Genomic DNA, 211,005 nt, shown 5'->3' with positions numbered 1-211,005 from the left:
TTTCCTAGCGTTTTTTGAACGTGTGAGGATCCCTATAGATGATGGGGTTGATAGGCCAGGTATGGACGCGGGGAATTCCCGTGGAGTTGACTGGTACTAATAGTCCGAAGGCTTACATATTTTTTTTGAGGTTTGTTGGCTAGTTGTTTGTTTGTGTTTGCGTCCACTGTATGGTTTTGAGATAACAGCTCTTATAGGCTGCTTAAAAGCGAGAGGTTCTAGAGTGAAAACTCTAGAACCTCTCGCTTTTTTTGTATCCATTTAAGTGTTCTTGGACTAGAAACCGGGAAGGTAAGCTGAAATCATGGACCTCTTCTCACATCAACCTAAGGCAGAGACGGCGCCGCTACCTGCTACAGAACACCAGACCCATGCTGTGTTTGCCGAACTATCCTTACCTTTTGAAGAGATTTGGCAGGGCTTTACTGCTTACACTCACCTGTGGTGGCCTCGGCAGCTGCGTCAAGAATCTACTAGCCACATAGAAATAAGCTCAGAGTATCTGCTGGAACAGAATGAGGATGGCGAGAGTACCCTATTAGGGCAGACAGTGCACTATGTACCGGGTGATGTAGTATCCTTGCGATTCCACGAAGAGACTGCACCTGATCTCCATGCTGCTTTCCCTAATGGGCTCAGTTTCACCTTCGATATTGGTGACGCTACACTACCCTCCATCGTTGAGGTAAGTACTGGCATCCTTGCTCCCAGAGAGATATCAGCAGATGCTGAACTTGGTCTTGTGGGAGAACCTGCAAGAGGTCTTGCTGAGCATATACTTTCTGCTTTCGCCCGTTTTATGGGAAAAACGCAAGCAGTGAAGGTAGAGGAGCTTTGAGGTTAGAGAAGCGCCGGGTTTAAGGTGAGCTTTAGCATAAACTTGGTGGCATTGAAGCGATACTGGGGGAGCAGCTCGGGGCCACAGCTATTGGAACCGATACCGTTCTGCTGGTAGTCCAGGGATAGCACGGTCGCCCCAGCTGGGCACAGATCCACGTTACGCACTGCACGAGTTAGCTCTTCAGCGCTAAAAGGGGAGGCATTAAAAGAAAAACCCTCGCTCTGCCCTACCCTCTCACCGGTCACGGTCAGAGCAAGCCCACCACCGCTGATCTCCAAGAAACGGGTATCGGAGTGAGCCCCGTTTTCCTGTGGCATGATGTAGTCCTCGTGCAGACCCTCCACAGTGTTCTCGAACAGCCCGTGCCAGGTGCTCTGACGCTTATCAATGTAGTTTTCGTGCGGGCCTAGCCCAAAGTAACGCACTGCCTCCATGGCTTGGGGCAAAAAGAGCCTTAGGCCAAAGCGGGGGAGTGATGGGAACTCGGGGTCCTTGACTACTGCTAGCTCTACCTCAACTTGCCCACCTGTACTTACCTTCCAGATGGCGTTCACAGTCAGAATACGCTGGACGGTGCAGGCGACTAGACCCAGGTGAGCAGTAATGAGTACCCCACCTTCTTCTACCTGCTGCCAGCTTGACGAATAGGTGCGAGTATAGGCCTGATCCAGATGGGCCCGCTGCCACTCAGCACGAATGTACATATCATTGTCGGTGGGGGCGCGCCAGATCTGTAAGTCCATAGGCTTCTCTAACAGGCTTAGCCCTCCAAAGACCATGGAGCTAAAGGTACCGGTGAGACGGTTGAACACGTAGGTAAAGCTACTTCCGCTCAGGGTTAGAGCGGTTTCTGTCTCAGCTACCGTAATTTCCCCGCCACCGGTGGGATTGGTCGCTGGCAGGGTGAACATCCCGGTGCCCCAGTTGCCCTCATCAAAACCCAGTAGATACCCGGCGGGTAAAAGCACCTCACTGGCTGGGGCGTAGTCAGCGGTGAGCTCGGTGCTTACGCGTACATAGACAGCCCCGGACTCTACTTGTACCGCCGGCGTGAAGGGCAGGATTGCACTCTGCCCAGGTGCTAGGGGCGGCAAGGGTAGGGTGCCTGTTTCTGTTTCGCTGCCGTTGACCTCCACGGTGTAGCGCAGAGTAAACCGATCGGAGGCATCGCTAAAGTTCAGATTATTGAGTACGGTGATTTCGCCGCGTTCGGGGCTATGGGTAATCCGCAGGGGACGGAATACCTGCTTAGCTTCCAGCAAGCCTGTATGTGGTGTGCGGTCAGGGTAGACCAGACCATCCATACAGAAATTCCCGTCGTGGATACCCTCACCATGGTCCCCGCCGTAGAAGAAAATTTTGCGCCCAGCGGCGTCTGCACCCTTATAGATAGCGTGGTCAGTCCACTCCCAGATGAAACCGCCCATCATGCGCGGGTTTTCGTCAATGATCTGCTGGTAGTCCGCAAGATCTCCTGGGCCGTTGCCCATAGCGTGGCAGTACTCCATGAGCAGGTAGGGCTTGCCCAAAAGCCCTGCGCCTTCCTGCCCGCCGGTGGCTGTAGTTGCCGCTAACTCTCCTGCAAGATAGCCGCGGATATGCTCCAGGGAGGGGTACATGCGCCCGTAGATGTCGAGGGGGGAGAAGTCATAGGTGCGGCGGCTACCGGCATTAAAGACACCTTCGTAGTGGGTCAGACGAGTTGGGTCAAAGCTCTTGACCCAGTGCAGAGCCGTCTCAAAAGTAACCCCGTAGCTCCCCTCATTACCTGCTGACCAGAAAAGGATGGAGGGGCGGTTCTTCTCGCGCTGAACGCATAGCTGCATACGGTCCAAAGTAGCGGTAACAAAAGCGGGGTTGTCCGAGACTAACTCATTCCAGTGCTCAACCTTGTGAGTGTAGGACTCATCGCGTAAATATTTAAGTTCGTGCCCGTGGCTTTCGTTATCAGCCTCAGCCATGACCATCAGGCCCATCTCGTCTGCCAGCTGGTAGAGGTAAGGGGAACCGGGGTAGTGGCTGGTGCGCACAGCATTGACGTTGTGCGCCAGCATCATCTCAAAATCACGTTTGACCTGCTGAATGTTAACAGTAGGGCCTGTATAGGGGTCTGAATCGTGGCGATTTACCCCACGGATTTTAAAGGGAAGATCATTGAGTTTAACCACCGAATCTTCCAGGCTCACCTGGCGCAGACCAACCCGATCGGCAATTCTTTCGTGCTCGGTGTCTAGCGTTAGCTCATAGAGATAGGGGGTTTCTGGTGTCCACAGGTGGGGTTCAGAAATCTCGAGTTCCACCGAGTGGGTGTAGCCCTCCCTCGCTGACCCAGCGGTTAGCTGACCACTGGTAAGAACCTGCCCTGCGGCGTCCTGTAGTCTCACGCTGGTGGACACTTCGCCGCTCAGTACGGCATCAATGTGCACGGTAGCACCCTCAGCCTGCCCCGCCTGAAGGCCGGTTAGTTCCGAGGTAATAAAGAAGTCCTGCAGTGCTTTCTCGGGGCAATGCAGAAGGTAGACGTCGCGGAAAATCCCGGAGGTGCGGAACTTATCCTGATCCTCTAGGTAGCTCCCATCGCACCATTTAAGCACCAGCACAGCCAAACGGTTGCTACCCTCTACCAGATGCTCGGTGATATCAAACTCAGCGGTTGCGTGTGAAACCTGACTGTAGCCCACATAGGTGCCGTTTACCCAGACATAAAAACAGGAGTCCACACCCTCAAAATTGAGGTGGGCCCGGGGTGCTTCTGCCACAGGGGTGTAGATAAAATCTCGGATGTAGGCACCGGCCGGGTTAGCATGCGGCACGAAGGGCGGGTCAATGGGGAAGGGATAACGAATATTAGTGTACTGGTGGCTATCAAACCCGTGATTCTGCCAGACGCTGGGTACCGGTAAGTCGGTAAAACCCTCCAAGAGGTAGTCCCCCGCGAAAAATCCCTCGGGAACCTCGTAAGGGCTATCAAAAAGCTGGAAAGCCCAGGTGCCGTTCAGGCAGGTAAACCTGTCTGAACGCTCGCGGTTGTACACCAGGTCGCGGGCACTGAGTTGAGCGTTCGCGGATGCTGGTATGTAGTAAGCGTGGGGTGCTAGGGTGCCCTCGTGGAGGACCTCCAGATTTTCAAAATGACGAGGGATGAACACGAGTTTGCCTTTCGGAGCCGAGGCGGTGTCTAGCGGTCCTGAGCTGCTGAGGCTGCGGGGCTTGCCAGCAGGAATTCGGGGTGGTTAAAGCCTGCGCGTTCGTAGGCGGATGCTACAGCTTCTGCGACGGTGGGTACCAGCTCTTGAGATACCAGGGCGATAGCTGACCCACCAAAGCCACCGCCTGTCATACGTGCCCCCAGGGCTCCAGCAGCTCGGGCGGCGTTGACAGCCAGGTCTAGCTCATCGCAGGAAACCCGGTAGTCATCGCGCAAAGAATCGTGCGAAGCATTGAGCAGATCTCCTAGCTGTGCCCAGGTCTGCTCGGTGGTTTCTGCTGTGCTAAAGAGCGCCAGACACTCCTCAACCCGGGCAATTTCGGTCAAGGCATGCCGTAGGGCAGCTCGGGCGGTCGGCAGATCGGTCTGGGGTGGTAGGTCAACCATGCCCGCTGTAACCTGTTCTTCCCAGCGAGCTACCAGCTGATGCGCTTCAGCCAAGGTAGGGGTGCTTTCAAAGTAGTCACGCAGGGTGGTAAGCCCCAGTGTATCTGCGGTGAAATCGCAGGCTGCTCGTCGTTTAGCATACTGGCCGTCTGACAGATTGTGGTGGGCGCGGGTGTCCATAACCAACAGGGCAAAACCGGCGCGGTCAACGTCTACCGTGAGCGGGCGTGTTGAAAAATCGCGGCAGTCAATGGCAAGAACTGACCCCTGATGAGCGCGCAGAGAGATGGACTGATCCATCCCACCGGTGTTAGCTCCGGCTATTTCGTTTTCCGCCCGAATGCAGGCGATAGCAAGCTGTGTCCTGCCTGTATCACTCGCAGACAGAGGTTCCCTGCCAGTATTAGCTGCCGCAAAAGCGTCAAAGGCTAGGGCGGTAGAGCACTCCAGTGCAGCAGACGAGGATAGCCCAGCCCCCAGCGGTACTGAGGAATCAATGGCAATATCGGCTCCAGGCAGCTCATCGCGGCTTACCAGCCCCTCTTGAGCCATTGCCCAAGGAACTCCTGCGACGTAGGCAAGCCAACCTTCAACTGCACCCGGAGCTATCGCACCCAGTTCTATTTCACGGGGGGAAGAGGATGCTGAAGCCCCAGCGTCGCCCTGTGCTGTTACAGCACGCAAGAGCCTATCCTGGCGGGGAGTAACAGCTAGATAGGTTCTCTGGGGTAAGGCAAAGGGCAACACAGTACCACCGGAATAGTCGATATGCTCGCCCAGTAGGTTCACACGTCCTGGCGCGGAATAGACCGCCGTCGGCTCGTAGCCAAATGCCAGCCTGAAAGCCTGGGTTACCCTGTCGATTAGCTCGGTGGGCTTAGGGGTTTTCTTCCAGACGGGGGTCATGCTCCCAGCTCCTTAAAACGTGCAGCAATACGTTCGGGGGTGGTGTCATTAATCCATGCACCCATAGCGGACTCGGCTCCGGCGAGGTACTTTAACTTTCCTGGCGCGCGGAGCAACGAGAAGACGTGGAGGAACATCCGCGAGATATTCTGACCATCAATCAGGGGCTTCTGCACCCAGGCAGCAATGTAGGGAGTCTTCTCGACTCCTTCAAAGAAACGGTCGAGGCGAGTAAGCATGTCGAGATACACTTCGGTCAAATCATTTTTCTCGGCGGAGGTAAGGGCCGCGAAATCGGCGGCTGCCCGGCGCGGCATCACCATAAACTCCACCGGCCACTTAGCCGCAAAGGGTACATAAACTACCCAGTGATCGGTCTCGCGCACAATGCGCACGCCTGCCTCTAGCTCAGATGCCAGTACTGACTCCAGCAGGTCAGTGCCCTGCTCTATTGCCCAATCATCCGCTCGTCGTACCAGGGCAGCGGTGTAAGGCGGCAGGTAGGAGAAAGCGTAAATCTGACCGTGGGGGTGGTGCAGGGTTACCCCAATTTCTTCACCCCTATTTTCAAAGGGTACTACCTGCTTTACACCGTCCAACTCTGAAAGCTCAGCGGTGCGGTGCGCCCATGCCTCCACTACAGTGCGGGCCCGTTTAAAGCCCAGAGTGCCGAAGGAACCCTCATGATCCTGAGTGAAGCTAACAACCTCACAGCGACCGGCAGGAGTGGTCTCAAAATTGAGAGGGTCACCGTTGACCAGGGCAAGAGGGCCCTGCAGGGAGGGGAAGCGGTTTTCAAAGACCACCACATCGTACTCGGTCTCGGGAATTTCACCGGGTACGCTGCCTACACCAGCTGGAGCAAGAGGATCTTCATCTGCCGGGGGCAGGAAGGTACGGTTCATGCGGTGAGCAGCCAGCGTCACAAAGTCCCCGGTTAGAGGATCGATGCGGATTGATGCTGACTCCTGAGGGGGCAGAGTGCGCTCATCCAGTGGACGCAGGTCTTTGGCGTCGCGCTGTTTAGCACCAGAGAGGTAGGGTTCAGAGTCGTCAAAAAAGATGATTTCACGACCGTCCGCTAGGGTGCTGCGAGAAATTTTTACTTGTACCTCGCCCATAACTAAGCGACCACCAGCCTTTCAACGGATTCGGTGAGAAGTGTGTGTGTCTCCGGTGAGATACCGGAGGAAGTAATGGCGATATCGATGTCGGACCAGTTGGCAAAGCGTGCTAGGCCGGGGGTGCCCCACTTACTGTGGTCAAAAACCGCGACCACGGTATCTGCGCTCTTCATGAAGGTCTCGTTGGTACGTGCCTCGTTAAGGTTGGGGGAGGTCAATCCCTTAGTGCTTCCGCCATGAGCGCCCATAAAGAGCAAGTCAAGACTGAGCTTTTCAAGGGTGGCATCGGCAACCGCGCCTACCAGTGCATCCGAGGGGGTATGCTCGCCTCCAGTAAGAACCACCCGGTGCCCGTGCGCTCCGGTATCTGCCGTGCGGTAGAACTCATGAGCTACAGACAGAGAATTGGTCACGATGGTGAGGTTTCGGAACGTGCCACTGGCGGCTATTTCTTGGGCTATGCGGGTACAGGTGGTCCCGGCAGTGAAGCCCAGGGATTGACCATCCTGCACAAACTGCAGGGCACTGAGTGCTATAGCAGTTTTTGCATCCGCATGTAGGGTCATTTTTTCTGCAAAGGTTGGCTCTAGGGAGGACGGAGTGGGTATAGCACCGCCGTGTGTTCGGGAGAGTAAACCCTGGTCTTCTAGTTCTGCTAGGTCACGGCGCACGGTCATGGATGAAACGCCGAGGGCTTCTGCCAGTTCCTGTACTTGGGCGCTACCTTGCTGCTGAACTTCGCGCAGTATGTGCTTCTTGCGTTGCTGGGGGAGCACCTGTCACCTCCGGTTTCTTATATCTTCTACCTCACCACCCATTATGCACAGAATATAACATTTATGAACAGTGGTTGAGATTTTTTGTTTGCTTTCCAGCTGGGTAGAGACGGTGTAGACATTTACGGCACCCATAATTCATTTGTATTCTTACTTGTCAAAACAATATAAAATAAAAAATAAGGAAGAGATAGTGACGTAGAACAAAAATCTCGGTAGACTTTCACAAAATAAACACAAATGAACATTAAACGGTTTTGCCGAAGTGTTTCAGTCCCAACTAGCAGGAGCATCCCATGACACCCACCCCCCTCCAGCTCGACCCCGCACACCTGAGTCAGCTCCACCTGCGAGCTGCTGGGGTATCCCTGCTACTCGATATCACCGAAGGCGAGCTACCTGCCGTTATCCACTGGGGTGCAGATTTGGGTCCCACCTCCGCAGATGAAGCCACTACTCTAGCGCTTGGCCACATCCAGCACATCGCAATTAACGACCAGGAGCGACCCACCCGAATGAACCTGCTCGCCACGCATGAGGCAGGCTGGCACGGCCGTCCCGCCATCGACGGTGGGCGAGTGAACGGAGCCGGATGGACCACCAAACTCAAAATTACCGGCATTACCGCCACCCTAGAGGGTGCCGAGCAGACCGAAAACCTACTCAGCGGCGGTGCTGGAACCCTAGAATTTACCACCGTGGACACCGATGCCGGGGTGAGCGTAACCATCATCTTGGAACTGTTCCCCAGCGGCCTCATCCGCTCCCGTGCCACTCTCACTAACATTGGCCAGGGCGCCTACGAGGTGCGCGAACTGGGCATTGTTTACCCTCTTCCCTCGAACGCTCGTGAACTCTTTGATCTTGCCGGTCACTGGGGCAAGGAACGCGTTCCCCAGCGCATGCCCTTGACCGTGGGCGCTCACCTGCGTGAATCTCGCAAGGGGCGCACCGGTGCGGATGCCGCTACCCTGCTTACTGCTGGCGTTCCTGGTTTTGGTTTTGAGAGCGGAGAAGTTTGGGGCGTTCACACCGCTTTCTCTGGCAATCACCGTTCCTGGGCAGAACGCGCCTACACCGGAGTTGCTGTGATCGGTGGATCTGAGGTTCTTCTCCCCGGCGAAGCGGTGCTAGAGGAAGGTGAAAGTTATACCGGTGTCTGGGTTTATGCCGCCTACGGTGACGGGCAGGATGCCCAAGCCGCGCGTATCCACCGCTGGTTGCGCTCGCGTGAGATCCACCCCCAGCGTCAGCGCCCCGTGACCCTCAATGTCTGGGAAGCTGTCTACTTTGATCACAATCTTGACCGCCTCAAAGACCTTGCTGATAAGGCTGCGGAGCTAGGCATTGAACGTTACGTGCTGGATGATGGCTGGTTTGGTTCCCGCCGCGACGACACATCCGGACTAGGCGACTGGACTGTTTCACCCGATATGTGGCCCAACGGTCTGACCCCCATCATTGAGCACGTGGAAAATCTCGGTATGGAGTTTGGGCTTTGGTTTGAACCCGAAATGGTGAACCCTGATTCTGACGTTGCCCGCGACCACCCTGAATGGATTATGGCACCTGCCGGTCGCCAGCCTGTGACCATCCGTAGCCAGCAGGTCATGAACCTGACCATCCCCGACGCCTACGCCCATGTGCGGGACCAGATGGTTGCCGTTCTCACCGAAAACCCTGGCATCAAATACATCAAGTGGGACCACAACCGTCACCTGGTAGAGGCAGGTAACCCCGCAACCGGCGCCCCCGGTGTTCACGCCCAGACTCTTGCCGCCTATCATCTGATGGAAGAGATCAAAGAAAACTTCCCCGGTCTAGAAATTGAAGCCTGCGCATCGGGTGGTGCCCGTGTGGACCTTGAAGTTCTGCAGCGTACCGATCGGGTATGGACCAGTGATTGTATCGACCCACTAGAGCGTCAGCAGATGCACCGATATACACAGCAGCTCATCGTACCCGAGCTTATGGGCTCTCACATCGCCTCGGGTAGCTCTCACACAACTGGTCGCACGCACACTCTTCACTTCCGTGCTGCTACAGCATTCTGGGGGCACTTGGGTGTGGAATGGGACCTCACCGAAGCTTCTTCTGAAGAATTTGCCGAACTTGCTGAATGGATTGCCTTCCATAAGAAGCACCGCGCCCTGTTGCACAGCGGTGACATCGTGCGTATGGACCTCTTTGATAAGGCAGTTGGTGTTCACGGCGTGGTTTCTGCAGATCGTCGTGAGGCCCTCTTTGGGATTAACCAGCTGGACTTCGCAGAGACCAACCCCGTGGGCAAGTTCCGTCTGGGTGGCCTTGATTCCGAGACCATCTATGAAATCAGGGACGTAACCCCCGGGCATGCGGACGCCCACACCGGCTTCCGTCCCTCACCTGTCTGGCCCACCGGACAGCCCATCCGTGTTAGCGGTAGGGCACTTGCCTCAGCAGGTCTCTTCCTGCCCGGTCTTTGGCCCGAAACGTCCCGGATCCTGCACCTCGCAGCTCTCTAAAACTCCTCAATCAACACATACACCCTTAGAGGTATACCATGAGTACATCGGCCACCGGCCACCGATCCGCGAGCCCTGCAAAGCGGCGTCGCGTCAAAGCACAGCAGCCCTGGCTGCCCTGGCTCTTCCTTGCTCCTGCCGCATTCGGATATGTGGTCTTCTACCTGTGGCCCACGTTGCGCGGTATCTGGCTGAGCTTTACCGAATACAACCTGCTGACTCCCGCCAAGTTTGTGGGGCTCTCCAACTACGAGCGCATGTTCCAGGATCCTATCTTCTGGGGATCCATGAAGGTCACCGTGCTCTACGTGGTGCTCAACATCGGTATTCAGACCATCATGGCGCTCTTGATCGCTGTGCTCATGTACCGCCTCACTAAATCAACTTTCGTGCGGTCGGTAGTGCTCTCTCCTTACCTGGTCTCCAACGTAGTCGCCGCAATCGTTTGGCTCTGGGTGTTGGATGCCCAGTTCGGTGTCTTCAACCAGTTCCTTGAATGGATTGGCATTGGAAAAATTGGCTTCCTCACGGACGAATTCTGGGCTATTCCCACCATCGCCATGATTAACGTCTGGCGCCACATGGGCTACACCGCCCTATTAATCTTCGCTGGTCTGCAGACCCTGCCCGAATCCGTCTACGAAGCAGCTCGCATGGACGGTGCGAGTGAAACCCGCATCTTCTTCTCCATCACCATGCCCCTGCTCCGCCCCATCCTGGCGTTGGTGCTGATTATGACCATCATCGGCTCCTTCCAGGTCTTTGACACCGTGGCAGTTACCACCGGCGGTGGTCCCGCAAACGCCACCAACGTACTGCAGATGTATATCTACGACCTCGCCTTCGGCCGCTTCCAGTTCGGTTATGCCTCGGCAATGTCGGTAGCCCTATTAATCGTCCTCGGTATTATCACCATGATTCAGTTCAAGCTCACCCGCGCCAACGACACAGATTTGGACTAAGACCATGAGCACTCAAACTACTAACCGCCCACCCGTTCAGCCCGAACCGGCACCTGCGCCTGAACCTGAGTTCCGCAAGAAGTCCCCCTGGGGCAAAATCTTTGCCTGGACTGCCATGGTCATCATCATGCTGGTTACCCTGTTGCCCTTCTACTGGATGTTGCGCACCGCGCTCTCAACCAACTCCTCCCTCTACCTAGACCCGGCAAACCCACTGCCCCCGGAGTTCTCCACTGGCGGTTTTGAACGAGTCTTTGGTATGCAGACCGCAGAAGAAGCAATCGCTGAAGGCGGCGCCGTCACCACCATGAATTTCTGGCGTTACATCATCAACTCCACCATGCTGGCTACCCTGGTCACCGCCGGGCAGCTCTTCTTCTCAGCAATGGCAGCCTACGCCTTTGCCCGCCTCAAATTCCGCGGCAGCAATATCGTCTACGTAGCCTTCCTCGCGGGTCTCATGGTGCCCTCCATCTTTACCCTGCTACCCAACTTTGTGCTCATCAAAGAGCTGGGCCTCATCGACTCCATCTTCGGTATCGCCCTGCCCACCATGTTCATGACCCCCTTCGCGGTCTTCTTCCTACGCCAGTTCTTCATGAACATCCCCCGCGAAATTGAAGAGGCTGCCCTGCTTGACGGTATCTCCCGCCTCGGAATCTTCTTCAAGGTCATCCTGCCCATGGCTCAGGCGCCCATGGCAACCCTGGGCATCCTCACCTACATTGCTGCCTGGAACGACTACTTCTGGCCGCTCATGGTGTCCTACACCGACAACTCCCGAGTGCTCACCGTCGCCCTCGGTGTCTTCCGCGCCCAGTCACCCCAGCTCGGCACCGACTGGGCAGGTCTCATGGCGGCCACCCTCATCGCCGCCCTGCCCATGATGATCCTCTTTGCCTTCTTTGCAAAGCGCATCGTCAACTCCATCGGCTTCAACGGCCTCAAGTAAGGATCGAACAATGGCTTTCAAACGATTCCCTAAATTCCGTGGAGCGCTCGCCCTCTCAGCAACCGCCATGTTGGCGCTGACCGGTTGCGCGCCGTCCGACGGTGGTGAAGGTACCACTGCTGGTGCCATCGACTACTGGCTCTGGGACACCGGGCAGATTCCCGGCTACCAGCAGTGCGCTGATATGTTCGAGGATCAGACCGGCAAGAAGGTGGTTATCACCCAGTACGGCTGGGATGACTACTGGCAGAAGCTCACCGCCGGTTTCATCGCCGATCAGGGACCGGACGTATTCACCAACCACGCCTCTAAGTACGCTCAGTACGTCAACCTTGAGGTTATTAAACCCCTCAACAAAATTGAGGCAACCGCCGCCGTCAATACCGATGATTTCCAAGAAGGTCTTGCCGAAATCTGGACCGGACCTGACGGTAACCTCTACGGGATGCCCAAGGACTGGGACACCATCGCCGCTTTCTACAACATGGAAATGATTGAGGAGGCCGGTTACACCGCCGAAGACCTGGAAAACTGGGGGTTCAATACTGCAGACGGTGGCTCCTTTGAGCAGATTATTGCTCACCTGACCATCGATGAGAACGGTGTTCGTGGCGACGAGCCCGGTTTCGATAAGAACAAGGTAGCTGTCTACGGCTTTGGTCTTTCCGAATCTGGTGGCTCCACCTTCGGCCAGGGCCAATGGTCCGGCTTTGCCGCTGCTACCGGCTGGGAAGCAACCAATAAGCCCGTCTGGGGTGACCACTACAACCTTGATGACCCTACCTTCCAGAGCACCATTGACTGGTATTTCGGGCTGGTAGACAAGGGCTACATGCCGGCTTTCGGCGTCTTCCCCCAGTCAGAAGGTGCAGCACCTCAGTTGACCTCCAGCAAGGCGGCTATCACATTCAACGGCTCCTGGATGATTACCACCTACGCCAAGGCAGGCTTTGAGGTTGGGTTAGCTGAGTTCCCTACCAACACCGACACCGGTGTTTCCAAGACCATGATGAACGGCCTAGCGGACTCTATCAACGTCAATACCAATGACCCCGAAGGTTCCGCCGAGTGGGTGGCCTTCATGGCAACTGACCAGTGCCAGAGCGTCATCGGTGAGCAAGGCGTGGTCTTTCCCTCGCGGAAGGACGCCACCCCCATCGCTACCGAGGCTTACTCCAAGCTGGGGTTGGACACCGCCGCCTTCAGCGACCCGGTAACCCGCAACGACGTGGTCTACTTCCCCATTACCGACTACGGCGCCGACATCGGAGCGCTCACCACCCCGGCATTTGAGGATATCTACGCCAACCGCAAGCCGGCATCCACCCTCTCCGCGGTGAATGACTCTATCAACATACTCTTCGAGACCTCCGCTGACTAAGGTCAGCCCCCAAAATTTAGAAAGGACGCACCATGTCAGGCGTCACCCTTGAAAATGTAACTTGCCACTACCCCGGTGCCGAGCGCGCCTCAGTATCCAACGTTAGCCTCGATATTAAAGAGGGCGAGTTCCTGGTGCTCGTCGGCCCCTCAGGCTGCGGCAAATCCACTACCCTGCGCATGATTGCCGGTCTTGAGGATGTCACCGACGGATCCATCACCATCGGCGGGAGGGACGTCACCCACATCGCCCCCAAGGACCGCGACATCGCCATGGTCTTCCAGAACTACGCGCTTTACCCACACATGACCGTGCGTGAGAACATCGCCTTCTCCCTCAAGGTCGCCAAGTACCCCAAAGATAAAATCAACCGCCGCGTAGAAGAGGCAGCTAAGCTACTTGACCTTACCCAGTACCTGGATCGCAAGCCCAAAGCGCTTTCCGGCGGTCAGCGCCAGCGCGTAGCAATGGGCCGCGCTATTGTGCGTGAGCCCCGCGCCTTCCTCATGGATGAACCGCTCTCAAACCTGGATGCAAAACTGCGCGTGCAGACCCGCACCCAGATTTCGGAACTCACCCGCCAGCTAGGTGTCACCACCGTCTACGTCACCCACGACCAGACCGAGGCGATGACCATGGGGGATCGTGTGGCCGTGCTCAAGGACGGTCTGCTACAGCAGGTGGACACCCCATCCAACCTCTACGACAAGCCCACCAACGAGTTCGTTGCCGGTTTCATTGGCTCACCCTCCATGAACCTTTTCCGTTGCAAGGTCGATGCCGCCGGTGTTCATCTGGGTAACACCGTGATTCCCCTATCTGAGGCGCAGCGTTCCCGCCTGACCGGTGACACCGTGAGTATCGGTGTGCGCCCCGAAGATTTGTCTATCGGAGCCGAAGGTGAGGGCATCGTGGTGCATGTAGACCTGGTGGAAGAGCTGGGCGCAGATGCCTATGTCTACGCTTCCCTTGGTCTCTCCTCAGAGGTCAAGCTCAATACCACCAACGACGAACGCCCTGCCCAGGTAATCCTGCGCGTGGGTGGTCGCAGCTCCATCAAGCAGTATGACCAGCTCTGGATTTCCCCCTCGGGCCGTCTGCACTTCTTTGATGCGGCAACCGGCGTAAACCTGGACGAAACGTCAACCACCGACCAGCAAGATACCCCCTGGGGTTAATTGGTTAGCTGCCTTTAGACGCTGCACCACTGCTCTACCTGCCCCTACCGGCTACCGAAACCGCACCACCCACAACGCTGGGTACGTGGTAGGGGCAGTGGGCACCGGGAGAAGCCTTTGTAGTGCTTACCGAGGGTCTAAAACTGACCAACTACCCCCTGGCTGAAGTGGAGCAGTCTCGGCAGGAAACCCGCGATTTTGGCAGCTTTACGCTGGGTGCAAATAAGGATTTAGTTTTGCTAGAAAACAGCGATACCTGCGATATTGAACGTGAAGTGGACCTGCCAGCAACAGGCTCCGAGCGGGTATGCCTGGAACTTATGAAGACCGGTGCTGGGAACCGAGTGCTAATAAGCTATGACAGCCTTGACTCCTGACTTTAGCCCCGTCCACGGCACCCTAGTAACCCTGACCGGAGGTGGCTACACCGCCCAGATTTCTGAGGTTGGGGCAAATCTTAACCGTTTGCTCGCCCCCTGTGGCCGTGATCTCGTCCTACCGGTAGGGCCAGGGCTTAGGGAAGGGTACCGAGGATCAGTTTTAGCTCCTTGGCCTAACCGTATAGCTAACGGTGTATATAACTTTGAGGGTGAACAGCGCTTGTCCGTGACCGAACCTGAGCTGGGAAATGCTAGCCACGGGCTAGTGGCCTGGGTGCCATGGCACCTGGGTGAACCGGTAACGGTTGATGATGGGCAGCAACTTACCTGCAGTTTGCACCTATACCCGCAACCCGGCTATCCCTTTAGCCTTTCCCTGCAACTGGTCTACACCCTTACCCGGGAGGGGCTACATGTTGTGCTTACCGCGCAGAACAGGGGTAAAACTCTCGCTCCCTATGCCGCGGGTTTTCACCCCTATCTGCTTGCTGATGGTCAGGCTGAGACAGAGGGTGTGATTGATAGGTGGAGCCTTGAACTGCCCGCTACCCGCTACCTAGAAACTGACCACCAAATGATTCCTGTAGCGGAGCACCCGGTTGCTGGCAGCACCCTTGATTTCTGTGTGGAGCGCCCGCTTGCCGGTGTGAATCTTGACCATGGGTTTGGTGGTCTTATCGGCACAGCCGTAACCTTGCGTGGTGCCAGCGGTGGAACCCTGTTGATGATGGGGGAGGGTACTAGATGGGTGCAGGTTTATACCGATGGAACAGCCCGCCGTGGGGTTGCTGTTGAACCAATGAGTGCTCCTGCAAATGCCTTTGTGACCGGTAAAGATCTGGAGCTGCTAAATCCGGGGCAGTGGCATACGATGAGCTGGTCTCTGGCGGCACTGTAAAACTATCGGGACTTCCAGGTGTCACCAGTATGCTTACATGAGGCCAATAAACTGTTATTTATGTCTTCACGAGGTGATACGCATTGGGCTCACCCGTGGCTCGGACCAGCTTGGATTCTAAATACAGCGATGAATTCTTATATGACCATCATTAAAGAGGTACGGCAGCCGGTCATCCTAGGGAATATCTACCTAACTGCTGAACATGATTTTGTAGGCCAGGAAGAACATGAGTGCGGCAATACCGGCGTCCAGAACACGCCAGGCGCGGGGATTGGCGAAGATGGGGCGCAAGAAGCGGCTGCAGCTAGCCAGCAAGCTGAACCAGAGCGTGGAACCAACTACGGTGCCAGCATAGAAAAGCCAGCGGTTCTCCCCCTGCTGATTGGCAATGCCACCCAGCAGGACGATGGTGTCCAAATAAGCATGGGGGTTAAGGTAGGTCATGGCTGCAGCAATCAGCAGTGCTTTGCCCACAGTTTTAGGCCCATCTTGGCCGGTGACTACAGTCATTGCGCTGGGCTTTAAAGCGCGTTTGGCGGCAAGTAGACCGTAGCAGATGAGAAAGAGCCCTCCACCCCAGCGCATTAGCTCTAGAACCCAAGCAGCAGAATCCACGAGTTTACCGATGCCAAAGACGCCTAACCCAATGAGCAGAGCGTCCGAAAGGATGCAGAAAATAGCAATAGGCCACACAAATTTCCCAATGATCGCCTGGCGCAGAATGTAGGCATTCTGGGCGCCAATAGCAACAATGAGGGAAAGCCCTGTGGTGGCGCCCAATAGTATGGTGGGAAGCATTTCAGTAGTCACGAGGTACCACCGTACTCGTCTAGGGCTAATAAAGCCATCTAATGAAACTTCAATAACATAAGATGTTCTTATGATGCGTTTTACTACCGACCAGTTACACACCTTTGTCACCGTGATTGAATATGGCACCTTCGATGCCGCTGCCGATCTCTTGGGAATCAGCGCGTCGGCGGTGTCCCAGCGTATTAAGGCAATGGAGCAACTAGCTGGCAGGGTGCTCCTCAAGCGCACTAACCCTGTTGCCCCCACAGAATCGGGCCAGAGTGTGCTACGCATTGCCCGGCAAAGCGAGTTCTTGCACGGCGAGATGGAGCGGGAGCTGGGTGGCGGCGGCGCTGTCCAGAGTGTAGCTGTGGCGGTCAATGCTGACTCTCTAGCGACCTGGTTCCTCACTGCAGTAGGTGAGCTCGCCGCGCAGGATAAAATTTTTTGCGACGTCCGCCGCGAGGGAGAATTCCATTCATCAGCTCTACTGCGTTCGGGTGAGGTTATGGCAGCGTTGACTTCTCGCCCCGAATCAATCCCGGGGTGCTCGGTAGAGAAGCTGGGGGAGATGCGCTACCACGTGGTTGCGTCGGGCCAGTATGTGCGCACTTACTTTCCCCACTACCCCAAAGTAACTGCTGATGAACTGGCACTAGCTCCTGTGGTTGAGTTCGACCGTAAAGACTTTGGGTTATCCTCTGCCCGTGATTTGTTAGCGCAACGCTTTGATGTTGAGTTAAGCGCCCTAGGTGTACCACCAAGAATTTACATTCCTAGCTCCCCCGATTATGCTCGCGCAGTTTTGGCTGGAATCGCCTGGGGAATTGTGCCGGAAGCTCAGTGTTTAGATGCTCTAGAGTCTGATGATTTGGTTGAACTAACGGAAGAACCCATTGATGTTCCCCTCTATTGGCAGCACTGGAATATTAGCTCCCCGGTCCTGCAGCGACTCAGTGAGAAGGTCTATAACGCGGCCCAGTGCGGGGGAGGGCTAAGGTAAGGAAAATTTTTTTAACTGGGGCTTGCGGGGAGGAAACTTTACAAGTAAAGTATTCTTTGTTGAAGCAACCACCTTACGAAAGGTAAAGAACATGGCAGAGCTAACCGCAGGCACCTGGAATTTCGATCCCGCACACTCGGAGATCGGTTTCACCGTACGCCACGCAGGAATCACCAAGGTACACGGCATCTTTGAAGAGGCAACCGCGAACCTAACCATCGCAGAGAACATCTCAGAATCAACCGTCACAGCAACCGTGCAGACCACCTCTATCAACACCGGCAACGCAGACCGCGATGGCCACCTCAAGAGCGGTGACTTCTTCGGCGCCGAAGAAAATTCAGAGATGACCTTCACGTCCACTTCCTTTGACCTGGATGGTGAAGACCTCACCCTGACAGGTGACCTCACCATCAAGGACGTAACCCGCCCCATCACCTTCTCTGGCGAATTCGCTGGCGCTGTTGTTGACGCTTTCGGCGTTACTCGCGCAGGTGCGTCAGTTACCGCAACCATCTCTCGTAAAGACTTCGGCATGACCTGGAATGCCGCCATCGAAGCCGGTGGTGTCCTGGTCTCAGATAAGGTCGCCATCAACCTCGATGTAGCCTTTACCGCCCCCCAGAACTAACCTCCCAGCGTTCCCATAACGCTGAAGGCAGCAAGCACAACCGCTGCGCAACCTTAGCCCCTTCCCGCTTTCCTCAAGCGGTGAGGGGCTAAGCTGTATGCTGGGCTAGAAATATCACGAAAAGGGGCTCTGCATGGCAGATTTTCTAGAAAATCACCAGGTAGCGCTCTACCTACTTGCCTTGGTTGCCGGTGGTGCGGCGTCCTTTATGCAGAGCGCAGCGGTGCTGGCTGAACCTCTGGTCAGCCCCGCCCTTGCTGCACTGCTCCTGGCTACCTTTCTCTGTATCCCGTTGAGGCAGGCTGCTACGGAGAAACCTCCGCGCGGCTTTGTATCCGGTCTGCTGGTGCTCAACTTTCTACTGGTTCCTGCGGTTCTTGCCCTTCTTTTGGCCGTAACCCCGGCACCCGATGCCCTACTCTTTACGGCTGCCCTGGTGCTGTTGGCACCCTGTATTGATTATGTGGTGGTCTTTTGCGGTCTTGCGGGTGGGTCTTCCCGCCGCCTACTAGCAGCAACCCCGTTACTACTTGGTGCCCAGCTACTAGCTGTGCCGCTGTGGCTCTTTCTGCTGGGACACGTAGGGCTCTGGTCAGCTACCCCGGTGACCCCCGCTGCCCTGCGAGCCGGCGCGACCCCCGCCATGCTGGCCCTAGCAGTGGTGCTGGTGCCCCTGCTGCTCGCCTGGGTACTACAGGGCTTCCAGACGACGTCGCATCGGGCACAAGAGTATGCTGAGGCAGGTATGGTGCCACTCATGCTGGCGGTCCTGTTTCTGACCGCCGCCGCCCATACCCACAGCCTTGCCGGTGAGTGGGCCTCCCTTGCACCGCTGGTCCCCGTTTACGCGGTCTTTGCCCTGCTCACCGGCGTCCTTGCCTGGTGGGGCTCACGACACCTGCTGCGTCCTGCCGCGCACCCAGACCGTCTCGCTCTTACCTTCTCCGCAGTCACCCGCAATGCCCTGATAGTACTTCCCCTTGTGCTGGGGCTCAGTGCCCTAGCCCAGAGTGCCGGCACACCGGGCGCTACCCTCATGCCCATCGCCGTAGTTACCCAGACCCTGGTCGAACTACTGGTCATGACCGGCATGGTTGCACTCTTTCGAGCAAGAAAAAACCGGGAACCCGCCCCCAAATAAGGGAGGTGCCCGGCTTGCCGCTTCTAGCTGGCAAAAGACTGCCACACAAAGTAGATAGCAATTGCCGCGATGACTCCGAGCAGAGCCCAGCGTCGCAGCCTGGTCTCAAACTTGGCTGCCTTGATATCCTTACGGTCAGCAAACTTCTCGGTAGGGTCCACAGGCGCCAAATTAGCTGGATTAGTAGTCTCTGGTTTATCTTCAGACACGGTCAGACCCTAGCGCCAACGGGTGGTCATCATCAGCCCCACCATAATTAGTCCAACACCGATACCAATGTTCCAGTTACCCGCAGCGGCTACCGGCAGAGTGCTCTGAGTAATGTAAAAAGTAACAATCCACAGCACCCCAAGAATCATAAGAGTAAACATGATCACGCGGTACCAAAGAGGCGTGGGGGAAGGGAACTCATCGTCACTGTACATCGACTCAGCAACTCGGCGGAGCTCAGCCTCACTTAAGTCCTCATCGCGAATCGACTTTGAATCAGCCACTATTCCTCCAGCTGGGGCATATTACCCCGAATATTTATGTAGACGTACAGACTCGATTTTAACGTCTAGAACTGAGAAAGTTCTACCATTGGACAGTAACCCGCCTAACGTCACTGAAAGTTCCCTCTATGGCCGCCAACCGCCCTACCGCCTCCAGGGTATCTCTGACCCCCCTGCAGTGGGCTGTGCAAATTTTCGGTGAACTGCTCATTACCCTGGGTTGCATCCTCATCCTCTTCGTTGCCTGGCAACTCTGGTGGACCAACATCGCCGCTAACAGTGCTCAAAAAGATGCAGTGCAGTCTCTAGCGCAAGAGTTTGATGCAACGCCAGAAGCTGATGCGGTACAAGAAACTCATCAAGCACAAGGGGCAGAAAATGCCCCTTCATCTGAAACTTACGACCCCCTCACACCCCCCATCACCCAGGCACCGGCTTACGGGAAAGTCTACGGAGTGGTCTATATACCCCGCCTAGGCGAAGGCTACGCTCGCCCTCTCGCTGAAGGAGTGGGCACCGATGTGCTCGACACGCTCGGCCTCGGCAGATACCCGGGCACCCAGCTCCCCGGCGAATACGGCAACCTAGCGCTCGCCGGCCACCGCCAAACGAACGGGGCTGTACTAGACCATATCGATGAGTTGCAGACCGGTGACGCTATCTATGTAAGGACGGCCCAGGGATACTACACCTACAGGGTTTATGAATCTACCATCGTGCTACCGCACCAGGTGGAGGTCATTGCCCCCAACCCCGATGCTCCTCACGCCCCGGCCTCCGAAGCTAATCGGCGACTTCTGACCCTCACCAGTTGCCACCCCCGCTATGGAGATACTGAGAGGTACATCGTGCACGCTGAATTTGTGGGTTGGCAGCCCAATCAGGCAGGTGCTCCCGAAGAGATTGCCAATATCTCCCTCTAAAAAATCGCTCGGTAAAGAACGTGCCACAACAGCCACTCACCCTTGGAGTTTTCTTATGTACGGATGGATCTTCCGCCACCTACCCGGCCCTCTGTGGCTCCGCATCATCACAGCCATCGCGCTTCTCCTGGTTGTCATTTACGCCCTGATGGAATACGCCTTCCCGCATTTTGAGCAGTACAGCCCCTTCAATACGGACGTCACCATCGACCAGGTGCACTAGATTCAGCATCTGAGGCCCTTCCTGAGCACAGGTGCAGTACAGCATGCGATAAAATCGGGTCAGAACGAAAGGGCCACACCCATGACCAAAATTCTTGTCATCGATAACTACGACAGCTTCGTTTTCACCCTGGTGGGCTACCTACAGCAACTAGGTGCTGAAACCACGGTCATCCGTAATGATGAACTCGATCTCAAGGAGACCATCGCACTCGCAAAGACCCATGACGGTGTACTTGTTTCCCCAGGGCCGGGCAACCCCGCTGAAGCCGGGGTCATCATCGATGTCATTCGCTGGGCTGAAAGCTCTCAGAAGCCCCTTTTGGGCGTCTGCCTGGGCCACCAGGCGATCGCAGAAGCTTTTGGTGGTGTAGTAGCCCACGCTCCCGAGCTGATGCACGGCAAAACCTCGCAGGTAACGCACGAGGGGGAATCTGTCTTCAAAGATTTGCACAGCCCCTTTACCGCCACCCGCTACCACTCCCTCGCGGTGGAACCAGCCACCCTCCCTGCAGAACTTTCAGTGACCGCTCAGACAGAGAACGGGATTATTATGGGTCTACGCCATAAAACCGCCCCCCTGCACGGGGTGCAATTTCACCCCGAATCTGTGCTCACCGAAGGCGGCTACCTCATGCTGGGCAACTGGCTAGAAGGGGTGGGGCTAGAAGGAGCGGCAGGCCGTGGAGCTCAGCTCTCGCCGCTCATTACCTCCTAACTATTACCTCAGCCTCTTCGACTAAGCGCACGCTTTACCAAAAAATAAGGCCCGCCCTCATGCACGAGGGCGGGCCTTTATATGATGTTGGCCAGTTGTCGGGGTCCTTATTGGTCACCGGCATCGGAGGACTCAGCAGAGGGCTGATCAGCCTCCTCTTGAGGCTTTTCAGACTGGCTACTGGGCGTCGGGGTAGCCGGTGTTGTAGGCTGCGTGCTAGCGGAGGGCGTTGACGTCACCGCGGAGGGTGCAACCGTGGGAGCCGGAGCGACTGCCACACGGATGGTTACCGTAGATCCCTGTTCAATGAGAGTTCCTGCAGCCGCACTTTGAGAGATGACGGTTCCAGCAGGTTGAGAAGCGGTAGTGACATTCTCAATATTGGTGCTCAGCAGGGTGTCAGGGCCGGTGAGGGTGGCAATTGCCTGATCACGAGTGAGACCGACAAGGCCGGGAACTACCACCTTGCCGTTCGACAGAATGATATCAACGGTTGACTCGGCAGGAGCCATCTCATCAGACGCCGGATTAACCCCCACCACCATGCCATTGGGCACCGTGGCGCTATTGACCGTGGTGGTACGTCCAGCCACAAAACCAGCCTCAGCCAGAGCCTCACGGACATACTGCTCGCTCTGCCCCTCAAGGTTGCTGGGCACGGTAAGCATGGACGGACCGGATGAAACGGTCACCGTGATTTCGGTACCCTCTTCAGCCTCTAGACCGGTCACAGGCGAAGTCTTGATGACCCTGCCCTTTTCAATCTCGTCCGAATGTTCCTCTTCAAACTTCAAAGTGTAATTCAGGTTGCGCAGGGTGGTTTCTGCCTCCGCCTGAGTCATCCCCTGTACCGCAGGAATCATGTGCTTCTCAACCTCGTTGAGCTTGGCATTGTAATAAAGCACTGAGCCGATACCGAAAGCTGCAAGCAGAAGAATTAGCAGGGTGGTCAGAGCCTTACCCCAGGCACTGCGGCGGCGCTTCTTGCGGGCGGTTTCGGGGTCTTGCCCATAACCGTACCCGTAGAGCTCCTCGTCGGTGTACTCTGCCTGTGCCGAGTCGAAGAAACTACCAAGACCGGCTTCTTCAGTTTCGCGATTGCGACCGGTAGCGGTAGCACCAGCAGCCACAGCGCCCAGGCCAGTAGCTGCGAATACTGTGGTTGCTTCGGTGGGGTCATCATCTACCCCACCTGCAGATATTCCTGAAGCGGCATTCTTGAGGTCGGCGCTGAACTGTGCGGCACTTTGATACCGGTCGGAAGTATTTTTGCTAAGACCCTTTAAAACCACGTGATCTAGAGCGGGTGTTAGATTATCAGCAAAGGCGCTCGGGGGCTGAGGAATTTCACTCAGGTGCTTACCCGCCAGTTCTACATTGGTGGGCGCATCAAATGGCGAACGGCCAGCTAGCATCTCATAGATAACGCAAGCAGCAGAATACACATCACTGCGGGCATCTACCGTCTCACCGCGTGCCTGCTCAGGGGAGATGTAGCGTGCGGTCCCCATCACAGTATTGGCCTTGGTGAGCGTCTCGCCTGCCTCCTCGGCAGCTCGCGCGATACCAAAGTCCATGACTTTCACCTGACCCGGATCACCGAGGGAAACATCCTCAGGCGTCTGGGGGAGCACCATGACATTAGCCGGCTTAATATCGCGGTGGATGATGCCTGCCCCGTGACTATATTCCAAAGCCTCTAGAATCTGGACGCCGTAGTTAATGGCATCAGACTGAGTGACAGCTCCCTGTGCCAAAAGCTCCCGTAGGGTTGTTCCCTGCACCAGTTCCATCACCATGAAGGGTACGGAGACAGTAGAGCTACCGGCCGTAGCCTCAAACGCCCCGGTATCGTACACACCCACAATGGAGTGATGGTTCAGAGCAGCCACAGCCTCAGCTTCTCGCTGGAAACGAGCGCGAAAAATCGCGTCCTGAGCGTGCTCAGCGCGCAAAACCTTCAGCGCAACCTTACGACCCAGCCGAGTATCAATTGCCTCATAGACAGTTGCCATCGCGCCCGAGCCAATGACAGAGCCAACTTCATAGCGCTCATCGATTGTTGTGGGAACCTGCTGGTCCATGTATTCACCCATCTTCGGTGGACTTAGTTACCGGTCTCTGCGCTGCTCGGTGTAGAGCTAGGCGTTGATTCGCTATCTGCTGTAGAGACGTCTTCTGTTGCTGGCTGCGATGACGCACTGGGCTCAGGGGTCGGTGCCCGAGCGACATAAATATTGACGCTACTGCCCACCTCAACTCGAGACCCGGACGTGGGGGAGGTGCGCAAGACGGTACCCGCAGTAGCACTCGTGGTTTCCTCAAAATGAAGCTGGACATTCACACCAAGGGCAGTGATCGCCGTGGCAGCCTCATCAGAAGTCATACCCTCCAGGTTACTCGGTAGTGTCACAGACTGTGGCCCCGCAGAGTACTGAATAGTGATAGTTTCCCCCACTTGCACGCTGCCGGTCGGTGAAACTGAGAGAACGGTATCAACAGGTTTATCGGAGGTAACGCCGGTGGTACGGGTAGAGAATCCCATAGTGGTGAGTTCGCTGACTACGGCATCAAGCGGCCTTCCCTCAAAGTAGGCGTTGTCGATATCAACCCGCTGCTTCTCGGTCTCCGTGCTTTCAGCTGTAGGTGTCGGCGAGGCATTGACCGTTGAAATTGTGCCAGATGCGGTGGGCGGAGTTTCTGTGGTGCCGGTGGAATTTGAAGCATTGAAAAGGACGAACCAAACAATTGCAGCCACCAGCAGTAGGGCGAGCACCAAAGATACCCAACCCCAGGGACTTTTTTTCTTTGGAGGTTCACTCCTATAGCTCTGAACGGGCTGGGACGCAGGAACACGCGCAGTTGTGGGCTCAGGCTCAAACTGCGCACCCGTGCCAAACCGTGCCGCAGTAGGGGAGACAGCCGTAGGGGCAGTAATGACCGCCGTGGCGTCCCCATCTGCACCCTGGGGGAGGAACTTGCTCAAAGAAGGGACAGCCTTAAGCGCTGCAGGCATATCGCGGCGGCGAATCGCATCGATAGCTGAAGCGAGAGCGGTTGCCGTTTCCGGGCGCTCGGCGGGATCCTTGGACAGCAGACACATAATGAGAGCAGCTGCTGGCGCGGGGACGTCCCTAGGCAGGGCAGGGGGCGGATCATTGACCTGCGCTAGCGCAATAGCAATCTGTGACTCACCGGTGAAGGGTCGTTTACCTGCCAAGCACTCGTAGCCGATAATACCCAAAGAGTACATGTCAGAAGACGCCGTTGCCTGCTGCCCTGTTGCCTGCTCCGGTGCAAGATACTGGGCAGTACCCATGACCTGACCGGTAGCGGTGAGAGGTACCTGGTCCGCCAAACGCGCGATACCGAAGTCGGTGACCTTAACGCGTTCGTCCGGAGTGACAATCAGGTTGCCGGGTTTGACGTCGCGGTGCACCAGCCCCTGAGCGTGGGCTGCAGCAAGCGCGCGGGCGCTCTGAGCCATGATGTTGAGGATGCGGTCGGCGGGAAGCTTCTTATCCCGCTCAATGATGGTAGAAAGAGGGTCTCCGGGTACCAGCTCCATCACCAGATAGGCTGAACCGTCTTCTTCGCCATAGTCAAAGACATTAGCCACTCCGGGGTGGTTAAGAAGAGCTGTATGGCGCGCCTCAGCGCGGAAACGTTCAAGGAAGCCGGGATCTCCCGTATATTCCTCTTTCAGAATTTTTACGGCGACGATGCGGCCTAGCACCTTATCGCGAGCCTTCCACACCTCACCCATACCGCCAATCGCGATACGTTCGGTCAGAGTGTAGCGACCGCCCAAAGTCATATCTACCGAAGGCCTCACTAGTTCAACACCGCCTCAAAAATTTGCTGGGCCGCACTCGTCGAAAGCTGCGATCCAGTTGTAGTATCTACATCTTCATACACTACCGCGATTGCCACCTGGGGGTCATCCGCGGGAGCAAAACCTGTAAACCAGGAGTTAACCGTGTCGGTACCTGTCTCAGCTGTTCCGGTTTTACCGCCGACAGAGACCCCGTCGACACTGGCCCCCGCAGCAATTCCGTGATCCACCGAATTAACCATCCAATCTCTCACCTGATGAGCTACCGCAGGGGAAGTGGAGCGGCGCAACTGCTCAGCTGAGAAATCGTAGAGCGAACTCAGGTTATGCGACTTGACCGAACGAATCAGGTTGGGTTTCATTTGCACCCCTTCATTGGCAATAGCTGCACTGGTCATCGCCACCTGCAGGGGGGTTGTTTTTACATCGTACTGACCGATAGAAGCGAGTGCTAACTGGCTATCTTCCATGTTAGTGGGGAAAACAGATTGAGAGACGGTAAGAGGAATTGAAAGATCTTGCCCGTACCCAAAATTCTGGGCGGTCTGCGCAATTTGCTCTTGCCCCACCTTCATCGCAATTTGCGCGAAGGGCGTGTTGCAGGATTGCGCGAAAGCCCATTCAATCGTTGCCTCACTACGAGCTGTGCAATTACCGCCCAGGTAGTTAGGCAAAGTGACATCGGTGTTGGGCAGGCTAAGGTTCTGGGGGTTGGGGATGACCGAATCAGCCGTGTACTCACCGGACTCAAGGGCGGCTACCGCGTCAATGATTTTGAAGGTGGACGCCGGTGCGTAGGTGTCGCCCGCAATGGCACGGTTGTAGAGGGGCCGGTCGGGGTCTTCATTCAGTGCTGCGTACTCTGCAATAACCGGCTCTGCATTGTGTGAGGCCAGCACATTAGGGTCGTAGGAAGGACTCGATACCATAGCCAAAACCTCACCGGTCTTGGGGTTCAGAGCAACGATAGAGCCCTTATGCCCCTGTAAGAGGTTATAAGACAGCTGCTGAAGCTCCCCATCAATCGTGAGCTCAACACTCGCGCCGGCAGCGGTATTACCAGTGAACATTTGAGCTATACGGTCATAGAATTGAGCATCAGAGTTACCCGAGAGCTGCTCGTCCATGGCAGACTCCAGACCGGTAGCCCCGTAGATCGATGAGAAATACCCCGTTAAGCCCGCGTAAATATCAGCCTGTGGATAGGTGCGCTGGAAAGCATACCCATCATTTGACTCCACAGAGACGGCAACTTCAACACCGTCCACCACAATTGAGCCGCGCTGAGAACCGTAGCTCTCATAAAGAGTGCGGGAGTTCCATGCATTAGCTTGCAGATCCTTTGAGTCAAAGAACTGAACATAGGTAAGCGTTCCTAGCAGTAAAACAAAGATGCAAGCCGACGCGATCCAAGCTCTACGGATTGCTGTATTCATCCTCTACCTCCCTGTGGTGTGGTGGAGTCGGTGATACGAGAGATAACTGAGGTTGCTCCGTCTGCTTCGCTGCCGCTGTAGTCAACGCTGTCAGCGCTATCGAAGGCTTCTACCACGTGGGGTGCACGCGCTGCGTGGGAGATAGCGAGCAGGATGGCTACGATAATCCAGTTAGAGAGCAAGGACGAGCCACCCGCTGACATGAAGGGGGTGGTGAGACCGGTGAGGGGAATCAGGCGGGTTACACCTCCAATGACCACAAAAAGCTGGATGACCATCAACGCCGAGAAACCCGCAGCAAGGAGCTTACCGAAGGCATCGCGGGTGCCAAGAGCTGCGCGGAACCCTCGCGATATCAGGAGCAGAAAAAGCATGAGAATTGCACCCAGGCCCATGAGACCTAGTTCTTCACCCAGGGCAGTAATAATCATGTCTGAGTTGGAATATGAGACCAGGTCCGGGCGTCCGTTGCCCCAGCCGCGCCCAAAGAGACCTCCCGAAGCTAGCCCGAAGAGGCCCTGCACAATCTGCCCCGAACCACCCAGGGGCTGGTTATAGATTTCCGGCTCAAAGGCATGCGTCCAAGCGTTGATGCGGTAGTGCACATGGGAGATGTAGTTGTAGGCCAGGAGGCCTCCCGCCACCACGAAGAGTAAGCCCAGAGCGACCCAGGTCAGACGGCCGGTCGCCAGGTAGAGCATCACTAGGAAGATACCAAAGAAGAGAATGGCGGAGCCCAAATCGCGCTGGAAAACCAGTACCGCTAGGCTGATGAGCCAGGCGACCACCATGGGTGCCATATCCCTGAAGCGGGGTAAGCGTACCGGGCCAATTTTTTTACCCGCCAGAAGAATAAGATCTCGATGCGTTGATAGATAGCCAGCAAAGAATATAGCCAAAGTTATTTTGGCTAGTTCGCCGGGCTGGAAAGTTCTGCCACCCACAGAAATCCAAATTCTTGCACCATTAATCTCAAGACCCAGGAAGGGCATGAGAGGCAAGATTAGCAAGAGTACTGACGCTAGAAGGGAGATGTAGGTGACCTTCAAAAGGATTTTATGATCCCGCAAAAAGAAGAGCACAACGGCTGAGACCACCATCGCCAGGCCCGTCCACATCAGCTGCATGGCACCCGCATTGGCCGGGGTAGTGAGGTCAATACGGTAAATCATTGCCAGCCCCAGACCGTTAAGAGCCACAGCAAGAGGCAGAATAAAAGGATCGGCGTAACGAGCACGCAGGTACATCACCGCATGCAAGATAAGCGCACCCACCCCCTGCACCAGCAGAGCCTGCAACCACATGCGGTTCTCAACTGCACGATCAGGGTCAATGAGGTACATAGAAATGGGGCACAGAGCTATTGCGCACAGCGTTAGAAGCAGCTCGGTAAGCCGGCGAGAGCGCGGTGTATCCACGCGTGAAACTGTCGATGCTTTATTCACCGCTACCTCCTTCAGTGGCGCTGGGCTGAGGCGTTGGGGTTGCGGTTGTCACGGTGCCGGGGGTAACCCGAGCAGGTAATTGTTCCCGCAAATTCTCCACCACTTGTTGCGCCTCTTCTTGGCTACTGACCGTGATGGTGCCGTTAAGGAGGGACTGAGAAAACTCCGGTAGGTCGCTGACCTTCACGTCAGTTTCTTCAACCACACTGTGCAAAGTAAAGGGCCCTAAGTTCTGATTAATCCCGTTAAAGATAGCTACCTGCTCACCTTGAACACCCACGTAGTACTGGTCCTTGGTCCAAGAGAAGAAGATAGAGGCCGAAGCGGCTACAACAGCCAGGGTTAATGCCGCCACAAAAAGGCGCATAGGCCAGCGGTGGGGCGCCGGGTGCTCCTCCTTGAGAGCGGCCCTAAACTCTTCTGGCAGTTCGGCCGGCTCAAGCCCGGCATCCCCCTGATGAGAGAGGGTAGCGAGATTTTCTGCGGTGCGCGCTGTTACCGCCGGGATCATGCCCGTCCGAGTAGCATTAGCAGCAGCACCCACCAACTCATGGGGGCGCTCGGCAAGCTCCCTGCGCAAGACGGACGCCGGGGTAGGCTCGGACTCCTGGCTATCGGGGTGTTCCATGATCGCGTCCTCGGGCTTATCAACGCCAGCCCGAACGGTCATGGCATTAAAAACGCCATCCGAGAAGGACTCACCACGCCACTTGCCGTGCCGTAGAGCGTTGCGTGCCTTTGCGTGCTGGGGGAGGCGGCGGCGCCAGGGGGTGTGGTGAAGGTCATCTGAACCCTCATCCTCAGAAGATGCTTCCCAACCGGCGTTCACGGTTTCATCAGTGCTCTCGGTAGGGCTGCTTTCTGCCTCTTGCTCGACCGTGGGGTGCACACCCACTAGCTGGCCGTCCATGCCGTACTTACGCACGGGAATAATGGGCTGAGGCGCGGTCACCGCTGTAGAAAGAGATGCCTCTTCAATAACCGAAAGAGCGATGACCGTGACGTTATCGGGTGCCCCCCGCTCCAGCGTCATATTGACCAGGAGGTCGGTCATCTGCCCCAGGTCATCGGTGGAGCGCATCATTGTCTCAATTTCTTCTACCGAGACCACTGCGTCCAGACCATCGGAGCTAAGAATCCACTTTTCGCCCACTTGGGCATCTAAGGTGCGCAACTCAAGCTCGGGGGAGGCATCTACGTCGCCCAGAACCCGCATAATGACGTTCTTATGCGGGTGCTGAGCTGCATCTTCGGGCGAGATACGCCCCTCCTGAAGGAGGCGCTGTACAAAAGTGTGATCGGTGGTGACCTGCTCAAAGATCCCGCCCCGCAAACGGTAGGCACGAGAGTCACCAATGTGCGCCATCTCGATATGGTCCCCATCAATGAGAAGGGCGGTGCAGGTGGTCCCCATGCCTGCTAGGCGCGGGTTGAGATCAACCAGCTCATTCATGATGATGTTGGCGTTCACAATTTCATCGGCCAGGTAAACTCCAGCGTTACCGTTGAAACCTGCGTGGTCAAGGGGAGCTAGGTCAAGCACGGTGGTGGCCGAGGCGACGTCGCCGCCTACGTGCCCGCCCATGCCATCGGCAACTACCGCAAGGTAGTGGCCTGCGTAGCCTGAATCGTCATTTTTAGAGCGCACCCTACCCACATCGGAGCGGGCGGCAAAGCGGAAAGCGATCCCCATACTTAGGCTTTCAACTGCATGGTAGTGCGGCCTACACGGAAATTCTGCCCTACTTCAATGGGGGTGGCACGCGTCAGGCGCTGTTCACCCACGAAAGTGCCATTGGTAGACCCCAGATCCTCAAGGAACCAGCGGGAGCCCTGCGGGAAAAGGCGGGCATGGTGGCCTGAGGCGTAGTCATCTTCCAAAGACACCTCAATATCTGAAGAGCGACCCATGGTGACGGGCTGATCATCAAGGCGCATGATAACCCCTGCCTGGGACCCATCAATGATAGCGAGCTGAGTAGCGCGAGGCCGGGGCGCTGGGGTGACGCTCGGGGGCGTTGGGGAGTCAGGTGTCGCGGTGTCTGCTGAAGCTTTGGCGGTGCGCACGTTGCGGCCTACGCCTAAATCACGACGCGAAGCAGCTAGAACCATGAACACAAAGAGCCACAGCAAAATCAAGAATGCAAAACGCAGAACTGTCACGGTAATTTCTGACGCCATGAGCTACCCCCTGCGAATCATGAGACGAAAAACGATGCGGGCCCGGCCCATCTCAATCACCGATCCGTTGGTGATTTCGGCGCGACCCATTAGGCGCTGTCCGTTGATGTAGGAGCCGTTGGTGGAGCCCAAATCGACAGCCAGGTAGGCGCCGTCCTGCTCCACAATTTCTAGGTGCCGGCGCGATACCCCGGTGTCTTCAACGGTGATATCCGCACTGGAACCTCTGCCTAGAGTAACCGGCAGGGCGCGAACCGCTATGCGTTCACCATTAACCTCCAGGACTACCTGCGGCTTGGGAGCTACAGACCCCGGGCGCTGCCGGGGAAGGTCAGCCGCGGGCACCGGCTGAGTGCGAGCCTGCTGGGCAGGACGCGTAATACGGTTCGGTAAAGAAGGAGGGGTAGAGGCCGGGTATGAACCTAAGCCAGCGCTGTGATGCTTGGTGGTTTTACTGGGTGGGGCTGCGTCGGGAGCGGGTGTAGCTACCTGCTGCTGCACTCCAGTAACAATGAAGTCATCGGACTCCAGCTCATCACCCACGGCAAAAGTAACGCGTACCGCGCCGCGCAGGGAATAACCCTGAGTGCGGGCGTGCCGAATCGCTACGTCGCAGAGCTCCTCAGCGAGAGGGACCCCCCACTGCTGGGCGCGGGAAAAATCCTGGCTGGAGAACTCAACGGTAAAAACGTTAGGTGCGATGGTCCGGCCGGACGCGATCGCATAGGCCTTCTTGTCCATTTCGGTGCGCAGGCGGTTAGCGATATCAACGGGTTCGAAAGCTCCACCTTTGCTGAAGGTGCCGCGGACAGCCTTTTCTAGGCCCTGTTCGATTCTGTCAATGAATCCCATGCTTGCCTCCTTCAACAAACGTATGTGGTGAGCTCCGCCGGGCGGGCGGTTGCGGACTGTGAACCATAGTGGGGCACAGTCTAAAACACCAGTCTAGTAGATAACCGTAAAAACACCCTTGGAAACCCTGGGCGCTACCCGTCAGTAAGGCTCACTCAGCTAGATTCTGGCACTGCAGGGCAGTGATTGGTGTGACCTATTGCATGTAGACTGGATAGTTTTTGGTTGGACACCCTCACCGGGCCTTGTGTATAGTTATCTTCGTTGCTCATTCGGCAACTCAAAAATGAATAATGCGCAAGTGGCGGAATTGGCAGACGCGCTGGCTTCAGGTGCCAGTGATCGCAAGATCGTGGGGGTTCAAGTCCCCCCTTGCGCACAGAGAAGAAAAACCCGTTTCCTTTTGAAGGAAGCGGGTTTTTCATACCTATGTGCTGATTTATGTACCAATATCCTAATTTCCCGTCCGAGCGTTCTCTATATCCTCCAGACGCAACCGCGGCAGTTCTAAACCTTCCTCAGTACGCCATGGCCGCGCATCCGGTGCAGTTGTATACTCGATGCGGCGAGCGCTGGTGTAGAGAGGCGTAGCTACAGTGGCTTACCCCCAAGGGACTGAGGTGCGGCAGGGTGCAAGCTCAAAGGCGCGGTTATGCCTGGATAGCCCCACAACTATGTGTGTAGTAATCAAAACCTGTAAAGCGCCGGTTTGGGACTTTTTACCCGACCGGGTAAGAAGTCGTAGGGTTGCATAATATAGGCATTACTTGCACCATGCTGCAGGGTGCTCACTGGACGCGTACCCTCTCAGGCTACTTCTGGATGCAAAGCCGACAGTTCGTAAGTTTTGGGTTTTTCCGCGATGCCACAAAAAAATGTCGGGTGTATCTCATGGGCTGAGGATCCTTAGATTTCTCATGCTCGAAAATATCGAATCTCAGAATAGGTGGGCTCCTGACTATAGAGGGCATCATCTATAGCGGCAGCGGGCGGGCTCCCTCCTAATTGTGGAGGTAGCCGGATCACCCTAGCTTTGTAAGCAAGTGCACCCCTAGCCAATTCCCCGCACGTGGAAAAACTGTCAAAACAACACACCCGCGCTCGTCACATCTCCCACCCCTAACAGTTCACAGCCCACCGCGAGCGCATAGGCAGAAAGAGAGAGCCGGTAGCTAAGGGGCAGGTGTTGCTGGGGTATTACTTGCTCGTGGTGAGCTTTTCTAGGCGCTGCACTAGCTCGCGTGATGCTTTGTTGCGTTGCAAAAATTCCGGGCTGCAGTAGTTGATGTAACGCTGGAGTAAGGCTATTTCTTCTTCTGTGTGTTTGAGCTTTCGTAGGATTATTGCAGCTTGCCGGGTGTAAGCCGGTGGCGGGTTTACAAAACCGCCGTTAGCCCCCAGGTAGGTTTTATCTTCTTCGGCCGCGTGCACTGCTGCCAGTGCCATATCTAAGGCAGCTTCTAAGTTTCCATCTCTTTTGAGCTGATTAATAGGTTCTACTAGCTCCAGATAATGCAGTCCGCTGTCGGTATACCCCGCGCCGGGCGTAGCGCGTTGCTCGGTCGTGCGCGGTGCTTGTGTTTCTGGGTGCAGCATGGCGCGGTTTTGGCGATCTAGGCGCTGTTGTTGCGCGCTCATGGGTGGGCGTTGCTGGGTGGTGTATTCCCATTCCCCGGCGCTCGCTGAGTTACGCACCCAGCATTCAACGCGTAGACCTTTAGCGGTGTGGGCGGTGAACATTTGCACTTCTACCGGTTGCGCGCCGGTATCGGGTAGAGGTAGCGAGTGGGCGAGGTATGCCGGGAGGTACCCGATGATTTCACCCATGACGGTTACTGCTACGGCGTGCGGGTCTACTGGGTTAGCGGTGTCTTTGATGATCTGGCCGGTGGTTTCAAGGTAGCCGTTATCTTTGAGATCGTAGAGGGTGGCGATATGGTGCGCGCCGTCTTTGGTGTAGGTGGTAGTACCGGTGACTTTGGTGGGTGGTATACGCGGGGTGGTGGTGGGAGTCGGTGCCTGTGGTGCGGGTGTTGCCGATGGCTGGGAGGTGCCAAAGACTTTAGATAGAAAGCCCATGGGGTTAATCATGCGCTACCCCTAGGCGGTGTGATCGGTTGCGGTGTGCTGATTGTGGAATATGAAGAATTGTAACGCCCGTCGTAAAGTCTAGTGACTGTCTCTTCTTTTTGATGCGCTAGCGAGCGCGGTTTTAGGGTGGCTCATGCGGGTCGTGGTTCTTGTAGTGTCAGTGGGTTGTGGTGGGTGCGCTACAGTGGCGTGATATTCATTTGCCCGCGGGGGCGTATTGCCGTCATGCGCTCAGTTGATGAAGAGAAAGGCGCTAACGGTTCTGTGGGACTACCAAAGAACGGTAAAACTAGGGTGGTTGATATTCTGTCCGGTGATATTCAAGCGCTCAAAGAATACAAGGCGGCGCGGGGTGCCGTATCGTTTGAGTTCATCAAGCCTAAAGCTCTTGTCTTTGGTGTGGGAGCTGATAATCATATGCGGTGGGGTGATACTGTGAGCCAGCGTTTTGAGCAGGTAACGCGGCGCGGTCAGGCGGCAGCGGGAGATAAGTACCCTCAACTCTCAGGGCTACCCGTCATTCCCTTTCACAATCTCAGGCACACCCATGCCACTCACTTACTGCAAGTAGGTCTACCGGCGAAAGTGGTGCAGGAGCGTTTAGGGCATAAGACAATCAGCATCACCTTTGATGTTTACTCTCATGTTCTGCCGTCAATGCAGCAAGACACGGTGAGCCGTTTGGGCGCTATGCATGCCTAACTTATGTACTATGTGTACTAATTTATGTACTGCCGATAAAGAACAAAGACGTATTTAGGTGTATTTTCTCAGGTGGTAGAACGTGAAAAACCCTGCAAATACGCAGTATAAAGTACGCGAATGTATCAGCGAGTACCTTGCATCGTTGGGGTTCAAGTCCCCCCTTGCGCACAGAGAAGAAAAACCCGTTTCCTTTTGAAGGAAGCGGGTTTTTTTGTTGCCTGCGGTTTCCTGTGCCCTCTGGAGTTACTTGGCCTGCCCTCGTGTGCTGGTGGTGCCGCGGCACCCTGTGCGGCTCAATAAATAGAATACACATACTAATAAATATAGAATATGTGTACTAGTATGTGGGTATGAAAGCAGTCCTTATATCTAAGATTCGCGCACTGCAGCCGCTGCATCTGCCTCTGCCGCCCACGCTGATACCCGCCGGCTTCCCCTCGCCGGCGCAGGACTACCAGGCCACCAGCATTGACCTCAATGAACTTCTCATTAGGGATAAAACTTCCACCTATATCTTCCGCGTTACTGGCTCGTCCATGGTGGATGCAGGCATAGCGGACGGTGATGAAATTGTGGTGGATCGCTCCATCACCCCTGTGCCCGGGGACGTCGTGGTCGCCAGCCTGGACGGTGAATTCACCGTTAAACGCTTCATCATCGACCGGCAGGGTCAGGGTTGGCTCACCCCCGAAAACCCTCAGTACCCCGCACTGCGCATAGAAGCCCTCTCAGACTTCACGATCTTCGGGGTGGTGACCAGGAGCATCCACCATGTGCGCTGATACCCCAAGAACCCTCATCTTTCACGTGGACATCAACTCCTGCTACACCTCCTGCGAAAAGCTGCTGGACCCCTCCATCGGTAACCGCCCGGTGCTCGTCCTTTCTAATAATGACGGGTGCATTATTTCGCTGGACGCCGCCGCGAAGGATCTGGGCTTCATCATGGGCCAACCCTGGTTCACCGTGCAAGAGAAAGCAAAAGAGCTGGGGGTAGTAGTACGGTCATCGAACTACGAGCTTTATGGGGACATCAGCCACCGAGTCATGCTGCTGCTGGAGAGCTACGCCCAGGAATTTGAGCAGTACAGCATCGACGAAGCCTTTCTCACCATCACCGCCAGCCTGCCCCAAGCACGGGCCCTGGCCCGTCGGATCAAGGAGGATTTGGCGCGCAGAGTTGGCGTGCCGGTTTGTGTGGGGGTGGCGGCGTCCAAGACGTTAGCTAAGCTGGCCAATAGAACAGCCAAGAAAATACCGGCTCTCAGGGGTGTCTGCGTGTGGGACGCCCTGCCGCCCCAGCGGGTGGATGCCTTGTTGAGCACCCTCCCTGCAGGAGAAATATGGGGTGTGGGGAGCAGGGGTGCTCAAAAACTAGCGGGTATGGGAATTCTCAGTGTCAAAGACCTGAAAGAGGCCTCGCTGGGGCTGATTCGCAAGAGGTTTTCGGTGGTGCTCATGCGCACGGTGCTTGAACTGCGCGGGGTAAGAGCGATTGAGCTTGAACCTGAGCGGGTTTTTAAAGATCAGATGATGTATTCCCGCTCTTTTTCTGACCCGGTAACCAGCGAAGACACTATGCGCCAGGTTCTGAGTATCTATGCCCAGCGTGCCTCTGGACGTCTGGCCAAGAGCGGGCAGGTTGCTGGGTTAGTCAGCGCTTTTTGTTCGACCTCCCGCTACGCCGCAGGAGGTTTTGTACGCGCTGACGTGCAGGTGAAACTGCCTGCGCCTACCGCTGACCCTATTATTCTCACTCAGGCCTGCGCCCAACTGCTGGAGCGCGCCACCTTTGGGGCGGTGAGGTACGCAAAGGCAGGGGTGGTGGTCAGTGACCTGACGCCGGCTGGCGCTACTGCTCTGCTAGACCCCTTTGCCCTCAGCCACGAAACCCGTGATATCGCTGGTTTGGTGCACAGCATCAAAGAAAAGTGTGGCCCGCGCTCTCTGGGAGTTGGGTACGGGGGGCTGGCCCAATCACCTGCCTGGGAAATGAAACGCGAGATGCTTTCCCGACGCGGCACGACCCACTGGGCAGAACTCCCGGTCGCTGTCATCAAGTAATTCTCGGCGCGGGCGCGCCACCTGCGTGTAGCTACAGCACATGCTGGTCTAATAGAACTTAGATTTTAGGTGAAAACAATAGACCGCCCATGGCGTGGACGGTGATGGGCAAGGAGGGCGGTTTATGCCGACATCCAGGGGGCAGGAGCTGCCTTTAATCGTGCAGAAGGGTGCCGGGGCGTCCTTACCCGCTCAAATCGTGGAGCAAATACGCCCGCTCATCGAGACGGGAGTGCTCAAAGCTGGTGACCTGCTGCCCTCAAGTCGAGATTTAGCCCGCCAACTGGGTGTCTCCCGCGGCACGGTGGTTTTCGCTTATGAGCAGCTCATCGGTGAGGGCTACCTGCAAGCCGGTCACGGGGGCACCAGGGTGGACGCTCACCTGCGGCACCGGCGCCTAAGCCCACACAACTCCGGCCAGAGAAATTCGGTTCTTGACCCTGAATCGGGTAAAAACGCATCTGTTGCGACCGCTGTAACCGCCGGTATGCCAGCTACCGCACCCGGTCAATCTGCCGTAACCCCCGAAGAGCACCCCGCGCCTCTTCGGCACGGCGTCATTAGCCTCTTGCCTGGCGCTCCTGACACCACCCTTCTTGCGACCACCGAGTGGCGTGCCGCCTGGCGTCGTGCGGCCGCCAACCCCGCTGATGGCTACCCAGCAGCAGGATCCACCCAACTGCGCACCCACATTACCGAGCATCTGCGCCTCACCCGCTCAGTTCTGCGCTCACCTGACGACGTGCTAGTCACTGCCGGTGCCCGCGAAGGCTTCCGCCTCTTACTCACCCTCTTACGCCGCCGTGTGCGCAACCGCCCCTTGCGCATCGCGGTGGAAAACCCTGGCTACCCCTCCCTGCACCGCATTCCACAGGCCTTCGGTCACACCGTTATCCCCATTCCCGTGGACGAGCAGGGGCTTGACCCGCAATATCTACCGACTGGCGTCCAGCTACCGGACATCGTTCTCGTGGCCCCCAGCCACCAGTACCCCCTCGGGGCCTCTATGCCCGCTGCGCGCCGCCTCGAACTGCTGGAATGGGCCCGCACTCACCAGGTGCTTATCGTGGAGGATGACTACGACTCCGAACTGCGCTACACCGGCGACCCCCTACCCGCCTTGGCCGCCATGGACCGACCCGCTCACCACACCCACCCCGCAGGTGGTGGGGACCGTGTTATCACGCTGGGCTCCTTCGCCAAAGTGCTCACCCCGGGCCTTAACCTAGGATTTTTAGTGATGCCCAGACATCTGCGCGATGACCTACTCCACCTCCGCGCTGACCTGGGTAACCCGGTACCAGCCCTGGTTCAGGACGCCGCTGCTGATCTGCTAGCAGTCGGTGGGGTGCGCCGCCATATCGCCCGCATGCGCAAGGTCTACCGCGCTCGCCGAGCCCTGGTGGTTGAACAGCTAGGCGACCTGCCCGGGGCAGACATTCTGCCCATGGACGGCGGTCTGCACGCGGTCTTACAACTACACTCCACTGCTGATGGGGAGGCTGATCTAGTGGAGCGGGCTGAAGGTGCAGGGGTGCTGGTTGCGCCCTTGGGCTCCTACTGGTCGGCCCCTGCCGGGGTGGAGGTCTCAGAGGTAAGCGAGTCGAAAGGTGATGAGCTTACCACCGCTCCGTTACCCCTGAAAGGGGTTGTCATAGGTTTTGGTGGAATGAATGACCGGAAACTGGCAGAAGGGCTACAGCGCTTGCGCCGCGTCCTCTGATGCCCCTGTAAAAGTTGATACCCTTAGCACCACTGGCGCGCCCTTAGAGTGCACTCACTATATGCCTCACACCGCCCGAACGTGAGAGGCCACCCGGGTTCGCTACACTGGAACGGTGACTCACGAAACTGATGCCCCCACCCCCGTACCAGACCGCCGCTTAGCTGCTGCTCTGGCAGCTCCCACCGCCACCCACGCTCTGGTTTTTCTCATCTTTGGGCTGGTAACGGTCTTCTGGCAGGAACCCACCCTCACCGTTATCACCGTGATGCTTACTGCCTACCTGCTGGCTTACGGCGCGGCGTCCTTCTTTACCTCCCGCGCCCTCTTGCGTGAGGGGGATGACCAGAATAGTCAGGTCTTCACCTCCATCGCAGGCATTCAGGCAGGTGCCGGTGTGCTGGTGCTTCTGCTGCCGCGTGGGGAGTTCTGGCTGACTCTGGTGGTGTGTGTGGCTCTGGGCCTCACCGGCGTGTTGAAAATGCTGGCGGGTATGCGCACCAAAGGACACAACCCGGCAGCCCGTGACTGGCAACTTGAAGGTGCCATCATCACCATATTTGCCGCCGCTCTGCCGGTAGTGTCAGAAATCGGGGACAAGGCCATTATGGGCACCGCCGGTGCTGGTGCACTTATTGCCGGTGTCTTTGTCATGATTGGTGCTCTTACCCTGCGCTCCGCAGGTAAAGGTGTCTAGGTTACCTCTGCAACTTGTCCCCGCGGTCAGGCAAAAAACAGTTTGACCCCGTAGACTGGTCTGAGCACATTTTCAGGAGGAATTAGACGTGACTCAAAAGCCTGGCTCAGAAGAGCGCGGTTTCAAAGCCCAGGTGCGCGGGCCCCTTATCATCGCCTTTGTTCTGGCGATAGTGGCTTTTTTGTGCACCTTCATTTTTGCGACCGGCGGCACCGATAACGCACCTCAGCTGGTGCTGGCTCTCACGGTTGCCGGCGCAGTTTTTGTGGTTACTCTGGTCATGTGCGCCACTCTCATTTTGGTGGAGAAGCCCAATGATCCCTCACTGGGTGAGGGCACCGGTGTGAACCGGTCCTCCGCTAAGCTCTACGCCGAGGCGCGCGCCCGCCGCGAAGCTGAAACCAAACGTCGTGAGGCCGAAGAAAAAGAGCGTCTGGCCCGCAAAATTGATGAAGCGAACGCCGCCAAGGACGCCCAACAGGGCGTGTCCAAACCCGGCCAGTAGGAACCTGCGTTTAGCTGTTGTTCCACCGGGACATGCGGCGCTTAGCTGTTGAAGTTTCTTTGCCGATAGGCTCAACTCCTAGAGCTTTACCGAGGCCAAAGTTAGGCATATTGAGGTAAATGCTTTCGCGAGCTGGCGCAGAAACCTGATAGGTTTCATGCCATAGGCCTACATGATGGTTGGCTTTCTGGGTGAAGTTTCGCCAGGCCTGGACGTGGGGTGCTTCTGTGAGTGAAGCGAAATCCTGCAAGGCTTCGGGGCTTTCCCAGTACTGTACCGCTAGGATGGTGCGTTTCACCCAGAGCTCCTGACCAAGGAAACCGGTTTCAGGGTGTTGCTCTAGGTATTTCACCATCTTCTGATAAGCCCTCATGACAGGGACGTAAGCATCCGGCCGCAGAGGTGAGTTAATGCGCACGCCTAGCATGAAGACAGTGACATCTTGCGATGCTGATGAGGTAAAACGTCCGAGATTAAGACCTTGCACGATATTCTCCTTGTGCTTCATCAGTGTTTAAATAACACTGTTATTAAATAGCCTAGTGATACTCTTATGGGGTGTCAAGACCAACTATGTATGGAGCTGAGTACCACCAAAAAATCGTCGTGGCAGCAGCGCAAATTATTGCCGATGAAGGCTTGAGCCACCTTTCTTTAAGGACGGTTGCTCGCAAGGTGGGAGTTTCTACGACAGTTATCTACTCACTGATTGGAAACCGAGAAGACTTGATTGAAGCAGTCTCTCGCGAGGCCCGAGGCTCATTTGTGCGCGAACAGCGAGCGGTAGGTTGTACCGAGAATGTTCTGGTAGACCTCAAGAATCTAGGGCGCGCTTACCGCCGGTGGTCTCTTGAAAACCCAGCTCTCTACAGTGTGATGTTTGGAGGCTACTTTGGCCCCCAGGAGATTGACCGGGAGCCGATAGCCCCCTTGGCGGATGCGGTTCACCGCATTCATGCTCAGGGTAGGTTAAAAATAGAGGACCCCTGGCAGGCCGTCTGGGCTTTCTGGTCGGCAGTCCACGGGGCAACGACTCTCGAAATTGCAGGTGGCTGTGTGATGGTTGGGGGGCAAAGTGAAGAGAGCTTTGAAGTCATCCTTGAGGGCATGGTGCGGGGGTTGGTGAGCGCCTAGCGCCTGCAGATGCGGATTGCTGATCCCCCAAACCTTGAGGTGGGCGAAGCGGTGCGCGTCATAAGTTGGGGTGTGCTTCAGGGAGGATTAGAGTGGAGATAAGGAAACCGCGCAAGGTTGCGCATCCACCGCAAAGGAGCACCCCGTGAGCAAGAAGGACAAGAAACCCCAGGCTAAGAAAGAGAACGCCCAGAAGACTCTGGTAAAGACCCCCAAGAGCGTTCGGCGTTCCTCTGGCAAGGTGCAAGAAATCTTTGCCCAGGCAACTAAAAAGCACCTCGCCCAGCACGGGGATGAAAAGAAAGCCAAGAAAGCGGGCAAGGAGGCCCTGAAAAAGAAGGGCTACCAGAAGACCGACGGCATATGGGGCAAGTCTGCTGCTGAAGAGAATGCCAAGAAGTCTGACAAGAGCCCCGAGAAGGGCGCTGCAAAGAAGTCTGATAAGAAAGCCGAAAAGCTTAAGGGCGAGAAGAAATCTGACCAGGATACTAAAAACGCTAAGGGTGCCGCGCAGCTAACGGACCAGAAGCCTGGCAAGAAAAGCGGCAGAAAAGGCGCTGAAAAAGCTGCCGAACAGCAGCTAGAGCCTAAACCCTCTAAAAAGGCTAAGAAAGCTAAGAAGAAGAAAAAGAAGATTCAGCGTGAGAACCAAGGGCCCCTGAAGGCCGCCACTAACTCTCTGGATATTGAGACCCTTCTGGGTGAGGATATCCCCGATGAGAACATGTACAGCTCCGCAGATGTAGAGGTTGAACCAGAGGTAGACCTAGATGAAATGGAAGACCTGGTGGATGCTGAAGATCCCGTCGAACCGCTGGATGAGCTAGCGCTTGCAGAGTTCGACCGGGAGTTTGCTGAGGAAGTCGCTGACCTGGAAGAAGTTGAGCACCCCGGCGCCCCCTCGGGCGCCGAGGCCCCCGCTCAGCGTCGCCCCATTGAGGTTTTTACCCGTCAAGAACTCTACGAAGAGGCTAAAGAGCTGGACATCCCGGGCAGGTCAAGAATGACCAAGCAGCAACTTTTTGATGCTATCGAAGAGGCAACCGCCTAGCACCATTGCCTAACGATGAAAGGAGCCGGGGCTCGCAGTGATCTGCGGGCCCCGGCTCTTTAGGGGAGGCTGGGGTGCTTAGATAAAGACCCTATCGAAGTAGTCCGCGATACCTTCACAATCGGTGAGGGGCAGTACAGCGCCGACATACTGGTCGGGGCGCACAATCACTACGGCACCTTCGCGGCTGATACCGCGCTGTTCAAAGATATCCTCGCCGGGCAGGGTGCAGTAGATGTTCTCCCAGTATTCCACCTGGCGGCTACCCACCAGCGGGCGGAAAGCTGCCGGGGCGTCGGTGGTTTCGAACTCGGTGTGCAGATGCTGGTAGGTGACCAGGGGCTCGATGCGGGTATCAAAACCGGAACCGTCTGGCCGGTGCTTGATGAAGGGAGAGCGGGCGTCCTGAGTCAGGAAGTCGCTCAGCGCCTTCACCTTTGACTCGTCGGACGCGGGGTGGGCGGCATCGGCAAAAACGTAGAGGCGGTAGCGGCCATCGGCGGCAGCGTCGTGGCCCAAGAAGCGGGGGTAGGCGTTCTCGCGGCGATTGACGCGGGCGGCACGGAAGCGTTTGCCCACGGTGTAGCCAGTTGCCAGGCTCTGGTGCTCGGTGCCTCCGGTAATCATCGAAGGCTTGTACTCGGTCATGAAGCCAGCAGGGAACTCGGCAGTTTTGACGTAGAACTCCTCCAGGTATTCGGGGCTGGGTAGTTCCTCTGCCGGGGTTGCCATGAGGGTTGACCACTCTTTATCGAAGTCAATGAGGTTCTTGGCGATTTCCTGGCGCTCTCCGGAGTAGGTGTCCAGCAGGGTTTCGGGGGCGCGTCCGCTGAGCACATGCCCTAGTTTCCAAGAGATATTGAAGCCGTCCTGCATGGAGACGTTCATACCCTGACCTGCCTTAGCGGAGTGGGTATGGCAGGCGTCCCCGGTAATAAAGACGCGGGGAGTGCGGGTGCCGCGCTCCTCGGTGTCTACATCGTCAAAGTGGTCGGTGAGGCGGTGGCCAACTTCGTAGACTGAGTGCCAGGCAACGTCTTTCACGTCAATACTGTAGGGATGGTAGATGGCGTTAGCGCGGTTGATGATTTCTTCGATGGGGGTGTTGCGCACCGCGTGGTTGTCGTTCAAGGGAACTTCCCCCAGGTCAACGTAGATACGGGCCAGGTGGCCGCCCTCGCGGGGGATGTGCAGAATAGAGCCGTTCTTGGAGCTAATTGCACACTTCATGCGCCAGTCGGGGAAGTCGGTGTTGGCAACAACGTCCATAACACCCCAAGCGTGGTTGGAGGCGTCCCCGGCAAGAGTGCGGCCAATGGCTTTGCGGACGCCGGAGCGGGCGCCGTCGCACCCAATGACGTACTTGGCGCGCACGGTGCGCTCTTCACCTTCGCGTTCACCGGCGGTGTGGCGCAGGGTGACCTTGACGGGGTACTCCTCACCCTGTTTAACGGTGAGAGTGATGAATTCGATGCCGTAGTCGGGGGTGATGCGGCCGGGGGAGCGCAGGGCGAAGTCGGCAAAGTAATCCAGTATGCGCGCCTGGTTGACAATGAGGTGGGGGAATTCGCTGATGTCGTGCGGGTCGTCGATGGGCCGGGCAGTGCGCACGATGTTCTCGGGATGGGTGGGGTCCGGCTTCCAGAAGCTCATTTCGGTGATGTGGTAGGCCTCGCGGATGATTTCTTCGGCGAAGCGGAAAGCCTGGAAAGTTTCAACGGAGCGAGCCTGGATGCCGTCTGCCTGGCCTAGTTCTAAGCGGCCGTTGCGGCGCTCGATGATGCGAGTGTTAATCTCGGGAAATTGCGAGAGTTGGGCTGCAGCGATCATGCCGGCGGGCCCTGAGCCGACGATGAGAACGTCCATGGTTTCGGGGAGTTCGGTGGAACGGTCAATGCCGTAACCGGCGGCGTCTTGGATGCGTGGATCGCGGGAGACGTAGCCGTTGTGATGAAAATGCATGGTGCTCCTAGAAGGGCGGGGTGCGACACTGCACCCGGCAGGTATGTGATGGGTAACACTTGATTTGAATCATATACGATGTCCAAAATCGTGACAAGAGTCGATCGCATTTGTTTTTGCATCCTACAGCGTGCACCAGTACGGCAGGGGGTACAGCCCCCATGCCGAGCAAGAGGTGACCGGATTTTTTCTCATCGAGCCGCATGTTTTCTGGCCAGATGAGAAATCTGGTCACCGTGGTACAACCTCTGGTCACTCTGGTGAGATGGGCGTTCCTTAGATGCCTCGCCCCGGGGTCAGAATACCCGCCGGGTCTAGGGCTGCTTTGATAGCGCGTCCGGCGGCAAGGGTTGCCGGGGTTAGTTGCTCTTCCAGGGCGTGCAGTTTTGCTGAACCTATGCCGTGCTCGCCAGTCACCGTGCCACCCAGTTCCAGGGCTACAGCAGAAATCTGTGCCAGAACCGCCTCGGCGGACTCGGTTTCCTCACCCTGGGCGCCCGCGTAGACACTGGGGTGTAGATTACCATCCCCGGCGTGGGCGGTAATGAGCACGGGTCTGCTGGTAGCTTCGGAAATCTCCTGAATGCGCCGTATGAAGTGCGGTAGTTGAGGCACCGGGACGCCAGCGTCCCCCAATACCGTGAAACCTTCGGGGTAGATGGAGCTAAAGACCAGCCTGCGGGCTTCCATGAGGGAGAGACCTTCTGCTGTCTCGGTGAAACTAGCTCCCTGTTCGGCGCATATGCTTGCTGCCTGTGCGGCGTCTGTCTGAGCACTGGTTCCGGTGCAGAGACCCATCAACAGTCCGGCACCCGGTGCGGTGAGCCCCGCCCCGTGGTGCTTATTAATGAGTTGCACGATGGTGTGGTCGATCAACTCCAGGCTCTCTAAATTCAGCCCACTCTTGGTGAGAGCCAGCACCGCTGTGCCGGCGTCCTCTAGGGAGTCGTAGGAGGCGGCAAAGGTGTAGGGGGTGCCCTCTGGGAGGGGTTTGAGGCGTACGGTTGCGCGGGTGATGACGCCCAGAGTGCCCTCAGACCCCACAAAAAGTGGGGTCAGGTTGAGCCCGGCAACGTTCTTGATGGTCCGCGCACCTGTCTGAATGACCTCCCCGCTGGCTAGTACCACCTCAAGGGCTGCTACCGAATCCGCGGTCACCCCGTGCGCCAGGCAGCGCAGCCCACCGGCGTTGGTGGCGATGTTGCCGCCCACGGTTGAGGTGGTGGCGCTGGCGGGGTCCGGGGCAAAGAAGAGCCCTTGTGCCTGGGCGGCGGCATCTAGGGTGGCGGTCAGGACGCCAGGCTGGACGTCGGCAAGCCGCCCGGCGGCGTCGATGCTCAGCTCGGTCATGGCTTCGGTGCTGATGACTAGCCCACCATCGTAGGCTGCTGCCCCGCCCGCTAGACCGGTGCCTGCCCCTCGCACCGAAACTGGTAGCTGGTGGGCGCTTGCAAGGTGCAGGATTGCAGATGTATCGGCGGTGGTGCGAGGGAGAAAAACCGCCAGCGGGCGCCCGGACGCCGCTTGGGAGGCGTCTGTCAGATAGGGGGCTATATCATCATCGCTGGTCAGTGCTGGGCACCTAAGGTGTTTGATGAGGGTGGTGATATCACTGGTCATGGGTGCCTTCTCAAGATTTTTCCGTGCGCTCTATTGCTGTGATGTGAGTTACTTTGCTAGTGTAAGAAAATGATATACGATTTGGAATCAGATTCAAGAGCTTAATGAGGAGCCTTCATGACTGAAGCACCCAAGGCAACCGGCAAAGACGCCGCTGTCGTCCCGGTTACCCCCGGCAAAATCATTGCGGTTCACGTTGCCTACGAATCACGTGCAGCCCAGCGCGGGCGCCGCCCCTCCCAACCTTCCTATTTCCTGAAGCCCACCAGCTCCCTGGCGGGTTCCGGTGCCACTGTTGAACGCCCGGCAGGCACCGAACTGCTGGCCTTCGAAGGTGAAATCGCCCTGGTTATTGGCAAGCCCGCCCGCCGCGTCAGCGCAGACACAGCCTGGGATCACGTCGCCGCCGTCACCGCCTCCAACGACCTGGGTATCTATGACTACCGCCCGGCAGATAAAGGCTCCAACGTACGCTCCAAGGGGCGCGACGGCTACACCCCCCTGGGCCCCGGCCTCATCGACGCCCGCACCATCACCGAAGACCAGCTACGCGTACGCACCTGGGTCAACGGGCAACTAGTGCAAGAAGACGTCACCGAACCGGCGAACATGATTTTCCCCCTCTCTCAGTTCGTCGCTGACCTCTCCCAGCACATGACCCTGGAAACCGGCGACGTCATCCTCACTGGAACCCCGGCAGGCTCATCCGTCATCGCCCCCGGTGACACCGTAGAAGTTGAAGTGGACGCCCCCGTAGCACCGGGTGCACCCACCTCCGGCCGCCTGATGACCCACGTCATCGAAGGCCCCGGCGACTTCGACCCCGCCCTGGGCACCCTGCCCGCCACCGACGAAAAGCAGACCGAAGAAGCTTGGGGATCCCGCGAAGCTGCTGGCCTGCCCCCGGTCGCAGAAGAAGAACCCGTGCTCACCGACCGCCTGCGCCGCCTGCTCACCGCAGTGCCCACCGCAGGGCTCTCAGCTCAGCTACGCGCTCGCGGTCTGAATAACGTGGTCATTGAGGGCGTCTACCCTCAGACCCCCGGCACTATTATGGTCGGCACCGCCAAAACCCTACGCTTCGTGCCCAACCGTGAAGACCTCTTCACACACCACGGCGGCGGCTACAACGCCCAGAAGCGCTGCTTTGACGCAGTGGGCGAAGGCGAAGTGATTGTGATTGAAGCCCGCGGTGAAAGCGGCTCGGGCACACTGGGTGACATCCTTGCCCTACGCGCCAAGGGCCGCGGCGCTGCCGGCGTGGTGACCGACGGCGGTGTACGCGACTACGCGGCGGTCAAGGAAATCGGCCTACCCGTCTTCACGCAGGGTGCCCACCCCGCCGTCCTGGGCCGCAAGCACGTGCCCTGGGAATATGATGTGGCAGTCGCCTGCGGCAACGCCACCGTGCTCCCCGGTGACATTATTGTGGGCGATGATGATGGCGTTATCGTGATCCCCCCGCACCTGGCACTTGAAGTTGCCGAGGCCGCCTACGCCAAGGAACACGAGGACGCCTGGGTCGCCGAGCGTGTGGCAGAAGGCAACCCTGTGGACGGGCTCTTCCCACCCACCGGCATCTGGAAGGAAAAATTCACTACCTGGCTGGCTGACAACCCACCCGCTGACCTCTAACCCACCCCACCCTTACCCTCCTCAACCACAAGGAAGCTCATGAGCACCGCAGTAGCCTCACCCTCCGCCCCCGGCGGAGAGAGTTTGTCTAAAGCCCAAATCGCCTACACCTGGGTGCGCGAACGCATCGTCTCAGGGGATTATGCCCCCGGCCACCGTCTAGTGCTCTCAACCCTGGCAGCAGAACTGGACATGTCGGTGGTGCCCGTGCGTGAGGCCATCCGGCAGCTAGAAGCTGAGGGGCTTGCCAATTTTGAACGCAACGTGGGCGCACGCGTCGCCATGATTGACGAGGCCCGCTACGTGGAGAGTATGGAGGCGCTCGGCATCCTAGAAGGTGCTGCTACCGCCATGGCGCTGAGCAGTATCAGCGAGGAAGACCTAGCCCAGGCACAGGATCTCAATGATCAGCTGCGCGTTACCCTAGAGGACTTTGACCCCAAAACCTTCACTGAACTCAACCACCGCTTTCACAACGTGCTGACCTGCCGCTGCCCCAACGAACGCCTGATCGAACTGGTCAACGCGGAATGGGAAAAGCTGGGGCACCTGCGAGAATCAACCTTCTCTTTTGTGCCCGGCAGAGCGGCGGAATCGGTAGCCGAACACCAGCGCATCCTGGACCTCATCGAGAACCGAGCAACCTCAGCCCAGGTGGAAGCCGCAGTGCGAGAACACCGGTCCGCCACCCTCGCTAGCTATCTTGCAGCACACCCCAACCACCCCTAAACCCCACAACTTACCCCCAGCCCACTTGAACAAAGGAGTTACCCGTGAGCGACTACACCAACGAAACCGGCCAGCCAACAGGTCTACCTGAGAAAATTCAGCACTACATCAACGGTACGTTCGTTGACTCCATTGACGGCGATACCTTTGAGGTGCTCAACCCCGTCACCAACCAGCCCTACATCACCGCAGCAAGCGGCAAGAAGGAAGACATCGAAGCAGCCGTTGCAGCAGCTAACGACGCCTTCAAGAACGGCCCCTGGCCCGGCATGCTACCCTGCGAACGTGCCCGCGTCCTGACCAAGATCGCAGACATTGTAGAATCCCGCGAGCAGCAGCTAGCAGAAATGGAATCCTACGACTCCGGCCTGCCCATCACCCAGGCAAAGGGCCAGGCACGCCGCGCCGCAGAAAACTTCCGCTTCTTCGCAGATCTGATCGTCGCCCAGTCTGATGACACCTTCAAGGTGCCCGGCCGCCAGGTCAACTACGTCAATCGCAAGCCCATCGGTGTAGCCGGTCTGATTACCCCCTGGAACACCCCCTTCATGCTGGAATCCTGGAAGCTGGCACCCGCCCTGGCCACCGGCAACACCGTGGTGCTCAAGCCCGCAGAATTTACCCCACTCTCAGCCTCCCTGTGGGCAGGAATCTTTGAAGAAGCAGGTCTGCCCGCAGGTGTCTTCAACCTGGTTAACGGCTTTGGCGAAACCGCAGGTGACGCCCTGGTCAAGCACCCCGACGTCCCCCTGATCTCCTTCACCGGTGAATCCAAAACCGGTCAAATCATCTTCGCTAACTCCGCCCCCTTCCTGAAGGGCCTTTCCATGGAACTGGGTGGCAAATCACCCGCCGTTGTCTTTGAGGACGCAGATCTAGAGACCGCCATCAACGCCACCATCTTCGGTGTCTTCTCCCTCAACGGTGAACGTTGCACCGCAGGCTCCCGCATCCTGGTTCAGCGCAGCATCTATGACGAGTTTGTGGAGCGCTACGCAGCCCAGGCCAAGCGCGTCAAGGTTGGCCTTCCCTCAGACCCCGCCACCGAAGTCGGCGCCCTGGTTCACCCCGAACACTTCGAAAAGGTCATGTCCTACGTCGAAATCGGCAAGACCGAAGGCCGCCTGGTCGCCGGCGGCGGCCGCCCCGAAGGCTTTGAAGAAGGCAACTTTGTGCAGCCCACCGTCTTTGCCGACGTCGCCCCCGACGCCCGCATCTTCCAGGAAGAAATCTTCGGCCCCGTCGTCGCCATCACCCCCTTCGACACCGATGAAGAAGCCCTGGAACTTGCCAATAACACCAAGTACGGCCTGGCCGCCTACATCTGGACCTCCAACCTGCAGCGCGCCCACAACTTCTCACACGCAGTCGAAGCGGGCATGGTCTGGCTCAACTCCAACAATGTGCGCGACCTGCGCACCCCCTTCGGCGGTGTCAAGGCATCCGGTCTGGGCCACGAAGGCGGCTACCGCTCCATCGACTTCTACACCGACCAGCAGGCAGTGCACATCAACCTGGGCGAAGTACACAACCCTGTCTTCGGCAAAGCCGACTAAAACACACCCCCCTCGCCCGGTTCGCCGCAACGTAGCGCCGCACCGGGCACCCACAGAAAGCGAAACCACATGTCACCCACCTTTGTTGACTACCCCGTCATCGAACCCGACGCCGACGCCCCGGACGTGCTGCGCTGCGCCTCCATGGAACTCGTGGTCACCGACCTCGAACGCTCCCGCAACTTCTACGTTGATGTGCTCGGTCTGGTCGTCACCGAAGAAGACGAGAACACCATCTACCTGCGCTCCATCGAAGAGTTCATCCACCACAACCTGATTCTGCGCAAGGGCGAGACTGCCGCCGTCGCAGCCTTCTCCTACCGCGTGCGCACCCCCGAAGACCTGGACAAGGCAGAGAAGTTCTACTCCGCCCGTGGCTGCCAGGTACGCCGCAACAAGGACGGCTTCGTCAAGGGCCTGGGCGACTCCGTACGCGTCCAAGACCCCCTCGGCTTCCCCTACGAATTCTTCTACGACGTCGAACACGTAGAACGCCTAGCCTGGCGCTACGACCTGCACACCCCCGGCGCCCTCGTTCGCCTGGACCACTTCAACCAGGTCACCCCCGACGTCCCCACCGCCGTCAAGTACATGGAAGACCTCGGCTTCCGCGTCACCGAAGACATCCAAGACGAAGCTGGCACCGCCTACGCCGCCTGGATGCGCCGCAAGCCTACCGTCCACGACACCGCCATGACCGGCGGCGACGGCCCCCGCATGCACCACGTTGCCTTCGCAACCCACGAAAAGCACAACATCCTCGCCATCTGCGACAAGCTCGGTGCCCTGCGCATGTCCGACGCCATCGAACGCGGCCCCGGCCGCCACGGCGTCTCCAACGCCTTCTACCTCTACCTACGCGACCCCGACGGCCACCGCGTCGAAATCTACACCCAGGACTACTACACCGGCGACCCCGATAACCCCCGCGTCACCTGGGACGTCCACGACAACCAGCGCCGCGACTGGTGGGGCACCCCCGTCGTACCCTCCTGGTACACCGACGCCTCCCGCGTGCTGGACCTCGACGGCAACCTGGTACCCCTGGTAGAACGCACCGACGACTCCGAAATGGCACAGACGATCGGCGCTGACGGCTTCTCCTACACCCGCGCCGAAGACGGCGACGAGTCTATGCCGGACTGGAAGAAGGGCGAATTCAAGCTGGGCAACCAGCTGTAGACATCGAAATAGACAAATCGGAGCTTCGCGATATGCTCTAGCCGACTGACCCTCTCACGGGTTCGCTAGCGCTCACGCGTGATTCACGCCAGCCCCGAGCCAGCCGGCTGCAAGCATATCCCCGCATCCCTCCCGCTGGTTGCCGGACCTGTAGGTGAATGGGCGCGCGCTGTACGTCAGCTGGCTGGGTCTGGCATGAATCACGGCGAGCCCCCCAGGGCGAGACGTGAGAGGGTCAGCTGACGGAAGCGCGTCCATTCACCGTTCAAGAACTGTGTACCCTCGCCCACCCGCCGTCCTAACAGAAGGAAACCTCATGCTCACTGAAGAAGAACTCACTAAAATCGCTGATAACCTGGCTGAGGCTGAGGCCAACCGCACCATGATTCCGCGGCTGACCGCCACCTACCCTGAGATGACCGTGGAGGACTCTTACGCGGTGCAAAACACCTGGCGTGCCCGCGGTGAAGCTGCGGGGCGCCGGTTGGCGGGGCGCAAGATTGGTCTGACCTCCAAGGTGATGCAGGAGGCTACCGGTATCACTGAGCCTGACTACGGTGCAATTTTTGCTGACCAGATATACGAGAACGGGTCGATCATTGAGCACAGCCAGTATTCCAATGTTCGTATTGAGGTGGAACTGGCCTTCGTTCTCAAAGAGGACTTAGTAGGCCCCAACGTCACCATTTTTGATGTGCTGCGAGCAACCGAATATGTGGTCCCGGCACTTGAAATTCTCTCCTCACGAATTGAGATGGAGGGGCGTACCATCGTGGATACCATCAGCGACAACGCTGCTCTGGGTGCCATGGTGGTGGGCGGTAACCCGGTTGACCCGGCATCCGTCGACCTGCGCTGGGTTTCTGCCCTGCTCTACCGCAACGAGACCATCGAGGACACCGGCGTGGCAGCTGCCGTGCTCAACCATCCCGCCAACGGCGTGGTCTGGTTGGTGAATAAGCTGGCGGCGCACGGTGACAGTCTAAAGGCTGGCGAGATTATTCTGGCGGGCTCCTTCACCAAGCCCATGTGGGTTCACCCCGGCGATACCGTGCACGCAGATTACGGTGATTTGGGAGCCATCACATGTCGCTTCGTCTAAACCCGCCCCTCGCCCACACCCTCGATACGCTAGGACGCCCGTTGGTGGGCATGTGGGTCTGTTCAGGCTCGCATGTGGCGGCTGAGATTTGTGCCGGTTCTGGCTTTGACTGGTTGCTGATTGATGGTGAGCACGGTGTTCTCAGTGTGGAAACCACCCAGCAGCTTTTGCAGGTCACGGCGGCCTACCCGGTGCACACTATGGTGCGCCTACCCCAGCTCGATACTGCCACCATCAAGCAGTTTTTGGATGCCGGTGCCCAGAACATTTTGATTCCCATGGTGGACGATGCCCGGATGGCGCAGGACGCCGTTGCGGCCACCCGCTACCCTCCGGCGGGGGTGCGCGGTGTGGGCTCTGCCCTCTCCCGCTCTGCCCGTTGGGGTGGCGTCGCCGGTTATCTGACCGATGCTGAGCAGTACATTTCGCTCTTTGTGCAGATTGAATCTGCCGCGGCAGTGGCCAATGCCCGCGAGATTTGTGCCGTCAAAGGGCTGGCGGGCGTCTTTGTGGGGCCTTCAGATTTGGCGGCTTCCATGGGCCTGCTGGGCCAGCAGAACCACCCGGACGTAGTGGCGGCGGTTAAGAGCGTCATCACGGTGGCGCACGAAGCTGGTATCAAGGTGGGTCTCAACGCCTTTGACCCGGCGCAGGCAGAAGACTACCTGGCTGCCGGTGCTGATTTTATTCTGGTGGCCGCTGACGTGCAGCTGCTGGCTCTGGAGTCTAAGAAGCTGGCAGCTCAGTTCATTGATTCAGCCGCAGGTGGCTCGGCGGACGTGGGCTACTAGCCCGGTTACCCCGCGGTACCTGCCCTCCCACCGTCCCTACGGTGTAAAAAACTTCACTGGCATGTTCTCACTCCATGCCAGTGAAGTTTTCGCTTACATCGAGTGAGAGCGCGGGCGAGCCGGGGTTAGATTCCCCTAAAGACCGGCTTGCGCTTCTCTGTGAAGGCTGCGAAACCTTCGGCGTAGTCTGCTGAGTTGCAGAGGTCGCCTTGGGCGCGGTTCTCTGCCTCAACGGACTCCCAGAGCCCCACGCGCTGATCACGCACCTGCGCCACCAGCTGCTTGGACGCCAGGAAGGCACCGGTTGCGCCGGCAGCCACGCGGGCTACCTTCTCACGGGTAAAGTCCAACAGTTCAGTGGCAGGCACCGCCCGGCTAAAGAGCCCCGCGGCAACAGCTTCAGCACCAGAGATTAGGTCGGCGGTATAAATCAGGTCTAGGGCACGGTGGGCACCCAGACGCTCCACAAAGAGGGCATGCCCGCCAGAGTCCAGGGTTGCCCCCAGGTTGGCAAAGGGTGAGCCAATCTTGGCGTTTTCAGCCACGTAGACTACGTCCGTGGCAATCGCCAGACCCAGCCCCACACCCAGGCAAGCGCCCTGCACCGCGGCGAAGGTAGGGGCAGGGAAGGCGCTCATCTTCTGCAGTAGGGGAGTCACCTTATGAGAGAGGTATCCGTAGGCGTCGTCTTCAGCAGGCACCAGCCCGGCGATGTCACGCCCGGCGCAGAAACCCCTGCCTTCACCGCGCAAGAGCAGGGCGCGGGCGCCTGCCTCAGCTGCCTCGTCATAGGCAGCTGAAAGGTCAGCGAGGGCAGTCTCATTGAGAGAGTTCATTTTTTCGGGGGCGTTCAGCACCACCTCGGCAACGTTGTCGGTGATGGTCAGTTCAATCATGCTCATGGCTGTTCCTAGGCGTCGAAGTCTACGGTGACCTTGTCGGTGCAGGGGCGAGCCTGGCAGGTCAGAACGTAGCCGGCGTCCACCTCGTCCTTTTCAAGGGCGTAGTTCTCTGCCATTTCAACCTCACCATCAACCACTTTGGCGCGGCAGGTGCCACACACACCGCCGGCGCAGGCGAAGGGCACGTCGGCACGGACGCGCAGGGCAGCGTTCAGGATGGTTTCGTTCGCTGAGACGGGGGATTCCACAGAACCGCTGGTACCGTCCAAGGTGAAGGCGATGGAGTAGTTATTGCCGCCGGGGTCAACCTCAACAGCCTTGCCGTGCTGACCGGCAGGAGTCTCGGGGCGGCCGGTCGTGAAGAGCTCAAAACGTACGTTTTCTTCGGGGACGCCGCGCTCCGCCAGGGTGTCGCGGCAGAGCTGAACTAGCTCGAAGGGGCCGCAGAGGAACCACTCGTCAGCCTTGTCCACCTGAATCACGTAATCGAGAATAGCGTTGAGTTTTTCGTCGTCAATGCGACCGCTCATCAGTGGGTTGACGCGCTGTTCGCGGGAGAGCATGTGGTGCACCGCAAAGCGGGTGGGGTACTTGTCCTTGAGGTCGCCCACTTCTTCAGCGAACATGACATCCAGGGCTGACTTATTGGCGTAGACCAGGTCAAAGGTGCTGTTTTCGCTGGCTTTCAGCACGGTGCGGGCAATGGCTATGATGGGGGTGATACCTGAGCCTGCTGCGAAAGCAACCATGTGCTCCCCGCCTGCCGCCTTGGCGTCATCAGCAATTTTCTGGGGTTCATTCAAGCTGGTGATGTTGCCCTTGGAAACGAAAGCGCCCTGGGGGTTCATGACATCAATCTGGTAGCCGGCGCTTAAGGTGTCGTTGGCCCAGTTAGAGAAAAGGCCGCCCAAGTCGCGCTTAATAGCCACTCGGATTTCACCGGGGACGGGCTCAGCACAGATGGAGTAGGAGCGGCGTACCTCCTGACCGTCAATGGTGGCACGCAGGGCGACGTACTGGCCGGGAGCGTAGTTGTAATCCTCTACCAGGTGCTCGGGCACCTCGAAAGTGACCTCTACCGAATCCTTGGTCAGGGGGCGTACCTGGCTGACGGTCAGAGTGTTGAAGGACGCCCGGCGGCGCGCTGTCTCAGTCATGGCTTTTCTCTTATCTGTGCGTTCTGTGAAGAGGTTCAGCTAGTGAACCTTGAAGTAGTCAAAGGGTTCCTGGCAGTCGCGGCAGCGGTAGAGCGCCTTGCAGGAGGTGGACCCGAAACGGGTGAGTTCTTCGGTAGCCAGGGAGTGGCAGCGGGGGCACTTGACGGCCATGCCCAGGTGGACGGGGCCTGCTGCAGCTTTGCCGGTGGGAGGGGCAATACCGTAGGCCTCAAGCCGTGCCTTACCTGCTTCACTCATCCAGTCGGTGCTCCACGCCGGTGAGAGAACCAGCTGCACTGCGGGTTCTGGTATCTGGTGCTGGGCAAAGACTCTGCGGATGTTGCTGGTGATAGCGTCCATGGCGGGGCAACCGGAGTAGGTGGGGGTGATGACCACCTGCGGCACCCCGTCCTCGCTGTAGTAGGCGGCCCGAAGAATCCCAAGGTCAGCAATTGAAAGCACAGGAATTTCGGGGTCTGCCACGTGCGCCGCAGTTTCCCAGAGGGCGGCGTCTGAGCCAACAGGTGCGGGGACGCTGCTCTCGGTTTCTAGGGCCGGGGCGCGGTAGCCAGAATCAGTATCAAAACCAAAACTGAAATCAACACCGGCGCTTGCCTCTTCGCTGCTGCGCACGCGGGTCACCTCCTTGTGACGGGACGGGGTGGGGCGGGTTTACCAGGTGGCGCCGGGGTGGGCGCGTGCTAGAACCTGCAGTTCGGTCAGAATGTGACCGCGGTGTTCACTCATGACACCGGATCGGTCGCCACCGCGTGCCTGGGGCACGTCGGGCACCTGCAACTGTGCTTCTGCGATGGTGGCATGCAGACGCTCCTCAAAGCGTGCGCGCAGGGTGGAGGGAACCACGGCAACACCGGGCAGTTCTGCTACGGGTTCAAAGTCGTAAAAGAGCTCATCGATGTAGGGCCACATGTAGTAGAGACCCTCCTGCAGGCGGCGGTTGGCTTCCTCGGTACCGATGCCCAGGCGCAGTGCCCAGGCGGTGGCATGATCCTGGTGGTACTCCACCTCTTTGAGGGCCTTGGCTGCGATGGCTGCCAGGGTGGGGTCCTCAGACTTCATCAGCTCGGTGTAAAGCTCGTACTGGTAGTAGCTGAAGATGAGCTGGCGGGCGATAGTCTGCCCGAAATCACCGTTCTCCTGCTCCGCCAGACGAACCGAACGGAACTCTTCTTCATCACGGAAGTAGGCTAAATCGTCCTCGGTCTTACCCCAGGCGGTGCCTGCGTAGGTGAGGAAGAAGCGGGCGTGGCCAATCAGATCCAGGGCAATGTTGCCCAGAGCGATGTCTTCCTCCAGCTCGGGTGCGCGCGAAATCCAGTGAGCTAGTCGCTGGCCCAGCATCAGGGCGTCATCACCCAGTGCCAGGGCGTATCGGGCTACTGCTTCACTCGCCTGCACACCTGAGGTCGCGATGTCTTCAGCGATGATGGATTCGCCCTCGCTGTGGCGGGTCGCTGATTCGAAGGAAGCGTAGCTCACAGGTGCTTCACCCCTTCGCTCTTGGTGTAGTACGTGGCGTGGCGGTAGCTCTTGCCCTGAGCTGACTCAAAGAAGCCGCCCTTGGAGTCGGGGTCCGATGCCAGGATCGCTTCTGCCGGGACAACCCAGACGCTGGTGCCCTCATTACGGCGGGTGTAGAGGTCACGGGCGTTACGCAGTGCCATGGTGGCATCGGGTGCGTGCAGTGAACCTGCGTGCACGTGGGACAGGCCGCGGGATGACCGTACGAAGACCTCCCAGAGGGGCCACTCGTTGGATTCGGGCAGGTGTGTGATGTTCTCTGACATGGTTATGCTCCCATGAGTTCTGCGTGCTGTTCTGCGTTTTTGCGGGCGTATTCGGCGGCTGCTTCGCGCACCCAGGCGCCTTCGTCGTGAGCTGCACGGCGGCGCTGCATGCGCTGGACGTTGCAGGGGCCTTTGCCCTGGATGACGGAGTGGAATTCGTCCCAGTCCAGCGGCCCATAGTCGTAGTGGCCGCGTTCTTCGTTCCACTTGATGTCCGGGTCAGGCAGGGTCAACCCGAGAGCTTCAGCCTGGGGAACCATCATGTCCACGAAACGCTGGCGCAGCTCGTCGTTAGAGAAGCGCTTGATGTTCCAGTTCATGGACTGCTGGGAGTTAGGGGAGTCGGCATCTGGGGGGCCGAACATCTGCAGGGCGGGGCCGTAGAAGCGGTTGACGGCGTCCTGTGCCATCTTCTTCTGCGCCTCGGTGCCGTGGGAGAGCTCGTAGAGGATCTCCCAGCCCTGACGCTGGTGGAAGGACTCTTCCTTACAGATACGAACCATAGCGCGGCCGTAGGGGCCGTAGGACGCACGGCAGAGGGGCACCTGGTTGCAGATAGCGGCGCCGTCCACCAGCCAGCCGATAGCACCCATGTCTGCCCAGGTGCGGGCGGGGTAGTTGAAGATGGATGAGTACTTGGCGCGACCCTCTAACAGCTGCTCGTTGAGGACGTGGCGGGGAGTGCCCAGGGTCTCTGCGGCGGAGTAGAGGTAAAGACCGTGACCGGCCTCGTCCTGCACCTTGGCCATGAGAATAGCCTTGCGCTTGAGCGAGGGAGCGCGAGTAATCCAGTTGGCCTCAGGCTGCATGCCGATGATTTCGGAGTGGGCGTGCTGGGAGACCTGACGGGTGAGGGTCTTGCGGTATTTCTCGGGCATCCAGTCCCGGGGTTCTACGCGAGAATCCTCAGTGATGAGAGCGTCGAAGTAGGCCTGCTCAGCTTCATGAGAGGCGCCGGCGGCAGGTGCGTCTGCGACCGGTGAAAGGGTGGGAGTCTTCTCTGTTGAAGTCATGAAAGTTCCTTGTGTGATGAGAAGGGGAAACCCCTGCACCAATAATTACTGACCGTTCGTTCAGAATATATATTTATGTAACTGGCGTCAAGTAAAGACCTAGAGACTGCATGACTTATTTCTACCTACCTCTACCGTCCGCCGGGTGCCTTGGGTAGCCTGGGGTTCATGCCCAATGTGAGTTGGTGCACATTTAGAGAAGAGGAGGCTTCGATGACGAAGCAGCTAACCCACTACGTCGGCGGCGCCCACCGTGAAGGTGCCTCCGGCCGTTACGCCGATGTTTACAACCCCAGTACCGGGCAGGTGCAAGCTCAGGTGCCTCTAGCCAGTGCCGATGAAGTGCGCGAGGTTATTGCCAATGCTGCTAAAGCGCAGGCTGGCTGGGCAGAAACTAACCCGCAGAAGCGTGCCCGCGTCCTGCACCGTTTTGTTGACCTGGTCAATGAGAATGCCGATGAGCTGGCTGAACTGCTCTCACTAGAGCACGGCAAGACGATTGCTGACGCTCACGGTGACATCCAGCGTGGCTTGGATGTTGTCGAGTTCGCTACTGCTGCACCCCATCTGCTTAAGGGCGAGTACTCGGATGCGGTAGGCACCGGCATTGATGTCTATTCCATGCGCCAGCCCCTGGGCGTGGTTGCTGGCATTACCCCCTTCAACTTTCCCGCCATGATTCCCCTGTGGAAGGCCGGCCCCGCCATCGCTGCCGGTAATGCCTTCGTGCTCAAGCCTTCAGAACGTGACCCTTCCGTGCCCCTGCGCCTGGCAGAACTGTGGACCGAGGCTGGTCTGCCGGATGGCATCTTCAACGTGGTCAACGGCGATAAAGAAGCAGTAGACACCCTGCTGGACGACCCCCGCATCAAGGCGGTCGGTTTCGTAGGATCCACCCCCATTGCCCAGAGCATTTACGAGCATGCCGCCCGCACCGGCAAGCGTGCCCAGTGCTTTGGTGGCGCAAAGAACCACCTGATTATCATGCCGGACGCTGACCTGGACCAGGCAGCGGACGCCCTGCTGGGTGCTGCCTTTGGTTCTGCCGGTGAGCGCTGCATGGCGATTTCTGTGGCGGTGCCGGTGGGCCAGCAGACCGCGGACACCCTGGTGTCAAAATTGCAGGAGCGCATCGGTGGCCTGAAGGTAGGTCACAGCCTGGATCCCCAGGCTGATTTTGGGCCTGTAGTAGCTAAGTCGGCCTTGGAGCGCATCGAAGGCTACATTGCCGCCGGTGAGAAGGAGGGTGCCTCCCTGCTGGTAGACGGGCGCGGCGTCAAGGTGGAGGGCTACGAGGGCGGCTACTTTGTGGGCGCAACCCTCTTTGACCATGTCACCCCCGAGATGTCTATCTACCGTGAGGAAATTTTTGGCCCCGTGCTGACCGTGGTGCGCGCTGAAACCTTTGAAGAAGCGCTCGCCCTGCCCAGCAACCATGAGTTCGGTAATGGCGTTGCTATTTACACCCGCGACGGTGACACCGCCCGCGAGTTTGCCCGCCGCGTTGAGGTGGGCATGGTGGGCGTCAATGTGCCCATTCCTGTGCCCATTGCCTACTACACCTTCGGTGGATGGAAGGCGTCTGGCTTTGGTGATCTGAACCAGCACGGCCCCGATGCTTTCCGCTTCTACACCAAGACCAAGACGGTGACCTCCCGCTGGCCCTCCGGCATTAAGGAAGGCGCCAGCTTTGTGATGCCGACCGGCAACTAGCCCCGATTCACGTGGAATAGAAGTGGCCCCCACCTTCGGGTGAGGGCCACTTTCTATATTTATAGACAGCAGTTTTCAGTACCGGCTAGAGCCTCCTAATCTCTTGATCTGGGTTCGGCTCTGCCCCTGGCTGTCCTAATCAGTAATCTCTATCCAGCATCGTCAGCGTTGTGTCACACATCTGCTTAATACCAGGAATCAAACGCTGTGCCAATTCACTCTTACCTAGAGCGGCTTGTTCCTCAAGGCATACTTTTTCTAAAGTTTGAGGAAGGTGGACGCACATATATTCAACAGTCTCGCGTAGTCGTTCTTCATTAACTCCAGTAGCCTGCGCGAACTTGTTCCAGTGTTTTCTCGTTATTTTTCCAAAACGGCGTTCCCCCCCAATCGCCATCGCAGCTTTCTCAAGACCATCATTCTTACCTGGAATGCCGTTACTCGAAAGGTGCTCATAGGGTATACCTGAAGCCACATCGTAAAAAGGTGCTAAACGGGTTACACCATCTGGCAGGTGTAGCAGTGAATAATTCTTTGCATGCGCGTCAGGAGCTCCTAGGAGATAGTTAGCGATGAGTCCTTGGATAAACGTTTCAGTATCTTCTTGAGGGCAAACTTGCTGCAATAGCCGAATGATTTGCACTGCCGAGGGTCCACCCGAAGATTCATATTTTTTCTCTGGTAAGGCAGAGAGCGCCTGGCATATATCTTCCTGATGTAGGCGGACGACAAATCCATTAGGGAGGCGTAGACGATCATATCTCTTAATAACGATGGCAGCTTGTTGACCAAACTCTTGGTAGCTGCTTTGAGCTACTGGGAGCCCGAGTTCTCCCAGCGCTCTAAGGCAGAGGTGTTCATTAAGTGCCTGATCTTTGAGGTCGTAAATTCCGGGTTTAAAAATGTGGGTAGTTGGCTGGGCGCCAGTAGCCTCATACCACTGTCCTTGATTGAAGTGGAGAGCAAACTTACTTTGAGCCCCCGCTAGTGACCAGCGTTCGCGGTCTGTCTGCCATGACTTTCCAGGTGTCGTGTTAAGGCGTTGGAGACGATTTTCTATGTCCTGACGTGATACGGGGATAAGCTCTCCCTGTAGATTAGGGTAATGTTCGATATCTTCAGGGGTAATGAACTGTACAGCTCCGGCGCACTCTAGCCCTATCTTTTCCAAGATGCCAAAGGGGTTTTTCCAGGAGGATAGATTGTATTCGCGAGCTAAGGATTGCCGGACTGATTCGCCTTCTGGGATGAGACCTTCGATGAAGGGCATGGTTTGCTTTTTGGGGTATGGGCTTTTTCTGTAGGGCAGGGCGACTGAGAGCTCCGCCGTTGGTTTTGCCTCTGTGATGTAGACCAGCTTTTTGGTGCCCGAGGAATCTTGTTGGAGTTCTGCAACAATCTGCCCATAGAGTGCGACATAAAGTTTTTTCATGGGAATCTTTACTCTGAAGAGTTGCCTGTTTTATTTTTCTGATTTTGCCGGTTGAGCGCTTGCGTAATCCCTGACGCTTGGCCAAAGTTCGGAACGCTGTTCTTGAGCATGTTGGTGATGTCATCGGATGGAGCCAGGGTAGTCATGAGATTTTGTAAGCTGTCTAGCCCGGGATTCTCCAACATGCTACTGATGGAATTTAGCTGGGTTTCGGTGCGACCTAAGGCTTCCTTTGTTGATTTTGCTATGGCTGCCTGTAACCCTTGTGTGCCATAGAATGTGGGAACCTTGTTCTCGCCAGTGTTGTGCTGGGGTGCGGATGGTTGTTCTGCTGATTGTCGCTCAAGTACCAGGTTGATATTCAAGGCCTCAAGAACATTTAATATTTTGTCGAACTCAGCCCGTTGCCGTTTTCCTTGCTCAACGCCGATGAGCCAGCTGCGGGATACTCCTGCTAGCGTGGCAAGAGATTCCTGAGTGAGGTTACGTTCTATCCGGGCGTCATGAATGAAAGCGCCGAGGGCGCGGGGGGACGAGATGATGCTTTTATCGCGTGCCATAGTGATGTTCCCCTAAATACTTTTCTTTAAAATGTACACGTTTGTAGACATTTAAAAAAGTCTACGAACATAAACATTTGAGATTTAGATTCCTAAGCCTCACTCACGATGAGGCTCTGACAGCACGCCAAGGAATCAGCGGGATACACAGCAGCATGCAAGCACCAATGATGCCGATAGCTGTGCGTGTGCCCAGCCATTCCACGAGTAAAGCCCCACTCAGCAGAAACACTGGCTGGACGAGTGCGGCAGATATTGGTCAGGCTGAACCCACCCTTGCCAATAGTGACCGGTCTACAATCTGCATCCTGTAGGTGGCGAGGACCGGGTTAAAGAGACCAGCTGCGAACATTAGACCGCATTCACAGATAAGAATAAATATTAAACCTGGGGCTCCGCCGGGGCTGAAAGCTAAAAGGGGTGCCCAGAGAGACCGTGCGGCACATGCCCACAGGGGGAGGTTGCGCCTGCCTGTCAGTACCTCACTTATTTTTTCTTTTCCGCTGGCACCGCTACTTGGTGCAGGGGGAGGTTCTTGTTGCGGAATGCGTCTTATAAGAACCCCTGAACATACATAGGCAGCACCGTTGATGGCCAGGACGGCACCTGGGTTTGTAGCAACAATTACTACGCCTCCGAGAGGGGTAGCCAGGGCTGACATTATCCATACAAGTGATTCGATTTTCCCGTTAGCCTGCGGCCAATCTTTTTGCCTGACGAGATCACGTAGGTGGACGCCATTGGCCGCTCCGGAAACGATTCCTGAAAGGGATATAAGAACTAGGCAAAGAGTAAGGAGCGGGAAGGTAAGAATTTCTGCCCGTGCCAGTGTAGCTATAAGTATGAGTAGCGTTCCCCTGAAAAAGGAGGCACCAATCAATATTGGCCTCTTCTTTCTGGTCTCCACCACGGGCTAGTAGGAACCGCCGCTAGGGCAGCGGCGATACTTGAAAAACCCAGCATGAGGGGCACAAAGGAGTCTGGGACTTTAGTTCTTGAATTGCCAGCACTGAGATAGCACCGGCGCTGAAGGCAACACCAAAAGTATTGAGAAAGGTGCCCCACCAAAGAAGCTTAAAACTAATGCTGTTGAGACTAACCCCGGGAGGTTCAGGATTCATAAGATGTTGTCTCCGGGGTGTAGTAATAGTGCAGATGGGTAACGGTCAATATGTAAAGCTATTGTGGCATTCTTTGGCACGGTAATTTCCACCGACAAAACGCTCAATGCAGAGGACGCCGGGGCGCTGGCACAGCTGGTATTACCAGTAGTGCCCGCCCCAGCGTCCTGCCGTGTTTAGCCGCTAGCCCTTGAGGTCGGGGAAGTCGGTGTCAGCGAACTCGTGGTCGTAGCCCTCGGTGGTGGTGCGAGCTGCTAGTGCCTGGGTCTTCAGCTCGCCGTGCTCACCGTGAAACTCCTTCTCGCGCGCGCGCAACTGCACGCGGCGAATCTTGCCCGAAATCGTCTTGGGCAGGTCAAAGAATTCCAGACGGCGAATACGTTTATAGGCCGCCAGGTTATCCCGGGAATACTTAAGAATTTCTTGGGCGGTCTCAGCGGTGGGCTCATAGCCCCCAGCCAGCACCACATAAGCCTTGGGAACCGCATAACGGATCTCGTCCGGGGAGGGGACCACTGCCGCCTCAGCAACCGCCGGGTGCTCAATAATGACTGACTCCAGCTCAAAGGGGGAGAGCTTGTAGTCGGACGCCTTAAAGACATCATCGGCGCGGCCCACATAGGTGAAGACCCCGTTTTCATCCCGCTCGGCAATATCGCCGGTGTGGTACCAGCCGCCATCGAATGCTTCTTCGGTTTTCTCGGGGTCACCCTTGTACTGGATCATCAGACCCACCGGGCGGGGGCTCAGGCGCACACAAATCTCACCCTCTGCGGCGGGCTTGCCGAGGGGATCCAGTAGAGCAATCTCGTAGCCGGGAAGGGGGCGCCCCATGGCACCCACCTTAAGCTCCTGACCAGGGGTGTTAGCAATCATGACAGTGCTTTCGGTCTGCCCAAAGCCGTCGCGAATATCAACGCCCCACGCGGAACGAACCTTCGAGATAACCTCGGGGTTCAATGGCTCGCCGGCAGCAACTACCTTGGTGGGTGGGGTCTTGAGCTGGCTCAGATCAGCCTGGATGAGCATACGCCATACGGTGGGCGGTGCACAGAAACTGGTCACGCCGTGCTTCTGCATATTCTGCATGAGAGCTGCAGCATCGAAGCGAGAATAGTTGTAAATGAAGACCGTCGCCTCAGCGATCCAGGGGGTAAAGACATTCGACCAGGCGTGCTTAGCCCAGCCAGGAGAGGCAACATTCAGGTGCACATCGCCCGGTGCCAGGCCAATCCAGTACATGGTGGATAAGTGGCCCACGGGGTAGGAGGTGTGGGTGTGCTCCACCATTTTGGGGCGGGAGGTGGTGCCAGAGGTGAAGTACCACAGCAGCGGGTCGGACGCCGGGGTGGGCCCATCAGGTGTAAATTCCTCGGGTGCGACGTCGGCATCTAGGTAGCTAACGTGCGGGTGGTTTGTGACAGCACCCTCGGTGAAGCCGCCGGTCTCAATGACAGTAAAATCGCCGGTTACGGTCTCGTATTTAGCTACGTTAGCGGAGTTGGTGATGACCCATCGGGCCTCGCCGCGTTCAATGCGGTCGTCCAAATCTGCCTGTTCCAGCATCTCGGTGGAGGGCATGAGCACGACACCCAGCTTGATGCCTGCCAGCATGGTCTCCCAAAGCTCCACCTGGTTGCCCAGCATAAGAATAATGCGGTCACCGCGCTGTACCCCCAGGGAGCGCAACCAGGTGGCAACTTGAGAGGAACGACGCGACAGCTCACCGAAGGTGCGGGTGATATGGCTGCCGTCCTGTTCAGCAATTACGAGCGCCAGGGTATCCTTGCGTTCCTCACTGGCGGCCACCTGGTCAAACCAATCGAGGGCAAAGTTGAAGTGCTCGAACTGGGGCCAGTTGAACTCTTCTCTAGCTACTTTGTACTCCTCACGCAGAGCAACTAGCTGGTCTCGGGCGGTGCGGAACTGTTCGGTAATGCTCATGCTTCTCCTTTTGGCCAGGGGGTAGCTCTGGGGCGTCAAAATAAAGGTGTTGTGAGTCACTGTAGGATTGTTTTTTGGGGGCTGTCAAGGAATTTTCGTACTGGCACCCTCAGTGGCGTCATGTGGTAACTATCTGCCTTAATCTGTCCGGAAAGGGTTTACATATTCTTGACAGAGGGGGTAACTTGGTCTTAATTTATGTCTCACATCACAGTGCTGTGGTGAGGGTGGTGATCCCACCGGCCCCTGCACAGATACCAGCCAGGAGAAAACTCGATGACCACCCACATCCGAGGTATGGTTCAAAATCCACCCGCTAAACCCCTGCCCTTCCCCGATATTGACCCCTTTGGGGTGCTCAACCTGCTCCCCGAGGATGAAAAAGAGTGGTTCCTGCGGATCCGAAAATATCTACAAGAAGAAGTACGCCCCCAGGTCACCGATTACTGGAACCGCGAAGAGTTCCCCTTCCACCTCCTAGAAGGTATGGCAGAAGTAGGGCTGGCACGGCTAGAAACAAGTGGCACCTCCTGGCTCTTTCGTGGCTTGGTCTACGCTGAGGTAACCCGAGTGGACGTCTCCCTCTCGGCCCTGGTGGGCATCCACAATGAGCTGGTGCTGGGCATGGTCAACGCTCTAGGTTCTGAAGAGCAGAAAAAAGACATGCTGCGCAAGCTAGAGAACTTCGAACTGACCGGCGCCTTTGCGCTGACCGAACCCGCCCACGGCTCTGACATCGCAGGTGGTCTGGAAACCAGTGCCACCTTTGATGGTGAGAACTGGATTATTAAGGGTGAAAAGCGCTGGATTGGTATGGGTACCATCGCAGACTTCGCCCTGGTCTGGGCAAGGGACACCGCTGACCAGCAGATTAAGGCATTCATCGTGCCCACCGACACCCCCGGTTATTCAGCTGAAAAGATTAGCAACAAAATTGGCCTGCGCATCATGCAGAACGCTCACATCACCCTCGATAATGTGAGCGTGCCGGCTAGTGCCCACCTGCCTGGTGCCGTTAACTTTGATGCCGCCAACGAGATGCTGCGCAACTCCCGCGCCTGGGTCGGCTGGCAGGGCTACGGCATCCAGATCGGCATCTTTGATATCGCCCGCGAGTACGCCACTACCCGCGAGCAGTTCGGTAAACCGCTGGCTAAGTTCCAGCTGGTGCAAAAAGGCATTTCAGAAATCATGAGTAATGCTCAGGCAGCACTAGGGCTCATGATGAACTGCGCCCGTATGCAGAAGAACGGCACTTTGGATATGGTGCATGCCGCCATGGCTAAGGCAACAGCCACCCGCTTTGCCCGTCAGAGCGCTGCACTCGGGCGTGAGGTACTGGGTGGTAACGGCATCACCACAGATTATGAGATGGCTAAATTCTTTGGGGACGCCGAGATTCTCTACACCTACGAAGGCACCTATGAAATTAACTCTCTGATTGTGGGCAGAGCTCTCACCGGCTACTCGGCCTTCGTATAAACCGCTAGAAAGGACGCTCCGTGCAACTTCATGACACCCTTGCCCTGGTCACCGGGGCGGCTTCTGGAATCGGCAATGCTACCGCCAGGGCGCTCCTTGCCCAGGGTGCCCAGGTCTACGGTTTAGATTTGCAACCCAGCATTGACCGTGCCCAACCCCTGGAAGGACTAACCCTATTGGCGGCTGATGTTACCGACTACGCCGCCGTTGAAGCCGCCCTGGCACAGGTTCACGAGGTGGGCCAGCCCCTGCGTACCGTGGTCAACTGCGCTGGCATTGCCCCCGGTGCCCGCGTCCTTTCTAAAAAGGGCAAGCATGACCCGGCCCTTTTTGCCAAAACCGTGAGCATCAATCTGGTGGGCACCTTCAATGTGCTTACCAACGCTGCAGCTGTCATGGCAGAACAGGATCCCGCTACCGAGGACGGTTGCCGCGGGGTCGTTATTAATACTGCCTCTATCGCCGCTTTTGAAGGGCAGATCGGGCAAATCGCCTACGCCGCCTCCAAAGGCGGAGTGGCTGCCATGACCCTGCCCGCTGCCCGCGACCTAGCTAGCAGTGGCATTCGCGTGAACACTATAGCTCCTGGCATCGTTGACACCCCGCTCATGGCAGGTATCACTGAAGAATTTAGGGAGGCACTGGCCGCCGGCGTCCCCTTTCCCCAACGCTTGGCAACCCCTGCGGAATTCGCAGACCTGGCGGTCTTCATCGCCCAACACGACTACATCAACGGCGAAACCATCAGAATGGACGGCGCCCTGCGCATGGGCCCGCGCTAAAACCCACTCTAGGAGGACATCATGACCACCCAACCCATCATCGCTTTCATCGGACTGGGGCACATGGGCGGCTACATGGCCGCCAACCTGGTAGCAGCCGGTTACACCGTGCACGGCTTTGACCTGATGCCCGCAGCTCTAGATACCGCTGCCAGCAAGGGCATCACCATTGCCGAGAGCGGTGAGGCGGCCGCAGCCCAGGCCGATATTGTTCTGACTATGCTACCCGCCGGCGTCCATGTGCTCTCTGCCTACCCAGCGCTCCTAGCCGCCGCTAAACCCGGCACCCTTTTTCTCGACTGTTCCACCATTGAAGTAGGCCACGCTCTGCAGGCAGCAGAAATGGCACAAGCGGCAGGCTTTGAGGCAGTAGACGCCCCCGTCTCAGGCGGCATGGTGGGCGCAGAAGCCGGCACACTCACCTTCATGGTTGGCGGCTCAGAAGCGGGTCTAGAACGCGTGCGCCCCCTGCTGGAGGTCATGGGTAAAAAGGTTGTTCACTGCGGCGCCAACAGCACCGGCCAGGCCGCCAAAATCTGCAACAACATGCTACTGGGCATCGCCATGGTCGGAGCTTCAGAAGCCTTCGCGCTGGGTCAGAAGCTGGGGCTAGAGAATCAGGTGCTCTACGACGTCATCTCCACCTCCTCGGGCTACTGCTGGGCCGTTAACGTCAACTGCCCTGTGCCCGGCCCCGTCCCCACTTCACCCGCCAACAAGGACTACGAACCGGGCTTCGCCACCGCCCTCATGGCTAAAGACATGGGACTGGCGCTGGCCGCCTTAGAAACTACGGGAGTTAACGGTGAGCTGGGGGCGCGAACTGCCGCTATCTATGCTGAACTGGTAGAAGAAGGACGCGGCGGCAAAGACTTCTCAGATGTCTACAACCGCATCGCGGGCACCATTTCAACAAAGGAGACGATATGAGCAGCTACGAGAACATTCTGACAGAAACCCGCGGCAGGGTTGGGGTTATTACCCTCAACCGCCCCAAGGCACTCAACGCCCTCAACGACGCCACTATGCGCGAGGTTGTTGCCGCCGCCACCGCTTTTGATGCGGACGCCGGAGTGGGGGCGATCGTCCTGACCGGTAGTGAAAAAGCGTTTGCTGCCGGTGCCGATATCAAGGAAATGTCGAGCCAGACCTACGACAGCATGTATGCCGCCGACTGGTTTGCCCACTGGGATAACCTCACCCGCCTGCGCACCCCAATCGTCGCTGCGGTCAACGGCTATGCCCTAGGCGGCGGCTGCGAGCTTGCCATGATGTGCGACATGCTGATTGCCGGGCCCTCCACCAAGTTTGGTCAGCCCGAAATCAACCTGGGCGTTATCCCCGGGATGGGCGGTTCCCAGCGTCTAACCCGCGCCGTAGGTAAAGCAAAGGCAATGGATCTCTGCTTGACCGGGCGTTTTATAGGAGCAGAAGAAGCAGAACGCTCCGGGTTGGTATCGCGCCTAGTAGAGGCGGATGAGGACGTTCTGCCCACCGCTCTAGAAATGGCAGAGACTATTGCGTCTAAGTCCAAGTTCGTGGCGCAGGTGGCGAAAGAGGCAGTGAATGCTGCCTTTGAAACCACTTTGGCCCAGGGCATCCAGTTTGAACGTCGCACCTTCCACGCGCTCTTCTCTACCCACGATCAGAAGGAAGGCATGGCAGCCTTCGTGGAGAAGCGTGAGGCTAAGTTCGAGCACCGTTAAAAACTCTTTGAGAGAGATACAAGGTGGCCACGGTGCAAAGCGCTGTGGCCACCCCCTATCTTTGTCTGCTGGGCCGCCGTCATGGTGTTGCGCATCTCATTGAAATGTGACAAGGTTAGGTTCAATCGCAATAACTGACCAATCGGTCACTAATGATTTGTGGAGGCAAAGTGGCCAAACCGCACCCCATGCTTGAGCGTGACTACGCCACAGAGTGGATGGACCTTAATGTTCTAGAGGTCTCAGAGGGCTATGCCCTGGCAGAAATGACGATCACCCGCGATATGCTCAACGGCTTCGGCATCGTCCACGGGGGCATGACCTTTGCTTTTGCCGACACCGTTTTTGCCCTCACCGTTAACTCTTTGAACCCCGAAGAATTCAGTAAGAAAATCACTGTGTCATCCGGGGCAGACATCAACTACGTAGCCTCAGCACGCGAGGGTCAAACCCTGCGCGCTGAAGGTAAGCTCGCAGCATCCTACGGGCGCAACAGCCTGGTTGATGTCACCGTGACCTGCGAAGGCCAACTCATTGCCGAGTTCCGCGGCCGCGGGCGCACCATCACACCCCCGACAGCCTCGGAAGGACAGTAAATATTGAGCACCTACAAAGCACCCCCCTGCAGTGTGGAGAACCCCTACACCCCACCGGCTAAGCCTGCTGACCCCGGTAGCCCCGACGCTGAGGAGCTGATGAGCCGGGACCAGATTGAGTCCCTTCAGTTTGAGCGCCTGCGCTGGAGCCTGCATTATGCCTACGAAAATGTGGCAGCTTACAAGGAGCTCTACGACGAACACGACGTGCACCCCGGTGACTTTAAAGAGCTAGATGACCTCAAGCTCTTCCCCTACACCGACAAAGAATTCCTGCGTAAGGCCTACCCCTTCAAGGCTTTCGCTGTGCCCATGAGCGACCTGCGCCGCATCCACGCGTCCTCAGGTACCACCGGCCAGCCCACCGTGGTGGGTTACACCGAAAATGACTTGACCACCTGGGCATCCCTGGTGGCCCGTTGCTTCCGCTTCGCCGGTATCAAGCCCGGCCAGAAGGTGCACAACGCCTACGGCTATGGCCTCTTTACCGGTGGTCTGGGTGCGCACGCAGGTGCAGAACGCTTAGGCACCGCCGTCATCCCCATGTCCGGCGGCCAGACCGAGAAGCAGATCCAGCTCATTCGCGACTTTGAACCGGACGCGATTCTCTCCACCCCCACCTACCTGCTAACCATTGCAGACGGTTTCCGCAAGCTGGGTATCGACCCCAAGGAAACCAGTCTCAAGACCGCGGTGCTGGGTGCTGAGCCCTGGACCGAGGAGATGCGCCACGAGATTGAAAAGACCTTCGGCACCCTCAAAGCCTGCGATATTTACGGTCTGTCTGAGGTCATGGGCCCCGGTGTTGCTGGCGAGTCTGGCGAAACACAGGACGGCTCCCACCTTTGGGAGGACCATTTCCGCCCCGAAATCATTGACCCCTTTGACGACACTGTGCTTGATGTGGGACGCCCCGGTGAGCTGGTCTTTACCTCCCTCACCAAGGAGGCGTTGCCCATCATCCGCTACCGCACCCACGACCTCACCCGCCTGCTGCCCGGCACCCAGCGTCCCGGCCACCGCCGCCTGGGTCGCATCACCGGCCGCAGCGATGACATGATCATCCTGCGCGGCGTCAACCTCTTCCCCTCCCAGGTAGAAGAGCTGGCCCTGCAGCAACCTGAACTCTCACCCCACTTCGCCTTGGAGCTCACCCGCCCGGGCCGCATGGACGAGATGACCGTGCGTATTGAGCGCCGCGAGGACGCCACCGTGGAGCAGGCAGAGGACGCCGGTAAGCGTCTGCTGCACGACATCAAAACCAAGATTGGTTCAAGCTGCCGCATTGAGGTGCTGGACCCGGACATCCTGCCCCGCTCGGTGGGCAAGATTCGCCGTATCTACGATTACCGCAACAAGCCCAAGGGCACCGGCGAGTAAACGTCCGTTGAGCTAGTAGAAAGTGGGATCTGGCTACTACCATTGGGGGTGTCACCTGTCTGCAGGTGGCACCCCCACTGTGATGAAAGGAAACAGGTGAGCAAGACATCTGTGAAGCGCGGCCGCCCCGGCTATGAGCGGGCTGAGGTCCTACGTCTTTGTGTGGCTGAGTTTAACGAGCGAGGCTACGAGGCGACCAGCATGGACATGCTGGCTAAGAGGCTGGGGCTCACCAAAAGCGCGATTTACCATCACGTGGCGTCTAAAGAAGAGATCCTTGAGATTGCCCTCAAGCAGGCACTCAATGCCCTGGATGAGGTTTTTGAAGCGGGTGAAGTGCTCGAGGCGGATGCTCTGGAGCGTCTTGAATTTGTGGTGCGTCAGACCGTCTTTGTGCTGGCCGAACATCTGCCTGAGGTGACCCTGTTGTTGCGCCTGCGCGGCAACACCCCGGTGGAGGACGCAGCCCTGGGTAAGCGCCGTGAGCTGACGGTGCGCCTCTCCAACCTGGTGGGGGCAGCGCAAGAAGCCGGCTTCGTGCGTCAGGACGCTGACCCCGCAACCCTGGCTCGTCTGATTTTCGGCATGATTAACTCCTTATCGGGTTGGTATGACCCCACCCGCGGCAGCGACGTGGACGCCCTGGCAGACACAGTCGTGGAGATGGCCTTCCACGGTATTGGTAGGCATGCGTTATGATGCGAATTCGGATGAAAAAATTCTTGGCGTAGACCAAAATCCCATGATGTGAAAATTTCAACTATATCGATAATAAGATTCTGTCAAACTACGGGTGACCTGTCCAACAACCTGTCTATTGAAAAATTAATTATTTCCCCTTGACAGCCCAAGGTTCAGGTGGGAATATTTTAATCAGATAGTAATTTAATAAATTTGATTATTGAAAAATAACTACTATCTGATTCATTGGATGCCTTTATTTGGGCAATTAATGTAAAAGATATTTGCCATGCGTAAATTTCTTACTTCAACATTGTTAGTTGTCGCTACTCTAGGAATATTTCCTGCTGCACATGCCGTAAATAATGCACAGGGAAATGCGACTATTGAAACTCTCCAAGTTCCTCTTACTCCTGGTGCCGGAAATGTAAATATTGAGTGGTCAGACGCGGGTCTTGGTCGCTATGCAAGCTATGTGACGCCTCAAGATGCCTGGGGCTCAAGTTATGCAATAAGCAGAGAGCTAGCTTGGGTGCGCTATGTGGGGACGGCTAGGGCTGCAGGTAACATTTATGGGGGCCAGCGAATTACGGGTGTATGTATTTGGTATACGCGTAATGGTGCCATGAAAAGTTATAAAGGATGCTCTTATGCCAGCAGCAATGGGTGTAGCTGGGCTGCTGGTCCAGTAACAATCGTAGAAACATGGGACACGATAGATCCTAATGCTCCTAAGACAATTTTTAATATTCAAACTACTAGAATTAATCCTAATATTTTTTAAAGAGAGCCTGCTGTGGTTAAGAAGATGGTCAGGGGTGCGGTGGTTACCACCTTCTTGCTCTCTGCCCTGACCATCTTCTCAGCCCTGAGTAGTCTCGCTGCCTACTTAGGCGGTGGGGCTCATCCCCTCCTAGGGTACGGCGGTGCTCTTAGTACCGTTACTATCGGTGAAGTTGGTGACTCTAACTCTCCTAGCCCTGAAGCCTCTGATTCTTCTGTCCCGCAAGAGACACATCAGGGGTTCACGCAGAACATTAACCGGTTCAGCCAGGGGCACCGAGTCTCCATTCTCTATGTTCCGGCCAGTCAACTTGATACAGCAACTGTCCTCGATGAAGCCCATAACTTTACTCTAGGGGAAAAACAAAACTACCAGGCTCTAGAAGAGCCAGCCAGCCAAACCGCACTAGTGCTTGGACAGGTTCCCTCGGCTAGTTACGAGGTGCTATTACCTCATTCGTCGGTTGATATCTCGGCACTAAATGAGCCCTACCGTATCGACCAAGAGCCGGGTATCACCGCATTGGCGACTCCCGCTGTCCAACCTTTTGGCACTGGCACCTACTACCTCACCACCGATAATCACATCGCCATAGCCGTGCTAGAAGAGCTTGCCCAGAATGAGGGTTACACCTTTTCCCTAGTTGATACACGTAGCCAACCGACACTAGCCCACTATGTATCCTCCCCCTATGGGCTAGTTAACCTACTGCCCGTCCTTACCCTAGCTCTCTGTGCAACGGCGCTTATTCTTATCTACCTGCTAGGCCGCACCTCCTCAATGGCAACAGCTCTCTCCCTGGGCGCTAGCCGCTACCAGGCTCAGCAGGTCGAGTTGCGCCGTTTGATACCGGGGCTGGTCTCAGCTAGCTTACTAGGTGCCTGCCTTGCCCTGGTCTACTCCTTCCTGGCCCCCCAATATTCTTCGCTCTTCATCCCGGTGCTTACCGTTGTTCTAAATATTCTCGGGTGGGTAGCTCTTATTTGGCTACTTCTTCACCGTGCAGGCAGGAGGCTCAAACGTGAAATCCCATGCTAAAAGAACTTTGCTGGAGATCTCAAAGTTCCTACCGCGCCTGCTCCCCATTAGCCTGCTGATCTTTTTGGCTTCGTGTATCGGTGTTTATTCCCTTGCTTTCTTTCTCAATGACGGCGCCGCTAACAATCCAGGGCGCCAGAGCTCCGACGGTCAGGTTGCCTTTCTTAGTCAAGTAGATGCCCATAAACAGCGCACCATTACCACCCCGCAACAGGCAAGCCCCACCCTTCTAGCTGGGCTTGCCCGAGAGCTGGAAAACTGCACCGGCTGCCAGCTAAGCATCGAGGTTCAAGGAATGCTGAACCGGGCACATTTTTCGTTGGTAGATGATGATGCAGATGCCCTGGTACTTGTCAGCAACCAAGTTGCTGAGCAGACGAATATTTCTACAGCTGAGATGGGTAGCGAGAACTATGGGCGCACAGTGCTTTCCCTACCTCCTGACCAGCTGACCAGCCTTCCCTTTTTACCGCTGGCAGACACAGTTTCCCTGCCCCAGAATATTTCCTGCTCCTGTTCAGCAGAGGAACTTGCTGTGTTGGCCGGAAACATAAATGAGGCCTATAAGGATGAGGGGCTTACCAGCCGCTTCTACGCTTACAGAGACGCTCCTCGGACCTATACACTGACACAGTGGGCGGTAACGCTCAACCAAAACCTGCCCTTCTTCCTGCCTTTACTGGTATTGCTTGTGCTGGCGGTTGCCGCTAACGCAGCCCTTTGGAAACTACTGCGTCCCAGCTACCGGCTTCAGTCCTTCTATGGCGCCCACTGGGTGGTGTTACTTCTTCGCTACCTCTTTTTTGTGGGTCTTGCTTTTACCCTGCCCCTTTATTTGGGATTTGACCTGGTAGACCGGCTGTTGCGTTCTAACGGGGGTTACTCCGCACCGCCCTGGCCCGCAGGCGGAGGTGCCCTCATGCCTCTGGCGCTATTGAGTTTCCTGCTGCTGGTTGCTGCCCCAGGCATCCTCTCTATCTATCGGCTTTCTCGAAAGGAGCGAATCGGTGACTAACCTACTGCTTGAGGCCTACGGGGTAGATAAGACCGTGCCAGACGGGACTGCTCGGCGCCAGGTTCTCAAAGACTGCAATCTAACCCTAGCTGCTGGGGAAATTATAGGGATTATGGGTCCATCTGGCTGTGGTAAAACCACCCTGCTCGATATCGTAGCTGGCCTGCAAGTACCTGACAGAGGGCAGGTCTACCTGCGCGGCACTCCACTGGACTATACAAAACCTGCCAGCCTGCCGCCCATACGCCGGGAGCACATAGGTTTCTTATCTCAGGGCTATGGGTTACTACCTGACGAAAGCGCTTACGAGAACTTGGTGCTGCCCCTGCGTTTTCAAAAGCCCACTCCGCCCCGAAAAGAATGGCGGGCTCTAGCGGAGGAAAAGCTGGAGCAGGTAGGGCTAGATGTCGCCTTGGAGAAGAAAATTAACCGCTTATCGGGTGGTGAAAAACAGCGACTGGCATTAGCCCGCGCCCTTATGCGCAACCCTCAAATCTTAATTGCGGACGAGCCCTCGTCTGCCCTGGACTGGGGGCGTACCCAGCACCTCATTGAGCTTTTTGCCCAGCTTGCAGGGCAGGGAACTGGAGTTCTGCTAGCCACCCACGACCCTTTACTGGCTGCCGCCTGCCACCGGGTGCAGAATCTAGAAACTCTCTAGGTTGGGTATGTCTACATAACTCTTGCTCTATAACGTTTTGCGTTATAGGTCGTGGCTATACCTCATACCACTGGCGGAAAGCCTGAAGGGGCTGAAATTGTTGACTACCACTAGCCTCGCCCCGGTTCACCCCGGCGAGATTTTACTCGAAGACTTTCTAGAGCCTCTGGGGCTGAGCCAGAATCAAGCTGCACGTGCCATGATGGTGCCGCCCCGCAGAATCAACGAAATTGTGCACGGCAAGCGGGGAATCACGGCAGACACCGCAGCCCGCCTTTCCCGCTATTTTGGCACCAGCGCTGAATTTTGGCTTGACCTCCAGGCGCGCTACGAGCTAGACCAGCTTGAAGAGACCCAGGCTGAGAGCTTAGCGGCCATAGTTCCGCTAGCATCTGCCGCCTCATCAACAATAAGGACGCCGCTCCCTTCTCCCAGAAGAAAGGGTGCGGTGTCCTTATTGTTGGCTGTTCCGGCGGTTGAGACTAGTTAGCCTCGTCCACCTCGGGCATAGGCCAGGTCTTAGCGACCAGGGTTAGCACGTCGTAGGTCGCAACGATTTCGTCATTCTGGTTATGCAGCACGGCGTCCCAGGCGACCTCACCGTAATCGTCGGTAACGCGCGGGGTAATCTTCTTAGCGGTCAGGGTTACCCGGATCGCGTCGTCATAGGTCACCGGGGTGATGAAGCGCAGGTTTTCCAGGCCGTAATTAGCCAGGACGGGGCCCGGTGCGGGGTCCACGAAGAGACCGGCGGCCCAGGAGACCAGCAGGTAGCCGTGGGCTACGCGGCGGGGGAAGAAGGGGTTAGCGGTCACTGCCTCTTCATCGGTGTGGGCGTAAAACATATCCCCGGTTTCATGCGCGAAAGCGGTGATGTCCTCCAGGGTCACGGTGCGCAGGTCAGAAGCGAACTGGTCGCCAATTTCCAACTCAGCTAGGGACTTGCGGAAGGGGTGTACGCCCGCGCCCGCATCAACCTGGGCCCGGGTTACGGTTTTGGCGTCCGCCCCGCTGTGCCACACCCCGGTCAGGGCGGTTAGCTTATTGGGTGAGCCCTGAACTGCGGTGCGCTGCATGTAGTGCTTGACGGCGCGTACACCGCCTAGCTCCTCTCCGCCACCTGCCCGGCCGGGGCCGCCGTGGACCAGGTGGGGCACGGGGGAGCCATGACCGGTAGAGGTCTTAGCGTCTTCACGGTCCAGCACCAGAACGCGGCCGTGGTGGGCTGCAATGCCTAGGGTGAGCTGGGCGGCAGTTGCGTCATCGTGGGTGCAGACGCTGGCGACCAGGGAGCCGCCGCCCATGGCAGCAAGCTCGACTGCTTCATTGAGACTCTTGTATTCCAGTACTGAGGTGACGGGGCCGAAGGCCTCCACGCTGTGCACCTCGGGCGTGCGGGCATCCGCGAATTTCAGCACGGTAACGGGGAAGAAGCTGGTGCCCTCGGGGGCTTCACCCTGGAAGGCAATCTCGCCGCCGGAAGCTACCAGGCGGTCAACTGCCTTGGCAACTTCTGCTTTCTGCTCGGGGGAGGCCAGTGAGCCCATGGTGACGCCCTCTTCGCGGGGGTCACCTACCCTAATGCGTTCGCTCACCTTAGCTGCCAGTGCATCAATCACTTCCTGGCTGCGTCCGGTGGGCACAATGACGCGGCGCACGGCGGTGCACTTCTGACCAGCCTTGGCGGTAATTTCGACCATGACCGACTTGATAAAGGCATCAAACTCGGGAGTGTTGGCCAGGGCGTCCGGGCCCAAAATAGCGGCGTTAAGAGAGTCAGTTTCGGCGGTGAAGCGCACTCCCTTGGTCTGCACATGGGGGTGGTTGCGCAACACCTGGGCGGTAGCAGCGGAGCCGGTAAAGGCGACGTGGTCGCGGTAATCCAGGTAGTCCAGCAGGTCACGAGCTGAACCGGAAATCAGCTGCAGAGAACCTTCGGGCAGTAGGCCGCTGTCCAGCATGAGGCGCACGGTTGCCTCGGTGACGTAGCCGGTGGGGGTCGCAGGTTTGACGATGGTGGGCATACCCGCGATAAAGGCGGGTGCAAACTTCTCCAGCATGCCCCAGATGGGGAAGTTGAAGGCATTAATTTCAACGGCTACACCGGGCAAGGTGGTGTAGATGTGCTCACCGATGAAGGAGCCGTCGCGGGAGAGGACCTCGATGTTGCCGTCGATGATGACCTTGGAGTTAGGGAGTTCGCGGCGCCCCTTGGACGAGAAGGTAAAGAGGGTGCCGATGCCACCGTCCACGTCAATGTAGTGGTCGCGCTGGGTGGCGCCGGTTGAGAAGGAGATGTCGTAGAGACTCTGCTTGTGCTGGGTCAGGTACTGGGCGATGTGCTTGATTCTCAGGGCGCGCTCGTGGATGGTCAGGTTCTGCAGGTTCTGCTGGCCTACGGTGCGGGCGTAGTCGATGGCACCTGCGGTATCTAGCCCCTCGGTGCTGACCTGGTAGATGACTTCGCCGGTGGCGGCGTCCACAACGTCAGTGGTTTTACCGGGGTTTTCGGGGGCCCACCAGGTACCTTTGATGAAGCTGGGAACCAGGGTTGGGGTGCTCGTCATTGAGATGTCCTTCGCTGTTGCAGTACGACCCGGTAATAAGTGACCGAGCGTTCAGTTATTGATATAAACTATAGTTCACATCACAAGTGAGTGAAAGTTATCGGGCGAGGGTTACGCCTGGAAAGGACGCTGGTGGGCGAGATGGCAGACCAAGAACAGCGTGAGCTGTGGAAGATTACGCTCGGTGAGCTAGATGAAAAGATGGGCGTGAAGGTGCTGGAAGAGTCGGCCCAGCGCGTGGTCGCTACCATGCCGGTGGAGGGCAACCGCCAGTCCCTTGGGCTACTGCACGGCGGTGCCATGTTGGCAATCGGAGAAGCGGTCGGTTCCTGGGCTGCGGTGATTCATGCGTCTTCGATGGGAAAGGTAGCAGTGGGCGTGGATGTGAATGCTACCCACCATAAATCTTCACGCGAAGGAATAGTGCGCGCTACGGCCTCCGCCATTCACCTGGGTCGGTCGCTGACCACCCACGAGGTTATCATTACCCACGAAGAGACCGGTGACCGCCTCTGCACCCTACGGATCACCAACTTTATTAAGGGTTAGGGCAGAGACCAAACCAGCGAATGTGCAGGAAATGTTCGAGCGTGCGCCTGTGAGACGCACGCTCGAACTTATAAGCTCACTCTCCTGCTGACAGCCTAGCTGTAGTCATAGAAGCCCTTGCCACTCTTGCGGCCCAGCTCGCCACGAGCCACCATATCGCGCATGAGCTGCGGGGGAGCGAAGCGCTCACCCAGCTGGGACTCCAGATACTCAGCAATGCCCAGGCGGACGTCCAGCCCCACCACATCGGTCAGGGCCAGCGGCCCCATGGGGAACTTGTAGCCCAGCACCATGGCGTTATCAATGTCATCAGGGGAAGCGACGCCCTCCTCCACCATGCGGATAGCCTCCAGTGCGATTGCCACACCCAGGCGGGAGGATGCAAAACCGGGAGCATCGTTGACAACCACCGGGGTCTTGCCCAGACCATCTACCCAGGTGCGAGCCGCTATCTTAAGCTCCTCAGAGGAATACTTAGACTGCACCACCTCAACCAGCTTGGACGCCGGTACCGGGTTAAAGAAGTGCAGGCCAATGAAATGACCGGGGCGTTCCAAAGCCTCAGCCAGCCCATCAATAGACAGGGACGAGGTGTTGGACGCCAGGTAGGTGCTCTCGCTGAGCTGCGCTTCGACGTCGCGCAGGGCAGAGACCTTCAAATCCCAGTTCTCAGGAACAGCCTCAACTACCAGGTCGCGATCAGCGAAAGCCGCGTAGTCAACCGATACATCAAAACGTTCGGTCAGTTCACCCAGGTTGCCGTCAAAAACACCGCGCTCAATGGACTGAGCTAGGCCGCGCACCACGCGCTCGCGGGCAGCCTCAGCACTGGGGGCATCGCGCTCAACCACAACTACCTGGGCGCCGGCCAGGACGAAAGCGTGGGCGATACCCGCGCCCATGCGTCCGCCGCCCAGCACGCCCACGCGGGCGGGAACTTTAAGGTCATGAATTTCAGCCACGGTTTACCTACTTCTTTTTGCGGTCTAGGAAGGCTTGCATACGGTCGAACTTGGCATCAGACTCAAAGAGAATTGCCTGCGCTAGCTCGTCAATATGGGGGTGGGCATCGCGCGGGGCGGCAAAGACTCGTTTGGTAATGCGCACCGCCAGGGGGTCCTGGGCACCGATGCGGTCAGCCAGGGCACGGGCGGCGTTCAGAAGCTCGGACGGCTCGTGCAGCTCAGTAACCAGGCGCAGATCCAGTGCCTCCTGGGCATTGAGGATGCGCCCGGCCATAAGAATCTCAAGCGCCACCGGCTCACCCACCAGCTCCTTGAGGCGCCAGAGTGCGCCGGCGGCAGCGATGATGCCCAGGTTGGTTTCGGGCTGCCCCATCTTGAGGTGGGGGGTGCCGATGCGGAAGTCTGCGGCGTAAGCCAGCTCTGCGCCACCGCCCAGGGCGTAGCCGTCAAGAGCGGCGATGACCGGCATGGGCAGGTGGTGGATGCGATCAAAGATCTGCGAGTTAATCCCGCGCAGGGCGTCCTCTCGGCGGCGCTCGCGCAACTGGGCAATATCAGCGCCAGAAGCAAAAATGCCGCGGCCGTTGACCTCACACCCGGTCAGAATCAGAATCTTGGGGGTGGTTTCCAGGTAGGCGCAGAGCTCGTGCAGTTCAGCCACCATGGTAGCGTCAATGGCGTTGCGCACTTCGGGGCGGTTCATGCGGGCGACTAGGTGCCCCTCGCCGTCCTCGATGGTCAGTGCGGTGAAGTGCTCAAACATTAGACCTTCTCCACCAAAACAGCTGCACCCTGGCCCACACCGATACACATGGTGGCAAGGCCGCGTTCGGCGTCCTCGCGTTCCATCCGGCCCAGCAGGGTGATGATAAGACGGGAACCGGAGGAACCGAGCGGGTGCCCCAAGGAGATAGCGCCGCCGTCACGGTTGACGATGTCCTCGCTTAAACCCAGGCGGCGCATGGATCCCAGGGACTGGCTGGCAAAGGCTTCGTTGAGTTCAACAGCGCCCAGATCTTCGACGCTCCAGCCTGCGCGTGCGAGCACCTTCTCGGTGGCGGGGACCGGGCCGAGACCCATGATTTCCGGGGCAAGACCTGCGGCGGTGCCGGTCATAAACCGCGCGCGCGGTGTCAGCCCGTACTTCTCGATAGCTGCTTCTGAGGCAACAATAATGGCAGAGGCGCCGTCATTGAGCGTTGATGAGTTACCTGCGGTGACTACTTCGCCACCGGCCACGACGGGGCGCAACTTGGCAAGCACCTCGGTGGTGGTGCCGGGGCGGGGGCCCTCGTCAGTGTCGACCAGGGTAACGTTGCCCTTCCGGTCACGTACGGGAACGGGCACGATCTCATCCTTGAAATGGCCGGCCTCAATGGCGGCAATAGCCCGCTCGTGGGAGCGTGCAGCAAAGGCGTCACAGTCTTCGCGGCTGATGCCATCGACTCGGGCAACTTCCTCAGCGGTTTCAGGCATAGAATAGGTGAATTTGTCACGCTTGGCGAACTCAGGATTAACGAAGCGCCAGCCAATAGAGGTGTCAAAGGTTGCGCCGGGCTTGGCGAAGCCGGTGGTGGGCTTTTCCATGACCCAGGGGGCGCGGCTCATAGACTCAACGCCGCCCGCGATCACGACGTCAGCATCGCCGGCACGAATCATTTGAGCCGCCATGGTCACGGCACTCATGCCAGAGGCGCACAGGCGGTTGACGGTGATGCCAGGGACGGTATCTGGGTAGTCGTTGAGCAGCCAAGCCATGCGGGCTACGTTGCGATTCTCTTCGCCGGCGCCGTTGGCGTTGCCCAAGATGACCTCATCGACAACGGCAGGGTCAATCCCTGCCTTCTCTACGGCATCCTTCAGCACCAGAGCCGCGAGGTCATCGGGGCGGACGCTGGATAGTGCCCCGCCATACCTGCCGACGGGGGTGCGGGAACCACCGACCAAATAAACCTGGGGTGCGGAAGACATTCAAACTCCTTTGTGAGAACGCGCGGGGCGCAGACGTCAATAACTGACCAATCGTTCACTAAATCTTTTCACTTTAAGTGACCTTGGTCAAGTGAACCAGCCGCCCCCGAGGGGGCGGCTGGCGTGAGGGGTGAGGCAAGGCTCTCGCTATAAGAGTGCGGGTTCTTTAGTTTCCTCGGGGTGTAGGTCAATTTCCTGGTTGCTCTTGGGTACCATGCTGACCGCGACAAGAGAAATTACTGACAGGACCGCGATATACAAACCAATCATCCACGATTGACCGGTCTCACGCAGAATCATTTCAGCAATCATGGGAGCAAAGGCGCCACCGAGAATCGCACCGATGGCGTAGCCGATGGAGATGCCGGAGAAGCGGACTGCTGCCGGGAACATCTCGGCGTACATAGCCGACTGGGGGCCGTAGGAGGGGCCCAGGCCGATGGTGAGGATGAAGATGGCCAGGGTAAAGAGTACGATGTTGCCACTGTCGATGAGGAACCACATGGGAATGGCCCAGAGGATGATGAAGCCGTAGCCGAGTTGGAAGGTGCGCACGCGCCCAATCTTGTCGGACATCCAGCCGCCCAGCATGGTGAAGATGAGCCAGCCAAAACCGCCTATGATAGCCGCGGTCATGGCTTCGCTGCGGCTCATGCCCAGTGCTTTCACGCTGTATGAGATAAAGAAGGCGATGACTAGGTAGCCAGCTGCGTTGTTGGCAATGAATATGAGCGCTGCAAGGATGACCTGGCGGGTGTTGGTCTTGAAGAGCTGCTTGAGGGGCGCAGATTCACGCTTCTTGAGGTTCTGCATCTCCTTGAAGACAGGGGATTCCTCAACGGAGTGGCGGATGTAGAAGCCCACCAGAATCAACACGATGGAGGACCAGAAGGGGATGCGCCAACCGAAGGAGAGGAACTGCTCTTCGGTGAGGATGGAGTTGAGGAAGAGGTTGATGAGGGTTGCCAGAATCATGCCCAGGGGGACGCCGATCTGGGGGAAAGCGCCGAAGAAGCCACGCTTGTGGCGGGGGGCGTGTTCCACGGACATGAGAGCTGCGCCGCCCCATTCACCGCCTGCGCTGAAACCCTGTAAGATGCGCAAGAAAACGATGATGATGGGGGCTGCGATGCCAATTGAGGCGTAGGTAGGTACGAAGCCGATGCCGACGGTGGCGATGCCCATCATGATAAGGGTGAGCACCAGGGTGATGCGGCGGCCGAAGCGGTCACCGATGTGGCCGGCAACGATAGCACCCAGGGGGCGGAAGACGAAGCTGATGCCAAGGGAGGCCCAGGCGACAATCTGTGCGATGGTGTTATCTTCACCTTCGGGGGTGAAGTATTGTGTTGCCAGAATGAGGCCGGCGGCCTGGGCGTAAATGAAGAAGTCGTACCACTCGATGGTGGTGCCGATGAGAGTTCCGGCGAGAACTTTTCGCTCTTCCCGGCTGACTTTGTGCGGTGCTACCGCTGCGTGTGAAGACATTGATGTACCTCTGCTGGTGGAGGGGCGCGTGTGCGCTTGATGCCCTGTGCAACCTCCTCTCATCTATGAGGTGGGGGTCACATCTTGGTGGTTAGTTATGAATCATATACGACTTTTAATCCCCGTGCGATAGTTTCCTAAAATTTTTTACCGTTCGGTCAGTAAATAACGACTGAAGCGCAAGGACGCCGGCACTTAGCCTGTGCGGACAAGCTAAATACCGGCGTCCTGCCTGAGGGGAACACAGACTGTGGAACGCCTAGCCCACGAGAGTTTCGACTACCTTTTCTGCAATCATGATGGTGGGAGCATTGGTGTTGCCTGTGGGTATCACTGGCATGACTGAGGCATCAATGACGTGCAGGTTCTCAACTCCGTGCACTGCCAAATTGTTGGAATCAACAACAGACTCAGGGCCCTTGCCCATGGCACAGGTGCCTACCTGGTGGTGATAGGTCACCACAGCATCTCGCGCGTAGGCCTTTAGCTCCTCATCACTGTGCACCGATGTACCTGGCCAAATTTCTTGGGCGCCCCACTCGCCAGCCAACGCCTGCTGATTGCCAATCTCCCGGCACTGTTTGATGGAAGCAACCAGAACATCGATATCTTCATCTTCGCTGAGTGCTGCAAGGTCGACGGTGACTGGATCAGCCAGGGATGCCCCGGTGACCTTGAGTTCACCGCGAGATACAGGGCGAACAATGCCCGCCATCAGGGTAAATGCCTCGGCGGGCCCCTCCATCTGCCCCTGCCCGTAGTCTTGCGAATACATAGGTACCGAGAAGAAAATGGGCTGGGTATCCGGAACAGCGTGAGCGGGGGAAGACTTCGCGAATAGGTGAACCTCGGCGGGTGCATCTTCTAGGGCTGGGATTGGCCTATCAGTAGTAAAAATGACCGGCGCCAAGAGGTGATCGTGCAGGTTCTTGCCCACGCCGGGAATATCTGCCACTACCTCGATACCCAGCTGTTCTAGCTCGGCACGCGGCCCCACGCCCGAACGCAAAAGAATTTCGGGGCTACCCAGTGCACCGGCTGAAAGAATGACGGTATCTGCCAGTACTTCTTGGGGCTCCCCTCCTGATGCAATAGGACGCCTCTTGCGCGGTTACCATCGAATAGCACCTTCTCAACCCGAGCGTCCGTTATCAGTGTTAGGTTCTTATGGTCAGCAACTGGGCGTAGATAAGCATGCCAGACATTGAAACGTTCGCCATCGCGCAGGTTGAGCTGCATGCGGGAGATACCCTCAACATCACCCGAATTATAATCAGGGTTCAGTGTGTGGCCTGCTTGCTGGGCCGCTTCGACCATAGATTCCTGCAAGGGGTTGCGCCTAAAATTTTCACGCACGTCTAAGGGACCATCCCCGCCACGGGTGGCTGAAGCGCCGCCGTCAAAATTCTCAATTTTCTTAAAGAAGGGCAGCACATCAGACCAACCCCAACCGGAGTTGCCCATCTCTTCCCAGGCATCGTAATCAGCGGAGTCACCGCGTACCCAGATGCAGGCGTTGAGCGCGTGGGAACCGCCCAAAACCTTGCCGCGGGGCAGGTGGAGGCGGCGGCCATGAGCGCCTTTTTGAGGCACGGTGTAATAATCCCAATCCTGTTTGACTGTAGATATAAGAGCGCCCCGATTCTCTGATAATTTTCAAGAAAACCGGGGTGGTGGGGTGAAATCTATTCGCAAATTACGTGAGGCACACCCATATGCTTGAGCCCTTCAACACCGAACTCCAGGCCGTAGCCGGACTGCTTGATGCCGCCGAAAGGGATGCGGGGATCAATGGCACCATGCTTATTGATCCAGACGGTGCCAGCCTGCATCTGCGCAGCAACCTCGCGGGCGCGCTCAAGGTTGGGGGACCAGACCGAGGCGCCCAGGCCAACATCCAGACGGTTAGCTTCTTCTAATGCTTCTTCCAGGCTGGAGTAGCGAATAATCGGCAGGGCAGGGCCAAACTGCTCCTCAACCACCAGCGGGTTGTCCTTATCAAGGTCGGCAATCAGGGTGGTGGGGTAGAAGAAGCCGGGGGCAGTTTCGTCCGGGGTGCCACCCAGTAGCACGCGACCACCGCCGTCCTTGGCCTTCTGCACCAGGTCCGCCACAATGTCGTACTGCGCCTTGTTCTGCAACGGGCCCAGGACGTTTTGCTCCTCAACACCCACGCCCATAGGCATGTTCTGAGCAACCGCGGTCAGCTCCTCACAGACCGCATTGTAGAGAGAATCGGGTACGTAGAGACGCTTGAGGGCGGCACAGGTCTGACCGGTATTGATGAAGGCGCCCCAGAAGAGGCCCTCAGCAATCGACTTGGGGTCTGCGTCATCCAGCACGATGCCAGCGTCGTTGCCGCCCAGCTCAAGGGTGAGGCGCTTGAGAGAATCAGCAGCTGATGCCGCGATCTTTTTGCCGGTGGCAGTGGAGCCGGTGAAGGTCAGCTTATCGAAGCCGGGATGAACCGACATCTTGGGGCCCAGAGCGCGGTCGGCACTGTCTGCCACCACATTTAATACGCCCTCGGGCAGCGCGGTGTTCATGACCTCAACCAGCGCCAGCACGCTCAGGGTGGTGTACTCAGAAGGCTTGACCACAATGGTGTTACCCATGCGCAGAGCGGGGGCAATCTGCCAGATCGCAATCATCATGGGCCAGTTCCAGGGGCCAATACCACCCACTACGCCGATGGGGCGGTAATTGAGCACCGCGCGGGTTTCGCCGTCGTCCACCAGGGTCTCTTCTTCTAGCCCAAAGGACGCTGTGGCGCGGGTCCACGCCACAGCACCGCCCACCTCAAAGCGGGCGTTAGGGCCGTTCAGCGGCTTGCCCTGCTCGCGTGAGAGTAGCTCTGCCAGGGGTTCAGTGGTTGCTTCGATGGCATCGGCTGCCTTCATGAGGTAGTCGCTGCGTTCGGCGTGAGAGAGTTTTGCCCAAGCAACCTGGGCTTCACGGGCAGCTTGTACCTTGCGATCCAGGTCTGCTTCAGTTGCGGTGGGGGCAAGACCGATGAGCTCTTCGGTAGCAGGATCAAAAATTTCGCGGCTGCCACCTTCGGTCACGCGGCTGAGCAGTTCTTGGTAGGTGGTGGGTAGTGACTGCACTGTCATCTCCTTAGCATCAAAGATAGTTACCCCTATGCTCTCCAGCAGTGAACGATGAGCGTTAGGTGCAGCGTGCACACCCTTTGGCTTTTTGTGCCCCCGGTCACTTATCCTGTAGATTTCAAATAGTAGTCCACAACGGGAGAGAGGGAGGAGATGGGTCAGAGCACCCCCAAAGCTGCCCGCGGCCTCGTGCTGCACGGCGAAATGAACATGACCCAGTGGCGTCTGGGTGCCACCGAAAGTTTCGGCGACCTCGCCATCACCTGCCCCAACCCCACCTCCTTCCGCGCTAGCGTCCGCACCGCGTCACTGGGGGAGGTTGAACTCTTTGACATGCGCACCCCGGCGCACACCGTCAGCCGTGACCCCAACCGCCACGACCTAGAACATGACGGCTACTGCAAGCTCAGCCTGCAGTTAGAAGGAGAATCTGTGCTCACCCAAGACGGGCGTAGTTGCACCCTAACCCCTGGTAGCCTGGCACTCTACGTCACCAAACGCCCCTACACCCTGGAATACACCGGCGATCAACGCAGCCTCATCGTGCTCTTCCCCCAAAATTTCGTGCAAATGAGCTCCGACTATATGGGCCTAATTACCGCCACCTCACTCTCAGATAGACAGGGCCTTGGTAAGGTAGCCGTCACCCTCTTTGAGCAGCTTGCCGCCAACCTTGAGGAGTTGCAGGGGGCGCACGCGCTCGCCCTCGTGCGCTCTGCCCTGGAAATGCTGATCACGGTCATGGCGGCGGAGTCCAGCAGCGCCGGGCGGGAACCCTCCAACCTGCTTTTTCACCAGGCGGTTGCCTACATTGAGGATCACCTGGGCGACCCGGAACTTAGCCCGGGGCGGGTAGCTGACGCCCTCTATATTTCCCTGCGGCAACTACACGGCAGATTCGCTACCAACGGGCTGACAGTAGCTACTTTTATCAGGACGCGCAGGTTAGAACGTATTCGGGACGACCTGGCCAACCCACTGCTACGCTCCGACTCGGTGCAGACTATTAGCTCCCGCTACGCCCTCTTTGACCCCTCCCATGTCAGCAAAACCTTTAAGGCCGAATACGGGGAAAGCCCCTCTGCCTATAGGGCGAGGATGCTGACTATCTAAAGCGCAACAGTCGCGTTGAATTCAGTACCACAAAGACCGAGCTGAAGGCCATAGCTGCAGCGGCAATCATGGGGTTGAGTAGGCCCGCTGCTGCCACCGGAATCGCCACCGTGTTGTAGGCGAAAGCCCAGAAAAGGTTGGACTTAATCAGGTTCAGGGTCGCGCGGCTCAGCCTGATTGCAGTGGGTAAGGATGCCAGGTCGCTGCGCATGATCGTCATATCGGCTGCTTCCATGGCAACGTCGGTGCCCGAACCCATCGCCACTCCCAGGTTGGCCTTCGCGAGGGCGGCGGCGTCATTCACTCCATCACCTACCATGGCAACACCACGGCCACCAGCCTGCAGCTGCGTCACCTTATCCAGCTTGTCTGCTGGGCTAACCCCGGCAAAAACGTGCTCCGGAGCAATGCCCACACGGGCGGCAACAGCGCGGGCCACCGGCGCGGCGTCTCCGGTCAAAAGAACCGGGGTGAGGCCCAACTTTTTGAGCTCGGCAAGGGCGGGTGCGGCGTCGTCCTTCGGTGAATCCTGCAAGCAGAGTAGGCCGGCAAGGTGACCCTCCACCGCCAGAAGTACGGTGGTTAGCCCCTCTTCTTGCAGGCTATGCACCTGCTGGCCGATAGCGTCAGAAACTTCAACGCCCTCGCTTACCAGGTGGGAGACTTGACCCACTATGGTGCGCACCGGCTGCCCCTGATAGGTAACGGTGGCACGCACGCCACCGCCTGCTACGGACTCAAAATCATCGACGGAGGCCAGTGAACCGTGTGCCCGGGCAGCCCCGGTAATTGCACGCGCTAGAGGGTGCTCGGACGGCGCCTCGGCAGCTCCTGCTAGTTGTAGTACCTGGTCTTCTGCCCAGTCACCCAGAGGCAACACGCGGTCAAGGGTAAGCTCACCGGTGGTCACGGTGCCGGTCTTATCGAGCACCACAGTGTCTACCGTCCGGGTGCTTTCTAGCACCTGCGCTGACCGAATCAAAATACCCAGTTGTGAGCCCCGCGAGGTACCTGCCAGCAGAGCGGTGGGGGTAGCAAGACCCAGGGCACAGGGGCAGGCAATCACCAGCACCGAAACCGCTGCGGTAAAAGCCGCGTTAACATCGCCGGTGACCAGCAACCAGCCCGCCAAAACCACCAGAGAAATACCCATCACGATGGGCACAAAAACCGCCGAAATACGGTCAGCTAGGCGGGCGATAGGCGCCTTGGTGGCCTGAGCCTCGGCGACCGCCCTACCCATCTGCGCCAGAACGGTATCGGCACCCACCCGGGTTGCCTGCACCGTCAGCGCACCGGAGGTGTTCACGGTCGCGCCCACCACCGCGTCTCCAGGGCCAACCTCAACGGGCACTGATTCGCCGGTCAGCAGGGAAGTATCCAGAGCTGAACGGCCAGAAATTACCTGCCCGTCCACCGCAACTTTCTCACCGGGGCGCACCAGGAATTCATCACCCGGTAGCAGATCTTTGACGGGAATCTGTACTGCCTGCCCCTGCCGCAGCACGGTGGCACTTTTAGCGCCCAAATCCAGGAGGTTACGCAGGGCCCGGGAAGACCTGCGCTGAGTGGAATGCTCAATCTGTCTGCCCACCAGCAGGAAGGTGGTAATCATGGTGGCGGCATCGAAGTAGAGCTGATGGTCCATGCCGTGCCCGCCACTGCTCCCACTGTGGGATGCACCCGCATGAGCCGTCATGGCAGGGTCAACAAGAAGCTGCCAGAGCGAAAAGACAAAACTGGCGATGACACCCAGGGAAATAAGGGTGTCCATGGTGAAGGAGCCATGCTTGAGATTGATCCAGGCGGGGCGGTGGAAGGGTAACGCCGCCCACGTGGCAACCGGCAAGGTCAGGGCGGCAACTACCCACCCCCAGTGCGGGAACTGGAAGCTAGAAAACATGGATATAAAGAAAACCGGCACCGCAAAAATCAGCGCCACCACAATACGGAGCGTCAGCGAGGTGCCCGCCTCCTGCTCATTTATCGGGGCATCTATCTCTTTGAGGCGTGCACTATAGCCAGCCTTTTCCACGGTTTCAATCAGCTGCTCATCGCTGATGTTCGCCGGGGCAATCACTCGGGCGGTTTCCAGAGGCAGGTTGACGGAGGGGTCCACCCCCAGCTTTTTCAGCTTGCGTTCTACCCGTCCCACGCAGGACGCGCAGGTCATACCCCCCACGTCCAGCGTGACGATGCGGGTTGGCTGGCTCAGGGTGTTAGAGACCTCCGGAGCGGAGGCCGAGGTGTCGGGTGTAGAGGTCATGGTGTGGTTTCCTCCATCGGAGGCATGGGTAAAGCGTCATGAGCAGGAGGTAATCCCTCTGCTGGTGATAGGTTGCCCATGCAGGTTGCGCTTACTTAACCAGGGTGAAGCCGGCTTCGGTAATAGCGGCTTCAATGCTGTCGTTGGTGAGGTTGCCGTCGTGGGTGATGGTGACGGTCGATTCTCCGTCCTTGACTACAGCGACCTCAACGTTGGTCACGTTCTCGATTTCTTCGAGCTCTTCGGTAACGCTCATCGCGCAGTGGTTGCAGGTCAGACCGGTTGCTTTGACGGTGGTTGCTGACATGGGTTTCCTCCTTGAGGTGGGTTAGCTTTTGACCAGTCGGCTAATGGCGGTCATAGCTTCGGATAATTTGGCGTCCAAGAGTTCTGGGTTGCCGCTTGTCTGCGCTTCGGTGGCTGCGCCGACCACACAGTGCCGCACATGGTCTTCTACCAGTTGTAGTGAGACGCTGTGCAGTGCCTTGTTGATGGCGGCTACCTGGGTGAGAACGTCGATGCAGTAGGTATCCTGCTCGACCATGCGGGCGACCCCGCGCACCTGCCCTTCAATGCGGCGTAGGCGCTTGAGGTAGGCGTCTTTCTCAGGGGTGTAACCATGGGGTGCAGTAGGGCTTGAATCTTCTTCGCACATACCTTTAATGTATACCCCATAGGGGTATATTTCAAGTGTCTTACCTCCGGCAGTTTTAAATCATCTCCGCAGTCTTAATAAGCCCCCTGTTAGACTGGGTGGCATGGCTTCATTCATCGAGGATTATGCTCTACTTTCAGATATGAACACCGGTGCTCTGGTCTCACGGGCTGGTTCTATCGACTGGTTCTGCGCTCCGCGCTTTGACTCCCGCGCGGTCTTTGCAGCTCTGCTGGGCGAGCGTGAGCACGGGCGCTGGCTCCTGGCTCCCCTCGAATCGGTGAACCCAGCTCCGGTAGAAGAGGTGCGTACTGAGCGCTCCTACCGCGAAAACACTTTCATTCTGCAGACCGTCTGGTTTGTGGGGGACGCCAGTGTGCGCGTCACCGAGTTTATGCCTCTTTCTGGCGGTACCACCATCGTCCGTAATGTTGAGGGCCTCACCGGTGAGGTCACCATATACCACGAGCTAGCCATGCGCTTTGACTACGGCAAGACCGTGCCCTGGGTGACCCGCTATGAAGGCACCAGCTCAGATGGTTCACCAGACCCGGATGCAGCCATGCTGGTGGGTATGGCTGGCCCCCACGCGTTGGTTTTCCACGGTGATAGTGTGCCTGAGGGTGACCCTGAATCCAAGGCGGAAACCTTCACCGTTTCAGCAGGTCAGAGCTACACTTTTGCGCTGTCTTACTTTGCCTCTAACCACAATCCGCCGGCACCGGTCGATTACGCCACGGCACTGACCTACACCCAGGATCAGTGGAGTGAGTGGTCTGATCTTTATACCGCTCCAGAAGAAGAAACTGAGCCTCAGGCCACTGGTGCTGATACGGCGGGCGCTGATACAGCCAACCCAGAAGAAATCTCTGCGGTGCGTTCGGTGCCCGAGTTTCAAGAGGATGCTACCGAGAGCCTCAAAACCTCCTCTATTCTGCTTGAAAGCGGGTCCAACACCAGTTCGCTAGAGGTCGATGAAGAAACCTACCGAGAACTAGCGCAGACCGCTGCCACGCCACTTGCCGTGCCTACAGAAGAGTCCCATCGCGAAGAGGCAGACGCCCGCTACCGCGAAGCTCGTCTACGCTCACTGCTGGTGTTGCGTGCTCTGATTTCACGGGAGACCGGTGCGCTGGTTGCCTCAGCGACCACCTCTCTGCCTGAGGTCATCGGCGGTAAACGCAACCACGACTTCCGCTTCACCTGGCTACGCGATGTCGCTATGGCTATGGACGTCACCCTAACCCACGGGCACGAGCGTGAAACTGCGCAGCTGCGCAACTGGATTCTGCGCGCCCTTGCCAATAACCCGCGTCAGATTCACGCGGTCTATGGGCTGGCGGGCGAGAAGGACGATATGGAGCGCCGCCTGGCGCTCCCAGGCTATGAGGGCTCACAGCCGGTTCGTTCGGGCAACGGTTCTGGTGACCAGTTCCAGGGGGATGCCCTGGGGCAGGTGCTGGTGACCTTTGCGAACCTGCGTGAGCAGGGTGTGGCTGAAGATCACCTGTCCTGGCCCATCCAGAAGGCACTGCTGAACGCGGCCACTGAGCGTATCGGCGAAACTGACCGGTCGATGTGGGAAATCTACGGTGAACCTTCCACCTACACCCACTCTCAGGCGATGCTTTGGGCTGCTTTTGATGCTGGTGTATCAGCGGTCCGTGATTACGGCATGGACGGCGACGCTGCCACCTGGGAAGCCTGCCGTGACACCGTGGCTGAGGACATTCTGACCCGCGGTTATAACGAAGCTTTGGGTTGCTTTGTCTCAACCTACGGTGGTTCTAGCGTGGACGCTTCCCTGCTGCAGCTACCCCAAATTGGGCTGGTTGCTTGGGATGACCCGCGGATGCTGGCGACCGTCAAGCGTATCGAGGAAACCATCCAACATGCTTCGGGCATGATTTACCGCTATGACAACTCCGATTCGCATGACGGTTTTGAGGGGCAGGATAACCCCCACTTTATCTCCACTCTGTGGCTGGCTGAGCAGTACATTCGTTCAGGACGTGAGGCAGACGGCCGCGCACTGCTAAACCTGGTGCTGGATTGCGCCAATGACCTGGGCTTGATGAGTTCGGAGTACGACTTTGCCCATGAGCGTTTGACCGGTAACTTCCCGCAGGCTCTTGCTCATATTTCTTTGATTCGTGTGGTTCAGGCGCTGGGTCTTTAGAGACTAAGGGCAGCTTCCCAAAGGATAGTTACACCAAAAATCACCAGCACGGTGCCTGCCACTCCGTCAATTACTAGGGTGGCGCGTGGGTGCAAGAGCCACTTCATAGACAGGGACGCTAGGGCGACGATGACCGCGAACCAGGCGACGTTGATACCACCGTGGATGAGCGCCAGGTAGGTGCCCATCAGCAGTGGGGGCACGGTAGCAACCATAAAAGGTGGCACCGTGGCAATGTAGAAAACCGCGATTTTTGGGTTGAGAATGTTGGCTATAAAGCCCGCTAAAAAGTCTCGGTAGACCCCTGCGCTAGGGGTGCTTGCTGAATTAAGGTTTCCCACGGGAGTCTCGGGGGTTGGCAAACTGGCTAAGGCGGCGTCCTGCGTTTTGAGAGCGGTCACTGATCCCCAGTGGCGCAGATTGAGCAGAAAACGTACGCCCAGATAGATGAGGTAGGCACCGCCTGCCAGGGTGATGGCATCAAAGACGCCCGGGGCCGTTGCCATGAGCACCGCCAGGCCGGTGGCTGCCGCTACGCCCCAAATGAGCAGGCCAGCGGTGATACCTAGAATGCAGGCAAAGGCAGCGGTTCTGCCCCGGGCTACGAGGGAGCGCAGCACCAGGGCGGTATCAGTGGCGGGAATAATGGTGATCAGAAAAGTGATACCCGCAAAACCAATCAGTGCCTGGCTAAGAGTCATGGGCACACGCTACCAAGGCAGTTTTACTACGTGCAAGAAAGTTTTGGGATGTAGGACGGGGGTGTTCTAGGTGTGCCGATAGTAGCCGGCTTGAGCTCTGACCGGCCTGGGGTCTAGGGTGCTTGACGTGCCCACTTGGCGGCGCGGGCGGCACAAATCATCAGCTGTACCTGGTGGAAAACCATCAGCGGTAAAATAATGGCGCCAACTGCGCCACCACCGAAGATGACCGCTGCCATGGGGACCCCGGTTGCCAGTGATTTTTTGGAACCACAGAACTGAACTGCCACCCGATCACCGTAGCTAAAGCCCAGCTTATTAGATACAAAGCCGCTGAACCAAAGCATGAACTCCACAATGAGCAGGGACAGAATCACCAGGACGACCAACTGCCAGATGCCGATGCGGGACCACACGCCGTCCACAATGCCCGCTGAAAAAGCGGAATAGACCACCATGCCAATAGAGAGTCGGTCAACGTTTTTGGTGAGTTTGTTTTTAGCAATCCCACCCACCCAGCGGCGTAGAAGCTGGCCGATGAGGAAGGGCAGGAGAAGCTGAATAGAAATATCCAGGAAGGCGCTACCAGAAATAACTAGGTCACCATTACGCATCAGCAGCATCACCAGCAGGGGGGTGAGCAGAATACCGGCGATATTAGAGGCACTGGCACTGACGATAGCGCCGGCGACGTTACCGCGTGCAAGCGAGGTGAAAGCTACCGATGACTGCACGGTGGAGGGCACCAGGCACATGAAAAGTAGACCCAGGTAGAGCTCCTGACCCAACACATAGGTCAGGGGGTAGAGCGCTAAACCCAAGAGGGGGAAGACCAGGTACGTGAAGCCCAGAATGGTGCTGTGCAGCTTCCAGTGTTTGAGGCCCTGCAACGCTTCGGTGGGCGAAAGGCGGGCACCGTAGAGGAAGAAGAGCAGGGCAATAGCTATTTTTGTGGCCAGACTGAAGCCCTCAGCAAAGTCGCCGCGGGCTGGTAGAAGAATCGCCAGGATAACCGCCACAATAATCAGCATAATCAGCGGATCCGGGCGGCGGGCCAGCAAGTTTTTCAGGGTCATTCTAGGTTTCACGAGCCCCGGTTTAAGCGGGGTTCTGAGGGCCAGTTGTGCCCTCTGAGTTGCCGGGTTCGTCCGGGGTTTCTGGGGCAGGACACTGGGGTGCGTCCGAGCTGGAAGCTTCAGGGTCTGCCTGCGATCCAGTGCCGGCTGGTGTTGCAGCCCCGCGCACCGGGTCACCCAAGCTGCCGGGCATATCGCCGCGGAATTGCGGGGGCACCCAACCGGCGTAGAGCATGTCGCCCACGGCGCGGTCGCGGTACTGGGCAGGCTCGCGGTAGACGGTCTGTACTGAACCCCAGTGCTGGTTTTCTTCACGCTCGGGGTAGGTGAGCATGAAGTCGCTGGCCTGCAACGGATCTGGCCAGGCGGCTGCCGGTTCGGCGGCGGGCACGGCAGAGAGGGGGTAAACCGGGTTGTTCTTGGGACGCCAGACCAGGCGGCCGGGCTCGGTACGGTCGCGCAGGGCGTGGGCACGCCAGGTGATGGGCGGGTGGGTGGTATTGAGGTTAGCCAGCCAGGTGAAGAAGCCCCTCTCGTAGACGGCGCGGTTGGCGAGCTCATGAAAGTTCACGTCGTTCATCAGGTACTTACCGGCGGCAAGCACGGAGGTGGTGGTTTCGGCGCCTTCGGGGCAAAAACGGTAGCCAAAGTTATCGGCGGTATATTCCTGGGTGCGGGAAAGCAGTGTGCCTAGGAAGGGAATCTGTGTAAAGAAGGAAGTGAAAATCAGGCGGAAATAGCTGACGTGGCCAGCGGCGATATGGCCCACTTCGTGCCCAATGATGAAGCGTAGAGCCTCGGGGTTGCGTGCCTCCCCACCGATTTCAAAGAGGTCTGAGTAGATAACGATGAAGCGGCGGTGCCCGTGCCCGGAGGCAAAAGCGTTGATGACGCCGTTACCTGCCACCACGTAGGCGTCCGGCACACGGCGCAGACCAGCGGCGTGGGCTGCTTCGACCACCATTTGGTAGCCCTCGGGGAACTGGGTGGGCGACATACGCACACCCTGGATGCGCATCTGCGCGTAGTTCATGGCGCGCACAAAGAAGACGATGATGGGCAGGTAGAGGGCAATCACGATGAGCTGTAGTACCAGGTTGCTGGGGGTCCAGAAGAAGTCTGGTTCCAGAATGAAGCGCATGAACTGCACAGTTAAAAAGATGGCGCCGCCGATGTAGACCATGAAGGTCAGGGCATAGGCCATAGCCACTAGCGGCACTTCAGCGGGGTGACGGATGGCGTTGAGGAATCTGAAGGGCAGCAGGGATTGGAAGCCAAAGAGCTTGGGCTGCGGTAGCGGTGAGATGGGGCGCTGGCGGGTATCTTCGGGCAGCCAGCCGCGCGAGAGGTCATCGGGTAATGGGGTTCCGGGTTGCTGAGCCGCCTGCTGCTGGGGCGGTTCGATGCCGTAGGGTGTTTCGCTCATGCGTCTCTCGCTGGTTAGACCTGTACTTCCTGTATAACACTAGCAAGAAAGCGGGGAGGGGGCGCGAGTTAGGTGGCGGGCAGAACAAGAAAGGACGGCGGGGCGCTCGCGATTTTCTATACTCCCCAACCGTACAGGAGGAGCTGCTCTGAAACATAAGCTCTCCGAAGGAGTCCTATCGCGTGAGTCAGTCATGCTTTTCTGCTGACGCTGGCGGTGGGAGAGCAGCACAGTGGAACCTCCGCGCCTCGGGCATAAGAAAACCGCTACACACCCCTAGGGTACGTAGCGGTCTTCAAGGACTGAAGCCGGGCTACTTGGTCAGCGCCTCGGTTGCCTCAGCGATAGCCTTTTCCTCGTTGGTGGGAACGACCAGTACGGGGATAGCTGAGTCCTCGGTGGAGATGATGCGGGGCTCATCGCCACGTACCTTGTTGGCTTCGGCGTCCAGCTTGATGCCCAGGGCACCCAGGCGGGAGATAGCCAGCTCGCGGAACTGTGAGGAATTTTCACCGATACCTGCGGTGAATACCAGCGCCTGCATACCGCCAACAGCTACATGGTAGCCACCGATGTACTTAGCCAGGCGGTAGGAGGTCATGTCCAATGCCAGTTTGGCGCGCTCGTCGCCACCCTCCATTGCCTCAACAACCTCGCGCATATCGTTGTTACCGGCGATAGCTAGCAGACCGGACTGCTTGTTAAGGATGGTGTCCATCTTCTCAGCGGTGATTTCGGGGTTCTGAATCATCACAGAGGTCAGTGCTGAGGGGTCAATGTCACCGGAGCGGGTGCCCATAATCAGACCAGCCAGGGGGGTGTAGCCCATGGAGGTGTCGATGCAGGCGCCTTTTTCGATAGCGGTGATTGAAGCACCGTTACCCAGGTGGGCGATGACGCCGTTGAACTCGCTGCGCTCTACGCCCAGGAAGTCAGCGGCAATGCCGGTCACGTAGTCGTGGCTGGTGCCGTGGAAACCGTAGCGGCGCACACCGTACTGCTCGTAGAAATCCTCGGGAACAGCGTATCGGTAAGCATGTGCGGGCATGGTGCCGTGGAAAGCGGTGTCAAAGACAGCGACCATGGGAACACCGGGGTAGGTTTCCTGCGCTGCACGGATACCCAGCACGTGGGCGGGGTTGTGCAGGGGAGCCAGCGGTGAGAGCTCATCAATCTTGGTGATGACGTCCTCGGTAATGATCACGGGCTCAGAGAAAATCTCGCCGCCGTGCACCACGCGGTGGCCGATAGCGTCGATGGTCTTGCCGTGCAGGGGCTCAACCAGTGCCTCAGCCATAATGTGCAGAGCTTCGGTGTGAGTGGGAATCTCAGCCCCACCAATGTTTTCGATTAGGCCCTTAGCAATGACCTGGGCATCTTCGCCGGTAGCTGCGGTGTCGCGCACCTGGTATTTGACTGAGGATGAACCGCAGTTGATAACGAGAACGAGCATGAAGTGTTTTCCTTCTAATAGTTGAAAAGTCTTTATGGGGGCAGCCGACCGGGCGTACTTTTGCTAGGTGGCAGGTATGCACGCGCCTGGAGCCAGATGGCTCGGGGCTGGCGTGAATCACGCGTGAGCGCTAGCGAACCCGTGAGAGGGTCAGCTGGCGAAGGCGCGTGCATGCCGCCGTACCTGGTCAGCCAGCCCGCATCCTTGCGGAGCCTGAATTACAGGGTCTGTGCCTGGATCGCGGTGATAGCTACGGTGTTGATGATGTCATCAACGGTGCAGCCGCGGGACAGGTCGTTCACGGGCTTGCGCAGGCCCTGCAGGACGGGGCCAACTGCAACTGCGCCGGAGGTCTGCTGGACAGCCTTGTAGGTGTTGTTGCCGGTGTTGAGGTCGGGGAAGATGAAGACGGTTGCTTTACCTGCGACCTCAGAGTCGGGCAGCTTGGATGAGGCGATGGACATGTTGGATGCCGCGTCGAACTGGATGGGGCCTTCGAAGGCGAAGTCGGGGTTGGACTCGCGGAGCTTCTCGGTCGCTTCGACTACTACCTCGACGTCTGCGCCGGCGCCGGAGGTGCCGGTGGAGTAGGAGAGCATGGCGACCTTGGGGTCTACACCGAACTGGCGGGCAGTTTCAGCGGAGGCGATAGCGATGTCAGCTAGCTGCTCAGCGTTGGGGTTGGGGTTGACTGCGCAGTCACCGAAGACCAGCACGCGGTCTTCCATGAGCATGAGGAAAACGGAGGAGACGACCTTGACGCCGGGGCGGGTCTTAACGAATTCCAGGGAGGGGCGGATGGTGTTGGCGGTGGTGTTTGCTGCGCCGGAGACCATGCCGTCCACGATGCCCTTGTGAACCATCATGGTGCCGAAGTAGGAGGGGTCCATCATGCGGTTGCGGGCGCCTTCAAGAGTCATTCCCTTGTGGGCGCGCAGTTCAGCGTAGGTGGCGGCAAAGTCATCGAAGTATTCGTTGTTATCGATGTCGATGATGGTGACGCCGCGCTTGTTCCCGTCCGCTACGGGCAGGTCAATGGATTCGCGCTGGCAGATTTCAGCGATTTGCTGGGGGTTACCGATGATGACGAGGTCGCAGAAGTCGCGGCGCACGATGATGGACGCGGCGCGTAGGATGCGGGGGTCGTAGCCTTCGGGCAGGACGATGGAGCGGCGGTCGCTGCGTGCCTTTTCGATGAGGTTATGCAGGAAGCGCAGGGGGGTCATGGTGGCGGGGCGTTCAAGTTCTAGACGCTCGAAGAGCTCCTTTTCGTCCACGTTGCGGAACCATTCGCCTAGGGCGGCTGCGATTTTACGGGGTTGTGCGAGGGCTAGCTGACCGCGTACCTGGGAGACCGCGCGCCCTGCCTTGAAGGTATCCAGCTGGGTGGAGAAGACGGGGAAGGGTGCTTTTTCGACCAGCTGGCCGATGGCGGTGTTGCTGCCTAGTTCGTTGGTCAGGCCGCCGGTCAGTAGCATGCCAGACGGTGCGGGGAAGCTGGGCGCCAGGGCAGATGCCAGGGTGGCCACCATGATGTCTGAGCGGTCCCCGGGCACGATGACGAAGTCGCCGTCGGTGAACTGGGAGAGGAAGTTAGAGACGGTCATAGCCGCAATTTTGATGTCGTGGATGTCGCGGTCCAGGAAGTCAGCGCTCATACCTTCGCCGTTCAGACCAAGGTTGTGCACAACCTCTGCCACGGTGGGCAGCGCCATTTCGGGCAGTTCGGGCAGAACGTAGACGGGTCGGTTGGAGGGGCCGCGCTTGACGTTCTTTGCGATTTCATCGCGTAGCTCAGGGCGGCAACGGTTAACCATCATGGCGAGCACATCGACTTTGGCGTTGTGCAGTTCGGTGCGGGCAACGTCGATGGCGTTCACGGCATCAGAGACGGATGCTTCCTGAGCGCCAACCACGGCGATAACGGGCAGACCGAGGTCTCGGGAGAACTGGGCATTGAGGTCAAACTCAACGGTGGCTGCGTTGTGAGAGAGCAGATCGGTGCCGTCTACGATAATCACGTCGCAGTGGGCTGCCATTTGGGAATATACCGATACGGCAATAGAAGACATTTCTTCGTGGTTGCCTTCTGCCAGCAGTTCGCGGCAGCGATCTAGTGAGACACCGCCGCGGGCCTGGTCCTCGGTCAGCTCGTATTTGGCGCGTAGCAGTCGAATCAGGGGGTCGTGTGATTCGATTTCACCGGCGAAAACGGGGCGGAAGAAGCCCACACGGTCGGTTTCTTTGACGAGAGAATCGAAGAGGCCAAGTGCGATGAGGGACTTGCCGGAGCCCTGTGTCATCGCTGAGATGTATATGCCGTTGGTCATCAGTGTCTATATTCCTTGTGGCGGGTTGGGCCCTCGCGTCAGGCTCGGTGCGGGCGCGAAGGGGGCGCTTTGCCTTACCTTCGAGTTTATTCCTTGAGGTGAGTTTTAAGGGCTATACGCCGTGTGTTTGTGTGACATCTCATGTGTGCTTGCTGCAGTGATGCACGCTGACAGTCTGTCATCTCCCGCCCATCCTCGGCGGGGGTAAGGTGGTGGTCAAGTATTACTCATTTCAAGGAGCCTGCCTGTGAAACTGTCCGCTCGTGCCCGTTCTCTTGCCCTGCCCGTTATCGCGCTGCTAACGCTCAACGCCTGCGGTGGAGCGGCTGACAACGCTAACTCACCAGTAACTCCTAGCACCACCGTTTCTAGCGCCCCTGCGTCCTCGAGCAATCAGGAATTTCTGAGCGAAACCGAAACCGGCGTGCGCACTCAGGACGGCTATCACCTCAACAAAGTTACCGAAGGTGCCCCCACCGTCACTCTTTTTACTGACCTAGAGTGCCCTTACTGCGCCAAGGCCGATCCCACTTACGCGCAGGTGGCGGGGGAGCTTGAAGGCACCATGAACGTGACCGTCAAGCACTTCCCGTTGCCCATGCACGATAACGCCGTTCCCGCTGCACAAGCAGTTCAGGCAGCAGAACTACAGGGGGCCCACCAGAAAATGGCGGACCATATTTACAAGCACCAGAGTAAGTGGAAAGAACTCACCACTTCTGAGAGTCTGGTTGAGGCATTCACCGGTTACGCAGAGGAACTGGGGCTTGATCAGGAACAATTTGGTGCTGACCTGAACCGCGATGACCAGTTCGACCTGATTCAAAGTGAGTATGAAGAAGGTAAGACAGCGGGAGTGACTGGCACGCCTCAATTCGTGGTCGATGGTCAGGTAGTGGCAGGGGTGGAGTCCTCCACCTCAGTGGAGGCTATGGTGGCCGCGTTTAGGACGGCAGCTAACCTCTAAAACCGTTCCCTGCCCCGCTGTACGAGGCATTGACCCTTTGAATACGCTTCTTTCTTGCCTAAAGTGGAACTATGAAGATTGCCCTCTGCCAGATTCAGTCCACCAAAGATATCTCCGCTAACCTGCGCTTACTCCGTGAGTACACCGAAGCTGCGGTGAGCAAAGGGGCACGCCTGGTGGTCTTTCCCGAGGCGAGCATGGTCAGTTTTGGCGGCTCCCTCTACGATGACGCAGCCCAGCATGAGCTCAGCTTCCGCCAGACCCTGGGCAACCTGGCGAGGGAGCACCGCGTGACCGTGGTCGCCGGCGGTTTTGCCCCCGTGCAACTGTCAGATGAATGGAACCTGCGGGTGCATAACAACCTCTATGCCTTTGACCAGAATGGCGTGGAGACGGTCTACACCAAGGTGCATCTCTACGACGCTTTCGGCGTGAAAGAATCAGACGGGGTCAAAGCGGGTAAGGAGCTAAAACTCATTACCGTGGACGGCGTGAAAATTGGGCTTGCCACCTGCTATGACGTGCGTTTCCCCAAGCTTTTTGCAGACTATTCACGTGCGGGTGCGCAGGCGACCATCGTGTCAGCTTCCTGGGCTGGTGGCGAAGGCAAGGTGGAGCAGTGGCAGATTTTGACGAGCGCCCGCGCCCTGGATTCCAACATGTTTATTCTTGCTGCTGACCAAGCCTCTCCGGCGGTGAGTGACCCGCGCGTTGATATGACCCAGCCGCTGGGTGTGGGGTATTCCAGGGTGGTTAGCCCCTTCGGCCGAACCCTGGTTCAAGCGGGGGAGGCGCCCGAGGTGCTGATTGCTGAGCTAGATTTAGGTGAGGTCGCCCAGGCCAAAAAGACGCTACCGGTTGTAGAGCACGCGAAGCTGGGCTACTAGGTCACGCAAGGACTTATTGAGCTAAAAGCCAAGTGCCCTAGAAAGCTCCTGCCACCCCGCGTAGCCTAGGATTAAACCCGCCACCGGGGCGGGTGAGCAAAGGAGCATCTCATGGCTAAAGTAACGATTATTGGCGGCCACGGTAAGGTCGCCCTGCTAGCAGAGCCCATGCTGGTGAGTAAGGGGCACACCGTTCAGGCGGTGATCCGTAGCGAAGACCAGTCGGCAGATATTGAGGCAACCGGGGCAACCCCCGTGGTCGCCGATATTCAGAGTCTTTCTATCGAGGAGCAGGCAGACCTCTACCGCCGACTAGGCACTGAAGTTCTGGTATGGAGCGCCGGTGCCGGCGGTGGCACCCCCGAGCGTACTTATGCCGTTGACCGCGACGCCGCGGTGCGTTCTATGGAGGCCGCCAAACAGGCAGGAATTAAGCGCTACATCATGGTCTCTTATAACGGTGCGGGCGCTGATCACGGCATTGAACCGGAACATTCCTTCTACCCCTACGCCCAGGCTAAAGCCGAGGCAGATGAGCACCTGCGTAACTCGGGGCTAGACTTCACCATTCTAGGGCCCAGTGCCCTCACCCTGGATCCCGAGGGCCCCATTAGCGTAGGCGTCGCTACCGGTGATCATCAAACCTCCCGCGCCTCCGTCGCTCGCGCTATCGCGGTCACGGTTGATGATGACAGCACCGTGGGGAAGGCAATTCCCTTCACCGATGGGGCCACTGATATTGCTGCGGCTCTGGCGTCCGCGCCGCAGAGTCTGGTCTTACAGTAGAAACTTAAGTTTTCTAGTGAATCGGGGCACCTGCTTAGAGCAGGTGCCCTTTTATATATGCGGGCAAATTACTAGAGTGGGCTTATGGGTTTCTTTGATTTTCTCTCTGATAGCAGGGCACCGAAGCAAACGGCTGAACCTGCTGAAGCGCAGTTGACCGCCACCGTCCACGGTCGGGTGCAGGGCGTGGGTTTCCGCTGGTGGGTTGCCAGTAAGGTAAAGCCTCTGGGGTTGGTTGGCTACGCCAAAAACCTTGATGACGGAACTGTTGAGATCATCGCCCAGGGCCGCCGAGCGGACTGTGAGAGTCTGCTTGCAGCCCTTAAGTCGGGCGATACCGCCGGCCACGTAGAGCAAGTGCAGGCTGAGATGGGTGAGCCAGAAGGGCGCTACAAGAGCTTCGGCATCTACTAGCGGGTTGTGGGCGCCGTTCGTTCCATTGGATATCTACTATTTATCGGCAAATGGAACTAGAAGTGCCCAAAACGGTAGGGTCATTCTATGACCAAGAATATCCAGCTCTCCTTTTCGGGGCTTTCTGCTTCCGTTGCTCGCGATGGTTTCAGCAAGACGGGGTACATCCTCGAAATAGGGGGCGCTGAACAGTCCCATGTGGATCTCGCCAACCCCGACCACATTTTCTATGAGTACCTGCGCCGCATTGGCCACCTAGCTGATTTGGTAGCACCGGCAGGCCAGCCTATGACTGCAGCGCACTTGGGCGCCGGTGCCTTAACTCTGGTGCGCTATGTGCAGGCGACCCGCCCTGGGAGCCGCCAAATTGCCGTGGATATTGAACGGGAACTACCCAGCTTTGTCATTTCCCAACTGCCCCTTCCTGTAGGCACCGACTGCCAGATCCTTATCGAAGACGCGGCGGCAGCTGCGCCTTACCTTAAGGGCTACCTAAATGCCCCAGAAGGCATAGACCTGTTGGTGCTCGATATTTTCTCGGGATGGTCCGCTCCCGAGCACCTCACTACACCCGGCTTTTACACTGACCTGCGTGATGCCTTAGCTCAAGAAGGCATGCTGGCAGTGAACGTGGGGGACGATGCCGGGCTAACCTTCTTCGCCGCCCAGGCACGCACCCTGCTAGAGATTTTTGAGCACGTGTGGTGCCTGACCGAAAGCTCCATGCTGACTGCTCACCATGCAGGCAACCTGATTCTGGTTGGTTCACAACGACCGCTGGATGCAGACACCCGCGCCCGGCTTCTGGAGGCCGGGCCGCACCCGGCGTCCGTGCTGGACACTCATGAGCTAGCGGGTTGGGTGAGCGAACTCTAACCCTTCTCGACCCTTTGTGGTTTCGAGCCCTGTGCGGTAGCGTCCTCAATCATGGGCAGGGACGCGGTCACCGGCGCTACCTCACCCAGCTGCACCTCTTTAGGGCCGGGATTTTTGCGGGCGGAAAGGGTCACGCCCACGCTGGCGGCAATGAGCAGGGCGATGGCTAGCCAGCGCACTGGCCCGGTGACCTGCCCTAGAAGTAGGAAACCGGCAATCGCGGCTACAGCTGGTTCTAGACTGAGCAAAATACTAAAGGTGTTGCGGGGCAGACGGCGCAGGGCCATGAGCTCCAGCGTGTAGGGAATGAGAGAGGCTAGCAGACCGGTGCCGATGGCGAGTAGAAGTAGATGGGGGTCAGTAACACCTTTTAGTGCCCCTGGCGCACCTAGCGGGAGCAGGAACACTGCGGCAAAAGACATGGCAACCGCCAGCCCGCCGGTACCTTCAACCGCCTGCCCCACTTTGGCGCCGGCGAGTACATAGAGCGCCCAACCTAGCCCAGCAATCAGGGCAAAGAGCACCCCTAAGGGGTCGTAGTCGGTAGCATTGTTGATGCTCTCGTACCCCAGCACTCCCATGCCCAGGAGAGCGATGCCCAGCCAGAGAAAGTCAATACCGCGGCGGGAGAGCGCAGCGGCAAGCACCAACGGCCCCAGAAACTCGATGGTGACGGCAAGTCCGATGGGGATTCGCTCAATAGCGGCATAAAAGGTGCCATTCATCAGCGCCATAGAGCCGCCAAAGAGTGCTACAGCCTTCCACTGCTCGGCACTCCACTGGCCTACCCTGGGGCGCACCATCAGGGTGAGAACCAGCGCCGCAACGCCCAGACGCAGGGTGGTGACGCCCCAGGAACCCAGCTGCGGGAAAAGTTGGTAGGCGAAGACCGCCCCGAACTGTAGCGATAGGGCGGAGCCAATGACCAGGGCAACACCGGTGTAGGTGCTATGGGCGCTGGGATGCTGTGTCATGGGGTCCTTCCATATGGGGGTACATGCTTTCAAGAATGCACCGAAAAAATAGGATAGTCTAGCGAATGAATTTGATGAAAACTCATCATTTTTTCTTATGAATGGTAGTGGAGTATGCTCAACCTCAATCGTTTGCGGATGCTTAGCGAACTGTCACGGCTAGGAACCCTGGCAAAGGTCGCAGAATCCCTGGCCTATTCCCCTTCAGCTATATCTCAGCAGTTGGGGGTGCTAGAAAAAGAAACCGGCGTTCAGCTCCTAGAAACGGTAGGACGCGGGGTTAAACTGACCCCCGCCGCCCTGGTGCTAGTGGCTCACACCGACGCTGTGCTGGCACGACTTGAAGAGGCAGAATCTGAGCTGGCAACATTCCGAGGTGGGCATACTCTACGCCTGGCAACTTTCCAATCCGCGGTGATTGGTATGGCACCCCGGGCACTGACCTTGCTTGCCGAAAACTATCCTCACATCAATGTGGAGCTCTCCCAGCGTATGGTCCACCAATCATACGAGGGGCTCTTAGCACACGAGTTTGACATCATCATTGGGGAGGAATTCCCGGGTTTACCTGCCCCTGCCTACCCCGGTACGGTACGCAATCCTTTGCTGAAAGATGCCTTGCGCTTGCTTTTACCGGTCACTGGCGCGCTGGCCGACCCACCTACTCAACTAGCTGACCTGGCGAAGGCTCCCTGGGCTTTCGACCCGCCTCATACGGTTGCGGGGCAGTGGAGCCGCAATGTTTGCCGGGAGGCAGGCTTCGAACCCATCGTAAAGTTTGAAACCAATGATCCCCTGCTCCAGGCCAACCTGGTGCGGGAGGGCCTGGCTTTGGCACTAGTACCTTCACTGATACCGGCAGAAGCCCTGCCCGGCACCCGATCTGTGGCACTTGCGGGCAACCCGCACCGTGCCCTCTATACGGTGGTGCGGGCTGGCAATGCCGCCCACCCCGCCGTCATCGCTTGCAAGGAAGCGCTAGAGACAGCGGCTCGAGAGAACGTCATCCTTGAGTCTGACTTTGAGTTGGAGAGTTAATATGCTGTGCCCTGGGCGTACATACACCAAGTAGACTGTTCATATTGGGAGCCGGGGCAGTAAGCTAGCGGTATGTTTGATATGTTCAATGCCTCCAGTGCCTTTGATGCTGATGGCAAGCCCAAGCCCGCTGTGACCAAAGCTGTTGACACCGTGCTGAAGGTGCAGCGCCCCCTCATTCTTTCCGGGCTCAAGAAGATGCGCGAGAAATACCCCCATGAGACCCCTGACCAGCTAGCGAAACGCCTTGAAAAAGCCTACCTGCGTGATGTCACCGTTGGTGGCGGCGCGGTAGGTGCCTCAGCTTTCGTGCCCGGTTTGGGAACGGCAGCCTCCGTGGGTCTGTCCGTCTTGGCTGTGGGTGGCTACCTTGAGCGAACCGCTATTTACGCTCAGTCTATGGCGGAGCTGCACGGCGTGCACGTAGAAGACCCCGATAAAGCCCGTCTCATGGTCATGGCGATCATGCTGGGTGAGGATGGTTCCGTGCTCATGAATTCCATGCTCGCGCACACCGGTAAGGCCGGTGGTGTCTCCCGTAAGTGGGGCATGATGATGGGCTCTAAGGATTCCGGAAAGATTTTCAGCGTGGAGCGCACCATCCGTAACATGTTCATCAAGCGCTTCCTTACCCGCCAGTCCGGTGCTCTGCTGGGCCGCGCTATGCCCTTTGGTATCGGTGCAGTGGTCGGCGGCGGTGCTAACCTGGCACTGGGTCGAGCTGTGGTGAAGTCAGTTGCCGAAACTTTCGGAGCCCTGCCCGCAGTTTTCCCTGCCGATCTTAATAGCAACCGTGCACCCAAGCTGGTGGACACCGCCGCTCAAGGCGTCAAGAACCCTGAGGCTGACACCGAGGGCGGCGCCGCGATCGAAGCCTAGAGGGCTACGCTCCAGCATCCTTTCATCTTCACCCACCCTGTCTGAGCCAGTACCTGGTCCGGGCAGGGTGGGTTTTTAGTGTCTTAGAATGAAGCCATGACTGACTCTGCTCCCGGTACGCCCCCGGCTGGCCAACAGCCTCAACCGCTGGCGGTTCGCCGCCTCAAGAAGCTACGCCTGAGGCACCCTGATGACACCCCGGAGCAACTGGTGAGCAGGGTTAGCGCCGTCTTTATCAGAGACTTTACCCTGGTGGGCGGGGTAAGTGCAGGTGCTGAGCATTTCACACCCGGTGCGGTAGGTAGGTTCACCCGCAACCCCAAGATTGCCCTGGCAACCCGTGCGGCGGCTCACCTGGGGAGTGCCGGTCAGAAAATTGCAGGTGTGGGGCAGAGCGCTCAACAAGGGGTCAATACTGCGGCTCATGTGGGCTCAGCCCAGGCTATTAAGACCTACGTGCACGCGCTGGCGCTCTTACACGGCAGGCAGGTAGCAGATGCTGAGGACGCCGCGGAGCAGCTTTTGGGCGGGGGAGTCAATGACCTCCTGGCAGCTTTGGATGCACCCCGGCAGAGCACCCCGCAGGATCAAAGTTTCAGCCTGCTAGGTGCTATCGGGGTCTTTGCAGCCCGTAACCCTCAAGCTTTTCTGCTCATCAAGGCAGGCGAGCAGTTAGCTAAGACCGGTAGCGCTGTGCTGACCAACAGCAAAGAACGCAAGCTTTTTGCTGCCAGCCTGGTGGAACAGCTGGCCGAGCAGTTGGGGGAGCCACCGGCAGACTTTCCCCAGTTTTTAAGCCGGGAGGCACTCAAGGACTCCCGAGCAAAAGCCTCCGATATCGCCGACGACGCAGATACCCTCGCTGAAGAGGGGCAGGGGCCAGGCGGCATCCTTGCAGAAGGTGCAGAACAGACGAAGGGAGCTCCACCGGTTCAAGACCCTATTGAGCTACCGGAGAATCACCCTGGAGCTATCGGCGCCCGGCTTGCCGCCCGCGCTTATATGAAGGCGCGCGGGCGGATGGGGCGCTAAACGCTAGCGGTTAGCGTGCTCCAAGAGCTGGGCTGCTAGACCGGTGTAGGTGTGAGGGGTTAGCTCGCTCAGGCGCTTTTCGGCGTCATCTGATAGACCCAGCTCTGCTACAAATTCCTTGAGACGGGTGGCGTCCACGCGCTGACCGCGGGTTAGGTCCTTGAGACGTTCGTAGGGGTTCTCCATGCCTTCAACACCGGCAATAGCTTCGGCGCGCATGACCATCTGAATGGCCTCAGCCAGAACTTCCCAGTTCTCATCCAGGTCAGCGGCAATGACGTCGGTGGCGATGTCCAGGCGTTCCAAGCCTTTGACCACGTTAGAAATCGCCAGCACCGAGTGGCCGAACGCCACACCGATATTGCGCTGGGAGGACGAGTCGGTGAGGTCGCGCTGCCAGCGTGACTGCACCAGCGTTGAAGCCAGAGTATTCAGCAGACCGTTGGAAATCTCAAGGTTAGCTTCTGCGTTCTCAAAACGAATGGGGTTAACCTTGTGCGGCATGGTTGAGGAGCCGGTAGCACCTGCCACGGGAATTTGACGGAAGAAACCGATAGAGATATAGCTCCACACGTCGGTGCAGAGGTTATGCAGCACCTGGTTGAAGTGGGCGATGGAGGAGTAGAGCTCAGCCTGCCAGTCGTGGTTTTCGATTTGGGTGGTCAGGGGGTTCCAGTCCAGACCCAAGCCGGTGACAAAGTCTTCTGAAATCCTCTGCCAGTCAGCACCGGGTACAGCCACAGTATGGGCTGAGTAGGTGCCGGTTGCGCCGTTGATTTTGCCCAGGAACTCGGCGTTTTCAACCTGCTTAATCTGGCGGTTCAGGCGGTAGGCAAAGACAGCCAGTTCCTTGCCCAGGGTTGAGGGAGTAGCGGGCTGACCGTGGGTACGCGAAAGCATGGGCACCTCGCGGGCCTCTTCTGCCAGCTTCATAATCTGCTCTACCAGGCCGCGGGCTGCAGGCAGCCATACATTGGTGACGGCGTCCTTGATGCCCAGGGCGTAGGAGAGGTTGTTGATGTCCTCACTGGTGCACCCAAAATGAACCAGGGGGGTCAGGTGGGCAAGTCCCAGAGCATCGAGGCGGCGACCAATGAAGTACTCCACCGCCTTCACATCGTGAACGGTAACCGCTTCAATCTCAGCTAGTTCAAGGGCAGATTCTTCGGTGAATTCGGTGACGATGGCGCGCAGACCATCGCGCTGGGCGTCCGTCAGGGGAGATAGGCCGGGCAGGACAGAGTGATCACAGAGGTAGATGAACCATTCCACCTCTACATGCACGCGGTCACGGTTGAGTGCGGCTTCTGAGAGGTAGTCAACCAGAGTTTCGGTGGCGGACTTGTATCGGCCATCTAGAGCGCCGAGGGCTAGACCGGCGCCGGTGAGTGAGTGGCGTCCGTTGGGCAGTGTGGTGCAGTTATCACGATGAGACATAGGTCTAGTTTCTCACGGGCACGAGGGGTTCTGCACCTTTGACGTCTCTCTGTATCGGCCTGTGTGCACCGGGTGGTCATACCCCGTCACAGGTTCACCACTTTTCTTCTCGCGGGTGCCGCCCTTGCCTGTTCTGGAGAGTGTGCCTTATCCACAGGGGTGCTGGCACGGTGCCAAGACGGTTTCCCTTTTTTATGCTGTGGGTCATGTGAAGCGTGAAAGGAGAGCCAAATGGCTAGCACAGTAGACATAATGGCGGCGGTGGGCCGCGGCGGGCTGGGTTCGGGCGCCGCGGCGTCCGCTAGCGCTTCAGCCAGTGGGCTAGCGGCGCGAGTGCGAGAATGGGCGCGGGCGCTCGGGGCACATATTGACACCGAAGTGCAAGAGCTAGAGAGCATTGCTGCCGAAAGTAGGGCCTACTCTCTGGAGAGTTGGCGCTCGCAGGCAGCGGTAGCTTTTAGGGACGCTTTGGTTCAGGAACAGGTAGCCAACGCAACTTTTCAAGGGGAGCTGGAAACAGCGGCAACGTACACCCGACATGCCGGTGAGAGTATAGCGGCCAGTCTTGATGCCCTGGCCGCCACCCTGGGCGGGGTGGGAGCCCTCATCGATAATGCTCTGCTGGGTATGAGTCAGGTTGAAGGTGTTCTGGATGATGTAATCGTCCATGCCGACCGCTCCGGTTTGATCCTCCTGCAGAATGAGTTGCAGAGCCACTTAGCTGACCCCCTCTTGAACCAGGTGGCTGGTGCACTGTCGCAGGTGGGGAGGTAACTATGCCCATCGCGGTAACACCGGATTTCTCCCTGGTACCTGCCGGTGCCACTCAAATCGTCAGTGTTGATACAGCAGAGCTAACTGCGGTCTCCCAGCAGTTATCAGCCCTGGCAGACCGGTATGAGAGCTTGGGCCGCCGGCTAGCTCCTGTTGCCCTTCAGGTCGGTGTTCTTGCTGCCCTAGATGCCAGCGGCCAGGGGGCTCTTGCCTTCACCAGTCTTACTGTGGGTGCCGCTACGTTGGTCACTCTCGCTGCTGCTGCTCAAAGGCTAGCGACTGCCGTGCGTCAATCAGCTGCCAACTATGAGGCAGCTGAGGCTTTTGCCTCCGATGTCTTACAGGGCTATGAAGCCGCGCTTGACCAAAGCCCCGCTGCAGCTCAGTCCCTGGGCTCCGCATTCGGTTATCGAGGTGGCAGTCTACGTCTTGTGGTTCAACGCGGCACCACGGTCGTCAAGGTGATTTCAGAAAACAAAGTGCCACTAGCGCTCAAGGGCTTTGATGTCTTTCGCCAGACTGGGGTGGGGCGAGCAAGTATCTCTGTGGCCACCGACCAGCTTCACGATACCGCAAAGAGTTTCGGGCTGGTTCGCAGACTCAGGGTATTCGAAGATATTAGTCATGAGATTGACCCCTGGGTTGACCCAGAAACGGGTGAGAATCTACGCCTTGATAGGCCCCCCAAAACGGCCGCTGACCTTGTGCAGATGAATTACTTGGTGAGCGGTGCACACCAGGCAGTAGATGACCATTACGGAGGTGAACACTACGTCAACGAGTGGGACCACATCGTCCTGCAGCGGCACTACGATGAGCAAACCGGGCAGGAGCGCGTCATCATCACTCTGCCCGGAACCGATGGCGAGCTGGCTGACCTGCTGGCAAACTATGAGGGTGGTACGGCTAGCTGGACTGAAAACATTGCCAATGCTGCCTTGCTCGATGATCCGGATGTTCCACTGGCCCAGTCCTCTGCTGCCATGCAGCTGGTAGACCAAATGCTACGCGAAGAGGGTATCGACGCGGGTACCCCCATCATGCTCAATGGCTATAGCCAGGGCGGAGTGGTAGCTATGTCCCTAGCCAAGAACAAAGAGTTCAGGAGCCGTTACAACGTGCAGGTGGTAGCTACCCAGGGCTCACCGGTCAGCGACATGGGCGCTGCACCACCCGGGGTGGCGCACATTCGTATGGATAACAAGATGGACTATGTGCCGAAAACCCAGGGGGCCAACCCTCACTACCAGCCCACAGAGGACTACTCCCTCAACTATTGGAATGAGGGTGACCCTCATGGCAGCCCGGGCTATCTGCACAACGCCCAGAACAGCGAAAGCTTTAATCGTGAGTCAGAAGCGCTAGCTAAGTTCTTCAATGGAGACTTCCGTGCCGGTGAAACAACCGTCTATGCCGGGTCAAGTCAAGATTCAGACCTGACTGAGGCTGAGCTTAATCAGCAACGTTTACTGGGCATAGCCCATGGGACGTCGGAACTGTCGGTGACTGTAAAAGATACTGTCGACCTAGCAGAAGACAGCGTCAATACAGTCTGGAAGAAAACGGACCTGCCAGACGCAAACCGTGGTCCTTCTGGCTCCATGGATGACATCACTCAACCGGTTAACCCCACCGAGGTCTACCAAAACCTGGACGAAGGCGTGGACTGGCTCAACGATGAGGTGATAGTTGTTGCTGATGAAAAATTGAACAGCGCTCTGCAGAACATCAAAATTGGCGATATCGAACTTCATCCCCCAGACCTCACCTGGAATCCCGGCGGGAAGGAACCGCCACCGGTGCCCACGTTAGATGACAACATCAAAACCTACTCACCTAACCCCATCGAGGTATCCCCCGCTGTTCTTCCAGATGGCAGAAACCCCGCCCTCCACGGGGTGGGAGCGGGGTCTAGCTTCTAGCTCAAGTGAACTTAGGCGGGGTAGAGAGGGTTGTGGCCGGGGGTGACGTGCTCGCCGTCCCTGACCGGCCCGGGTGCGGTGGCGCCGGCGTCCGTGTTGAAGGGGGAGCCGCCTAGAGCTTCACGGCCGTGGTCACTCAGCCAGTTCTCTAACTGGGGGCCAGCGGGCACAATGCCGGTGGGGTTAATATCCTCCTGCACGATGTAGTAATGCTCTTTGATCTGCTGGAAGTCCACCGTATCTCCGAAGCCTGGTGTCTGGAAGAGATCGCGTGCATAGCCCCAGAGGTTAGGCATGGTGGTCAGCGGCTGGCGGTTGCACTTAAAGTGACTGAAGTAGACGGGGTCAAAGCGCACCAGGGTGGTGAAGAGGCGCACGTCAGCTTCGGTGATGTGATCACCCATCAGATAGCGGCGGGTTGCCAAGCGCTCTTCGACCCAATCCAGGGCATCCCAGAGCCGCTGGTAGGCCTTATTGTAGGCCTCCTGAGAACCAGCGAAACCGCAACGGTAGACCCCATTGTTAATCTCGGTGTAGATGCGCTTCATCACCTGGCGCATCTCGTCTTCTTGCTCAGCAGGCCAGAGGTCAGGGGCGCCCTCGCGGTGGAAGGAACCCCATTCCTTGGCGAAGTCCTCGGTGATTTGAGGGAAGTTGTTGGTGACCACCGCGCCACTTTCCACATGGACGATAGCGGGCACGGTGATACCGCGGGGGTAGTCGGGGAAGCGCTTGAAGTAGGCATCCTGAATGCGTTCGATACCCAGTACAGGGTCCTTGCCACCCTCATCCAGGTCAAAGGTCCAGGAGCGGGCATCATGGGTAGGGCCGGGCAGACCCACCGAGATAGCGTCTTCAAGACCAAGTAGACGGCGCACAATCAGGGTGCGGTTTGCCCAGGGGCAAGCGCGCGCGGCAATCAGGCGGTAGGTGCCGGCTTCTGCTGCCCAGAGCTGGTGCTCACCGTCGGTGGAGGCCGCTGGATCCGCTACGATACGATCCTCGATGTAGGTGGTATCTCGGTTGAACTCCTCGCCCTCGTTCACGTAGGCGCCGCGGGTGGAGTGTTCGGTGGTGTGGTTTGTCATGAACTCATTATCTCAAATTTTATTTTCACAGTAAAGTAATTGTTTAAGATGGGGGATGCCCGCATCATCCTTAGAATTCGCTAAGCTGGCGGTTTCACCCCGCGAAACATGCGACCGGTGACAGCATCACCCCAGGCACCTTGGCAGTCAACAAACTGGCCATCCCGAGTGAAACCCCGATGCTCATAAAACTGCACTGCCCGCTCATTACCCTTGATATACCAGAGATAGGCAGGCTCATCCTCATAGAGCACCGCATCAAAGAGAGCTGCCCCCAAACCGGTGCCGTGCGTGGATGCACGCGTATAGAGGTGGGTCAGCTCCCGCGCTCCTTCGGGCATCAGGGGCAGCCCTGTACGGCGCTCCCACTCCAGAGGGCCGGGCCGCGAAAGTGCGAAACCCACCGGCTGCTCCCAGTCCACAGCCCCGCCTATCGCACACGATAGGGGTGCACCCGGCTGCCATGCCGGGTTCTCATAGGCGAAGAAAGCCCGCACCTTCGGCGCAGTAATGTTCTGATCAAATTCCTTAAGCCAGCTGTCACGTTCGGCACGCTGGCGCTCGCCAAAACCGGCGTCCACCAGCTCGTTATAGGTCTCTGCTAAGCAGTCCAGTTGCAGGTCCACGTACTTCTGCGCGTCCGCTGGCTCCACCGGTACCAGTATGTACCTGCCCTCTACTGCAAACCCCACACCTGCCGTCCTTTCACCAAGGTCATATTGTTCTCCCTCAGTCTATGCGTCAGTGCGCACTAGACTGGGGGAGTGGCTAAACGCAGAAGAACTCCTAAGAAAAAACAGCAGGTTGAAGGTGGCCCCGTTGAGGGCGTCTATGAGATTTCAACCGGCACCGCAGAGCTCATTGAGGATGACTACACCCCCAACGGTTGGGTGCTAGAAATCAACGGCATGGAAAGCTCCCACATTGTGCTGGGTGACCCCCGTGCGCTGGACTTTGAATACATGCGCTGGCTAGCTGCCGTCATTGAACCCCATGTGGATGCTCATCTGGACCCCGCTAAACTGCGCATCACCCACCTGGGCGGCGGAGCCTGCTCTATGGCATGCTACCTGGCTGACGTTTACCCCAGCTCCCGTAATACCGTGGTTGAGCTGGACGCCAAACTCGCCGATTACGTGCGTGAATGGTTCGAGCTACCCAAGGCACCCCTGGTAAAAATTAGGGTGGGAGAGGCGCGCGCTGTCACCGCGACCCTAGCGCCAGCTTCGAGGGATGTCATCATTCGTGATGTCTTCTCTGGCTATATCACCCCCGCCCCGCTAACCACTCTTGAATTCACTGAAATGGCGGCCAAAACCCTGGACGTTGGTGGGCTCTACATCATTAATTGTGGCGATAACCGCGATTTAGCTGGTGCCCGCGCTGAAGCCGCCGCGATTTCCCGGGTCTTCGAACACACCGCTGCGGTGGCCGACCCCGCCATGCTGAAGGGACGCCGCCGCGGCAACATCATTATTGCCGGTTCTCACTCGCCGTTGCCTCTTGAAGGTGAAGCCGTGACTGCCGCGATTTCTAAGCGTCTGCTGGGCGGCGGGGTGCCGGCTCAGTACAAGGATGACGCCTGGGTGCGAGACTTTGCCCGGCCAGCGTCCCCGCGCCACGACCCCGTCTAAAAGTCTGAGCTCAAGGTACCTTCACTAGGGGGCGTTAGACCATGTCCCCATCCAGGTAGAACCAGCTACCGGTCTCTTTAACAAAGCGGGAGTTCTCTTCTTGCACTCCCTTGACTCGTGCGTCCGGAGCAGTGCCCGGGATAGAGCGGTAGTAGGCGGCAAAATGTACGGTCCCGGTGGTCTCAAAGACCGAACCGCTGGTGCCCAGAATATCTAGTCGGTACCAGCGCAGGGTCTCGTCCAGGTCTAAGGACGCCGGCCGGGTACTCGGGTGCCAGGTGGCACGCAGGTAGGGGGCGTCGGCCACAGCAAAGGCGGTGAAGCGCGATCGCATCAAGGCCTCGGGTGTGGGCGCTGTTAGCTGGCCGGTAGCATCGTATTGGGCATGGTAGCGGTGGCAGCAGGCGCCGTAGGTTTCGCCGGTGCCGCAGGGGCAGCGGGTGTCAAGATCAGTCATGTTTTCTATTAAAACCTAGGCTGAGGGGCTTAGGCTTCCTTAATGCACACTAGTACAGCGCCTTCGTGCCCGGCGAGCACGACTGTGGAAACAATGAAGTCTGGCACTACCCAGCGGGGAGCCCATAGGGGAACAAGAGCTAGAACGAGCGTCATCAGCGCAGCCACTGGAACGGCAATCACGGGTAGATGAAAGAAGAGGGGGTGCAGGGGGAAGCTCATCCAGGCTAAAAATATCTTTCCTGAGATGAGTGTGTAGACCCATGGGGCAGAGGCGGTAGTAAAGCGTATCTGCCGTCTAAGGGTGGAAAGCCTACCCTCTGGGAAGTTTTAACCCTGCTTATAAAAGCGACCAGATTTCCCTCAGTTGACCAGCGAATATGTGGTCATGTGAGAGAAATCTGGTCGCTAGAACTAGCGAGGGGCAGGTTAGTGTATCCAGCCCTCGATGACGCCCATGCCAAAGAAGACTAAAAAGGCGGCTGAGACAACGTACATGATGGGGTGCACTTCGCGCCCGCGGCCCTGAATCATGCGGATGAAGGTGAAGGCAACGAAGCCGGCACCGATACCGTCTGCAATGGAGTAGGTGAAGGGCATCATGATGATGGTGAGGAAGGCAGGGATGCCCAGACCCCAGTCAGTCCAGTCAATGTGAATCGCCTGGCGAACCATGAGGAAGCCAACGATCACTAGGGCGGGGGCAACCGCTTCGAAGGGGACGATGGAGACCAAGGGGGAGATGAAGACCGCTAGCAGGAAGAGGGTGCCGGTGACGATGTTGGCGAAACCGGTGCGGGCACCTTCACCGATACCGGTGGCTGACTCTACGAAAATCTGGTGTGCCGAGCTAGAGGAGCCGCCACCGAGCACGGAACCGGCGGCGTCAATGATTAGCACGCGGTCGATGTTTTCGATTTTCCCGTCCTTGATGGTGCCAGCTTCGGTTGCCAGGCCTACGGAGGTTCCCATGACGTCGAAGAAGACGGCCAGAAGAATAGCGAACATCAGCATGGTGGCGCCCAGTGAACCGAGTGAGCTGCCGGCAAAGGCGCCGGTCATATCAACTGCACCAATGAGGGAAAGGTCGGGGTGACCGACCCACTGGCTCGGGATGCCGGGAACCATGAGGGACCAGCCGGTGGCTGAGTCCATGGATGAGCCTGAAGGCCAGACTGTTTCTAGAACCACTGCCAGAATGGTAGATGCGACCACGCCAATGAGGATGGCACCGCGTACGTTGCGGATAAAGAGGGCGATGGTGAGAAAGAGGCCGAAGAGGAAGACGGCGATGGGCCAACCTTGTAGATGGCCGCCGGCGCCGAAGGAGACGGGCACGGTGGTACCTGCGGCATCAGGCATACGACGCACGATGCCTGCGTTCACCAAGCCGATGAGGGAGATGAAGAGGCCGATACCCACCACAATGGCGGTTTTAAGGGATTCGGGCACGGCGTCAAAAACAGCGCGGCGGAAGCCGGTGAGCACGAGAATGCCCATGATGATACCTGCCCAAACGACCAGGCCCATGATTTGTGGCCAGGTGAGGTTGGGGTTGGTGGCGATGGTGGATGCCAAAAGTGCATTCACGCCCAGGCCTGCTGCCATGGCGAAGGGCTGCTTAGCCCAGAGGCCCATGACGATGGTGAGGATGCCGGCGATGAGCGCGGTGGCTGCGGCTACCCGTTCAACGCCGAGGGTGTTACCGGCGCCGTCTGGGCCCAGGCCCAGAATCAGGGGGTTAAGCACCACGATGTAGGCCATGGCGAAGAAGGTTGCCAGGCCGCCGCGGAATTCGGTGGCTAGGGTGGAGCCGCGTTCAGTGATTTTGAAGTAGCGGTCGAGCGCGCTTTTGGGGGCGGCGGGTGCGGTTTTGTGAGCCGCGGTGTTCTCAGAAGACATTCGTGAAAATCCGTAGATACTCGTGGGTGTGTGCCCAGAAATGATGAAGCGCCGGGCTCTTGCTCGTGGCAAGGTCGGCGCTGAAGTTACTGTCTTAGTCTACGCCAGAGGTCATTGGTGCGGCCCAGTGCTAACTGTGAGCTGAGTCTAATTTAGAGGAGGGCTGGGGTGGGGGTTTGCTGTGTGCGATTCATGGGTGAGGTTTGGTTGAGGCAATACCGACTTTTTCCACGCTTCGCGGTAGGGTGGTTAGGTAAACCTAAGTTTAGAGGAGGAACTGTGTCCGATTACCCTACCGTTGCCGAAATGAATCACACTGCCCGCTCACGGGTAGCTACAGACCGGCCCGCCCGGTATGCTAAGCAACTGGTCTCGCACATGGGCAATAAGTTGCCCGTTGAAGAGGTTGAGGGAGGGCATCGTCTGACCTTCAATCGTGACGGTGTTTTTAGTGGATACGGGGACGTGCTCGTGCAGGACGGCGTGCCCCAAGTGGTTATGGTGGTGCACGCTCCGAGTGCTGAGAGCTGTACACGAGTCTCTGACGTACTGGCGCGCCATTTAGAACGCTTCGGTGAGCGCGATGAGCTGAAAGTTGAGTTCTTAGCAGCTTAACGATGAAGGCTGTGGTTCTCTGGGCTAGCTCTCACCCTCGGTGTAGTGTTTCTGAGGTAAGTATCGGGCTAAAGAGTGAGGGCTCATGGGCGAGAGAAACCCGCAAGATTTAGTGCTTGCCCGGGAATTTGTGCGACAGGTAGCGCAGCGGCTAGACCTTGACCCGCAGGTTATCCAGCAGACCCTGCCGCATCTTTTAGAGTTCACCAAGCATGTGGCGCACGGGGTAGTGCGCCCGGCTGCGCCCCTAGCCGCCTTTCTGGTGGGCCTGGCCGCAGGGCAGAACTCATCACGCGCAGGCTCTGAAGTCGACACTGAGCAGCTGGCCGCCAGTATCCTTGCCTATATTGACGCGGTTGAAAAACTAGTGAAGGAGCACGAGAATGGGCAGGCTTAACCGCTCGGTCGCTGCCACCAAGTACGTGCGTAAGCCCGATGGTAGCTTCAGCAAAGACCGCCGGGCCGATGCTATCACCGCTGAAGAGCCCCTAGAAATCAGGGTCAATGGCGCCACCGTCACCACCACCATGCGCACCCCCGGCCATGACCTAGAACTGGCGCACGGGTTTCTGCACTCTGAGGGGCAGATTCGTTCGGCCGCCGATATCAGTACCGCCCGCTACTGCGCCGGTGCCGGCCCAGATGGGCAGAACACCTACAACGTGCTTGATATCAACAGCACCTACCAGCCCCCGGCGTCCAAGGACGACGGCAGCGCGGGTTCCACACTTTTTTCCACCACGGCTTCGCCCCTTCGCCTGACTATCACCAACTCTGCCTGCGGGGTGTGTGGATCTGGTTCTATCGAGAGCATCATGGAAAAGAGCTACCGGCAGATTAAACCGATCAAGCTCACCCCTGAACTGGTACTTTCCTTACCTGAGCAGCTGCGGGAGCACCAAACTCTTTTCCGCAAGACCGGTGGCATTCACGCGGCGGCTGTTTTTGAAGAAGATGGCACCTTTTTGGTGGCCAGGGAAGACATTGGCCGCCATAACGCGGCAGATAAGGTGATTGGCCACCTTCTGCTCGAAGATAGCCTACAAAGCAATGGGCGCATCCTGGTCATGAGTTCCCGGGCCTCCTTTGAGCTGGTACAGAAGGCGATTATGGCTGGTTTCTCTGCCCTGATTACGGTCTCGGCGGCGTCCTCTCTTGCCGTAGATCTGGCCCGCGAAGCTGGGCTTACCCTCATTGCCTTTGCCCGCGAGAACCGTTTTAATCTCTATGCCGGAGAAATGGATGACAGCACCCTCCAGTCTTAGTAATCTAGACCACTGGCGATAGACTGAGGGTTATGACGACGCTACCCAAAAACGACAAAATTCCCACCGTGAGCCGTGTGAGCAAAGAAGCCACCCGTTTTGACGGTCCCCGTATTAGTAAAAGATCCAAGGCGGCTGCCGGTGTTGGCGGCGTTGTTCACGCTATGCAGCATGTCCTACCAGCTCGTGGCCTGCTACCCCTTATCACTATGAATAAGCCCGGAGGTGTTGACTGCCCCGGCTGCGCGTGGCCAGAACCTAACCAGCAAGATCTGGGCATCGTGGAGTTCTGCGAGAACGGCGCTAAGGCTATCGCAGAGGAAACCACCCCGGACCGCGCAACCCCCGAATTCTGGGCGAAGCATACCGTGACCGAGCTACGCGATAAGACCGACCACTGGTTGGGTAAGCAGGGCCGCATTACCGAGCCCCTGCTCTACGATCGTTCCAACGGGGACGACCATTACCGCCCCATCACCTGGGAACGCGCTTTCTCGCTGATTGCTGAACAGCTCAAAAAGACCGACCCCACCAAGGCGGTTTTCTACACCTCGGGCCGCGCCTCCAACGAGGCTGCTTACAGCTTCCAGCTGCTGGCACGCCGTCTAGGGTCTAACAACCTGCCCGACTGCGGCAACCTCTGCCACGAGTCCACCGCGGTCGCCCTCAAAGAAGTCGCCGGCCTGGGCAAGGCATCGGTCACCATGAAAGATATGGAAACCACCGAACTGTTCATCTCGGTGGGCCAGAACCCCGGCACCAACCACCCACGTTCGCTGACCACCCTCAAGAAGATGAAGGAAAACGGCGGCAAAATGGTGGTGCTCAACCCCATGCCCGAAACCGGTCTGATGGCCTTCAAGGAACCGCAATCGCCGGTAGGCATGTTCAAGGCCGAGCAACTGGCGGACGAGTACCTGCAGGTACGCTTGGACGGTGACCGCGCTTTCTTCCAGCAGCTCAACAAGGAGCTCATCCGCCGGGACGCGATTGACCACGTCTTTATTGAACGCTTCACCTCTGGCTTCGATGAGGTTAAAGAGCACCTGCTCAACCTGGATGACGCTGAGCTTGAACGCGGCTCGGGTATCTCTGCCTCTCAGGTTGCGAAGGTCGCGGATATGGTAGAGACTGCCAAGACCGCCATCGTTGCCTGGACGCTGGGCGTCACCCAGCACCGCGAGTCGGTCAACACCATCCGCGAGATGATGAACTTCCTCTTCCTGACCGGCAACATCGGCAAGCCGGGTGCGGGCAGCTCGCCCTTCCGCGGTCACTCCAACGTGCAGGGCAACCGAACCGTGGGTATCTGGGAGAAGATGCCAGATCCCTACCTGCAAGTCATCGAAGATTACTTCGGTTTCCCCGTACCCCGCGAACACGGTCTTGACACGGTGGATGCCCTGCGCCAGATGCGCGATGGTGATAACCAGTTCTTCATGTCTCTTGGGGGTAACCTGGTGCGCGTTGCTTCAGATACCACCGCCTGTGAACAGGCAATGAGCCAGCAGGAAATGACGGTGCACCTCTCCACCAAGCCCAACGGATCCCACGCCTACCCCGGCGAGAAGTCCCTGATTCTACCCGTTCGCGCGCGCACCGATGTGGATGAACAAGCGTCCGGTCCGCAGAAGATTACGGTAGAGAACTCTGCCGGCGTCGTTTCAGCCTCCCAAGGCCACCGCACCGCTAACAAGGACCTGAACCTCAAGTCAGAAGTAGACATCATCTGCTCGGTGGGCCGGGAAACTTTCGGGGATGACTTCTGGCAGCGCATGATTGATGATTACGGCGTCATTCGTGATGCGATTGAGGGCACCATCCCCGGCTTTGATCGCTATAACGAGCGCATCGAAAAGCCCGGCGGTTTCTACCTGCCTAACGGCCCCCGCGAGCGTGTCTTCAATACGGCTACCGGCAAGGCCATGCTGACGGTCAATGAAACTAACGTCTTACAGGTGCCAGAAGGCCACCTGCTACTTTCGACCGTGCGTTCACACGACCAGTTCAACTCAACTATTTATGGGTTGGATGACCGCTACCGCGGTGTGCACGGTGGCCGTCGCGTGGTCTTTATGCACCGCGATGATATCGTAGCTCTGGGCCTGGTCAACGGCTCTATGGTCGATATCGTGTCGGTCTGGGAGGACGGCGAGCGCCGCGCCCCCAACTTCCGGGTGGTTGAGTATGACCACGCTCGCGGGTGCTGTGCGGTCTACCTTCCGGAGGGTAATGTGCTGGTGCCCTTGGATTCTGCTGCTAAGCGTTCTAATACCCCGGTCTTCAAGTCGGTGGTGGTGCGCTTGGAGCCGCTGGGCAGGGTTGCTGACTAACCGAGTCGCTTAAGAATTGCCCCTTACCTCTGTGAGGTACGGGGCTTTTGTCTGCTCTTTTTGCTGGGGGTGAGTTTGTGAAGACTGGTGATAGTGGCTGTCAACACTTTCCCATGTCAGGCGGCAGTTTTCATGGTGTCCCCTAAATGGATGAGTGTTTTTCTTCTTTTGTGTGCGAATGTGTGGGGTGTTTGATGGTCGTTAAGGTCAAACTGTCGCTACTTGTGCTCTGATTAGTAGATACGTTCCTAATGAGGGGTCTTTCTAGCCACGGTGCGAAGTAGTCTTGAGAATGCAGTGCAGGGATCTGCCTGTGACAAGTTCGCACTACCAGAGAGACTAGATTTTTGTCTACAGCGCTCCTTTCAGGTACCCAAAAATCAAAATATCGACATAAGAAAGCTCGCTTTCTCTACCAGTTTGTTCTCTACCTATCCCCGGTTATTCTTCTAACGTCCATCTTCCCCCTGGTGACCCCTCGTATGGCTGGCATCATGGTGGGTGGCGTGGAGCTACCTCAAATCATCCTGGCGGTTGCTATTACGGTGCCCTGGATGTCGCAGAGCGTCTGCCTGCCGGTCTACCGCGCTATGGGCGACCTCCTGGGGGAGCGCGAAATGAACGCCTGCATGCGCAGGTTCGCTGAGTATTGGATTACTACTAGCCTAGCGGTCCTTCCGGCTCTTCTGTTCTTCTCTTTATCCTTCTTCTTTGCTTTAAACTGGAGCCTTACCACCCTGTTGGCCTTCCTGGTTCTGGGCTTTTTGAACATGGTTTTTAGCCAGCTGCTGGTGATTGCTAATCTGCCAACCGATAGCCGTAACACCTGGGCTTTTGCCTGGCTCGCTTACGCCCTGGCACTCCTTGCCTTCCCTGCCGTCTGGTTCCTGCCCCCGGTCATGGGTATCTTTGTTATGCTCTTTGTGTTGCGCGGGCACCTGCGTCACTTAGTTGCCTTCAAGCGTCTTGACTATCACGTGGTTGCCCAAGAGATGCTACGCGGTTTCCTACTGGGGTCTGTGCTCTGGGCAGATAAGTACCTCCTGTTCATCACCTTGGACGGCACCATGAACGTCATTGCGGTTTACATGGGTCTTGCCCCCGCAGTTATTGCCTACAACTACTTTTTCGCAGCCGAAGCCACCAAGGTGGATCGCGCTGTTGGTCACCTGCGCACCATCATTGAGAGCAAGGGCTACCAGCAGGTTGAGAGCTACTCGACCAAGGTTGAAAACCGAGTGGTTGATTCAACCCGCCGCACCCTGATGATTGCTGGCATTAGCTCCGTTATCGTTGCTGTACTCATGTTCCTCCTATCTCCGGAATCCTTCTCCCTGGCACTCACCGTGATTGTTTCGTCCTGGCTCTTCTTGGCGGTAACGGTCTTCTGCTACCAAATCGATTACCTGGGATCGCACACCACCCCCCAGCTCATTGGCTTAGCCCATCTCTTCATCTGTGGGGTTGCCTTCCAGCTATTCCCGGGCACCCACGCCTATTTCGCCATTATGGTGGGTGAACTTCTACTCGTTACGGTCAGCTATATGGCCTTCCGCCGCACCTGGAAGACTCCGGCTTATGACCTTTTCTGGCGCCACGCCGTCGCCTGGTAAATCGCTAGCACCGCTTATTTTGATTGTTGAGGGGAACAATAATGACTGAGAATATATACAAAGATTTGATCCTGCCCGAGACCGGGCCCAAGTACACCGACCTTAACTACCCCGATGTTGACGTAGCAATCGTCATGGAATCCACTTACCCCTTTTTGAAGGGCGGAGTGTCGGCTGTGGTGCACGATATCATCACTACCAACCCCGATATCACCTTTGGAATTATCCACATCAGCTGGGATAGCAACTCACCGAGCGAAGACCTTTACGGTATGCCCCAGAACGTGCTGTGGGTTAAGACCATTTACATCAGCCTTGATGAGCATCGCGACGGTTTCAGTCTGCCGGTGCGCGAGTTGAAAATGAACTCTAAGCAGCGAACCGCTGCTTGCAACGAAATTATTGACGCTCTGCTGGCGCTGTCAGAGGACGCTGATCCTAACCCCCTCTGGTCGATCTACGACCGCATGTTCTCCGAAAAGAACCGGGAATACCCCGGGTGGGCTTTACTGGGCACCAAAGAGTTCATGCAGGTCTTCTTTACCCGCATGAAGCTCCCGGGTATGAGCTTCTCGGAAGCCTTCTGGCTGGTTCGCACCTTCTTCTCGCTGGCTTACGCCCTCTTGCACGAGCGTATGCCCTACGCCCGGGTTTACCACGCCCATACCACCGGCTACGCCTCGGTGATTGGTGCGGCTGCAGCCCGCGATAACGGCACCAGCTTCTTCTTGACCGAACACAACCTTTATGTGCGTGATACCGTCAACACCCTACTGGATCGCAATATGTCCCTCCCGGTGGCTGTGGGTGATGAGGACATTTTTGACCTCACCCCTGAGCAGCGCGCCTGGGTCATTTGGTGGATTCAGATGGGCCGTTTCTGCTATCCCAGCGCTAATTTGATTACCTACCTTTACCCCAAGGCAATTGACGAGGCGAAGGGGCTGCACGGTCTAGAGGAAAAGTCGGTGATTCTCCCTAACGGTATGCTGCTCTCGGATGTGAACGAAGCGTACGCGCTACGCCGCACTGCGCGCGAAAAGATTGAACTCCAGGGCAAGAACCATCACTGGAAGTTCGTTTTTATCGCCCGTGTAGTGCCCATTAAGGGCCTCATTGACCTTATCGATACGGTGGGCATCCTCAAGAACCAGGGCTACAACCTACACATTGACTGTTTGGGCCCCACCGAGCACGTGCCCTGGTACTACGACGAGTGCCGCGAGGCAATCGCCGCCAAGGGACTAGAAGACTACATCACCTTCCACGGCACCGTGAACGTGCGCGAGAAGCTGGGTGAATTCGATGCACTGGTCATGCCCAGCTACAACGAGGGCCAGCCGATTGTGGCTTTGGAAGCCATGAGCGCGTCTATACCCGTGATTGGCTCGGACGTGGGCGGCATGTCTCAGCTGATTGATGACACCCTGGTAGCTGATAACGGCGAGATGATTGAACGCTGCGGCATTCTCACCCAGGCAGGTGACCCAGAAGGGTTTGCGCAGGCACTGCAACGCATCATGGATAACTCTGCCTTCTACGAGCAGCTCTGCATCAACGCTCGTGAACGCGTCCAGCAGTTCTTCCAGTTACACACCGTAATGGAACGCTACAACATGATTTACCGTGACCTGGGCAAGATGGAACCCAAGCCGGAGCACGCCGGTATGTCCATTGACGGGGTGCGTAGCATCCCCTCTGATGAGCGCGAACAGCAGATTTCTCTTCTGGAACGCGGGCTGGGTAGCAGCCTGCTCACCGCTCCTTCTACCGCTAGCTAATGGCTCTGGGTAATTCAGCAAGTAGGGGCCTGTGGGTTCGCTACGGAGGAGAGCCAGTGACAGAGGAGCAAATTAAATTTGCTGCTGAGCACTACTCCGTAGCTCTTCTTCAGCCGCGGCAGACCTACGCCGCAGCGCGGCTGAAGGAGCTTAACCCTGCCATGACGGTGCTCTGCTATAAGTGCCTGTCCTCTACCCGAAGCTATGAGACTGAGGGCCCTTATACCTCAGGTGTTTCCTACGCTGAGGCAGAGCAAGTGGAACAATCGGGGGAACAGTGGTTTGCCCGCCGTTCCAACGGGGAGCTCATTGAGTGGACTGGCTACCCTGGGCACTACCAGATGCAGGTGTGGTCCCCAAGCTACCGTTGGCACTGGGTGCGCAATGTGACCACCGAGCTTGCTGGCTCACCCTTTGACGGGGTTATGGCGGATAACGATATCCACGGGGACTACTACGGCCTTAACCTGCCCATCCAGGGCGCTCGCAACTTGAAAAAATTTCACCGCGGCTTAGACCGCCTAGTGAAAGATGCCGGGCGGGCACTGAATGCCGGGGGGAAAATTCTGGTACCCAACATCGCAGAATCTCGTGAGACACCGGGTAAGTGGGAGCGTCACAGCGCTTACGGTGGGGGTTTTGAAGAGGTCTTTTTGGGCTGGTCAGCTACAGACTTCCTCGACCAACCCTCTGCTCTGGCACAGATGAAGCAGATGATGGGCAACCACCACCCCGTTAGTCTCGGTCAGGTTCATGAGATGGGGGTGCATAGCCCACGGCTGACCCTGTTGCGGGCGTCCACAGACGGACAGGATGATCACCCCAACTTTCTAGCAGCACTCGCCGCTTTCTGGGTCTTTGGCGCCGGCCATTGGTCTGCTCTGAGCGCCGGGGGTCACGACGCCCACAACGGCACACCCTGGCGAGAAGAACTAGCGTGGGATTTGGGTGCCCCGCACGGGGACGCTGTGATGAGCAAAGGAGCTTGGGTGCGCCGTTTCAGCCAGGGCTGGGCGGCTATCAACCTCGGTCCCAAAAAGTCCGGCACCCTCACCCTGCCTCCCGGCCTAGTTTCAGCTTCCGGCCCCGCACCGTCCAACCTGGTGCTCCCCGCCCACGGCGGGGTTATCTTCCGCTATACCTGGAACTAGCTCGGGCTAGTCGAAGATAGGGAAGTTATAGCGCCCTGCCTCCACCAGTATCTGCAGGCGGGTATTGATACCCAAGGTGCTGTAAATGGAGCTGAGCTGGTTCTTCATGCTAGGGAGCGAAGAGTCAAGCTGATCCGCGATTTCTTGATCCGTTTTACCCCAGCAAACCAGCTTCACAATGGTCTGCTCATCCTCGCTGAGCTGCGCCCAGGGGTCCCCTTGGGGGTAGTCCGCCGCGTTCATGGAGGCAACCAGCGAAGCAAGTGCGCGCCGGTCAATCAGGGTGCGGCCCTCAAGGGCCGCCCTGATGGCAGTATCAACCTGGCTGGGGCTTGAGTTCTTCAGCAGATAGCCGTGAACCCCAGCCCTCAGCGCCCCCGTCACGTAGTAGTGATCAACGAAGGTAGTCAGAGCAATAATGGTTAACTCTGGGTAGCTCTCTCGCAGGGCAACGGTCGCCTCAATGCCATCCAAAACGGGCATTTGCAGATCCATGAGCACCACATCTGGCTCAGTGCGAGCTACCAGTTCAAGCGCTTCAGCCCCGTTGATCGCTTCGCCCACCAGCTCAAGGCCGCTCAAGCTCTCAACATAGAGATTGAGAACCTCACGGATTTCGGGCACATCATCAACGATGGCCACCCTAATAGTCTGCACAGTTATATCCTTTACAGGGGGATGGGAAGGTGAATGGTCAGGTCCCAACGGTCAGCCACGGCGCCGTAGCTCATCGTGCCACCCAGCCGGCGGATGCGTTCTTCAATACCAACCAGCCCAAAGCCGGTTCCAGGTTCGCCCCGGTGAGCCTTTTTCTGCAGTGTACCGGTCTTCACCAGGTTACTGGTCCTAATGGTGATACCCGTGAGATTGGGGCTGACCTGAAGGTCAATTTCTGTGCCGGGCTGAGCATACTTGCTGGCGTTAAAAGCAAGCTCTTTGATGATTTTATAGACGGTGGGGCGCAGACCTTCGGGTACATCGCTGGAACTGTAGTCAATATCTGCCTTCACCATCAACCCCTTAGACCGCAGATTTTCTAGCTCGGAGTGTAGGGCATCACCCAGCGGCGGCACGTTTGCTGCCGGCAGCTGGGGAGCTCCGCTAAGGCTCTGGTCATCTCTAGCGGTCTGAATGAGAGCACGAACATCGGTCAGCGCCCGGTCTGAGCTGGTGGTGATAGCAGTCAGCGCGGCGTCCTTACCGGTCATCTCAGCCTGTTGCAGGGCGCTGTGGGCGTTGAGGTTAATGACGCTGATGTGCCGGGCAACGGTATCGTGCAGTTCCCGCGCTAGCTCCCGGTTGGCTTCGGCGACGCGCTCGCGGTAGGTAGCCAGGGCAGTTTCGGATTGTAGCCGTCCCTCCCAGTGCAGACGCACGGCCAAAGGGAGGATCAAGAAGATGCAGAACATGAGAGGAATGTAGGACAGCATATCTGGGCTGTTGAGGCGGTAGTCATCTACTGCTATCAGGGTGAGTACCAGAAGGTTGAATATATTCTGCGCCGCTGAGGAATGGATGATGCAGATGAAGAGCGCGTAGAGGGCAAAGGGGGTCTGACGCGATGAGTCGCTGATAAACCACAGGGTAAAGCAGAGGGCGAAGAAGGGCACCGCGTAGCTCTTACCACGGTAGATGAGCACACCCCAGGTGAGGTAGAGAGCGGGGGTGAGCGCCTGAACCCACCCACCCACACTGCCGTTGATAAACCAGCTCAGAATTTCAACGACAGCGAAGAAGAGACCGATGCCCAGGCTGATTCTTTTGACCAGCAGGGAGGGCGCACGAAATTTAAGGGCAAAAACTCGCTGCAGGGTTTGTCGCATCTGCTAGCGACAGATGAAGGGGAGGAACTGGCAGACTCCCTGCGGAGTGCTGTTCATGTGAGTGACGGTCTGGTAGGTACCTATACCTAGAGTGGTGCTGGCAGAGATAAGAAGAACCGCGAGGAGCTGCTTCATGGTCTGATGTCCTTTTCACGAGGAAAATCTTGTGGGCTTAGCTCAACTATAGGTGCCCTCAGTCGGTAGGCTCAAGGGGTCATGTCAGTCTCTGGTCTAGTCCAGTACCGGGAAGTTGTGGTGCCCTGCCATCACCAGCAGCTGGGTGCGGGTTTTGATATCTAGCTTCGCATAGACGCGCGATAGTGTGTTCTTCACGGTGGACAAAGAGTAGTGAAGTTCGCTGGCAATTTCTTGGTTTGTTTTTCCTCAGCAGACCAATTTCACGATATTTTGTTCTGTTGCGGCGAGGGTGCCCCACGGATTGCCCTGAGGGGGTTTGGGAAAGTTCATTGAAATGTTCTTATGCAGAGGGGCAGCTCTATATTGACGGTCTTCCTGTTGAAGGCTTTACTTCCGATTGGATTAATGCCTCTTCAAACGTGATGTGTTTTTCAGCGGCTATCCATCATAAGCTCGACTTGAATGGTGCCTCTCATGGAGTTAGCGGCAGCATCCAAGAGCTCAACCAGATCTGTCAGAATCAACTTAATATTGAAGAGCTAGGGGAGGAGTCGATGTATGCCCTTAGTCTTAGTCCTAGTGATGAAGGTATACGGCTGGAGCTGACTGTTTCTGGAAAAAACTCTAAGGTTGTGTTGTCTCAATTAGCACAATCTGTATGAGCAAAATAAAGTCCCTAAACCACCCTTGCTGAGAATTTCTTCATGAGGAAATGAGGTGTGAGACTGACAAGTGAGCGTCTGCCCCCGTTTTGGGATAGGCGCCCGTAGCACTGCGCTCTACTCGGTTATTACCTATATTAACTCGGTTATTAACCTATATTAACTCGGTTATTAACCTATATTAACCTACATGACTGTAGAGGAAATTATCAGCCGATAAGGTAAGCCTCATCAGCGCCCGGCGGTAAAGTGGTGCCCATCTGTGTACAAACGTCCTCAGCCGGTCACCACGCTTACCAGCGTCCGGCGCTGAAAGGAATCTCTCGTGTCTCAAGCACCCCGCGCCCTGCGCGTCGCCATCATCGGTGCTGGCCCTGCCGGTATCTACGCCGCCGACATCCTCACCAAAAGTGAAGAAGTCAAAAATGGTGATGTTCCCGTAGCCATCGACATCTTTGACCGCTACCCCGCACCCTTCGGCCTGATCCGCTACGGTGTAGCCCCCGACCACCCCCGTATCAAAGGCATCGTCAACGCTCTGCACAAGGTACTGGACCGCGGCGACATCCGATTCTTCGGCAACGTAGAGTACGGCACCGACATCACCCTGGCTGAGCTCAAAGAGCACTATGACGCCATCATTTTCGCCACCGGCGCCATCAAGGATGCCTCCTTGGACATTCCCGGCGTTGAACTAGATGGGTCCTACGGCGCCTCAGACTTCGTCTCCTGGTACGACGGCCACCCCGACTACCCCCGCGAATGGCCCCTGAACGCCAAAGAAATCGCCGTGCTGGGTAACGGCAACGTAGCGCTGGATGTCGCCCGCGTACTCTCCAAGCATGCCGACGACTTGCTGGTCACCGAAATCCCTGCCAACGTCTACGAGGGCCTCAAGGCTTCACCCGTGACCGATGTTCACGTCTTTGGCCGCCGCGGCCCCGCCCAGATTAAGTTCACCCCCCTAGAACTGCGCGAACTGGCTCACTCCCGCGACGTCGATATTGTGCTCTACGACGAGGACTTCCAGTTCGACGAAGCCTCCGAAGAAGCCATGACCACTAACAGCCAGGTCAAGGTCATGATGAAGACTCTTAACAAGTGGCGCGAAGAGCAGAAGGAAACCGAGCAGACCGCCTCTCGCCGTCTGCACCTGCACTTCCTGCAGTCACCCGCAGAAATCATGGGCGAAGACGGTAAGGTCACCGGCATCAAGATGGAACGCACCGCTCTCAACGGCAACGGCGGTGTAGAAGGCACTGGCGAGTTCATCGACTACCCCGTGCAGGCCGTCTACCGCGCCATCGGTTACTTCGGCACCGAGCTGCCCGAGGTTGGTTTCGACGTTGAACGCGGCGTTGTCACCAACGCTGAAGGTCGCGTCATCGATGACTCCAGTGTGCCCGTGCCCGGCCTCTACGCCACCGGCTGGATCAAGCGTGGCCCCGTTGGCCTCATCGGCTCCACCAAGTCAGACGCGCTGGAAACCATTACCCACCTGCTCGAGGATCGCCCGGATCTCTACACCGCAGCGCAGCCCGAGGTTGATTCCATCAACGCCCACATGGATGCTAAGGGTATTAAATACACGACCTGGGAAGGGTGGCAGAAGCTAGACGAGCACGAACAGGCACTGGGTGCCCAATCCAAGGACGCCGCCGGTGAGCCCCGTGCCCGCGTGAAGGTGGTAGACCGCGAGGAAATGATTAAGGTGTCCCGCGGCTAAAGCCCTTCTTAAACTTCACAAACCTATAGCCCGCTGCTGACCCTCTCGCCTGGTTCGCTTCGCTCACAAGAGCGATTCACGCCCAGCCTCGCGAGCTCGGCTGATTCCGCACACTTTTTCTTTCCTCGCGAGCTCGGAAAAGTGTGCTTCATCCAGCCAGCAGGCGGGCTATAAGTTTGTTCCGTCTAATGCCGTGGTAAGTGCCAGTCCGTTAGCTGAGAAGTACCTTCTCAAGGTAGGGATTGAGGAAGGTGCCTGCCGGGTCCAGCTCCTCGCGTAGGCTCGTGAAGTCCTCAAAGAGGGGGTAGAGCTCTGCCAGGGCGGCGGCGTCCTGGGTGTGGAACTGCCCCCAGTGCGGTCTGCCCGCGTGCGCCTTAAAGATATTTTCGAGTGCCGTGAAATATTCAGTGTGGGGGCGACGCCAGTACTGGCGTGCCGAAATGTAGAAGGTTTCGCGCCCGTAGGCCTGAGACAGGGGAATCTCATCAGCGGCAGCGGTGCGCACCACCAGCGGGTAGCTACTCTCACCCAGTGAACCGTTCAGGTGGGTGTAGAGATCTGCCATGACTTCATCAAACTGCTCAACATCGAAAGCGTATTCCATATTGTTTTGGGGGATGGTGCGAGCCACCGTGAAAACCCTGGCTGAGTAGTCTGCGTAACGGCGGTTGCCCTTGCCCCAATTAGAAATTTTATTGAGCGTAGGTTGAGCGGCGGGGAGTTTCTGCCCTGCGTAGCTAAGAGCCGAGAAAATACCGTTGTTGAGGAAGTGATCGCCGCCGTAGCGCCGTGCCTGGCTCAGTGCCGCGCCGGCGGGCATATAGCCGTCGGTGAGTAGGGGCAGGCGAGTGAGACGGCGGGTGCGCACCTCTTGGGACCCAGGGAACCAGCTGAATTCATAGTGGTCGGCCCCTCGGGCACGCTCAATAAAGGCAGGGACGATGGTGCTATAGCGGTGCCCGCGTTCGGCGGCGTGCAGTCGGAACTGGGGCACTACTTTAATGGTGATGTGGGTGATGATCCCCAGAGCGCCTAGTCCGCAGAGAGCTGCCCTGAAGATTTCGGGGTTTTGGCTTTCTGAGCAGGTGAGTGCTTGGCCGGTGGCATCAACCATGCTCAGCTCTTTGACCTGGCTAGCAAAAACACCGTAGCCCAGTCCGGTGCCGTGAAAGCCGGTGGAAATCGCCCCTGCCAGGGTTTGTTCATCGAGCCTGCCCAGGTTGGTAAAAGCCAGGTTGTAGTAGCCCAGCGCCTTATTGGCATCGCGGACGGTGGTTCCTGCTAGAAAGGTAGCGGTGAGGTTCTGCGGGTCGACGTTCACCAGGCCCGTGAGGTAGTCCAGGGTTAGATGCTGGCCATTGGGTTGCGCTACAGCTGAGGCACTTCGACCTCGCCCTACTACCTTGACGCGCTGACCTGACGCCGCTGCGTCCTGTACCTGAGCTGCTAGTTCAAGGGCAGAACGCGGTGCTAGTAAGTCAGTGGGGGTGGTGCTGTGCTGGTGTGACCAGGTGCTCCATGCCTTATCAGTCATTGTGCCCTCATTTCGTGGAATTGGTCATTACTCTTATTATCTCACTGAGGGATGGGTAACCGCTGGCACATTGCCGCGCAAAAAATGAGGGGCCACAGTTTGTTTTAGGTTCACAATATCTTGCGACTATCATGCGAAATAAGCCCCTAAACTGTGAGTGCAGGCACTAGACTTGAGATAAAGACCCCGGCGGTTGCGCCGGAGATTCGGCCACTGCATGCCACGGGGTTCTCACCTAGATAGTGCCACGGGGTTCTCACCTAGATAGTAAGGGGAAAACCATGACCGACCGCGAACTCCGCACCTTCGGCGAAGAAGCTGTAGCAAACCGGGGCGACCACTCGCAGCTCGCTGGCGCTCAGGGTGAAATTATCGTAGGTATTGATGGTTCAGAGCAGAGCTACGGTGCTCTGCGCTGGGCAGTGCACGAGGCTGAGGTGCGTAAGGTTCCTGTGCGCATGGTAACCGCTTACTCCCTCCCTGTCTTCACCGGCACAGGCTTTGACGCCGGCTACTCCATGATCGATGAGAAGGCACTCACTGACGGTGTGGCGCAGATTCTTGATGAGGCTCGCTCCCGTATCGGTGAAACCAGCGTTGAACTGCGCACCACCGTTGAAACCGGCGATGCTACTGCGGTTCTGCTAGAACTTTCCAAGAAAGCTGAGCTGATGGTCGTCGGCTCCCGCTCACACGGCGGCTTTATTGGGCGGTTGCTGGGCACCGTATCCACCTCTCTGCCTGCGCATTCTCACTGTGCCACGGTGGCTGTGCCTCAGTCCTACGCTGAAAAGATTGAAAAAGACGCCTCCCTGCTGGGCGGCGGAAATTCAGTAGTGGTTGGTTCTGACGGTTCAGAAGAAGCCCGTATCGCTATGATGCAGGCGGCTGATGAGGCTGACCGCCGCGGCGTTAAGCTCACCCTGGTCAACGCGTTGGCCCCTTACACCGGTGCACTAAACTGGGTGCCTGCCGCAGTTGACTTTGAGGCACTCTACCGCGAGATTGCCGACCTGCAGCGCAAGGCTGCCGAGTGGATTCGCGGCTACTTCCCCAACCTAGAAATCGAGTTCAAGCTTATTGACGGTTCTCCCGTTCAGGTGTTGCTTGAAGCTGGCAAGAACGCTGACATGATTGTGGTTGGTACCCGTGGACGCGGCGGAATTGCCGGCATGCTTCTAGGCTCAACCTCTCAGGGCATCCTGCACAACACCCAGGTTCCGGTCATGATTGTTCCCCAGCTTGAAGACCCACGTGTCGAAACCGCGCCCAGTGCGGAAGTCACCTGGGGCTAAGCACCTAGCCCTAAAACCTTCTTACTCTTTCTCTGGTCTCTAGACCCGGGGAAGGGTAGGCTGGTACTAAGCTGCAGACGGCAGGGCATCGCGCCGAAGCTCAAGATTCAATATGGTTTGGCTTCGACGATGATGTTCTGCCGTCTTTTTTTAAAAAATCTATAATTTTTTTCTTGCCTAAAATCTTCCTTAAAAAAACCCCCTGACTAGTGATTTCTTTGATGATGTTGGGGTGGGTAACCCCTTTTTGGTGGTCTGGGTTACGTATTTTGGAGCAGATTTTGAGTAATTCCCGGTTTTTTGATTTGCGCGCTGTTTTGAAGTCGCGTAGTGTATTACTTGTTCGAGCGACGGGCTGAGAAGTCCGGAGCTCATGCGAACTAGCCCCTATCGTCTAGCGGCCTAGGACGCCGCCCTTTCACGGCGGTAACACGGGTTCAAATCCCGTTGGGGGTACAGTGAAATCTTCGGATTTCACGGCCAAGTTGGAAAGAAATTTCTAGCTATGGCCCCGTAGCGCAGTTGGTTAGCGCGCCGGCCTGTCACGCCGGAGGTCGCGGGTTCAAGTCCCGTCGGGGTCGCTCCGACCGCGTAAGTTCTCGTAAGAGAAGACGCGGTTGTGGCATATCTAAGGGTATGCCTGGCTCTGTAGCTCAGTTGGTAGAGCGTGCGACTGAAAATCGTAAGGTCACCGGATCGACGCCGGTCGGAGCCACGAAATCCACTCTCTAGGCTTCTACATGAGGGTGGATTTTTATTTTAAAAGTAAGCCGCCCCGCACCAGTTCTTTGGTGCGGGGCGGCTTCTTCTTTAGCTATTAAAAGATTAGGCAATCTCGATGATGACGGGGGTGTGGTCAGAGGCTCCCGCACCTTCACGTTCTTCCCGGTCAATCTGTGCAGCAACGACGCGCTGGGCCAGAGCAGGGGAGAGCAGTTGGAAGTCGATGCGCATGCCCTCATTCTTTGAAAAACGGCCCTTGGTGTAGTCCCAGTAGGTATAGGGCTCGTCGGTGAGCGGACGCACCGCGTCCACCAGGTTGAGGGGTTCTTCCAGGAAGGCGTTGAAAGCCGCGCGTTCGGGTGCGGTTACGTGGGTCATCTGGTTTTCCCTAAAGAAGTCGATATCCCACACATCCTGGTCTAGCGGGGCGATGTTCCAGTCACCCACCAGGGCAAGCTGGGCTCCTGGGTCGGCTTTAAGCCAGCCGCTGGTGTCCTTGTGGAGGGCGGAAAGCCAGTCCAACTTGTAGCTCATATGGGGGTCTTCAATGCCACGGCCGTTGGGCACATAGAGGCTCCACACACGCACTCCGTTGCACGTGGCGCCAATGGCTCGGGCCTCTTGAACGGGTTCTTCGCCGGGCTTGCCGAAGGGGGGCTGGGAAGGGAAGGTACGCTCTACGTCCTCAAGACCTACGCGGGAGGCGATGGCCACGCCGTTCCACTGGGAGATGCCAAAGTGGGCGACTTCGTAGCCGGAGTATTCAAAGATTTCGTAGGGGAAGGTTTCGTCGGTCGCCTTTGTTTCTTGGAGGGCGAGGACGTCCACCTCGGTTTTGTCGAGCCAGTCTTCAATGCGGTCGGCACGGGCGCGAATGGAGTTGACGTTCCAGGTAGCAATTTTCATGACTTTAACCCTAACAGTGCGCCCTGGCAGGCTAGTGACCCCTACCCGTAAGCGGTAGGCTGTGATGTGCATAACCTTTTGAACATATGGAGGGCAAATGACCGACGAGAAACTGGTGCTGGGTAGCAGGCAAGGAAGCATGGGCGTCATTACGCTCAACCGCCCGCGTGCGGTAAACGCGCTGAATTTAGACATGATGCAGCTGGTAGACCAGTTGCTCACCGAGTTTGAAGCTGATGACAGTGTGACCACGGTACTGATGACCGGTGCAGGGGATCGCGGCCTTTGCGCCGGTGGAGATGTGAAGTCAATTTACTACGAACCGGAGCGCATGCCTGAGTTCATGGGCTTTGAGTACACCATGAACCTGCGCCTTTCCCGTTATCCCAAGCCACTGGTGAGCTTCATGGACGGTTTGGTGCTGGGAGGCGGCGTCGGAATTTCAGCACACGCCGCCTACCGGGTGGTTACCGAGCGCAGCCGGGTGGGGATGCCCGAAACTATCATCGGTTTCAGCCCCGATGTGGGCGCTTTGCACATCCTTTCCCGCAGCCCCCGCAAGCTAGGTTACGCTATGGCACTCACCGGCCTGCATGCCTCCGGCGCAGATGCCCTAGCGGTGGGACTAGCAGACTACTACGTACCCTCTGAGCGTCTCAATGATCTGGCAGAGGCACTGAGCAAGGTGGATGCGGCTGAGAACATTGAGCGCTGCATCCAGGGTTTCACTGTGGACGCCGGGCCCTCACGTCTAGAAGAAAACGCGGACTGGATTGAGAGGGCCTTCTCAGGAACCACCGTGGAGAAGATTGTGGCTGAGGTTGAACGCCAGGCAGTGGCAGGGGCGGACGAGGGCCCGCTGGTGCACGAGGTACTGGCAGCGCTGCGCCATAATAGCCCCACCGGCATGAAGGTGGCGCTAGAGGCTACCCGCCGGGCAGCGGACCAGACACTGAACCTGACGCTGAATCAGGACTACGCAGTGACCCTCAACTCGGCTGCCGGCCACGATATGCGTGAGGGCATTAGGGCGCAGGTCATTGATAAGGACAGACAGCCCGCTTGGCAGCCTGCCACCCTGGAAGAGGTGGATGAGGCCAGTGTCCTTGCCTTCTTTGAAGATCCGGAATCAGGCCCATTGGAGCTACGTTCGGCCTGAGCGATGGGGGCGCTGTGTGCCAGCTACCCCTCTTGGCGCGCGGGGCGCTCTCCCCAATTCACGTCAGCCCAGACTAGCTGGCACACAGCCACCCCCAGTACTCAGGTAAGTAGCTGTAGACAGGGCAAAAAGCCTGCCCCCGGTTTGTCACCGGGGGCAGGCTTTCTTTTGAGAGTTTTACTGGCTGATGGGGAAGCTCTGCAACTTGCCGCCGACCATAGTTTCCAGCACGCGGATGACCTGGCAGGAGTAGCCGAACTCGTTGTCGTACCAGACGTAGAGAATGGCGTTGGTATCACCCGAGGTGATGGTTGCTAGACCGTCAACGACGCCGGCAGCACGGGAGCCGACGAAGTCGGTGGAGACGACCTCATGAGAGTCGGTGTAGTCGATCTGACGGCGTAGGGATGAGTGCAGGGAGCGATCACGCAACAGGTCGTTGAGTTCGTCCTTGGAGCCTACGGGCTTTTCGAGCTGTAGGTTGAGGATCGCCATGGAGACATCCGGGGTGGGGACGCGGATAGCGTTGCCGGTTAGCTTGCCTTCTAACTGGGGCAGAGCCTTAGAGACAGCCTTGGCAGCGCCGGTCTCAGTGATGACCATGTTGAGAGCTGCGGAGCGGCCGCGGCGGTCGCCCTTGTGGAAGTTGTCAATGAGGTTCTGGTCATTGGTGAAGGAGTGAACGGTTTCAACATGGCCGCGGACCACGCCGTAGACCTCGTCCATCACAGCCAGAACGGGGGTGATGGCGTTGGTGGTGCAGCTGGCGGCTGAGAGCACGGTGTCGTGCTCGTCGATGAGCTGGTCGTTGACACCGCAGACGATGTTCTTGACGCCCTTACCCGGTGCGGTCAGCAGCACACGAGCTGCGCCGGTTGCCTTCAGGTGCTGTGAGAGGGCATCCTTATCGCGCCAGCGCCCCGTGTTATCGACGATGATGGCGTTATCGATGCCGTAGGCGGTGTAGTCGATATCGCTGGGGTCTGAGGCGTAGATGAAGCGGATGGGGGTGCCGTTAGCGATGATGGTGCTGTTCTCTTCGTCCACGCGGATGGTGCCCTTGAAAGCGCCGTGTACGGAGTCGCGGCGTAAGAGGGAGGCACGCTTGTAGAGGTCCTTATCGGAGTTCTTGCGCACGACGACGGCGCGTAGTTTGGGACCGGCACCGGCTGAGCGTTCGAGCAGGATGCGGGCCAGTAGGCGGCCGATACGGCCGAAGCCGTAGAGCACGACGTCCTGGGAAGTGCCCTTGATGTCGCCCTTTTGGTCGATGACGGGAGCTAACTCGCCGCGCAGCCAGGCTTCAAGGTCACTGTCACCGGATTTCTCAAACTTGCGCCAGAGAGCTGCAAGATCGAGTGAGCAAGCGCCCAGGTTAAAGCCCTGAACAATTTGCAGAACTGACAGGGAATCAGCAGGATCAAGCTCAACATCGTCAATCTGACGGGCAAAACGGTGAGCCTTCAGAATCTGAATGACAGACTTGTTAATCAGTGTATGCCCGTGAATGGAAACCACCACGTTGTTCTCGCGGTTGAGTTTGCCGATCATCGGAATCATGGTCTCAGCTTCAGCTTCAGAAGCGAGCCACTGATCGTGAGCGTTGTCTGCAGAAATAGTCATGGTGTGACCTCTCTCGATAAGCATCGTCGTTGAGCTTATCGGTTATGCGCTACAGTGCGCTGACTGGGGTGCTTGAACTCTTAGCGGTAGCTCGACCCCTTTGCAGGAGGAGGGCGCCAAGAGCACTACAAAGACAGTGTATAGTTTCTACGCCACCGTGTGCAGTTTGTGACGTGAACGTTATACGCGAGCGCAATCACACGGTAAAATTGTGCTCATGCTTACTGTCATTGGCGAAGCCCTCGTAGATGTTGTCCAGCGCCCCGGTGCCGAAACTGCCGCGCACCCCGGCGGATCCCCCATGAATGTAGCCGTAGGCTTAGCCCGCCTCGGCCACGATGCGCAGTTTATTGGCCGCTACGGCAAGGACGATCACGGCACGCTCATTGACGAGCATCTGCGTGCTTCGGGCGTGCACCTGCCGGTGGGTGCGGACGAGAAGAAGACCTCGGTCGCCCAGGCCACTATCGGTGCGGACGGCGCAGCTGACTACAAGTTCGACATCGACTGGTCACTGGACGGTGCCGCCGAGAAACTGGCGGACGTCGCCGCGGGAGCTACCGCAGTGCACGTTGGGTCTATCGGCGCCATGCTAGAACCCGGTGCCAGCGCTGTATTGGAAACCGTGCGCAAAGCATCTGCCAACGCACTCATTTCTTATGACCCCAACTGCCGACCCACCATCGTCCCTGACGCCTCGGTAGCGCGCACGTGGGCCGAAAGCATCGTGCGCTACTCGGACGTTGTCAAGGCATCAGATGAGGACCTACTCTGGCTCTACCCCCAGCGCTCTCTCGAAGAGTCAGCCAAGGCATGGCTGGAATTGGGTGCCTCCTTGGTGGTAGTTACTCGCGGTGAACTGGGCCCCTGGGCGATTACCCAAAAAACTAGCCCCGCTGGTGTAGCCATGCCTGCCTACCGGGTTGAGGTCGCTGATACCGTGGGTGCCGGCGACTCCCTCATGGCAGCCCTGCTAGCAGCTCTACTGGATCGCGGCATCGAAGGTAGGGGCGCTCGCGCTACTTTGCAGTTGATGAGCAAGGATGAACTCAAAGAGATTCTCACCTTCGCTGCTACCGCAGCTGGTATCACCGTTTCACGCCCCGGCGCTAACCCACCCACCCGCGAAGAGCTCGAAGCGACTCTCGCGCGCTCATAATCCCACAAGACGAGGAGGCTTCAATGTTGAACCGTGAACCCTACGCCGACCTGCCCGATCTACCCACCTTTACCCTCACGTCCACTGACATTCAGGAGGGGGCACCGCTACCCAAGGCCCAGGTCTCAGGGATTATGGGTTGCGGGGGTGAGGACGTCTCGCCGCAGCTTTCTTGGGAGGGCTTCCCCGAGGGCACTAAGACTTTTGTGGTTACCTGTTTTGACCCCGACGCTCCCACCCCCAGTGGTTTCTGGCACTGGGCTGCCTCTCATCTGCCTGCTGATGTTACAGAGCTAGCTACCGGTGCTGCAGAGAACCTGCCGGCAGGGGCTCTCGGGCACCTGAACGATGGTGGCACCCGCGGCTTTGTGGGCGCAGCCCCGCCCGCCGGTCACGGCCCTCACCGCTACATCTTCTGCGTCACCGCTGTGGATGTTGAGAAGTTGGACATCGACGAGAACGCCACCCCCGCCGTGGTGAACTTTAACCTCTTCTTCCACGGGATTGCCCGTGCCTTCCTCACCGCAACCCACGAAGAAAACTAGTTTCACCACCGTGATAAAACTGATTGCCAGTGACCTGGACGGCACCCTTATTGGGCACGACTTTCACTTTCGCAAGCGAACTCTTGAGGCCCTGAGCGCCGCCCGGGACGCCGGCGTGCAACTGGTGGTTGTCACCGGTCGCCCTTTTCGCTGGTTAGACGGGGTGCTGGGCCAGCTGCCAGGCTATGACTCCTACGCTATTTGCTCTAATGGGGCGGTGACTTACCATGTGGGCAAAGGCAGAGTGGTAGCAACCCGTACCCTTGCAATGCACACGGTTTTAGAGGCACACCAGATTTTAGAACGTGAGTTCCCCACCGCTACTTTTACCGCTGAAACGGTCGATACTGTCTTTTTGCAGGGTGATGTGAAGGTTGAAGAGGGCGGCCCGCTTGAAAATAGTGAGCTGGTCTGGGGCAACCTGGCAGAAATTTTGAGCCCAGATGCGCAAGTGGTGAAATACCTGGTACGAGTTGAGGGGTATGACCCTGAGGACTTGCTCCCGCGTGTGGCGAAACTGGTGGGGGAACGAGTGTCAGTCACGCACGCGGTGCCCGGTGACCCCCTCATTGAAATGGCAGCACCCGGTTTGAATAAAGGGGCGGTGCTGGCTGATTTTGCCGCTGAGCGCGGTATCGAAGCGCACGAGGTTGCAGCTTTTGGTGATATGCCCAATGACTTGGAGATGTTGCAGTGGGCGGGTCATGGCTACGCGCTGGAATCCGGTTCGCCCTCTTTGCGCCAGGCCGTAGCGCGCACCTGCCCCGCATTTGACCAGGACGGCGTGGCTCAAATAATAGAGAAACTGCTAACCAGAACGTCCTAAACGTAGCTCTCTTGAAATGAGTGCCCCTAAGTTACTAGCGGGTAGTACTCTTATAAGAATGTCTACTAGATCAGCAGCGCGCCGCTCTTCTCTCAACCAGCCCCTTGAGACCTTCGAAATTTTTGCCCACCGGGGCCTAGCCAAGGGTTGCACCGAGAATACTCTAGAAGCATTTGCACAGGCAGTAAACGCCGGCGCCCACTGGCTCGAAACCGACGCTCATACCACTGCAGACGGGGTAGTAGTAGCTTTCCACGATCACACCCTCAATCGGCTCTTTGGCACCTCCGGCACGATTAAGGATGCTACCTGGGAAGAACTTAAAGACCGCGAGCTAGTCAAGGGCGGTAAGCTAGCCACCTTTGAACAGGTACTTCGCACCTTCCCCAGCATGCCGGTCAACGTCGATATCAAGGATGCCGCGACCGCAGAACGCATCGCCAAAATTACCGTGCAGGAAAGGGCTCAAGACCGTGTGCGTTTTGCGTCCTTCAAAGAAGAGCGTAAGCGGCGTGCTGTTCAGTGTGCAGCCCAGCTGGGTGCGCATATTCCATCGAGTGGCAGTGAGCTCGCTACCGCCCTCTTTTATCTGTGCAGCCGGGTGAGCTGGCGTCTGTGGCCTCTGGTACGCGCCGTGACCGCTCCCTGGATTAGCCCTTTCCAGTCCCTCCAGGTGCCCGTCACTCAAACGTACGCAGGTCTCACCTTTAGGGTCGCAGACCGTACCACCGTTGCTATGGCGCACCGCTTTGGCATTAAGGTGCACGTCTGGACGATTGATGATGAAGCGGAGATGCGCCGCCTGCTCGACCTAGGGATAGACGGTATTGTCACTAACCGCACCGACCTGCTGGCAGCAATCCTGGCGGAGCGGGCAGCGTCCTAAGGTAGATTAAGCATGAAAAGGCGGGGCTAATTCAGTGTGAATTAGCCCCGCCTTGTGTGGGTCTTAGCGGTGTGGGTCTTAGTGGGCGTCGCCCTTAGCTTCGCTAGGGGTTAGCGGCTCGGGGTGGGAGCCGGTAGCGCGCGCAATGGCTGCCATAAGGTGGTAGACCACCAGGGTTGCGGCGGTGCCCAGGGCGATGCCTGCGAACTGGAGATCCCCGATATCCCAGGTGTAGTCGGCAATACCCACAATCAGGGCCACGGACGCGGCTGTGAGGTTGACCTGGTTGGAGAAGTCTACGCGGTTCTCTACCCAGATGCGCACGCCCAGCATACCGATCATGCCGTAGAGGACGGTGGCGGCTCCACCCAGCACGCCTGCGGGGACGGAGGCAACGGCTGCACCGAAGACCGGGAAGACCGAGAGTAGCACTGCCACGATGGCGGCGACCCAGTAGGCTGCGGTGGAGTAGACCTTGGTGGCTGCCATAACGCCGATATTCTCGGCGTAGGTGGTGGTACCGGAGCCGCCGCCAGCGCCTGCCAGGGTGGTTGCCAGGCCGTCAGCCATAAGGGCACGGCCGGAGTAATTGTCTAGGTTCTCACCGGTCATCAGCGCCACCGATTTCACGTGTCCAATGTTCTCAGCTACCAGCACCAGGATGACGGGGATGAAGAGACCGGCAAGGTTCCAGTGAAATTCGGGGGCCTGGAAGTGGGGCAGACCGATGAGACCTTCGGTGTCCCATGCCTGCTGGATTTTACTGAAGTCAACTTCACCGCGAACAACTGCGGTGATGTAGCCGATGATGACACCCAGCAAAATGGCCAGGCGGCCGATCATACCCTTGAAAATCACCGAGATCAGAATGATGGAGACCAGGGTCGCTAGTGCGGTGACGGGGGCTTCCATAAAGTTATTCTTGGCGCTGGGTGCCAGGTTAAAGCCGATCAGTGCCACGATAGCGCCGGTGACGACCGGGGGCATGAGCTTGGTGAGCCAGCCGGTGCCGGCGAACTGCACAATGGCGCCTACCAGGAAGAGGCAGACACCTGCCATAACGATGCCGCCCAGTGCGCCGCCGGGGCCGTACTGGTTAGTTGCCGCTGCCAATGGGGCAATAAAGGCGAAGGACGAGCCCAGGTAGGAGGGCACGCGTCCTGCGGTAATCAGCAGGAAAAGGATGGTGCCAATACCCGAGAAGAAAAGGGTGGTGGCGGGCGGGAAGCCGGTCAGCAGGGGCACCAGGAAGGTCGCGCCGAACATGGCAACCACGTGCTGGGCACCAATGCCGATAGTGCGGCCCCAGCTGAGGCGTTCGTGGGGGCGGACGACGCCGCCGGGGGTGATATTTTTACCGTCGCCGTGCAGCGTCCAAGCGAAAGGGGAGCGAGAGGTCACAGGGGTGTCCCAACCGTAGTGTAATGAGTGTAAATCGTCATCAGTTTACTCTGCCGCTGCGCTACAGGGGTGCAAGAGAGAAAGTGATCCTGAGTGGGCCGTAGAAAAGATTTGTTGAGGTTTCTACCTGACCTTCAAAAGATAATTACCGTTTACGTAACCCCTGACAGATATGTAGCAAGTATTGCACCGTGCAGAAATTTCTATTTATTTGACAAATGTGAAGTTTTTGAGATTTTTATCATCGACAGAGACACTAGGCGCACGTATTCTTTTAACAGAATGCCCCTGTAGACCCAAGGCCTGATACGTGACCATAGTTCTTGCCCTCTTCCTCCTCCTATCAATAATTGCGCCCTGGGTGGCACGCCGCATAGGGGCCAGCGTATTTTACCTGCTGGCCGCACTACCAGCACTCGTGCTGGCTTTTGTGCTGACTAAAACCCAGAGCATCCTGGGTGGTACGCCCTGGTCCGAAAGCTACCGGTGGGTCCCCGAGCTCAACCTCGAACTCACCTTCCGCATGGACACCCTCTCCTGGGTGATGAGCCTGCTCGTGCTCGGAATTGGCTCTCTAGTGCTCTTCTACTGCGCGAGCTATTTCAAGCACAGCAGCGGTGACATCGGTCAGTTCGCCGCCTACCTCTTCGGCTTCGCCGGCGCCATGTTCGGTCTGATTACCGCAGATAACTTCATCATCATGTTCATCTTCTGGGAAATCACGACCATCCTCTCTTACCTGCTCATTGGCTACTCCCGCCACCGCCTCTCGGCCCGCAGCTCGGCGTTGCAGGCCCTGACGGTCACCACTACTGGTGGTCTTGCCATGCTGGTAGGCATCATCATGCTGGGACACTCCCTGGGGACCTACAGCCTGGCTGAACTGGTTGAACGGGGCCCCGCCCTGGTGGCCGCTGCGCAGGCAGGCGACAATAACACCATGAGCTTAGGGCTGCTCTCCGCCGCGCTAGTGCTCATTCTTTGCGGCGCGCTCAGCAAGTCCGCCATCTTCCCCCTGCATTTCTGGTTGCCCGGTGCAATGGCTGCACCCACCCCCGTCAGTGCTTACCTGCACGCAGCTGCCATGGTCAAGGCAGGCATCTACCTTCTGCTGCGCCTGGCTCCAGGCTACGGCGAGGTAGCCATCTGGCAGAATATACTGGTCATCTTTGGTGCCTTCACCATGATCTTTGGTGGCTGGGCCGCTCTCAAACAGACCGACCTTAAACTGATTCTTGCGTACGGAACTGTGAGCCAGTTGGGTTTCCTCACCCTGATTATCTCGGGTGGCACGCCCAACGCCATATATGCCGCTATGGCTATGATGCTGGCGCACAGCCTCTTTAAAGCAACGCTCTTCCTAGCAGTTGGCATCATCGACCATCAGTCCGGTACCCGTGACATTCGCCGTCTCTCCGGCATCTACCGCCGTGCCCCTAAACTCTTCTGGGTCTCACTGATTTCGGCGGCGTCCATGGCCGGTGTACCTCCGCTGGCCGGTTTCGTCGCTAAAGAAGCAGTGCTAAAAACCTACGTGGGGCATACCACCGGCTGGCAGAGCGCCGTCACCTTGGCCGCTATCGTGCTGGGCTCCGTGCTTACCTTTGCCTACAGCGCCCGCTTTGTCTGGGGTGCTTTTGCGGCTAAGCCCTACAACTACATTAACCACGAGCACGTCAAGTACTGTCAGGAAAGCGCCGACGGCGGCCGCCCGGCTGCCCTGCGCAGCAAGAGCGGTAAAAAGCTGAGCCCCGACACTGCCTTCCACCAGGTCAGCTACAGCTTCGTCGCCGCTCCCGCGGTGCTGACACTGCTCACCGTGTTCTTTGGTTTCTACCCGGAGCCCGCCCACCTCTTCATCAAGCCCTTCCTTGACGCTTTCCCGGCGTCCGCACCAGAACTTGAACTGCACCTGGCTCTCTGGCACGGTTTCACTCCCGCGCTCTTCACTTCACTGGCCATTGTGCTGGTGGGTCTCATCCTCTTTGTCTTCAAGCGACAGATTGAAGAAATGCAGCGAGCCCTGCCACATACCCCCAGCGCGTCAGTGGTCTACCGTAATCTGATTGACCTGCTGGACCGATTCGCCGTATGGGTCACCGGTATGACTCAGCGAGGCTCCCTTGCCTACTACTTGGCCGTCATCCTGATGACCGCCGTGGTGGTCCCCACCGCAGCGCTCTTCATCAACGAAACCCCGCCGTTAGGTAACATTCGCATTAGCGAATCCCCAGCACAGTGGTCAATCGTTCTGGTCATGATTGTGGCCGCCCTGGTAGTGGTCTTCGTGCGCCGCCGCTTCCTGGCGATCCTCATGGTGTCAGTGACCGGCTACGGCATGGCAATTCTCTTTGCCATCCGCAGCGCCCCCGACCTTGCCACCACCCAGCTCCTGGTTGAAACCATCGTGCTGGTCGCCTTCGTGCTGGCGATGCGTGTGCTACCCCGTGACATCCCTCGCGTGAAAGCCAAGGACGGTAAGGACGGCGCCCGCAAAACCCTGCGCGTCATTATCGCCGTGGGCTTCGCAACCCTGATGATGGCACTTGCCATGTTCACCTTCTCATCTCGTTCCCTGCCGGCTATTTCTCTGGACATGCCGCGCCTGGCCTACGAAATCGGCTACGGCTACAACGTGGTCAACGTAATCCTGGTAGACCTGCGTGTCTGGGATACCTTCGGTGAAATTTCAGTGCTGGCACTGGCTGCCACCGGCGTGGCCTCGCTGCTCTTCATTGAAGGGCGCGCGGATGACCGCAACCAGCGTTTGGACACCACCACCATGAAGAAGATTGAGAAATCTTTCACTCAACGCCGCCACATTAGTGTGCAGCAGCGGGTTGCCGGTCAGTTCTCATCGGTGGAACGCGATCCCTTCATCGTGGCGGGCCGCACCCTGCCCCCGGAGTCCCGTTCCATTCTGCTGGAAGTGGTCACCCGTCTCATTTTCCACACCCTGATCATGGTTTCCGTCTACATGCTGGTAGCCGGTCACAACCTGCCCGGCGGCGGCTTCGCCGGCGGTCTGCTGGCAGGTCTGGCCTTCGCTGTACGCTACCTGGCCGGCGGCGGCGCGGAGTTACGCGCCGCGTCACCGCTTTCAGCGGGAGCCTTCCTAGGTGCCGGTTTGGGTCTCTCCACGCTCTACGCGATTGCACCAGCCTTCTGGGGCGATCCCATCTTCTCCAGCTACGTCTTTGACTTCTGGGTACCGGTCTTTGGTGATGTTCACTTTGTCACCGCGACGATCTTCGATACCGGTGTTTACCTGCTGGTTATCGGCCTGGTTCTCGATATCCTGCGCAGCCTGGGCGAACGAGTAGACGAAAAGCTCATCAAGGAACGCAAGAACAAAAATCGTAGAAAGGCACAATCATGATTATTGATCTCAGCCTCATCCTGGTCATGGGTGTGCTCTACGCCGCGGGCGTCTACCTTATCCTGGATCGCTCCATGACCCGCGTGGTGCTCGGCCTTATGCTGATTACCAATGCCACCAACATCCTCATTCTGCATGCCGGCGGCCCTGCCGGGTTCGCTCCCTTCTACGCAACAGATATTGCTGCAGAAGACTACTCTGACCCGCTACCGCAGGCCCTGGTGCTCACCGCAATCGTGATTTCCTGCGCGGTGACCGCCCTGATCCTGGGCATCATCTACCGCAGCTGGTTGCTCTCACGCGCCGATGAAATTCAGGACGATGATGAAGATATCCGCGTGGCAGAGCAGAGCTCTTTTGATATGGAAGCCGACGCCGACGTTGAAGCGGAAACCTCAGAATTTGATGCGGACGAAGAAACCCGTGAACGCCAAGCTAACAAAGAGAGAAGGAAGACCCATTCGATCCCTGTTCAGTCAGCGACCGGTAGCGACAGCACAGAAGGACTGGGGGCTTAACCTGTGGAACTAGCTCAGCTCGCCCCCCTCAGTGTCATTCTGCTAATCATGGCAGCAGCCCTGACCTTCATCTCTAAAAAAGATAAAACACAGCGTCTCATCGCCTTCTTCGCCGTGGCAGGGGTGCTCATTTTTGAGATTCTCATGCTTTTCTCGGTATGGAACCTAGAGCCCCAGGTTGTTTTCATTGCCGGTTGGGAGGCCCCTTTCGGTATCACCCTGGTGGTCGATCAGCTCTCGGCCCTTATGTTGGTGGTTTCCTCCACCATCTCCCTTGCCGTGTTGGTTTTCGCCACCGGCCAGAACCTGGCGGATGACGACGACGAGGTGCCCATCTCGGTCTTCTACCCCACCTACCTCATGCTGCTGGCAGGCGTCTCTAACGCCTTCTTAGCAGGGGACCTCTTCAACCTCTACGTGGGCTTTGAAATCCTGCTCATGGCGTCCTACGTGCTTATCACCATGAACGCCAACACCCCGCGTATTCGTGCGGGCGTGACCTACGTGGTGGTCTCAGTGGTCTCATCCCTGCTCTTCTTGACCGCTATCGGCTTTATCTACGCTTCAGTGGGCACCATTAATATGGCCGACCTTTCGCTGAAGCTGGGGACCCTCCCTGAAGGCACCCAGATGCAGCTACACCTCATGCTGCTCATCGCCTTCGGCATTAAGGCAGCGGTCTTCCCGCTCTCCCTCTGGCTGCCCGACTCCTATCCCACGGCACCAGCACCGGTGACCGCCGTCTTTGCGGGCCTGCTCACCAAAGTGGGCGTTTACGCTATCATCCGCACCGAAACCCTGCTCTTCCCTGGCGGGCAGCTATCCACCCTACTGGGCGTCGTCGCTGGCTTGACCCTGCTGGTAGGTATCCTCGGTGCCCTGGCACAGGGTGACATCAAGCGTCTGCTCTCCTTCATCTTGATCAGCCACATCGGTTACATGATCTGGGGTATCTCGCTCAACAACGAGCTGGGCTTGACCACGGTGGTCTTCTACATCGCCCACCACATCGTGATTCAGACCGGCCTCTTCATGGTGGTAGGTCTGATTGAACGCCGTGCCGGCTCAACCAATCTGCGCCGCCTGGGTGGGCTCATCAAAATTTCACCCTTCCTAGCTCTGCTCTACTTTGTGCACGCCATCAACCTGGGCGGCATCCCGCCCTTCTCCAGCTTTATCGGCAAGGTTGGCTTTATCGAAGCGTCCGTGCAAAACGGTGGCGCTCTGGCCTACATCAACGCAGGCATCGGCGTCCTCGTTTCGCTGCTGACCCTGCTGGCTTTGGCTCGCGTCTGGAACAAGGCTTTCTGGCGCCCCGCCAAGGACGCAGAACAGCCCACCCCCGCTCTGGTCCGAGCCGAGCATACCGGCGAGCAACCCGATGAAACCGACAGTAAGAATATCCCCGCCTCCATGATGGTCTCTACCGTCAGCCTGGTATCAGTAGGCGTGCTCATCACTGTATTCGCGGGCCCACTCTACAACCTCTCAGACCGAGCATCAGATAACTTGGTCAACCCCGACCGCTACATCTCAGCGGTTCTCGGTGAGGACGCTCCCACCCGCGAACAGTTCATCAACGAACAGGTCAACCTCAACGGCTCCCAGGAGGTCAACCAGTGAAAGCCCTAAAAACCTCCAGCTCCGACCTGCTGCACTCCATTCCGCCTACCCTCTGGTTGGTTTTCGTGTGGTGTGCCCTCTGGCAGAACTTTTCCCTGCCCTTCCTAGCCTTCGGGCTGGTGCTTGCGGTGGGAATCGTCTGGATTTTCCGTTTGCCCACCCTCTACCTCTCTAACCGCTTCAATCCCTGGTATGCCATCAAGTTTTTGGCGCTCTTCATTTGGAATATCGCGGTAGCCAGTGTGCACGTCATGTGGTTGGCCTTCACCTTCACTCCGCCGCTGCGTAACTCTGTGGTGGCAGTTCAGCTGCGCACCCACTCTGACCTGCTCCTCACCGCGGTATCACACACCATGTCCCTGATTCCCGGCTCGGTCGTCGTTGAAGTAGACCGCTCCCTTTCGGTGCTCTACTTCCACGTGCTCGATAGCTCCACTGAAGAAGAAATCCAAGACTTCATCCGCACCGTGGGCGACTTCGAATCTCTCATCATCAAGGCTGTAGGCGGCAAAGAAGAACACGAAGCGCTACTTGCAGATGAGAAACTCGATAAGGAGGCCGCAGCATGAACCTCACAACCGTAGCCTGGATCGCAGGCGTTATTCTCACCATCTCAACGTGGGGCACCGTCTACCGCATCTGGAAGGGCCCCTCCCTGCTGGATCGTGTGCTCGCTAGCGATGTTTTACTCTCCATCATCACCTCGGCGCTCTGCATCATCATGATCGTCACCGATACCCAGTACTCAATCATTCTTCTGGTCGCCATTGCCCTCATCGGCTTCGTCGGCTCTGTCACCGTGGCACGCTTCGCGGATAACTCTAAAGCAGATGAAGCTACCCCCATCACCACTGTTGAACGGCACCGCCGACGTAAGAACCGCGGCAACCGCTCAACCGGTCACGATCACCGTGATTACCATGCAGAGGATACCGACAAAGTGCACCACAGCGAGTCGCATCCATCCCGTGCATCAATGGATCAGGGAGAATAAACCGTGAATACCGATCTCATCCTCGATATTATTACTGCCATCTGCCTGATAGTTGGCTCCCTCATGTCGCTAGCAGCGGTGGTGGGCCTGGTACGCTTCCCGGATCTGCTGACCCGTCTACACGCTGGTACTAAGCCCCAAATCTTCGGTCTTATGTTGTTGCTCCTGGCGGTAGGGCTCCACAATAGAAGCTGGGAGGACGTCCCCGTGCTGATTCTCATTATGGTGCTTCAGATGATCACCATCCCCATCTCGGGTCATATGATGGCGCGCTCTGGCTACCGTAACAAGCACTTCCGCAAAACCGACCTCCGCCACGATGACCTGCGTCGCCTGGTCGATGAAGTAGAGGGTAGGTAGAGCCCTCGCGCGTGTAAAGACCCGCTTTCTGTAAAACCCATGTGGGGTCACAGAAAGCGGGTCTTTTGATGCCCGACTACTTGAGTAGCTTCTGTGCCAGCGTGTCCAGGGCAATGCCCAGAACACCAATGACCAGGATAACCACCAGCATCTCGTCGTAGGCTAGCCGGTCACGGGCATTCAAAATCTCGTAGCCGAGCCCCGAAGAAACCCCTAACATCTCGGCTGGCACAATAATGACCCAGCCAATACCCAGCGCCAGGCGGATCCCCGAGAGTACAAAGGGACGGATAGAGGGCAACACTACTGAGCGCAGCTGCTCCGGGCCGCTAGCACCCAGCGTCCTAGCTACCTGAAGGTATGCCGGGTTGAGTGCCCGCACCCCCGAAACCGTGCCCAGAGTAATGGGCCAAATAGCGGCGATAGCCACCAGGAAAATGACTGGCAGGCTACCCACCCCAAAAAGAGCCACCGCAATGGGCGCCCAAGAGAGTGGGGAGACCATACGCAAGAACTGCACCAGCGGGGCACTGGTCTGCTCAACCAGTCGGGAGAACCCGATGACTAGCCCGAGAGGGACGCCCAAGACAGCGGCAAGGCCCAGCCCACTCAACAACCTCAACAGGCTGATACCGATATCAGAGAGCAGTACCCCGCGGCCCAGTAGGCTCTTCAGGGCGTCGGGGACGTTCGCGGGGGCGAAGGCTGCCAGCATCAGGTTGCCGGTAGCTGCTCGGGTGAAAATCCACCAGAGAAAAACAGCGAAGACAATGCCTGCAGCGCCCAGCGCCCAGCTCTTAGTCAGTGACTGATTCTGCTTCTTGAGGGTGCTCATGCTGAAATCTCCTCGGTGCGCTCTAGGCTCTTGAGACCGAACGTGCCCAGACCACCCGCTGCTTGCATAGCCTGGGTGACCAACTCCGCATTAACTAACTCTCCGTGCACCGCCGAAGCGTCCAGGTCTTCTAGAAAATCGGTTGGGGCGTCCATGAGGGTGTTGCGCATTTGCTGGACCAGTTCTTGGGTGTAACTCGCATAGGGATAGGGCTGAAACTGCAGTAACTCCCCGCCCCAGCTGGGGTGTTTAATAATTTCCTTATGCTCCTCAAAATGGTCGGTCATGGCCCGCAAAATGGCAGCGGGCTTCTGTGGGAGGTACTTCTTTTCAGAGAGCAGGGCAGCTGCCTCCACACGGTTCTCGCGGGCATAAACCTGCGCCTTGACCAGGGCATCTACGAACTTCTGGGCGGCTCCGCCCTCCCGCTCAATCAGCGAGGAACGCATCATAGTGACGCAGCAGGCATGATCGCGCCAGACATCGCCCATAAAGCGCTGAATAGTGCCCGTTCCGCTGGTGTGGGCGGCAGCATTAAAGGGGTCAGCCACCGTAAAACCCGCTATGGTGCCGTTGGCCAGTGCCGGAATCATATCTGCCGGCGCCATAACAATGAGAGCTACCTCGTTCTGAGTTTTGTCTGCAGTTTTACGAATCACCGGCGTCAGTCCAGCCTCCTTCAAAATCTTCTGCACCAGAATGTTGTGAAGAGAAAACCAGGCTGGAATCGCCACCGTCTGCCCCGCCAGCTCAGACAGATTGCTGATGGAGGGTGAGAGAGTCAGCGCCGAGCCGTTCACGTGATTCCACGCCACCACTTGAGCGTCAGCGCCCAGATCGTACTTGAGGTATACCGCCATAGGCATGAGCAGGTGAATCACATCAACGCTGCCCGAAATAAAGGCTTCGGTGAGTGAGGCCCAAGAGCGGAAGAGCACCGGCTGTTCTACCTGCACTCCGGCGTCCTCGTACAGACCCCTGGCGTGCGCCAGGAGCAGAGGAGAAGCGTCAGTGATAGGGAGATAACCGATTCTGATAGCGTCATCGGTGCTCTGCGCCCTGCCGGCAGCTTCAGCACCGGACGCCGCCCCAAGAGTGTGGGCGCCCCAAGTAGCGCCGGCTGCCGCCAGGGTAAGGCCTCCTGCCCCCAGCACTCTTCGACGGTTGAGTTTAGATGACATAGGAACTCTGCTCCCGGTAGTAGCCCAGAATTTCGTCCTTGGACACCTGCTCATCACGAGGCCTCCAGAAGCGGGTGAAACCCTTGCCCGCCTCAAAGAATCCAATGCGGTCACCCACCACCGTGGCCTCAGCGATATCGTGGGAGACCATCAAAACGGTCAGTCCCAGATCTTCAATCAGGCTACGCAACCACCCCTGTAATTCTTCGCGGGTGGCTGGGTCAAGAGCCGAGAAGGGCTCATCGAGAAGCAAGAGAGAAGGCTGAATGGCCAGGGCTCGGCCAATGGAAACTCGCTGGGCCTGGCCGCCAGAAATCTCACTGACTTTACGGTTTTCAAGTCCGTTCAGACCTAACCGGGAGATCAGTGCATTAACTCCATCAGCGGTCACTCTGCCGCTGTTGCGTTTGTAGCGGGAACCTAGCTCGATATTCTGCCGAACCGTCAGCCAGGGGAAGAGTGAAGCTTCCTGAAAGACCACGGCTAGCCGGCCCCGGTCAGCCACCTGTATGGAGCCGGAATCTAGTTCTTCAAGCTGCGCCACCGCACGTAAGAGGGTCGACTTACCGGAGCCGGTAGCTCCCAGAACCACGAAGGCTTCACCCCGAGGCAGAGCGAGATCGATATTTTTGAAGATAGGTTGGGGTGCCCCGGGATAGGTTTTGGTGGCACCTGTAACGGTGAGAGCGTCCATGATTGTCTTAGTCAATCTGAGAGAGTTCATAGCGCAGGTGGCCCTCGGTGGGGGATTGGACGGGCAAGAACGTTGCCTCGCGGTAGCGACGGGCGGTGGCGCTGGTGGTCTTGTAGCCGCGTCCGCCAATCACTGCCATTTCCAGGTGGGTGGCGCTGATCGCCAGGTGAGAGACGTCCAGACGCAACTGGAGCAGACGGCGGCGGCTGGTAGCGGCAGGCTCTTGAGCAAGGTCGGTAAGTTCGGTGCGCAGACGCTGGTATTCAGCCTTAACCTGATCAAATTCCTGGGTGAAGATACCCCGGGAGACACTGGTGTGGGGAGCCGTTGCCGCAAGGGCTGCCGCTGCCAGGCCCAGGCAGAAAGAGGACTGAATCAACAGAAAAGGTGCAGTGATGGTCGCGAGGAAACCTGGGACGTCGCGGCTGAGAATATCCGCCTCGGGGACAAAGACCTCGGTTAGACGGATGAACCCGGATTCTGTTGCATCCAGCGCCAGGAGACCTTTTTGGTACTTCACATCTAGCCCCTCAACGCCCACACGCAGGGTGACGATGTAGCTAACCGGCTCACCGGGCGCAGCATCCTCCACTGCCACGGGAAGAACCATGACGCCTCCCGGGTAGAGGTTGGATGCCCAGCTGATGCTTCCATTGAGCAGTAACCCGCCGTCGGTGTGCTTTGCCTGAACCCCCAGTTCCCCTACTCCCGAGGCGTGCTTGAAGGCGGCAGCCATGGCAGTTGACCCGGTAGTTTCACCGGTTTCCATACCCTCGGGGAGCTGACGTCCCACGGCGTCAAAGAAGGCGATAGTAGCCCGGTGGGCCCAGAGCGAGAAGGCGGTTGCGGTATCTTCGGTCGCCAGGTCAAAGGCTACAGCCGCCTGGGGGAGCACTGACCCGGTTCGCCCCAGCGTCAGCAGACCCTCCTGCCCCAGCTCACGCAGGGTCTCGAAAGGGGAGCGTTCCCCCGCGTCCACTGCGGTAGCGTGTTCTCGCGCTAGCGCCAGCAGGTTGTCCCGTTGGGAGTAGGGGTAGAGAGGTTCAAGGGTAAAAGTGCTTGTCATGACTGTTTTCTAACTGCTCTAGAAGTGGGGTGCTGGGGTTTTAGAGTGTAAAAAAACCGCCGCCTGGTGGTGGGCGGCGGTCTCTGCTGTATCTAGACGTTGAGCTTGAAGAGGCGGTCAATGGGAGTTGATACCGCTTCGCGCGCTCGTACGACCGCTGCCTCATCAGGGGCATCGTAGAAACAGAGGCACTTGGCGGTATCTTCTCGCACATAGGTGCGCAGGAAGGACACCTCGGGCACCTGCGCGTACTTAGGAGAATTAGCCTTCTTGCGAGTGAGGTACTGATCCATGGTGATTTCTGCGGGGATATCCCATTCAACCAGGTACTCTGCGCTGGACTTGAGCTTCTTGATGTCCTCGAGTTCAGCACCTACTAGACGCACCTCATCGGGGCCTTCCAACCCAGCGCGGGCACTGAAGGCATCCTTGATCGCGGGAGCGAAGACGCCGGGGTTAGCTGCCTCGATGATGGCGAAGACCAGCGTGTAGTCACCGGTGACCTGGGTTTCAATCAGCTCAGCGCCGTCCACGCCGCCCAGTACCTGAGCGATGTCAGCAACCAGTGCTTTCGCTTCGTCCTGCGAAGCGTCGTGAGGGGTGAATTCTACGAGGTAGAGTGACATGTTCTCTCCGTTTCATGCGGGGTGCCAGCATTTTAAAGACACCTGTTCACACTAGACTACGCCCGCAGTTTTAGAGGTGTCTAAGTTTTAGAATATTCCGCTTTACATGGGGTAACGCTGGGCAACAATTCGTAACGGGTGCTTGTCAAAAAGGGCAGAAGTAGCTAGAAGGACGCCGCCCCGCCGCTCCCCTCATCCACCGAAAATCGGTGCCGGCAGGGAGCTGCGGAGCGGCGTCCTTCTGTCTAAGAAGATGCTTGCTGCTAACGCACGCCGGCCATCTTCTTAACGATCCACTTATTCATGGCCCAGAGGACGGCACCGATAATGATGGTGACGACACCCAGGGTGGTGAAGTAAGCGACTTCGGTTTCCATGGTGTAGAAACGGCCTAACCAACCTGCCAGAACGGTGCCCAGCGAGACAGAGGTGAAGTAGAGCGCAACCATAGCCACGCGGTGCTTCTCGGGCGCCAGTTTGGTGGCCAAGGAGGTACCCACCGGTGAAATTGCCAGCTCGCCCATGGTGCAAATAAAGAGAATCAGCACAATCCACAGGAAGTTCACGTTGGTGTTCCCTGCCTGGGTTAGGAAGATCAGGAAGGCTAGACCAATCAAAATCAGGGCAAGCGAGAACTTGACCGGGGTGGTGGGCTGACGGTCACCCAACTTGGTCCACATGGCAGTAAAGACAGCGCCGAAGATCATGATGAAAACCGGGTTAATGGAGTTCATAAATTCGGGGGTGAACTGTAGACCCATGATGTTCCAGTTGATACGGGATTCTGAGTAGATTGCTAGCACAGTGAACTGCTGCTGGAAGAGCGCCCAGAACGCTACGTTACCGATGAACATGGGAATGAAGGAGACTACCCGGGAATGCTCGTCCACTGTGGTGTGCTTTGAGGTCAGAAGGGTGTAGAAGAGTACCGCGGCACTGATTGCAACAATGGTCATGACCCAGGTTGCCAGGTTGGCGGGGTTGATGAGACCGGTCATCACCAGGACGAGCACTGCTGCAACGATGACTACAGCAAGACTGCCGTAGATCTTCTTCTCGCTGGCATTCATGGGCTCAGAGAGCTGGTGGACGCTGGCGGGGAGGTTCTTGCGGGTCAGTGAGTACTGGATTAGGCCGATTGCCATACCTGCAGCCGCTAGGCCGAAGGCGATGTGGAAGCCGTAGGATTCCCGCAGAATACCGGTGAGCATGGGGCCAAAGAAGGCACCGATGTTTACACCGATATAGAAGATGGTGAAGCCACCGTCACGGCGGGGGTCGGTGCGGTCGTAGAGAGACCCTACCAGCACTGATGCGTTGGTTTTAAGACCACCGGAGCCGATAGCAACAAGCACCAGACCGGCAATAACGCCAGCTGCGCCGGGTAGCACGGCGAGTGCCAGGTGACCTGCCATAATGGCGAAGGCTGAGTAGAAGAGGGTGCGTTCGGGCCCGAAGACACGGTCGCCTAAGAAGCCACCTACGACTGCCATGAGGTAGACCATGCCACCGTAAGCGCCCATGACGCTGGATGCTGATGCCTCGCTGAGAAGTCCAAGACCGCCACGGTCAGCTTCCCAGTAGAGGTAGTAGAGCATGATGACCTGCATGCCGTAGAAGGAGAAACGCTCCCAGAGTTCTACGGAGAAGAGGCTGGCCAGCATGCGGGGGTGGCCGAAGAAGGTTTTGCCGCTGGGGTTATGGGCGTCCTCCGGAGTAGGCCGCAGTGCGGGGGTTGTCATAGTAGTACCTTGTGTCTCGGTGTATTTGCGGGAAGACCGTGTATATAAATGCGGTCGGTAGCATACCTTACTCTCTTGGATTGGCTATTTGCACTTCTGAAGGAGTACGGATGATGCTCGCGGGCGCTTTTTGGTGTGCTGGCGCGCATGAAAAAGGGGCTGCCCGGCAGATCGCTGTGATAAATACAATCTCTCGAACAGTCCCTTCTCAGCGGAACGCTAGACGCTAGGCGATGACGCCGTCCACCAGCGCCTTAGCTTCCTTCTGAACCTGAGCCAGGTGCTCAGGGCCCTTGAAGGATTCGGCGTAAATCTTGTAGACATCTTCGGTACCTGAGGGGCGGGCCGCGAACCAGGCGCTCTCGGTGGTCACCTTCAAACCGCCAATGGAAGCACCGTTGCCGGGTGCCTCGGTCAGCTTGGCGGTGATAGCCTCGCCTGCTAGCTCTGAGGCGGTGACGTCCGCCGGTGAGAGCTTGCCCAGCTTGGCCTTCTGCTCGCGGGACGCCGCGGCGTCCACCCGGGCGTAGGCAGGCTCACCGAAAGACGCGGTCAGCTCAGCGTAACGCTGGGAGGGGGTCTTGCCGGTTACTGCAGTCATCTCGGAGGCCAGCAGGGCCAGGATGATGCCGTCCTTATCGGTGGTCCACACCTTGCCGTCGCGCATGAGGAAGGAGGCACCTGCGGATTCTTCGCCGCCAAAACCGATGGTGCCGGTGCTCAGGCCGTCTACAAAGTATTTGAAGCCCACGGGAACCTCAATGAGCTTGCGGCCCAAAGCATCAGCCACGCGGTCGATAATTGAGGAGGACACCAGGGTCTTGCCGATGCCAGCATCTGCTGCCCAACCGGTGCGGTTGCGGTAGAGGTAGTCAATGGCGGTTGCCAGGTAATGATTGGGGTTCATCAGCCCGTGATCGGGGGTAACGATTCCGTGGCGATCCGAGTCGGCGTCGTTGCCGGTGGCGATGTCGTACTTATCGCGGTTGGCAATCAGGGAGGCCATGGCATTGGGGGAGGAGCAATCCATGCGGATTTTCTCGTCCCAGTCCAGGGTCATGAAGGCCCACTGGGGATCAACGGCGGGGTTTACTACATCCATATTGAGCTTGTACTGCTCAGCAATGCGCTGCCAGTAGGCAACGGAGGCGCTGCCCATGGGGTCCGCGCCAATCTTCAGACCGGAGGTTGAGATAGCCTCCATATCGATGACATCACCCAGCTCGTCCACATAGGTGCCCAGGTAGTCGTAGGTGCCTGTGGTTTCTGCTGCCGCGGCCTTCTCAAGGGGTAGACGAGCTACATCCTTATTTCCGCCTTCAAGCAGCTCGTTGGCACGATCGGCAATCCAGCCGGTTGCATCAGAATCAGCGGGACCACCGTGGGGAGGGTTGTACTTGAAACCGCCGTCGGCAGGGGGATTGTGGCTGGGGGTAATCACAATGCCATCAGCCTGCGCGGTGTTGGCGGGGTTAGCGTTGTGAACGATGATAGCGCGTGAGAGCGCGGGGGTGGGCACAAAACCTTCGTTGGCATCCAGGAGAACGGTGACACCGTGAGCCGCCAGAACCTCCAGCGCGGTATCCTGCGCTGGGCCTGAGAGCGCGTGGGTGTCCTTACCCATAAACAGCGGGCCGGTGATGCCTTGACCCTTGCGATACTCCGCAATTGCCTGAGAAATAGCAGCAATGTGAGCGTCGTTAAAGGAACTCTTAAGGGAGCTGCCACGGTGCCCGGATGTACCAAAAGCCACGCGCTGTGCGGGATCGGTCATCTCGGGGGTGAGGTCATAGTAAGCGCTGATCAGCGCATCGATATCAACAAGGTCTTGAGGGGTGGCAACGGTGCCTGCGCGGTTTGACATGTACTAAGCCTAGCCCCGTGGTGTGCATGAACCGCGTAGAACCGCCCGTGTGTAATCTTCATTGTGGACGTTGATGAGGTGACGAGCATTAGAGAGCCTTTTGCTGCGCCTCGGCTTAAAACGTGTGACCCGGCTAGACCAATAGCCGGGTCACACAAAACCGCCGGAAAAGCGGCGCGAAGAGTTCTAGCTGAGCTGAGTAGCGCGGATCAGCTTCTCGTTGGTGAACTCAAGCAGACCCCACTGGGTGAGTTCACGGCCGTAACCCGACTTATTGATACCACCGAAGGGCAAATCTGCCTGGGTAACAACGTGCTCGTTGACCAATACCATACCGGCTTCGATCTGATCAGCGACTTCAAGCCCGTGGTCCATATCAGCGGTCCACACAGATGCCTGCAGACCGTACTCGCTGGCGTTGGCGAACTCAATTGCCGCTGCCTCGTCCTTGACCTTGTAGACCACAAGAGCCGGGCCAAAGAGTTCATTGCAGGAGAGGTCATCATCGAAATCAACGTCGGTGAGCAGGGCGGGGCTCATGAACCAGCCGGGGCGGTCTAGCTTCTTGCCGCCCGCATGCAGGGTCGCGCCGTCCTTGACTGCCTGCTCGATGCGCTCGACGGCGTCATCGCGTGCTGACTCTGAGGACAGCGGGCCCATCTGGGTCTCGGGATCATCGGCGTCGCCCACCACGAAGTTCTCAACGGCGGTTTTTGCTGCTTCAACGAACTCGTCGTAAATGTCTTCAACCACGATGATGCGCTTGGGTGAAGTGCATACCTGACCAGCGTTGGAAAAGCGCAGACCAGCAAGGGTTTCTGCCACCTTGCCCACGTTCTCAACGTCGGCCAGGACAATGGCAGGGTCATTGCCACCCAGTTCCATGACAGACTTTTTAAGGTTTTGCGCCGCCAGCTCAGCAACCGCAGCACCGGCACGTTCAGAGCCAGTGACCGATACGCCCTTCACGCGGAAATCCTTGAGGATGTGCGCGACGTCTTCGGTGTCGAGGTAGAGGTTCTGGTAGGCACCCTTGGGTAGGTTTGCTTCTAGCAATACTTCCTCAAAAGCAGCTGATGAAACGGGGCAGATAGACGCCTGCTTCATCAGGACCGTGTTACCCACCAGCAGGTTGGGGGCGGTGAAGCGTGCTAGCTGGTAGTAGGGGAAGTTCCAGGGCATGACACCCAAAAGGACACCCAGCGGGTCGTGACGCACGAAGTTTACGGGTGCACCCTCGGCATCCAGCGGTGAATCTTCAAGATGTGCAGGGCCTTCTGTGGCGTACCAGTCGAAGATGTCCACTACAAGCTGGATTTCAGCCAGAGCATCGGCATGGGGCTTACCCATTTCACGTCCGATGATTTCAGCGAGTTCATCTTTGCGAGCATCAAAGCCCTGGGCGGCCGCCGCGAGCACAGTGGCGCGCTCCGCTACGGAGTTATTTTTCCAGGAAAGGTAGGCTTCGTGGGCAGTGTCGATGAGCCCGGGGATCTCGCTGGATGCGAGGGTATCAAAAGTTTTTTCAACCTTACCGGTGTTGGCGTTGGTGAGTGCGTAGGTGCTCATAGCAATCTCCTTTGAGTAAGGGCACGGTATTTGTAAGCGTGCTTTCTTTTAACTCTAACTGTGTAGTGTGGCTTGTCAAAGGGGGTGGGGAGGAAAGCTATGCGCTCACAGCGTAGAAGTGCGGTTCGGAGACGATGATTTCGGTACTGGCTGAACCACTTGTAAGCAGCACCCTACCCCGCCTATCCTGAAGCCAAGAAACATCTCAAGCAAAGGACTCCACGATGAACGAAGATATCCCCCAGGTCACCGTCGACCAGATTCCCGAAGGCGCCAAAATTCTGGACGTCCGCGAGGATTACGAGTGGCAAGAAGGCCATATCGAAGGCGCCCAGCATATTCCCCTGGGTGAAGTTCCCGAGCGGTACGGTGATGTGCCAGCAGACGAAGATGTGTACGTCATCTGCCGTGCCGGTGGCCGCTCACTGCGGGCTGCCGCCTACCTCAACCAGTACGGCTTTGACGCTATCAACGTCATTGGCGGTATGGGTGCATGGCAGGACGCCGAAATGCCCATGGTCTCCGAGAACGGTGAGACACCGCAGGTACGCTAAGCTCCTCTGCTACTACGGCCGCCCCGGTATCGCCGGGGCGGCTTTTTGGTGCAGTGGGAGGGCAGCTCTCTTCGCTATGCCTTGCCCGGACATCTTGCCCGATATACTAAACCGGTGACTTCCCTGACCTGCCTGCCCCTACCTTTCCCGGTGGAACCCAAAGATGCCTTCCCCCTGGTGGCAGGCACCAACCCTTACGCTTTTTGGCTGGACTCAGCCCGCGATGAATCGCCCATGTCCCGCTACTCCTACCTGGGTGCCCCTCACGATGGGGGAGCGCTACGCTATGAGTCTGCCGGGCTAACCCAGCCGCAGGTCAGCGTTCTCGATGGTAAGGGGGCTATGGCGCGCACCCTACCCGGCACTATCTGGCAGGTTCTGCCTCGGATGCTGGCGGATGCCCCCGCTATTGCCGGCGCGGAGGGCCTCCCGCCGGATGCTCTGCCTGGCGGTTACGTAGGCTTTATGGGCTATGAGACGCACGCCGATTTTGAACTGACTAACTTTCACCACCAGCACCCGTATCGGCACGCGTCCACCCCCGACGCGCTCTGGATGCCTGCTACCCACTACCTGGCCTACGAGCACGCTAGTGGTAAGGCTTGGTTGATAGGCCCGGATGCCTGGGTTCAGCAGACGGCACGCCGGTTGGCAGAGGTGGGAGAAAGCACCGGTGCTCATACTATGCAAGCTAGAGCATATGCACCTGCCCTACCGGATTTTCCCTTACCTGACCGCGATGACTACCTCGCTAAAGTACAGGAATCTCAGCGGGAAATCTTCGAGGGCAACAGCTATGAAGTCTGTTTAACCGCTGAAACATCTACCCGGGTTCAGCCTGCTCTTGATGAAGCTGATCTTCTGGCTCTTTATCTAGCCCAGCGTGAGAAAAATTCTGCCCCCTACGCCAGCTTTTTGCGTTGCGATGAGTTTACGGTGCTCAGTTCGTCGCCCGAAAAGTTCCTGAGCGTGACCGCCGGTGGGCAAGCCGAGAGCAAGCCCATTAAGGGCACCGTGCCCCGCGGTGCTACCTCCGAAGAGGACGCCGCGGCGTCCGCCTGGCTGGCATCGGACCCAAAAACCCGGGCGGAGAACCTCATGATTGTGGATCTGCTCCGCAACGACCTCTCGTTGGTGTCCTACCCCGAGTCGGTACGCGTGCCGGTGCTCATGGGCGTTGAAAGTTACTCGACCGTTCACCAGCTGGTCTCCACCATTACCGCCCAGTTGCGCCCCGGCGTCACTGCGGTAGATGCAACTGCCGCCTGCTTCCCAGGTGGCTCTATGACCGGGGCGCCCAAAGCGTCCACCATGGCAATTATCGACCGGCTTGAGAGGCGCGCTCGCGGGGTCTACTCCGGCGCTCTGGGCTACTTTGGGGCAGATGGCTCCGCTGCCCTGTCCATTGTGATTAGGACGCTGGTCGCTTATAGGGATGGCACTCTCACCCTGGCTGCTGGGGGAGCGATTGTGGCTGATTCAGACCCCGTTGCCGAATATGACGAGATGGTCACCAAGTTGCGCGCGGCAGTGCCCCGCCCCGCTGATGGGGTGGCCGGGGCCTAATGGAATCTCAGCAACTCCCCGGAGCTACTTCTTAGCTACGTAAAGAGCTGCGGTAATCATAGGAATCTGCAAGGGGAGGCGGCGCAGGCGCTTGGTGTCGGTATCAAATACCCCCGGGATATCAATACCCTGAGTGTACTGGTAAACATTGGCGGGGAAAACCGCCGCAAAAAGGGCCGCAGAACCTAGACCGGATACACGTCGTGCGCCGGGTGCGGTCAGCAGGGTGAGGCCCAGTGTCAGTTCAGCAACACCGGAGGCATATACCGCACCTTCGGGGCTGCCCGGCACCCACGGCGGGACGATAGACGCGAACGATTGCACCGCGTCCTTCTTAAAATGCAGAGCGCCCATGAAGGTGAGGCCGGCGCCCAGGCCCAAGCGGGTGAGTTGCTGCCCGGTGGTTTCGGTGGGGTCTTTCCTAAAAAGGTTCATGCGTACCATGCTACGCCCGTTGGTCTAGCGGCCTGCCCTCACCTGGCGTTCTAAGTAGCGTTATCTCCACTCAAACCCAACGCAGAATTAGAGCCTCGGAGCTACAGGTGGCATGGGCACACCCATTAGACTAGGGAACATGACTAACCTCTCTGACACCCCCACCATCGAAGAAGCCCGTGAGCGTCTGCGCCAGCTCATCTCTGAACTTGCCGTTGTGCGTGGCAAGGTGACCTTGGCGTCCGGTAAAGAAGCCGACTACTACGTCGACCTGCGCCGCATCACCCTACACCACGAGGCGTCCCGCCTGGTCGGTCAGGTCATGCTTGACCTCATTGACTCAGCCGGCATCGAGTTTGATGCCGCTGGCGGTCTGACCATGGGCGCTGACCCCGTCGGGCACGCCATCATGCGCACCGCAGGCGACAATAACCGCGCCATCGACACCTTTGTAGTGCGTAAGGCTCAGAAGTCCTACGGCATGGGCCGTCAGGTTGAAGGCCCCAGCGTGGTTGGACGCCGCGTCGTTGCTGTTGAGGACACCTCCACCACCGGTGGCTCCGCCCTGACCGCTGTTGAGGCCCTGCGTAACGCAGGTGCCGAGGTCGTGGCTGTTGCCGTCATCGTTGACCGAGCAACCGGCGCCAAGGAGCACATCGAAGAGATTGCGGGCGTTCCCTGCCTCTACGCCTACTCCAAGAGCGACCTGGGCCTCGACTAACCACTGTTTTTGGTGCAGAAGACCCCTCAGCGCAGGGGTCTTTTGCCGTGTGAGAGAGAGTTTTATTTCATGAGTGATGACCAGAAAAGCGAACTGTTTGACCAAGTTGCACCCGAACAGCCCGCGGCCCCTGCTCCTGAGGATGCCCGTGTGATCGGCGTCGGCCCCTGGGAAGGCGAGTGGCCCGAGGGTGAGCACTGGGACGAGGAACTGTTGCGCGAGGGCGACCGCCGCAACGTCTTAGACCACTACCGCTACTGGACCATGGACGCCATCATCGCTGACCTGGACACCCGACGCCACACCTTCCACGTGGCAATCGAGAACTGGCAGCACGATTTGAACATTGGCACCGTGGTGCGCACCGCCAACGCTTTTTTGGCGAAAGAGGTGCACATTATTGGTAAGAAGCGCTGGAACCGTCGCGGCGCTATGGTCACCGACCGCTACCAGCACGTGCGCCACCACCCCACGGTCGAAGACTTCGTCGAGTGGGCACGAGCCGAGGGGCTAGCAATTATCGGTATCGATATCTTCCCAGATTCCAAGCAGTTAGAAACCTATGACCTTCCTAAGGACTGTGTGCTGGTCTTTGGCCAGGAAGGCCCGGGCCTGTCAGAGGGAATTCACGCTGCTGCAGAGGCGACTTTGTCCATCGAGCAGTACGGCTCTACCCGCTCCATGAACGCGGCAACTGCCGCCGGTATCGCTATGCACGCCTGGATCCGCCGCCACGAGTTCGGTCAGAAGGTCAACTAGATTTTCGTGCAGAGTGGCGCTTCTTGCCGGTGAATGACAGATAAATGCCGCTGACCGGCAGGAAATGTCATTTTAACCGCAGCGGCTTCTAGCAATCAGTTCAGCCCTCTGAGCGGGTGTACCCTTGGCAAATAGAGACTTGCACCTGTGCACGAAAGGACGCCTGCAATGAGCCAACCCGGCACCCCACCCTCCCCTACTAACGGTAGCGGGGGGTCTGCGTCCTTACCGGCTCACACCAGCCCCAAGAAACTGCTGACTGCCCTGCTCGTGCCCCTCTTCATGGCGCTCATGGCGGTGTCCGTGGTCAACGTGGCACTCACGCCCATCGGCTCATCACTGGGGGCAAGCTCTAGCCAAACCCAGTGGGTCGTCTCAGGCTATGCCCTTTCTTTCGCGGTGCCACTGGTTGCCGCCGGACGTCTGGGCGATGCCACCGGCCGCCGCCGTATGTTCATGCTCGGGCTCATTCTCTTTACCCTGGGCTCCCTGCTCAGCGGTGTGGCCCCCTCCATCGAGTTTCTGATTGTTGCCCGCGTTCTGCAGGGCCTCGGCTCTGGCTTCATTAACCCGCAAACCACTGGCATCATCCAACAAAACTTCACCGGCCAAGCCCGCGCTCGCGCCTACGGTATGTTCGGTTCGGTGGTGGCGCTTGCAGTGATTGTGGGCCCGGTGCTGGGTGGCTTCCTGATTCAAATCTTTGGTGAGTCACTGGGCTGGCGCATGATGTTCCTCATTAACGTGCCTATCGGCCTGCTGGGTTTGGTGCTGGGCCTGCGGTGGATTCCTCGAGACCGCATTGCACACTCCTCCGGCGCCAAGCGCATGGACCTAGATCCCGTGGGTATGGTTACTCTGGCCCTGGCCGTTTTCACTCTTCTTCTGCCCTTTGTGCAACGTAGCGAGAACCCGGCTTTCTGGGTCTTCCTGCCGCTAGGTTTGGCTCTGCTCGTTTTCTTCGTGATCTGGGAAGGGCGCTATAAGAAGGCTGGGCACCCGCCCATGCTGGACATGGACCTCATCAGGCAACCTGCCTTCCGCAACGGCATCATGATTGTCTCCCTCTATTTCTTGGGGAACACCAGTGTTTGGCTGATCATACCTATTTACGTGCAGGGGCATCTAAACCAGAGCGCCCTCATGGCTGCCATGATTGGGGTGCCCTCAGCGCTGGTGTCCGCCTTTGTCGCTCCCTGGGCAGGACGCCGTGTGCTGACTGCCGGCCGCCGTATGGTGATGGTGGGGTTCTGCTTCTCTCTACTGGCGATTTCTGGCACGATGCTTCTCATCACCCCGGTTGAAAACGGCACTTTGCCGGTCTGGGCGCTAGCGGTGCCCCTGATTCTTCTGGGTATCGGTGGCGGCTTGACGATTTCACCTAATCAGACTCTGACCCTCAAGTCGGTTCCACCGCAGGTCAGCGGTGTCGCCGGTGGTGTGCTTTCACTGGGGCAACGGATGGGAACCGCTGTGGGTACTGCCCTGATCCCTTCCATTCTTTATGCGCTGACCGAGGCCGGCTTCCACTGGAACCTGGGTATTATTGCAGCCTTCTCGGCTATTATTCTCACTCTCAGCAGCGGGCTTGCCTTCACTATCGCTGACCGCCGGCTCGAAGTGCGCGAGACTGCCTCCTCTTAGACCTGGGCATCCTAGACCTGGGCAGGCTTAGCCCGGCGCCCTGCTTACCATCGCATCTGCAGGAATAACGCCTCACGAGGAGGGGGATTGCCCCCATGGTGGTGAGGCGTTACCTATACTGCTACCCCCACCAGCGTCACACACATGTGAAGTACACTTCACAAAGGGCCCTATCTAGTAGAGTGGAACAAACCCCCGCATGAGTGCGGGCTAGGAGTTACACACACAAAGAAGTGAGGTCTACATGTCAAAACCCCACGTCACGGGCGACCACCTGCAGAAGTACAGTGCGGCGCCCACTCAGGCGATTTCTCAGATTCACCACTCCCGCGGCTCTCAGGCCCCAGAGGTTGAGCAGGGCGAACGCAAGAAGCGCTTCATTGGTTTCATCGGTGGTCTAGTTGCCGCGCTTTTGGTCTACTTCATCATGCCCGGCGAGGTGCCGGACGCCGCCCGCCTCACTGCGGCAACTGCTGTGCTCATGGGCGGTTGGTGGATGACCGAAGCAATTCCCATCCCTGCCACAGCCCTCCTGCCGCTTGTGATTTTCCCGGTCTTTAACAGCGAAGTTAAGATCAACGATATCGGCGCCAGCTACGGCAACAGCATCATCTTTCTCTTCATGGGCGGATTCCTGCTGGCGCTTGCTATGCAGCGCTGGAACCTGCACCGCCGTATCGCTCTGCTGACCCTCAAAGTCATGGGCACCAACCCCTCCATGATGGTTGCGGGTTTCATGGTGGCCACGGGTTTTCTCTCGATGTGGGTATCGAACACCGCCACCGCGGTCATGATGATTCCTATCGGTGTCTCCGTGCTCATGCTGATTGCCCAGGCAACCGGCGGTAAGAATATTCAGATTGAGGACGGCGCCGCCCCTGACAGCGATGAGGTCAAGAGCGCTGTCATTGAGTCCAACTTTGGCACTGCGCTCATGCTGGGTATTGCCTACGCGGCGTCCATCGGTTCGCTGGGCACCCTGATTGGTACCCCTCCCAACACCCTGCTGGCAGGCTACATGGCCGACACGCACGGTGTGCAGATTGGCTTTGGTCAGTGGATGATTGTGGGCATGCCCATCGCCATTGTGGTTCTTTTCTTCTGCTGGTTCCTGCTGACTAAGGTACTGTTCAAGCCCGAAATTGATGAGATTCCCGGCGGTAAAAAGCTGATTGCTACCGAGTACCAGAAGCTAGGTAACATGGGCTCGGGCGAAGGGCAGGTGCTGGGGATCTTCATTCTGGCGGCTCTCGCTTGGATTTTTGTGCCCATCATCTGGTCTGATGCGCCCCCCATCACGGACGCCGGCATCGCGGTGGCCGTGGGTCTACTGCTCTTTGCGCTGCCTGCCGGTGGCAGCGCTAATAAGGGTGTTCGCCTGATTGACTGGGAAACTGCCACCAAGCTTCCTTGGGGCGTCCTGCTCCTCTTCGGCGGCGGTCTGGCTCTTTCAGGTCAGTTCACTAGCTCCGGGCTGACCGAATGGATTGGTAGTACGGTTGCCGGTCTGGGCGCTCTGCCCATTCTGCTGATTGTGGCTCTGGTAGCTACCGGCGTGCTCTTCCTCACCGAGCTGACCTCTAACACGGCTACCGCGGCGACCTTCCTACCCGTGGCTGGCGGCATCGCCATGGGCATGGGCTACGATCCCATGCTGTTGGCAATCCCCGTGGCACTGGCTGCAACCTGCGCCTTCATGCTGCCGGTAGCAACCCCGCCCAACGCTATTGCTTACGGCTCGGGGTACGTCACCATCGGTCAGATGATCAAGGGCGGTCTGTGGCTGAATATCTTCTGTATCTTCGCCATTACCGCAACCACCATGAGCCTGGCTGTCTGGGTCTTCGGTCTTTAGCCTTTTAGGTTCCGGTGAGGACGCCGCAGGTGCACCTTCCAGCAACGAGCAGGGAAGGTACACCGGCGGCGTCCTTGTGTATCAATAGGGGGCGAACTGAGGGTAAGAGGCGTCCACGTAAACCCATAAAAACCAACATGTAAGCCTTCTCGACCGAGAAAAATTAGGCTTGAGGTGCATTAGACTCTATGATCTTCATGGTTTTAAGTGGGTTTATGACCGAAATTTGTGTGGGAAACCTACCTTAAGCGGGTTCACCCTTGGTAAACTGAGAAGTAGGCAAGTGCCCCTGACCGGTTAGCCCGGCAGCGCTGGTACTAACTCGATCAACAGGCAGCCAACCGGGCCGCCCAACCGACAACCAAGGAGTCAGCATGCCTATTGCAACCCCGGAAGTCTATGCAGAAATGCTTGAAAACGCGAAGACCAAGGGTTTCGCGTACCCAGCAATCAACGTCACCTCATCACAGACCCTCAACGCAGCCATTGCAGGTTTCGCTGAGGCAGGTTCAGACGGCATCATCCAGGCATCAACCGGTGGCGCAGCATACTGGTCAGGCTCAACCAAGAAGAACATGGTTGTTGGCTCACTGGCTTTCGCTGCCTACGCTCGCGAGGTCGCTAAGCAGTATGATGTCAACATTGCTCTGCACACCGACCACTGCCCCCAGGATAAGCTAGACGGCTTCGTTCTGCCCCTGCTCGAAGAGTCAGAGAAGGCTGTAGCCCGCGGCGAAGACCCCATCTTCAACTCACACATGTGGGACGGCTCAGCTATCTCCCTCGAAGAGAACCTTGAAATCGCTCAGCAGCTGATCGCTCGCACCGCTAAGAACCACCAGGTTCTTGAGGTCGAGATCGGTGCTGTTGGTGGCGAAGAAGACGGCGTTGAGGGCGCTATCGATGACTCTCTCTACACCACTGTTGAGGATGCCATCAAGACCGTTGAGGCTATCGGCCTGGGCGAGAAGGGCACCTACATGGCTGCTCTAACCTTCGGTAATGTTCACGGTGTCTACAAGCCCGGTAACGTGCACCTGCGCCCCGAGCTGCTCAAGGAAATCCAGACTGAGGTCGGCGCTAAGTACGGCAAGGACAAGCCTTTCTACCTGGTCTTCCACGGTGGTTCAGGCTCAACCGAGCAGGAAATCGCGGATGCCGTTTCATACGGTGTTATCAAGATGAACATCGACACTGACACCCAGTACGCCTACACCCGCCCCGTTGCTGGCCACATGTTCAGCAACTACGACGGTGTGCTGAAGGTTGACGGCGAAGTTGGCAACAAGAAGCTCTACGATCCCCGCGTATGGGGTGCTGCAGCTGAAGCTGGTATGACCGCTCGCGTGGTGGAAGCAGCTCAGCAGCTAGGCTCAGCAGGTACTTCAGTGAAGTAGTCCCTAGCTGGCTAGCTTTACAGGCGCGGTGCGTCCTTCTTTTGGGGAGGGCGCGCCGCGCTTTTGTGTGCGTGGGCTGTGCACCGCAGAACGGGGCGGCGGCTTAACCCTAAAAATGGGCTTTTTAGGTTTAAGGGTGCGTCCGAGCCGTCCCTTAAACGTAAAAAGGGGTGTTTTTACGTTTAAGGAATGGATAGGATGGGGTCTAAATACTAAAAACGGGTGTTTTTACGAGATAGGCAGGGCTGTTATGCAGAAATACAGGTTGCTCAAGAGCGTCTTTCATCAGTACGACCATGATACTGCTGCCTCTGAGGCTCAGCGCAGGCGGTCTAACGGTTTTGAAACGCGCTTTACTGTGGGTGCGGAGACTCTCTTCTATACGGCTACGCCCCAGTTGCTCCAGTTGCAAGAGAAGATTTTGCGCAATGAGCGCTCCATCAAAAACCTGGCACAAAATATCCCTGTAGCGGCACGGAAAAGCTACCTATATAACCTCATCATTAGGGAAATTGCAGCGACTAATGAAATTGAGGGTGTGCGTTCTACGCGGCAAGAAATTATGGACGCTCTTGAAGCAGCGCCAAACGAGCATAAGAAGTTCCGTGAGATTGCGACGCTGTACTTGGAGCTTTCCCAGGGCAAGGTTGAGCCGCCTGTTACTTTAGAGGGCATCCGGGCTACCTATGACAGCCTCTTTGGCTCTGAAATTGAAGAGGATGATCGCCTTGATGGCGATCTATTTAGGGCTGGTCCGGTATACGTGCGCGACGGTGCTAACGAGGTTGTCCATGCCGGAGCCAAAGATGAGGGGGAAATATCTGAGCAACTCAAAGCAATGTTGGAACACCTGGAAGACGACAGCGCCTCCTTCCTTCTTTCCAGGGTGGTTTCCCACTTTATGTTTGAGGCAGTCCACCCTTTCTATGATGGCAATGGGCGTTTCGGCAGGTTTTTGCTGAGTGCTCAGCTTCTACATATTTTTTCTGCTTTTACCGTGCTGACTTTGGCTTCTCAAATTAATGGGCAGAGACCTAAGTACTATAGGGCGTTCACAGATGTTGAAGAGCCACTGAACTTTGCTGATGCTACCCCCTTTGTTCATACAATGTTGGAGTTAATCCAAGATGCACAGGTAGCTTTGATGGATGATTTCGAGCTGAAACAGAAGCAGATGTCTGCTCTGGAGTCCCGCCTTGATGTATTGGTGGCTGATGATGAGGAGCTCACCGAGGGTCTATCCGGAACCCTCTACGTTCTTGCCCATGAACGTCTTTTTGGTAATGGATTGGGAGTTACTTGGGATACGCTAACCGAGGTGTCGGGTAGGTCAAGAAGTACGACTCGTAAGTACATCGAGGGGCTTGAAACTAAGGGGCTGGCAGAACGTATCTCATCCCGTCCTTTGTGCATCCGGTTGAGTCAAGCCGGTCGCAGCAGGCTCTTTGAAGATTAGCTGGGGTGGCGTGCCTGGCTAGCGCGTAGACTTTGGTGTAACCGTAAGAACTGTTAAGGAGACCCCCATGTCACTTGCTGGTAAGAACCTGTTGGACGGCCCTGCCCCCACCTACCTGCCCGAAGAAACCGAGCTACTGGCACGCGTCCAGGCCGGCGATATTGGTGAAGATTTGGCTAAGGCCTTCCCCAAGTCCCCACTGGCTTGGGCAACCTTAGCTGAAGAAACCTGGGCAGATGGCCGCGTGCTTGAGGCTTACGCTTATGCGCGCGTGGGCTACCACCGCGGTTTGGACGCACTGCGCGGCAACGGTTGGAAGGGGCACGGGCCAATCCCCGTAAGCCATGAACCTAATCGCGGCTTCCTGAAGGCTCTGCTGTTGCTGGGCCAGGCTGCTGCTGCGATTGGCGAGGCTGACGAGGCGGAGCGCATCGAAAAATTCCTGAACGATTCAGACCCTTCGGCGAAGTCTGAACTGAGCTAGTTACACAGATTTTGTTGCCCGGGCTCTTCGCTCCTCTAGGTGGGGGAGCCCGGGTGCTTGCGTGTAATATGGATTACACCCCTGTTTTTGATGGCGAATTAAAGGAAGTAACCATGCGCATTGGCGTACCCCGCGAAATCAAACCCCAAGAACAGCGAGTAGGGCTGACCCCCGATGGCGTCTACGCACTTACCCAGGCTGGCCACCAGGTTTTTATCGAGAAGGACGCCGGCGTTGGCGCTGGCTTCACTAATGAAGAATATGAGGGTGCCGGTGCGCAGCTGGTGCGCCAGAGTGAGACCTGGGAGCAAGCAGAACTGCTGGTGAAGGTCAAAGAACCCATTGAATCTGAGTATGAGTACCTGCGCGAAGATCTTACTCTTTTCACTTATCTGCACCTAGCTGCAGACAAGCCCCTGACCGAGGCTCTTCTGGCGGCTAAGACTCGCGGTATTGCTTATGAAACCGTGCGTACCGGCCGGGCGCTGCCTCTACTATTGCCCATGAGCGAGGTTGCGGGGCGCCTTGCAGCCCAGGTTGGTGCTCAGTACCTGCTCTCAACAGAAGGTGGCAGTGGCACTCTGCTGGGCGGCGTGCCCGGTGTTGCGCCTGCCCGCGCGGTGGTGCTGGGCGGTGGCAATGTGGGTACCCAGGCGGCAAAACTGCTGGTGGGTCTAGGCGCCGAGGTCACCATTCTTGAGGGTTACGGGCCGCGGGTGCGCGAACTGGCTGATCTATTTGGCGCATCAGCGCGTATTCTGACCTCAACCCCAGCCAATATTGAGCGTGAAATTGTAGCGGCGGACGTGGTAGTCGGCTCCATTCTGGTGCCCGGCGCTAAGGCACCTAAGGTGGTGCGTCGTGAGCACCTGAAGCAGATGAGGCCCGGTGCACTCCTGATTGATGTGGCGATTGACCAGGGCGGATGCTTTGAAACCTCCAAACCCACTACCTATGCTGACCCCATTTTTGAGGTAGACGGCATCAGGCACTACTGCGTAGCCAACATGCCCGGAGCTGTACCGCGCACCTCAACCTTGGCGCTGACAGACGCTACCCTGCCCTATGTGCTCAAGCTGGCAGATGGAGTGGATGCCGCCCTAGCAACTAACCCCGACCTAGCGCTAGGGCTCAATACGGAGGCAGGCAAAATCGTCTTTGACGGTGTGGCAGAAGCCTTCCCTGACCTAGCGAGCTAGGTGCTACGCGGCGTCCCTGCCGTGTTGCTGTTTATCCCCGTCTGTGCAATAACCGTGCTGCAGACGAGGATTGTTGACGGGGATCATTCTGCGGAAGAAAAAGTAAAGAGCACTTGCCGTGACCGCCTGCTGGGTGAGGTGATGCCTAGAAGCAGGAGGGTAGCTGCCAGAGAATAAAGCAGGCTTCGGCCGGTGGTAGTCATCCGGGCTGAGCATGAGCCTGGAGCCAGCGGACTGTGTTTGTGGGTCTGCTGCGTGTATCACGCCCTCATCTCTTGGTGTCCTGCATTACCGCAAGTTTGGCAGAGGGGGATAGCACGCATAAAGCATTCCCTGCATGGCATGACGCGTTGATGAAGCTATACAGGTGCGCGTACTAGCAGTCTAAAAATTGCTGATCTCCATGTGTGGCTCGGTAGCTTATATGACACCGGAAGAATAAAAATATTTTATGCTGCATGTATGAGCAAAGAACAGCGTCTCCCTCTGGGGCTTTACGAAACCCTAAAAACTCATAAAACCCAAGGTCTTGAAATCCCTGAGAATACTGAGTGGGTCGAAACGGAGCTACCTGCTACTGACGCTGAGCACATTCCATCTTTAGCTAAATACATAGCCCAGCAAGTTGTCGCAAAACTTGAACAAACAAATGTCAGCGAACGCATTTCTCTTGTTAATTCGTTACTTAACAAACTTGGTGAAGATCTAGGTTCAGATGAAATTGCCAGACCTACGGATGTAAAAAATGCAGGGAATCTCATCCAGCTGACCGAGCTCAAACCAAAGAATCAAACTCAAGCTACTCTGCGCCCTGTAACACCCCTAAGTAACGTTGCGCTGTTGACCAATAACCCTAAAGAGCCCAGGCTGGGTGAGGAACTTAAGAGAGAGTTGGAGAGCGCAGATCGGGTGGACTTGCTTTGCTCCTTCTTGAAGCTGACCGGGGTCAACGTCCTAGCGCCTCAACTTGATATTTTAAAGCGTCGAGGTATCCCTTTTCGAGTTATTACAACAACCTATATGGGCGCTACCGACCGAAAAGCAGTAGACCAACTGGTTGAAAAATACGGTGCCCAGGTCAAAATCAGCTACGAAAAGAACTCAACTCGTCTACACGCCAAGGCATGGCTTTTCCACCGAAATACAGGTTTTTCTACGGGGTATGTGGGGAGCTCAAACCTTTCTCATGCTGCTCTTACCGATGGTCTTGAGTGGAACGTCCGTATCTCTAATACCGTTACCCCGGGTATCTTGGGTCAGTTTAATGCTGCCTTCCAAGGCTATTGGGAATCACCACAGTTTGAGGCCTATATGGGCTCTGAAGAAGACATACAAAAACTAGATAGTTCGTTAGTCGAGGCAAAAATAGGACAGGGGGCACAAACCCGCCCCAATTTGTCCATTAACTACTCTCACGTTGATGTGCACCCCTATACGCACCAAGCAATCATGCTTGATGAACTACAGTCTGAAAGACAGAATGAGCATCACCGTAATTTAGCAGTGGCAGCTACCGGAACCGGTAAAACTATTTTCTCTGCTCTTGACTACAAGAGGCTATGCGACCAGGCAGGACGGCGGCTACGGCTTCTGTTTGTGGCTCATCAAGCTGAAATCTTGAACCAGTCACAGAGTGCATTTGCTACGGTGATGCGTGATGCCAACTTTGGTGAACAGTATTTTGGCGGACTGATACCTGAGCGCAATGAGCACGTTTTTGCGACGATCCAAACGCTTTCTAACAGTGGCAGGGATCGTTTCGCACCTGACCATTTCGACGTAGTTATTGTCGATGAGTTTCACCATGCCTCTGCAGTCAGCTATCAAAAAGTACTGGGCTATTTTCAGCCTCAGGAGTTGCTTGGCCTTACTGCTACGCCGGAGCGAACAGACGGTAAAAATGTAGCTGTTGAATACTTCGATGGACGAATAGCTACTCAGCTGAGATTATGGGACGCCCTTGAGGCAGACCTGCTGGTTCCCTTCCACTACTACGGCATTAACGATGCAACTGATCTCAGTGGGGTAACTTTTGAGCGCGGAAGCTACAGGGATAGTGAGCTATCAAAGTATTATCTTGAGAATAAGCGGCGTGTAGCCCTAATTCTGGAGCAGATTGACCAGAAAATCGCTGACCCTCAGAGCATGAAGGCTATCGGGTTTTGCGTTGATAGGGCCCATGCACAGTACATGGCAGACCAATTCAACAAGGCTAATCTTCCTGCCACCTATCTCATTGGCACGGATACCGAAGAGCACCGAGCCGATGTCATTCGCCGGCTAAAAAATCCTGAGGATGAACTAACGACGGTATTTACCGTAAACCTCTTTAATGAGGGGGTGGATATCCCCGAGGTAGATACCTTGCTGATGCTACGCCCAACTCAGTCCCCAACGCTTTTTCAACAGCAGCTCGGGCGAGGGCTAAGGCGATCGCCCGACAAAGCTGTGCTGGTCGTCCTTGATTTCGTCGGGAATCAGGCCAAAGGGTTTCGGTTCGACCAAAAAATGCGGTCGCTCACCAGGACCGGTGTTCTGACATCTAAAGATATCGAAGCCCCCATGCTTCCGCCCGGTTGTAGCATCCAGCTAGATAAAAAGACTCAGCAGCAGGTTCTTAAGAGCATTAAAGATGCGCTGAACCCCAAAATTGAGGTTTTGGCAGATAACCTCAAAATATTTGCTGAGGAGCAAAAGAAAAAGAACTTTGAGGTCATTGTTACTGACCTGCTGGAACCCTATCTAGAGCATTATGGGTTAGACCTAGCGCATATCTACGGACGGAAGACTGCTCACCAGAAGGGGCTTACCTTTACCTTCTTGCTGGACCAGGCAGGGCAGATCCCCAAAATACCTGAACTTTATCAAAAGGGTTCCATGACGGAGTATCTGTCAAGCCGTATCAAGGGACTGTCGCATGTGAACGATGAGGCAAGAGTTAATACTTATCAGCGTCTCTTGACTGAAGATCGGCGGGAAGCTGATCTATCAACTACTGAAAAACGGTATGCCTGGATGTTGCTGTTTTCCTTCTGGCCCTATGGGAAATTTAAGACAGGGGAAAATAAATTCACTCTGGACCAGGGGCTCAGTGAGCTGCGGCAGCACCCCTACTTTATTCAAGAGCTCATACAGATATGGGCTTACCGCCTTAACGCTGACCGGCACTCTCCGCAGGTTTCTCAGAGCCTGCCCATGGACGTCCCCCTACAAACTCACGCCTACTACAGTCGCGAAGAAATCTTTGCTGCTCTAGGGCGACATGAAGCAGAGAATAACCCTAGCCCGGGTGGGGCGGTAAACGGTGTTCTTGAAGCTGATGAAACAGCGACAATTGCTCTAACCGTTACCCTCAACAAGTCTGAGAAGTACTACACCCCTGAAACCATGTACCGGGACTACGCGATAACTGAAACCGAGTTTGCTTGGGACTCACAGAACCCAACGTCTCCAGATAATCGCTTGGGCGAAATCTATCAGCGACACAATGCCTTGGGCAAGGTTCCCTTACTATTCGTTAGGTACACGAGAACGAACGATATCGGCACAGCTCCTTATCTCTTTGTGGGCCCGGTTTCATACCGGAGTCACACTGGCTCAAAGCCTATGCATATCAAATGGGAGTTAGAACGTCCGATGCCGGCAGATTTCTTTGCGCTTGCAAAATCTACGGCGTGACTCTCCCTGGCCGGAATAGTTTATGACGTGCCGCCTTTGGAACGCTCACCCTGGTGCTCTGAGTGGAAAGCCTAATAAACACCCTTGTCATGTCATATTTCCAGTGGTAGCAATGGCTATTACAAGCAGAAATGAACAAGGGAGAAACCATGTCAGCCCCAGAAGTCGCACCCGTGCGTAAACGTATCTCGCGGCGCGATACCCACCACCCCCAAGACCCACACCCGCGCCCCGACGCGGGTCTGGCACACGCCTGGGGTAATCTCTTCACCTACCTCACAACCTTCCGCGGCAGAGCATCACGCAGCGAAGCCTGGGGAGTAGGCGCCCTGGTGCTGCTCTGTCTGCCAGTCCTTCTGGTGCTTCAATTCTTCCTTGACCGTCTTACCGCCAGCTACCGCTACGACGGTCAAACCTTCAGCCTCATTGGCCTAGGCCTTATTCTGATGTACTGTGGCGTTCAAATTCTGGTGCACATCCTTTTACCCGCGCTCCTCGCTTCACTGGCTGCCCGGCGCCTGCGCGACGTCGGGTTCAGCCCCCAGCTGGCATGGCTACTCCTGGCTGCGCCCCTGGGGTTACTGCTGCAGTGGTTGGGTTTCTGGACCACCGGCACGCTCCTCCCCGTTATACCTATCCTTGCATTGATGGGTCTTACGCTCCTCCCGTCAGCGCCGGTTACCACCGACATGACACCGGGTGGCTCTTTCACTGCAAACCCTCACCAGCTCGCCGCAGAGCACCCGGTCAACGGTTCACACACGGTGCCGACGCTTGTCTCCCAGCACCCCACTGATGGTCTGCCCCGCCCTCGGGTTGGTTGTGGCATCGCCCTGAGCAACTTCTTTTCATACATGACTCTCTACAAGGGCAGAGCCTCGCGCAGCGAATACTGGTGGGTCTTTGCCTTCTGGGCCGCTATCACTGCCTTGGTGTGCGCTGCCATCTTCCTCTTCATGCTGTGGATAGCTCCAGAGACAGGGCAACCCGGTGACAAAATGCACGGCTTTGGGGAAGTCATGATGGGCCTGGCGGGCATTATCTTAGCGTGGGTGGCATTCATGCTGAGCTACATCATTGGGATCAGCCTGAGCCTCGGGCTTCAACTGCGACGCCTGCGCGATGCCGGTTTCTCACCCTGGTGGGCGCTCTGCTTCGTGGGGATTCTGCTGGATGTCCTCATGCTCCCTGTCACCGGCATGATGGGGGTTGGTCCTATCGTGGGATTCTGGTGGCTGGGCTTCATACCGCTGCTGCTTTGCCTCACACCTTCACGTGACCGGTCAGGCCACCCCTCTCAGTCATCACCCTTGCCAGTGCAGCCTGCCGCGGTCTACTACCAGCAGACCCAGAACCCCTATCAGCGATAAAATTTTTGGGGCATCGTGCCGCCGTTTCTCTCACCTGCCGGACGCTGCCCCGCACCCCCTAGGATAGGGCCAAGGGGCGCACTAGACTGGTTAACCATGCGTTACACCTACCTAGGCCCCAGCGGCACCTTCACCGAAGCAGCTCTGCTGACCGTACCCGGCGCCCTGGATGCTGCCCGTGTGCCCGCTACGAGCGTCCCTGATGCTTTGGAGCGACTACGCAACGGGGAGGCAGATGCCGCCATGGTGCCCATCGAGAACTCGGTGGAAGGTGGGGTGACTGCAACCCTGGATGCTATCGCTGCAGGCGGTGCTGATCTACGGATTATCCGCGAAGTTTTGGTGCCCATCACCTTCGTGTTGGTAGCCCGCCCCGGTGTGAGCCTTGAAGATATTAGAACCGTTTCAACCCACACCCACGCCTGGGCGCAGGTGCGTGCCTGGGTGGCAGCTAACCTGCGGGGTGTGGACTACGTGCCGGGATCGTCCACAGCCGCTGCTGCACTGGGGTTGCTCCATGAAAACCCCGGCTACCAGGCAGCTGTCTGCTCGCCCACGGTAGCTCAGCAACACCCGGACCTTGAGATGCTAGCGCACAACATCGGTGATAACAAGAACGCGGTCACCCGCTTTGTGCTGGTTGCCCGCAACAAACCTGCGCCTGCTCCCACAGGAGCTGACAAAACCACCCTGGTGATTCCGCTGCCGCAAGATCGCCCTGGCGCGCTGCTTGACCTGCTCGAACAGTTCTCTACTCGCGGGATCAACCTCTCCCGCATTGAATCGCGCCCCACCGGCGAGTTCTTGGGCTCCTACTTTTTCTCCATCGATATTGATGGGCACCTGCATGATGCTCGTGTGCGGGACGCCCTGCGCGGCATCCACCGGGTCTCACCGGGGGTGCAGTATTTGGGCTCTTATCCCCGCGCTGACCAGCGCGTCACCGCTGTAGACACCCTCCACAGCGAGGATGCCTTTGACGCCGCCCGCGATTGGGTTGAGGCCCTCTTTGTCGGTGGCCGCCCTGAGGGTCTCAAACACAACATCTAAGGTCCGATGGGTGCCGTTAGAGCCGCAGTAGCCTCTGCCACCAGCGCACCTGCTGTTCAACCAGGTCTTCACGCGCTTCGACCAGGTCAGAGAAGGTGCGGATCTCCAGCTCTTCAGGGTAGACGTTAACGTTCACAGCGCCGGGCACCACGGTGGCTGTCATCGAGTCAACCTCGCCCAGCACATCTCCATCCACCTCAACGGGCAGGGGCTGGCGGGGGAAGTCCACCGTTACGCTAGTGCCCACAAAGTGCTCTACAACGGGGAAGCGGGTGTCGGGGCGGCGTGTCATGTACTGCCCAGCCAGGCGTAGCCAGCTGACCACGTTGCGCGGGGTCAGAACAATCACCTCAAGACGCCCGTCTGAAGCTTCAGCAACTGACGCCAGATTAAGCCCGCCTTGAATCTTGCCGCAGTTGGCAATCAGAACGGTGCGGATTTTTCGGGCAAAGGGGGTGCCGCCATCCACAGAAATCTGTGCAGGACGCCGGCGGGTAAAGACGTGTTTGAAGCTGGCACCCACGTAGGCCAACCAACCAATTTTCGCCTTCAAATCCTCGCGGGTGTCGTTCATAATTTGGGCATCAAACCCGGCCCCGCCCATGACCAGGTAGTCAATGGGGTCAAGCTCCTTGCCGTGACCGGTCAGCTCAAGATGAATCATGTCAATGGCCTGGCTGGTGCCGTGCAGGGCCACGTTAATACAGCCGTTGAGGTCAGAAATATCAAGTTCAAGGTTGCGCGCTAGCAAATTGCCGGTACCCAGGGGTACCACACCCAGCCGGGCGTCCGTACCAGCTAGCCCGTTGGCCACGGCGCGTACGGTGCCGTCACCGCCCACAGCAATCACGATATCGGCGCCGTCTTTGACGGCCTGCTGAGCAAGACCGGTACCGGGATCCTCAAGAGTGCTCTCGTAGAAGAAAGCACGCGGCCAATTAGCGAAACCCAGCTGGGCGGTAATCATGCGTACCGCTGCCTCCGCCCGGGTTTTAGTGGGGTTATAAATCACCGCTACCTGCCGCGGTTCACCCGGTTCAATCATGCGGTGCAGGGGGCGGTAAACCGGGAAGAGATCCGGGCGGGCGAGTCTTGCCCGACGCATCAAGAGAGCGGACGCAGTGGCGGCCACCCCAGCACCAGTTACAGAAGCCACAAGAATTGTTGAACGGGAAACCATATGTTTAGCATACTGAAAAGAAGCCACTTGTGGTGTGTAGTACGCTACAGGCGTCTCCTTGACAGTGCTCGCACCGTTTAAAACTAGAACCTCTCTAAAACTGCGGTAAATTTAAGGGCATGATCGACATTAACCTCCTCCGCGAAACCCCCGACGCTTTCCGCGCCTCCCAGCGTGCCCGTGGCGCCGACGAAACCCTCATCGACCAGATTCTGGAAGCTGACACTACCCGCCGCCAGAAAATCTCTGAATTTGAGGCCCTGCGTGCAGAGCAGAACGTCTTCTCAAAGAAAATTGGCAAGGCTGCTAAGGAAGAAAAGCAGGCGCTACTGGCTGAGGTAAAGGAGCTTTCGCAGAAGGTTTCAGAAGCTAAGGCAGCTAGCGAGGAAGCTCAGAAGAACCAGGAACAACTGGTCAGCTCGGTGGCCAACCTGATCATTGATGGCATCCCCGCCGGCGGCGAAGACGACTACACCGTTGTCAAGACCGTAGGTGAACCCCGCAATTTTGAGGCCGAAGGCTTTGAGCCCCGCGACCACCTAGAAATCGGTGAATTGGTGGACGGTATTGATATGGCGCGCGGTGCTAAGGTATCTGGCTCCCGCTTCTACTTCCTCAAGGGCCATGTAGCCCGCCTGGAGCAGGCTCTGATGTGGATGGCCCTCGATCAGGCAACCGCCAACGGTTTCACCATGATGACCACCCCCACCCTGGTGCGCCCCGAAACCATGAACGGCACCGGCTTCAACGTGGAGCACGACGATGAGATTTACCGCCTAGAACGCGATGACCTCTACCTGGTGGGCACCTCCGAGGTGGCGCTCGCCGGCTACCACGCCGATGAAATCATTGACTTCGAAAAGGGCCCGAAGAAGTACCTGGGTTGGTCCTCCTGCTACCGCCGCGAAGCTGGCTCTGCCGGTAAGGATACCCGCGGCATCATCCGCGTGCACCAGTTCAACAAAGCAGAAATGTTTGTCTACTGCCCCGTTGAAGAGGCGGAAGAGATGCACGCCAAGATGTTGGCCTGGGAAGAGGAGATGCTGGCTAAGTGCGAGCTGTCCTACCGCGTCATCGACACCGCGGCGGGCGACCTAGGTTCATCCGCTGCCCGTAAGTTTGACTGCGAAGCGTGGGTTCCTACCCAGGGCGCTTTCCGCGAGCTGACCTCGACCTCCAACTGCACCACCTATCAGGCACGCCGTCTGAATATACGTGAGCGCCAGGCTGACACCGTAACTGCTGAGGGTAAGACCAAGAAGGGTGGCACCCGCTCGGTGGCCACCCTCAACGGCACCCTGGCAACCACTCGCTGGATTGTTGCACTGCTGGAAACCCACCAGCAGGCAGACGGCTCAGTGCGCATCCCCGAGGCGCTTCGCCCCTACATGGGTGGGCTAGAGATCATCCCGGTAGCATCCTAAAGGGTAGCTGAACAGTAGTAGCGCGACGTCCTTTCATCACCGTATGAAGGGGCGCCGCGCTATTTTCTACCCCAAAATTTGAAAGTTCGTTGAGGCGAACTTATGATGGAGGCACACAGGCCAGAATACTTCAACGGTTGCAAGGACGCACCCCGCAAGGCTCTGCCTAACCCCGAAGGGACAAAATGCCCATGATGACTTGGTGGCCAAGGCTCATTTCAGAGCGTACTTTTCTCATAACCTGCCTGGTTGCAATCACCGGGCTAGTGACTGCCTGCTCCTCCCCTGAACCTGCCGATAGTGGCAAGCCCACCGTGTTAGCTACCTTCACCGTTCTGGCCGATCTCGCCCAAAACGTGGCAGGCGAACACCTAGAGGTGCAGTCTTTAACCAAGCCAGGGGTTGAAATTCACGACTATGACCCGGTGCCATCTGACGTGAGAAAGGCAGCAGATGCTGACCTCATTCTCGTCAATGGCTTGCACCTGGAAGGCTGGTTAGAGCAGTTCTTGCAGGACGCCGATGCGGAAAGCGTGACGGTCTCTGAAGGTGTTCAGACCATCGGTATCGCGGAAGGCGACTCAGCTGATAAGCCCAACCCTCATGCCTGGATGAGCCCGCTAGCTGCCCAAATGTATGTGGACAATATTGCCGCTGCTTTGGCCGATCTTTACCCCCAACACGCTGCTGACTTCGCAGCGAATGCCAGCGCCTACAAGCAGGAGCTACAGGCTGTACATGACCAGCTGATCACCGACCTGGGTGACCTGCCACAGCATCAACGCGCCTTAGTGACCTGCGAAGGCGCCTTCTCCTACCTGGCAGCGGATGCGGGGCTCACTGAGAAGTACCTCTGGGCAGTGAACAGTGATGGTAACCCCTCAGCCGCCCGAGTGGCCGAGGTGGCAACCTTTGTAAAGGAGCAACAGGTGCCTGCTGTCTTCTGCGAGACCACCGTGCCCGCAGATACCATGCAGCAGGTTGCCGCTGAATCTGGTGCTACCTACGCCGGTGAGCTCTATGTTGACTCCCTATCGCAGGAGGGCGGGGATGTGCCTACCTACTTGGATTTGATACGCCATGATGCGGAGGTGATTGCTCGTGCGCTCGGCCAGTAAGTTTCCTGTGACCAAGAGCAGCGACCAGCCAGCTGAGCCCTTGCTGGACGCTCAGGGTCTGACCGTGAACTACGGCGAGGTGCAGGCCCTCAAGGGTGCCTCACTAAGCGTCCAGTCCGGTGAAATCTGCGGGCTGGTGGGCATGAACGGGTCCGGTAAATCCACTCTCTTTAAAGCGATTATGGGAGTCACCCCGGCTGAGGGGCAGGTGCTCATTGACGGTCAAACACCTACGCAGGCTCGCAAACTGGGCCTGGTGAGTTATGTGCCGCAGAGTGAGGACATCGACTTCACCTTCCCGGTGTCAGTGCGGGATGTGGTTTCGATGGGGCGATACGGGCGCTTGGGCCCCACACGACGCTTAAAGGCAGCAGACCGGGCGGCGGTTGATGAAGCACTTGAACGTGTTGATCTTCTTGATCTTGCCCACCGGCAAATCGGCAACCTGTCTGGTGGCCAGCGGAAACGTGCTTTTGTAGCCCGCGGTTTGGCCCAGGGCGCTCGCCTGCTTCTGTTGGATGAACCCTTTGCCGGAGTCGATAAACGTAGTGAGACCATGCTGATGAGCTTGCTACGCCAACTTCGGGATGCTGGGGCGGGCGTCCTGATTTCTACCCATGACCTAGCCAATTTAGCCGAATTAGCTGATACCGCCGTGCTGTTGCGGAATGAGGTGCTGCTCAGCGGGGAGCCGGGTGCCGTGCTGGCTCCCGAGAACCTAGTGCGCGCTTTTGGTATGAACCCCCTAGGAGGCAGCGGTGTATGAGCTTCTGATAGACCCTCTAACCTACGGTTTTATGCAGCGCGGTTTTCTCGTCACGGTACTAGCAGCCCTAGTTTGCGCCCTACTCTCTTGCTGGTTGGTGCTCATGGGTTGGTCCCTGATGGGTGACGCTATCTCCCACGCAGTGCTTCCCGGAGTGGTACTCGCTTACATGACCGGGGTACCCTTCGCCGTGGGTGCAGTCGTCGCTGGGCTGGTAGCGGTGGGGCTGATAGGGGCGGTGCGCTCTAAAGGGCGCATCCGTGAGGACGCCGCCATCGGCATTGTTTTTACCGTCATGTTCGCGCTGGGACTGGTGCTCATCTCGGTGACTCCCTCCCAAACTGACCTGCATAGCATCCTCTTCGGTAATGTGCTGGGGGTCGCCTGGGCTGATGTGCTCCAGCTTGCTACCCTGGGTGTTCTGGTGACGGCCGCCCTGCTCTTTAAGCAACGAGACTTAACCCTCTACGCCTTTGACCCCGGCTATGCCCACGCTATTGGTCTACGCCCCCGTTTTTTGGCTGGTCTGTTGCTGGTCTGTCTGGCGTTGACCTCGGTGCTGGCCCTGCAAATCGTGGGAGTGGTGCTAGTGGTCGCACTGTTGGTTATTCCTGGGTCGACTGCCCGCCTGCTGACTGACCGTTTCGCACCCATGTTAGCCATCTCTGCCTGTGTTTCGGTGCTGGGTTCTCTGGTAGGGCTCTACGCCAGCTTCCACCTCGATGTTTCAGCCGGTGGTGCCGTGGTACTGGCGCTGGGTGCTATTTTCATTTGCGCCTATCTCTTTGCCCCGCAACACGGCCTGCTGCGCCCGCGCAGAAAAGTTAGGAAGTAGCCGTTGTCACAAAGACAGCAGCAGCGCACTGAGGGGAGAGCGCAAAGGTGGCTTCGCCCCTAGTAGACAGAGTGATGTGACCTGTTGCGTCCCGGGAGAGCACGGTCAATTTCGCCTCGGGGCCGACCCCCTGTTGAGCGAGAAAACGTAGCAGGGCGGGGTCAGCGTCCGAAATGCGTTCAACTACCAGCTGCTGGCCCTCGCAAGCCTGCTCTAGAGTGAGGCCAGCCAGTTTATCTACCTCGCCCGAGACCGAAGGAATAGGGTCGCCATGAGGGTCACGAGTGGGGTGCCCCAGCACCGCATCGATACGTTCAACCATCAGATCAGAGACAGCATGTTCTAGCACCTCAGCTTCATCATGCACCTGATCCCAGGTGTAGCCCAGGGTTTTCACCAGAAAGGTTTCAATGAGGCGGTGGCGACGAATCACCTGCAGGGCCGCTGCCTGGCCTTCTTGAGTTAGCTCAATCGCTCCGTAGGGCTGGTGCTCCACCAACCCGGCAGCTACCAGCCGCTTCACGGCATCCGATACGGACGATAGCCGCAACCCGGCACGCGCGGCAATCACCGAGGTGGTGGCGGGGGCGTCAGCATGCTCGGTGATGCTCCAGATAATTTTGAGGTAATTTTGGGTGCTATCAGAAAGATGGTCAAGAGGCATAGGTAACAGTCTAGAGCAGGCCGACTCACCCCTGCCCGTCCCACAGTTTTCACCTCCTGTTCGCCTGGGAGCAAGGTGTAGGCTAGAGCCAGTTGCAAGACTGAAAGGCGTGATTGCTGCAATGAAAGATCTAGAAGTAAACCCGCCCCGACGCTCTAACTGGCAGAAGGAAGACGGGGTCAAGTACCTGGTGGCCCTCGATATCGACGGAACCTTGGTTAACCACGACGGCGTTATGAGCGAGGCCGTCAAAGAAGCTGCCCAGGCTGTAGTGGCTGCTGGTCACCACGTGGTCATTTCTACCGGACGTTCCATGGGTGCCACCCTGCCCATCGTGAACATGGTGGGCATGACCAGAGGGTACGCGGTGAGCTCCAATGGCGGAGTAACCCTTGAAATTGACCCCGCGGTCCAGGACGGCTACCGCATCCTGGACAGGGTCTGCTTTGACCCCTCCCACGCCATCACCATGATCAAAAAACGTTTGCCCGATGCCTCTCTGGCTCTTGAAGCCCCCGATGGCACCGTCTACGCCACCGAAAACTTTGAAGACTGGTCCTTTGGCGCTAACACCGTGAAAAGAACCCGCACCGAGATGGCTGCTATGGAGTCTGCGGTTCGTGTGGTGGTCTCATCCTCAACCCAAACCCCCGATGACTTCAAGCGTGCTATCTACGATGTGGGTCTGCACGGCGTTAACTACGCGGTGGGCTGGAGCGCCTGGCTTGATATCGCCGCTCACGGTGTTTCAAAGGCATCAGCCCTCGAACAGATTCGCCGCCGCTTGAGCGTTGATCCCCGCCACACCGTTGCGGTGGGCGATGGCTACAACGACAAAGAAATGATTCACTGGGCTGCCCGTGGCGTAGCTATGGGCCAAGCGCCAGCTGAAATTGCTGCACTTGCCACCGACGTCACCGGCAGCGTCTATGAAGACGGCCTCGTGCCGATTCTGCGCGAACTGCTCTAGATGCCCTTACTCGCTGACCTTACTGAGTGATGGGATGTACCAAAAGATGAAAGTAAGAATCCTATCTTCAGCACCAGCCCTGGTAGGGATTTTCAGCCTGCACAATGCTGAGGAAATAGGTTATATGCAAGACCACCTGCCGGTCTCGCCGCAGTTACTTGCCAGAGTGGGGTTAATGCCAGAAGACTATGCTCCCCGGAATATGGCAGTAGGCACTGGGCTGATTACCCTAACGTCTGCCGGCATCCTGTGCGCTCCGTTCCGCAACCGCGCTGTAGGAATAGCCCAGGTGGGGGCTGCAGGGGCACTGGCAGTGAATTCTCTAGCGCATGTGGGGCGGGCATTGAGAGAGAAACGTTATAACCCCGGGCTGGCTACTGCACCGGTCATGCTCTTTAGCTCTCTCAACTATATTTCCCGTATCCGTAGAGAGCTGGGCATGACCAGAATGACTGTAGGCTGGACGGCCCTCGGGGCAGGAGTTCTGAGTTTTCCCATCATCATAGGTTATCTACGGCTCGCACGTTGGGTGATAGGCGCTAGGGCCTGGGGAAAGTAGAGCCTCATGACCGAGACCGGCACCTTGTTCTATGACCCCGACTGCGGGATGTGCCAGCGTGCGGCCAACCTACTGGCACACGCCGGGCTCACAGCGCGCGTCGTTCCCGGCGAAGCAGAAACCCTGCTGGACGCCGGGGTACAACTAGAGCGCTTCATACGGCAGATACCCTTCCGCACCGAACAGGGGCAGGTGGCCTACGGCGCGCTCGCTATTGGCCTAGCCCTGCGCACCAGCCGCTATGTTCCGGTGCGGGCTGCCGGCGTCCTGCTCACCCAGCCCCTCATCCGCCCCGTCGCTGAACGGGTCTACCGTGTGGTTGCAGATAACCGCTCCACCACCTGCACCCTCAAAACCTAAGAGCTAGAGCCGTCATAAAGGGTCACTCTTACACCTGGCTACCGCTCACCTTGCTAGCCTAGAGAGGCAGAGCAAGGAGGGCGCCGCGTGGTTGGAGTTTTAGAGGGTTTCACGATTATTGCCGTGGTAGTCGGGGTTGGATACCTGGTCGCCCGCCTGGATATCCTTCCCCCAAACTCGGGCCTAGCACTCAATAAGTTTGCTTTCTTTGTTGCCCTGCCGCCGCTCATGTTCGTCACCATGGCGCACGCTGATCTGCGCGTTATTTTCTCTGCCCGGCTACCCATTGCTGTGCTGAGCTTCAGCGTCGTTGCCCTACTCTACGCACTGATTGCGCGGTTTTTGCTGAAGAAAAGTGCCGGGAGGGTTACTGTGGGCGCTGCCTCCTCGGGTTACATTAATGCTAACAATATGGGTCTGCCGGTAGCTACTTATATCGTGGGGGACGCCGCGCAGGTTGCACCCATCTTGCTCTTTCAGCTTCTGATTGCCGCGCCAATCGTGTTGACGATCCTCGATACGGTTTCAACCGGTCGCCGCCCCTCGCTCACCACGGTGATGAGTCAGCCGGTCAAGAATCCGCTGATTATTGGGTCAGCGCTCGGCCTGCTGGTCAATATCTCTGGGCTTACCCCGCCGGATATCGTAATTGAACCCCTGCGAATTCTGGGTGGTGCCGGCGTACCCCTTATTCTTGCCGCTTTTGGTATGTCCCTGCGCGGTTCGCGTCTGCTCGATACCCCCGGGCAAAAGCTTGAAACTGTTCTGGCCGCCAGCTTCAAGAACGTACTGATGCCCCTGCTCGCCTACCTCTTGGCCCAGTTTGTTTTCGGGCTTGATGCGCAGGAGGTCTTCGCAACCACCGTGTTAGCGGCGCTCCCTAGTGCACAGAACATGTATAACTTCGCGGTGCGCTATAACGTGGCGGTCGGTCTTTCCCGTGACATCGTGCTGCTGTCCACCATCGGGGCGGTGCCCGTCATCCTGGTGGTTTCGTTACTGCTTGCCTAGCGGCAGCAGCTTCTGCAGGCAGGTTGGTTAGGCGGCGTTCAACTGCTCCATGAGATGTTCCAGCAGGGGGCGGGTGGCTAGCTCTTCGTGCCAGAGGGAGCGCACTAGCGTCTTACTGACCGCCTGCGAGGTAATACCCAGAGCCTGTGCCACGGCTTTTTGCTGACCGCGCACCCCCGGGATGAGCAGATCAAGGACGCGCCATTCGGCCTCGGTGCGGGCGGCAGTCACTCGGTAGAGCAGGCGAAGCAGCCCGGTGACTTGCTCAGCCTTCTCGCGATCCCGGGTGTTCAGGCAGATACCGCGTGGAGGTGCACCGGTCTGCGCCAGCTCTACTGCGGCGCGTGAAGCGTTGAGGGCAGCACCTTCGCAGTCGGTGGTTGCTACGACTCCCAGAGCGGTAGCAAAACGGGGTAGGGTGAGGGAACCGACGCCGATACCCACCCAAAATTCGCCGTAACGAGCACCCAGAAGGGCGGCCGCCAGAGCGTCCTGGGCAGTGTCGAAAGCGCCCTGTAGTTCATCATGGTAGGTCTGTGCAAAACCTACGGTGGGCTCTAGCTGCTCCAAGCGCTGAGCGAGCGCGGACATATCGGAGCTAGCTAATCGGGCGATAAAGGTTAGAACAAACACGGTTTCCAGTATGCCCTACTCACCCGGTCTGTGTGGGGGTAGCTACCCCTCGTCCCAGAAAAGGGTCTCAGTATCAACGCCCATCAGGAAGAGCTCTTCTTCCAGGGGTTGGCGGCATTCAAGAGGCAGAGCGATGCTGCTGCAGGACAGATCGTAGCCCAGGTAGACACTTATCTGGTCAAAACCGGTGCGTAGTTTGGCGAGGGAACGGCAGAGGTCCGCTACACCTGCCAAATCAACATCTGACCCAAAGACCCAGAAGGAGTCAGGGCTGGTCAGCTGAAAGAGCCCTACCGGCTGACCGCCGCCGTCCCGCCCGCGCACCCGCACCCAGCCGGCTGCATCGATAGCGCCTTCCGAAGGAGCAATCGGGTCAAAGACCCAGGCGCGGGCTTTTTCTAACCAGCTGGGTAGCTGCGGCATGTAGAGCGTTTCTTCGCCCTTTGACCAGGGGGTGGACGCGAAGCTGCGGGCATACATGGCAGACCAGAATTCTTCTTGAGAACAGCTCACCCCCACGCTGTTGAGCAGGGCAGGGTCACCGGGGGCACCGAACTGTTCTAACCCGGGGCTAAAATTTTCGGGGTTCTGCATCGACAGGTCGGCTAGGTAGGCCTGGTCCCAGAAAGTGGGCCGGGTGGTGTAGCTCTGCTCGGTGAGCCGGTCGTTGATACGCTGCAAAAAGTCAGGCTCACCAAGAGCCACGGTCTGCCCATCAAAATGAAAAATGTAGGGTGATCGTGATCGATGGGTGGGGGTTAGTGCCATGCTCTCTCCTTGTAACGTACCGGTCTAATTATGCTCTCTTGCAGGGCGCTTGGGTAGCGCCGCACAGCTCGGTAGGGGCAGTGCCGAACGGGTGAGTTTGATGAAGCCGCCCAGAAGCGCCAGTGCCTCCGATGAGACGGGCAGAAAGTGGGTGAAGCTAGCTGACTTAATGACGACCGCCGCCCACATGCCGCGCGAAAGGGCAACATTCAGGCGGTTGGACGACAGTAGAAAGTCAGTGCCACGCGGGGAGTCCCCGGCGCTGGATGCCGCCATAGAAACTAACACCACCGGCGCCTCCTGGCCCTGGAACTTATCGACCGTGCCCACCCGCACCCCGCCGTCTTCATCAGCTAGGCCAGCCTCTAAGAGGGCTTCGCGAATAGTCTCAACCTGGGCATTGTAGGCTGCCACCACAATGATGTCCTCAGGCTCCAAGGGTCTGGTGCTCTCGGGCTCCTGGAGGGAGGGCGTCCACTGATGCCCCAAGAAACTGCGGGCCAGGCGTACCACCTCGGCTGCTTCCTTGACGGAGAAGGTGCCGTTGCCGCTGTGCTCCACCTCGCTCACATAAACCCCCGGTTGCCAGGTCTCTAGAAGACGCTCAGCCCCGGCCGGCGCCGAGCTGAGCTTGCCCTCGTAGGACAGCGCGGAGACCGGGGCGCAGAGCGCCGGGTGCATGCGCCAGCTAACATCCAAAAAGTAGCCAAACGTCTCGGGGAGCACCGTACGCCCGTCAGAGAGCCAGCCCAATGCTGACTCGTCTACCGGGTAGGGGTGGGTACCTTGGGTAACCTGGGGTAGCTGGGCAGGGTCACCCAAGAGCAAGAGGTTCTTAGCTGACCGGGCTACCGCAAGTGTATTGGCCAGGGAATACTGGCCCGCCTCATCGATCACCAGCAAATCTAGCGACTCTGCGCGGAACTTGCGGTCGGACGCGAAATCCCAGGCAGTGCCCCCAAAAATTCGCCCGCCCGCGCCATCCATGAAGCGCTGAACTTCAGGATTGCGTACTTCCTGCCAGGGGAAGTCCGGGGTCTGGCTCTTCCCCAGACCCTTAGCTACCTGTTCGGGGTCAACCCCGCCATTCTTGATGCAACCTAGCAGCATGTTCTCCACCACCGCGTGGCTCTGGGCAACAATGCCCACCTTCCAGCCCTCAGCTACTAGCCGTCCAATCACGTGGGAGCCTACAAAGGTCTTGCCAGAACCGGGAGGGCCCTGAACCGCTACAAAAGAACGGTCAAGCTCAGCCACCGCCGAGTAAATCGCCTGAACCGTTGCCATACTGCCGTGAGTCTGTGCGAAATCAGCCGGACGCGGCAGCTGTCCCCCTGTTTTCAGCCGCGGGGACGCCCGCAGAAGCAGGTCGGTTCCGGCAGTTTGCGGCAAGTGAGGTAGGGATTGCGCGGTGGCGCTCGCCAACTCTAAGAGAGAATCTTCCTGGGCTTTTGTGGGGATAGGGGTGGAGGGGGTCACGGCCAGGGGCAGTGCCCGGTAAAGTTCAGGCTGCCCCTCCCCAAAACCTTTGAGACTCTCGCGCACTCTAATCCGTACTAGGGCGTCCTCACCTTCGACCTCTTCTACATCGAGTATCTCGCTGTTGAAGGCACCTGCCCGCTCAGGCGGTGCTGGCAGGACGCCCTCGTGCAGCGCCGCGTATTCCAGTGCCTGCTGGTGGGTTTGTTGCTGCAAAAACTCGGGCAGGGGGCGGGCATACATGGCAAAAAGGTTCTTATCGCCCACCTTGAGCGAAGATCCCGGCGCCAGGCGCGCAGTGCCGGCTAGAATCCGCGAGAGACTGCGGGCACCGGCAGGTTTGTGCCAGTCCTCCTGCACACCCACTCGCTCAAAAATGAGGACGTCCCGGGTCTCTTCCCAGTCATCTACCGGAGCGGTTAAACGGTCAAAATGGTCCCACCAAAACTGGCGGCGCTCCCTGCGATGGTAGCCGGTAGCAGAAGCAACCATAGCCACCGCTTCCTTCTGGCGAGTAAGGGCATCAGCCATATCAACGCCCGCCACGAAGCGCTGCAGGGTGCGCTCCACCTGCGTTTCCTGTTCGTCTTTACCGGACTGCATTAGAAGCTCGCTGACATCAACTAGGGGAGTGGGCTCCCTGGTCTCGTCCCGGGCGTCACGCCCTGCTAACTCCATAAGCCAGTTGCGCAAGCCCAGCAGAGAAACTCCGTCAAACTGCACATCGGTCTCCACAGCAGAGGTAATAGCCGCAACTCGCTGGCTATCACCGGCGGCACGGGCAGTACCCAAATCTGCGTAGGCTCCTTCCGGAATCTCAAAAGCTCGGCTCTGCCCCTGTATGTACAAGGGTTCTATACCCGCTAGAGAAGCCGTGCCCGCAGAGACCCGTAAGGACCGACGCAGCACTTCGGACAGATCCACCAGAATGTTATGCCGCAGTAGCTCTGCGATATAGTCCTCGCCCAGGCTGTGCTGGGCCGCTAGCTGACGTAGCGCGTTCTTGGTCTGCGCACCGAAGTGATAGATGTGCAAGCCGGGGTAGCCTGTACGCCTCTGATGCACGGCATTGAGGAAGGAGAGAAGAAGCTGTTTTTCCTCTGACCGGCTGTGTGCCCAGACCGGGGTGAAGCTGGGTGCCTGGCCCGGCTCCGAATAGGAGGTTAGGCCCAGCAAGTAGCTCAGCCCCCAGGAGTGCTGCCCATTGGGGTGGCTCTCATCGCGCCAGAGACCATCACCCCTCAGGCTGAGAAAAATATCTTCAGAACTAGCCCGCGGCAGCTGCCCCAATGAATGCTTGGGGAGCAGCTTATAGCTCACGCTCTGCTGCTGGCCTCCGCTCTCAAAGGCGACCGAAGCATCCGGTTGCGCGAGCCCCGTTTGCAAAGCCGCCTGCTCAGCAAATTTACGAGTGGCACCGCTCAAACCAGGCTGACCTGCCAACTGCGCCAGTTCCTCTATACGGTGCACCCCGTGCCGCTCTATCAAGAGATTGCGGGAGCGCGCCGTCATGCCCTGGGTGAGCATAATATCTCTGTGCTCCTGCACCTGAAGCAGGCACTCATCACAGACGCCGCAGCGGCTGATTCTGCCGTAGTCAGGGTCTGAATGCCACTGCATCGGCTCGCGCCCACGCTGGCAGTGGAGGCTCAGCAACACCCTCAAACGCTCCCGCTTCTCTTCAAAAACGGGGGTAATGGTATCTAGATTGTGAAGGGATTCAACTCCATTGCCCAGAATGAGCGAAGCGTGACGGTCTACCTCAATACCCGCCTGGGATAGTTGATCAGCGTAGGCAGCCAGCTGTAAAAGGGCAGTGACCCGGGCGGTACGTGCCAGTTTGGAATCAACTACCCGGTAGGTACCATTTGCTTGCTTGACCAGAAAGTCTGCGCGACCGTGAAACTCACCGTCAAAAAAGGAAGCTTGAAAGACTACATCCGCGCCGGCTCTGAGAGCTCTAAGAGATTCTTCGTGTTTCTCTTTGAGAGCCTCCGAAGTATAGGTAGCTGCCGGCTCCACCTCGTAGACACCCCGCTCGCCGTCCCACATGCCATAGGCAGAGACTAAATCGGCAAGAACCCTGGCTTCGTGAGCTTCACCCAGAGTAGCTGCGCGAGCCCTGCTTTCGTTGACCACCTGCTCATCACGGGGCACCCGCCCCAGCTTTTGATCCGCGGTGTGCAAAACAGAGAACTCACACTGAGCAGACTTCACCAGATCAGAGGCAGAAAAAACCGGACGCAGGGATGCATCACTAGCGGTGTTTGAAGGTTCTGATGCGGTAAAGAACATAGGTGCTCCTTGATATGTTTCTCTAAGGCTAGCAAGAGGGGCTGACACTTTAGGGTCGCCCGTAGGGGCGTAGGTTGGCCGGTAACAAGACCCGGGGAGCCATTGTTTGGTCAGTATATAAAGACATCAGAGGTCAGTTATGAGCTGTCTTACAAGGTATATTCGTATTAGAAAATAATGCGAAAGTATGTTCGATTACCTTCTATTATTAATAGAAGGTTAACTAATTCCTGCTGGCGTTTTGCCGATTCCTTGTCGAATTTTTCATGACAGGTTCTTTATTTTAACCTCGCCACGCCGGTGAAAGAGAGAATTTGATACCACCTCTGGTGACGCTGGTCCCAAATTAAAGCAAGCCGTTTCTTAGGTATTCATTGATGACCGCTACGCTTTGTGATTGATGAATTTTCCCCTAAAACTGTAGTTTCGCGATAAACATGTAACGAAATAATAAAAATTAGGTCACGATTCTATAAAGTTATCTTCAGCTATTTCACATTGCACACACACACCACATCGCATCCTTAGGGTGCAACGAATCGGAGTCATCGTGAACAATCTTCTTGAAGCTGCGCGGCCTACTCGACGTCAGGTCGCTGCACTTACCCTTTCTGGCCTAGCAGTAGCCGGTGCCGCTACCGCCGCTACCGCAGCACCCTCTGATCTGCGTAGCGTTTCAGCTACTCAGCGTGCAACGGACCAGCAGAGGCTACTTGACCTCATCAACGTTTTTAGGGCGCAGAACGGTCTCAGGCCAGTGCGTCACTCCGCCACTGTGGCTACCGTGATGCAGGTAGAGGCTGAACGTCAGGTGCGAGCCGGTTACTTCTCCCACGGAACCGAATTTATTTATAACCCCACGGTTCAGGGGTACAGCTTCGTGCGCGAAGTCATCGCTCTCTCTTATAACGATGACCTGAATGTGCTGATTAACTTCTGGAAGGGCTCGCCCGCCCACTGCGCCGCCGTGCTGGCACCCCAGGCAAACGTTATGGGCATTGGTCTTGCCTACGGTCACGGCACCTCTCTGCCCTGGCGCGTACTGGGCAACGTTGGTATTTACGAGTACCAGGCTGGACGCGGCCCCAACGATTACGTTTCAAACATCACCGCCGATTTAGGCACCCAGTCTGATGGGTCTAAAGAGGTACCTGCTTTCGCCCTGACCGGTGCAATTGGCAACCACTACTATGCTCGTGGCGGCGCTAACTTCTTCGGGCAGCCCACAGGTAACGAATTTGGTTCTATCAATGGCGGCGCTATCCAGAACTTCTCCAATAGTCGTACAATCTACTGGACTCCTCAGCAAGGAGCCCATACTATCTACTGGTCAGGTACTATTGGTCGTCGTTTTGCCGGTGCTGGCTTTGAGCACGGTTGGGGCTATCCCATGAACTCTGAATATAATTTCTGGGGTAGCGTGCGCCAGGATTTTGTGAAAGGTGGACGCATCAACTCCGTCTACTGGACCCCTTCAACCGGTGCCCGCGTTATCAATGAAAGCGGCGCTATTTCTGCCCGCTGGTATTCTCTGGGCGGCCCTCCTGCCCTGGGTTTCCCCACCACAGACGAAACTATGGGGAGCGACGGGGTGATCCGCGTCAGCTTCTCCAAGGGCGTCACCATTAACTGGAGCGCCAATCGCGGTGTTTGGGTGAACTAACAGCCTCAACTGCAACGCCCCGCACCTCATTCGTAGACAGATGAAGTGGGGGGCCTTTGTTTTTCTAGCGGTCGGTGAGGGTTGCTGAAAAGCGGTCGATAACATTTTTGGCGGCTTCGGCGTCCTCTAAGTCATTCATGATGACCGAGAAGATGAGCACTCGCCCGCCGTCAGTGACGGTGTAGCCGGTCAGCGATAGCACGCTGTTGAGAGTGCCAGTTTTAGCGCGTACCAGACCACGAGCTTCTACTTCTTCTGGGCTGTTAAACCGCGTGGTCAGCCCCAGCGTGCCGCTGTAGCCAGCCACCGGTAGGCCAGCTAGGGCCAGTCGTTCTGAGTCCGTGCCGGTGACGGCTCGTTGTGTCAGATCGGTAAGCAGCTCGTTGCTGACCTTATTGTTGAGAGACAGTCCGCTGATATCTGTCTGCTGATAGTCAGTGGGCAGACCCTGCTCGCTCAGGACGGCGCGGATCTGGGCAAGAGCATCACTCTGGGAACCATCCCCACCCCGCGCAACCGATAGGTTACGCCCCAGCACCTCTGCCAAGGAATTATCGGACTGCTGCATCATCAGCGCGCTCTGCTGGGCGGCCGTGGCAGATTCCACGGCAGCCAGCTCGGTGGCATCTTCACCGCTGGGGCTCTGGGCGCCTGTGATGAAGCTGAGACCGGCGTCTTTACCTACCCGGTTAAGAGTGCTCACCAGCTGCTGGTGAACCTGCCCTGGAGCATCCTGGGGGCGGCTGGTGCTAGCCTCACTTCCGCTGCCATCAGGGGAGTAGTGGGAGAAGAAAGCTAAGGGGGTTACCTCTGTCATGAAGCCCGAGTCGATATCCTCCTGCGCCCAGTCTGAGTTGAGCGCAGGCCCGGCGAAGATAGAGGTATCCAGATTGACGGCTAATTCGCCGGTGATGCCCTGGCTCTTGAGGGCATCCACGGTTTTCTGCGCCAGGGTGGTGATACCGGCATGGCCCATCACCGCATCGGGGTCAGATTCGCCGGGCACCAGTAGAGTATCTCCGCCTGCTACCAAAGTGAGGGTTTGGGGGTCAGCCAGCTCTACGGACGTTTTAAAACGAGCCTGTGGTGCGGTGGCCAGCAGGGCGTAGTCCACCAGCATTTTCATGTTGGACGCCGGCACGCGGCCGGTACTGGCGTCGCGGCTGTAGAGCACCTGCCCGGTCGCTGCGTCCACTACTTGAGCGGAAGCTGTGCCCTGGCCCAGCGAGTCAAGCACAGCGTTGGCGTCTGCGGTGAGTGTAGCGGCATCCACCGGGGTGCCTTCGCTTGCACTCTCTACCTGCTGAACCTGCGCTAAGGACGCCGGCGCAATGGCTGTTGTTTGAAGGCGCTGGGTTTCAGACCAGGTAGGTACAGCCCAAGTGCCCGCACCAATGCAACCTGAGGCTAACAGGGCGGTGGCAGCCCACCAGCCCGCAGCTTTTTTGCGGGTAGTAACAGACTCAGACACGCCAACCTCCAAAAACGACTACCACCACAATAACCCGCCTGAGCGGCATAGCCTTGCCTTGTCCGCTAGACTAGACCCGATACACTCGTGCACCCGCGCACATACTTCAACCTAGGAGGTTCCTCTTGGAGCTCGACGTCACCATCGAAATCAACCGCGGCTCACGCGTCAAGTACGAAATCGACCACGAAACCGGCCGTCTGCGCCTGGACCGTGTTCTCTTCACCTCCATGCAGTACCCCACCGCCTACGGCTACTTTGAGGACACCCTGGGCGAAGACGGTGACCCCCTGGACGCCATGGTCATCCTCGACGTTGACGTAGTTCCCGGTGTGCTCGTAGAGTCACGCCCCGTTGGCGTCTTCCGTATGACCGATGAAGCCGGCGGCGATGACAAGGTTCTCTGCGTTCCTACCGACAAGCGTTACGACCACATCCAGACCATTGACGATGTGTTCGAGCAGCTCAAGAACGAAATCAAGCACTTCTTTGAGCGTTACAAGGACCTGGAGCCCGGCAAGTGGGTCAAGGGCGAAGGCTGGGAAGACCGCGAATTCGCGGAGAAACTGGTTGAAGAAGCTAAGGTTCGCTTCGCCGAATCCCACTACGACTCAGCTGCTGAAGCAGAAGCTGACGAGAACTAAGCAGTTTTCTATCACCGGTGAGTGAGAGTGGTGCAGTCCCGCTACCGAATGGTAGTGGGACTGACCCTTTTAAGGGGCAGACGGTAAAGTGGGGGTCTATGAATGCCTCACCCGCTCCCCAGCGTCCTGACAGCGCCCGCTCCGTGCCCCTGAATTTTGGGTTGGCCCACAAGGTTGCCAGCTTCATCACCCCCGGCGGGCCTCGGCTAGAAGACCAGCGCAAGCGTAGCGCCGTAGAGGATATGCGCTACGCCGCTACCGCCGCCGTGGATCATGTCTATAACATCACCGGCTTAGACGCCGCCCACAACCTGCACGACTCTGAGCTTCTCATCGTTGACCGCGCCACCTGGGTGCAAGCCAACGCCCAGTCCTTTGACGTCATGCTGGGGCCTGTGGCCGAAGAGGTGCTGGGTAGCAAGCTAGAGCACCTGACTGACACCCAGTACGCCATCACCGAGGTGGGCGGTGCCACCGAACTGGGCGCGGTGCTGGGCTTCCTCTCCACCCGCGTGCTGGGGCAGTACGACCCCTACGCCGCGCTCGCCGGTCACGGAGCGTCCGGCGGCAGGCTCATGATCGTGGCACCTAACCTGGTTCAGCTCGAAAAAGAGCTCAATCTTGACCCCGCAGATTTCCGCCTCTGGGTGGCGTTGCACGAGCAGACCCACCGGGTGCAGTTCGCCGCTGCCCCCTGGCTGCGGGATTACCTGCTGGCCACGATGCACGATTTAGCCAGGGAACTGGGGCAGGTCACTGAGAACCTACCCGAACGTCTTGCTTCTGCTGCCACCGGCGCGGTGCGCGGTATGAAGAACCGCGAAGCGCTGGGTGAAGGAACCCCCGCCCCCGGCGTCACCGCCCTGCTTAGCCCTGAGGGCAAGGAGCTTATGGACCGGGTCACCGCCATCATGAGCCTGCTCGAAGGTCATGCCAACGTGGTCATGGACGCCGTGGACGGCTCCATCGTGCCCAGCGTCAAAACTATCCGCCGCCGCTTTGAGCGTCGCGGCAAAAACCAGGGCTTCTTCCCCCGCTTCATGGGCAAACTCTTGGGGATGGATGCCAAAATGTTGCAGTACAAAAACGGGCAAAAGTTCGTTCAATACATTGTGGATCAGGTGGGCATGGGCGACTTTAACCGCATCTGGGAATCCCCCGAGAACCTGCCAGCCGCCACAGAAATAACCCGCCCTCAAGCGTGGATTGACCGTGTACTCGGTGCAGCCCCGGCAAAAACTATCTCAGCACAAACCATCCCGGAGAACTAATGCAAGAGGCACGCAAAGGCAGGCTTAACCCCACCGTGGGTGCAGCGCGCGGGGCATTGGCCTCCGCCCTTAATGACGCCCTGGGGTCGGGTACCGTGGCCCCTGCAGGCCGGGCTACTCGAAACCGGCAGGACGCGAGCGAGCAGGGTGCCGGCATCCAGCACGAAAACTCCGCCGTGCCCCTGGTGCTGGTGGCGGTCAGTGGCGGCCCTGATTCTCTGGCGCTCGCCTCGCTCACTGCCCACTTTGCCCGCCGCGGTGATCTTCGTGCCGGTGCCATCGTGGTGGACCATCAGCTGCAAGAAGGATCGGGAGAAGTTGCCGAGAGCACCGCCCACGTTCTGCGGCAGATGGGGCTATCGCCGGTTTTAGTAGAGAAAGTCACGGTTAATTCCAGTAGTGAGGGCCCAGAAATGGCGGCACGCCTTGCCCGCTACGGGGCTTTTGAAAAGGCAGTCCGCGAAACCGGTGCCGCCGCCGTCCTTTTGGGGCACACCCTAGATGATCAGGCAGAAACCGTTCTGCTGGGGCTGGCACGGGGTTCAGGCACCCGGTCGCTGGCTGGCATGCCCGCCCTCAAAGAAGAAAACGGTGTCACCTACCTGCGCCCTCTCTTGAGCGTACGCCGCAGTGAGATTGAGGAAATCTGCGCCGCCGAGAACCTGAACCCCTGGTACGACCCCACCAATACCGACCAGTCCCTCATGCGCGCCAAAGTGCGCCACAGCATCCTGCCTTATCTTGAGGAGCACCTGGGAGGGGACGTAGCCCTCTCGCTGGCACGTACCGCTGCCATCACCGGGCCGGACGCTCTCTACATGCACCAACAGGCAGAAGCAGCCCTCACCCTGGTAGAAACTAGCCTTACTGAAGTGGGTGGCCTGGAAAAACTAAATCTACCCCCGGCAGCAGAAACAGCTGACCTGGTACTGCTGGACCGCGCCAGCCTGCTGAACCTTCACCCAGCTCTGCGGGGCCGAGTGCTGGCGCTCGCCGTCAAAAAAGCCGGTGGTTTTAACCCCGGGTTCGAGCGTTTAGGGGCTCTGAATGAGTTTGTGAAAGAACACTCCATTGCAGGACCAGTTCAATTACCGGGCCATGTCAGCGCCTATCGCCGCCGCCCCTCGGCCGCCCTTTTACGCCAGGAAAAACAGATAAACCTCAAAAAAACCGGGCTTATCGTTTTACTCAGCACCTCAAAGTAACCATACTTAAAGGTAGGACGCGCCGCCGCCCGGTAACGGCGGCGGTGCCAGCAGCTTAAAACAACCAGAAAGCAACAGACGTGGACGCTAACGACGTACAGAACGACATCAAGCACGTTCTCTTCAGCAAAGAAGAGATTGACGCCAAAATTAAGGAGCTTGCCGCTCAGATCGATAAGGATTACAAGGGCAAGGACGTGCTTCTGGTGGGCGTACTCAAGGGCGCGATCATGGTGGTAGCCGACCTTTCCCGTGCGCTTAAGGCCCACTACACCATGGACTGGATGGCTGTTTCCTCTTACGGCTCGGGCACCAAGTCCTCCGGCGTAGTTCGTATCTTGAAGGACCTCGACACCGATTTGACCGGCCGCGATGTACTCATTGTTGAGGACATCATTGATTCAGGCCTGACCCTCAAGTGGTTGCAGCAGAACCTGGTGTCCCGCGGCGCGGCGTCCGTGGAAATCTGCACTCTGCTGCGCAAGCCGAAGAGCGTGAAGACCGATGTTGACGTCAAGTATGTCGGTTGGGATATCGAGCCCGAGTTCGTCGTCGGCTACGGTCTTGACTTCGCGGAGCGCTACCGCAACCTGGACTGCATCGTCACCCTGGCTCCGCACGTTTACTCCTAAACTGCCTTTAGTATTGAGCGCGCAGGTAGCCCCCGGGCACCTGCGCGCTGCTGTATCTAAGCCAGGTTAGGGCGGGTAAGGGGAGAGGCAGCCCCGGCTTGTCCTTTAGCCCAGAGGCGAAACAAACCAGCATCACGGTTAGAATTCAGGAAACTTAGGTACATTAGATAGGTCTTTAAGTTCTTAGGCCCCGTTCGCGGCGGCAATAGAAAATGTAAGTGGTTGGGCTCGCCTAGCCCCGTCAGATGTGGAAGGCACGGCATTGACGCAAAAAACGGATAACACCCCTGATGGCAAGAAGAAGGGGTTCTTTGGCAAGCTGATTTCAGGGCCCTGGTTCTGGGTTCTTCTTGCCGTGCTCATTGCGGTCCCCATGCTGTTTGCTAACAGCTTCTCATCAGCACGCCAGGTTGATACCAACGTGGGCCTGGGACTGCTGAACGACGATAAGGCGGTCAGCGCCAAGATTTACGATGGCGATCAGCGCGTGGATCTTGAGCTCAAAGATGACTACGTGAATGGTTCTGGTGAAAACCAGGGCAAGTCCGTTTCTTTCTACTATGTTGAGCCCCGCGCTGATGATGTGGTGGCGGCTATGGACGATGCCGGCTTGGAATCCTTCACGGATCAGCCGGTGCAGACCAACTGGTTTACCTCCATGCTGTCCTTCATGCTGCCCTTCCTCATTCTCGTAGCTCTCTTCTGGTTCTTGATGTCTCGCATGGGCGGTGGCAGCTCCCAGATCATGAACTTCTCTAAGTCAAAGGCTAAGAAGTTCAACAAGGACAACCCCACCGTGCGTTTCGCCGATGTTGCCGGTGTGGATGAGGCTCTGGCTGAGCTTGAAGAGGTGCGCGAATTTTTGGCTGAGCCTGAGAAGTTCACCCGTCTGGGCGCGAAGATTCCCAAGGGTGTTCTGCTGTACGGTCCTCCCGGTACCGGTAAAACCCTGCTGGCTAAGGCCGTTGCTGGTGAAGCCGGCGTACCCTTCTTCTCCATTTCAGGTTCTGACTTCGTTGAAATGTTCGTAGGTGTGGGCGCCTCCCGCGTACGCGACCTTTTCAAGGAAGCCAAGCAGAACCCCGCTGCCATTATTTTCGTTGATGAAATCGATGCTGTGGGCCGCCAGCGCGGCGTCGGCATGGGCGGCGGTAATGACGAACGCGAGCAGACCCTTAACCAGCTGCTGGTTGAGATGGATGGCTTCGACGGCACCTCTAACATCATCGTTATCGCGGCGACCAACCGCCCCGATGTGCTCGACCCCGCGTTGCTGCGCCCCGGCCGTTTTGACCGCCAGGTGGGCGTGGACGCCCCCGATATGGCAGGACGCCAGCGCATCCTTGAGGTGCACGCCGCAGGTAAGCCCATCGATCGCCGTGTTGACCTGGGAACAGTAGCTAAGCGTACTCCCGGTTTTACCGGTGCTGACCTGGCTAACGTCATGAATGAAGCGGCCCTGCTGACGGCCCGCGATGGCGGTAATGTCATTGATGAGCGTGCCATTGACGAGGCGATTGACCGCGTCATGGCCGGCCCCCAGCGTTCTTCCCGCATCATGAACGAGCACGATCGTAAGGTGACCGCCTATCACGAGGGCGGCCACGCCCTGGTTGCTGCTGCCCTGCGTAACTCGGCACCCGTCACTAAGATTACGATTCTGCCCCGTGGCCGCGCCCTGGGGTACACCATGGTTATGCCGCAGGATGATAAGTACTCCACCACCCGTCACGAACTGCTGGATCAGATGGCCTACGCCATGGGTGGCCGCGCGGCTGAAGAGGTCGTCTTCCACGACCCCTCTACCGGTGCGTCCAACGATATTCAGAAGGCAACCGACACCGCGCGTAAGATGGTGACCGAATACGGCATGAGCGCCAAGGTAGGTTCGGTTCGCCTAGTCGCTAAAGAATCGGATCCCTTCCTGGGCGGTGGCGGTGGCGGTGGCAACCAGCATTCCGACGCTCTGGCTGCCACTGTGGACGCCGAGGTGCAGGCTCTGCTGGAGGGTGCCCACGACGAGGCTTTCCAGATTCTGGTTGAGAACCGTGACGTGCTGGATACTCTTGCTATGACTCTGCTGGAGAAGGAAACCCTGCTAGAAAAGGATCTGGCAGAAATCTTTGCTAACGTACGCAAGCGCCCTGAGCGTGAGCACTGGTACTCCAAGGAAACCCGCGAGAAGACCAACATCCCCCCTGTACTAGCCCCCAGCGAACGTGCTGAGGCAAACCAGGGTAAGAATGAAGAGTCTGAGGGTGCTCCCGTTGAGGGTATTGTGCAGCAGCCGGTGGTTGATCCCATGGACCATGGCACACCCCACCCCGGCGCGGCTGGTCCTGATGGCACCCCCGATGTGGACCCGCTGGGAGGGCAGCGCTAATGGCGGTAGATCAGCCTCGTATCGAGGCCGCAGTACGTGAGATTCTGCTGGCAATTGGTGAAGACCCCGAGCGTGATGGTCTCCTAGATACCCCCGCCCGCGTGGCACGTGCCTACGACGAGATGTTTGCCGGTCTGCATATGGATGCCGGCGATATTCTGGGAACAACTTTCGATATTGACCATTCCGAGATGGTGCTGGTCAAGGACATCCCCTTCTTCTCTACCTGCGAGCATCACCTGGTGCCCTTCTACGGAACAGCGCACATTGGTTACATTCCCGGTGGTGACGGAAAAGTAACCGGCCTGTCTAAGCTGGCACGTCTGGTGGATCTTTACGCTAAGCGCCCTCAGGTTCAGGAGCGTCTGACTACCCAGGTGGTTGAGGCTCTTGAAGAGCATCTGGCTCCTTTGGGCGCCATTGTGGTCATGCAGGCTGAGCACATGTGCATGTCGATGCGCGGCGTGCGTAAGCCCGGCACCAAGACCGTGACTTCGGCAGTGCGCGGTGCCCTGCGTGACCCGGCGACCCGGGCTGAGGCAATGAGCCTTATTAACGCTTCCTAGCCTTGAATAGTAGAAAGGGGTCGGTTTGTAGCAACAAACCGGCCCCTTTCGTTGTGTCCTAGCACCAAGAGCACCTGTTAGATGGTGGCGTCTGTATCCTCTTGAAGGGTCAGCCCCCGGCGTAATGCTCCTTCAATAAAGAAGAGAGCTGCGATAAAGAGGATGGTCACCATTCCCTGGTCTGAGAAGAAAGTTGCCTCTTTTTCTAGGGAGTCCAGAGCGTAGGCCCTGCTGACACCAAAGGCCACCACCTCAGTGAAAATGGAGTAGCCAATCATGCCGATCAGCAGGACGATGGGCACGGCTCGCAGGGTTGCCAGGGCAGTGGCGGTGAAGTCAGCCTTCCGGTAGAAGGCTTTAGCTACCCGATGCAGGAGCACAGCGGTGGCTAGATAGACCATGAACTTCCAGATGAAGCCTGCCCAGGCAGCCACTACGGTGAGCTGGCCGAGATTCTCTGCACTGACCCAGTGAGTGCCGCCGGTGAGCTCGGGGTTGAAGCGGTGCAGGGGAGAGGGGATGCCCTGTTCAGGCCACTGTATAACGGCAAGCCCAAGGATCATGAAGATAGCGAAACCGGTGTAGACGTAGGCGACACTGAAGTTATGCTCTTCTGGCTGGTTCTTATTCTTATTGCCGGCGTCCAGCCCCAGGTAATTTTTGAGTTTTCCCATCAGGAGGCTCCTTTGCCGTTGTAGGCTAAGAGGTCGCCCGGGCTGCACTCTAAGACGTGGCAGAGAGCGGTGAGGGTTGAAAAGCGGACGGCGCGAGCGCGGTTATTTTTGAGCACCGACAGGTTGGCAACCGATACGCCCACCTGCTGGGAGAGCTCAACCAGGCTCAGGTTTCGCTCTTCCAGGAGCCGGTCAAGGTTGCACCTAATCTGGTGTTCTTGGTCTGGTGGCATACGTACCTCTCTGAATCAAAAAGCCTATCGTTTATCGATATGCTCTAGTGTGGCATAACGATAAACGATAGGCAAGAGGTCAGACGGAAGGGTGAGCCGATGGGTGCCCCCGCTTGCTTTTCACGCTGGTAGAGTGCGGCGTCCAAGCCCAGCATGAGCAACAAAGAAACCCCAAAGACCGGCAATGCCAGGCCCAACAGCACGGGAACACTGATGCGTGATAAGGAGGGGCGCGGGCTGGACAGCGCTGCGCAGAGGGGAATAGCCAGTGCCCAGGTCGGCATCTAGAGGAGCGGGTGGGTGTGAAGGCTGCCTCCCGCGAGCAAGTGCATGCAGAGCGATGAGAACGGCACAAAAGAGGCACTCAAAAGGTCTTTGAGTGCCCTGTGCTGTCACATTGATAAAGGCATAAACATCATTGTAAACCCAGGTAGATTCTCACCAGGTACCTTCGACCCCTAGACTGGAGACATGAATTTACCGCACGCTCACGGCACTTTTGAGGCTCTGCCTGCCGACCGAACTCTGGTGATGGGCATTCTCAATGTCACCCCTGATTCTTTCTCTGACGGTGGCCTGCACGCCACGACCGAGACAGCTGTAGCTCACGCTTTGCGTCTAATAGAGCAGGGGGCTGACATCATCGATGTGGGCGGTGAGTCTACGCGCCCCGGTGCGGTGCGCGTCCCGCTGGCTGAAGAACAGCGCAGGGTGCTACCCGTGATTGAAGCGCTGGCAGCGCAGGGTGTTGTGATGAGTGTTGATACTCTCAACCCAGAAACTGCTCGGGCAGCTGTGGCCGCCGGTGCCCACATCATCAACGATGTGGCTGGTATGAGCTTGCGTGATGATATGACCGAAGTGGTAGCGGAGTTGAACGTTCCCTACATCCTCATGCACGCCCGGGGCACCTCCCAGACCATGGATTCTCAGGCGACTTACGGCCGGGTTGCTGATGAAGTGACCACTGAACTGCTGGGCTTGCGGCAGCGCCTACTGGCCGGGGGAGTGGAACCCCAAAAAATCATCCTTGATCCGGGCCCCGGTTTCGCAAAACGCGGGGACCAGAACTGGCAAATTTTGGCGAGTATTGAGGGCCTGGTTGCTCGGGGGCATAAGGTTCTGGTGGCTGGCTCCCGCAAGCGTTTTATCGCCGCTGCCTTGCAGGCCAGCGACGCGGCGTCCGCGGGGCAACCCGTGGATCAGGTGGCTGAGCGTGCGCCGGCTGACCGCGACGTCGCCAGCGCCGCCCTCAGCCTGATGGCGGCGGAAGCCGGGGCGTGGGCAGTGCGGGTGCATAATGTGCGTGCCACCGTGGACGCTCTAGCGGTGAGGTCTGCCTGGCAACAGGGCGCCGAATAGGTTAAAGAAATATACTTCTCACCGCTGAAATAAACGCTTCACAAAAGAAAAAGTGTTTGTGACCTTAACCTCCTTCTTGGGTGATGTGAAACTCAGTAAGCTGGGAGTTTCCGCAGAAAATCGGCAGAGTTTGAATACATCATGTTTAAAAGCACGAATTACTAGTAGCTCAAGTAGCCTAAGCACCGTGGATAATTGTTAGACAAGACACCAACGATGGTGCTCACTGACCCCGGTGAAAGGTGGCCATGCACGTTCACGAATCATCTAGCGATTTCACGCGCAGGGACTACTCGCGCGCCGACCGTATCACGCTGACCGGCGTGGGTAGCGTCGGCTATCACGGTGTGCTTAATACCGAAAAACAAACAGGGCAGCCCTTCTTCGTCGATATCACCATGTTCACCGATTTCGCCCAAGCCGCCTCTACCGACGATGTCGCTCATACCGTCAACTATGCTGAGGTCGCTGAAGTGATCCGCGAAATCGTCACCGGTGATTCCTTAGATTTGATTGAAACCCTGGCAGAAAACATCGCGCAGACGGTGCTGGAGCGTTTTCCCCTGGATGCTGTGGAACTAACGGTGCATAAGCCTAATGCTCCTATCGAAGTCACCTTCGCAGATGTTGCGGTCACAATTTTTAGGGAGAATCATGCCCGTTAAAGCTGTTCTTGCGCTGGGATCAAACCTGGGTGCTAGTGAAGATACTCTGGCTCAGGCTGTTGCTGATCTTGCTGCTCACGAGAAGATTGAAATCACCCGAGTCTCACCGATTGCAATTACTGCACCCGTGGGGGGCCCCGCCGGTCAACCGGATTACACCAATATGGTCATTGAGATAGCGGTAGCTATGCGGCCCTTCATGCTCCTGGAGTATTGCCAGAGCATCGAAGAGAAGCACTACCGCACCAGAGAAGTGCGCTGGGGCCCTCGCACTTTGGACATCGACATCATCGATATCGCCTCCCTCGAGATGGACGATCCCGACCTCACCCTGCCCCACCCCCGCGCCGCCGAGCGCGCTTTCGTGCTTGAACCCTGGGCCCGTATGGACCCAGCCGCCGAGCTCATGGGGTCCTCTGTACGTGAACTAGCGGATGTAGCCCCAGACGCGGAAGGTATTAGGGAGTTCCGCCCAGCCCCAGTGGTGTGCGCGTGAACCTGAAGCCCCGCGCGCTGGCGCTCACCCTTGCCGGTGGAGCCGCCACCGGCGCCATCGTTAATTCGCTGAGCGTGCGTAATGGGGGGCCGGAGCTTTCTCTGCCCACCCTCATCTGGGTGGCAGCTCTCCTGATTGGCGGCGCAGTTCTTTATCTGGCTAGCCAGGTCAGTAAGTTCAGCAAACGTGAAACCCGCAGCCAGGCGGGCAACATGAATGCCCTGCTAGCTGCCCGCATCGTGGTTTTTGCGCAGGCACTGGCTTTGACCGGCGCACTGGTTATGGGCTGGCAACTGGCTATCCTGGTCTTCCAACTTGGCCTCATGAGCAGCCGCGCTTCTACCTGGCCGCTCGCAGAATCAGCTATCTCCATGGTGGCAGGGCTCTTTATGATGGTTTCCGGCCTCATCGCAGTAAACATGTGCAGGATCCCTCCCGGTGATGATGAAGACCGCGGCGGCACGGGTCTGGGTGAGGGCCTGCCGCAGACCGGGCCCCTAGCGAACCGCGAAAGTAAGTAGTAGCCTTCTTCGACAGATTACATGCCTATGGAACAATGAACACTGAGGTTGATGAGTTACTAGGCAGAGAGCGCTTCCATGACTGAGAACAGGCTGATCGAAGATAATGACCAGGGGCAGGCTGTACGTCCTCCCGCTGTAGCAACACCTTGGCAGCAAGCCCAGGCGACTGAGACTGTTAGCTCCCCAGCTTTTACCCCCACTCTGCCTCCGCTTGACCTAGACGGTCTGGGCAAGGATTTCATCGACCCCGCCGACATTGAATGGAAGCGGGTGTCCCCTAAGTACCTCAAGGTGCGTATGATTTCGCGGGCTATCTGGTCGCTGATCATGATTGCTTTAGCTTGCCTTCCCCTGCTATTTACTGAGGTTCTGGGCTGGTGGAATATGCCCCTGTGGCTATCGGTATCTTTGGCCGCGGTAATGGTGGTGTGGCAAATCTGGCTGACCATTATTGTCAGACGCCAGGTGCGCGCCTTGGGCTACAGCGAACGTGCTGAACACCTACTGACCCGTAAGGGCATCATGTTCCGTCAGGTGCGCGCGGTACCTTACGGGCGCATCCAATTCATTGACATGAGTTCCGGGCCTATTGAGAATATGGTGGGTCTTAGCCATCTCGACATCAAAACGGCCGGCGGAGCCAGCACGGTCCTTCCCGGGCTCGATAGGGCAGAGGCCCAGCGGTTGCGTGAAATTTTGACCGATCTATCTGAGACTAAGATGGTGGGCCTGTAGATGAGCGCCTCAAAGCGTGAAAACACGGCGCACTCAGATGAACCTCTCGATCGGGAGCAAGAACAGACTCTGACCTGGCGCCGGGCGCACCCACTCTCACCTCTGGTCCGGTCCTGGCTGATTATCGTTGCCTTCCTTTTTGGAATTGTGCGCCCCGCCGTTGAAGATTTTTTTAGGGGTGATGATCCCCTGACCTTCCAGGATTTGGCGACGGTTCGCCCGCCTGAGTCCGGCATGCTGGCCTGGTTGCACCTCTTTGGGAGTTTTTGGCTTCCGGTAGCGGCGGTGCTGGTTTTTCTGCTGCTACTGGTTCCCTTTTTCCTGACCTGGTTTTTTTACCGGTTCGCGGTGGATACCTCCAACGTTTACGTCAAGAGCGGCATGCTCTTCAAGACTGAGCGCAAGGCCCGCCTTGACCGGGTGCAGTCCATTGACGTCAGCCGGCCCCTGGTCGCCCGCATACTGGGGCTTGCTGAACTTAAGTTCGATGTAGCGGACGGCGCTGGATCAGCTTTGCAGGTGCAGTATCTTAGCTACCGAGAAGCACGCAGGCTGCGCGATGAACTGCTGGTCCAAGTGCGGGACTTGAAATCAGGCTCGAAGCCTAGCGCGGCTGGTAGCCAGCTAGAACCTGGGCACCCTGACTCTGCACCTGGTGCCCAGGCCGGGGAACACCACCTGCGTCAGCGCCTGGCTCAGCACGTCACCGAGAATTTCAGAGGGGTACGTGGTGAGGGCGAGCAACAGATTGTGCACGTGCCGGTAGGCAGGCTGCTGGGTTCCATGTTCCTCTCCTTAGGGGTCATCATTATCATGCTCATGGTGGTTACTATGGGTGGCCTTATGGTGTGGGCGGATGTAAGTATGGGTGCACTGTTTGCCTCCAATATGGCGGTGTTTGCTGGTCTGGTTTCTGCTCTCTGGAAGCGTCTGAATACCGGGTGGAACTTCAGGCTGGTGACTAGCCCTGATGGTCTGAAGACCCGTTTTGGCCTCACCGATACCGTTACAAAGACTCTGCCCGAGGGGCGTATCCAGTCGGTCAAGGTGACCCAGCCCTTGCTCTGGCGCCTGACCGGCTGGTACAAGGTATCTGTTGCTTTGGCTGGACAGGGCGAAGGCGAAAATACTGCCTTTGCGGGTGAGTTACTGCCGGTCGGCACGCGAGCTGACCTGCTGCGCATCCTACCTCTGGTCGTTCTCGATGAGACGCGCGGTGGAGCTTCTGCCGAGCAGTTGCATGCTGGTCTGGACGCTAAGGGCAGCGGGCACGGTTTCACAGCAGCGCAACTTACTGCCCGCTCCCGCATTGACTGGTTTGCCATCAGCCGTAACGCCTTTTCGCTGACTCCCGCCCTGCTGCTGGTGCGCGGGGGCATGACCACCAAGCGGTTGAGCATTACCCCGCACTCGAAAATTCAGCAGCTTGAACTGAAACAGGGGCCTGTGGGCAAACGCTTCGGCTACGCGGATCTAACGGTTACTGCCGCCGGTGCTATGGTAAGCAGCAGCGAGCTGAGTTTGGTGGATGCTGAAACGGCGCGTGCCCTGCTGGTACGCCAGGCCCAGCTGGGCGTCCACGCCAACCAGGTATTAGCTGCCCCGGGTGTTTACTCACAGACAGAACAGAGGACAGCCCTTGATTGAGTTACTTGCTGCCAAGAAAGCTTTTAAAGAGAACCTGGTTTTTGATGACGCCTCGGTGCAGCTGCACCGAGGCACCTATTACACACTGACCGGCCCCAATGGCTCGGGCAAATCGACCCTCATGAAGTGTCTGCTGCAGCAAGAAGAGCTGACTGAGGGATATATGCTTTTGAATGGAGCGTCGGTCAAGTCCTCTTCCCTGCCCTTTCGCACCCAGGTCTTTGGTATCAATGACGCTATTGGATGGCTACCGGGGGTGACCGTGGGGCAACACCTTGAGATGATGGCGCGGGCTGCCGCAGAAATTAACGAGGCATTGGGCACTGACCCCGAGAATCTCTATAGCCCCCGCGAGGCCCTCGAAGAGCTGGGGGTGCCCCAGGCCTACGACCGGCAGCCCTACACCCTAAGCTCTGGGCAGGAGCAGCGCTCGCGCCTAGCATCCCTGCTGGTACGCCCAGCTCGCTACTATTTTCTGGATGAACCCGAAAAACGGTTGGATGCCACCGGGGTGCAGTGGATTACCGAGTGGGTTGATTGGCGGGTTACGGACATCGGCGATATGGTCTGCATTGCTACGCATGACCCGCTACTCAATGAAATAGCGGGTACCGTCAATCTGCGTTTCCCCCTGAACCAAGAAGAGAGCCGGGCGTGAGTGCCCTACCGGTCGCCCGCAGCCGCGGGGACCGTTTCGTAGAGGTCTACAATTCTTTCTTTTACGTGGCGGTATTTTTCGCTATTGCAGCCACTATGGCCTACGGGCTCCGCAATGTTCGCGGTACTTACCTTTACTTCACCCTCAACGATCAGCAGGCCCTCCCCTTCTTTGCCGGTGCCCTACTGATTTCCAGTGCTGCCTTTGCCTGCATCCTCTACCTTCTAGGGCCGGTTGCTTATTCGTCCTCTGACCTTTTTTGGCGTTTCACCGGCCGCCTGCCATTACGCAATCTTTGGCGACGCACCGAGAGTTGGGCGGTGCTGGCGTCCTGGGGGCTGGTCTCCACTTTGCTCGCCACGATCTTTGCTCCTTTTTCAGCTGCCTGGCTGGTGGGAACAGCCCTTGCGACTCTGCTCTTCGGGGCGGTTCTCATGCAGGGAGCACTGGGTTGCCAACTGCTGGGTAGAAAGCTGCCTCTCCTGCTGTGGGCGGCAGGTGCTTTTACCCTTGGGGTGGTTGTGGTGTTGCTGACCACCACTAGTTTAGGGGCTGGCATAAGGCTAAACCTCGTGCCTTTCCTTACCGGCGGCTGGGTTTTGGCGGCGATCGTGGGTTCTTTAGCTCTAGCCCTCCGAACGGCGCGCACCCCGCTGGAATGGCGCGTAGCAACGGCGGCTTACGGCCGAAGTTCAATGCTGCTCTATGCTTTGCACAATGTTGGCGGGCCTGATGGTTACCGCTACTATGGCTCGGAAGGTTCCCGTACCCGGCGCCGGTTGAGCTCAGCCTCGGCGGCGCAGCTTTCGCTAGCGGCCTTGGCGGACAGCCTCTTACCGTTGATACTCACTGCCCTGGTCAGCTTACCTTTTGCTATCTTCCTGGGAGTGGGGTTCGGTGCCCTCGGAGCGGGGGCTGCTATCGCACTGGGCACGTGGGTTGTGGCCTCTTTCTACCGCTGGCTGACCCGTGAGTGGGCCTCTCACCAGGCTCTGCGCCAGTGGCTGGGGGCTCCTTACTTTCGCACCCTGCTGGGGTTCGCGTCAGGATCAGGGGTTGCTACAGCTGTCTATGTGCTGACCATGGCACTGGTTTTTCAACTACCTCTGCAGCTGGCTTTGGGCGGACTGCTCTTTGGGCTTGCGATAGCACTGGGCGAGGTAAACCCGCCCACCCAGTTCAACTACGACCTCACCTTCACCACCATTGAGGGGCTGACCGTGCCCCTTGAACCCATAATCGCTGCCGTAAAAACCGTGGGGCTTTTGGTGGGTATAACGGGTTCCTTCATGCTGGGTGGTGCTGCTCCGCTACTGGTGCCCGCAGGGTTGCTGATAGTGCGAACCGTGCAGCACCTGCGCTCTGCCCGCTAGCCTGCTGCCTGCGCGTAGAATGGTGGGGCATCTGCACCTGCCACCGAAAGGCCCCGCCCGTGAATCCCCTAAAACCTGCCCGCCTGGGTATAGGCATTATTAGCGCCGGGAAAGTGGGAGCGGTTTTAGGTGCCGCACTGCGTGCGGCCGGTCACGCTATCGTGGGGGTGCACGCTGTTTCTGAGGCCTCCAAAACCCGCGCTGAGGCGCTACTGCCCGGCGTCCCGGTGCTGACTATCCCCGAGATTGTTGAACGCAGTGAAGTGGTTCTTTTGGCAGTGCCCGATGACGCCCTGCCCTCACTGGTCAAAGGCTTGGCAGAAACTAAAGCCTGGCAGCAGGGGCAGATTGTTCTTCATACCAGCGGACGTCACGGTACCGATGTGCTGGCCCCCGCTAAAGAGTGCGGTGCTATCGGTCTGGCTATCCACCCGGCCATGACCTTCACCGGCCTGTCCCTTGACCTCACCCGCCTCAAAACCACCAGTTTTGGTGTCACCGGCCCTGCTCCCTTCCTGCCCATTGCCCAGGCGCTGGCTGTAGAGATGGGTGGTGAGCCGGTCCAGATTGCTGAGGGAGACCGGGTGCTCTATCATACTGCCCTCGCTCACGCTTCTAATCACCTGGTCACTATCACCGGTCAATCCCTGCAGATTCTTCGGTCTATCGGGGTAGAAGATCCCGCTCGTTACCTTGAACCTCTGCTGCGAGCGTCCTTAGATAACGCCTTATCAGCGGGAGAAAATGCGCTCACTGGCCCAGTGGCTCGCGGGGATGCGCACACGGTGGCTGCACACGCCCAAACCCTGGCAGGCTTTGCGGTAGAAGAAGAAGCGGGCGACATCAGTTCTGCTTATCTGGCCCTGGCACGCGCCACCGCCGAACGTGCCCACCGCCGCGGGGCGCTCACCGGTGAGCAGTACAATAGTGTGCTTGCAGCTTTGACGGTAAACTAGAGCCTGTCGTCCAGTGAAAGGACCTCTCACAGTCGTGATGAGCCAACCCGCTATTACACACACCATCGCTGATCTTGGTAACGAGATGCTCCTAGCGCGCACCAGTGCAGCCAGCCAGCTAAACGCCCAGATCGGCTCAAAAAAGCAGCTGACCGTAGGCTACGTCGCCACCATGGGCGCTCTGCATGAGGGGCATGCCACCCTGATTCGCCGCGCCCGCGAGCAGAATGACGTGGTGGTGCTGTCCATCTTTGTGAACCCCCTGCAATTCGGGCCCAATGAAGACTTCGACCTCTACCCCCGCACCCTTGAGGCGGACGCCGCGCTGGCAGCAGAAGCCGGAGTGGATGTTATCTTTGCCCCTACGGTTGAAGAAATGTACCCCGGTGGCCAGCCTCGTATTACGGTGTCCTCTGGCGGGCTCGGTCACCTCTTTGAGGGGAAAACCCGCCCCGGGCACTTTGACGGTGCGCTGACGGTGATTAACAAGTTCTTCAACATTCTCAAGCCGCTGACCGAGGGCGCTACGCTGAATGCCTACTTTGGGCAGAAGGACGCCCAGCAGCTGGCCCTGATGCAGCGCATGGTCACCGATTTCAACCACGATGTGGTCATCAAACCTGTACCCATCGTGCGTGCGGAGGACGGGCTAGCGCTATCTTCTCGCAACCAGTACCTCACCCCTGAGGACCGCGAAGCTGCTCTGGTGCTCTCCCGCACCCTGGCGCACCTGCGCGAAAAGTACATCACCGGCGTCCTTACCGATACCGCTGTGGACGAAGCGCGTGAGGCTATCAACAGCACCCCTGGCGTGCGTCTTGATTACCTTGAAGTGATAGATCCTGCCACCTTCCAAGCTCCCGTTGACGACCAGGGGCGTGTCCTGGCACTCGTAGCAGCCTACGTGGGTAGCACCCGCCTCATCGATAACATGGACATTAACTAGACCACCTTTGCACCAACCTCAGAACGGGTAAACCATTGACTGAACAGGGCACTACTGTGCACGAAAAGAACGATGTCTCAGAGCAGATGCAGATTCGCCTGGACAAGCGCGCTAAACTGCTTGAATCTGGCCGTGAGGCCTACCCGGTGGGTGTGCCGGTAACGCACACTGTCACCGAGATTCGCGAGAAGTATGATGGCAAGCTGGAGGCAGACCAGACGACCGGTGAGCTGGTGGGTGTCGCCGGCCGTGTGGTCTTTGTGCGCAATACCGGCAAGCTCTGCTTTGCCTCTCTGCAGCAGGGTAATGGAACCCGTATTCAAGCCATGATTTCTCTGGCTGGTGTGGGCGAAGAGGCACTGGCTGACTGGAAGGCCCTGGTTGACTTGGGTGACCACGTCTTTGTTCACGGTGAGGTGATCTCCTCCCGCCGCGGTGAGCTCTCCATCATGGCGGACTCCTGGCAGATGGCTTCCAAGGCACTGCGCCCCATGCCTAACCTTCACTCTGATTTGAACGATGAAACCCGCGTGCGTCAGCGCTACCTCGATTTGATGGTGCGCGATGAGGCTCGCCAGATTGTGCTCAAGCGCGCCAAGATTACCCAGACCGTGCGCGATGTGCTCAATAAGCGCGGCTACATTGAGCTGGAAACCCCTATCCTTCAGCTGATTCACGGTGGTGCTTCTGCCCGCCCTTTCACCACCCACCTCAATGCCTTTGACCAGCCCATGACGCTGCGTATCGCCACCGAGCTCTTCCTTAAGAGTGCAGCGGTGGGTGGCATGGAACGCGTCTACGAGATTGGCCGTGTCTTCCGCAACGAGGGTGTGGACTCAACCCACAGCCCTGAGTTCACCACCCTGGAGTGCTACGAAGCCTATGCTGACCAGTTCGTGATGGCTGATCGCATGAAGGAAATCATCATGACCTGCGCTGATGCCGTGGGTGTGCACCAGATTGAAACCGAGGCGGGCACCATTGACCTGACCGGTGAGTGGAAGTGGCTGGGTGTTTACCCCGGTTTGTCAGAGGTAGTGGGTCAGGAAATCACCCCCGAGACCACGGTCGATCAACTGCGCGCAATTGCTGCACAGCACGAGGTTGCCGTTGATCCCAAGTGGGACGCTGAGAAACTGGTCGTCGAGCTCTTTGGTGAGATTGTAGAACCTACTCTCATCAACCCCACCTTCGTCTATGACTACCCGCCCTCTGCCCAGCCCTTGGCACGCCAGCATCGCAGTGAAGCCGGTCTGATTGAAGCCTGGGACCTCATCATCGGTGGCATGGAACGCGGCACCGCTTTCTCTGAGCTGATTGACCCCGTGATTCAGCGTGAACGCCTCACTGAGCAGTCCAAGCTGGCAGCCGGCGGCGATGACGAAGCTATGCAGCTGGACGAAGGCTTCCTACGCGCTCTTGAACACGGAGCACCCCCCATGGGTGGCCTGGGACTGGGCATCGACCGCCTCGTGATGCTCTTCACCGGTGTGGGTATCCGTGAAACCATTCTCTTCCCGCTGATGAAGCCTGAAGCCGAGTAAGTCAGGCTGAGAAGCACCTATAAATATCGCCCATTGGCTCTAACCGATGGGCGATATTTTTGTGTTCACGGTAGATTGGTAGGAGCGAAACACTAAGGAAAAGAGTCACCATGGAATTCTTTATCGGGCTACTTCCCTCTATTGGGGCGGGCCTGGGCCTCTACTTCATCTTGCGGTGGATTAGCCGAGCTGACCGCACAGAACGTGCGGCTAAAAGCGATATTCAAAAGGACGCTGAGGCATGGTATGAAGCGGTCAAGAAAGATAAAGGCACTAAAGACCCTTTTGGTACCGGCAAAGAAAGTAAATAATTTACCGGTAAAATTTTTTCTCATTTCCCATTTTTATTCTCCCGGTGTATATTAATGACTGATATAGGTTCTCCTGTTAACTTGTTTCTAAACTTTTACCGAATCATCCCGTTTTCGGTTCTTGTGCGTTCATAAGGGTTCCTTGCCTTAACCACTGGATTATTTATATGAGGAGATAGTAATGGCTCAGAAAGTAAAGATTATTCTTGAAGATGATCTTGACGGCGGCCCCGCAGACGAAACCGTTCGCTTTGGACTAGATGGTGGATCATTTGAAATTGATCTGTCCAGCGCTAATGCGGCTCGTCTTCGCGACGCAATCCGCCCCTTCGCTGCTAAAGCTCGCCGTGTACAGGGCAACCGCACGCCCGGCCGTCCCGTCGGTTCACGTACCACCGCAGGTACTACTAAGCGCAACCCTGAAATCGCTGAAATTCGTCAGTGGGCACAGGAGAACGGTTACAAGGTATCAAGCCGTGGCCGTATTCACCAGGAAATTCAGGACGCTTACTACGCTGCTAAAAAAGATAAGTAGGGTTTAGAGTCTCACACTAAAGGTGGGTATCCCCTGATAAGGGGGTGCCCACCTTTATATATGTCAGCAAGGGATTAGCTTTCTCATTATAGTGCGGGCTTTAATGGGTATAACCCCTGAAAATTAGAGACGATAGGTAAATGGCGGAAGCAGGGGTTAATCAGAGATTCGCCAGGCTCTGGTTTTAAATATGCGATTGAAATAAATCTGCTCCCACCATTGGGTGCTCACCAGCACTCGACAAATATAATCTTCC

General features: G+C 57.7%; 192 protein-coding genes, 4 tRNA genes, 1 rRNA gene and 2 pseudogenes. 122 read left to right on the top strand and 77 right to left on the bottom strand.

Annotation, left to right across the window (positions count from 1 at the left end):
- Together M3668_RS04945 and M3668_RS04940 are read left to right on the top strand one after the other, a co-directional pair.
- A 23S ribosomal RNA gene (locus M3668_RS04945) occupies positions 1–120 on the top strand; the annotation flags it as partial.
- A gap of 184 nt (positions 121–304) precedes the next feature.
- Positions 305–838, top strand: coding sequence for a hypothetical protein (locus M3668_RS04940; RefSeq protein ID WP_251379668.1), 534 nt, complete (start codon positions 305–307; stop codon positions 836–838).
- Between the two features lie 2 nt (positions 839–840).
- Here M3668_RS04940 and M3668_RS04935 read toward each other — a convergent pair whose 3' ends face one another.
- The 4 genes from M3668_RS04935 to M3668_RS04920 are packed head-to-tail and all read right to left on the bottom strand — an operon-like array spanning position 841 to position 7,242.
- Positions 841–3,990, bottom strand: coding sequence for a glycoside hydrolase family 2 TIM barrel-domain containing protein (locus tag M3668_RS04935; RefSeq protein ID WP_251379667.1), 3,150 nt, complete (start codon positions 3,988–3,990; stop codon positions 841–843).
- Between the two features lie 29 nt (positions 3,991–4,019).
- Positions 4,020–5,342 carry a galactokinase gene (galK, locus tag M3668_RS04930; protein ID WP_251379666.1) on the bottom strand — a complete coding sequence of 441 codons (1,323 nt, stop codon included), beginning with the start codon at positions 5,340–5,342 and terminating at the stop codon, positions 4,020–4,022.
- A complete protein-coding gene (gene galT, locus M3668_RS04925) occupies positions 5,339–6,463 on the bottom strand; it encodes a galactose-1-phosphate uridylyltransferase (protein WP_251379665.1) in 1,125 nt (374 codons plus the stop codon). The genes galK and galT overlap by 4 nt, the downstream gene beginning before the upstream one ends.
- Before the next feature lie 2 nt (positions 6,464–6,465).
- Positions 6,466–7,242 (bottom strand): DeoR/GlpR family DNA-binding transcription regulator, encoded by a 777-nt coding sequence (locus M3668_RS04920; protein ID WP_251379664.1) that lies wholly within the window; start codon positions 7,240–7,242, stop codon positions 6,466–6,468.
- 296 nt (positions 7,243–7,538) lie between these two features.
- On the opposite strand from M3668_RS04920, the gene M3668_RS04915 reads away from it, so the two are divergent.
- The 7 genes from M3668_RS04915 (at position 7,539) to M3668_RS04885 (ending at position 15,497) form a co-directional block, all read left to right on the top strand.
- On the top strand, positions 7,539–9,746 hold the full coding sequence (locus tag M3668_RS04915; protein WP_251379663.1) for an alpha-galactosidase: 2,208 nt from the start codon (positions 7,539–7,541) through the stop codon (positions 9,744–9,746).
- A 38-nt stretch (positions 9,747–9,784) separates the two neighbouring features.
- On the top strand, positions 9,785–10,708 hold the full coding sequence (locus tag M3668_RS04910; RefSeq protein WP_251379662.1) for a carbohydrate ABC transporter permease: 924 nt from the start codon (positions 9,785–9,787) through the stop codon (positions 10,706–10,708).
- A gap of 4 nt (positions 10,709–10,712) precedes the next feature.
- On the top strand, positions 10,713–11,660 hold the full coding sequence (locus M3668_RS04905; RefSeq protein ID WP_251379661.1) for a carbohydrate ABC transporter permease: 948 nt from the start codon (positions 10,713–10,715) through the stop codon (positions 11,658–11,660).
- A gap of 10 nt (positions 11,661–11,670) precedes the next feature.
- A complete protein-coding gene (locus M3668_RS04900) occupies positions 11,671–13,041 on the top strand; it encodes an ABC transporter substrate-binding protein (RefSeq protein WP_251379660.1) in 1,371 nt (456 codons plus the stop codon).
- A 32-nt stretch (positions 13,042–13,073) separates the two neighbouring features.
- A complete protein-coding gene (locus M3668_RS04895) occupies positions 13,074–14,219 on the top strand; it encodes an ABC transporter ATP-binding protein (RefSeq protein ID WP_251379659.1) in 1,146 nt (381 codons plus the stop codon).
- A gap of 122 nt (positions 14,220–14,341) precedes the next feature.
- Complete coding sequence (locus M3668_RS04890) at positions 14,342–14,596, top strand: hypothetical protein (protein WP_251379658.1); 255 nt, start codon at positions 14,342–14,344, stop codon at positions 14,594–14,596.
- Positions 14,577–15,497: an aldose epimerase family protein gene (locus M3668_RS04885; protein ID WP_251379657.1), complete on the top strand. Its 921-nt coding sequence runs from the start codon at positions 14,577–14,579 to the stop codon at positions 15,495–15,497. The genes M3668_RS04890 and M3668_RS04885 overlap by 20 nt, the downstream gene beginning before the upstream one ends.
- A gap of 192 nt (positions 15,498–15,689) precedes the next feature.
- Here M3668_RS04885 and M3668_RS04880 read toward each other — a convergent pair whose 3' ends face one another.
- A complete protein-coding gene (locus M3668_RS04880) occupies positions 15,690–16,310 on the bottom strand; it encodes a LysE/ArgO family amino acid transporter (RefSeq protein WP_251379656.1) in 621 nt (206 codons plus the stop codon).
- 70 nt (positions 16,311–16,380) lie between these two features.
- On the opposite strand from M3668_RS04880, the gene M3668_RS04875 reads away from it, so the two are divergent.
- The 3 genes from M3668_RS04875 to M3668_RS04865 all read left to right on the top strand — a co-directional run bounded on the left by M3668_RS04875 (position 16,381) and on the right by M3668_RS04865 (position 19,067).
- Positions 16,381–17,295: a LysR family transcriptional regulator ArgP gene (locus tag M3668_RS04875; protein WP_251379655.1), complete on the top strand. Its 915-nt coding sequence runs from the start codon at positions 16,381–16,383 to the stop codon at positions 17,293–17,295.
- A gap of 91 nt (positions 17,296–17,386) precedes the next feature.
- Positions 17,387–17,926, top strand: a complete 540-nt coding sequence (locus M3668_RS04870; protein WP_251379654.1) for a YceI family protein — start codon at positions 17,387–17,389, stop codon at positions 17,924–17,926.
- A gap of 133 nt (positions 17,927–18,059) precedes the next feature.
- The gene (locus tag M3668_RS04865) at positions 18,060–19,067 is read left to right on the top strand and encodes an arsenic resistance protein (protein ID WP_251379653.1); all 1,008 of its coding nucleotides are present in this window, start codon (positions 18,060–18,062) and stop codon (positions 19,065–19,067) included.
- Positions 19,068–19,090: 23 nt separating this feature from the next.
- Here the strand turns inward: M3668_RS04865 and M3668_RS04860 are convergent, their stop codons facing one another.
- A complete protein-coding gene (locus M3668_RS04860; RefSeq protein ID WP_251379652.1) occupies positions 19,091–19,276 on the bottom strand; it encodes a hypothetical protein in 186 nt (61 codons plus the stop codon).
- A 9-nt stretch (positions 19,277–19,285) separates the two neighbouring features.
- On the bottom strand, positions 19,286–19,561 hold the full coding sequence (locus M3668_RS04855) for a cell division protein CrgA (protein ID WP_251379651.1): 276 nt from the start codon (positions 19,559–19,561) through the stop codon (positions 19,286–19,288).
- A gap of 128 nt (positions 19,562–19,689) precedes the next feature.
- Here M3668_RS04855 and M3668_RS04850 point away from each other — a divergent pair, with 128 nt between their 5' ends.
- The 3 genes from M3668_RS04850 to M3668_RS04840 all read left to right on the top strand — a co-directional run bounded on the left by M3668_RS04850 (position 19,690) and on the right by M3668_RS04840 (position 21,424).
- Positions 19,690–20,484, top strand: a complete 795-nt coding sequence (locus M3668_RS04850) for a class E sortase (RefSeq protein WP_251379650.1) — start codon at positions 19,690–19,692, stop codon at positions 20,482–20,484.
- Positions 20,485–20,539: 55 nt separating this feature from the next.
- The gene (locus M3668_RS04845; protein ID WP_251379649.1) at positions 20,540–20,707 is read left to right on the top strand and encodes a hypothetical protein; all 168 of its coding nucleotides are present in this window, start codon (positions 20,540–20,542) and stop codon (positions 20,705–20,707) included.
- Between the two features lie 81 nt (positions 20,708–20,788).
- The gene (locus M3668_RS04840; protein WP_251379648.1) at positions 20,789–21,424 is read left to right on the top strand and encodes an aminodeoxychorismate/anthranilate synthase component II; all 636 of its coding nucleotides are present in this window, start codon (positions 20,789–20,791) and stop codon (positions 21,422–21,424) included.
- Between the two features lie 107 nt (positions 21,425–21,531).
- Here the strand turns inward: M3668_RS04840 and pknB are convergent, their stop codons facing one another.
- The 7 genes from pknB to M3668_RS04805 are packed head-to-tail and all read right to left on the bottom strand — an operon-like array spanning position 21,532 to position 31,173.
- Complete coding sequence (gene pknB / locus M3668_RS04835) at positions 21,532–23,508, bottom strand: Stk1 family PASTA domain-containing Ser/Thr kinase (protein ID WP_251379647.1); 1,977 nt, start codon at positions 23,506–23,508, stop codon at positions 21,532–21,534.
- A gap of 23 nt (positions 23,509–23,531) precedes the next feature.
- Entirely contained in the window at positions 23,532–25,259 is a 1,728-nt protein-coding gene (locus tag M3668_RS04830) for a protein kinase domain-containing protein (protein WP_251379646.1), read from the bottom strand.
- Positions 25,259–26,695, bottom strand: a complete 1,437-nt coding sequence (locus M3668_RS04825; RefSeq protein ID WP_251379645.1) for a peptidoglycan D,D-transpeptidase FtsI family protein — start codon at positions 26,693–26,695, stop codon at positions 25,259–25,261. Before M3668_RS04825 ends, M3668_RS04830 begins: the two co-directional genes overlap by 1 nt.
- A complete protein-coding gene (locus M3668_RS04820) occupies positions 26,692–28,140 on the bottom strand; it encodes an FtsW/RodA/SpoVE family cell cycle protein (RefSeq protein WP_251379644.1) in 1,449 nt (482 codons plus the stop codon). Before M3668_RS04820 ends, M3668_RS04825 begins: the two co-directional genes overlap by 4 nt.
- Positions 28,133–29,833 (bottom strand): PP2C family protein-serine/threonine phosphatase, encoded by a 1,701-nt coding sequence (locus tag M3668_RS04815; RefSeq protein WP_251379643.1) that lies wholly within the window; start codon positions 29,831–29,833, stop codon positions 28,133–28,135. Before M3668_RS04815 ends, M3668_RS04820 begins: the two co-directional genes overlap by 8 nt.
- A 2-nt stretch (positions 29,834–29,835) precedes the next feature.
- Positions 29,836–30,321 (bottom strand): FHA domain-containing protein FhaB/FipA, encoded by a 486-nt coding sequence (locus M3668_RS04810; protein WP_251379642.1) that lies wholly within the window; start codon positions 30,319–30,321, stop codon positions 29,836–29,838.
- 3 nt (positions 30,322–30,324) lie between these two features.
- Positions 30,325–31,173 carry an FHA domain-containing protein gene (locus M3668_RS04805; protein WP_251379641.1) on the bottom strand — a complete coding sequence of 283 codons (849 nt, stop codon included), beginning with the start codon at positions 31,171–31,173 and terminating at the stop codon, positions 30,325–30,327.
- 295 nt (positions 31,174–31,468) lie between these two features.
- Between M3668_RS04805 and M3668_RS04800 the strand changes: the two genes are divergently transcribed.
- Positions 31,469–31,552: transfer RNA gene (locus tag M3668_RS04800), tRNA-Leu, on the top strand.
- Positions 31,553–32,370: 818 nt separating this feature from the next.
- Here M3668_RS04800 and M3668_RS04795 read toward each other — a convergent pair.
- Positions 32,371–33,264: a hypothetical protein gene (locus M3668_RS04795; RefSeq protein WP_251379640.1), complete on the bottom strand. Its 894-nt coding sequence runs from the start codon at positions 33,262–33,264 to the stop codon at positions 32,371–32,373.
- 225 nt (positions 33,265–33,489) lie between these two features.
- Between M3668_RS04795 and M3668_RS04790 the strand changes: the two genes are divergently transcribed.
- The 6 genes from M3668_RS04790 to M3668_RS04760 all read left to right on the top strand — a co-directional run bounded on the left by M3668_RS04790 (position 33,490) and on the right by M3668_RS04760 (position 38,958).
- A complete protein-coding gene (locus tag M3668_RS04790; RefSeq protein WP_251379639.1) occupies positions 33,490–33,966 on the top strand; it encodes a site-specific integrase in 477 nt (158 codons plus the stop codon).
- 353 nt (positions 33,967–34,319) lie between these two features.
- Positions 34,320–34,751 (top strand): LexA family protein, encoded by a 432-nt coding sequence (locus tag M3668_RS04785; protein WP_251379638.1) that lies wholly within the window; start codon positions 34,320–34,322, stop codon positions 34,749–34,751.
- A complete protein-coding gene (locus M3668_RS04780) occupies positions 34,741–36,033 on the top strand; it encodes a Y-family DNA polymerase (RefSeq protein WP_251379637.1) in 1,293 nt (430 codons plus the stop codon). The genes M3668_RS04785 and M3668_RS04780 overlap by 11 nt, the downstream gene beginning before the upstream one ends.
- A 124-nt stretch (positions 36,034–36,157) precedes the next feature.
- The gene (pdxR, locus tag M3668_RS04770) at positions 36,158–37,756 is read left to right on the top strand and encodes a MocR-like pyridoxine biosynthesis transcription factor PdxR (protein ID WP_285835645.1); all 1,599 of its coding nucleotides are present in this window, start codon (positions 36,158–36,160) and stop codon (positions 37,754–37,756) included.
- Positions 37,757–37,871: 115 nt separating this feature from the next.
- Positions 37,872–38,453: a DUF308 domain-containing protein gene (locus M3668_RS04765; protein WP_251379636.1), complete on the top strand. Its 582-nt coding sequence runs from the start codon at positions 37,872–37,874 to the stop codon at positions 38,451–38,453.
- Between the two features lie 88 nt (positions 38,454–38,541).
- Positions 38,542–38,958 (top strand): hypothetical protein, encoded by a 417-nt coding sequence (locus M3668_RS04760; RefSeq protein WP_251379635.1) that lies wholly within the window; start codon positions 38,542–38,544, stop codon positions 38,956–38,958.
- A gap of 10 nt (positions 38,959–38,968) precedes the next feature.
- On the opposite strand, the gene M3668_RS04755 is transcribed toward M3668_RS04760, so the two are convergent.
- Complete coding sequence (locus M3668_RS04755; protein WP_251379634.1) at positions 38,969–39,445, bottom strand: DUF4188 domain-containing protein; 477 nt, start codon at positions 39,443–39,445, stop codon at positions 38,969–38,971.
- A gap of 71 nt (positions 39,446–39,516) precedes the next feature.
- Between M3668_RS04755 and M3668_RS04750 the strand changes: the two genes are divergently transcribed.
- Positions 39,517–40,092 (top strand): TetR/AcrR family transcriptional regulator, encoded by a 576-nt coding sequence (locus M3668_RS04750; protein ID WP_251379633.1) that lies wholly within the window; start codon positions 39,517–39,519, stop codon positions 40,090–40,092.
- A 145-nt stretch (positions 40,093–40,237) separates the two neighbouring features.
- Positions 40,238–41,143 (top strand): Rho termination factor N-terminal domain-containing protein, encoded by a 906-nt coding sequence (locus M3668_RS11115; RefSeq protein ID WP_251379632.1) that lies wholly within the window; start codon positions 40,238–40,240, stop codon positions 41,141–41,143.
- A 78-nt stretch (positions 41,144–41,221) separates the two neighbouring features.
- Here M3668_RS11115 and M3668_RS04740 read toward each other — a convergent pair whose 3' ends face one another.
- Both M3668_RS04740 and M3668_RS04735 read right to left on the bottom strand, forming a co-directional pair.
- Positions 41,222–43,105, bottom strand: coding sequence for an FAD-binding monooxygenase (locus M3668_RS04740; protein WP_251379631.1), 1,884 nt, complete (start codon positions 43,103–43,105; stop codon positions 41,222–41,224).
- A gap of 276 nt (positions 43,106–43,381) precedes the next feature.
- The gene (locus tag M3668_RS04735; protein WP_251379630.1) at positions 43,382–44,725 is read right to left on the bottom strand and encodes an FAD-binding oxidoreductase; all 1,344 of its coding nucleotides are present in this window, start codon (positions 44,723–44,725) and stop codon (positions 43,382–43,384) included.
- 117 nt (positions 44,726–44,842) lie between these two features.
- Here M3668_RS04735 and M3668_RS04730 point away from each other — a divergent pair, with 117 nt between their 5' ends.
- The 6 genes from M3668_RS04730 (at position 44,843) to M3668_RS04705 (ending at position 51,720) form a co-directional block, all read left to right on the top strand.
- Positions 44,843–46,360: a fumarylacetoacetate hydrolase family protein gene (locus tag M3668_RS04730; RefSeq protein ID WP_251379629.1), complete on the top strand. Its 1,518-nt coding sequence runs from the start codon at positions 44,843–44,845 to the stop codon at positions 46,358–46,360.
- A 39-nt stretch (positions 46,361–46,399) separates the two neighbouring features.
- Positions 46,400–47,089, top strand: coding sequence for a GntR family transcriptional regulator (locus tag M3668_RS04725; RefSeq protein ID WP_251379628.1), 690 nt, complete (start codon positions 46,400–46,402; stop codon positions 47,087–47,089).
- A gap of 44 nt (positions 47,090–47,133) precedes the next feature.
- Positions 47,134–48,645, top strand: coding sequence for a 5-carboxymethyl-2-hydroxymuconate semialdehyde dehydrogenase (hpaE, locus tag M3668_RS04720; protein WP_251379627.1), 1,512 nt, complete (start codon positions 47,134–47,136; stop codon positions 48,643–48,645).
- 69 nt (positions 48,646–48,714) lie between these two features.
- On the top strand, positions 48,715–49,827 hold the full coding sequence (hpaD, locus tag M3668_RS04715) for a 3,4-dihydroxyphenylacetate 2,3-dioxygenase (RefSeq protein ID WP_251379626.1): 1,113 nt from the start codon (positions 48,715–48,717) through the stop codon (positions 49,825–49,827).
- 316 nt (positions 49,828–50,143) lie between these two features.
- On the top strand, positions 50,144–50,929 hold the full coding sequence (gene hpaH, locus M3668_RS04710; RefSeq protein WP_251379625.1) for a 2-oxo-hept-4-ene-1,7-dioate hydratase: 786 nt from the start codon (positions 50,144–50,146) through the stop codon (positions 50,927–50,929).
- Positions 50,914–51,720 (top strand): HpcH/HpaI aldolase family protein, encoded by an 807-nt coding sequence (locus M3668_RS04705; protein ID WP_251379624.1) that lies wholly within the window; start codon positions 50,914–50,916, stop codon positions 51,718–51,720. The genes hpaH and M3668_RS04705 overlap by 16 nt, the downstream gene beginning before the upstream one ends.
- A gap of 125 nt (positions 51,721–51,845) precedes the next feature.
- Here M3668_RS04705 and M3668_RS04700 read toward each other — a convergent pair whose 3' ends face one another.
- The 6 genes from M3668_RS04700 to paaA form a co-directional block, all read right to left on the bottom strand.
- On the bottom strand, positions 51,846–52,616 hold the full coding sequence (locus M3668_RS04700) for an enoyl-CoA hydratase/isomerase family protein (RefSeq protein WP_251379717.1): 771 nt from the start codon (positions 52,614–52,616) through the stop codon (positions 51,846–51,848).
- Between the two features lie 14 nt (positions 52,617–52,630).
- Positions 52,631–53,779, bottom strand: coding sequence for a 1,2-phenylacetyl-CoA epoxidase subunit PaaE (gene paaE / locus M3668_RS04695; protein WP_251379623.1), 1,149 nt, complete (start codon positions 53,777–53,779; stop codon positions 52,631–52,633).
- Positions 53,780–53,818: 39 nt separating this feature from the next.
- Positions 53,819–54,262: a 1,2-phenylacetyl-CoA epoxidase subunit PaaD gene (gene paaD, locus M3668_RS04690; RefSeq protein ID WP_251379716.1), complete on the bottom strand. Its 444-nt coding sequence runs from the start codon at positions 54,260–54,262 to the stop codon at positions 53,819–53,821.
- Between the two features lie 189 nt (positions 54,263–54,451).
- Positions 54,452–55,279 carry a 1,2-phenylacetyl-CoA epoxidase subunit PaaC gene (paaC, locus tag M3668_RS04685; RefSeq protein ID WP_251379622.1) on the bottom strand — a complete coding sequence of 276 codons (828 nt, stop codon included), beginning with the start codon at positions 55,277–55,279 and terminating at the stop codon, positions 54,452–54,454.
- Complete coding sequence (gene paaB / locus M3668_RS04680) at positions 55,276–55,587, bottom strand: 1,2-phenylacetyl-CoA epoxidase subunit PaaB (RefSeq protein WP_251379621.1); 312 nt, start codon at positions 55,585–55,587, stop codon at positions 55,276–55,278. The genes paaC and paaB overlap by 4 nt, the downstream gene beginning before the upstream one ends.
- Positions 55,588–55,589: 2 nt before the next feature.
- Positions 55,590–56,600 carry a 1,2-phenylacetyl-CoA epoxidase subunit PaaA gene (gene paaA, locus M3668_RS04675; RefSeq protein ID WP_251379620.1) on the bottom strand — a complete coding sequence of 337 codons (1,011 nt, stop codon included), beginning with the start codon at positions 56,598–56,600 and terminating at the stop codon, positions 55,590–55,592.
- Positions 56,601–56,813: 213 nt separating this feature from the next.
- On the opposite strand from paaA, the gene M3668_RS04670 reads away from it, so the two are divergent.
- On the top strand, positions 56,814–58,313 hold the full coding sequence (locus M3668_RS04670) for a CoA-acylating methylmalonate-semialdehyde dehydrogenase (RefSeq protein WP_251379619.1): 1,500 nt from the start codon (positions 56,814–56,816) through the stop codon (positions 58,311–58,313).
- Between the two features lie 139 nt (positions 58,314–58,452).
- Here M3668_RS04670 and M3668_RS04665 read toward each other — a convergent pair whose 3' ends face one another.
- The 4 genes from M3668_RS04665 to M3668_RS04650 form a co-directional block, all read right to left on the bottom strand.
- Complete coding sequence (locus M3668_RS04665; RefSeq protein WP_251379618.1) at positions 58,453–59,745, bottom strand: type II toxin-antitoxin system HipA family toxin; 1,293 nt, start codon at positions 59,743–59,745, stop codon at positions 58,453–58,455.
- 8 nt (positions 59,746–59,753) lie between these two features.
- Entirely contained in the window at positions 59,754–60,305 is a 552-nt protein-coding gene (locus tag M3668_RS04660) for a helix-turn-helix domain-containing protein (protein WP_251379617.1), read from the bottom strand.
- A gap of 259 nt (positions 60,306–60,564) precedes the next feature.
- A complete protein-coding gene (locus M3668_RS04655) occupies positions 60,565–61,212 on the bottom strand; it encodes an MFS transporter (RefSeq protein ID WP_251379616.1) in 648 nt (215 codons plus the stop codon).
- Between the two features lie 397 nt (positions 61,213–61,609).
- Positions 61,610–63,370: an AMP-binding protein gene (locus M3668_RS04650; RefSeq protein ID WP_251379615.1), complete on the bottom strand. Its 1,761-nt coding sequence runs from the start codon at positions 63,368–63,370 to the stop codon at positions 61,610–61,612.
- A gap of 276 nt (positions 63,371–63,646) precedes the next feature.
- Between M3668_RS04650 and M3668_RS04645 the strand changes: the two genes are divergently transcribed.
- From M3668_RS04645 to M3668_RS04590, 12 genes and pseudogenes are all read left to right on the top strand, one after another.
- The gene (locus tag M3668_RS04645) at positions 63,647–64,852 is read left to right on the top strand and encodes an acyl-CoA dehydrogenase family protein (protein ID WP_251379614.1); all 1,206 of its coding nucleotides are present in this window, start codon (positions 63,647–63,649) and stop codon (positions 64,850–64,852) included.
- Positions 64,853–64,872: 20 nt separating this feature from the next.
- Positions 64,873–65,634, top strand: coding sequence for an SDR family oxidoreductase (locus tag M3668_RS04640; protein ID WP_251379613.1), 762 nt, complete (start codon positions 64,873–64,875; stop codon positions 65,632–65,634).
- Between the two features lie 21 nt (positions 65,635–65,655).
- Positions 65,656–66,564, top strand: a complete 909-nt coding sequence (mmsB, locus tag M3668_RS04635) for a 3-hydroxyisobutyrate dehydrogenase (protein ID WP_251379612.1) — start codon at positions 65,656–65,658, stop codon at positions 66,562–66,564.
- Positions 66,561–67,340 (top strand): enoyl-CoA hydratase, encoded by a 780-nt coding sequence (locus M3668_RS04630; RefSeq protein WP_251379611.1) that lies wholly within the window; start codon positions 66,561–66,563, stop codon positions 67,338–67,340. The genes mmsB and M3668_RS04630 overlap by 4 nt, the downstream gene beginning before the upstream one ends.
- A gap of 170 nt (positions 67,341–67,510) precedes the next feature.
- Positions 67,511–67,936, top strand: a complete 426-nt coding sequence (locus M3668_RS04625) for a PaaI family thioesterase (RefSeq protein WP_237203036.1) — start codon at positions 67,511–67,513, stop codon at positions 67,934–67,936.
- A 99-nt stretch (positions 67,937–68,035) separates the two neighbouring features.
- On the top strand, positions 68,036–69,316 hold the full coding sequence (locus M3668_RS04620) for a phenylacetate--CoA ligase family protein (protein WP_251379715.1): 1,281 nt from the start codon (positions 68,036–68,038) through the stop codon (positions 69,314–69,316).
- Between the two features lie 96 nt (positions 69,317–69,412).
- Complete coding sequence (locus M3668_RS04615) at positions 69,413–70,015, top strand: TetR/AcrR family transcriptional regulator (RefSeq protein WP_251379610.1); 603 nt, start codon at positions 69,413–69,415, stop codon at positions 70,013–70,015.
- Positions 70,016–70,286: 271 nt separating this feature from the next.
- Entirely contained in the window at positions 70,287–70,781 is a 495-nt protein-coding gene (locus tag M3668_RS04610; RefSeq protein WP_251379609.1) for a hypothetical protein, read from the top strand.
- Positions 70,782–70,793: 12 nt separating this feature from the next.
- On the top strand, positions 70,794–71,819 hold the full coding sequence (locus M3668_RS04605; protein ID WP_251379608.1) for a hypothetical protein: 1,026 nt from the start codon (positions 70,794–70,796) through the stop codon (positions 71,817–71,819).
- Positions 71,820–71,826: 7 nt separating this feature from the next.
- Positions 71,827–72,834 carry a hypothetical protein gene (locus M3668_RS04600; protein ID WP_251379607.1) on the top strand — a complete coding sequence of 336 codons (1,008 nt, stop codon included), beginning with the start codon at positions 71,827–71,829 and terminating at the stop codon, positions 72,832–72,834.
- The gene (locus M3668_RS04595; RefSeq protein WP_251379606.1) at positions 72,827–73,495 is read left to right on the top strand and encodes an ABC transporter ATP-binding protein; all 669 of its coding nucleotides are present in this window, start codon (positions 72,827–72,829) and stop codon (positions 73,493–73,495) included. The genes M3668_RS04600 and M3668_RS04595 overlap by 8 nt, the downstream gene beginning before the upstream one ends.
- Positions 73,496–73,592: 97 nt before the next feature.
- Positions 73,593–73,892 (top strand): annotated as a pseudogene (locus M3668_RS04590) (HigA family addiction module antitoxin); the annotation flags it as partial.
- Between the two features lie 85 nt (positions 73,893–73,977).
- Here M3668_RS04590 and paaZ read toward each other — a convergent pair.
- A complete protein-coding gene (paaZ, locus tag M3668_RS04585; RefSeq protein WP_251379605.1) occupies positions 73,978–76,062 on the bottom strand; it encodes a phenylacetic acid degradation bifunctional protein PaaZ in 2,085 nt (694 codons plus the stop codon).
- A 141-nt stretch (positions 76,063–76,203) separates the two neighbouring features.
- Here paaZ and M3668_RS04580 point away from each other — a divergent pair, with 141 nt between their 5' ends.
- Entirely contained in the window at positions 76,204–76,611 is a 408-nt protein-coding gene (locus tag M3668_RS04580; protein ID WP_251379604.1) for a PaaI family thioesterase, read from the top strand.
- A gap of 95 nt (positions 76,612–76,706) precedes the next feature.
- Here the strand turns inward: M3668_RS04580 and M3668_RS04575 are convergent, their stop codons facing one another.
- The 7 genes from M3668_RS04575 to M3668_RS04545 all read right to left on the bottom strand — a co-directional run bounded on the left by M3668_RS04575 (position 76,707) and on the right by M3668_RS04545 (position 84,148).
- Positions 76,707–77,573 (bottom strand): 3-hydroxyacyl-CoA dehydrogenase family protein, encoded by an 867-nt coding sequence (locus M3668_RS04575; protein WP_353055960.1) that lies wholly within the window; start codon positions 77,571–77,573, stop codon positions 76,707–76,709.
- 7 nt (positions 77,574–77,580) lie between these two features.
- On the bottom strand, positions 77,581–78,339 hold the full coding sequence (locus tag M3668_RS04570) for an enoyl-CoA hydratase/isomerase family protein (protein WP_251379603.1): 759 nt from the start codon (positions 78,337–78,339) through the stop codon (positions 77,581–77,583).
- On the bottom strand, positions 78,339–79,547 hold the full coding sequence (locus tag M3668_RS04565) for a thiolase family protein (RefSeq protein ID WP_251379602.1): 1,209 nt from the start codon (positions 79,545–79,547) through the stop codon (positions 78,339–78,341). The genes M3668_RS04570 and M3668_RS04565 overlap by 1 nt, the downstream gene beginning before the upstream one ends.
- A 147-nt stretch (positions 79,548–79,694) precedes the next feature.
- The gene (locus M3668_RS04560; RefSeq protein WP_251379601.1) at positions 79,695–81,035 is read right to left on the bottom strand and encodes an MFS transporter; all 1,341 of its coding nucleotides are present in this window, start codon (positions 81,033–81,035) and stop codon (positions 79,695–79,697) included.
- A 259-nt stretch (positions 81,036–81,294) separates the two neighbouring features.
- Entirely contained in the window at positions 81,295–82,050 is a 756-nt protein-coding gene (locus tag M3668_RS04555; protein ID WP_353055965.1) for a GMC family oxidoreductase, read from the bottom strand.
- Positions 82,011–82,664, bottom strand: coding sequence for a GMC family oxidoreductase (locus tag M3668_RS04550; RefSeq protein WP_353055964.1), 654 nt, complete (start codon positions 82,662–82,664; stop codon positions 82,011–82,013). The genes M3668_RS04555 and M3668_RS04550 overlap by 40 nt, the downstream gene beginning before the upstream one ends.
- A gap of 56 nt (positions 82,665–82,720) precedes the next feature.
- Positions 82,721–84,148 carry an aldehyde dehydrogenase family protein gene (locus M3668_RS04545; protein WP_251379713.1) on the bottom strand — a complete coding sequence of 476 codons (1,428 nt, stop codon included), beginning with the start codon at positions 84,146–84,148 and terminating at the stop codon, positions 82,721–82,723.
- Positions 84,149–84,298: 150 nt separating this feature from the next.
- Between M3668_RS04545 and M3668_RS04540 the strand changes: the two genes are divergently transcribed.
- Entirely contained in the window at positions 84,299–85,258 is a 960-nt protein-coding gene (locus tag M3668_RS04540) for an AraC-like ligand-binding domain-containing protein (RefSeq protein ID WP_251379598.1), read from the top strand.
- On the opposite strand, the gene M3668_RS04535 is transcribed toward M3668_RS04540, so the two are convergent.
- The 3 genes from M3668_RS04535 to M3668_RS04525 form a co-directional block, all read right to left on the bottom strand.
- Positions 85,251–87,524 carry a heavy metal translocating P-type ATPase gene (locus M3668_RS04535; RefSeq protein ID WP_251379597.1) on the bottom strand — a complete coding sequence of 758 codons (2,274 nt, stop codon included), beginning with the start codon at positions 87,522–87,524 and terminating at the stop codon, positions 85,251–85,253. The two genes, M3668_RS04540 and M3668_RS04535, sit on opposite strands and share 8 nt — an antisense overlap.
- 91 nt (positions 87,525–87,615) lie before the next feature.
- On the bottom strand, positions 87,616–87,831 hold the full coding sequence (locus tag M3668_RS04530) for a heavy-metal-associated domain-containing protein (RefSeq protein ID WP_237203017.1): 216 nt from the start codon (positions 87,829–87,831) through the stop codon (positions 87,616–87,618).
- Positions 87,832–87,852: 21 nt separating this feature from the next.
- Entirely contained in the window at positions 87,853–88,179 is a 327-nt protein-coding gene (locus M3668_RS04525) for a metal-sensitive transcriptional regulator (RefSeq protein ID WP_251379596.1), read from the bottom strand.
- 103 nt (positions 88,180–88,282) lie between these two features.
- Between M3668_RS04525 and M3668_RS04520 the strand changes: the two genes are divergently transcribed.
- Positions 88,283–90,358 (top strand): glycoside hydrolase family 15 protein, encoded by a 2,076-nt coding sequence (locus M3668_RS04520; RefSeq protein ID WP_251379595.1) that lies wholly within the window; start codon positions 88,283–88,285, stop codon positions 90,356–90,358.
- On the opposite strand, the gene M3668_RS04515 is transcribed toward M3668_RS04520, so the two are convergent.
- The 5 genes from M3668_RS04515 to pta all read right to left on the bottom strand — a co-directional run bounded on the left by M3668_RS04515 (position 90,355) and on the right by pta (position 97,344).
- Entirely contained in the window at positions 90,355–91,059 is a 705-nt protein-coding gene (locus tag M3668_RS04515) for a LysE family translocator (protein ID WP_251379594.1), read from the bottom strand. The genes M3668_RS04520 and M3668_RS04515 overlap by 4 nt on opposite strands.
- 113 nt (positions 91,060–91,172) lie before the next feature.
- Positions 91,173–92,135 (bottom strand): bile acid:sodium symporter family protein, encoded by a 963-nt coding sequence (locus tag M3668_RS04510; RefSeq protein WP_251379593.1) that lies wholly within the window; start codon positions 92,133–92,135, stop codon positions 91,173–91,175.
- 22 nt (positions 92,136–92,157) lie between these two features.
- The gene (locus M3668_RS04505; RefSeq protein WP_251379592.1) at positions 92,158–93,561 is read right to left on the bottom strand and encodes a M48 family metallopeptidase; all 1,404 of its coding nucleotides are present in this window, start codon (positions 93,559–93,561) and stop codon (positions 92,158–92,160) included.
- Between the two features lie 313 nt (positions 93,562–93,874).
- Positions 93,875–95,014, bottom strand: coding sequence for an acetate/propionate family kinase (locus M3668_RS04500; protein ID WP_251379591.1), 1,140 nt, complete (start codon positions 95,012–95,014; stop codon positions 93,875–93,877).
- 218 nt (positions 95,015–95,232) lie between these two features.
- Positions 95,233–97,344, bottom strand: coding sequence for a phosphate acetyltransferase (pta, locus tag M3668_RS04495; RefSeq protein ID WP_251379590.1), 2,112 nt, complete (start codon positions 97,342–97,344; stop codon positions 95,233–95,235).
- 247 nt (positions 97,345–97,591) lie between these two features.
- Here pta and M3668_RS04490 point away from each other — a divergent pair, with 247 nt between their 5' ends.
- The 5 genes from M3668_RS04490 (at position 97,592) to M3668_RS04470 (ending at position 101,274) form a co-directional block, all read left to right on the top strand.
- Positions 97,592–98,311, top strand: a complete 720-nt coding sequence (locus M3668_RS04490) for a DsbA family protein (RefSeq protein WP_251379589.1) — start codon at positions 97,592–97,594, stop codon at positions 98,309–98,311.
- A gap of 71 nt (positions 98,312–98,382) precedes the next feature.
- Positions 98,383–99,198 (top strand): nitrilase-related carbon-nitrogen hydrolase, encoded by an 816-nt coding sequence (locus tag M3668_RS04485; RefSeq protein ID WP_251379588.1) that lies wholly within the window; start codon positions 98,383–98,385, stop codon positions 99,196–99,198.
- Between the two features lie 111 nt (positions 99,199–99,309).
- Positions 99,310–99,984 (top strand): SDR family oxidoreductase, encoded by a 675-nt coding sequence (locus M3668_RS04480; RefSeq protein ID WP_251379587.1) that lies wholly within the window; start codon positions 99,310–99,312, stop codon positions 99,982–99,984.
- An 84-nt stretch (positions 99,985–100,068) separates the two neighbouring features.
- The gene (locus M3668_RS04475) at positions 100,069–100,398 is read left to right on the top strand and encodes an acylphosphatase (RefSeq protein WP_251379586.1); all 330 of its coding nucleotides are present in this window, start codon (positions 100,069–100,071) and stop codon (positions 100,396–100,398) included.
- A gap of 87 nt (positions 100,399–100,485) precedes the next feature.
- Positions 100,486–101,274 (top strand): spermidine synthase, encoded by a 789-nt coding sequence (locus M3668_RS04470; protein ID WP_251379585.1) that lies wholly within the window; start codon positions 100,486–100,488, stop codon positions 101,272–101,274.
- Here M3668_RS04470 and M3668_RS04465 read toward each other — a convergent pair.
- The gene (locus tag M3668_RS04465) at positions 101,271–102,248 is read right to left on the bottom strand and encodes an EamA family transporter (RefSeq protein ID WP_251379584.1); all 978 of its coding nucleotides are present in this window, start codon (positions 102,246–102,248) and stop codon (positions 101,271–101,273) included. The two genes, M3668_RS04470 and M3668_RS04465, sit on opposite strands and share 4 nt — an antisense overlap.
- Positions 102,249–102,362: 114 nt before the next feature.
- On the opposite strand from M3668_RS04465, the gene M3668_RS04460 reads away from it, so the two are divergent.
- The 3 genes from M3668_RS04460 (at position 102,363) to M3668_RS04450 (ending at position 105,197) form a co-directional block, all read left to right on the top strand.
- Positions 102,363–103,286 carry a LysR substrate-binding domain-containing protein gene (locus M3668_RS04460; protein ID WP_251379583.1) on the top strand — a complete coding sequence of 308 codons (924 nt, stop codon included), beginning with the start codon at positions 102,363–102,365 and terminating at the stop codon, positions 103,284–103,286.
- Positions 103,287–103,358: 72 nt separating this feature from the next.
- Positions 103,359–104,165, top strand: a complete 807-nt coding sequence (locus tag M3668_RS04455; protein WP_251379582.1) for a di- and tripeptidase — start codon at positions 103,359–103,361, stop codon at positions 104,163–104,165.
- Positions 104,166–104,261: 96 nt separating this feature from the next.
- The gene (locus tag M3668_RS04450; RefSeq protein ID WP_251379581.1) at positions 104,262–105,197 is read left to right on the top strand and encodes a hypothetical protein; all 936 of its coding nucleotides are present in this window, start codon (positions 104,262–104,264) and stop codon (positions 105,195–105,197) included.
- Positions 105,198–105,200: 3 nt separating this feature from the next.
- On the opposite strand, the gene purB is transcribed toward M3668_RS04450, so the two are convergent.
- A complete protein-coding gene (gene purB / locus M3668_RS04445; protein ID WP_251379580.1) occupies positions 105,201–106,634 on the bottom strand; it encodes an adenylosuccinate lyase in 1,434 nt (477 codons plus the stop codon).
- Between the two features lie 231 nt (positions 106,635–106,865).
- Here purB and M3668_RS04440 point away from each other — a divergent pair, with 231 nt between their 5' ends.
- Positions 106,866–107,408 carry a hypothetical protein gene (locus M3668_RS04440; protein WP_251379579.1) on the top strand — a complete coding sequence of 181 codons (543 nt, stop codon included), beginning with the start codon at positions 106,866–106,868 and terminating at the stop codon, positions 107,406–107,408.
- A gap of 2 nt (positions 107,409–107,410) precedes the next feature.
- Positions 107,411–109,330, top strand: a complete 1,920-nt coding sequence (locus M3668_RS04435; protein ID WP_251379578.1) for a hypothetical protein — start codon at positions 107,411–107,413, stop codon at positions 109,328–109,330.
- An 11-nt stretch (positions 109,331–109,341) separates the two neighbouring features.
- On the opposite strand, the gene M3668_RS04430 is transcribed toward M3668_RS04435, so the two are convergent.
- Together M3668_RS04430 and M3668_RS04425 are read right to left on the bottom strand one after the other, a co-directional pair.
- A complete protein-coding gene (locus M3668_RS04430; RefSeq protein WP_251379577.1) occupies positions 109,342–110,418 on the bottom strand; it encodes a glutathione S-transferase family protein in 1,077 nt (358 codons plus the stop codon).
- A gap of 80 nt (positions 110,419–110,498) precedes the next feature.
- Positions 110,499–111,110: a GNAT family N-acetyltransferase gene (locus M3668_RS04425; RefSeq protein ID WP_251379576.1), complete on the bottom strand. Its 612-nt coding sequence runs from the start codon at positions 111,108–111,110 to the stop codon at positions 110,499–110,501.
- A 72-nt stretch (positions 111,111–111,182) separates the two neighbouring features.
- Here M3668_RS04425 and M3668_RS04420 point away from each other — a divergent pair, with 72 nt between their 5' ends.
- Entirely contained in the window at positions 111,183–112,052 is an 870-nt protein-coding gene (locus M3668_RS04420; protein ID WP_251379575.1) for a spermidine synthase, read from the top strand.
- Between the two features lie 34 nt (positions 112,053–112,086).
- On the opposite strand, the gene M3668_RS04415 is transcribed toward M3668_RS04420, so the two are convergent.
- The 3 genes from M3668_RS04415 to M3668_RS04405 form a co-directional block, all read right to left on the bottom strand.
- Positions 112,087–112,509 (bottom strand): YchJ family protein, encoded by a 423-nt coding sequence (locus M3668_RS04415; RefSeq protein ID WP_251379574.1) that lies wholly within the window; start codon positions 112,507–112,509, stop codon positions 112,087–112,089.
- Positions 112,510–112,538: 29 nt separating this feature from the next.
- On the bottom strand, positions 112,539–112,730 hold the full coding sequence (locus M3668_RS04410) for a hypothetical protein (RefSeq protein WP_251379573.1): 192 nt from the start codon (positions 112,728–112,730) through the stop codon (positions 112,539–112,541).
- 207 nt (positions 112,731–112,937) lie between these two features.
- Complete coding sequence (locus tag M3668_RS04405; RefSeq protein WP_251379572.1) at positions 112,938–114,410, bottom strand: NCS2 family permease; 1,473 nt, start codon at positions 114,408–114,410, stop codon at positions 112,938–112,940.
- 279 nt (positions 114,411–114,689) lie between these two features.
- On the opposite strand from M3668_RS04405, the gene M3668_RS04400 reads away from it, so the two are divergent.
- From M3668_RS04400 to M3668_RS04370, 7 genes are all read left to right on the top strand, one after another.
- A complete protein-coding gene (locus M3668_RS04400; RefSeq protein WP_251379571.1) occupies positions 114,690–115,025 on the top strand; it encodes a DUF2218 domain-containing protein in 336 nt (111 codons plus the stop codon).
- Between the two features lie 85 nt (positions 115,026–115,110).
- Positions 115,111–115,422, top strand: coding sequence for a DUF6457 domain-containing protein (locus M3668_RS04395; RefSeq protein WP_251379570.1), 312 nt, complete (start codon positions 115,111–115,113; stop codon positions 115,420–115,422).
- The gene (gene fdhD / locus M3668_RS04390) at positions 115,409–116,290 is read left to right on the top strand and encodes a formate dehydrogenase accessory sulfurtransferase FdhD (RefSeq protein WP_251379569.1); all 882 of its coding nucleotides are present in this window, start codon (positions 115,409–115,411) and stop codon (positions 116,288–116,290) included. The genes M3668_RS04395 and fdhD overlap by 14 nt, the downstream gene beginning before the upstream one ends.
- 32 nt (positions 116,291–116,322) lie before the next feature.
- Positions 116,323–118,623, top strand: coding sequence for an FdhF/YdeP family oxidoreductase (locus M3668_RS04385; RefSeq protein WP_251379568.1), 2,301 nt, complete (start codon positions 116,323–116,325; stop codon positions 118,621–118,623).
- Positions 118,624–118,970: 347 nt separating this feature from the next.
- The gene (locus M3668_RS04380) at positions 118,971–120,236 is read left to right on the top strand and encodes a hypothetical protein (protein WP_251379567.1); all 1,266 of its coding nucleotides are present in this window, start codon (positions 118,971–118,973) and stop codon (positions 120,234–120,236) included.
- 41 nt (positions 120,237–120,277) lie between these two features.
- Positions 120,278–122,017, top strand: a complete 1,740-nt coding sequence (gene pelF / locus M3668_RS04375) for a GT4 family glycosyltransferase PelF (protein ID WP_251379566.1) — start codon at positions 120,278–120,280, stop codon at positions 122,015–122,017.
- 56 nt (positions 122,018–122,073) lie between these two features.
- Complete coding sequence (locus M3668_RS04370) at positions 122,074–123,168, top strand: putative glycoside hydrolase (RefSeq protein WP_353055959.1); 1,095 nt, start codon at positions 122,074–122,076, stop codon at positions 123,166–123,168.
- Positions 123,169–123,174: 6 nt separating this feature from the next.
- On the opposite strand, the gene M3668_RS04365 is transcribed toward M3668_RS04370, so the two are convergent.
- The 4 genes and pseudogenes from M3668_RS04365 to M3668_RS04355 all read right to left on the bottom strand — a co-directional run.
- Entirely contained in the window at positions 123,175–123,825 is a 651-nt protein-coding gene (locus M3668_RS04365) for a response regulator (RefSeq protein WP_251379564.1), read from the bottom strand.
- An 11-nt stretch (positions 123,826–123,836) separates the two neighbouring features.
- On the bottom strand, positions 123,837–124,991 hold the full coding sequence (locus M3668_RS04360; protein WP_251379563.1) for a sensor histidine kinase: 1,155 nt from the start codon (positions 124,989–124,991) through the stop codon (positions 123,837–123,839).
- A gap of 3 nt (positions 124,992–124,994) precedes the next feature.
- Entirely contained in the window at positions 124,995–125,126 is a 132-nt protein-coding gene (locus M3668_RS11000) for a hypothetical protein (RefSeq protein ID WP_285835642.1), read from the bottom strand.
- A gap of 96 nt (positions 125,127–125,222) precedes the next feature.
- Positions 125,223–125,363, bottom strand: a pseudogene (locus tag M3668_RS04355) (LuxR C-terminal-related transcriptional regulator); the annotation flags it as partial.
- 95 nt (positions 125,364–125,458) lie between these two features.
- Here M3668_RS04355 and M3668_RS04350 point away from each other — a divergent pair.
- Complete coding sequence (locus tag M3668_RS04350) at positions 125,459–125,791, top strand: hypothetical protein (protein ID WP_251379561.1); 333 nt, start codon at positions 125,459–125,461, stop codon at positions 125,789–125,791.
- 325 nt (positions 125,792–126,116) lie between these two features.
- On the top strand, positions 126,117–127,517 hold the full coding sequence (locus tag M3668_RS04345) for an FAD-dependent oxidoreductase (protein ID WP_251379560.1): 1,401 nt from the start codon (positions 126,117–126,119) through the stop codon (positions 127,515–127,517).
- 211 nt (positions 127,518–127,728) lie between these two features.
- Here M3668_RS04345 and M3668_RS04340 read toward each other — a convergent pair whose 3' ends face one another.
- Positions 127,729–129,051 carry a D-arabinono-1,4-lactone oxidase gene (locus M3668_RS04340; protein WP_251379559.1) on the bottom strand — a complete coding sequence of 441 codons (1,323 nt, stop codon included), beginning with the start codon at positions 129,049–129,051 and terminating at the stop codon, positions 127,729–127,731.
- A 281-nt stretch (positions 129,052–129,332) separates the two neighbouring features.
- Between M3668_RS04340 and M3668_RS04335 the strand changes: the two genes are divergently transcribed.
- From M3668_RS04335 to M3668_RS04320, 4 genes are all read left to right on the top strand, one after another.
- The gene (locus M3668_RS04335) at positions 129,333–130,346 is read left to right on the top strand and encodes a universal stress protein (RefSeq protein ID WP_251379558.1); all 1,014 of its coding nucleotides are present in this window, start codon (positions 129,333–129,335) and stop codon (positions 130,344–130,346) included.
- A gap of 383 nt (positions 130,347–130,729) precedes the next feature.
- Positions 130,730–130,802 (top strand) — tRNA-Glu (locus tag M3668_RS04330).
- A gap of 51 nt (positions 130,803–130,853) precedes the next feature.
- Positions 130,854–130,927, top strand: a tRNA-Asp gene (locus M3668_RS04325).
- A gap of 61 nt (positions 130,928–130,988) precedes the next feature.
- Positions 130,989–131,061: transfer RNA gene (locus M3668_RS04320), tRNA-Phe, on the top strand.
- 110 nt (positions 131,062–131,171) lie between these two features.
- Here the strand turns inward: M3668_RS04320 and M3668_RS04315 are convergent.
- On the bottom strand, positions 131,172–131,975 hold the full coding sequence (locus M3668_RS04315; protein ID WP_251379557.1) for an exodeoxyribonuclease III: 804 nt from the start codon (positions 131,973–131,975) through the stop codon (positions 131,172–131,174).
- 97 nt (positions 131,976–132,072) lie between these two features.
- On the opposite strand from M3668_RS04315, the gene M3668_RS04310 reads away from it, so the two are divergent.
- The gene (locus M3668_RS04310) at positions 132,073–133,134 is read left to right on the top strand and encodes a 3-hydroxyisobutyryl-CoA hydrolase (RefSeq protein WP_251379556.1); all 1,062 of its coding nucleotides are present in this window, start codon (positions 132,073–132,075) and stop codon (positions 133,132–133,134) included.
- Positions 133,135–133,311: 177 nt separating this feature from the next.
- On the opposite strand, the gene M3668_RS04305 is transcribed toward M3668_RS04310, so the two are convergent.
- Positions 133,312–134,757 (bottom strand): glyceraldehyde-3-phosphate dehydrogenase, encoded by a 1,446-nt coding sequence (locus M3668_RS04305; RefSeq protein ID WP_251379555.1) that lies wholly within the window; start codon positions 134,755–134,757, stop codon positions 133,312–133,314.
- 217 nt (positions 134,758–134,974) lie between these two features.
- Here M3668_RS04305 and M3668_RS04300 point away from each other — a divergent pair, with 217 nt between their 5' ends.
- The 4 genes from M3668_RS04300 to M3668_RS04285 are packed head-to-tail and all read left to right on the top strand — an operon-like array spanning position 134,975 to position 138,173.
- Complete coding sequence (locus M3668_RS04300; RefSeq protein ID WP_251379554.1) at positions 134,975–135,916, top strand: carbohydrate kinase family protein; 942 nt, start codon at positions 134,975–134,977, stop codon at positions 135,914–135,916.
- A 23-nt stretch (positions 135,917–135,939) separates the two neighbouring features.
- Positions 135,940–136,461: a YbhB/YbcL family Raf kinase inhibitor-like protein gene (locus tag M3668_RS04295; RefSeq protein ID WP_251379553.1), complete on the top strand. Its 522-nt coding sequence runs from the start codon at positions 135,940–135,942 to the stop codon at positions 136,459–136,461.
- Between the two features lie 10 nt (positions 136,462–136,471).
- On the top strand, positions 136,472–137,287 hold the full coding sequence (locus M3668_RS04290; protein ID WP_251379552.1) for an HAD family hydrolase: 816 nt from the start codon (positions 136,472–136,474) through the stop codon (positions 137,285–137,287).
- A gap of 58 nt (positions 137,288–137,345) precedes the next feature.
- The gene (locus M3668_RS04285; protein ID WP_251379551.1) at positions 137,346–138,173 is read left to right on the top strand and encodes a glycerophosphodiester phosphodiesterase family protein; all 828 of its coding nucleotides are present in this window, start codon (positions 137,346–137,348) and stop codon (positions 138,171–138,173) included.
- 78 nt (positions 138,174–138,251) lie between these two features.
- On the opposite strand, the gene M3668_RS04280 is transcribed toward M3668_RS04285, so the two are convergent.
- Complete coding sequence (locus M3668_RS04280) at positions 138,252–139,574, bottom strand: uracil-xanthine permease family protein (protein ID WP_251379550.1); 1,323 nt, start codon at positions 139,572–139,574, stop codon at positions 138,252–138,254.
- 310 nt (positions 139,575–139,884) lie between these two features.
- Between M3668_RS04280 and M3668_RS04275 the strand changes: the two genes are divergently transcribed.
- The 6 genes from M3668_RS04275 to mnhG are packed head-to-tail and all read left to right on the top strand — an operon-like array spanning position 139,885 to position 146,448.
- The gene (locus M3668_RS04275; protein ID WP_251379549.1) at positions 139,885–142,953 is read left to right on the top strand and encodes a Na+/H+ antiporter subunit A; all 3,069 of its coding nucleotides are present in this window, start codon (positions 139,885–139,887) and stop codon (positions 142,951–142,953) included.
- Positions 142,950–143,471, top strand: coding sequence for a Na(+)/H(+) antiporter subunit C (locus tag M3668_RS04270; RefSeq protein WP_251379548.1), 522 nt, complete (start codon positions 142,950–142,952; stop codon positions 143,469–143,471). The genes M3668_RS04275 and M3668_RS04270 overlap by 4 nt, the downstream gene beginning before the upstream one ends.
- Positions 143,472–143,474: 3 nt before the next feature.
- Positions 143,475–145,094 carry a Na+/H+ antiporter subunit D gene (locus tag M3668_RS04265; protein WP_251379547.1) on the top strand — a complete coding sequence of 540 codons (1,620 nt, stop codon included), beginning with the start codon at positions 143,475–143,477 and terminating at the stop codon, positions 145,092–145,094.
- Positions 145,091–145,663 carry a Na+/H+ antiporter subunit E gene (locus M3668_RS04260; protein ID WP_251379546.1) on the top strand — a complete coding sequence of 191 codons (573 nt, stop codon included), beginning with the start codon at positions 145,091–145,093 and terminating at the stop codon, positions 145,661–145,663. Before M3668_RS04265 ends, M3668_RS04260 begins: the two co-directional genes overlap by 4 nt.
- Complete coding sequence (locus tag M3668_RS11110; protein ID WP_346923666.1) at positions 145,660–146,088, top strand: MrpF/PhaF family protein; 429 nt, start codon at positions 145,660–145,662, stop codon at positions 146,086–146,088. The genes M3668_RS04260 and M3668_RS11110 overlap by 4 nt, the downstream gene beginning before the upstream one ends.
- A gap of 3 nt (positions 146,089–146,091) precedes the next feature.
- Positions 146,092–146,448 (top strand): monovalent cation/H(+) antiporter subunit G, encoded by a 357-nt coding sequence (mnhG, locus tag M3668_RS04250; protein ID WP_251379545.1) that lies wholly within the window; start codon positions 146,092–146,094, stop codon positions 146,446–146,448.
- A gap of 76 nt (positions 146,449–146,524) precedes the next feature.
- Here mnhG and M3668_RS04245 read toward each other — a convergent pair whose 3' ends face one another.
- The 8 genes from M3668_RS04245 to M3668_RS04210 all read right to left on the bottom strand — a co-directional run bounded on the left by M3668_RS04245 (position 146,525) and on the right by M3668_RS04210 (position 156,025).
- Positions 146,525–147,283, bottom strand: a complete 759-nt coding sequence (locus tag M3668_RS04245; RefSeq protein WP_251379544.1) for an ABC transporter permease — start codon at positions 147,281–147,283, stop codon at positions 146,525–146,527.
- Positions 147,280–148,464 carry an ABC transporter substrate-binding protein gene (locus tag M3668_RS04240; protein WP_251379543.1) on the bottom strand — a complete coding sequence of 395 codons (1,185 nt, stop codon included), beginning with the start codon at positions 148,462–148,464 and terminating at the stop codon, positions 147,280–147,282. Before M3668_RS04240 ends, M3668_RS04245 begins: the two co-directional genes overlap by 4 nt.
- Positions 148,454–149,173, bottom strand: coding sequence for an ABC transporter ATP-binding protein (locus M3668_RS04235; RefSeq protein WP_251379542.1), 720 nt, complete (start codon positions 149,171–149,173; stop codon positions 148,454–148,456). Before M3668_RS04235 ends, M3668_RS04240 begins: the two co-directional genes overlap by 11 nt.
- Positions 149,166–150,224, bottom strand: a complete 1,059-nt coding sequence (locus tag M3668_RS04230) for an acyl-CoA dehydrogenase family protein (RefSeq protein ID WP_251379541.1) — start codon at positions 150,222–150,224, stop codon at positions 149,166–149,168. Before M3668_RS04230 ends, M3668_RS04235 begins: the two co-directional genes overlap by 8 nt.
- 92 nt (positions 150,225–150,316) lie before the next feature.
- Positions 150,317–150,850: a DUF4242 domain-containing protein gene (locus M3668_RS04225; protein ID WP_251379540.1), complete on the bottom strand. Its 534-nt coding sequence runs from the start codon at positions 150,848–150,850 to the stop codon at positions 150,317–150,319.
- A gap of 263 nt (positions 150,851–151,113) precedes the next feature.
- Positions 151,114–152,592, bottom strand: coding sequence for a peptide MFS transporter (locus M3668_RS04220; RefSeq protein WP_251379539.1), 1,479 nt, complete (start codon positions 152,590–152,592; stop codon positions 151,114–151,116).
- A 226-nt stretch (positions 152,593–152,818) separates the two neighbouring features.
- The gene (pgm, locus tag M3668_RS04215; protein ID WP_251379538.1) at positions 152,819–154,456 is read right to left on the bottom strand and encodes a phosphoglucomutase (alpha-D-glucose-1,6-bisphosphate-dependent); all 1,638 of its coding nucleotides are present in this window, start codon (positions 154,454–154,456) and stop codon (positions 152,819–152,821) included.
- Positions 154,457–154,642: 186 nt separating this feature from the next.
- A complete protein-coding gene (locus M3668_RS04210; RefSeq protein ID WP_251379537.1) occupies positions 154,643–156,025 on the bottom strand; it encodes an NAD-dependent succinate-semialdehyde dehydrogenase in 1,383 nt (460 codons plus the stop codon).
- Between the two features lie 224 nt (positions 156,026–156,249).
- Between M3668_RS04210 and M3668_RS04205 the strand changes: the two genes are divergently transcribed.
- On the top strand, positions 156,250–156,579 hold the full coding sequence (locus tag M3668_RS04205) for a rhodanese-like domain-containing protein (RefSeq protein WP_237202961.1): 330 nt from the start codon (positions 156,250–156,252) through the stop codon (positions 156,577–156,579).
- 114 nt (positions 156,580–156,693) lie between these two features.
- Entirely contained in the window at positions 156,694–158,145 is a 1,452-nt protein-coding gene (locus M3668_RS04200; RefSeq protein ID WP_251379536.1) for an anthranilate synthase component I family protein, read from the top strand.
- Positions 158,146–158,169: 24 nt separating this feature from the next.
- On the opposite strand, the gene M3668_RS04195 is transcribed toward M3668_RS04200, so the two are convergent.
- The gene (locus M3668_RS04195) at positions 158,170–158,589 is read right to left on the bottom strand and encodes a DoxX family protein (RefSeq protein WP_251379535.1); all 420 of its coding nucleotides are present in this window, start codon (positions 158,587–158,589) and stop codon (positions 158,170–158,172) included.
- A gap of 130 nt (positions 158,590–158,719) precedes the next feature.
- Between M3668_RS04195 and pyrE the strand changes: the two genes are divergently transcribed.
- The 11 genes from pyrE (at position 158,720) to pheA (ending at position 174,193) form a co-directional block, all read left to right on the top strand.
- Positions 158,720–159,301 carry an orotate phosphoribosyltransferase gene (gene pyrE / locus M3668_RS04190; protein WP_251379534.1) on the top strand — a complete coding sequence of 194 codons (582 nt, stop codon included), beginning with the start codon at positions 158,720–158,722 and terminating at the stop codon, positions 159,299–159,301.
- A gap of 69 nt (positions 159,302–159,370) precedes the next feature.
- On the top strand, positions 159,371–160,060 hold the full coding sequence (locus tag M3668_RS04185; protein WP_251379533.1) for a TrmH family RNA methyltransferase: 690 nt from the start codon (positions 159,371–159,373) through the stop codon (positions 160,058–160,060).
- Between the two features lie 168 nt (positions 160,061–160,228).
- Positions 160,229–161,704, top strand: coding sequence for an MFS transporter (locus tag M3668_RS04180; RefSeq protein ID WP_251379532.1), 1,476 nt, complete (start codon positions 160,229–160,231; stop codon positions 161,702–161,704).
- 244 nt (positions 161,705–161,948) lie between these two features.
- A complete protein-coding gene (locus M3668_RS04175; protein WP_251379531.1) occupies positions 161,949–163,559 on the top strand; it encodes an SLC13 family permease in 1,611 nt (536 codons plus the stop codon).
- A 374-nt stretch (positions 163,560–163,933) separates the two neighbouring features.
- On the top strand, positions 163,934–164,956 hold the full coding sequence (fbaA, locus tag M3668_RS04170) for a class II fructose-bisphosphate aldolase (RefSeq protein WP_237202950.1): 1,023 nt from the start codon (positions 163,934–163,936) through the stop codon (positions 164,954–164,956).
- A 250-nt stretch (positions 164,957–165,206) separates the two neighbouring features.
- Positions 165,207–166,412: a Fic family protein gene (locus M3668_RS04165; RefSeq protein ID WP_251379530.1), complete on the top strand. Its 1,206-nt coding sequence runs from the start codon at positions 165,207–165,209 to the stop codon at positions 166,410–166,412.
- Positions 166,413–166,479: 67 nt separating this feature from the next.
- Positions 166,480–166,896 (top strand): DUF3151 domain-containing protein, encoded by a 417-nt coding sequence (locus tag M3668_RS04160; RefSeq protein WP_251379529.1) that lies wholly within the window; start codon positions 166,480–166,482, stop codon positions 166,894–166,896.
- A 113-nt stretch (positions 166,897–167,009) separates the two neighbouring features.
- Positions 167,010–168,095 carry an alanine dehydrogenase gene (gene ald, locus M3668_RS04155; RefSeq protein WP_251379528.1) on the top strand — a complete coding sequence of 362 codons (1,086 nt, stop codon included), beginning with the start codon at positions 167,010–167,012 and terminating at the stop codon, positions 168,093–168,095.
- 462 nt (positions 168,096–168,557) lie between these two features.
- Positions 168,558–171,773 (top strand): DEAD/DEAH box helicase, encoded by a 3,216-nt coding sequence (locus M3668_RS04150; protein ID WP_251379527.1) that lies wholly within the window; start codon positions 168,558–168,560, stop codon positions 171,771–171,773.
- 149 nt (positions 171,774–171,922) lie between these two features.
- Positions 171,923–173,143 carry a DUF805 domain-containing protein gene (locus M3668_RS04145; protein ID WP_251379526.1) on the top strand — a complete coding sequence of 407 codons (1,221 nt, stop codon included), beginning with the start codon at positions 171,923–171,925 and terminating at the stop codon, positions 173,141–173,143.
- 96 nt (positions 173,144–173,239) lie between these two features.
- Positions 173,240–174,193 (top strand): prephenate dehydratase, encoded by a 954-nt coding sequence (gene pheA, locus M3668_RS04140; RefSeq protein WP_251379525.1) that lies wholly within the window; start codon positions 173,240–173,242, stop codon positions 174,191–174,193.
- 16 nt (positions 174,194–174,209) lie between these two features.
- Here pheA and M3668_RS04135 read toward each other — a convergent pair whose 3' ends face one another.
- Entirely contained in the window at positions 174,210–175,373 is a 1,164-nt protein-coding gene (locus M3668_RS04135) for a diacylglycerol/lipid kinase family protein (RefSeq protein WP_251379524.1), read from the bottom strand.
- A 119-nt stretch (positions 175,374–175,492) separates the two neighbouring features.
- Between M3668_RS04135 and serS the strand changes: the two genes are divergently transcribed.
- The 4 genes from serS (at position 175,493) to M3668_RS04115 (ending at position 179,516) form a co-directional block, all read left to right on the top strand.
- Positions 175,493–176,797: a serine--tRNA ligase gene (gene serS, locus M3668_RS04130; RefSeq protein ID WP_251379523.1), complete on the top strand. Its 1,305-nt coding sequence runs from the start codon at positions 175,493–175,495 to the stop codon at positions 176,795–176,797.
- 191 nt (positions 176,798–176,988) lie between these two features.
- Entirely contained in the window at positions 176,989–177,915 is a 927-nt protein-coding gene (locus M3668_RS04125) for a metal ABC transporter substrate-binding protein (RefSeq protein WP_285835641.1), read from the top strand.
- 7 nt (positions 177,916–177,922) lie between these two features.
- A complete protein-coding gene (locus M3668_RS04120; protein WP_251379522.1) occupies positions 177,923–178,681 on the top strand; it encodes a metal ABC transporter ATP-binding protein in 759 nt (252 codons plus the stop codon).
- A gap of 31 nt (positions 178,682–178,712) precedes the next feature.
- Entirely contained in the window at positions 178,713–179,516 is an 804-nt protein-coding gene (locus M3668_RS04115; RefSeq protein WP_251379711.1) for a metal ABC transporter permease, read from the top strand.
- Here the strand turns inward: M3668_RS04115 and M3668_RS04110 are convergent.
- Positions 179,506–180,180: a metal-dependent transcriptional regulator gene (locus tag M3668_RS04110; protein WP_251379521.1), complete on the bottom strand. Its 675-nt coding sequence runs from the start codon at positions 180,178–180,180 to the stop codon at positions 179,506–179,508. The two genes, M3668_RS04115 and M3668_RS04110, sit on opposite strands and share 11 nt — an antisense overlap.
- A 109-nt stretch (positions 180,181–180,289) precedes the next feature.
- Between M3668_RS04110 and M3668_RS04105 the strand changes: the two genes are divergently transcribed.
- The 4 genes from M3668_RS04105 to M3668_RS11105 all read left to right on the top strand — a co-directional run bounded on the left by M3668_RS04105 (position 180,290) and on the right by M3668_RS11105 (position 183,080).
- Positions 180,290–181,150 (top strand): HAD family hydrolase, encoded by an 861-nt coding sequence (locus M3668_RS04105; protein WP_251379520.1) that lies wholly within the window; start codon positions 180,290–180,292, stop codon positions 181,148–181,150.
- A 46-nt stretch (positions 181,151–181,196) separates the two neighbouring features.
- The gene (locus M3668_RS04100) at positions 181,197–181,709 is read left to right on the top strand and encodes an HXXEE domain-containing protein (RefSeq protein WP_251379519.1); all 513 of its coding nucleotides are present in this window, start codon (positions 181,197–181,199) and stop codon (positions 181,707–181,709) included.
- Positions 181,710–181,715: 6 nt separating this feature from the next.
- Positions 181,716–182,069: a thiol-disulfide oxidoreductase DCC family protein gene (locus tag M3668_RS04095; RefSeq protein WP_251379518.1), complete on the top strand. Its 354-nt coding sequence runs from the start codon at positions 181,716–181,718 to the stop codon at positions 182,067–182,069.
- Between the two features lie 87 nt (positions 182,070–182,156).
- Positions 182,157–183,080: an AEC family transporter gene (locus M3668_RS11105; RefSeq protein ID WP_251379517.1), complete on the top strand. Its 924-nt coding sequence runs from the start codon at positions 182,157–182,159 to the stop codon at positions 183,078–183,080.
- Positions 183,081–183,107: 27 nt separating this feature from the next.
- Here the strand turns inward: M3668_RS11105 and M3668_RS04085 are convergent, their stop codons facing one another.
- The 3 genes from M3668_RS04085 to M3668_RS04075 are packed head-to-tail and all read right to left on the bottom strand — an operon-like array spanning position 183,108 to position 188,255.
- The gene (locus tag M3668_RS04085; protein WP_251379516.1) at positions 183,108–183,713 is read right to left on the bottom strand and encodes a recombinase RecJ; all 606 of its coding nucleotides are present in this window, start codon (positions 183,711–183,713) and stop codon (positions 183,108–183,110) included.
- A gap of 42 nt (positions 183,714–183,755) precedes the next feature.
- On the bottom strand, positions 183,756–184,481 hold the full coding sequence (locus tag M3668_RS04080; protein WP_251379515.1) for a hypothetical protein: 726 nt from the start codon (positions 184,479–184,481) through the stop codon (positions 183,756–183,758).
- A 24-nt stretch (positions 184,482–184,505) separates the two neighbouring features.
- A complete protein-coding gene (locus M3668_RS04075; protein WP_251379514.1) occupies positions 184,506–188,255 on the bottom strand; it encodes an AAA domain-containing protein in 3,750 nt (1,249 codons plus the stop codon).
- A gap of 550 nt (positions 188,256–188,805) precedes the next feature.
- Between M3668_RS04075 and M3668_RS04070 the strand changes: the two genes are divergently transcribed.
- Complete coding sequence (locus tag M3668_RS04070) at positions 188,806–189,918, top strand: CAP domain-containing protein (protein WP_251379513.1); 1,113 nt, start codon at positions 188,806–188,808, stop codon at positions 189,916–189,918.
- Between the two features lie 64 nt (positions 189,919–189,982).
- On the opposite strand, the gene M3668_RS04065 is transcribed toward M3668_RS04070, so the two are convergent.
- Positions 189,983–191,389: a D-alanyl-D-alanine carboxypeptidase/D-alanyl-D-alanine-endopeptidase gene (locus tag M3668_RS04065; protein ID WP_251379512.1), complete on the bottom strand. Its 1,407-nt coding sequence runs from the start codon at positions 191,387–191,389 to the stop codon at positions 189,983–189,985.
- A gap of 125 nt (positions 191,390–191,514) precedes the next feature.
- On the opposite strand from M3668_RS04065, the gene M3668_RS04060 reads away from it, so the two are divergent.
- The 6 genes from M3668_RS04060 to folE all read left to right on the top strand — a co-directional run bounded on the left by M3668_RS04060 (position 191,515) and on the right by folE (position 198,090).
- Complete coding sequence (locus tag M3668_RS04060) at positions 191,515–192,033, top strand: inorganic diphosphatase (RefSeq protein ID WP_237202924.1); 519 nt, start codon at positions 191,515–191,517, stop codon at positions 192,031–192,033.
- Positions 192,034–192,131: 98 nt separating this feature from the next.
- Entirely contained in the window at positions 192,132–193,304 is a 1,173-nt protein-coding gene (locus tag M3668_RS04055) for an Rv3626c family coenzyme F420 biosynthesis-associated protein (RefSeq protein WP_251379511.1), read from the top strand.
- Positions 193,304–194,509 (top strand): tRNA lysidine(34) synthetase TilS, encoded by a 1,206-nt coding sequence (gene tilS / locus M3668_RS04050; protein WP_251379510.1) that lies wholly within the window; start codon positions 193,304–193,306, stop codon positions 194,507–194,509. The genes M3668_RS04055 and tilS overlap by 1 nt, the downstream gene beginning before the upstream one ends.
- A gap of 80 nt (positions 194,510–194,589) precedes the next feature.
- Positions 194,590–195,141: a hypoxanthine phosphoribosyltransferase gene (gene hpt / locus M3668_RS04045; protein ID WP_251379509.1), complete on the top strand. Its 552-nt coding sequence runs from the start codon at positions 194,590–194,592 to the stop codon at positions 195,139–195,141.
- 262 nt (positions 195,142–195,403) lie between these two features.
- Entirely contained in the window at positions 195,404–197,524 is a 2,121-nt protein-coding gene (gene ftsH / locus M3668_RS04040) for an ATP-dependent zinc metalloprotease FtsH (protein WP_285835639.1), read from the top strand.
- A complete protein-coding gene (gene folE / locus M3668_RS04035) occupies positions 197,524–198,090 on the top strand; it encodes a GTP cyclohydrolase I FolE (protein WP_251379508.1) in 567 nt (188 codons plus the stop codon). The genes ftsH and folE overlap by 1 nt, the downstream gene beginning before the upstream one ends.
- A 77-nt stretch (positions 198,091–198,167) precedes the next feature.
- Here folE and M3668_RS04030 read toward each other — a convergent pair whose 3' ends face one another.
- The 3 genes from M3668_RS04030 to M3668_RS04020 are packed head-to-tail and all read right to left on the bottom strand — an operon-like array spanning position 198,168 to position 199,281.
- On the bottom strand, positions 198,168–198,764 hold the full coding sequence (locus tag M3668_RS04030; RefSeq protein WP_251379507.1) for a hypothetical protein: 597 nt from the start codon (positions 198,762–198,764) through the stop codon (positions 198,168–198,170).
- On the bottom strand, positions 198,764–198,997 hold the full coding sequence (locus tag M3668_RS04025; RefSeq protein ID WP_251379506.1) for a helix-turn-helix domain-containing protein: 234 nt from the start codon (positions 198,995–198,997) through the stop codon (positions 198,764–198,766). Before M3668_RS04025 ends, M3668_RS04030 begins: the two co-directional genes overlap by 1 nt.
- A gap of 44 nt (positions 198,998–199,041) precedes the next feature.
- Positions 199,042–199,281, bottom strand: coding sequence for a hypothetical protein (locus M3668_RS04020; RefSeq protein ID WP_251379505.1), 240 nt, complete (start codon positions 199,279–199,281; stop codon positions 199,042–199,044).
- A 187-nt stretch (positions 199,282–199,468) separates the two neighbouring features.
- Here M3668_RS04020 and folP point away from each other — a divergent pair, with 187 nt between their 5' ends.
- The 13 genes from folP (at position 199,469) to M3668_RS03955 (ending at position 210,749) form a co-directional block, all read left to right on the top strand.
- Positions 199,469–200,359 (top strand): dihydropteroate synthase, encoded by an 891-nt coding sequence (gene folP, locus M3668_RS04015; RefSeq protein WP_251379504.1) that lies wholly within the window; start codon positions 199,469–199,471, stop codon positions 200,357–200,359.
- 248 nt (positions 200,360–200,607) lie between these two features.
- Positions 200,608–201,024, top strand: coding sequence for a dihydroneopterin aldolase (gene folB / locus M3668_RS04010; protein WP_251379503.1), 417 nt, complete (start codon positions 200,608–200,610; stop codon positions 201,022–201,024).
- Complete coding sequence (gene folK / locus M3668_RS04005; RefSeq protein WP_251379502.1) at positions 201,014–201,520, top strand: 2-amino-4-hydroxy-6-hydroxymethyldihydropteridine diphosphokinase; 507 nt, start codon at positions 201,014–201,016, stop codon at positions 201,518–201,520. The genes folB and folK overlap by 11 nt, the downstream gene beginning before the upstream one ends.
- Complete coding sequence (locus M3668_RS04000; RefSeq protein ID WP_251379501.1) at positions 201,517–202,041, top strand: DUF3180 domain-containing protein; 525 nt, start codon at positions 201,517–201,519, stop codon at positions 202,039–202,041. The genes folK and M3668_RS04000 overlap by 4 nt, the downstream gene beginning before the upstream one ends.
- Positions 202,042–202,119: 78 nt before the next feature.
- A complete protein-coding gene (locus M3668_RS03995; protein ID WP_251379500.1) occupies positions 202,120–202,779 on the top strand; it encodes a PH domain-containing protein in 660 nt (219 codons plus the stop codon).
- Positions 202,780–204,426, top strand: coding sequence for a PH domain-containing protein (locus M3668_RS03990; protein WP_251379498.1), 1,647 nt, complete (start codon positions 202,780–202,782; stop codon positions 204,424–204,426).
- Complete coding sequence (locus M3668_RS03985; RefSeq protein WP_251379497.1) at positions 204,419–205,084, top strand: ABC transporter ATP-binding protein; 666 nt, start codon at positions 204,419–204,421, stop codon at positions 205,082–205,084. The genes M3668_RS03990 and M3668_RS03985 overlap by 8 nt, the downstream gene beginning before the upstream one ends.
- Positions 205,081–206,457, top strand: a complete 1,377-nt coding sequence (locus tag M3668_RS03980; protein WP_251379495.1) for a hypothetical protein — start codon at positions 205,081–205,083, stop codon at positions 206,455–206,457. Before M3668_RS03985 ends, M3668_RS03980 begins: the two co-directional genes overlap by 4 nt.
- Positions 206,458–206,516: 59 nt before the next feature.
- The gene (locus M3668_RS03975) at positions 206,517–207,413 is read left to right on the top strand and encodes a Rossmann-like and DUF2520 domain-containing protein (RefSeq protein ID WP_251379494.1); all 897 of its coding nucleotides are present in this window, start codon (positions 206,517–206,519) and stop codon (positions 207,411–207,413) included.
- A gap of 37 nt (positions 207,414–207,450) precedes the next feature.
- Positions 207,451–208,359 carry a pantoate--beta-alanine ligase gene (gene panC, locus M3668_RS03970; RefSeq protein ID WP_285835727.1) on the top strand — a complete coding sequence of 303 codons (909 nt, stop codon included), beginning with the start codon at positions 207,451–207,453 and terminating at the stop codon, positions 208,357–208,359.
- An 86-nt stretch (positions 208,360–208,445) separates the two neighbouring features.
- Positions 208,446–209,903 (top strand): lysine--tRNA ligase, encoded by a 1,458-nt coding sequence (lysS, locus tag M3668_RS03965; RefSeq protein ID WP_251379709.1) that lies wholly within the window; start codon positions 208,446–208,448, stop codon positions 209,901–209,903.
- 110 nt (positions 209,904–210,013) lie between these two features.
- A complete protein-coding gene (locus M3668_RS03960) occupies positions 210,014–210,214 on the top strand; it encodes a hypothetical protein (protein ID WP_237202908.1) in 201 nt (66 codons plus the stop codon).
- 181 nt (positions 210,215–210,395) lie between these two features.
- The gene (locus tag M3668_RS03955) at positions 210,396–210,749 is read left to right on the top strand and encodes a histone-like nucleoid-structuring protein Lsr2 (protein ID WP_251379489.1); all 354 of its coding nucleotides are present in this window, start codon (positions 210,396–210,398) and stop codon (positions 210,747–210,749) included.
- The last annotated feature ends 256 nt before the right edge of the window (positions 210,750–211,005 follow it).

Source organism: Rothia sp. P100, from assembly GCF_023712425.1.
GTDB classification, from domain to species: Bacteria; Actinomycetota; Actinomycetes; order Actinomycetales; family Micrococcaceae; genus Rothia; species Rothia endophytica.
This window is presented reverse-complemented; position numbering and strand designations above follow the sequence as displayed.

Excerpts from the sequence above, each read along its gene's own strand:
- M3668_RS04840 (WP_251379648.1), top strand. The coding sequence starts at position 20,789 with ATGACCAAAATTCTTGTCATCGATAACTACGACAGCTTCGTTTTCACC.
- M3668_RS04630 (WP_251379611.1), top strand. The coding sequence starts at position 66,561 with ATGAGCAGCTACGAGAACATTCTGACAGAAACCCGCGGCAGGGTTGGG.
- M3668_RS04885 (WP_251379657.1), top strand. The coding sequence starts at position 14,577 with ATGACAGCCTTGACTCCTGACTTTAGCCCCGTCCACGGCACCCTAGTA.
- M3668_RS04480 (WP_251379587.1), top strand. The coding sequence starts at position 99,310 with ATGGCTAAAGTAACGATTATTGGCGGCCACGGTAAGGTCGCCCTGCTA.
- M3668_RS04485 (WP_251379588.1), top strand. The coding sequence starts at position 98,383 with ATGAAGATTGCCCTCTGCCAGATTCAGTCCACCAAAGATATCTCCGCT.
- M3668_RS04845 (WP_251379649.1), top strand. The coding sequence starts at position 20,540 with ATGTACGGATGGATCTTCCGCCACCTACCCGGCCCTCTGTGGCTCCGC.
- pta (WP_251379590.1), bottom strand. The coding sequence starts at position 97,344 with ATGACCAACGGCATATACATCTCAGCGATGACACAGGGCTCCGGCAAG.
- paaZ (WP_251379605.1), bottom strand. The coding sequence starts at position 76,062 with ATGACGAGCACCCCAACCCTGGTTCCCAGCTTCATCAAAGGTACCTGG.
- M3668_RS04175 (WP_251379531.1), top strand. The coding sequence starts at position 161,949 with ATGTCAAAACCCCACGTCACGGGCGACCACCTGCAGAAGTACAGTGCG.
- M3668_RS04295 (WP_251379553.1), top strand. The coding sequence starts at position 135,940 with ATGTTGAACCGTGAACCCTACGCCGACCTGCCCGATCTACCCACCTTT.
- galT (WP_251379665.1), bottom strand. The coding sequence starts at position 6,463 with ATGGGCGAGGTACAAGTAAAAATTTCTCGCAGCACCCTAGCGGACGGT.
- mmsB (WP_251379612.1), top strand. The coding sequence starts at position 65,656 with ATGACCACCCAACCCATCATCGCTTTCATCGGACTGGGGCACATGGGC.
- M3668_RS04470 (WP_251379585.1), top strand. The coding sequence starts at position 100,486 with ATGACCAAGAATATCCAGCTCTCCTTTTCGGGGCTTTCTGCTTCCGTT.
- M3668_RS04025 (WP_251379506.1), bottom strand. The coding sequence starts at position 198,997 with ATGCCACCAGACCAAGAACACCAGATTAGGTGCAACCTTGACCGGCTC.
- M3668_RS04505 (WP_251379592.1), bottom strand. The coding sequence starts at position 93,561 with ATGAGCGAAACACCCTACGGCATCGAACCGCCCCAGCAGCAGGCGGCT.
- pelF (WP_251379566.1), top strand. The coding sequence starts at position 120,278 with ATGACTGAGAATATATACAAAGATTTGATCCTGCCCGAGACCGGGCCC.
- M3668_RS04145 (WP_251379526.1), top strand. The coding sequence starts at position 171,923 with ATGTCAGCCCCAGAAGTCGCACCCGTGCGTAAACGTATCTCGCGGCGC.
- M3668_RS04465 (WP_251379584.1), bottom strand. The coding sequence starts at position 102,248 with ATGACACAGCATCCCAGCGCCCATAGCACCTACACCGGTGTTGCCCTG.
- M3668_RS04210 (WP_251379537.1), bottom strand. The coding sequence starts at position 156,025 with ATGAGCACCTACGCACTCACCAACGCCAACACCGGTAAGGTTGAAAAA.
- pgm (WP_251379538.1), bottom strand. The coding sequence starts at position 154,456 with ATGTCAAACCGCGCAGGCACCGTTGCCACCCCTCAAGACCTTGTTGAT.
- M3668_RS04565 (WP_251379602.1), bottom strand. The coding sequence starts at position 79,547 with ATGTCTTCCGCACCCCAGGTTTATTTGGTCGGTGGTTCCCGCACCCCC.
- M3668_RS04540 (WP_251379598.1), top strand. The coding sequence starts at position 84,299 with ATGGGTCAGAGCACCCCCAAAGCTGCCCGCGGCCTCGTGCTGCACGGC.
- hpaH (WP_251379625.1), top strand. The coding sequence starts at position 50,144 with ATGCTCACTGAAGAAGAACTCACTAAAATCGCTGATAACCTGGCTGAG.
- M3668_RS04115 (WP_251379711.1), top strand. The coding sequence starts at position 178,713 with ATGCAGCGCGGTTTTCTCGTCACGGTACTAGCAGCCCTAGTTTGCGCC.
- M3668_RS04270 (WP_251379548.1), top strand. The coding sequence starts at position 142,950 with ATGATTATTGATCTCAGCCTCATCCTGGTCATGGGTGTGCTCTACGCC.
- M3668_RS03955 (WP_251379489.1), top strand. The coding sequence starts at position 210,396 with ATGGCTCAGAAAGTAAAGATTATTCTTGAAGATGATCTTGACGGCGGC.
- M3668_RS04460 (WP_251379583.1), top strand. The coding sequence starts at position 102,363 with ATGCTCAACCTCAATCGTTTGCGGATGCTTAGCGAACTGTCACGGCTA.
- M3668_RS04895 (WP_251379659.1), top strand. The coding sequence starts at position 13,074 with ATGTCAGGCGTCACCCTTGAAAATGTAACTTGCCACTACCCCGGTGCC.
- M3668_RS04160 (WP_251379529.1), top strand. The coding sequence starts at position 166,480 with ATGTCACTTGCTGGTAAGAACCTGTTGGACGGCCCTGCCCCCACCTAC.
- pyrE (WP_251379534.1), top strand. The coding sequence starts at position 158,720 with ATGACTAACCTCTCTGACACCCCCACCATCGAAGAAGCCCGTGAGCGT.
- M3668_RS04395 (WP_251379570.1), top strand. The coding sequence starts at position 115,111 with ATGGGCGAGAGAAACCCGCAAGATTTAGTGCTTGCCCGGGAATTTGTG.
- M3668_RS04815 (WP_251379643.1), bottom strand. The coding sequence starts at position 29,833 with ATGGGGATCGCTTTCCGCTTTGCCGCCCGCTCCGATGTGGGTAGGGTG.
- M3668_RS04135 (WP_251379524.1), bottom strand. The coding sequence starts at position 175,373 with ATGGTTTCCCGTTCAACAATTCTTGTGGCTTCTGTAACTGGTGCTGGG.
- M3668_RS04660 (WP_251379617.1), bottom strand. The coding sequence starts at position 60,305 with ATGGCACGCGATAAAAGCATCATCTCGTCCCCCCGCGCCCTCGGCGCT.
- ald (WP_251379528.1), top strand. The coding sequence starts at position 167,010 with ATGCGCATTGGCGTACCCCGCGAAATCAAACCCCAAGAACAGCGAGTA.
- M3668_RS04905 (WP_251379661.1), top strand. The coding sequence starts at position 10,713 with ATGAGCACTCAAACTACTAACCGCCCACCCGTTCAGCCCGAACCGGCA.
- fdhD (WP_251379569.1), top strand. The coding sequence starts at position 115,409 with ATGGGCAGGCTTAACCGCTCGGTCGCTGCCACCAAGTACGTGCGTAAG.
- M3668_RS04740 (WP_251379631.1), bottom strand. The coding sequence starts at position 43,105 with ATGCATTTTCATCACAACGGCTACGTCTCCCGCGATCCACGCATCCAA.
- M3668_RS04220 (WP_251379539.1), bottom strand. The coding sequence starts at position 152,592 with ATGACAACCCCCGCACTGCGGCCTACTCCGGAGGACGCCCATAACCCC.
- hpaD (WP_251379626.1), top strand. The coding sequence starts at position 48,715 with ATGTCACCCACCTTTGTTGACTACCCCGTCATCGAACCCGACGCCGAC.
- M3668_RS04230 (WP_251379541.1), bottom strand. The coding sequence starts at position 150,224 with ATGACAAGCACTTTTACCCTTGAACCTCTCTACCCCTACTCCCAACGG.
- M3668_RS04405 (WP_251379572.1), bottom strand. The coding sequence starts at position 114,410 with ATGTCTTCTGAGAACACCGCGGCTCACAAAACCGCACCCGCCGCCCCC.
- M3668_RS04110 (WP_251379521.1), bottom strand. The coding sequence starts at position 180,180 with ATGCCTCTTGACCATCTTTCTGATAGCACCCAAAATTACCTCAAAATT.
- M3668_RS04195 (WP_251379535.1), bottom strand. The coding sequence starts at position 158,589 with ATGGTACGCATGAACCTTTTTAGGAAAGACCCCACCGAAACCACCGGG.
- M3668_RS04725 (WP_251379628.1), top strand. The coding sequence starts at position 46,400 with ATGAGCACCGCAGTAGCCTCACCCTCCGCCCCCGGCGGAGAGAGTTTG.
- M3668_RS04700 (WP_251379717.1), bottom strand. The coding sequence starts at position 52,616 with ATGATTGAACTGACCATCACCGACAACGTTGCCGAGGTGGTGCTGAAC.
- M3668_RS04910 (WP_251379662.1), top strand. The coding sequence starts at position 9,785 with ATGAGTACATCGGCCACCGGCCACCGATCCGCGAGCCCTGCAAAGCGG.
- M3668_RS04535 (WP_251379597.1), bottom strand. The coding sequence starts at position 87,524 with ATGACCTCTACACCCGACACCTCGGCCTCCGCTCCGGAGGTCTCTAAC.
- M3668_RS04150 (WP_251379527.1), top strand. The coding sequence starts at position 168,558 with ATGAGCAAAGAACAGCGTCTCCCTCTGGGGCTTTACGAAACCCTAAAA.
- M3668_RS04810 (WP_251379642.1), bottom strand. The coding sequence starts at position 30,321 with ATGGCGTCAGAAATTACCGTGACAGTTCTGCGTTTTGCATTCTTGATT.
- M3668_RS04430 (WP_251379577.1), bottom strand. The coding sequence starts at position 110,418 with ATGACAAACCACACCACCGAACACTCCACCCGCGGCGCCTACGTGAAC.
- M3668_RS11000 (WP_285835642.1), bottom strand. The coding sequence starts at position 125,126 with ATGAAGCAGCTCCTCGCGGTTCTTCTTATCTCTGCCAGCACCACTCTA.
- M3668_RS04825 (WP_251379645.1), bottom strand. The coding sequence starts at position 26,695 with ATGAATACAGCAATCCGTAGAGCTTGGATCGCGTCGGCTTGCATCTTT.
- M3668_RS03990 (WP_251379498.1), top strand. The coding sequence starts at position 202,780 with ATGAGCGCCTCAAAGCGTGAAAACACGGCGCACTCAGATGAACCTCTC.
- M3668_RS04570 (WP_251379603.1), bottom strand. The coding sequence starts at position 78,339 with ATGTTTGAGCACTTCACCGCACTGACCATCGAGGACGGCGAGGGGCAC.
- M3668_RS04530 (WP_237203017.1), bottom strand. The coding sequence starts at position 87,831 with ATGTCAGCAACCACCGTCAAAGCAACCGGTCTGACCTGCAACCACTGC.
- paaA (WP_251379620.1), bottom strand. The coding sequence starts at position 56,600 with ATGACTTCAACAGAGAAGACTCCCACCCTTTCACCGGTCGCAGACGCA.
- paaE (WP_251379623.1), bottom strand. The coding sequence starts at position 53,779 with ATGACTGAGACAGCGCGCCGCCGGGCGTCCTTCAACACTCTGACCGTC.
- M3668_RS11110 (WP_346923666.1), top strand. The coding sequence starts at position 145,660 with ATGAACCTCACAACCGTAGCCTGGATCGCAGGCGTTATTCTCACCATC.
- M3668_RS04095 (WP_251379518.1), top strand. The coding sequence starts at position 181,716 with ATGACCGAGACCGGCACCTTGTTCTATGACCCCGACTGCGGGATGTGC.
- galK (WP_251379666.1), bottom strand. The coding sequence starts at position 5,342 with ATGACCCCCGTCTGGAAGAAAACCCCTAAGCCCACCGAGCTAATCGAC.
- pknB (WP_251379647.1), bottom strand. The coding sequence starts at position 23,508 with ATGGACCAGCAGGTTCCCACAACAATCGATGAGCGCTATGAAGTTGGC.
- panC (WP_285835727.1), top strand. The coding sequence starts at position 207,451 with ATGAGCCAACCCGCTATTACACACACCATCGCTGATCTTGGTAACGAG.
- lysS (WP_251379709.1), top strand. The coding sequence starts at position 208,446 with ATGCAGATTCGCCTGGACAAGCGCGCTAAACTGCTTGAATCTGGCCGT.
- M3668_RS04475 (WP_251379586.1), top strand. The coding sequence starts at position 100,069 with ATGGGTTTCTTTGATTTTCTCTCTGATAGCAGGGCACCGAAGCAAACG.
- M3668_RS04205 (WP_237202961.1), top strand. The coding sequence starts at position 156,250 with ATGAACGAAGATATCCCCCAGGTCACCGTCGACCAGATTCCCGAAGGC.
- M3668_RS04735 (WP_251379630.1), bottom strand. The coding sequence starts at position 44,725 with ATGACCAGTGATATCACCACCCTCATCAAACACCTTAGGTGCCCAGCA.
- M3668_RS03995 (WP_251379500.1), top strand. The coding sequence starts at position 202,120 with ATGACTGAGAACAGGCTGATCGAAGATAATGACCAGGGGCAGGCTGTA.
- M3668_RS04870 (WP_251379654.1), top strand. The coding sequence starts at position 17,387 with ATGGCAGAGCTAACCGCAGGCACCTGGAATTTCGATCCCGCACACTCG.
- M3668_RS04940 (WP_251379668.1), top strand. The coding sequence starts at position 305 with ATGGACCTCTTCTCACATCAACCTAAGGCAGAGACGGCGCCGCTACCT.
- M3668_RS04525 (WP_251379596.1), bottom strand. The coding sequence starts at position 88,179 with ATGTGCGAAGAAGATTCAAGCCCTACTGCACCCCATGGTTACACCCCT.
- M3668_RS04440 (WP_251379579.1), top strand. The coding sequence starts at position 106,866 with ATGGCTAGCACAGTAGACATAATGGCGGCGGTGGGCCGCGGCGGGCTG.
- M3668_RS04515 (WP_251379594.1), bottom strand. The coding sequence starts at position 91,059 with ATGACTCTTAGCCAGGCACTGATTGGTTTTGCGGGTATCACTTTTCTG.
- M3668_RS04300 (WP_251379554.1), top strand. The coding sequence starts at position 134,975 with ATGCTTACTGTCATTGGCGAAGCCCTCGTAGATGTTGTCCAGCGCCCC.
- M3668_RS04410 (WP_251379573.1), bottom strand. The coding sequence starts at position 112,730 with ATGAGCTTCCCCCTGCACCCCCTCTTCTTTCATCTACCCGTGATTGCC.
- M3668_RS04785 (WP_251379638.1), top strand. The coding sequence starts at position 34,320 with ATGAAAGCAGTCCTTATATCTAAGATTCGCGCACTGCAGCCGCTGCAT.
- M3668_RS04185 (WP_251379533.1), top strand. The coding sequence starts at position 159,371 with ATGAGTGATGACCAGAAAAGCGAACTGTTTGACCAAGTTGCACCCGAA.
- M3668_RS04415 (WP_251379574.1), bottom strand. The coding sequence starts at position 112,509 with ATGACTGATCTTGACACCCGCTGCCCCTGCGGCACCGGCGAAACCTAC.
- pheA (WP_251379525.1), top strand. The coding sequence starts at position 173,240 with ATGCGTTACACCTACCTAGGCCCCAGCGGCACCTTCACCGAAGCAGCT.
- pdxR (WP_285835645.1), top strand. The coding sequence starts at position 36,158 with ATGCCGACATCCAGGGGGCAGGAGCTGCCTTTAATCGTGCAGAAGGGT.
- serS (WP_251379523.1), top strand. The coding sequence starts at position 175,493 with ATGATCGACATTAACCTCCTCCGCGAAACCCCCGACGCTTTCCGCGCC.
- M3668_RS04645 (WP_251379614.1), top strand. The coding sequence starts at position 63,647 with ATGACCACCCACATCCGAGGTATGGTTCAAAATCCACCCGCTAAACCC.
- M3668_RS04650 (WP_251379615.1), bottom strand. The coding sequence starts at position 63,370 with ATGAGCATTACCGAACAGTTCCGCACCGCCCGAGACCAGCTAGTTGCT.
- M3668_RS04285 (WP_251379551.1), top strand. The coding sequence starts at position 137,346 with ATGTCTACTAGATCAGCAGCGCGCCGCTCTTCTCTCAACCAGCCCCTT.
- folB (WP_251379503.1), top strand. The coding sequence starts at position 200,608 with ATGCACGTTCACGAATCATCTAGCGATTTCACGCGCAGGGACTACTCG.
- M3668_RS04240 (WP_251379543.1), bottom strand. The coding sequence starts at position 148,464 with ATGTCATCTAAACTCAACCGTCGAAGAGTGCTGGGGGCAGGAGGCCTT.
- tilS (WP_251379510.1), top strand. The coding sequence starts at position 193,304 with ATGCAAGAGGCACGCAAAGGCAGGCTTAACCCCACCGTGGGTGCAGCG.
- folK (WP_251379502.1), top strand. The coding sequence starts at position 201,014 with ATGCCCGTTAAAGCTGTTCTTGCGCTGGGATCAAACCTGGGTGCTAGT.
- M3668_RS04915 (WP_251379663.1), top strand. The coding sequence starts at position 7,539 with ATGACACCCACCCCCCTCCAGCTCGACCCCGCACACCTGAGTCAGCTC.
- M3668_RS04900 (WP_251379660.1), top strand. The coding sequence starts at position 11,671 with ATGGCTTTCAAACGATTCCCTAAATTCCGTGGAGCGCTCGCCCTCTCA.
- M3668_RS03960 (WP_237202908.1), top strand. The coding sequence starts at position 210,014 with ATGGAATTCTTTATCGGGCTACTTCCCTCTATTGGGGCGGGCCTGGGC.
- M3668_RS04850 (WP_251379650.1), top strand. The coding sequence starts at position 19,690 with ATGGCCGCCAACCGCCCTACCGCCTCCAGGGTATCTCTGACCCCCCTG.
- M3668_RS04435 (WP_251379578.1), top strand. The coding sequence starts at position 107,411 with ATGCCCATCGCGGTAACACCGGATTTCTCCCTGGTACCTGCCGGTGCC.
- M3668_RS04225 (WP_251379540.1), bottom strand. The coding sequence starts at position 150,850 with ATGTCACTCTACCTCGTAGAATTCACCCCTCACGACGCTTCGCAGGAC.
- M3668_RS04165 (WP_251379530.1), top strand. The coding sequence starts at position 165,207 with ATGCAGAAATACAGGTTGCTCAAGAGCGTCTTTCATCAGTACGACCAT.
- M3668_RS04020 (WP_251379505.1), bottom strand. The coding sequence starts at position 199,281 with ATGCCGACCTGGGCACTGGCTATTCCCCTCTGCGCAGCGCTGTCCAGC.
- M3668_RS04455 (WP_251379582.1), top strand. The coding sequence starts at position 103,359 with ATGTTTGATATGTTCAATGCCTCCAGTGCCTTTGATGCTGATGGCAAG.
- M3668_RS04080 (WP_251379515.1), bottom strand. The coding sequence starts at position 184,481 with ATGGCACTAACCCCCACCCATCGATCACGATCACCCTACATTTTTCAT.
- fbaA (WP_237202950.1), top strand. The coding sequence starts at position 163,934 with ATGCCTATTGCAACCCCGGAAGTCTATGCAGAAATGCTTGAAAACGCG.
- M3668_RS04805 (WP_251379641.1), bottom strand. The coding sequence starts at position 31,173 with ATGGGATTCATTGACAGAATCGAACAGGGCCTAGAAAAGGCTGTCCGC.
- M3668_RS04100 (WP_251379519.1), top strand. The coding sequence starts at position 181,197 with ATGAAAGTAAGAATCCTATCTTCAGCACCAGCCCTGGTAGGGATTTTC.
- M3668_RS04385 (WP_251379568.1), top strand. The coding sequence starts at position 116,323 with ATGACGACGCTACCCAAAAACGACAAAATTCCCACCGTGAGCCGTGTG.
- M3668_RS04305 (WP_251379555.1), bottom strand. The coding sequence starts at position 134,757 with ATGACTATTTCTGCAGACAACGCTCACGATCAGTGGCTCGCTTCTGAA.
- M3668_RS04620 (WP_251379715.1), top strand. The coding sequence starts at position 68,036 with ATGAGCCGGGACCAGATTGAGTCCCTTCAGTTTGAGCGCCTGCGCTGG.
- M3668_RS04610 (WP_251379609.1), top strand. The coding sequence starts at position 70,287 with ATGCGTAAATTTCTTACTTCAACATTGTTAGTTGTCGCTACTCTAGGA.
- M3668_RS04790 (WP_251379639.1), top strand. The coding sequence starts at position 33,490 with ATGCGCTCAGTTGATGAAGAGAAAGGCGCTAACGGTTCTGTGGGACTA.
- M3668_RS04670 (WP_251379619.1), top strand. The coding sequence starts at position 56,814 with ATGACGAAGCAGCTAACCCACTACGTCGGCGGCGCCCACCGTGAAGGT.
- M3668_RS04335 (WP_251379558.1), top strand. The coding sequence starts at position 129,333 with ATGACCGACCGCGAACTCCGCACCTTCGGCGAAGAAGCTGTAGCAAAC.
- M3668_RS04580 (WP_251379604.1), top strand. The coding sequence starts at position 76,204 with ATGGCAGACCAAGAACAGCGTGAGCTGTGGAAGATTACGCTCGGTGAG.
- M3668_RS04665 (WP_251379618.1), bottom strand. The coding sequence starts at position 59,745 with ATGAAAAAACTTTATGTCGCACTCTATGGGCAGATTGTTGCAGAACTC.
- M3668_RS04360 (WP_251379563.1), bottom strand. The coding sequence starts at position 124,991 with ATGCGACAAACCCTGCAGCGAGTTTTTGCCCTTAAATTTCGTGCGCCC.
- paaB (WP_251379621.1), bottom strand. The coding sequence starts at position 55,587 with ATGTCAGAGAACATCACACACCTGCCCGAATCCAACGAGTGGCCCCTC.
- purB (WP_251379580.1), bottom strand. The coding sequence starts at position 106,634 with ATGTCTCATCGTGATAACTGCACCACACTGCCCAACGGACGCCACTCA.
- M3668_RS04340 (WP_251379559.1), bottom strand. The coding sequence starts at position 129,051 with ATGACTGATAAGGCATGGAGCACCTGGTCACACCAGCACAGCACCACC.
- M3668_RS04500 (WP_251379591.1), bottom strand. The coding sequence starts at position 95,014 with ATGCTCGTTCTCGTTATCAACTGCGGTTCATCCTCAGTCAAATACCAG.
- M3668_RS04865 (WP_251379653.1), top strand. The coding sequence starts at position 18,060 with ATGGCAGATTTTCTAGAAAATCACCAGGTAGCGCTCTACCTACTTGCC.
- M3668_RS04705 (WP_251379624.1), top strand. The coding sequence starts at position 50,914 with ATGTCGCTTCGTCTAAACCCGCCCCTCGCCCACACCCTCGATACGCTA.
- folP (WP_251379504.1), top strand. The coding sequence starts at position 199,469 with ATGAATTTACCGCACGCTCACGGCACTTTTGAGGCTCTGCCTGCCGAC.
- M3668_RS04450 (WP_251379581.1), top strand. The coding sequence starts at position 104,262 with ATGACTGACTCTGCTCCCGGTACGCCCCCGGCTGGCCAACAGCCTCAA.
- M3668_RS04055 (WP_251379511.1), top strand. The coding sequence starts at position 192,132 with ATGAATGCCTCACCCGCTCCCCAGCGTCCTGACAGCGCCCGCTCCGTG.
- M3668_RS04545 (WP_251379713.1), bottom strand. The coding sequence starts at position 84,148 with ATGACAGTGCAGTCACTACCCACCACCTACCAAGAACTGCTCAGCCGC.
- M3668_RS04795 (WP_251379640.1), bottom strand. The coding sequence starts at position 33,264 with ATGATTAACCCCATGGGCTTTCTATCTAAAGTCTTTGGCACCTCCCAG.
- folE (WP_251379508.1), top strand. The coding sequence starts at position 197,524 with ATGGCGGTAGATCAGCCTCGTATCGAGGCCGCAGTACGTGAGATTCTG.
- M3668_RS04075 (WP_251379514.1), bottom strand. The coding sequence starts at position 188,255 with ATGTTCTTTACCGCATCAGAACCTTCAAACACCGCTAGTGATGCATCC.
- M3668_RS04125 (WP_285835641.1), top strand. The coding sequence starts at position 176,989 with ATGATGACTTGGTGGCCAAGGCTCATTTCAGAGCGTACTTTTCTCATA.
- M3668_RS04510 (WP_251379593.1), bottom strand. The coding sequence starts at position 92,135 with ATGACCCTGAAAAACTTGCTGGCCCGCCGCCCGGATCCGCTGATTATG.
- M3668_RS04520 (WP_251379595.1), top strand. The coding sequence starts at position 88,283 with ATGGCTTCATTCATCGAGGATTATGCTCTACTTTCAGATATGAACACC.
- M3668_RS04180 (WP_251379532.1), top strand. The coding sequence starts at position 160,229 with ATGAGCCAACCCGGCACCCCACCCTCCCCTACTAACGGTAGCGGGGGG.
- M3668_RS04310 (WP_251379556.1), top strand. The coding sequence starts at position 132,073 with ATGACCGACGAGAAACTGGTGCTGGGTAGCAGGCAAGGAAGCATGGGC.
- M3668_RS04875 (WP_251379655.1), top strand. The coding sequence starts at position 16,381 with ATGATGCGTTTTACTACCGACCAGTTACACACCTTTGTCACCGTGATT.
- M3668_RS04560 (WP_251379601.1), bottom strand. The coding sequence starts at position 81,035 with ATGTCTTCACACGCAGCGGTAGCACCGCACAAAGTCAGCCGGGAAGAG.
- M3668_RS04780 (WP_251379637.1), top strand. The coding sequence starts at position 34,741 with ATGTGCGCTGATACCCCAAGAACCCTCATCTTTCACGTGGACATCAAC.
- M3668_RS04245 (WP_251379544.1), bottom strand. The coding sequence starts at position 147,283 with ATGAGCACCCTCAAGAAGCAGAATCAGTCACTGACTAAGAGCTGGGCG.
- M3668_RS04730 (WP_251379629.1), top strand. The coding sequence starts at position 44,843 with ATGACTGAAGCACCCAAGGCAACCGGCAAAGACGCCGCTGTCGTCCCG.
- M3668_RS04030 (WP_251379507.1), bottom strand. The coding sequence starts at position 198,764 with ATGGGAAAACTCAAAAATTACCTGGGGCTGGACGCCGGCAATAAGAAT.
- M3668_RS04315 (WP_251379557.1), bottom strand. The coding sequence starts at position 131,975 with ATGAAAATTGCTACCTGGAACGTCAACTCCATTCGCGCCCGTGCCGAC.